The following is a 230,686-nucleotide window of genomic DNA, read 5'->3' as shown; positions in this document are numbered from 1 at the left end:
GGGTACGCACCGGGCCTGTTCCCGTTTTCAGGGAGAGATCCGGCAATGGGGTCATGTCCAGTTGTTTGCTCATACATTGCTTTCTTCTTTTTGTGTGACAGGCCCCACCCGATGGCGCTTGATACCGTGTAGCCGAAGCGGACGGTGGCCGGATGGGGAAGAAGCGAAAGCGTTAGAAACTGGGAACTGAGTCGATAATGGCCGCTTTTTTGTACTGATTAGCGAATCAGGATCAAAAAATGTTGCACTTTATGGTTCATAGAGACCAGAACGTGACTCAAGTAACATCTTCTCCAGCTGACCGCTGGCTTTCAGTTTGGCGAGCCCCCGATTGAAGGTTTTGATCAGCTCTTCAGCGTTGGCGCGCTTGCGGCTGATCAACAGATGACCTTCAACTTTCATCACGGGTTTTGAATGGGTTGCAAAGAGATCGACCGTGCTGGCCGGGTAGAACTGACGCAGGGAGTAGTAGCCGACATCTATGTTCTCCAGGGTCAGGTCGGCGCGGCCGGAGAGCAGCAGATCAAAGCTCTGGCGCAGCCGGGTAACGAACTGCACCTGCAGCGGCACCTGCGCGATGGCTGCAAAAAAATCTGCATTGTAGGTATAGCCACTGACCGCAGCCAGCTTGCGATCCGCCAGATCCTGATAGCCACGCCATTCCAGCGGATCGGACTTGAGATAGAACCAGACGTAGGTCTCGCTCAGGATGGGATCGCTGTAGAGATGGGTTTTGCGCCGCTCGCTCGACTCATACCAGTGGACTGTGCCATCCACTACGCCCTCCTCCGACAAGCGAAAGGCCCGTTTCCAGGGCAGAAACTGGAACTTGACGCTCACCCCCTCACTCTTGAATGCCTCGCTCACCACATGAGGGATTAGCCCCTGATATTTCAGCGTCTCGGAGCAGTAAGGGGGATACTCTCCCGTGGTCAGGGTCAGCTCCTGCGCCCAGAGCCCGTGGCAAAAAAGGCTCCCCGCCAGCAACCAGCTTATTTTCATCCCGAAGCCCTCTTGTTCTCTTTTCCCAACTATAGACCGCCCCCTTGAAAGGATTGCCGGATCGCCGGGGAACCGTTATGTTCCCCTTTTTCCAGGCGATCGCGCCGCGTCACAAGGATATGAAGATGCCCAGGCTAGACAGCATTCACCTCTACCCCATCAAATCGACTGCAGGTATGCCGCTGGCTCGCGCCCGGGTGACCGAAGAGGGACTGGCAGGGGATCGCCGCTACATGGTGGTCAAACCGGACGGCACCTTTATCACCGCCCGTACCCATCCCCAGCTGCAACAGGTCGTGGCCACCCCCATCGAAGGAGGCTTGCAACTGCGCTATCCGGGCTTTGAACCCCTCACCCTGCAAGAGGTCGACTTCAGCCGCGCCCCGCAAGCTACCGGAGTCTGGAGCGACCGTTTCACCGCCCTGCACACCGACCCCAAAGCCGATGGGTGGCTAAGCCGGGTGACAGGGGAGACGGTGCAACTGCTCTGGCTGGGTGAAACCTCTGATCGCTTTCGCGAGAAGACCGTCACCCGGGTCAGCTTTGCCGACGGTTATCCGCTGCTGCTGATAAGCCAGGCTTCCCTTGAGGATCTCAATCTGCGCTCCGATGCGCTGCACCAGATGAGCCAGTTCCGCACCAATCTGGTGGCAAGCAATACCCAGCCCTTCGAGGAGGACAGCTGGGTGCGCATCCGCATCGGCGAGGTGGAATTCAAGGTGGTCAAGCCCTGCAGCCGCTGCATCATGACCACGGTGGAAGCGGGCACCGATCGTTTCAACGCCCTGAAAGAGCCGCTGGCCACCCTTACCCGCTACCGCCGTGGCGAGGATGGCGAGGTCTACTTCGGCCAAAACCTGATCGCCCTGAACGAGGGATGGATTGAGGCAGGCAGCGAGATCGAGGTGCTGGAGCGCACCCGTCCGGTGGTCTATCCCGCCGCCGCACCGAAGAAGCGGGAGCTGGTCTGCGTGGCCCGCGAACCGCTGGCGCGGGATCTGGAGACCTTCTGGTTCGAAGCCGCCGATGGCGAGCCCCTGCCCGACTACCTGCCGGGCCAGCATCTGCCCATCAGCCTCGATATCAAAAACGAGAGGATCCAGCGGCGCTATACCCTGAGCTCCACACCGGATCACCCGGAGCGTTACGGCATCAGCGTCAAAAAGGTGGAGGGTGGCCGCATCTCCCACTGGCTGCACCAGCAGTTGCAGGTGGGTGATCGGCTGCTGGCCGCCAACCCCGCTGGCGAGTTTCACTTAGGGTCCGAGCGCAACCTCCTGTTGCTCTCCGCAGGCTCCGGCGTCACCCCCATGCTGGCGATAGCCCGCACACTGGCGCTACGCGGGGAGCTGGAAGAGGTTCACTTTATGCACCTGTGCCGCAGCGAAGCGGACATTCCCGCCGCCAGCGAACTGCATGCCATGGCACAGCAGGGGATGACCCTCACCCTGATCCTGAGCCAGCCGGACAATCACTGGCAGGGGCTGCAAGGGCGACTCAATGATGAGCATCTGCAACTGATCAAAGGGCTGGCCGAAAAAGAGGTCTTTATCTGCGGCCCCCACGGTTTTATGGCCGACGCGGCGTCGAAAGTAGCGGCCCTCGGCGTTCCGGCCGCACGGATCAAACAGGAGAGTTTTGGCGGCGCCATTCTCTCGGTGGCCCGCCCCCATCAGGCGGTACAACTGCGTATCGGCGCCCAAGCCTTTACCGGCAACAATCAGGGCACTGTGCTGGATCAGGCCAACAAGCAAGGCGTAGAGCTGCCCTGGAGCTGCCGCGCCGGGATCTGCGGCAGTTGCAAACAGACGCTGATCTCGGGCGAGGTGGATCACCCCGACGCCCCCGCCATCAGTGCCGCCGAGCGGGCAGAGGGCAAAATCCTCACCTGCTGCGCCGTACCGCTCACAGACATCGTCATCAAATAAGGTGATCGAGCCACGAAAAGGCTGGCTGGGCCCCGATCCTGGCCGACCTTTTCCCCCCTGTCGACCCGCGGTTCCTCCATTCTCGTCTCTTTCTCGCCCCGCCTGCGCAACCATGCCGACGATGACTTCTATACTCACAGCAATAACAACAAAACCCCTCCGACGTAGCGGCCTTTGCCGTCTGACCAAGGGGGTTACCCGGTGAGAATAAGGACGCTCAAACCATGGAACAGAACAAACCCGCCTTTCAACTCAACCTCTTGCTCTCCGTCATCACCCTGATCCTGCTGTCACTGGTGTTTTTCGCCTACAGCTGGGCGGGTAAACAACTGGAAGAGAGTTATCGACAACAATATCTCTCCTACCTGCTGGCCGACGAGCTGCGCCAATCCTCCGATGACCTGACCCGACTCGGTCGCACCTACGTCATCACCAAGGATCCAGCCTACGAGCAGCAGTACATGCGGATCCTGGCCATTCGCAACGGCGAACAGCCGAGACCGGATGGCTACAACCGTATCTATTGGGATTTTGTCGCGGCCAACGGCCAGAATCCTCGCCCCGACAGCAATGTTCGCCGCGGCCTGATCGATCTGATGAAGGATGCCGGTTTCACCGATGCTGAACTCGCCAAGCTCAACGAGGCCAAGAACAACTCGGATGCACTGGTCAACACCGAGGTGGCTGCCTTCAAACTGGTGCAGCAGACGGACGGTGATCTGGCCGCCAACCAGCAGAAGGCCATCGCCATGATGCATGACAAGGCCTATCACCAGAACAAGGGTCGCATCATGTCACCCATCGACGATTTCTACGTGATGATGGAGGGGCGCAACCAAGAGGCGGTCGAGAGTGCCACCACCAATACCGACATGCTGCGCTACCTTTTTATCGCTCTGGGCCTGGTATTGATGTTCTTCCTCTGGCGCACATATCGCTCCCTGCTCGATCTGGTGGGCACCTCGGTCGAACAGCTCAAGACCGATCTCCATCTGCTGGCGGAAGGGGATTTCTCCCGCCCCATCAAGGTGCCCCAAGGCTCGAAAGAGAGTCTTATCGGCCTGCTTGGCACCACACAGAGCACCCTCAAGGGGATCATCGGCAAGGTATCCCACTCCACCGAGGAGTTGTCCAATTCGGCCGACAGCATCGCCCAGATAGCGGAGCAGACCGCCCAGTTCGCCACCGATCAGCAAACCAGTACCCAGACCATGGCCGCCGCCATCGAAGAGCTGGTGGTGAGCATCAGCCACCTCTCCGACAATGCCAGCCATGCAGACGAGCTCAGCAAGGTCTCAGCCGACACGCTGGAGGAGGGCTCCGGGGTCATCAAGGAGACGCTTGGCAGCATCGAGAATATCTCCACCACGGTCGGTGAAGCAGCCAGCACCATCGCAGAACTCAACAGCCATACCCAGCAGATCTCGGAGATCATCGGCGTGATCCGCGGCATCGCCGATCAGACCAACCTGCTGGCCCTCAACGCGGCTATCGAGGCGGCGCGGGCCGGTGAGCAGGGACGTGGCTTTGCGGTGGTTGCCGACGAAGTACGCAATCTGGCCAGCCGCTCGGCGGCCTCGACCCAGCAGATCACCGGGATGATCAGCAAGATCCAGAGCGGGGCGGATGCCTCTATCCGCAGCATGGAGAACACGGTCAACAACGTCTCCCGCGGGGTCACACTGGCCAACCAGACCGGGCAGGCAATCGCCAGCATCCAGAGCCACGCCTCCAATCTCACCGGTCTGATGGGAGAGATCAGCCACACCCTGCGCGAGCAGTCCACCGCCGCCAACGAGGTGGTCTCTACCGTCGGCAACATCACCTCCCTCTCGGAACAATCGGGGGACGCAGCCCGCCACGTGTCCCAAGAGGCAGCCAAGCTCAAGCAGCTGTCACGGGTGCTGCGCCAGGAGATGGGGCACTTCAAGCTTTAAAGAAGGCTGCAAAACAAAACGGCTGCCCCAAGGCAGCCGTTTTTTATTCGGGGTTATCCCCTGTCATTCAGTATCTATCAACCACGCAGGGCGGCGATACGCTGCTCGATGGGCGGGTGGCTCATGAACAGTTCGCTCATGGAGCGCTTGCCGTTGATGCCAAAGGCCATCATGGAGCCTTCCAGCTGCGGCTCGGCACCGCGGGAGAGGCGCTCAAGGGCGGCAATCATCTTGTCGCGACCGGCCAGCTTGGCGGCACCGGCATCGGCACGGAACTCGCGCTGACGGCTGAACCACATGACGATGATGGAGGCCAGAATGCCGAACAACATCTCCAGCACAAACACGGTGATCATGTAGGCAAAACCACCGGTGCTGCTGCTCTCTTCCTCGTTGTTGGAACTGAAGAAGTTGCTGATGACGCCAGCCACGATGCGGGCGAAGAACATCACGAAGGTGTTCACCACCCCCTGGATCAGGGTCAGGGTCACCATGTCGCCGTTGGCAACGTGGCTCACCTCGTGGGCCAGTACCGCTTCCGCCTCGTCACGGCTCATGCTGTAGAGCAGGCCGGAGGAGACCGCCACCAGCGAATCATCTCGGCGGGCGCCGGTCGCAAAGGCGTTCATCTCGGGAGAGTCGTAGATCCCCACTTCCGGCATCTTGATACCCGCTTCGCGGGCCTGACGGGCAACAGTGCTCACCAGCCAGTGCTCGGTCTCGTTACGAGGTTGCTCGATGACCTGGACGCCATAGCTGCGCTTGGCCATCCACTTGGACATCAGCAAGGAGATAAAGGAACCCCCAAAACCGAACACGGCACAGAACATCAACAGCCCGGAAATGCTGGACTTGTTGATCCCCAGAACCGAGAACAGGATATTGAGTACCACCCCCAGCACCAGCATGACGGCCAGGTTGGTCACCAGGAATAGCATAATTCGCTTCATATAGACTCCTTGTGAGAATTAAAGACACGGAGATAGATCACTCGACCTCCCTATCTCCATGTTATGGATGAATTTTAGGGAGACTCGATGAATGTTCGCTGAATGTGACGTCACAAGAGCGGAGAGATATCAAGCCGCCCCTGCAAATCAGCCTCAAATGGATTGTTTATAAAGGGAATTTCCCCCAGAAACGGGGCCGGTAACATCCCCCTCAGGGTGTCCAGATTTTCCTGATAGTGGCTCATGGCACTGTGAAGGCGATTAATAACCCATCCCGCCACTGGCAACCGATCGTTGCGAATGGCAGCAAAGGTGAGCAGTGCATGGTTGAGACAGCCCAGTTTGGCCCCCACCACCAAAATCACCGGCATGTTCTCCTGCTTCACCCAATCCGACAGCAGATGCTTGCGATCCAGCGGCAGATACCAGCCCCCCGCCCCTTCCACTACTGCAAGCTCGGCCCCTGCCTGTTCAATCTTGCGCAGCCCCTCGCTCAGCCCCTGCATGGTAATGGGCTGGCGCGCCTCGCTGGCAGCGATATGGGGCGCAATCGGCGGCTCATAGGCAAAGGGATTGACCACCTCATAAGGCAGCTGAACACTCGCCGCCTCCTGCAACAGAACAGCGTCGAGGTTGCGCAATCCATCGGGTGTTCGGGCACACCCTGCCGAGATAGGCTTGTAGCCGGCACAGCGGATCCCCTGTGCGCTGAATTCGCGCAGCAGAGTGCGTGCCACCAGCGTCTTGCCCGCATCGGTATCTGTGCCGGTGATAAAGAATGATTTCATATGGTTCTCTCCTTGGCAGGGAGTGGCTCACTGCCCTGCACACACTGCAATTCCCGGCGCTCAGCGAGGCTTGCTGAGGCGACCGAGACACACCCGATAACTGGCGACCAACCTGCCACCGGGCTGGCGAAATGCTTCATATGCCTGAGCCAGCTGCTGCAATCTGGCGCGACCGCTCAGACCGGCTGGGGCGGCGCCCCCTTGATTGTCGTTGATCTGATTGGCCCCAATCCCCTTGAGATCGCGCAACAACTGCGGCAATTCAAGATAGGCGAGATCCCAGGTGATACAACGCAGCTCGGGAGCAGATACCCCGGCGCTAGCCAGCGCCTGCTCCAATTGTGGCAGGCTGAGGAAGCGATTGACATGGGCGCGACCATCAAGCTGCTGCCAGGCGGCTCGCAACTGCCAGAGCGACTCATCGAGCAGGGTCGAGAAAAAGATCTGGCCGCCCGGTTTGACCACCCGAAGCAGCTCGCCAAAAGCCTGGGCCGGACGCTCGCACCACTGCAACGCCAGACTGGAGAAAACCCAGTCGAACGAGTTATCGGCGAAAGGAAGCTGCTCCGCATCGCCGCAGAGCAGGCGAGCACCGCTGCCACGCAAGGCGGCCTGCGCCAGCATGCCGGGGGCGAGATCAAGCCCCACCAGCTGGTGACAACGGTTCGCCAGTTGGGGCAAGAAAAAGCCGGTGCCGCAGCCCAGATCCAGCCCGCTCACCGTCAGATCAGTGCCAACCAGCCTGTCTGGCATCCATTCCAGCAGCGCCTGACCCACCTCCTGCTGAAAGCGGGCATGGGCATCGTAATGACGAGCGGCGGCGCCGAAACGGCGAGCAAGCTGCGCCTTGTCGACCGTTTGAAAACGCTCAGCCATAGTGAGCCTCCCCAAGCGTTGTAACTGAAGGGCTGACCCCCAAGGCATCGAGCAGGCGATCCACATCCCGCTCGCGGTGGGCTGCACTCAGAGTAATGCGCAGCCGGGCCGTACCGACCGGCACAGTGGGCGGGCGGATGGCGCTCACCCAGACGCCGCGCTCCCGCAGCCGTTCAGCCAGTTGCAGAGCGGTGCTGCTCTCCCCCACCAGCAGCGGCTGGATGGGGGTATCGCTCGCACCGAGTTGCCAACCCAACGCCTCTGCCCCTTGCCGGAAGCGGGCGATGAGCTTACCAAGATGGGAGCGGGCCTCATCGGCGGCACGCACCAGCTCGATGCTCTTGCTGACTGCGCAAGCCTGCGCCGCCGGCATATGGGTGCTGTAGACATAGTGGCGGGCGAAGTTGACCAAATACTCCACCAGCTCGCGGCTGCCGCCGACAAAAGCGCCAGCCACACCAAGCGCCTTGCCAAAAGTGCCCATCTGGATGTGTACGCTGGCCGGATCTACCTCCTGCGCCGCCAGAGTGCCGCTCCCCTCGGGCCCCATCACGCCGAGACCATGGGCATCGTCGATCATCAGCCAGTTGCCGCTCCGGGCGGCCAGGGTTGCGAGCTCACCCCAGGGGGCCTGATCCCCGTCCATGCTGAACACCCCTTCCGAGACAATCAATCCGCGATTTGGCTCAAGCTGCCGTTCAAGGGCAGCCATATCGTTGTGGGCAAAGCGCTTCATCTTACAGGGGAGCTGACTGCCCATCTCCTGCAAAGAGGCGTGGTTGAGTTTGTCCTGCCACAGCAGATGCTCCTTGCCGAGCAGCGCTTTGAGCACCGCCTGATTGGCCGAAAAACCGCAGTTGAACAGCAGCACCGCCTCCACCCCGAGCCACTCGGCCAGGGTCTCCTCAAGCTGTTGGTGGGCACGGCTGTAACCGGTCACCAGCGGCGAGGCGCCGGAGCCCGTGCCATAACGCTCAATCCCCGCGTTGAAGGCGGCCTTGATGGCGCCGTGATCCGCCAGTCCCAGATAGTCGTTGGCGGAAAAGTTGAAGTATTCGCGCCCTGCAACCCTGAGCCGCCCGCCACTCGCCCCGTCGGTCGCGATGCGGTTGCGCAGCAGACCCACCTGCTCGCGCTCGGCCAGCGCCGTGCCCAACCCAAAGGGGCCCGTTACTGCAGGGCCGTTCATGACCGAGCGGCCCCTGCACGGGGGCGGGTGGCGTCATAAAACATTTCGGCAGGTTCGCTCTGGCGGCTCACCTCGGCCAGCAGCTCCTCTTCTTGAACCTGATCCGGCTTCTGGGCCCGCTGAGCGGGGCGAATGCCGAGTCGCTTGAACAGCTGCATATCGCTGTTCTCGTCCGGGTTGGGAGTGGTCAGCAACTTGCAGCCATAGAAGATGGAGTTGGCCCCGGCCATAAAGCACATGGCCTGCATCTGCTCATTCATCTTCTCCCGCCCGGCGGAGAGGCGCACATGGGAGGCGGGCATCATGATCCGCGCCACGGCGATGGTGCGGATAAATTCGAATGGATCGAGGTTCTCCTCGTTCTCCAGCGGCGTTCCCTTCACCTTGACCAACATGTTGATGGGCACGCTTTCGGGGTGGCGCGGCAGGTTGGCCAGCGCCATCAAGAGGCCCGCCCGATCTTTGGCCTGCTCGCCCATGCCGACGATGCCGCCAGAGCAGACCTTCATGCCGGCACTGCGCACATGCTCCAGGGTATCGAGCCGATCCTGATAGGTGCGGGTGGAGATGATCTCGCCGTAAAACTCCGGCGAGGTGTCGAGGTTGTGGTTGTAGTAATCGAGCCCCGCGGCCCCCAGACGCGCCGCCTGATCGGCGGTCAGCATCCCCAGCGTCATACAGGTCTCCATGCCGAGCCCGCGCACCTCCTCGATCATCCGGATGATGTAGGGCATGTCCTTCTCTTTGGGGTTGCGCCAGGCGGCCCCCATGCAAAAGCGTGACGAGCCGTTGGCCTTCGCTTCGCGGGCCCGCTCCAGCACCTTCTCCACCTCCATCAGCCGCTCGGCTTCGAGCCCGGTGTGGTAACGGGCGCTCTGGGGGCAGTATTTGCAATCTTCCGGGCAAGCGCCGGTCTTGATGGAGAGCAAAGTACTCACCTGCACTTCATTCGGGTCAAAGTGGGCGCGGTGGACGGTCTGGGCCTGAAACAGCAGATCGTTGAACGGCAGGGCAAACAGGGCCTGAACCTCGACGAGAGTCCAGTCATGACGAAGGGCGTGACCGCCCGCTGTGAGAGCATTCATACATGGCTTCCGGTTGTTATTAGTGGGATCCTGCGCCCGCCATCTTGGGATGGACGGCCACAAAACCCGCCGCCGGGCCTGCGCGCTCAGGGTGATGCGCAGTGCCAAGTGGCTGAAATTGTTGGCTAGTGTAGAGAGCACGCGTAGACTGTCAACACCGACCAGATCAAACCAATTGACAATAGAACAACAAATGACCAACCAAGAATTCGACCTGCACCACATCTGGCACCCCTATACCTCCCTCACTCACCCCCTGCCCTGCTATGAAGTGGCCAGCGCCAAAGGGGTGAAGATCACTCTCAGCGATGGCCGCGAACTGGTGGATGGTATGAGCTCCTGGTGGGCTTGCGTGCACGGCTATCAGGTGCCGGAGTTGGACGCCGCCGCCACTGCCCAGCTCGGCAAGATGTCTCACGTGATGTTTGGCGGCCTCACCCACGCCCCGGCGGTCGAGCTCTGCCGCAAGCTGGTGGAGATCACTCCGAAGGGGCTTGATCGGGTATTTCTGGCCGATTCCGGCTCGGTGGCAGTGGAAGTGGCGCTCAAAATGGCGCAGCAGTACTGGCATGCCAAGGGGACGCCCAGAGCCAAATTTGTCGCCCTGCGCAGCGGCTATCACGGCGACACCTTTGGCGCCATGAGCGTCTGCGATCCCGATGGCGGTATGCATGAGCTCTACAAGGGATTCCTGCCGGAGCACCATTTTGTCGATGCGCCCAGCTGTCGCTTCCACGCCGAGTGGGACGAGCAGTGCGTGGTGGAGCTGGCCACACTCATGGCAGATCATCACGAGGAGATCGCCGCCATCGTGCTTGAGCCCATAGTGCAAGGCGCTGGCGGCATGCGCTTCTATCACCCCCGCTATCTGCAGTGGGTACGCGCCCTGTGCGACGAGTTCGGCGTGCTGCTCATAGCTGACGAGATTGCCACCGGCTTTGGCCGCACCGGCCAGCTGTTTGCCTGCGACTGGGCGGGGATCAGCCCCGACATCATGTGTCTGGGCAAGGCGCTTACCGGCGGCTACCTCACCCTCTCGGCGACCCTGACCACCGAGCAGGTCGCCCGCACCATCTGTGACGGCAAGGCGGGGGTCTTTATGCACGGCCCCACCTTTATGGGCAATCCCCTCGCCTGCGCGGTGGCCAACGCCTCCATCGAGTTGCTGCTGGCCTCACCGTGGCAGGAGCGGGTGCGCGCCATCGAGTATCAGTTGCGTACCGAACTGGTAGAGCTGACCCTGCACCCGGCGGTCGCTGATGTGCGAGTGCTCGGCGCCATCGGGGTGGTGGAGATGAAAGAGCGGGTGGATGTGGCGCGCATCCAGCGCAAGTTTGTCGAACTGGGCGCCTGGATCCGCCCCTTTGGCAAGCTGGTCTACCTGATGCCCCCGTTTGTCATCACCCCTGAAGATCTGCGGGTATTGACCGGCGCCATCCGTCAGGCCATCACCGAAGGCGAGTTTTAATGCATGCAGCGGGCGGCCATCGCTGCCGCCCGTTTGACTATCGGCATTTGATATATAAAGAGGGCAACTTTATCCACTTCAGCGCGCTTTCACTTGCCGTAATGTGAGCAAAACACCAGACCTGAGGCCCCAAGAGGGGTAAACTGCTGCGGTTTTACCATCAAGAAAGACTGCTCATGCGCCTCTCCATTGCTGCCAAAATCAACTTTTTCCTGCTCTTCATCTTCTCCATGGTACTGGTCTTCTCCGCAGCCTATCAGGCGGTGCGCGAGCGCGATCTCATCCTGACCCTCATCAAGGAGCAGAGCCGCGAGCAGACCGAAGCCTATTTCGACGGCCTCAACATGCTGATGCTGACCGGCAAGATGGATGCCCGCGATACCCTGCGCGGCAAGTTTCTCGACCACGCCCATGTGGAGGATGCCCGCATCGTCCGTGGCGACGCGGTGAGCAAACAGTTCGGGCCTGGACGGGAGACAGAGCAGGTAAAAGATGAGTTTGATGAGCTGGCTCTGGCGGGCAAAGGGAGTCTGGAGGTGGTGCACAACGGAATGCACAGCCGTCTGGTAGTGACCCGACCGCTACTAGCCAAGAAGGATTTTCGCGGCACCGACTGCACCAGCTGTCATCTGGTGCCGGAGAACACTGTGCTCGGTGCGGTGCGCTTTGACTACTCCCTCGATTCGCTGTTTACCCGGGTCGAGCAGAATATCCTCACCTCGGCGCTGATCCTCACCGGCATCTTCGGGATGGGACTGCTGCTGACCCTCTGGGTCATCCGCACCTGGATCGTGCGCCCCCTCAACCAGTTGACCCGCTCCATGGAAGAGGCCACCGACTTGCACGACTTCGGCCACCGGCTGGAGGGGGATGACGGCGACGAGATTGGCCGGGTGGCGGTGGCCTACAACCAGATGCTCGACAGTGTGGAGCGCCAGCTCGGCAAGCGACCGCTCGGCGGCAAGCCGGGAGCTCGCCCTGGCGAATAGCGGACCACACCGCCCGGCATCGGCTAACCGGTGTAATAGAACAGCAGACAAGCAATAAGGATCAGCAGCAGGATCGCCAGATTGACGTGATAGGCATCATCCCTGCGCCGACTGCGCCGCCGCTCCAGCAGCAGTACAGCCAGGGTCAGCAAGCTGCAACCCCACAGGCCATGCACCAACCAGGGAGTGAGTGCGGGATCCCAGTAATCGCGTACCTTGATGCCGCCGTAAACCAGAAAACCATATGCAATCTCCGGCCTAGCATAGTGATAGAGCGCAAGCAGCACGATAAAACCGCACCAGCAGATCAGCACCATTGCTCGCAACAGTCGTGTCAGCCAATCCGGCCCTTGTCGCCGCTCTTTCACTCGCATCTCCTGTCCCGAGGGAACCCTGCTTGGGTGAACCATGCTGAAAACCCCACCAGAGTCCGACATTTTTGCTTGTTTATCAAACCCGCGCGGGTAAGATTGACGGCTTAGTCTGCCATGGTGGGCCATCTGTGCCCGGGCCAGACTCCCTAGTGTTGCAAATAGCGCTGCAAGAACAAGCTGGAGACAATATTTCGATGACGCACGCATCCGTAGTTGATGTGCTGACCGGTAAATATGCGGTTGGCACCACCCTGACTGTACGAGGGTGGATCCGGACTCGCCGTGATTCCAAGGCGGGGATCTCATTTTTGGCCATTTCCGATGGCTCCTGTTTCCATCCGGTACAGGCCGTCGTCCCCAATACCCTGGCCAATTACGAGAATGAAGTGCTGCGTCTGACCACCGCCTGCTCCGTGGAAGTGACTGGCATCATCGCCGAATCCCAGGGCAGCGGCCAGGCTTTCGAACTGCAGGCCACCGATGTGAAGGTCGTCGGCTGGGTCGAAGATCCCGATACCTACCCGATGGCCGCCAAGCGCCACAGCATCGAGTACCTGCGTGAACAGGCTCACCTGCGCCCGCGCACCAACATCGTGGGTGCCGTGACCCGGGTTCGCCACTGCCTGGCGCAAGCTATCCACCGCTTCTTCCACGAAGAGGGCTTTGTCTGGGTTGCGACCCCGCTCATCACCGCCTCTGATACCGAAGGGGCCGGCGAGATGTTCCGTGTCTCTACCCTGGATCTGGAAAACCTGCCGCGTACCGACGCCGGCAAGGTGGACTACAACGAAGATTTCTTCGGCAAAGAGGCCTTCCTGACCGTATCCGGCCAGCTGAACGCCGAAACCTATGCCTGCGCCCTCTCCAAGGTCTATACCTTCGGGCCGACCTTCCGCGCTGAAAACTCCAACACCAGCCGTCACCTGGCCGAGTTCTGGATGGTTGAGCCGGAAGTGGCCTTCAACAATCTGGAAGATAACGCCGCCCTGGCCGAAGCCATGCTGAAGTATGTCTTCAACGCCGTCCTGACCGAGCGTCGCGACGATCTGGAGTTCTTTGCCCAGCACGTAGACAAGGATGCCATCGGCCGTCTGGAGCGTTTCGTCGCCTCCGACTTCGCCCAGATTGATTACACAGATGCCATCGAAGTGCTGAAAAACTGCGGCAAGAAGTTCGAGTTCCCGGTCTCCTGGGGTATCGATCTCTCCTCCGAGCACGAACGCTATCTGGCCGAGGAGCACTTCAAGTCTCCGGTGGTGGTGAAGAACTATCCGAAAGATATCAAGGCCTTCTACATGCGCCTCAACGACGACGGCAAGACCGTTGCCGCGATGGACGTACTGGCACCGGGCATCGGCGAGATCATCGGTGGCTCCCAGCGTGAAGAGCGTCTGGAGGTACTGGATGCCCGCCTGGCCGAGATGGGCCTGAAGCAGGAAGATTACTGGTGGTATCGCGATCTGCGCCGCTACGGCACAGTCCCGCACTCCGGCTTCGGTCTGGGCTTCGAGCGTCTGGTGGTTTACGTGACCGGTATGGGCAACGTCCGCGACGTGATCCCGTTCCCGCGAACTCCGCGTACCGCCGAGTTCTGATCAGCGGCATATTGCCACTACATTGCAAAAGCCGTCCTCAGGGTCGGCTTTTTTATTACCCCCGTTATGGGTAATACTCAGAACCAATCGACACAAGGAATGGGTCGTTCATGGGATATCGTCGGCTTCTGACACTCTTGCTGCTCTGGCTCCCCCTGCAATTGCGGGCAGAACCCGTGCACCTGACCACCCTGGAGTGGCCCCCCTATACCAGCCAGCATCTCCCTGATGGTGGCCTTACCGGCCATATCGTCAAGCGTGCATTTGCCGAAGCGGGGCTGGAGGTTCAGTTTGACTTCTACCCCTGGCATCGAGCCATGTTGCTGGCATCCGATCCCGCCCAGCACTACAGCGGCTACTTCCCCAAATACTTCGCCGATGATCTGGATAAACGGTGGTATATTTCCACCAGCGTGGGCAGTAGTGTGCTGGGCATGGCGCAGCAAGCCGGCCCCCCTATCCACTGGCAGCGACTCGAAGATCTCGCTTCCTACCGGATTGGGGTCGTCGCAGGTTATATCAATACCCGTGAATTTGATGCCCTGATGGCCAGCAAGCGCCTCAACACCTTTGCCGTGGACGACGATCACCTCAACCTGCGAAAATTGCAGCGCGACCGGCTCGATCTGGCCGTGATCGACCGGGATGTTTTCTACTGGCTCACCTATCACGATGACAAACTCCACCCCGAACAGCTGCAGTTCAACCCGAAGATCCTCGGGTACAAGAGCCTGCACATCATGTTCCGTCCCGATCAACAGCAACTGCAACAGCGAGTGAACAATGCGCTAGCCAGACTCGATATCAAGCAGCTGAGCGAACAGTATCAGCGTCGCTATCTGCTATCAGCACCCGCCCCCCGATGAGCAGAGTCGCAGAACACCCCATTTGTCAAAAAAGATATCTTTAACCCGTGTTTTTACAGCCTCTTCTCCCCTGACCCGGGCCTTTTTCCACAACTTCCTTACCAACGCATTCCCCATCACAACGCCTCTGGTTGCACTCTGATGGGCTGGCCCCGAGTGATACCACTTGGTGACAAAAATGATGTTTTTGTTAGTACGTGGTTTTTAAGTGGTTTAATCAAAAATTCATCGAGTTATTGAAGTAACTCAATTTTTTCACTTTTTCAGGGGAGCAGAATAGCAACTAACCCTTTCGGGCTAAATAAAACAGACAATGACAATTCATGGTTCAGGCTACCCGCGGCAATATGGGTTGAATCACACGAGGTAACGGAATGATCTTGATGGAATTTTTAGTGGTACTCGGCTGCTTGCTGCTGGGTACCCGCTTTGGGGGCATGGGACTCGGTCTCATCAGTGGTATCGGTCTCTTCCTGCTGACCTTCGTCTTCGGCCTAGTGCCGGGCGAACCGCCTGTTCAGGTAATGCTGACCATTCTGGCGGTGATCGGCTGTGCCGCCACCCTGCAGACTGCCGGTGGCCTTAACCTGATGATGCAAGTGGCCGAGCGTCTGCTGCGCCGTCACCCGCAATACATCACTATCCTGGCGCCGCTCACCACCTGGACCCTCACCTTCCTGTGCGGTACCGGCCACGTGGTCTACACCATGTTCCCCATCATCGCTGACATCGCGCTGCAAAAGAACATCCGTCCCGAGCGCCCGATGGCTGTCGCCTCCGTTGCCTCCCAGATGGCCATCTGCGCCTCCCCGGTCTCCGTTGCTGTGGTCTCCATGGTCTCCATTCTGGCGGCTGGTCACGGTATCGGTCAGGCTTACGGCCTGCTCGACATCCTGATGATCGCCATCCCCTCCTCCCTGACCGGTGTCATCGTGGCAGCCCTGTGGAGCCTGCGTCGCGGCAAGGATCTGGACAAGGACGAAGAGTTCCAGGCCAAGATCAAAGACCCAGAGCAGCGCGCCTTCATCTACGGCGGTGGTGAAACCCTGCTCAACACCAAGTTCCCGAAAGAGGCCTACTGGTCTACCTGGATCTTCTTCGCCGCCATCGCCGCCGTGGTATTGCTCGGTGCCAACGAAGGTCTGCGTCCGGTGTTCACCATCAAGGACAAAACTGGCCCGCTCTCCATGAACCTGGTGATCCAGATGATGATGCTGATCGCCGGTGCCATCATACTGATGCGCTGCAAGGTCAAGCCGGGCGAGATCGCCAACGGTGCCGTCTTCAAGGCGGGTATGGTCGCCATCTTCTCCGTATTCGGGGTGGCATGGATGAGTGAGACCTTCTTCCAAGCTCACATGCCGCTGCTCAAAGAAACCCTGGCCCACGTGGTACAGGCCCAGCCCTGGACCTACGCCCTGGTGCTGTTCCTTATCTCCAAGCTGGTGAACAGCCAAGCCGCAGCCCTCACCGCTATCGCCCCCATGGGTCTGGCGCTGGGTGTCGAGCCCAAGCTGCTGATTGCCTTCCTGCCAGCGAGCTACGGCTACTTCGTGCTGCCGACCTACCCGAGCGATCTGGCCTGTATCGGTTTCGACCGCTCCGGCACCACCCGCATCGGCAAGTTCATCATCAACCACAGCTTCATCATTCCAGGGCTGATCGGGGTGGTGACCTCCTGCTCGCTGGGCTTTATCCTCACCAGCATCCTGCTCTAATCGCAGCGGTGTTTACCACGCTATTGCAATACAGGCCCCCGCTTCGGGGGCCTGCTTTTTTCCAGCTCCGTTACCTCAACCACTTCCCCGCCGCCATTTCCGGACACTATGCCTTTACCTCTGCCCCCGCCGCTGGGTAGCATGCCCCCTCGTTCACCACCGGAATCTCATCCATGTCTCGCGTCATCCTGCTCTGGAGCGGTGGCAAAGATGCCATGCTGGCTCTCTGTCATGCCCGTCAAGCGGGCCATCAGGTGGTGGCACTGGCCAGCTTTGCGCCGCCAGAGCCCCGATTTCTCGCTCACCCCTTGCCGCTGGTGCGCCGTCAGGCGGAAGCCCTCGGGCTGCCCCATCTGCTGGTCACCATAGAAGCGCCGTTCGATCTCGGTTATGAGCGGGAACTGGCACGGCTCAAGGAGGAGTGGCAACTCGATGGCGTAGTCACCGGCGATATCGACAGCGTGGGGGGCGCACCAAACTGGATCCGCGAACGCTGCCGCCCGCTCGGGCTCACCGTCCATACCCCGCTCTGGCAGCAATCTCGCCAAGCCTTGCTGGCGGATATGCTGGCCCGCGGCATCGTCGCCCACCTCTCCTGCATCGATACCCGGGTGCTGGCCCCCGAGTGGACTGGACGCCCCCTCGATGCCGCCACCCTCTGCGAGCTACAACAACTGGCCGAGCGCGAGGGCTTCGATGCCTGCGGCGAGCAGGGGGAGTACCACACCATGGTGACTGACGGCCCGGGCTTTGCCGCCCCGCTGCGCCTCGATGGCTGGCAGGTAGCACGGCAGGATCATCTGGCCTATCTGGCTGAGCCACAGGGGTAACGGCCTCAAGCCATCTGGCGCGCTCGTTCAGGGACGCGCGAAAAATCGAGATAAAAAAAGGGAGGCAACAGCCTCCCGTTTGGAGTGGAGCGGACCAATTTTGAGCGGGCCATGATGACCCGAACAAGGGATAAACCGGCTTATTTCGCCAGCTTGCCCAGCACCCGCTGCAGCAGGCGGATGCGCGGCTCGATGCTGTCCAGCAGCAGGAATTCCGCCTCCGAGTGAAAACCGCCCCCCATGGGGCCGAAACCATCGAGGGACGGCACCCCCGCGGCGGCGGTAAAGTTGGCATCCGAACCGCCACCGGCCTCCAGCCAGTTGAAGGAGATCCCCTCCTCTTTCGCAGCCGCCTCCACCAGCGCCATCACAGCTTCTGTATCGCCGCTCGGGCGCATCGCCGGCTTGAAGGTCTGGCGATCCACCTCGACCCGACAGCCCGCAAGGAAGGGGTTGTTGGCCATAAAGGTGAGCCGCTCGTGCACCGCAGCGGCCTCTTCGTTACTCCAGAAACGCAGATCGACGATTGCCTCGGCAAAGTCGGGCACCACGTTAACGCCGGTGCCGCCCTGTACCACGCCGACGTTCATGGTGGTGCCCGTGGTCATGTTGACCTGCTCGTTAATGGCCAGCACCCAATGCGCCAGCTCGGTGATGGCGGAGATCCCTTCGGTCAGGGCCGAACCGGCGTGGGACGCCTTGCCGTGAAAGGTGATGCGGTACTTGGCATTGCCCTTGCGGGCGCTGATGAGATCCCCGTTGGGGCGCGCCGCTTCGGCCACCAGCACGCAGCCGCTCTGTTTGGCCTTCTCCACCAGCCAATCTTTCGACCAGGGGGAGCCAATCTCTTCGTCGCAGTTGCAGCAGACCAGCACCTTGAGCTTGGCCAGCTGCACCGGATCCATCTCTTTAAGTGCATACCAGATAGAGAGCAGGCCACTCTTCATGTCCGAGACGCCGGGGCCAAAGGCTTGATTGCCTTCGATTTGCAACGGGCGCTTGGCCGCTGTTCCCTCGGGGAAGACGGTATCCATGTGGCCGCACAGCATCACGTCGTAGTGATCGGCACCCGGCGCATTGGTGATCTCGAGGCAGGGGCCGCACTCGGCAGCAAACTGGTGGCGGGTCACCTGCCAGCCGATGGCCTCATATTTCTCGGTCATGATGTCGGCCACTTTCGCTACCCCGGCCGGGGTGCGGGTGCCGCAATCAAGGTTGATAAGGGGAGCAAGATCCGCCAGATAGGCATCCAGGGAAAAGGTGTTGCGAGAGTCTGTCATTGTCGTCTCCTGAGGCGAGAGGGTGAGCCTCCCGTCCGACGGCCAAATGAAGGCAGCGGACGACCCATGCCGTCCGCTGCCCGGTTACATAAACAGCAGATAGTTGAGGGTCAGCGCCGTCACCAGCGCACCCGCCATCGGCACGCTGGTGCGCTTGACCACGGTAAAGGGCGATACCTTGGCAATCCCCGCACAAGCGATAAGTACCGCTGCGATGGGAGAGACGGTACGGCCGATACTGGAAGCGAGCTGCATCGGCAGCAGCATGGTCACCGCAGGTACGCCAAACTTGGCCGCCACCGCCGGTGCCAGGGTCGAGAAGCTGAGGAACGCCGCATTGCCGGAGCCCATGATGACCGCCGCCACCATGATCAGCGCCACCATCACCAGCGTCATCAGACCGCTGCCGATACCGGCATTGCTGGCAGAGTGCAGCAGGGTATCGATGGCACCGATGGCCTTGAGGGATTCGGCAAACAGCTCGGCACAGACAATGAGCGCCACCACGGGGCCAAACACCTTGCCCATGCCATCGAGGAAGCTGGAGAGCCCGGCAAACGCGGTACGCACCGAGCGGCTACGCAGCAGCTCGCACAGCATGCCGATAAAGACCGACAGCAGCATGGCCACCTCCACGCTCATCTTGATGTCGCTCACCAGCAGCTTGGAGAAGGTCATCATCAGCACGAAGGGGATGATCGGCAGCAGGGCATACCAGGTGGGCGCCTGCACGCTCTCGGTGCCCTGTTCGTCCAGCTCGGCGTGATCGCCGCGATGGAGCGCAGGATCCCAGCCATCCTTGCGATCGCAGTGACGCTGCCAGAAGAAGTGCAGCACCATGGTCACCAGCAGCATGGGGGCCACCAGCCAGATCTGGTAGTCAACGAAATAGCTGGTCGGATCCATGCCGGATTGGCCGGCGGAGAAGATGGCGTTGGTCTGGGTCGGGCCAATTTCAAACGCCTGTGAGGTGGCGATGACACCACAGGCGGAGGCCGGGCTGATGCCGAGGTTGCGCATCACCGGATACATGGTGACCATCAACAGCAGGCCAAGGCCGGTGGCGGAGGTGACGAACAGGGAGACAAAGACCGCCACCAGATAACAGATGGAGAGCATCAGGTAGCTGGACTGGATGCCTGCCACCGGTTTGACCGCCACCCGCACCAGCGCCTGGGAGGCCCCGATATGGGACATGTAGGTGGCAAAACCCGCCACCGCCATAATGGTGAGGCCGAGGCCCGCCGCGCGGTAGGAGAAGATCCCCTTGAACACTTCAAACAGGTCGAACAGGGCGAAGCCGGTGCTCTTGTCAGCGGGGAGAATAGGGTGCAGCCCCAACCAGTAGGCCACCGCAAAAATGGCCATGCCCGCCAGCGCCAGCACCGCCTGCGGGTTGTAATCCTTGATGATGCCGTAGACCACGGCGACCAGAACGAGCAAGACGAATAAAAGTTCCAATATTCACTCCTGATAAATTTATCGAAGAGCGAAATCTAGTGATCTGACCACTGTTTGCCTTTGATCCCTATCAATAAAGGTGCCGTCACCGTGATTCATTAGCATAATATGTCGGCCATGTAACAATTTTTCGTTATTTCAACTACCGGAAAACCTTTATCACCCCATATCCGGGAATTGTGTGACGCGACTCCCCTCTTTTTTGCGTTGGATCAACATATGACGGCGCCGAACTGGCGAAGATGCGCTTCGACATATAGCGACCATTTCGCGCCGGAGAGAGTTATGACAAGCCAAGCCACCGCAGGTGCTTCGACCTGCGACTACAAGCTGTGGGACATCCTCGTCGAGTCTGCAAAGGAACGCACTACCATTCGTTACTCCAAACTGGCCAAGCAGGCCGGGCTGGAGCAGTGCCAGGATGAACTGCGCACCCTGCTGCAACGCATCCGCATGTACTGCACCGAAAACAACCTGCCGATCCTCTCCGCCATCGTGGTGGACGACGTGGGCAAATACACTGGCCTCTCTTCCAGCCTGCCTGATGCCCCCTGGGAACGGGCCCGGGTCTTTGACCATGAGTGGACCACCCTGCACTGATTGAGGTGCTTGATGATGCCGACCCAAACGCGCCCGCTGGCGCGTTTTGGCTATCTGGCGTTTGCCCCCCTTCTCTTTTTCTCCTGCAATAGTCACTCTTCTCCCGTAATACCCAACCCCATCGGGCATACCCGCCGCACTGCTTCTGATCTTGAGCTCAAAATCGCCGTTCAGGTGTGACCAGTTCCGGTAAAACCCGCGAGCCAGACCATCGGCGTTGCCATGGGATTGCCACAATGCCAGAATCGGGACCTTGCACTGCGTTGATTCGGATTTTCGGGCACGGCCACGGCCAGCGCCCACAAGAGAAGGACTCCCCATGGCCATCACCCTCTATGGCATCAAGAACTGCGACACCATCAAGAAAGCCCGCAAGTGGCTGGATGAGGCCGGTATCGACTACCGCTTTCACGACCACCGCGCCGACGGCCTGAACCCGGACGATCTGGACAGCTGGCTGGCAAAACTCGGCTGGGAAGCCCTGCTCAACAGTCGCGGCACCACCTTCCGCGCCCTGCCGGATGAGGCCAAACAGGGGCTGGATACCGCCAAGGCGCGCGCCCTGCTGCTGGAACATCCGGCCATGATCAAGCGCCCGCTGCTCGACCGTGACGGCGAACTGACTCTGGGTTTCAAGGCTGATCACTACCAATCCCTCTTCTCCCGTTAAGGACAACTAAGGACAACTGATGTCGGATGTCATCGCACTGGCCAAGGATCTGATCCGCCGCCCCTCCGTTACCCCCCTCGATGAAGGGTGCCAGACCCTGATGGCGGAGCGCCTCGCCAGGATCGGGTTCGTTATCGAGCCCATGGTGTTTGAGGACACCACCAATCTCTGGGCCCGCCGTGGCAGCGAGGGGCCACTGTTCTGCTTCGCCGGTCACACCGACGTGGTGCCCGCCGGGCCGCTGGACAAATGGCACACCCCGCCGTTCGAGCCGACCATCAAGGATGGCGTGCTCTACGGACGCGGCGCCGCCGACATGAAGGGCTCGCTGGCGTCCATGGTGGTGGCGGTCGAGCGCTTCGTGGCCGAGCATCCGGATCACACCGGGTCCATCGCCTTTCTCATCACCTCCGATGAGGAGGGGCCCTTTATCAATGGCACCACCCGGGTGATCGACACCCTGGAGGCCCGCAACGAGAAGATCCGCTGGTGCATCGTCGGCGAGCCCTCCTCCACCACCGTGGTGGGGGATGTGGTGAAGAACGGCCGCCGCGGCTCCATCACCGGCGATCTGCTGGTGCGCGGGGTGCAGGGCCATGTGGCCTATCCCCATCTGGCTGACAACCCCATTCACAAAGCCGCGCCAGCGCTGGCCGAGCTTGCCGCCACCGTGTGGGATGAGGGCAACGCCTACTTCCCCCCCACCAGCTTCCAGATCGCCAACATCTCGGCCGGTACCGGCGCCTCCAACGTCATTCCGGGCGAGCTGCAGGTGCAGTTCAACTTCCGCTTCAGCACCGAACTGACCGACATGGATATCCGCGAGCGGGTCGAAGCGTTGCTGGATAAGCATGGCCTCGATTATCAGCTGAGCTGGACCCTCTCCGGCCAGCCCTTTCTCACCGATACTGGCGCGCTGCTCGATGCGGCCGTGGCGGCCATCGAACAGGTTAATGGTCAGCGACCGGCCCTGCTCACCACCGGCGGCACCTCCGACGGGCGCTTTATCGCCCCCACCGGCGCCGAGGTGATTGAGCTTGGCCCCGTCAACGCCACCATTCACAAGGTGAACGAGTGCGTGAAGGCGGACGATCTGGATCTGCTGGCGGACATGTACCAAGGGGTGCTCGAGAGATTGCTGGCATGACGCAGGAACAACTGCTGGGGCTCGACGAGAGTCACCTAATTCTGGTGGGGCGCGGCCCCCATCGTCTGACCGCCGCCACCGCGGCGGCCTTCAACGACATGCAGGTGGCGGCCGCCTACGAGGGGTTCAACCTGCAGGCGGCCTCCAGCTGGCGCAGCTTCGAGCGCCAGCTCGCCATCTGGAATGGCAAGTGGCGCGGCGAACGGCCACTGCTCGATGCCCACAGCCAGCCCATCGACGCCCTGCAACTGGGCGACGAGGAGCGCCTCCACGCCATCCTGCGCTGGAGCGCCCTGCCCGGCACCAGCCGTCACCACTGGGGGACCGATCTCGATATCTACGACCCGGACTGCCTGCCCGCCGATACCAAACTGGCGCTGGAGCCCTGGGAGTATGAAGCCGGGGGCTGGTTTGCAGACTTGAGCGAGTGGCTCAGCGATCATATGAGCGACTTCGGCTTCTTCCTCCCTTATGCCAAGCCGGTCGGGGCAGAGAGCGGGGTCGCCTACGAGCCCTGGCATATCAGCTTCTCGCTGGAGTCCGATGAGCAGCGGCTCGATCCCGCGGCACTGGCGCTTTGTCTGCAACAGGCGGATATTGAAGGCAAGTCGACCATATTGGCCAATCTTGATGAGATTTTGGCCCGTTATGTCACCACCTGTCCTGACGAAAGGAAAATCCCATGAATCTCTGGCTGTGGATAGGGTTGCCGCTGCTGTTCCTGCTCGGGCTGTTTCTCAATGCCATCAAAGACATGAAACGGCTGGAGAAACAGTTGCCCAACTACAAGGACAAGATCCGCGAAGTGAAGGATGACGAGGACGACTGAATCCCGCCCCATCCCTTGGGGAGCGCCCTTGTGCTCCCCTCTCCCTCTGCTGTGCCGTTTCGCTTTTCCCCACCAGCTCCTCCCTGCGCATCCTGAAATCGACGCTCCTTTGACTCCGCTTTCGTTAACCTCGTCACAGTCAGAATATGGCGCGGCCATGCTGAAAAAAGGGATGAAAAATGTAAGAAAGTGCAAATTGATGCACAAATAAGCCACACAAGGGGGGCCTAACTGCATATAATGTGCCTACTTTGCACATTACCAGGAAGGAGTTCGCCCTTGGATGCCGCTACCATCAACAGTTTCTTTTTTGTCGCTGCCCTGTTGGTGGGAGCCAGCGTACTGTTGAGCGCCCTCTCTTCCCGCCTCGGTATTCCCATTCTGGTTATCTTCCTCGCCGTCGGCATGCTGGCCGGTGAAGATGGCCCCGGTGGCATCCACTTCGCTGACTACTCCATCGCCTATCTGGTGGGCAACCTGGCGCTCGCCATCATATTGCTTGACGGCGGCATGCGCACCCGGGTCTCCTCGTTCCGGGTCGCGCTCTGGCCTGCCTTGTCGCTGGCGACGGTCGGGGTGGCTATCACCACCGGCCTGACGGGGCTCGCCGCTGCCTGGTTGTTTGACCTCAACCTGATGCAGGGGATGCTGATCGGCGCCATTGTTGGCTCCACAGATGCGGCGGCGGTCTTCTCCCTGCTTGGCGGACGCAGTCTCAACGAGCGGGTGAGCGCGACGCTGGAGATAGAGTCAGGCAGCAACGATCCCATGGCGGTGTTTCTCACCGTCACCCTGATCGAGGTGCTGGCCACCGCCCAGCAAGGGCTGGATGGGGGCTTCCTGCTGCTGCAACTGGTCAAGCAGTTTGGTCTTGGCGCCGGGATCGGCCTTGGCGGCGGCTGGCTGCTGTGGCGCCTCATCAACACAGCCCGCTTGGCGCCGGGGCTCTATCCGCTGCTCACCGTCAGCGGCGGTCTGCTGATCTTCGCCCTCACCACGGCGGTCGGTGGCAGCGGCATTCTCGCCATCTATCTCACCGGTCTGTTGCTCGGTAACCTCGCCCTGCGCAGCCGCAGCACCACATTGTCGGTGCTGGACGGTCTGACCTGGCTCAGCCAAATCGGCATGTTTCTGGTGCTGGGGCTGCTTGCCTCCCCCCACAAGCTGCTGCCCATCGCCCTGCCCGCGCTGGCGCTGGCGATGTGGATGATCCTGTTTGCCCGCCCGGTGTCGGTCTGGATCGGGCTGCTACCGTTCAAGAACTTCGCCCCCCGCGAGCGCTGGTTTATCTCCTGGGTTGGCCTGCGCGGCGCCGTGCCCATCATTCTGGCGGTGTTCCCCATGATGGCGGGGCTGCCCAACGCCCAGCTCTACTTCAACGTCGCCTTCTTTGTAGTACTGGTCTCGCTGATTTTGCAGGGCAGCTCGCTACCGCTGGCCTCAAAACTGGCGCGGGTGGAGGTACCGGCACCGCCGTCGCCCATCAACCGCTCGGGGCTCGAAATCGATCTCGACAGCCAGTGGGAGACCTTCGTCTACCAGCTGGGGGAAGAGAAGTGGTGCATCGGCTCGCCACTGCGGGATCTGCAGATGCCCACCGGCACCCGGATCTGCGCCCTGTTTCGTGGCCGCGAGCTGCTCCACCCCTCGGGTAGTACCTGTCTGCAGGCCGATGACATCCTCTGCGTCATCGGTCACGAACGTGACCTCCCCGCCCTCGGTCAGCTCTTTAGTCAGGCACCGGAGCAAGATCTCGGCCCCCGCTTCTTCGGTGACTTCCTGCTGGAAGCGGCGGCACGGCTGGTGGATCTCGCCCCTCTTTACGGGCTGGATGTGAGCGAGGTGGCGGATCAGACACTGGGCGATTTTATTGCCAGTCAGTTGGGCGATAATCTGGTGGTCGGTGACAACATCGAATGGCAGGGCCTGATCTGGACCGTGGCCGAAATGGACGAGAGCGTGCCGAGCAAGATCGGGGTGCGCTTTCAGGAAGAGGACCCGGTCTGACTGACCGTCCCGTATCAAGTCCCCAGCAAGAAGGGAGAGAGTTATGCCATATCAAAGTTTGCTGTCCGGCCCCCTGCCCCCCGCTGCCAATCTGGGGGTCATTGAAGGCTTTTTTGGCAAGGGATGGAGCTGGCAGGCCCGCGCCCGCTACGCCCAGTGGCTGCCGCGCCACGGCTACGGCTTCTATATCTACGCCCCGAAAGAGGATGGCTATCTGCGCAAGCACTGGGCACTCCCCTGGCCCGAGCAGCAGCTGGCGGATCTCGCCGAACTGGCACGCCAGTGCCGTGCCAACGGGCTCGCCTTCGGAGTGGGCTTGAGCCCCATGGGGGCGCATCACGACTATGATCGCAAGCGCCCGGCGCTGCTCGAGAAGGTGCGCCTTATCGACGAAGTGCTGCAGCCCGACATTCTGGCGGTACTGTTTGACGACATGAAGGGGGATACCCCGGATCTGGCCCGGCACCAGCTCACCATCGCCCACGACATTGCGGCCCACAGCAAGGCGACCCGCCTCATCTTCTGCCCCAGCTACTACTCGACCGATCCGGTGCTGGAGAAGGTGTTCGGCGCCATGCCACCGCGCTATCTGGAGGAGATTGGCGAGCAGCTCGACCGCCGCTTCGAGATCTTCTGGACCGGCCCCAAGGTCTGCTCGACCGAGTATCCGGCGGTACACCTCAAGCAGGTGACCGAGCTGCTCGGCCGCAAGCCCTTCCTGTGGGACAACTACCCGGTCAACGATGGCAGCAAGGCAAGCAGCTATCTCTATCTGCGTGCCTTCGAGAACCGCCCCGCCGAGCTGGCGGATCTGCTCTCTGGCCACGCGGTCAACCCGATGAAGCAGGCGGCACTCTCCGCCCTGCCGCTCGCCACCCTGCCGATGAGCTACAAGCTCGGCAAGCAGTATGATCCCGACAAGGCGCTGCACGCCTCCCTCAACGCCACCTGCGGCCCGCAGATCTCGGCGATGATTGAGGCCGACCTGCCGCTGTTTCAGGATCTGGGGCTGGCCCGACTCACTCCCGAGCAGATTGCCGCCCTCAAGACACGCTACCTACCGTTTCGCGATCAGGCTTGCGTCGATGAAATCGTGCGCTGGCTGGACGGCGAGTATGTGTTCGACCCGGACTGCCTGACCGATTAAACCGCCCCGCGGGGTTGGAAGGAGGTTGTATGGATGCACACCTGCTTTATCAGAATCTGGCGGTGATCGCCGCCTTTTTACTGCTCTACAGCCTGATCGCGGGGCGCTTCGAGTCAAAACTGGTCAACGGCCCCCTGCTCTTTCTGCTGACCGGCTGGCTGCTGGGGCCGGGAGGGCTGGAGTTGCTCTCCCTCTCCATCGACAGCGCCGGCATCAAGCTGCTGGCAGAGCTGACGCTGGTGATCGTGCTGTTCAACGATGCCGCCAACACCAACTGGCAGGTGCTGCTGGCCAACCGCCAGCTCCCCATCCGGCTGCTGCTGATCGGCCTCCCCCTCACCCTGCTCTGTGGCGCCCTGTTTGGTCACTGGCTTTTCCCTGACCTGCCGCTGCTGGAGATGGCCATCCTCTCCACCATTCTCGCTCCCACCGATGCGGCGCTCGGCAAGGCGGTGGTGAGCAACCCGGCCGTACCGGCACCACTGCGCGAAGGGCTCAATCAGGAGAGCGGCCTCAACGACGGCATCTGTGTGCCTGTGCTGCTTCTGCTGCTGGCCCTTATCGCCCCCACAGAGCAGCACGCAGGCACAGCCACGCTGGCCATCACCCTGATGCTGGAGGAGATCGGCATTGGCCTCCTGGTCGCTTTTGTACTGACCAGCCTAACCATACGGCTGCTGAAAATCTCCTATCTCAACGGCTGGCAACTGCCGCTCTGGCGCCAGCTCACCATGCCGGGACTGGCCCTGCTCTGCTTTGCGCTGGCCCAGAGTCTGGGGGGGAGCGGCTTTATCGCCGCCTTTGTCGGCGGTCTCTTTATCGGGCGCAGACTCGGTGAACACAAGCACGCCTATATGGACAGTTGCGAAGGCTACGGCGACCTGCTCTCCGTGGTGATCTGGATGGTGTTTGGCGCAACTCTGCTCCCCATGTTGTCGGAGCTGATGCACTGGCAATACTGGCTCTATGCCATTGCCAGCCTCACCCTGCTGCGGATGGTGCCGGTCTGGCTGAGCCTGCTCGGCACCGGCCTCAAGCCAGAGCTCAAGCTCTTTATCGGCTGGTTCGGCCCGCGGGGCCTTGCCAGTATCGTCTTTGCAGTGATGGTGCTGCAAAACCAGCCTGCCCTGATTGGCCAGCGCCCCATCATCGCCACTGTGCTCTGCACCATCATATTGAGCGTGCTGCTGCATGGCATCACCGCCAACCCCTGGGTCGCACGTTTCAAACCCCGCTGAACCACTTGGCACTCATAAAAAATGCCACCGACCGGTGGCATTTTTCTTGTCTGGTGGGGGTCACTAACAGCGCTTAACCAAGCGCCAGCCAGACTCCCACCCCCAGCATCAGAGTACCGGCGATGCGGTTCATCAGGGTGACGTTGCCGCTCTTGGCGAGGAAGTGGCGCAGGGTGCGGCCACCGCTGGCGTAGAGCAGCAGGCAGGAGAATTCGATGACCAGAATAAGCGCCACCAGCGCAGTGATCTGCGGCACCATCGGCTTGCTGGCCGAAATGAACGGTGGCAGCAGGGAGATCATGAAGGCCCACCCCTTGGGGTTGGCAATGGCGGTGACGAAACCCTGCACCGCCAGTCCCATGGCGCTGGTCTGCTGACCGGACGAAAGATCCGCCGGAATGGCCATCTTCCCCTTGGCCTGCCACATCTGGATTCCGAGCCAAACCAGATAGGCGCCCCCCACATATTTGAAGGCGGCAAAGATCCCCGGATAGTTGAGCATGATGGCAGCCACCCCGATCACCGACAGCACCGAGACCAACCCGACTCCGATCAGCTCCCCCCACATCATGTGCAGGGTACGGCGCACCCCCAGGCTCATCCCCAACGTCATCGACAGGGTCATGCACATGCCGGGGGTCACCGAGACAAAGAAAAAGGTCGGGATAAACAGGGCCAGAATGGCCGGATCGATCCAGCTGGACACTACACACCTCCATACGCCAAGAGCGGGGAATCACGAAAACGGGACAGGATTGACTCAATCCGGCCAGTTGTACCACATATTCAGGGGATCAAGCGTTCAATCATGCATATATGACGCCTTTTTCACAAGGAAAAAGCTTTTCTTCAGCAAATTTCAGCAATAAAAGCCTGTGACAGCTCCTGACGTAGGTGTGTAATATGTCGGCTCCTCCCATTTCGGATTAGAGCCATTTATGTCATTGAATAATCTATCAATACGTGTCCAGGTCCTGATACCGCTGCTGCTGGCCAGCCTGCTGATGATGGTGATGATTGCCATCAGTAAACAGGGGCTGGATGAAGCCATCAATGACATAGATGAGACGACCCAGAGCGTGGTCCAGCACAAGGACGATATTGCCAAACTGATCCACGCCACCTACCGGCTGCGCACCAGCGCCATCTATGGCCTCTACGATGCCAAGCTGTTTGCCGCACTACCTGCGAACCTCAACAGCGCTGAGCAGGAGATCAACACCATTCTCGGCCGTCTGGTGCTCCCCGGTGCCGAGCAGGATAACCGGCAGGTCGCTGCCGCCCTGCAGGCCTACCTCAGCCATACCCGCAGCAACATGCTGCCGCTGCTGGCGCAAAAACATCAGGGTGGCGGCGATCCGGTCGCCTACGAGGCGGCCCGCCTCCATTTCCGCGAGCTGGGTGAACAGCTGATCAAACAGATCGACAGCATGTCGGCCCACATCAACCAGCTGATCCAGCAAGAGCTGGCCGACGAGCAGGCTCACTACGACGCAACCCTGCTGCGTACCCTGCTGCTCACCGCCGGTACCCTACTGGCGGCGCTGATCTGTGGCTGGGTCCTCTCCGGTCGCATCGTCAGCCCCATCGGTCAGTTGCAAGAGGTGATGCACGCCGTGGCGCAAGGGCGCTTCAACGTGCGCGCCAAAGCGGATGGCAACAACGAGCTGACCCGTCTGGCCAAAGATATCAACCTCACTCTGGGGCAACTTGGTAGCACCATCGAGAACCTGACCGGGATCAGCAACAGCGTCGCCTCCGCCGCCACCGAGCTGGCCGCCGTGATGACCCAGGCTGAAGCCAACGCCCAGCAGCAGCACAGCGAGATCGAACAGGTCGCCTCCGCCGTGACCGAACTCTCCAGCACAGCAGACAACGTCAACCACAACGCCGCCATCGCCGACGAGCTGGCGCGGGATGCCAATGGCCGGGTCGAACAGGGGCTCGCCCTCTTTACCGAAAGCATCGCCGCCAATAGCCGGATGGCAGGCAGTCTGGAAGATGCTGCCGCCATCGTGGCTCAGCTCAAATCCCAGTCCGAGCAGATCGGCAAGGTAATTGAAGTGATCCAGGGGATCTCCGAGCAGACCAACCTGCTGGCGCTCAATGCCGCCATCGAAGCGGCCCGTGCCGGCGAAACGGGTCGTGGTTTTGCGGTGGTGGCCGACGAGGTGAGAATGCTGGCAGCCCGTACCCAGGACTCCACCAAGGAGATCCAGGCCATCATCGAGCGGCTGCAGAGCCAGTCCCAATCCGCCAACAACGGCGTGCAGGAGACCCTGGAGATCCTCGGTCATAACCAACGCCTGTCAGCTCAGGTGCAGGATCTGCTGAGTGGCATTACCGGTGCCGTACGCCAGATCAACGACGCCAACGCCCAGGTCGCCACCGCAGCCGAGGAGCAGTCCTGCGTCACTGCCGACATCAATCGCAACATCACCAATATTCACGAGATCGTGAGCCAGAGTTCCGCCGGCATCAGCCAGAGCGCCAGTGCCAGCAACGAACTCTCCCAGCTCGCCGAGCAGCAACGCAAACAGCTGGCCCAATTCCAGCTGTAAGCGCACGACGTGAACCAGACAAAAAGGCCCGCAAGGGCCTTTCTGGTTGATGGAGCAATGGCTTTGTCTCTGTTTTAAACGCCATTTTTTGGCCGTTGGTGCCATAAGGGGCTGGGCTGCCCTGTCAAATATCGGTATGGTAGAGGCACGTTACTCCCCCCTCACGTGAGCACACCATGAGCCTGAGATTCAAGAAACCCGCTTTTATCGCCCTGGGGCTCATCGCCCTCATTTCCGCCGCCTGGCTCGACTACTACCTGCCGGAGCACACCATCGCCACCATCACAGGGGTCGAGGTGAAGCGCACCGACAAGGATGGCCCCATCAGCCAGAAGAACCCGGCTGACGGCCCCACCACCGACGTCTATTACATCTACACCGAGCGCCCCGGCGAGAAGATCCGGGTGTTTCGCAATGAAGATACCGAGTGGGGCTGGCCCTTCTACTTCAAATTCAACGCCGCCGACGTCCAGGCCAAGGCCAAGTCCATGGAGTTCGAGAAACGCCTGGCCATCATTACCTCCTACGGATGGCGCGTGAACATGTTCTCCATGTTCCCCAACGTCACCAAGATTGAGAGTACCGAGCCTGACGCCTCCACCTGGAGCTTCTTCCGCTGGTTCTGGTTCGGCCTCTGGGCGCTGGTGATGGGCAAAGCCGCCATCGCGACCTGGCGCTACTTCGATCGCCTTGAGGACGAGCTATGAGTGAGCCGAGCAAGACCCGCACCAGCTTCTACCGGCGGCTCTACGTGGCCTGGCTGATCAGCCAGGGCACAGATACGGTGCCTGCCATTATGGAGGCGACCGGCATGCCGCGCCGCACAGCGCAGGATACCCTGAGCGCGCTGGCCGAGCTCGACATCAGCTGCGCCTTCGAGCAGACCGAGGGGGCTCGCCACCTGCAGGGACACTACCGCATCAGCGACTGGGGCCCCATCAACCCAGCGTGGATCAAGGCTCAACTGCCGCTTATCAAAGAGACTTTGAGCTATCCCTGAAATGATGTCGAGTCAGGCCTGCGACTGGGGAACCTATTGCAATCCGGCATGGATCAAGGCCCAGCTGCCTCTTATCAAGGAGACGCTGAGCTATCCCTGATCAGGGCGCTAAGCAACAATAAAAAAGAGGGGCCAGCCGGCAAGGCTGGCCCCTCTATTTCAGGCCGATAGCATGACAGGTAGTCCTACTCAGGCATGGCCGAATCCTCAAGTTCCCCATCAGACTCGCCGCGGGTGCAATCGATGATGGAGCGCTTGGGGTTGTTGGGATCGCGCAAAAGCAGAGGGGCTGAGCCCTCGTCATGCTTCTGCTCGTCGCCAAACTCGCTGCCGTAGGCGTTATGGGTCAAGCGGCGGGCGTTGGCGATGGGGGTATCAACAAACAGGGCATGCACTTCGAAGCTGGAAGCGGGCACGATAAAGCCGACCACCGGCAAGCCGTGCAGCTCCTCGTGCACCTTGTACCAGGCAAAGCCATCACTCACCTTGTAGGGGGTGTAGTTGGCCAGTTGTAGATTGGCGGGCCTGCCCGTCTCATCCACATAGAGATCGGTAAATTCACAGGTCGCCAGCCCCTGCCACATCCGCTCGAATGGCGTCGCACAGCCTGTCAGTTGCAACCCGGCCAGCAGCACCAAGCCTCTCTTCCACATTCCCCGCCCCTTCTTGCAAAAATGAACCGGCGCTCAGTCAAACGCCCGCAGCCGCGTCACCAGCAGATCGATAAAGCCCGGACGATCCAGCCCCAACAATACCAGCGCATTGGCTGGCTTGCCGGTCAGACCATAACGATCCACCACCGTCATCCCCACTGTATGCTCACCCCGGGTCTCGATATCGACCCGGCACTCGACCCCGTGGAACAGCTCGGGAGCCAGCAACCAGGCAATGGTACAGGGGTCGTGGAGCGGTGCACCAGCAAATCCCCACTTGGGATCCCGATGGTAGATCATGAAAAAGTCGAGCAGCCCGGCCACGCACTGGGCCACCGGATTGGTGATGGCGCGCACCCGCTCGATATCCTCATCCATCACCTGCGCCTCATGGGTCACATCGAGGCCACACATGGTGATGGGGATACCCGACTTGAACACCATATCGGCAGCTTCCGGGTCCACATAAATATTGAATTCCGCGGCCGGGGTCCAGTTGCCGGCCCCTGCGGTGCCCCCCATCAAGACAATGCGGGCAATCTTGGGTTTGAGCTCGGGATGCGCCGCCAGCAGCAGGGCGATATTGGTCAGCGGCCCGGTCGGCACCAGGGTCACAGGTTCTAGGCTCTCGCGCAGACATTTGGCCATCAATTCAAGCCCAGTCATGGCCTGTGGCGCAAAGGCAGGATCAGACAGTTTGGGGCCATCGAGACCCGATTCGCCATGGACGTTGTCGGCGATGATCAACTCGCGGGCCAGCGGTTTCGGCGCCCCCGCCGCCACCGGAATATCGTCGCGCCCCAGCAAGGTGAGGATGCGCAGGGCATTGTTGAGGGTCTTGTCCGGTGTCTGGTTGCCCGCGCTGGTGGTGACCGCCAGCACCTTCAGTTCAGGGCTGGCCAGCGCCAGAATGAGGGCGATGGCGTCGTCGTGGCCGGGATCACAATCGAGAATAACGGGCAGTGTCATGGGATGAGTCCTTACAACATAACAGGGAGCCATACCTTAACAAGCAAGCCTCGGATTAACTCGGGAGGGGGTCACAAAACGGGGCCTTGTTGCTGACCTGGGCGGTTTGCACGGCACGCCACCTAGCTCAACACAGCTCACTATCAAAAGTTTGTATGGCGTCATGCCGTTCATTTTCCGAGGCAGCGCACCGCCCATTCGCCCGGCCGCGCCGGTTCGGGTATGATCGCACCCCATTTCCAGCCTGTGCCACCTATGTCCGTTATCGTCGACACCTTTATTGCCCCGCCCTGCAATGCCGCCATCGAGATCCTGTTCGAGGATGAACACCTGCTGTTCATCAACAAGCCGAGCGGCCTGCTGAGTCTGTCAGGCAAAAATCCGCAGAACCTCGACTCGGTGCACTATCGCTTGGTGCAGGATTACCCCGGCTGCACCCTGGTGCATCGCCTCGATTTTGGCACCTCAGGCATCATGGTGGTCGCCAGAAACAAGGCCATCAATGCCCTGCTCTGCCAGCAGTTCAGTCAACGGGCGGTGAGCAAGGCCTACAGCGCCCTGCTCTGCGGTCATCTGATTGACGACGAAGGAGTTATCGACGCCCCCATCGCCAAGGATCCGGCCCTCTTTCCGCTGATGAAGATTTGCGCCGCCAGCGGCAAACCCGCCCGCTCCCGCTATCGGGTGACTGAGCGGCTGACACAGCAGATGCAGGGGCAAACCGTTCCCCTGACCCGGGTGAGGTTGGTGCCAGAGACCGGCCGCACCCATCAGCTACGGATCCACAGCCAGCTGCTGGGCTACCCCATCCTCGGCTGCGATCTCTATGGTGGCCTGCTTCCCCCCGGCTGCGAACAGGCGCCGCGGCTGATGCTGCACGCCAGCGAGCTGGATTTTACTCATCCGGTGAGCGGCGAGCCGATGCAAGTACGCTGTGCTGCGCCTTTTTAAGTGCAACAAGTAGGAACAATAAGCGCGAGTGCGACGGGATCAGTGAAAGGGGTGACGGGAGAGGAAAAGCGGCAAACGGCGGATAAAGATAGGGGCCGCGCTTTCGCAACGGCCCCCACCCCCCACTCTTTGTGGTGCTATCAGATCAGCTTGCGGGCAGCGCCCAGTACGATCTTGATGGCATCAGATTCGGTTTTCGCCATGGTCTCGGCGTTCGGGATCTCTTGCTGGGTACGGTTGACGATAACGCCAGCCACCATACCGGCACGCAGGCCCTGGCTGGAGCACATGGTCAGCAGGGTTGCGGACTCCATCTCATAGTTCAACACGCCCATGGCTTGCCACTCTTTCATGGAACCCTGGAAACGGCTCACTACGCGGCCGGATACGGTGTCGTAACGCTCCTGACCCGGGTAGAAGGTGTCAGAGGAGGCAGTCACACCGATGTGCAGCTTGGAGCCCATCTCTTTGGCGGTGTTGACCAGCGCTGTGGTGCAGTCGAAGTCGGCAACAGCCGGGAACTCCATCGGTGCGAAGTGCAGGCTGGCACCGTCGAGGCGCACGGAGCCGGTGGTCACGATCACGTCACCCACGTTCAGGTGCGGCTGGATGGCGCCGGTGGTGCCGATACGCAGGAAGGTGCGGATACCCAGCTGGGCCAGCTCTTCTACCGCGATGGAGGTGGACGGGCCACCGATACCGGTAGAGCAGATGATCACGGCCTTGCCGTCCATCTCGCCGCGCCAGGTAGTGAATTCACGATGGCTGGCCAGGTGCACCGGGTTATCCAACAGCTCTGCGATACGCTTCACGCGCTCGGGGTCACCGGGGACGATCGCCAGGGTGGCGCCTTGCAGATCCGCTTTCTTCAAACCCAAGTGAAATACATCAGACATATTGGACTCCTGGTTGCCCCCTGCCAGCATGGTCAGGGCACAAGTTAAGATGATTCTTTATGATACTTTCAAGCCTTTACCCCCTCTTCGGGGAGGCGCCAACTATGGTCGAAAGCGCTTTCCAATTCCTTGAAGCGCCTCACACTTCCACGCATTGACAGTGACAGACATTGCGCAAAACGTTTGCTAACTCAATGAAATAATTGACAAACGTTTTTCTGCAAATCGAGTCAGATGCGGGAAAGTCAAGCCTGGTTCAGCGCTTAATTAACGACTCGTGATCGACCCCGTAAAGTTGTAAACAAGATGCTTTTGTATCCCTTTCTAGATGGTAGCCTAGCTCTCAACTACCACTTAATGGCTAACTATAGGAAGTCCATCATGGCTACATTCAAATTCTATATTCCCGCAATCAACCTGATGGGTGCCGGCTGTCTGCAAGAGGCTGCCGCCGATATCAAGGGTTACGGCTATCGCAAGGCGCTGATCGTCACCGACAAAATCCTCAACCAGATCGGTGTGGTTGCCAAGCTCACCACCCTGCTGGCTGAACATGGCATTGAAAGCGCTGTTTTCGATGAGACCAAACCCAACCCCACCACCAGCAACGTCGAAGCGGGTCTGGCCATGATCAAGGCCAACGGCTGTGATTGCGTCATCTCGCTGGGTGGCGGCTCGCCTCACGACTGTGCCAAGGGCATCGCGCTGGTCGCCGCCAACGGTGGCAACATCAAGGATTACGAAGGGGTGGATCGCTCCGCCAAGCCGCAGTTGCCGCTTATCGCCATCAACACCACCGCCGGTACCGCTTCCGAGATGACCCGCTTCTGCATCATCACCGACGAAGCGCGCCACGTGAAAATGGCCATCATCGACAAGCACGTTACCCCGCTGATGTCGGTCAACGACCCCGAGCTGATGCTGGCCAAGCCAGCGGGTCTCACCGCCGCCACCGGTATGGATGCCCTGACCCACGCCATCGAGGCCTATGTCTCCACCATCGCCACCCCGGTAACCGATGCCAGCGCCGTGATGGCCATCGAGCTGATTGCCAAGCACCTGCGCACCGCCGTTCACCACGGCGATGATCTGCACGCCCGCGAGCAGATGGCCTACGCCCAGTTCCTGGCCGGCATGGCCTTCAACAACGCAAGCCTGGGTTATGTGCACGCCATGGCCCACCAGCTGGGCGGTTTCTACGACCTGCCCCACGGTGTCTGCAACGCCGTGCTGCTGCCCCATGTTCAGGCGTTCAACGCCCAGGTGAGCGCGGCTCGTCTGAAGGATGTCGCCCGCTACATGGGTGTGGACGTGAGTGCCATGAACGACGAACAGGGCGCCGCCGCTGCCATTGCCGCCATCAAGCAGCTGGCGCTGGATGTGAAAATCCCGGCCGGTCTGGAGCAGCTCGGCGTCAAGGCCGATGACTTCGATACCCTGGCCAGCAACGCCCTGAAAGATGCCTGCGGTTTCACCAACCCGAAACAGGCCAGCCACGAAGAGATCGTCGCCATCTTCCGCGCGGCGATGTAACAGCAGCCGGATTGCCAGAAAGGGTCGCAGTGCGACCCTTTTTATTGGCTGATGGATCAATGGCTTTTTACTTCCGTGGAGGGAGTCGGTATGATTTGCCGAGCCAAAAAGACTGTATGGATGATCTGAACTCGATATGCGGATGAAACACCTGATTGCCGCGGCTTTGACCGCCCTCACCCTCTCCGGTTGCAGCCTGGTCTATCGTATCGATATTCCCCAGGGCAACTATGTGGAACAAAAACAGGTCGACAAACTGCGCCAGGGGATGACCCGCGAGCAGGTCAGCTATGTACTGGGAACCCCCATGTTGCGTGACGGCTTTGACCCCAACACCTGGTACTACCTCTATGAATTCCAGCCGGGCCACGGCGACAAGGAGCGCAAAGAGCTCACTGTCACCTTCGCCAACGACAGGCTGACCACAGTGACGGGTGACTTCCCGCTGCCAGCAGCTTTCAATACCCCGCTCTGATATCCCGCAAAACCGGCCTCGCGCCGGTTTTGTTTTATCCAGCCCCGCGTAATTCATCCTGCCCGACAACACTGAGTCATTCCTCCCCATTGCAGCTGCTCGCAAATTGCCTGATGCTGATGAGCAGCCACCATGGCATCAACACCATCGAATGACACAGGGAGAATCCCCATGAGCCGGATCCTGATTGCCGGAGCCAGCGGCCTGATCGGTCGCGAACTGGTGCAGCAACTGCCTGCCGAACATGAACTGACCCTGCTCTGTCGCAAGCCGGGCAAGGAGGCACACCACTGGCTGCCGGTCAATTTTGATGATCTGGCCAGCGTCACCCTCTCCCGCCCGGTGGATATCGCCTTCTGTGCCCTCGGCACCACCCGTAGGGAGGCGGGCTCTGCCGAGGCGTTTCGCCGGGTCGATCTCGACTATGTGATCGCCTTTGCCGATCTGGCCCGCCGCCACGGTTGTCAACGGCTCATCGTGGTCTCGAGCATGGGGGCTAACGCATCTTCCCCGGCTCTCTATCCTCGTACCAAGGGGGAGATGGAGCAGGCCCTGTTGGCCCAATCCTGGCCACGGCTCGCCATCGTGCGGCCCGCCATGCTGCTCGGGGATCGCCAGCCACCGCGCCTCTCCGAGCAGATCTTTCAGACCATCTACCCGCTGTTTCGGCCGCTGCTGGTGGGCAAGCTCGCCCGCTGGCGCGCCATCGAGGCCCGTCAGGTGGCTCGCGCCATGATCGCCCTCTCGAAACTGCCCGCCGGGTGCGAAATTGTCGAAAACGAGCAGTTGCTGACCCTCTGAACCCGGCCTTCCCCACTGATTACGCACAGTGCTGTAAAAACAGCAGGGCAAGCCAATTGGCTTGCCCTTTGTTTATCTGTTGGCGAGGTACCCTGACCGCTTCTTGCCATAACAGGCTGCGCTCGGCTGTCAGGGCAACATCCATCAACCGCGAATATGGTCGATAAAGGCGTCGATCTGCTCGCGGGTGCAGGCAGGATTCATAAAGACCGCCTTCTCCCCTGCGATGTAGGAGTATTTGCCACGTGCGTCATAGTCGGAATGGGCCACCGCCTCCACCCAGTTGGTGTAGAGCCCCACCTTGCCGCGCCCCTTGAACAGGCTGCGGTGATAGTCGGTGTTGCGCTGCAGGCGCGCCTTGTAGGCGGGATCGCTGGAGCGGGCCAGCTCGAAGGCGAACTCCGCCTCGGGGTCCTGTACCCACTCTGGGTTGTAGATCTTGAAGCCGACACTGGGCCCCTGGTTCTCCTGGGCCACCAGCTTGACGTTGCCGAGCTGGCTTAACCGGAAGCGGAAGTAGTTGGCGTTTTGCAGGCAGTGGGCCAGCACGATGCGATAACCCTCCACTCCCATGTAGTTGAGCGCCGCATAGGCACCGAACAGACCACTCGCGCCGCGGGAGCACTCGATGGTGGATTGCAGGTGGGTCTGGCCCTGAATGTCCCGCTCGAAGTAGGAGAAGTTCTCCGGGTCATTCTCCATCGCCTTGAGGTCATCCTGCTCCTTGATCATCACCAGACTGGAGGTGTAGGGCACATAGCCCCATTTCTGGAAGTCGACGGTGAAGGAGTCGGCATATTTCAGCTCGGCAAAGCGTGCCACGTTGCGCTCGATCCCCGCCAGAGTGGCGCTGTTGATGGCGAGCGGGTTGGCGGCAAAGTCGTAACCCAGGAAGAAGATCATCGACCAGCCGATGGCGGCATCGACGTGGATGTGAGGTTTGACCGCCACCTCGAACTGCTCGCAGAGGCGATTGCGCAGCTCGAACACGGGTTTCACCTGATCCACCCCGAAGGTGTCGGTGGTGCCCATGGTGAGCATGATGGTCGGCACCACGTGTTTCAGGGCAAAACAGGCGGTCAGGGTGCGCTCGAGGTGGTCGAGATCGATGTCGTTGTTCTCGCCGACCTGAATGCGGATGGTCTTGTTCTCGATGTCGACCCCGAGCAGAGAGAGGTTGGTAATGTTGGAGTAGTGACCGCCCTGGGAGTTGATGATGCGGTAATCCTGATAGTGGCCTAGCCCCTTGTGCTTGGCCTCCGGCAAGGTTTTACGAATGCCGAGCAGGTAGCCGTAGAGGTTACAGAAGGTCCCCCCCTGGGTGAAGATGCCGGTGGCCCGCTCGGGGTCATAGCCTGCCAGCAGCGCAATCTGGCGCACCACCTTCTTCTCCAGCTCCTCGGCCACTCCGGCATATTCGGAGTAGACCAGATTGGGGTTGGCCAGAATGCCCAGCTGGGCGCCGTAGATGGCGGGATCCGCCGACATGGTGATGACGTTCTCGACGCTGGAGGGATTCTCCCAATCCTTCGACAGGGCGGCGGCAAACAGCAGCTCGGCCATCGGCTCGCCCGGGGTGCGCATGGTGGCGGGCACCGGCATGGTCTCGCAGAGATCGGCCAGGCGTGCACGGCCATCAGGCCAGGCGTTCAGGCGGGCATCCGGCGCCAGACCACGGGCCCGAAATTCGTTGAGGGTGGCAAATCCGGGTTCGCGAAAAACGGGCCAGAGATCGGGATTGCGCGAGAAAAAGTTGGCTTTGACTGTGGCGAAACGGGCGGAGAAATCGGGGTGAACGGCATTGACGCTTTCGTCTTGCAAATAAACTAAGTCACTCATTTTTATACCATTAGTACAGCAAATGTGCGGCCGTTATACCCCTGTGCCAGCGGGGCCGACAGTGACAATATCTAATGGCCTACCCTACTTTTTGTCATGTATCAGCCATCACAAGGGCTGGCAAAAAGGCGCCTTTGAGGCGCCTCTTTAGATTTCGTGATCTTGCTCCCATCCTGGCTGACAGCGCCCTCACTAACGGACCGCCATCAGCACAGCGCCCCCTCAACGCAGGGAGGCCAACAGCCACTCGGCAAACTCCGCCAGCTCGCTCTGCTGCTGCGGGAAGGCCGCCAGCCAGGGCTGCAGGCGCGCGGCAACAGCGTCCGGTCGATAGCCACAACCCGCCAGTTCGGCCGCCAGCAGATCAAACGGGGCCGGCTCCAGAGTATCGCTAAAGAGCTGCGCCCGGGTGATAACCCCCTTCTCCACATCAAAGTGCAGCTCCACCCCGCCCCAGCTGAACCGCTCCTCCAGCAGATGGCTGAACGCCGGGGCATGACCGTAGTTCCACTCCCAACTGCGCTGACGGGCGAAGGTCTCGGCAAAACCGGGCAGATCGGGCATCTGCTCGGGGGAGATATGCTCGGGCTCAACTCGCGCGCCGTAATGGTGGAAAAAGGCCTCCTGCAGCGCCTTGCTCACCTGTTGATGGTCGATCCCCGGCAGCAGTTCGCACAGATTGGCCACCCGGCTGCGCACCGAGGTGATCCCCTTGGCCGCCAGCTTCTTGGGGTCGGGGTTGAGGTAGTTGGCAAGGCGGCCGAGATCGGCGTCCAGCAGCAGGGTGCCGTGGTGGAATCCGCGATCCAGAGTCTCCCGATAGGCCGACCCCGATACCTTGCGCTCCCCGTCCGGGGTGGCCACCAGCAGATCGTTGCGACCGGAGGCAAACGCCTCGATCCCCAATCGCTTGAGCCCGTCCAGCACGATGGCAGTGGAGACGCTCTTGTCATACTCCGGCTTGCCCGCCATGAAGGTGAAGCAGCTGTTGCCAAGGTCGTGGAACACGGCGCCGCCACCGCTGCTGCGACGCGCCAGGGTCACCCCGTCCTCTTCCATGCGGCGGGTATTGCACTCCTTCCACGGGTTCTGGGCACGGCCAATCACCACGGTATTGGCATTGCGCCAGAGGAACAGCACCCGCTGGCCGGGGTCCATCTGGCGGAAGATGCACTCCTCAACGGCCAGATTGAACAGGGGATCGTGAGAGTCGGAGACAAGCAGACGCAAGCGGGACATAAAAAGACCTTATCCGGAACTGGGGGCAGCATGATAACACTGACGGGGTACCATCACTGAGCCATCGCACATTAACCGGTGCGCAGCAGCCGCGATACATTTGCGTCACACCTGACTGCCCCATAAAAGTATCTATTGATATAACGACACAGCTTGACGTGCAACCACGGAAAAAATGCAGTCAAGCCACAATGACAACGATAAAAATGGGAAAAAGTGGCTAGAATGCGACCACTTCGATAGGCCATATGACTCTCTTATTGGTCACATAACTTGCAAAAAAACGGCATGTATCCATCCCGTGTGATGAACGACACAAAAATGACTTTCCAACCCCCCTATACCCCATTGCAAACGCCTTTTCTCCCCTTGCAGGTGACACAAAATTGCTTGAATCTAGCCTAGACACCGCTCCCGAGAGAAAGGTTGTATGACGGAGAACGCAGCCCCCCGCCAGCCCCTCAGCTGGTTTATGCCAATGCTGGTCAGTATGGTCATCACGACCCTGACCTCTTCCCCCGTGCGAGCCGGCGAGCAGGTCATCGTCCAGTTGCCGTGGCAGCACCAGTTCCAGTTTGCCGGTTACTACGCAGCCATCGCCAAAGGGTTTTATCGGGAGGCCGGTCTGCATGTGACCTTGCGTGAAGCGGACTCCCGCACCGATGTGGTCAGCGAGGTGATCTCGGGAAAGGCCCAGTTTGGCATCAGCGGCAGTGATCTGCTGCTGGATCGGGCTGCCGGTCGTCCGGTGGTGGTGCTCGCCGCCCTGCTGCAGCACTCGCCGCTGGTTCTGCTCACGCTGGATCGGCCAGATATTCGCAACCCGGCCGATCTGGCCAACAAGCGACTGATGCTGGAGCCTGGCTCCAATGAGCTGCTGACCTACCTTTCTCACCAGACCCGCAGCCGCGACTGGGTAACCCTCCCATACAAACAGGGGATACAGGCACTGCTGGCGGGCAAGGTGGATGCCATCAGCGCCTACAGCACTACCGAGCCCTTCTATCTGCAACAAAAAGGGATCCCCTATCGGGTTTTCAGTCCGCGCACCATCGACTTCGACTTCTACGGCGACAACCTGTTTACCTCCGAACGGGAGCTGATCACCCGACAGGATCGGGTCTACGCCTTCCAGCAGGCCAGCCTCAAGGGGTGGCGCTATGCGATGGACCACCCCGACGAGATGATCAACCTGATCATGGAGCAGTACCCGACCGGGGCTGGCCGTGAACAGCTGGAGTTCGAGGCTCGCGAAACCAGAGAGCTGATGCAGCCAGATCTGATCGAACCTGGCTACATGCAGCAGGAGCGCTGGCTGCAGATCGCCAAAACCTATCTGGAGGCGGGCATGCTCACGGTATTGCCCAACCTCGACCGCTTTATCTACGACCCGGCGCAGGAGCGGCTGCGCCAGCAACGGCAACTGCTCGACAAGAGCGTGGCGGTGGCCATGCTTATCACCTTTACCCTGATGACCCTGCTCGGCATCTTCTTGCACCTCTATCTGCGCCTGCGTGAGGAGGCGCGGGATCGCCAGCGGCTGACCCGTGAACTGGCCCAGAGCGAGCAGCACTATCGCTTCGTGGCGGAGAACAGCGCCGATGTGATCTGGACCATGGATGCCGCCAGCTTGCGCTTTCGCTACGTCAGCCCGGCCATAGCCCCTCTGAGCGGCTACGAAGCCCCCGAGTTGTTTGCCCTGCCCCTCAAACAGCTGCTGCCGGATGCCTCAAGGCAACTGCTGCGCGAGGAGATCTCCGCCACCCTGGAGGCCTGGCAGCGGGGGGAGCATGACCAGACTCGCCGGGTCATTCGCACCCAGCTGCGCCACAAGGATGGCCATCTGGTGGCGACCGAAACCATCACCACCCTCCATGGCAACCACAATGCCCAGCCGGAGGCGATCCTCGGGGTCACCCGGGATATCACCGAGCGGGCAGCGCGAGAGGAGATGATGCGCCGCCTCGCCTTCTACGACCCCCTCACCGGGCTGCCCAATCGCCGCTTGCTGCAGCAACGGCTCAAGGAGCTGATGGAGCAGGAGACGCCCCGTCCGCTGGCATTGATGTTTATCGATCTCGATCACTTCAAGCCGATCAACGACACCTTCGGTCATGAGACCGGGGATATTCTGCTCAATATGGTGGCCGAGCGGATGAGCCACTGCGTGCGCAAACAGGATCTGGTGGCACGGCTGGGGGGCGACGAGTTCGTTATCTTGCTGCCGGAGACCGGCGACGAAGTGCTGGCAGTAGCCGACAAGCTGCACCAGCAGCTGCGCCATTCGTTCCAGCTGGAGGGGCAGGAGCTGCTCATCTCCAGCAGTATCGGGCTGGCGCTCTACCCCGAGCACGGGGAGGATGCCAAGACCCTGATGCACCACGCCGATCAGGCCATGTATCAGGCGAAGAATCGCGGCCGCGGCCGGGTCTGCCTCTATACCGAAGGCCTTGATCCCGAGCAGGGCGCCCTGCTGTGGCAACCCGGCCACGAGTGCGGTCACCCGCGCATCGATGCCGAGCATCGCCAGCTCTTCGTGCTGACCAACCGGCTGCTGGAGCGGATGAAAGATCAGCACGAGGATCCGGCCCCGTTTCTGGAGAGTCTGGAGAGCCTGTTCGACATGGCTCGTCACCACTTCGCCTTTGAAGAGCAGATGCTGGCGGAGATAGACTATCGGGAACTCGTCAGCCACCGTCAGGATCACCAGCGCCTGCTCAACAAGGCGAGCCAACTGCTGCACGCCGCCAAAGCGGGGACATTGGGCAACGACGAGCTGCTCAACTTCATCATTCAGGAGCTGGTAGTCGGCCACATGAGTCAGGCGGATCGCCGCTACTTCCCCCTGTTCAGATCTGAGCGCAGCCTGTCGGTTTCGGAGGTGGTCGCCTAGTCCCCCTCTGCTCAGACCCGAGCGTAATGCGCCTCTTGCGGAAGGGGCGACCTAGTCACCGCGCAGGGCCACCACGGGGTCGAGACGCACTGCCCGCAGTGCAGGAGCGACCCCGGCCAGCAGACCCACCAGAGCGCTGCAACCGAGCGCCAGCAGCAGATAGAGAGGATGGAGGGTGAGTGGCAAGCCGGCCGCCAGCAGGGTGAGCAGTAGCTTGAGCCCCCCGAGCAGGGCCAGTCCCATGGCCCCGCCCAGCAGCGCCAACACCACGGCTTCGAGCAGGAACAACAATAGAATGCGCCGCCGTGGGCAACCCAACGCCATCAGCAAGCCCACTTCAGGGATCCGCTCCTGCTGGGCGATGCTCATGATGCTGAAGATGCCGACCGCCCCGATCAGCAGCGAGATAATGCCGAGCCCGCCAACCGCCAGCTTGATGATGGAGAGGATCTTGTCGAGGCTGGTCAGCATGTCCTGCTGGGAGGTGAGGGTGAAGTCCTCGGCGCCGTGGCGGGCGATCAGCACCCGCCGGATCTGGGCGGTGATATCGGCCTCCATCTGCCCGGCGCGATAGATGACGTCGATCTCCTGCAGCCCCTCCTTGTTGAACAGCGCCTGGGCGTGAGCGGCGGGCAGATAGATCATGTCATCCAGATCAAAGCCGAGAAATTGCCCCTTGGGCGCCAGCACGCCGGCCACCCGAAAACGGCGATCACCGGCCCGCAGCAGACTGCCCGGCGCATCTCCGCCGGGAAACAACTCAGCCGCCACCTTGGCCCCCAGCACCGCATAGGCGCGGGGCATGGCACTGTCGTCCGCGGGCAGAAAACGTCCCAGCACCAGGGTGAGTCGCCAGCCGGAGAGCGCCGCCGAACCTGTGCCCAGAATGGCAGTGCTGCGGGTCAATCCGCGGCTGCGCACCTCCCCTTGCCCCTGCACCACAGGGAGCGCCGCCTCTACCCCTGCCAATCTGGCTAGGGCATCGGCATCCTCCAGCAGCAGGGGACGGCTGCTGGAGAGGATGCCGGGCGGGCCGCCTGCGGTTTCGGTCTTGCCCGGGGTCACGGCGATCAACCGGGTGCCAAATTGGGAGAAGCTGTCGAGCAGATAGAGCCTGAGCCCCTCGCCGATGCCGGTGAGCAGGGTCACCGAGGCGATCCCGATGGCAATGCCGAGCGCCGACAGCAGGCTGCGACTGCGCCCCGCCAGCAAGGCACGCCAGAGCCAGAACAACAGATCAGCGGCGCGCATCAGCCACCGCTCCACTGCCCGCAGCGCAGGCTGCTGACCGGATCTTGCCGTGCTGCACGGGAGGCGGGCAGCCAGCTAAAAAACATCCCGGTCAGCAGGGCCGCCGGTATGGTGCAGAAAGTAGCGAGCAGAGGGACTGCCGCCGGAAATCCGGGCCAAATCACTCCGGCGAGGCCAACCAGGGCATAGCCCAACACAGTGCCAAACAGCGCGCCACTGCCGCTCAGAAGCAGCGCCTCCCACAAAAACAGCTGGCGGATCTGGCGACTATCGGCACCCAGCGCCTTGAGCAGGCCGATCTCGCCGGTGCGCTGGCGGGTGCTGATCAGCGCCAGATTCATCATCATGATGCCGGAGACCAGCAGGCTGATGGCGCCGATGCCGGCAACTGCCAGGGTGAGGGTCGAGAGAATGGTGGAGAAGGTGGCCAGCATGGCGTCACGGCGCACCACGGTTACATCGAGCACCCCGTGGCGCGCCTGCATCAGCTGCTCCAGTCGCTTGACCAGCGGGGGCACTGCTTGTCCCGCCAGCGGCTGGATCAGCAGCCGAAACAGCCCCTCGGTGTTGAACAGCCGCATGGCGCTACCCACCGGGATCAGCGCCGCCTCGGCCATATCCATCCCCAGATTGCTGCTCTGGCTGGTGAAGACCCCCACCACCCGAAAGCGGCGATTGTCAAAACGCAGCCACTGACCGACCGGATCGGCCTGACCGAACAGCTCACGGGCCACCTTGGCCCCGAGCAGGACGGCCGGTCGATCCTCTGCGGCATCCCCTGGCAGCCAGCGGCCGGAGAGCAGTTCCAGCCCGTGGGTATCGCGTAGCCCGTTGCTGCTGCCAAGCAGCATAGTCTGGCGCAGCCGCGCCCCTTGTTTGGCCTCGGCAAAGCCCATCACCAACGGCACCAGCCGCACGTTTGGCTGGTGCTGGCCAAGGTAGTGCATATCATCGAGAGTGATCTGCCGCAGACTGTTGCCAGTGACCGGCGGCAGCCCGCCGGTGGTCTCCTTGCGGCCCGGGAACATCACCAGCAGATCCTTGCCAAGGGAACTGAACTGGTCGGCCACATAGCGCCTCGCCCCCTCCCCCAGCGCGGTGAGCAGCAGCACGGAGGTGACGCTCAGACTCACCGCCAGGATCAAAACCAGCGCCCGTGAACGCTGACGCAATAACGCCACGGCGGCAAAGCGGATCACATCGGGCCGCCGCATTCAGCCACCGCCGCTATCAATGTTGATGCGGCCATCGTTCATCAGGATCCGCCTGCCCGCCCGCTCACCAAGGCGCGGATCGTGGGTCACTACCACCAGCGTGATCCCCTGCTCCCGGTTGAGCCCCTCCAGCAGGGTAATCACCTCCTCCCCGGAGCGGGAGTCGAGATTGCCGGTGGGCTCGTCGGCCAGGATCAGCCGCGGCGCCATCGCCATGGCACGGGCGATGGCTACCCGCTGACGCTGACCACCGGAAAGCTCGGCAGGGCGGTGTCCGGCCCGGTTCTCCAGCCCCAGCTCCCCCAGCAACTGCTGGCTGCGGCGATGGCGCTCGGCGGGGGCGATCCTGCACAACATCAGCGGCAGCTCGACGTTTTCACGGGCGGTGAGGCGGGAGATAAGGTGAAACGACTGGAACACGAAGCCGATGCGATGACCGCGCAGCTGGGCCAGCGCCGGCTCTGACAGGGTGGCGGTGTCCTCCCCTCCCAGCCAGTAGCGCCCCTCGTCTGGCCGATCCAGCAGCCCCAGCACATTGAGTAGTGTCGATTTGCCGGAGCCCGAGGGGCCCATCACCGCCAGATACTCCCCCTCGGCAACCCGCAGGGAGACGCGATCGAGGGCGGCCACCTCGCTCCCCCCCAGAGTGAAACGACGGCTGACGGCCTCGAGGCGAATGAGATCACTCATCCGTTTGTTCCGTGGCGGCGCTGAAAGGGCCCTCCCCGACAATCTGTCCGGGCTGGGCTGCCAGCCGATCACCGACGGCGAGTCCCTCGGCGACTTCAATCCAGTTCCAGTTCTCCACGCCCCAACGGGGCACCACCCGCACCAGCTTATCCCCTTCCAGCCGCAACACGCTACCATCGTCGGCCCGGCTGCTGGCCGCTACCCGCAGCACATCGGTGGCGCGGGTCACTTCGACCTCAAGGTCGGCGCTGTAGCCGATAAGCAGGGGGACATCGGTGGGCAGGGCAGTGAGCGCCGCCTCCACCTCCACGGTGCGGGCCTGCTTCTCCAGCTCCTTCACATAGGGCGCGATACGGGTGACGGTGGCGGCAAAATCGCGCCCGGGCATGGCGTCGAGCAGCACCCGGGCAGACTGGCCCACCTTGAGGCGGGCAGCATCCACCTCATCGATGGGGGCTGAGACATACAGACAGCGATCGTCGATAAGATCGATCACCGGAGGCATGGCCACTCCGGGCGGTGAGGGAGTCATGTATTCGCCCAACTTGCTGTTGACCTCCGCCACCACTCCGGCAAACGGCGCCAGCAGACGACGCTCGCTCAAGCGAGCCTCCACCTGGGCGACCTGCACCTCGTCGACCCGCTCCTGCTGACGGAATGCCTGACAGACATAGCGGCGGGTATCGGCCAGATTCTGGGCCTGCTCGGCGAGGGTGCGGGAGGTGAGATTTTTGGCCAGCAAGGTGGCCAGCCGGTTGGCCTCCCGCTCGTAGTAGGCCGCCTCGCTGCAACGCTCCTCGCGCTGGGTCTTGCCAAGGGCCTGCTGGGCACGGGCACGGGCAAGATCGGCGTGAATGTCGTCACTCCAGAGGGTCAGCAGCAGATCTCCCCGGGCTACCCGCTCCCCAGCCTTGACGGCGATCTGCTCCACCACGCCGCCACCGGGCAGACTGAGTCCGGCCCGCTGACACGACTTGATGGTGCCAGCCCGGGTGTTGACCACGGTGACCAGCACATCCCCCCGCCCGACCTCAGCCAGCCTGATCGGCGTCGGCTGCGGTCGCCACCACCATGCCACAGCCGCCACCGCCACCACGGCGCCACTTCCCCACCACAACCAACCTCTCTTCATCGCGCATCCTTTCGCTAGTGACTCCCGTCATGAGCGTCGGGAGAGCAGGGCATAATAGAGCAAGGGTATCACCACCAGGGTGAGCAAAGTGGAGACCAGGATCCCGAAAATCAGGCTGATGGCCAGTCCGTTGAAGATGGGATCATCGAGGATAAACAGGGCCCCGATCATCGCCGCCAGCGCCGTCAGCATGATGGGTTTGGCCCGCACCTGTGCCGCTTCGATCACCGCCTGCTCGAACGCCACTCCGGCGCTGCGCTGCTGCTCGATAAAGTCCACCAGCAGGATGCTGTTGCGCACGATGATCCCGGCCAGAGCAATCATCCCGATCATCGAGGTGGCGGTAAACTGGGCCCCCAGCAGGGCGTGGCCCGGCATCACCCCGATGAGGGTGAGCGGAATGGGGGCCATGATGATGAGCGGCACCAGATAGGAGCGAAACTGGGCCACCACCAGCAGGTAGATGAGGATCATCCCCACCCCGTAGGCAATGCCCATGTCGCGGAAGGTCTCGTAAGTGATCTTCCACTCCCCGTCCCACAACAGCGCCACCTCTCCCAGCTTGTCGGGCTGCTGCACGTAATACTGGGGCAGATCGATATCGGCGCCGGCGCTAAACATGCCGTAGAGCGGGCTGTCGGTATGGCCACCCATGTCGGCCACCACCATCACCATGGGCTGCATGTTCTTGTGCATGATATAGCTGGGAGCCACCTCATCACGGCGACTCACCAGCTCGGAGACCCGCACCAGCTGGCCGCTCTGGCTGCGCACCTTGAGGGCCAGCACGCCCGCCAGATCCCGTTTGTCACCGGGGGCCAGCTCGATGCGGATCGGCACCGGATACTTGGCGCCGTGCCCCTGCAGCCAGCTGGCATCCTGATAACCCACCCCGCCATTGAGGGTGTTCACCAGATCCCCGAGAGCGACCCCGAAGCGGGCCGCCTTGCTGCGATCCACCACCAACCGCCACTTGGGCTGCGGGTCGGTCAGATAGATATCCACGTCCACCAGATCCGGCGTCGCCACAAAACGGGCCTGTACGGCGCGCGCGGCTGCTTCACGGGCGGCCTGAGTCGGGCCATAGATTTCGGCGACGATGGGTGACCAGACCGGTGGGCCGGGCGGCACCTCCACCACTTTCAGGTTGCCACCCACCGCGCTGGCAATGGCCTGCAGCGGGGCCCGCACCGACTGGGCAATCTGGTGGCTGCTGCGATGGCGCTCATGCTTGTCCACCAGATTGACCTGAATATCCCCCACGTTGGCACCGCTGCGAATGAAGTAGTGGCGCACCAGCCCGTTGAAGTTGATGGGGGCGGCGGTGCCGGCGTAGATCTGGTAATCCTTCACCTCGGGCACCTTGGCAAGCTCCCGCCCGACCGCCAGCAGGGTGCGCTCGGTCTGCTCTAGGGTCGCCCCCTCCGGCATGTCGAGCACCAGCTGGAATTCCGACTTGTTGTCGAAGGGGAGCATCTTGAGCACCACCCACTGCACCATGGGCATGGCGGCGGCGCCCGCTACCAGCAGCAGGATGGTCAGCCAGAGCTGGTGTCTCGCACTCCTGGCGCCAGCGCCAATCAGGAAAGGGGTCATCAGTCGCTGAAAGAGACCCACTTTGACCTCGCCGTGGGCACCGTGCACCTCACCCTTGAGCAAATGACTCGCCAGCCAGGGGGAGAAGATAAAGGCCACCAGCAGGGAGATGAGCATCCCCATGCTGGCATTGATGGGGATGGGGCTCATGTAGGGGCCCATCAGCCCGCTGACAAAGGCCATCGGCAGCAGGGCCGCGATCACGGTCAGGGTCGCCAGTATGGTCGGCCCGCCCACCTCGTCCACCGCCCCCGGAATGAGCTCCTTGAGGGAACCCTTGCCCAGGCCACGATGGCGGTGGATGTTCTCCACCACCACGATGGCATCATCCACCAGAATGCCGATGGAGAAGATCAGCGCAAACAACGACACCCGGTTGAGGGTAAAACCCCAGGCCCAGCTGGCAAACAGGGTCAGTGCCAGGGTGATAACGATGGCTACCCCCACCACCAGCGCCTCGCTCCAGCCCATGCTCACCAGCACCAGCAGCACCACCGCCGTGGTGGCAAAAATCAGCTTGCCGATCAGGGTGTTGGATTTGGTCTCGGCGGTGACGCCGTAGTCCCGAGTCACCGTCACCTCGACCCCGGCAGGGATAAGTCGATTCTTGAGGCTCTCGACCCGTGCTTCCACCCGCTTGGCCACCTCGACCGCGTTCTGGCCCGGTTGCTTGCCGATGGCCAGGGTCACCGCCGGATAGCTGCGATCCCCCTGCCCCATCCAGCTACGCTTGGTCGGGGTCTCCTGACCCAGAGAGACCTTGGCCACATCCCCCAGATAGACCGGCTTGCCGTCGTGCAGCCCCACCACCAACTCGCGGGCCTCCTGCTCGCTTTGCAGGAACTGCCCCACCTGCACCTTGATCTCACTGTTGTCCTGCACCACGGCCTGCTCGCTGCCCACCTGATTGGCGGCGGCAAGTCGCTGGCTCAGCTCGCCCCAGCTGATGCCGTGGGCGCTGAGAGCCGCCGGATCCGGCATCACCCGCAGCACGGCACGCTGGCTGCCCAGGCTATAGATATCGCGGGTACCGGGCAGGCGCTTGAGTTCGGTCTCCAGCTCATGGGCGACCTGGGTCAACTCGGGAGCCCCCAGTTGCTTGCTCCCCTCTTTGCTCCATAAGGTCAAACTGACGATAGGGACATCATCGATCCCCCGGGGTTTTACCAGTGGCTGACCCACCCCGATCCCCTGTGGCAGCCAGTCACGATGGGAGTCGAGCTGGTTGTTGAGATCGACGATGGCCTGCTCGCGGCTCACCCCCACCTTGAACACCACCACCAGCAGGGCGCCATCAGGGCGAGAGAAGGAGTAGAGGGTATCGACCCCCTTGATTTGGGAGACCACCTGCTCGGCAGGGGTAGTGACGAGAGACTCCACCTCTGCCGGCGTGGCGCCCGGGAAGGGGATATAGACATCGGCGAAGGTGACATCGATCTGCGGCTCCTCCTCCTTGGGAGTCACCAGCACCGCAAACAGACCGATCAGCAGCCCCACCAACGCCAGCAGCGGGGTGATGGCCGAGCCCTGAAACAGCGCCGCCAGCCGACCGGCAGGCCCCAGCCTCTCCTTGTTGCCGTTCAGCTCGCTACTCATGGGCCACCTCCTCCTGCTGCGCCCAGGCATCGGGAGCCAGCTTGTCACCGGCTTGCAGCCCGGCCAGGATCTCGCACTGCCCTTCAAAGCAATGCCCTACCCGCACCGGCGTCAGGGCCCAGCCAGCGGGCTGCTGCAGATAGACGCCGTTGAACTCCCCTTGCCGCAGCAGAGCGCGATCCGGTACTTGCAGCACCTGACGCTCACCCTGCTTGAGCTGCACCTTGAGCCACATGCCGGGCAATACCCCGGCGGTTTGCGGCGGCAGGTCGAGGCGCAGCCTGAAGGCGTGGCTCTGGCTGTCGGCATAGTTGAAGCGGGTCAGTTTGAGGGGGGTAACGGTGTTGCCATTTGGCAGCAGCACCTGCACATCCGCAGGTTCACGAGCCAGCGTCAGGGCGGATTGGGGCAACTCCACCTCCACCCGCAAGGTGTCGAGGGAGAAGCCGGAGAGCAGCGGCGTGCCGGGAGACACCGTCTCCCCCAACTCCACCAGCCGCTTGGTCACCACCCCGGCGTAGGGGGCCAGAATGCGGGTATAACCGTAGGCCTCCCGGGCCTGAGTGAGGGCTGCGTCGGCAGCGTTTACCTCTGCGCGAGCGGCGCGATCCGTCGCCTGGGCACTGTCGAGCTGGGCGCGGGTGATCACCCCTTTGGCGATCAGTGCCTGAAAGCGGGCAAGCTGGCGCTCTGCCTCCACCTGCTGGGCCTGTGCCCGGGCCAGTCGCGCCTGCGCCCCCGTGACGACGGCAAACTGCTCCTTGCCGCTGATCTCCAGCAGGGGTTGCCCGGCCTGCACCTGATCGTTCACATCCACCAGCATGCGGGAGACCCGACCGCTGGTCTGGGCCGCCACCGTCCCCTGATGGATGGCACTGACGGTGCCATCCAGCGTCAGCCAGTCGGTCACCGGCAGTGGCGCCACTGTCAGCAAGGGCTCTGGCTCCCCTTCCGCGGCCAGGGCGGATGTCATGGCCTGCGATGTCATCACCAACAAGGTGATCCCCAGCAACCGGATCTTTTCCATCATTACTCTCCTTCCCTGGCATCATCAGTCACTTCACGGGATCAGGCGGTATGGGACTGGCGCACCTTATCCTTTCCCCGAGCTGGCGCCTTGGTCAGCACCCTGGCCAGCCCTCTGTCAAACAGCAAGATCCCGGCCACCATGGCCGCGATAAACAACATGATCATGGGCTGCCCGCTGGAAATGAGACTCAGAGCAGGCCCAGGACAGATGCCCACCAATCCCCAGCCGATACCAAACAGCGCAGCCCCGCCAATCAGGCGGCGATCCAGCACGGGAGCGGGAACCCGGGCCATTGGTTCCCCCAGCAGGCTCAGGGGACGGGGTTTCACCAGCAGAAAATAACCCGGCATAAAGACCAGCAGGGCGCCCCCCATCACGAAGGCAAGGCTGGGATCCCAAGTGCCTGCCAGATCGAGAAAACCGGTGACCCGGGCGGGATCCACCATGTCGGAGATGGCCATCCCCAGTCCAAACAGCAGGCCCGCAAACAAACTTGTCAGCAACTTCATGGCGATCAGCCCCTTACAGCAGATGATGAGTGACGAAGACGGTGATAAAGCCTGCCGCCATAAAGGTGAGGGTGGCGACGATGGAGCGCAGGGAGAGCCGCCCCATGCCACAGATGCCGTGGCCGCTGGTGCAGCCATTGCCAAGACGGGTACCGATGCCGACCAGCAGACCGGCCAGCAGCACAACGGGCCAGCCGGGCAGCGTGGTGAATGTGGGCATGCGGGCCCAGCCCAGGTTCAGCGCCAACCAGGCACCCGCCCCGAGCCCCAGCAGAAACAGCACCCGCCACGGCGCACGGTGTTGCAGCGCACCGGCCAGAATACCGCTGATCCCGGCCACCCGGCCGTTGAACAACATCAGGATCAGGGCCGACAGCCCCGCCAGCATGCCACCGCCCAAAGAGAGCAGCCATTGGCTTTCCATCATCAAGATTCCTTATTTTCTGAGTGACAAAAATGGGTTTGCAGCGCGCCCAACACATCGGCGGCCGCCTCGCTCACCAGCGAGTAGTAGATCTGCTGGGAGACCTTGCGCGAACGGATCAGGCCGTAGCGCTTCAATACCGACAGTTGCTGGGAGAAGGCCGACTGCCCGAGTTGGCTATGGGCCAGCAGCTCCCCGACCCCCTTCTCCCCCTCCACCAGCTGGCAGAGCACCATCAGGCGTTCGGGATGAGCCAACGCCTTGAGCAGGGAGGCGGCGGCTGTCGCATGTCTGTTCATCTCGTCGAATTGGCTCATAAGAGTAAATTAGCAATTGCTGATATTTGTTCTATTGTATAAAACAACACTAAATTAGCAACATCTAAAGTAGATAAGGAGAAAGACCATGACAGTAGATAACGGCGTCAGAATCGTCGCGGGTTGCATGTTGCTGCTCTCGCTGATCCTTACCACCTGGGTTCATCCGGGCTTTGTCTGGTTGAGTGCCTTTGTCGGGGTCAACCTGATCCAGAGCGCATTCACCGGTTTCTGCCCGGCCGCCATGCTCCTCAAGCGCCTGGGGCTGAAGTAACAGGTCGCGCAAGACAGGGGCGGTCCTGCTAGCGGGGCGTCATCGCGCGGCGATGGCTATCGTCGCTCCCTGATGCTTATGGAGGTAGCCAGTCGGCCCCATTATTGACAAACTTGTATCTAAATGTTGCTGGAAGGCCGATAAGGCTTTACCTCACCGCTCTGGATGAGTACCATTTTGCCGTTCTTAACACAGCGGAGACCATCAGTGGGCAACTCATCAAGTGACAGTTGTAGACCGACCCTCATCGTCGGTACCAAGGTCGCGAGCTAGCCGCAGGTCTTTCTCTGCCGCATGCTCGCAACCCTGCGAGAAGCGGAAATCCACTCCCCTCTTCTCCCTTTTTACACTTGACGTCAGGTGATCTGGCTTTGCCATGACACCTTGCCTGCATAGTTTCTGCTTCCCACAAGGAGGCTGCTATGCGTTTTATCTCAATCAAACCGGCTGCGGATCGCGCGGTCGCAACAGGTTCTGTTGCACCCCGGGCTCACCCCCTGCTGAGCAAGCTGGGGCGCGGCATGTTGCCACGCTGGCTGGGCGGCAAACCGCGCCAGCACCACTATAGGCTGCAGATCCGCTGCGAGGATCGCGCCGATATGGAGCAGGTGCTGGATATGGTGAGCCACACCCTGCAACCGGCCGGACTGCAACCGATGCAATCGATGAAACCGGGTCGCAGCGGCGGGCGAGAGCTGGTGCTCAATGTGCACTGCACTCCACCCCAGCGCCGCTATCTGGTGCAGTTTGTTCATCAGGTCGGAGTAGCGCATCCGGTGCGCTGGGAGCTGCGTCCGCGCATCGACACGACTCCCGAACTCAACTGACGCGCATCCTGCTGCACTAACGACCGTTCAAGGGGCCAGCCACGCTGGCCCCACTTGTTGCGTCCTCTCCGAGCGTCAGGGCATCTGATGATGCTCGCGCCCCGGAAGCTAAACCCGGGACGCTGCGTTTTTCTGCTGGCCATCCGCTCAATCCCCCTCTGATCCATCCGCCACCCGGCGTTTCATCATGGATTGTGCCAAGCCAGCTTTCATAAGAAGGAGTACGCCATGAAGATGTGGCAACAACTAGACATGCTCTCACTGCTCGACACTCTGGCCAGCCTGCTGCTCGCCTTTGTGCTCGGCAGTCTGGTCGGGCTGGAGCGCCAGTACCGCCAACGTACCGCGGGCCTGCGCACCAACGTGCTGGTCGCCGTGGGAGCCGCCCTGTTCGTCAGCCTGGCCCAGCGAATCTATGACCTGCACGGCGGCAACTACAACGTGGTCCATGTGGTGGCCTATATTGTCTCCGGCATCGGCTTTCTCGGCGCCGGCGTCATCATGCGCGAGTCGGGCAATATCCGTGGCATCAACACCGCCGCCACCCTGTGGGGTGTCGCTGCGGTCGGCGCCGCCTGTGGCGCCGGGCTCGCCATGGAGGCCATTCTGGGCGCCCTGTTCGTGCTGGCCGCCAACACCCTGCTGAGACCGCTGGTCAACCAGATCAACCGTCGCCCGGTAGACAATCTGGATACTGAAGTCACCTACAAGGTGACTGCCCTGACCCCCCGTGAGCATCAAAAGGAGGTGCTGCACTGGCTCGAGGAGATGCTGGAGCAGGCCAACTATCCCATGAGCGAGCTCGACATCGAGCCATTTGGCGAGAGGGATCTGGAGATCTCGGCGGTGCTGCTGGCCACCTCCATTGATGGCGACGAACTGGATGCCCTGATGGTGAAACTCGGCATTCATCCCCATATCAAGCAGATATTCTGGCGCGCCAGTACCACCGACTGAGCTGCCGGCCAGAGGAACGAGCCACCCGCCCACAGCAAAAAGCCCCGCCAGCAATGGCGGGGCTTTTTCATATGGATGAGCGAAGAGTGGCTAGCGGCGGCTGCGCCAGCGCACCCTGGGGGTGATCACCTGGGCGGTCTGTGCGGGAGGACTGCCCGCTATCAGTTGCTGCATCAGCTCGAAAGCGGCGAGGGCCAGCGCCGGACAATCCTGCGCCACCGAGTCGATTCGCATGGGAATGCAGTCGAGCAGGTCGTGATCGTCGAAGGTGCACAGCCGCATCCCTGTCTCCATCAACCCCGCCTCGTTGAGGTAGCGCAGTACCCCTTCCAGCAGGGTAAAGGAGGCGGTAAAGAGCCCCTTGGGGGGCGCTCCCAGCTCGGCCACCAGCTCAGCCATCAGCTGATAACCGGAGCTCGGCTGGTAGTCGCGATGGCGCACCCGGGCGGCATCGGCTTCAAAACCGGCGCGATGGAGCCCCAGCTCATAGCCCGCCAGCCGGTGACGGCTGGGGGAGAGATCCAGCAAACCGCCGAAGTAGTAGATCTCCTCTCCGCACTCGCTGGCCATGTCCCGCACCAGCTCGGCTGTCGCCTTGCAGGCATCGGAGATCACCATGGGCAGGCGCGACTCGCCAATATGGCGGTCGAGCTGTACTACCGGCAGGCGGTCGTGGATGCGGGCATAGATGTCATCGCTGTGGCCGCTGGAGGCGACAATAAGCCCATCCACCTGACGGCTGATGAGGTTGTCCACCACCCGCTGCTCGAGGGCGGGATCATCCTCGGAGCAGGCGATCAGCAGCTGGATGCCCGCCTCCCGGCAGTAGGCCTCGAGGGCACGGGCAATGCGGGCAAAACCGAAGTTGGTGAGATCGGGGATCACCAACCCCCAGGTGTAGCTGCGGGTCTCGCGCAGGGAGCGGGCGTGAAAGCTCGGCAGGTAGTGACACTCCTCCGCCACCGCCTGAATGCGCTTGCGGGTATCGTCGGCAATCCGGTACTCCGCACTCTTCCCGTTGAGCACCAGACTGGCGGTCGCCTTGGACACCCCCGCCAGTTCGGCGATCTGGGCAATCGTGATCCGTTTCTTCTTCTCCACCTGGCCTCCCGGCTGACTAGAACCGGGCTATTGTACTAGGCACGCCGACAGCGACCAGTGATTGAGGCAAATTTTGCAGCCATCATCGCCGTTACCTGATGAAAGTTGCGGCTTTTCCCCGGGGAAGTAGCGCGCCGACAGGCTGTGCCGCCCCTCATCGATGAAACACTCGAGACTGGAGCGATCGCACAGGACGGTGATCCGCCCGCCAGCCCATGGGCTGCTGCGGGTCTCCCACGCTCCGCTCTGCCAGTTCTGGCGCCGTAAGGTGATGCGCCCCGGCTGCCACACCAGCTCGGCCACGGCACCGAACCAGAGGCTCCCCTCATCGCAGAGCTCCATATCGAGCCAGGCCGAGTCGATGGCCAGCCCCGGAAACTCGCCAAGCGTCCCCTCGAAACGGGTCAGTTCTCCCTTGAGCGCCGCAAGCTCCGCCACTGGCCGCTGGCAGAGCCACTCATCCTGCCAGAACAGCTCCCGCGGGCAGCTCATCTGGTGGATCCAGCCGTGAGCGATCGTAGGCTGGCTCATCTCGTTCTCCTCCGGCAGCCCCAGCCAGCCGAACAGGAGGCGGCGCCCCTGACTGTCTCGGGTGGTTTGCGGCGCATAGAACTCGAAGCCCCGATCCAGCTCGTGGAAAGCCCCGTGGGCGAAGCGCTCGCCATCAAAATCGCCCGCCAGCCAGCCGCACTGGTAGAGGTTGCGATAATCCTCGCCCGCCGGGGCAATCCCCTGCGGGCAGCTGATCAGCACATGGCGTTCCCCCAGCGGGAAGAGATCCGGGCACTCCCACATATAGCCAAACTCACCCAGCTCCCCTCGCCCGCTACCGGCGATGGGGCCCACCCGCTGCCAGCTTTGCAGGGTCTCGCCGCGATAGAGCAGCACTTCCCCCTTGTCATCCAGGGTGCGGGCTCCCAGCACCATCAGCCACTGTTTGCCGTCGTGCCACACCTTGGGGTCGCGCACGTGGCCGCTGTAGCCTGCGGGTAGATCCAGCACCGGCCCCAGCTTGGCAAAACCACCCTCACCGTCGGCGCGGGCCAGACACTGATAGGCGGTGCGGCTGCCATCCGGGTATTTGACATTGCCGGTGTAGATAAGGGTCAGACGCCCCTGCTCGTCGCTCACCGCAGAGCCCGAATAGCAGCCGTGGCTCTCATAGGCTTCGGTGGGCAACAGCGCCACCGGCTCGTGCTGCCAATGCAGCAGATCGGTGGAGGTGACATGGCCCCAGCCCTTGTTGCGGTGCTCGCAGCCCAGCGGATTCCACTGGTAGAAGAGGTGGTAGCGCCCGTCGTGCTCGATAAAGCCGTTGGGATCGTTGAGCAGCCCCACCGGGGCTGCCAGATGCCAGCGGGGCCGATGGGGATCGGCCGCCGCCTTGAGCTGTCCGGCCAGCAGCGACCGGACAATCTGGTTGAGAAGATCGCTTTCCTTCATCACTCCACCTTGTATTTGAGCAGGTAGGAAGCGGCGAAGGCGGCACCAAAGGCGATCACCAGCCCGATGATGTAGTGAATAAGGCTCATGGGCTGGACGATGGCCATGCCGGGAATACCGGTCAGCCCTACCGCCGTCATCCCCACCTTGGCCGCCACCACGTAGGCGCCGCCGCAGGCCCCGCCAAACAGACCGGCAAGGAAAGGTTTGATATAGCGCAGGTTCACCCCGAAGATGGCAGCCTCGGTGATGCCCAGCAGGCAGGACATGGCAGCCGGCACGGTAATGGCCTTGATCTTCACATCACGAGTCTTGAAGTAGACCGCGAGGCAAGCCCCACCCTGTGCCACGTTGGCCATGGCCCAGATGGGCAGCAGGAAGTTGACGCCAATTTGCGGATTGGCCAACAACCCCGCCTCGATGGCATGGAAGCTGTGGTGGATGCCGGTGATGACGATAAGCGAGTAAGTGCCGCCAAACACCAGCCCCGCCAGCCAGCCCGCCTGCTCATAGAGGGCACTCAGACCGAACGAGATGCCATCCCCCAATACCCGACCCGCCGGGCCGATAAAGAGCAGCGCCACGAAACCGGTGATGATGACGGTCAAAAACGGGGTGAGGATCAGATCCAGCGCATCCGGAATGCGCTTGCGCAGCTGCTTCTCCAGATGGGACATAAACCAGACCGCCAAGAGCACCGGGAAGACGGTGCCCTGATAGCCGATCATCGCAACATCCAGCCCGAAGAAGTCCATAGTCTTGAAGCCACCGGCCACGCCCCAGGCGTTGGTCAGCGCCGGGTGGGTGAGGATGCCACCAAGGGTCGCCCCGAGGTACGGATTGCCGCCAAACTCCCGCGCCGCCGTAAAGCCGATGAGGATCGGCAGTATGATAAAGGCCGCCGAGCTGAACATGTCGAGCATCACGAACAGGGCGCTGTCGGCATTGGCCCAGCCGTAGGTGCGCACCATGCCAAGCAGCCCCATCAGCAAGCCCGAGGCGACGATGGCCGGAATGATCGGCACGAAGATGTTGGAGAGGGTTCGCGCCAACCGCTGGGCCACGTTGAGCTTGGCCGCCGCCATGTCGGTCAGCTCCGCCTTGCTGGCGGTGCCGGTACCGGTCAGCGTCACAAACTCCGCATAGACCTTGTTGACCAGACCGGTGCCGAAGATCACCTGAATTTGGCCCGCGTTGCTAAAGCACCCCTTGACCCCCTCCAGCTTGTCGATGGCGGCCTTGTTTACCTTGCTGTCATCGGCCAGCACCAACCGCAGCCGGGTGGCGCAGTGGGCAGCGCTGACAATGTTCTCCTTGCCCCCGAGCAGGGGCACCAGATCCTTGGCTATCGCACTGATATTCATATTCTTCCTCTTATGACCCGCCACGCTGGCGGGCCCTAGTCACATGAGAGTAGGGGCTGTTGCACCGGGCTTCTAGCCTCAGCTCAACAGCCGCTTGCGCCTGATCGCAAAAAGGCATCCAGTTCGGTGCGGGTCGGCAGCGCCGTCATCGCCCCCTTGGCGGTGGTGGCGAGCGCCCCGCTGCCGTGGGCCTGAGCCAGGATGGCGGGTAGCTCGGCCAGAGTCGGCAGCGAGGTCCGCCCGGCCAGCGCCGCCAGCAGACCGGCGACGAAGGCATCCCCCGCCCCCGTGGTGTCGATGGGCGTCACTTTCTGCCCCACCCACTCCAGCAACTCGCCATCAAGGCGAGCCACCACCCCGGCCGCCCCTCTGGTCACCAGCACCAGCGCCGGGCCAGAGAGAGTGGCAAGCCCAGCGACCAGTTCATCCTCTCCACTCAGCAGTTGCAGCTCCTCAATGGAGAGCTTGACCACATCCGCCTGTGCAATGGCCTGACGCACCAGCGGCAGCATCTCGGCGGGGTTTCCCCACACCTCGGGGCGCAGGTTGGGGTCGAAACAGACTCGCCCGCCAGCCGCCTTGATGGCCGCCATGGCCTGCAGGCTGCTGGTGCGCACCGGCTCGTTGGCGAGCGCGATGGAGCAGGTGAGAAGCCACTGACCGGCGTCGAAGCGGGGCAACTCATTTGGGGTGAGGAACTGGTCGGCACTGGGGCGCACCATAAAGGTGAAGCTGCGCTCCCCCTCATCATCCAGTGCCACCAGCACGGTAGAGGTGCGATGGTCTGGATCGAGCCGCAGCGCACCGATATCCACCCCCTCCCCGCTCAAGGTGTCGGCCATAAAGCGGCCGAACGGATCGGCACCAACCCGGCCGATAAAGGCCGCATCGCCACCCAGCCGTGCCACACCAACCGCCACATTGGCAGGGGCGCCACCCGGACACTTGAGGTAGTGCAACGCCCCTTCCGGGATCAAGTCCACCACCGCATCCCCCATTACCCACACACGATTCGTCACCTTGCTACTCCACTGCTGCATCGGATCCACGGTCAAACCCGAACTCTGTTCTGGTGGCTGACATTATCAGCTAAACCGTTTTAGCCAACCAACAGATCTCGGCACCGGCTGCCATTTTTGTGATCGGGATAACGAACTAGAACCAGGTTTCCATCTGTACGCCAAAGTTCCACTCGCCACCGGCGGTGAAGTTGCTCTGACCCATGGCATCGTCGCTGGCGTAGTTGTCAAGCTCGGAGGACCAGTCCATCCAGGTGGCGAACACCCTAAGCTCAGGCCGCTCGAAGAATCCGGCGGTCTGCGCCTTGAAGGTGGGGGCGAAGGTGAGTTTGGTGAAGTTGCCGTTCACCGCCTGGCGTCCCTTGTAACCCTTGGGATCGAGATCCATGTACTGCCAGGCCGCCTCGTAGACCAGCTCGACGTTCTGACTCAGCACCTGCGCCACCCGGGTATTGAAGGTGAGCCAGCGGTACTCGTCCCCTTTCACGTAGCGATCCAGACTCTGCTCGGCCAGCAGGGCCGGGGCAAAACGCCAGCGCGAGTTGAGATCGGTGGCGCCAAACACGGCGACCCGCACCGCATCGGCGTCCGGCAACAGCTCGCTGTCAGAGCCCAGCCCCTTGACCTCGGCCCCCAGTCCATGACCGTACAGCACCGCCGCCTTGGCAAAACCGGGGTTGAGGCCAAAGAAGCTCTCGCCGTGGTAGGCCAGCAGGGTGTGTGCCCCCTTGTCCGCCGCCTCGCTGCCCGCCCCCTTGTCATTGATGCGGGCGTCATTGTCCTTGGCCGAGAGACCGTTCACCATCCACTGCCAGTTGCCGACGCGGTTGTTCATGGTGAGGATGTAGCTCTCGATATCGGAGAGGCCGCTGGCGCTGATGTCGCCGTAATCCCGGCCATAGAGGGAGAAGTTGGCCTTCCAGCTGTCGGCCAGCTGCACGTCGTAGACGCCGCCGCCGGTACCGGCCAGGAACACCACGTCGGAATCGAGCCAGTGGATATCGAAGTTGTCCCGATCAAAGCGCTTGCCCGCCCACAGCACCGCATTCTTGAAGGGGCCGTCGAAGCTCGCCAGATTGCCGATCTCGGCAAACACCTGACGGGTATTGAGGCTTGAATAGCTGGCGGTCCAGTCGTTGCTGGTCTCCACCCCATCCGCCAGCATCAGCTTGTAGCGGGCCCAGCTGCCATCCTCAAAGGTCTGGGTTTTCAGCAGGTTGGCCTCCATGTAGGTGTCATCCTCGTTGCCAAGGCGACCGACGGCCCCGCCCACCGAACCGGCTGGCGTGATGTAGGGGCCGCCGCGCCCACCGTTGCCATTGCTGTTGACCAACAGGCCCGAGCGGGCATAGCCGTGAAACTCGAAGCCCTGGGCACCAGCGGTCTTCTCATCCACCTGCTGGCTGCGGTTGTCGGCCACCTGCGCCTGCTCGCTCGCCGCACTCGCCTTCACTTCCGCCTGACTGGCACGGCTCTCTGCCGCCTCGGCTCTCGCTTCGGCTGCCTGTACCCGCGCCTCCAGCGCCGCCAATCTGGCCTCGACACTCTCACCTGCAATACTCGCCTGCGCCGCCCACAGCGGGCTGCTCATCCCCAATCCCAGCGCTACCGCCAGCGCCAACTTGCTCTTGAACATCATCATCTTCCTCACCTGTCATCTGTGGCCCGGACGGGCGCTGTTGTTATCGACAGCCAGAGCATAGCTAAACCAATTTAGCTAACTCAATATGACAACTAAACCGTTTCAGCAACAGTGTGAGCGGGATAACATTTGTACAGCAGGAATTGGCGGGAGTTGTGAGGAGGATCCCTCATCAGGATCCACTCAATAAGGCGGATCCCGATTCTGCGAGCAGCGACCCTGACAATGTGAATAGGAAGGGGGGCACCTCACCACCAACCGGATCAGGGTGCTGGCGATGGGTCTGCCAGGTATCGGCATACCCTATGCGTCATTCTGTTGGTGGAGATTGTTACACGCATTACACCATCAGGTTCGGCTACAAAGCAGCGTAAATAATACCGATCACGCATGCGATATGGCTGAATACGCGACATTCCTGTCGTTCAATTACCAAAATATCAATAAAGATGTTTCTAAATGTTTCTGGCGGTGGATTAATTATTTACCAATAAGAACCATTCCAGTAGCATCGCAGCATTGATTAATAACGGAGACCATCAGTGGGCAATTCATCAGATGACAGTAGGTTGTTGAGCTCGTCAGCCAATACCTGAGTCGCGAGATCCCCGCAGATTGTTCTGCCGCTATCTCGCACTATGCGGAGAGCGGTTTATTTGCACCTGAGTGCAATTCCTTCCCTGTATTCACTCGATGTCTGTTACTGACGCCATCCAATGCTACAGACTGGATGCGTAAATAATGCCTGCATGGGTCTTCTCCTGATATCAGGGTCACCATGTCATTACCACTGTTACCTCATCACGCCATGTTTTTCCGCCTCTGGCGTGCGTCAACGATGGCGAACCTCTATCGCTGCAGGTCAGTAGCCACAAGGCTTTTGACAAGGTGGCATGGGAGATGGCAACAGCCGCTAGCCGGGCGACGACCGTCCCGCGATCCGCTCCACCTTCATTTACTTGTGCCGAGTGCAACACCTGTTCATTCCCCATGCGTGGCTATTGACGGGTAAGCATATGACGATTCTTTACATCAATCAGGAGGTGTGTCATGGACCCTGACCCTGGAGCCGGTATCGGCGACTAGTCCGGATTAATTTTCGGGCGTTATTTCCTTATCTATTTTTGCTGATGTGATGTCAGTCGGAATTCTATTTTCTATTTTCCAGGCTGATGTATTAAAGGATATATAAATGCAATACCAAGATATTCACCAACAACTGTATGTACTGCTGCAAAACAAGGATCGTATGGGGATCCAGAGTCTCAGCCTGAATATTCATGAGGTCGATCTGGCACAAGCGATAAACCGCCTGACAGATAAACATATTCATACCTTTCTCAATCTGGTTCCTGCATTGCGTGCCGCACGCATCTTCCGCCATCTGCCCAGCGATATTCAGGCCAGCCTGGTACGTTCCATGGCCAAGCCCCAATTGGAGGAGTTGTGTACCCGCCTATCCCCCGATGACAGAGCCGATCTCTACAATCGTCTGCCCGCAGCCTTGCGCCAGACCCTGCTCGATGCGATGACAGATGAAGAACGTGAGGATACGCAACGGTTGGCCTCTTACCCGGAAAACCTCGTCGGCTCCATCATGAGCTCGGATTGTGCCAGCCTGACGGCTGACATCACTGTGGGAGAGGGGCTGCAACGGCTGCGCAGCACTGCTGCCGACAGGGAGAGCATCTATACCCTGTATGTCGTGGATGAAATGCGCCGCCTCATCGGGGTTGTCTCCCTGCGCGAACTGTTTCTCGCCGACAGCAAAACCCCCATCTCGGCCATTATGCAGCGCGAGCTGGTGAGTATTCAGGCCGATGCCCCCAAAGGCGAAGCCGCGGAGATGATCGCCCGTTACAACCTGCTGGCCCTCCCCGTATTGAATCAGGATCAGCAGTTGCTCGGCATGGTGACCGTGGATGATGCAATGGATGTTGCCGAAGAGGAAGATGCCAACCGGATTGCCCGCTTCGGTGGTACGGCTGCGCTGGGAGGTCCCGAACTTGATCTTCGCGCATCCAGCACCTTTAACATGTTCAGCGCCCGATTCTTCTGGCTGGCGGTCTTGACCGTATTCGGCATACTGACCAGCAATCTGGTCGCCGCTCAGGAAGAACTCATCAGCGAAGTACTGATCCTCGCAGCCTTTATTGCCCCTATTATCGACATGGGGGGCAACTCGGGCAGCCAGTCGGCCACCTTGGTGATCCGGGCAATGGGCATGGGTCAGATCAAGCTGAGCATGCGTGACTTCTTTTTCGTGCTGCGGCGCGATCTGCCCGTCGCAATGGCTCTGGGGCTGGGTGTCGCCCTGCTGGAAGGGGTGATGGCATTCTGGAGCAAGAGCATCGGCTGGGACATCGTCATGATTGTCAGCCTCTCTGCCATGACGGTGACTGTGGTTGGCAGCCTGCTTGGTCTGGTCCTGCCGTTTGCCGCACGGAAGATGGGGACTGATCCGGCAACCCTCAGCTCCCCCATGCTCACCTCGATCATGGATCTGTTGGGCGTGCTGATCTATTTTGGTTTCGCCTATGCCTTCCTCTGTGGGTCACTGGCTGCTGCCTGACAGCGCACAGCAGATGGGGGCAGCCAAACCACCGCCATCTCCGATAGTTCAAGATAAAAGAGAGGGAGGCATCACGCCTCCCTCTCTCTTTATATCGACACGGGTCTATGCCATCACTTGGTCAGATCGTCGAAGAAGCGTTTCACCCCTTCGAAGAAGCCTTCCGATTTCGGCTTGTGGGTCTTGGCAGCGGCGCCGCTGAAGGATTCGTCCAGCTGGCGCAACAGCTCTTTCTGCTGCTCGGTGAGGTTGACCGGAGTCTCGATCACCACCTTGCACATCAGATCCCCTACCTGACCGGAGCGTACTGACTTCACGCCCTTGCCACGCATGCGGAACATCTTGCCGGTCTGGGTCTCCGGAGTGACCTTGAGCTTGACGCGGCCATCCAGGGTCGGCACTTCAATCTCGCCACCCAGGGCAGCTGCGGTGAAGCTGATGGGCACTTCGCAGTAGAGGTTGTTGCCGTCACGCACGAAGATCTCGTGCTCTTTGACGTGCACCTGTACGTAGAGATCCCCTGCCGGAGCTCCCGCTTCCCCCGCTTCCCCTTCACCGGAGAGACGGATGCGGTCGCCGGTATCGACACCCGCCGGAATTTTCACCGACAGGGTCTTGGTGCGCTGGTAGCGACCTTCACCGTGGCACTTGCGGCACGGATCCTTGATGATCTTGCCGCGACCGTGACAGTGCGGACACGCCTGCTGAACCGCGAAGAAGCCCTGACGCATCTGCACCTGGCCGGAGCCGTGGCAGGTCGGGCAAGTCTGGGCGCTGCTGCCGGTGTGGGCACCGGAGCCGTTACAGACTTCGCAGTGGACCAGAGTCGGCACCTTGATCTCCTTGGAGACCCCGCGCACCGCCTCTTCAAGCGTCAGCTCCATGGTATAACGCAGGTCGGAGCCACGGGCCGGGCCACGACGGGCACCACCACGGCCACCGCCGAAGATGTCACCGAATACGTCACCAAACATGTCGGCGAAGTCGGCACCGCCGCCAAAGCCACCGTGGCCACCGCCACCCTGGCTCGGGTCGACACCGGCATGACCGTACTGATCGTAGCGGGCGCGCAGGTTGGCATCAGTCAGCACCTCGTAGGCCTCTTTGACCTCTTTGAACTTCTCTTCGGCACTGGCATCGCCCTGATTGCGGTCAGGGTGATACTTCATGGCCAGACGCTTGTACGCCTTCTTGATCTCGCGCTCGTCGGCACCTTTTGACACCCCGAGCACTTCGTAGAAATCGCGCTTCGACATACTCATCCTGTGGTTACGCAGACGGGCGTTGGTCACCCAACGCCCGTAAATTCATTGACTAAGCCGATGAGCGAAGCCTGCTTCGCCCATCTGGGTCGGGCTTACTTCTTGTCGTCTTTCACTTCTTCGAACTCGGCGTCGACAACGTCGTCGTCAGCCTTGGCAGAAGAGGAGGACTGACCGGCATCAGCACCGGCTGCACCCTGGGCCTGAGCCTGCTGCTGGGCAATCTCCATCAGCTTCTGGGACGCTTCCAGCAGAGCCTGCTGTTTGGCTTCGATAGCAGCCTTGTCGTCACCCTTGATGGCGGTTTCCAGCTCGCTCAGAGCGGCTTCGATCTTGGTCTTGTCGTCGGCAGGCAGGGCTTCACCGGCTTCGGTGATCTGCTTGCGTACGGAGTGGACCAGACCATCAGCCTGGTTGCGAGCCTGTACCAGCTCTTCAAACTTCTTGTCCTCGGCCGCGTTGGCTTCGGCTTCGCGTACCATACGTTCGATCTCCTCATCAGACAGGCCAGAGGAGGCCTGGATGGTGATCTTCTGCTCTTTGTTGGTCTCTTTGTCCTTCGCAGAGACGTGCAGGATACCGTTGGCATCGATGTCGAAGGTCACTTCGATCTGCGGCAGACCACGCGGAGCCGGACGGATGCCTTCCAGGTTGAACTGGCCCAGAGACTTGTTGTCGCTGGCGCGCTTGCGCTCACCCTGCAGCACGTGAATGGTCACGGCAGACTGGTTGTCTTCGGCAGTGGAGAACACCTGGGACTTCTTGGTCGGGATGGTGGTGTTCTTCTCGATCAACGCAGTCATCACGCTGCCCATGGTTTCGATACCCAGAGAGAGCGGGGTAACGTCCAGCAGCAGTACGTCGGTCTTGTCACCGGACAGTACGGCCCCCTGGATGGCAGCACCCATGGCCACGGCTTCGTCCGGGTTGACGTCTTTACGCGGCTCTTTGCCAAAGAACTCGGCAACGGTCTTCTGAACCAGTGGCATACGGGTCTGACCACCAACCAGAATCACGTCGTCGATCTCGCCAACTGCCAGACCGGAGTCTTTCAGGGCGACACGAACCGGCTCCAGAGAATCTTTCACCATGTCTTCTACCAGGGATTCCAGCTTGGCGCGGGTCACCTTGATGTTCATGTGCTTCGGACCGGTGGCATCTGCAGTGATGTACGGCAGGTTGACGTCGGTCTGCTGGGCAGAAGATAGCTCGATCTTGGCCTTCTCGGCGGCATCTTTCAGACGCTGCAGAGCCAGCTGGTCGTTGCGCAGGTCGATACCCTGCTCACGCTTGAACTCGTCTACCAGATAGTTGATGACGCGGTTGTCAAAGTCTTCACCACCCAGGTGGGTGTTACCGTTGGTCGCCAGTACTTCGAAGGTGGTTTCACCTTCCACTTCGTCGATCTCGATGATGGAGATATCGAAAGTACCACCACCCAGGTCATATACGGCAACCTTGCGCTCGCCCTTGACCTTGTTTACGCCATAGGCGAAAGCAGCTGCAGTCGGTTCGTTGATGATGCGTTTTACATCCAGACCAGCGATGCGACCGGCATCCTTGGTAGCCTGACGCTGGGCGTCGTTGAAGTAGGCCGGAACAGTGATAACGGCTTCGGTGACCGGCTCACCCAGGTAGTCTTCGGCGGTCTTCTTCATCTTTTTCAGCACTTCGGCAGAGATCTGCGGCGGTGCCATTTTCTTGCCCTTCACTTCAACCCAGGCGTCACCGTTGTCAGCTTTGGCAATGGCGTACGGCATGATTTTCAGGTCACGCTGCACTTCTTCATCTTCAAAACGACGACCGATCAGACGCTTGATGGCGAACAGGGTGTTTTTCGGGTTGGTGATTGCCTGACGCTTGGCCGGCTGACCAACCAGGATCTCGCCATCATCGGCATAGGCAATGATGGACGGAGTAGTACGATCGCCTTCTGCGTTCTCGATCACGCGAGCAGTGTCGCCATCCAGAATAGCGACGCAGGAGTTGGTAGTACCCAGGTCAATACCGATGATTTTACCCATTTGACGAATCTCCAAATACTTTGAATAAACTGGCGAGGAACTCGCCTTAATGCGTTAACGGCTAGGTGGGGGCTGCCAATCTGGCTTTCAAGCTCCCGGCATCAAATTTTTTGTGCCGCCGCGGCCTTGCTATCTATATGGGGTCGCCAGACGCAGCTTCAAGCCCCAACCTAAAAAAACCACACCCTTTGTCATGGTTGCGCGATCACGTTGAGCCGTAAACCGGGCAAGATGAACAGGTGCTGCACTGCGAAACAAAAAGCCCGCCACAGGGCGGGCTCGGGCACCCACAGCCAATCAGTCGACCGCTTTGGCGATCATCACCATGGCCGGACGGATCACCCGACCGTTGAGGTCATAGCCCTTCTGCATCACTGCAATGACGGTGTTCGGGGCCACATCGGCACTCGGCACCATGCTCATCGCCTGATGGGCGTTGGGGTCAAACGGCTGGTTGATCGGGTCGAGCGCTACCAGACCAAACTTGGCCACGCCGCTCTGCATGGATTTCAGGGTCAGCTCGACACCTTCGATCATCGGCTTGAGGGCTTCGTTCTCCTTGTCGGCCAGTTCGATGGCTCGCTCAAGGTTGTCCAGCACCGGCAGCAGTTCATTGGCGAACTTCTCCAGAGCGAACTTGTGCGCCTTCTCCACATCCAGCTCGGTACGACGACGCAGGTTCTCCATCTCGGCGGCGGTACGCAGGGCGCGTTCACGCTCTTCCGCCGCTTTTTGGATGGCGGTTTCCAGCTGCGCTTCCAGTTCGGCAATGCGGGCCTGCTCGGCTGTCACTTCACTGTCTACATCGGTCGGCTCGACTGGCTGGGCTTCCACTTGCTCCATCGCTTCAACCTTTTGCTCTTCGTGGTTCATGACATCTCCAATTCCGGGGTTACTTATGAGGGCCCTGACGTCTGGTTGAGCGACCGGACGACAACAGACCGACTATGTTGGCGCTATTATGGGGATGCATCCCCGGCTTTCAAGGGGTAAAGGGCAATCTGGGTTGCTGAATAGCCGCAACCGTCGGTTTATCCGGGTTACCGCTCATCGTTTAACCAGTAGCCTCAAGGGGATAGCCAGCTCCGTCACACGGGAGAGCGTCACAAGCGGAGCAAAGCACTGTATACTGGCCCGCAATACCCATCCCAGATCTGACTGACTATGGATTCTCCGTTCAAAACCATCGCCCTGATTGGCAAACCCCACCATGAGGGGGCCAACCAGACGCTGACCGGCCTGCATCAATACCTGACCGCCCGCGGCTTTCGGGTACTGGTGGAGAGCCGGGTCGCCCAGACCCTGAGCATCCTCGATGAAAACGTGATGGATCTGGTACAACTGGGCCAGCAGGCCGATCTCGCCATCGTGGTCGGCGGTGACGGCAACATGCTGGGGGCGGCGCGAGTGCTGTCACGCTTCGATGTAGCAGTGATCGGGGTCAACCGGGGTAACCTCGGCTTTCTGACCGATCTCTCGCCGCAGGATTACCTGCTGCCATTGGAGCAGGTGCTCTCCGGCCACTACAAGAGCGAACACCGCTTCCTGCTTGAGGCCTCGGTCTATCGCCACGGCGAGCGCAAGTCGAGTAATCTTGCGGTCAACGAGGCGGTGCTGCACCCGGGCAAGATCGCCCATATGATCGAGTTCGAGGTCTATATCGATGGCAGCTTTATGTATAGCCAGCGTTCGGACGGCATCATCGTCGCCACACCGACCGGCTCGACCGCCTACTCCCTGTCAGCAGGTGGCGCCATCCTCACCCCCAAGCTCAACGCCATCACGCTGGTGCCAATGTTCCCGCATACCCTCAGCAGTCGCCCCATCGTGCTCGATGCCGACAGCGAAGTGCGGCTGCTGGTCTCGCCGGACAATCAGGACGATGCCATGCAGGTGAGCTGTGACGGCCAGGTGACGCTGGCGGTCCACCCGGGGGACGAGATCCTGATCAAGAAGAGCCACCACCAGCTTCATCTGGTGCATCCCCTCGACTACAGCTATTTCCATGTGCTGCGCAACAAGCTCGGCTGGGGCAGCAAGCTGTTCTAATCAGCTTTGACCGACAACGGCATTACCAGAGAAGGGCGCCTGAATTGGCGCCCTTCTCTTTTCTTTCATTGCAACTTCCCCTGCACCCTCATATCAGTACCGCATTTTCATAGCCATGGCGCACTGGCGCGGCTTTCCTGTGTTAAAAATGGCGGCGCCCTCTTTACTGTATATAAGACCAGTATATACTGGATGCATACACAGTAATGTTGACCTATACAGGATGAGACCATGCTGACCCAGCTGACCGTCAACAACTTCGCCATCGTCAAGTTTCTCGAACTCGATCTGCAACCGGGCATGACCTGCATCACAGGTGAGACCGGTGCCGGTAAATCCATCGCCATCGATGCTCTCGGTCTCTGCCTCGGAGAGCGGGCCGAAGCCGGCATGGTGCGACCCGATAGCGACAAAAGCGAGGTCAGCGCCCGCTTCCTGCTGGACAACAACCCGGCCGCCCGCGCCTGGCTCGCCACCAACGAACTGGAAAACGAAGGGGAGTGTATCGTGCGGCGAGTCATCTCCGCCGAGGGTCGCTCACGCAGCTATATCAACGGCGTGCCCGTCCCCCTCACCCAGCTCAAGAATCTGGGTCAGCTGCTGGTCAACGTACACGGTCAGCATGCCCACCAGATGCTGCTCAAACCCGACTACCAGCTCGCCCTGCTCGACGGCTACGCCGGCCACCATCTGCTGCTCGATGAGGTGCGCCAGCACTATCAGCAGTGGCGTCAACTACAAAACGAGCTGAACCGGCTCAAGGCCGAGCAGCAGCAGCGGGAAGCCCGCCGCCAGCTGATCGAGTATCAGGTGCAAGAGCTGGACGAATTTGCCCTGCAGCCGGGGGAGTTTGAAGAAATAGAAGAGGAGCACCAGCGTCTGGCCAACGGCACAGAGCTGATGCAAGAGTGCGGGGCTTGCCTCGACCTGCTCTATGACAACGAAGAGACCACTATCGCTGGGCTGCTGCAATCAGCCGTCGATCGGGCCGAGGGGCTGGTCAGCATGGACAGCCGCCTCACCCCGGTACTGGAGATGCTGAACGAAGCACTGATCGGGGTGCAGGAGAGCCACAGCGAGCTGCGCAGCTATCTCGATCGGCTGGAGCTGGATCCCGAGCGGTTCAACGAGCTGGAAGCTCGCCTCTCCAAGGCGATCAATCTGGCCCGCAAGCACCACGTCAAACCGGCAGATCTGGCTCAGTACCATCAGGAGCTGGCCTCTGATCTTGCTCGCCTCAACTCCGATGAAGAGCGGTTAGAGGGGATGGAAGATGAGCTGGCCGAGGCCCGTCAGGCTTTTGTCCAGGCCGCCGAAGCCCTGAGTCAGAGCCGTCAGCGTTACGCCCAGGAGCTGGGCGCCAAGGTAACCAGCAGCATGCACGAACTGGCGATGCCCGATGGCCGCTTTGCCATCGAGGTGCGCCCCGATGCCCAGAGCAGCCTCTCTCCGCTGGGTATAGATCGGGTGGAATTTATGGTCACCACCAACCCTGGCCAACCGATCCAGCCGCTTGGCAAGGTGGCCTCAGGCGGTGAACTGTCGCGCATCAGTCTCGCCATCGTGGTGATCAGCGCCCGCAAGGTCTCAACCCCGACTCTGATTTTCGACGAAGTGGATGTGGGGATCAGCGGCCCGACTGCCGCCGTGGTGGGTCGCCTGCTGCGCCAGCTCGGGGAGTCCACTCAGGTGATGGTGGTCACTCACTTGCCTCAGGTGGCAGGCAACGGCCACCAGCATATGGTGGTGAGCAAGCATACCGATGGCAAAACCACCGAAACTCGGATGGATTCGCTCGACCAGAATGCCCGCCTCAATGAGCTGGCACGTCTGCTCGGTGGCGACCAGATCACCGACAACACCCTGGCCAATGCTCGCGAGCTGCTGCGCCGTTGAATCAGGCCAAAACGCCGATTTGCAGCGATGGCGACTGACAGGGCTGACCGAACATGCTGACTGCGCAGGCACAGGAGAGAGCTATGGCCTGCGCAGTCAGTAATAGCCAATAGCCAATAGCCAATAGCCAATAGCCAATAGCCAATAGCCAATAGCCAACTGTGAGCACCGAACTCACGTCAGGATTACCGACCCAGATCAATAAAATGGCGAGTTAGGCGAAGCTGGCAGCAACATGAGCGTGGATCCGGTTGCCTTCATGTAGCGGATTTCGCATAGTGTTGCCCCCCTTTATGGGTATCCAATTGTGAGGCTTTGTCTATGATCCACGTTTTTGGTCACAAGAATCCTGATAGCGACAGTATCTGCAGTGCGCTGGTTATCACCGACTGGCTCAATGGCCAGGGCCGTCAGGCCACCCCATGGCGTCTGGGTGACCTGCGCACCGAAACCCGTTTTATTCTGGAGCAGGCTGGCGTCAGCGAACCCGAGTTGCTGACCAAAGATATGACCGGTGAAAATGTCTGGCTGGTGGATTTCAGTGATCTGGAACAGGGCCCTGCCACACTGGCACAAGCCAATGTACTGGGCCTGGTGGATCACCACCGTCTCGGCACTCTGGTCACCCAATCTCCGCTGGATGCGTGGATCCGGGCCGTCGGCTGCACCTGCACCATCGCCTTCGATCTGCTGAGCCAGCAAGGTACCGTGACCCGCAGCCAGGCTCGCCTGATGCTGGGTGCCATCATGAGCGACACCCTCTGTCTCACCTCGCCCACCACCACCGAGCAGGACAAGATCGCCTGCGAGCGTCTTGCACCGCTGGCCGAGGTGTCGCTGGCCGAGTTTGGTCAACAGCTGCTGATGGCGAAAACCGATCTGAGCGGCCTCACTCCTGCGCAGTTGCTGCAGCAGGATGAGAAAGCGTTCCAGGCGGAAGGTTGCAACTTCATCATGAGCCAGATCGAAGTGGGCAGCGAGCAGCAGCTGGCCGAGCACCTGCCAGCCCTACAGCAGGAGATGGCCCAGCGCGTGGCGAGTGAAGGGCTCGACTTCTTCGTGTTGATGGTGACTGACCTGACTGCGGCTGCCAGCCGTATCTACTTTACCGAGCACGCCAAAGTACCGGCAGAGTCCAGCTACCACCCGGGCTTTGTCAGCCGCAAGAAGCAGGGTCTGCCCTGGGTAATGGATCTGCTGGCCAAGGCCTGATCCTCACTCGCCATTACCTATTCCAAAGCCCTGCCTCTGCGCAGGGCTTTATCATCGCCACCGCCAGCCGCACTCCCCACCCTCTTGCTGACCATCTTGCTCACCACTGCGGTCTCTCGCTTACTCCTTTCACGGCTTATTGACAGTTAACGCCATAACTTTGCTTACATATTTGCGGCTGTTATTTATCAGGGCTTTGCTGCAGGATAATCGCCGCGCACAACCTTTTCCGTTTCCATTCAGGTGATCGATGAACATAACCCCCAAGCAGAGAACCCTGGCCATCACCATGCTGATCGCCATGGTGCTCCTCGGCTGGCTGCTCTGGCCCAGTCAACCACCCAAGGCGATGCTGACCGCTCAAGTGACCCGCGAGGATATCGCCCAGACCGTACTGGCCAGTGGCGTGCTGCAGGCCGTGGAGCAGGTGGATGTGGGGGCCCAGGTCTCCGGTCAGGTTACCAAGCTGGCCGTCGAGGCCGGAGATCAGGTCAAGCAGGGAGACCTGCTGGCCGAGATCGATCCCCTGATTGCCCAGAACAACCTCAAGACGGCCGAGGCGGAACTTGCCAGCAACCGCGCCCAGCTCAAGATCAAGCAGGCACAACTCAAACAGAACGAGCTCGCCTGGCGGCGCCAGCAGCAGATGTTCAAGCAGGAGGCGAGCTCAAGGGCCGATCTGGAGAGTGCCGAGGCACTGCTGGCGGTCACCCGCGCCGAACTACAAAATAGCCAGGCCAATATCGACAACGCCCTGATCAAGGTTGATCGGGCCAAGACCGAGCTGGGCTACACCAAGATCCTGGCGCCGATGGATGGCACCGTTATCAGCATTGTGACCCGTCAGGGCCAAACCCTGGCAGCCAGCCAGACGGTGCCGACCGTGCTCAAGCTGGCCAACCTCGAGACTATGACGGTCAAGGCGCAGATCTCCGAAGCTGATGTCACCAAGGTCAAAGCTGGCATGCCAGTCTACTTCACCCTCATTGGCGATCCGGATACCCGCTATCAAGGTACGCTTCGCGCCGTGGAGTTAGCGCCCACCAACATCAACGATCAGGCCACCACCGGCACCACCACCAGCAATGCGGCTGTCTACTACTACGCCCTGTTCGATGTACCCAATCCCGACCATACCCTGCGGGTCGCAATGACCACCCAGGTGACCATTGTGCTCGGCGAGCGCAAGCAGGTGCTCACTGTGCCGCAAACCGCCCTCGGCAAGTCGCTGGGTGACAACGAGTATGAAGTCACCGTGATCAAGGACGATGAGACAACCGAAACCCGTCATATCAAGACCGGTATGAAGGACGAGATCCGCATTGAGGTGATCAGCGGGCTGAGTGAGAAGGAGGAGGTGCAGCTCAATCACAGTGCCCCCGCCGACAATGATGAGATGGCGGTGATGCTATGAGTGAGCCCCTGAACCAGCTGCCGTTGATCCAGCTGAAAGGGGTCGAGCGACGCTACCAGAGCGGCGACAGCGAAGTCACCGTGCTCCACCCTCTTGACCTCACCATCACGGCAGGAGAGATGATCGCCATTGTCGGCGCGTCCGGCTCCGGCAAGTCGACCCTGATGAACCTGCTGGGTTGTCTCGATAGCCCGAGCGGCGGCCAGTATCTGTTTCGCGGTCAAGACACCGCCACCATGGATGCGTTGGCGCTGGCCCGGCTGCGCTGCCACCACTTCGGTTTTATCTTTCAGCGCTACCACCTGCTGCCCCATCTCGATGCCGCCGCCAACGTGGAGATCCCGGCCGTCTATGCCGGCACCAGCCGCCCGGATCGCCAGGCACGTGCGCGTCAGCTGCTGGGCAGACTGGGACTGGCCGATCGCAGTCACCATACCCCGGGCCAGCTCTCCGGCGGTCAGCAGCAGCGGGTCAGTATCGCCCGGGCGCTGGCCAATGGCGGCGAAGTGATCCTCGCCGATGAACCGACCGGCGCACTGGATAGCCAGAGCGGCAAGGAGGTGATGGCGATCCTCAAGGAGCTGCATGCTCAGGGCCACACCATCATTCTGGTCACCCACGATATGAACGTGGCCAGCCATGCCGACCGGATCATCACTCTCAAGGATGGTCGGATTGAACAAGATAGCGGCCCCTGCCAAACGGCCGTGTTGGCTCCAGCCACCGCTGTAGCCTCTCAAAAAGTAGCGCCCACTACAGGCGCCATGGGTCACGACTGGGATCGTTATCGGGAAGCGGGACGGATGGCGATGCATGCCATGCTCGCCCACCGGATGCGCACCTTCCTCACCATGCTCGGCATCATCATCGGCATCGCCGCCGTGGTGAGCGTGGTTGCTCTTGGTCAGGGCGCGCGCGCCAAGGTGATCGACCAGATCAATGCGATGGGCACCAACACCATCGAAATCTTCCCGGGTAAAGGATGGGGCGATGAGAAGATGGCCAGCATCCAGACCCTCAACAAGGGGGATCTCGATGCCCTGTTGGGGCAACCCTATCTTGCGGGCGCCAGCCCCGAGATAGGCAGCTCAGGCCAGTTGCGCTATCGCAACAAGACCAACAGCGGCAACGTGACCGGGGTCGGTAACGACTATTTCAAGGTGAAGGGGATGACGCTGGTCAGTGGTCGCTTACTGGAGTGGCAAGATATCCAGCAGCGTGCCGCCGTCGCCGTAGTGGACAAGAAGAGCATCACCAGCCTGCTTGGCAAGGAGGATCCGGTCGGCAAGGTGGTACTGGTCGGCACCTTGCCGGTGCGGATTGTCGGTGTGGTCTCGCAGGAGACCGGCTTTGGCCCCACCAGCCAGTCGGTCAATATCTGGCTACCCTACAGCGCGGTGATGAGTCGCCTCATCTCGCAGCACCACTTCAGCCAGATCACCATCCGGGTCAAAGACGGGGTACAACCAGCACTGGCCGAGCAGGCGGTGATCGAGCTGATCACCAAGCGCCACGGGGTGAAGGATTTCTTCACCTTCAGCAGCGACAGCATCATCAAATCGGTGGAAAAAACCACCGCCACCATGACCCTGATGGTCTCGGCCATCGCGGTGATCTCGCTGATCGTCGGCGGGGTGGGCGTGATGAACATCATGCTGGTGTCGGTGGTCGAGCGCACCCGCGAGATCGGCATTCGCATGGCCGTGGGCGCCCGCCAGTCGGATATCCTGCAGCAATTCCTGATTGAAGCTGTGATGGTGAGCCTGCTGGGGGGGATATTTGGCGTCGGCATCTCGCTCGGTATTGGCGCGCTCTTTTCACTGCTGGTGGACTCCATCAAGATGCAGTTCTCGCTCTTCTCCATCCTGATGGCCTTTGGCTGCTCGTCACTCATCGGGATCCTGTTTGGTTACTTGCCGGCACGCAATGCGGCGCGGCTCGACCCTGTTGTCGCACTGGCGAGGGAATAACAATGTACAAACTCTCCTGGCTGGCTCTCTGCATGGCCCTCAGCGGCTGTAGTCAGCACAGCAGCTATCAAAGACCCGAGCTGGCGATCGCCCCTGCATGGCAACAGGCCGAGGGCGCCCAACTGGCTGCGCAGGCTGGCCTCTGGTGGCGGGAATTTCATGATCCCCAACTCGACAAATTGGTCGAGGCGGTTCTAGCCGCCAACCCGGACATGCATGTGGCGGCCCTCAAGCTCAAAAGCGCCAGACTGGGCGCCGAGCAGGCCGATACCAACCTCACCCCCTCGGTCAATGGCACTATCGCAGCCAGTGGCAACAAGGATCTGAAAAGCGGCAAAGGCACCAACAGTCTGGGCCCCTCGCTGAGCCTCAGTTACGAAGTGGATTTGTGGGGCAAGCTTGCCTCGGTGCGAGATCAGGCAAGCTGGGAGGCGGCGGCAAGCGAGCAGGATCTCGCCAGCACCCGACTCCTGCTGATTGGCAATACTCTGGAGCAGTATTGGCAGCTCGGCTATCTCGGCTCTGCCATCACACTCGGAGAACAGCAGCTGGCCAACCTGACGCGAACCGAGCTGCTGACCCAAACCAAATACCAGGCAGGCGCCATCACCCGACTCGATCTGGCGCAGGCACGCCAGCAACTGGCAGGCAAGCAGGCTGAGCTGGCCTCCCTCAAGGCGCAGCAGGAACAGGCTCGCAATGCCCTGCTTCTGTTGCTGGGCCGCAGCAGCGGGCCGCTGGAGTATGCACCCGCTTCCCTTGCAAAGCAGGCCATTCCTGAACTTGCGGTGGGTATTCCGGCCGATGTGCTGGCCCGCCGCCCCGATGTCAAAGCGGCCGAATTGCGGCTGAGCAAGACGCTGGCTAAAGGGGATGAGATCCGCACCAGCTTCTACCCCAGCCTGACCCTGACCGGCAGCGCCAGCACCGCATCCGATAGATTGGCGCAAGTGCTGCAAAATCCGGTTGGTACGCTGGGAGCCAGCCTTGCCCTCCCCTTCCTTGAATACAACCGCACCCAGCTCGCCATTGAAAGCTCGGAGCTGGATTACCAGATCGCCGAAACCGAGTTTCGCAAGCAGCTCTACACTGCACTGGTGGAAGTGGAAGACAATCTGGCCGCCCGCCACTATGGCCAGCAGCGACTCGATTATCTGCAGGAACAGCTGAGTTATGCCCGGGAGGCCGAACGACTGGCCAAGGCTCGCTTCCAGGCGGGTGCGACCGGTGTACAGGCTTGGCTTGATGAGCAGAACCGACTGTGGGATGCCCAGCAGAGCCTGCTGGCACAGCAAAAAGAGCAGCTCACCACCACAGCCAAAATCTATCGCGCCCTGGGTGGCAGCGATAGCGTGACGCCCCGATAGCGCTTCACCTGGCTATCCCCCACTCTGCCTACAGAGTGGGGAATATCATCGCCATAGACCATACAGAATTTCCTCTCCCACACGGCAGCCGAACTCCATTGCCCATCATCAGGGGCAGGTATGGCAGCGCAGCCAATTACATGCATCGGCGACCCTGAATATACCGGCCATACCTTGCGGCTCTCTCTATACCTAACGCTCCCTGACCGGAGATAACGATTACCGGATATTCCATCAGCAGAGAGCTCTACTCTTGCCGAGCGACGCACCGTGAATCGTGAATCGTGAATCGTGAATCGTGAATCGTGAATCGTGAATCGTGAATCGTGAATCGTGAATCGTGAGAAACATATCCGAAGCTCGTATCAGCACAACGCATACAAATAGCGATATCGCGTTGGTGAGCCACAGGACAAAATTAATCGTAAACAACGAATGATATTGAGTAAAGGAACTGCGGGTAAGGCGAGAGAGAAAGGATACAAACGAGGAATGCAGATAACAATGAGGTGGAAATACTGGTTGGATAACCACGAGTAAAACGGCAAAAATAATGCCGCCCGAGGGCGGCATTATTCAATCTCTGAACCTGACGAATTAGATCAGGAAATCGTTCAGGTCTTTACCCAATGCTACTTGAGCAGCAATGGCTTTCGGCATACGGCCTTGACCGGTCCAGGTTTTTTCCTGGCCATCTTCTTCGTACTTGTATTTAGCCGGACGCGGAGCTCGCTTGCTCTTGGCAGCGCCAGTTGCAGCAGCCGGAGCAGCGGCAGTCGCCAGTAGCTCACGAGGATCAATACCAGCCTGCTGCAGCATTTCGGTGAATTCATTCAGCTTGCGCTGACGCTCTTCCTGTTCAGCACGCTCCTGTTCAACAGAATCGGCGCGCTCTTGGTAAACCAGGTCAAACTTCTCTTTAGCTTCCAGCAGTTGCTCAAACGGCAGCTCACGAACAGCCGCACGCAGACTGCGAATGTTCAGCAGAACTTTCAGAAACTCGTTCATTATTTCCTCACAAAAAGTCGGTCACAGGGATTACCGTGTCAGAATAGCATGGACAATTGATAACAACATACCGTTTTCTGTATTTACACTCCTTTTTTTTTATTTTTCACTCACCATACTCTCTTGACGCGAAGCGTGATAACAAATCAATGCTCAGTTGTGATTGCTATACAATCTGACAGATGATGATCTCAGATATTACAGGGCTCATTAATATCCCACTACATGCAGTCAGAAGATTCTCTTTATAGTGACACCCGATATGCCCTCCCCCCCGCCCAGTTACCCATCAAGCAAGGTGAAATAAAAAAGCCACAAAGCAATTCCTCAGCAACGACGACTTAAAAAGCCATAATTTTTATCCATAAAAATCAAGAGCTTACAACACCAATCCATATATCTAAAGACAAATAAACAATCTGTTTTTTAACATAACCGATCTTACCCGGTTGTTAAATTACGCTAATTTGCGCGAGCATTACTTTGTGCAGATTGATCAACACCACTGATCACCGGTATAGCTACAGAGCCACTCAGCAGAGGTTCCGCAGGATAGAGTCTGAGCGCTTCCAGACGCATCGCATCGGCTGCCTCTTTGCGACCCAGAGCGTTAAGTGCTGTCACCATATTGGCGTATATATTAGCTCGTGGTGTATGAAGTACGAAGTCCTGCCCCCACTCCAGATAAGCTTCCAGTTCAGCCTTGTTGTTTGTCTGCAAACCGACCATCAGACGAACCGAGTTCACATCAAATTCAACTCGTGTCAGCCATGCCATAGGATTGATAATCTCCAGCAAGAGCGTCGGCTCCTTATAACCTCCCCGCTCGTATTTGGTGACGACCCAGGCAGTATGAAGGGCTGTCATCATAAATGGGACAACCAATAGAGGGATAGCTATTGCCATAAATCGGAGCAACAACCAGGGGCGATACTCAATGTCCAACCACGATGGGCTACCGCAACTCACGAAACGGGTTTCTTCAATCTCGGTGTCAACGACATAGATCAGCGTCAGCAACAACCACCACAACACGATTGCATGGTAAAGGGGATATTCCGTCTGAGTATGGAGCAATATCGGTGTCACCAGGGCAAGCAGTGCCATGGCATTTACCCAACGCACCTTCGTCAGGCACCACAATAATGCGCCCCCCATGATCACCATACCAACCATGGGAGCCACCCCTCCCTCAACAGCCCAATAAAGGAATTCGTTGTGGGGATGGTCAAGATTGTACTCAATCTGCACCATAGATGGATTCAGCGCCTTATCAGCCATGTAGTGATGGAGAAAAACAGATTCAAAACTGCCGTATCCCCAACCACTCCATGGTGCTTCGGCAATCAGCTTGGCTGCATAAGGCCAATAAATAGATCGCATACCACCAGATTGATAAATCTCCAACCCGCGCTTTGCTCCTGCCATCCAGTACTGTGATAGCAGGCCAAGGGCCACCGCAAAAATAACCAGCGCCAACATACGCCATAGCAATCGATGGCGATGGAGTTGCGGTATCAATAAAAACAGAGCTAGCAGACCGCCAAGTTGACCCACTCGGGATTGCAAAACAACCAGCAACAGTGTTGCTGATAGAATGACGCCATAGCGCAGAGCCATCAGCAAACGACCACCCTCTCGGCGTAATTCCAGCCAGATAGCAAGGGCAAGACCAGTTGCCATAAAGGTTGCCATCACGTTTGGCTGTTGAAAGATCCCGTAAGGACGATTGGTTTTAGTGTCGTAGCCAATCCAGTTACCGGGTGTCAACAGATAGAACTGTATCAGACCGAGCAAAGCCTCCATCGCGATCGCTATCAGGACGATATATAGCAAGCGATCTCGCTGCAACCGATTGAAGCGCCATTGATAGAGCCCGAATAAAAACAGCAGACCAGCAAAAAGCCCCAATAATCTGGGAATGGCATAATCCCTGAGTGCAAAACCTGGATAGAACATCGGCAGCAGTAGCAAGAGTGCCCCTATCCATAAGCCCGCTTGTAATGGAGAAAAGAGCAGACGCTGGCGTAACGTCACTTGCCACAATCCTAATCCAATAGCCAGCGAGGCAAACACCCATCCCCATGCGTTAAAGGGCAGATATAGCCCTGCTCCTCCCGGGTTGTGCATAAAAAAATGCACTCCAAGTAACCAGTATAATGAAGATAAAATCCAATACAAGCTGCTCATATATTATTTCCGTATACTCAACGAGCCCCAAACCCTGTCAGCATTGTTTTAATAGTTTTGATTACTATTAATAGATCAAGCCAAAGCGAAAAGTTTCTAATATAATAAAAATCATATTCTAATTTTATACGAGTACTATCTGTATCAGCTGAGTAGCCATGCATCACCTGAGCCCATCCACTTATACCAGGACGAACCATATGACGATACATATAGAATGGTAATTCAGACTCAAACCTCTCCACAAAAAAACGCTGTTCAGGCCGTGGACCAATCAAGCTCATATCCCCTTTAAGAACATTAAAGAATTGCGGGAGCTCATCAATTCTATATTTACGAATAAAATGACCAACACGAGTAATCCGTTTGTCAACCTCCTGAGCAAAATATGCATTGTCTGATGATGAACTGTCATGCATACTACGAAATTTATATATTACAAAATCTTTATTACCCAGCCCAACTCTCTTTTGCTTAAAGAAAACAGGGCCAGGGCTTTCCAGCTTTATTAATATTGCTGTTATAAGTAACACCGGCATAAAAAAGGGGAGTGCAATTATAACAACCAAAAGATCAGCTAGTCTTTTTAAAAAGAAATAAAACAACGAGGGAATAGCGGAACCCAAGTCATTTTCATATAATTGCTCAACGCTCACTCGGCCTGTTAATGATGCATATATAGTTTTGCTGTGATAGATTGGTATCCCTAACAAAACGAAATCAGTTAATAACCTTTGCCATTCACTCGTCAAATCAGATGAGTGAAAGTCAGCAACTACGGCATTACCACAAAACAGAGAAAAATCGGGTTTGTGAAGAATATTCCATTCAACAGCAGTCAAGGCACACAGTTTCTGATAATTACCAACCGGGATGATAGAATACTTAACCTTGCCAGATCGTGCCCCTAAGTAATAAATAAGCCAGCAAGATACTAAAACCAATATATACGAGCTTATAATTACTGGCCTACTATACTCAAGACGAAACAGCAGCAACACACCGAATAATATTCCATACACAGCGGTTACTGTTGGAATCATATAAGATAAAGCATTAACTCCAGGATAGCAAAGCACTCGACTCAGAAAAAAACCAGCAGTAATACATGTTATAAAGATTCCTAAAAGTGAATTTATTTTTACATCATCAAGGAAATTCCAAAAGTCCTCGCCCCAAAACAAAAATGCAGGTAATAATGTTGATACCAAGGATGTAAAAAAGAACATTATTGTATAATTAAACCGTACAAGGTCATACCAACGACCACCATATGGATAATAGCTATTATTTATCATGAAAAACTCATTCAGTTATCAACCACAGGGCTGAGCGCCATCGATATGCTGAGCCAATATGTCAAAATATATGCCAATGATTTTTTTCTCATCGAATCTGGCACTAACTAATTGCCTCCCAGCATTACCCATCAAGGTTCTTTGAGCTGTAGTCATTCGTATGAATGTCATCATCGCATCAGCCAATGATGAAACATTTCTAGCTTGACAGAGTAACCCGGTTTTCTCATGTAGCAGTACATCTCTACATCCAGGAACATCGGTAACAATAATTGGCTTTGCCATTGCAGCAGCTTCGATCATAGTTCTTGGCAATCCTTCGCGATAAGAAGGTAACACAATACAATCACTTTCCATTATGATAGGCCTAACATCATGTGTAGTACCGAGATATTCCAGCACACCGTCATTGATCCATTCATGCAACTGTGCATATCCGATCGCTCGTGGGTTATCAGCCTGAACATCGCCTAGCAATTTAAACTTTATGTTTGGATGACGAATATGAATCTGCTTTGCGGCTGCTACATATTCTCCAATCCCCTTATCCCATAACAACCGCGCAATGAGCAAAAAACTAACCGAGTCATCTTCAGCAAATTTTTCTGAAGGATAAAAAAAACTCAAATCAACGCCCTCGCCAGGCAGTAACAGAGTCTTTCTTTTATCTACCAACTGTCTTGATACAAATTCAAGGCGATCATCTTCATTTAAGAAAATGACTAGCTTAGGATATTTAAAAGCGAATTTATAAAGCAACCTTACTACTTTGGGCACCCAACCATCATTCATAAAGGCATATCCTAACCCAGTGGTTATAGCCAAGGCAGGTGTGCGACAAAGATGTGCAGCAAAAGAACCATATATATTTGGTTTTACCGTATAATGGATAATTAAATCCGCATTAATTTTTCTATATATTCTTACGAAATCAAATATTAATTTTAGTTCAACAATTGGATTGACTCCTTTAGGGGATAGTGCCAACGGTATAAATGAACACCCCAAATCACAGAGCGAAAAAACTGTATTATCAGGTGGAGCAACAATGGTTATGCGATATCCATGTTGTATAAGTGCAGATAATAATCCGCGGCGAAAATTCCACATTGACCACGCTGTATTGCTCACCATACAAAGATGTTTGCTCATGTGTAGTCCTGGTACAAATTTAACCAACGCAGACAGATAGTCTCTATTGAATAATGGCTAATAACCCGAATCCGAGCCTCCCTAGTCATCACCTCTCTCTCAAGCGGCGAAAGCATCATAGCCTGCTCAATCGCGGTAAATAGCTGCTGACTATTTTTAGAGGGGACAAGCAATCCAGCAGAGCCAACCACTTCCCTCACTCCACCACAATCGGTGGCAACCACTACCCGCTCAGTAGCCATAGCCTCAGCCACAACTAAACCAAACCCCTCCCAAGCTGATGACAACACAAATATATCTGCTGCACTCATCCAATCTTCAACATCATAGCGCAGCCCCAAGAAATGAACTCGCTCGCTAATCCCTTGTGCGCTAGCGATTGTGGTTAAGTATTCTTTTTCCTCACCCTCACCTATGATGACCAACTTAACATTATTGGATCTCGAAGATAACATCGCAAATGCAACAAGCAAATTTGTATAGTCCTTGGCAGCGGTCAGTCTGCCTACTGAAATTAACAATATGTTATTGTCATCAATCCCAAGCTGAGAGCGTAATTTATTTCTGACTGTGGCGTTAAAATAAAAACGCTCCGTATCAATACCATTATACATGACTTTCATTCGCCCGGCAGATACCGCACCTTGTTTAATAAAAGCCTCAACAGCTTCTTGGCTTACGTTTGTGTTAAGATCACATAACCTTTCGGTAAGCCGGTATGCCAATATCCGCCACCCTCTTCCCTCATTAACACTATGTGCAGAGCAGATAAGCTTCGGAAATGATACAAATAATCGTAATAACCGAGCAAAAATATTTGCATGCACCATATGGCTATGCACCACATCCGGTTTATATTGATTAAGTAACCTGATCGCCTGCCAGTATGCTTTGAAAACACTAAATGGAGTTTTCCTCATCTGCAGTGAAACGATGTTTGCTGCAGTCGAATGTGGGCGATTGCTAATTTCACCGGTCATCGAGATAATTAATATATGGTGGCCCAACCTAATAAATTGATCTGCCAAATCGCACACTTGTCGTTCAGCGCCCCCCATACCAAGGCCTGTGATTACCATCGCAATTTTCATGCTATCTCTTCAACCAACAGTAAAGAATGCACTGGAGACTTCTGACACATGCTTTGACCTTGCCGAACAATCGAGTATCTCGGATCACCTGGTCTCGATAAAACAAACCAAAACCACATGGATTACTTCTTAGATTTTTTTTAAAATTTGAGGTGTAGCCATCAGGAAGATATTCACACAAGTATATTACTTGGTCTACATAAAAAACTATCTTACCTATATCGGCAATTCTATTCCATATATATAACTCTGGTACAAACTTTTCGCCCGGGAACTGAGGAAAAGGAAACTCACGCATAACATTAGTGCGAAAAACATAAGCCAAGTCACCTTGTAATATATGCCCTGCCATGATGGGCTGCATTACCATTGACTTGCTCCATGCGGTGTCGGAGATACCAATTATATGACCAGATAATGTTGCTCTTCTAAAACACATCCCAACAAATTCCGAGCTAATATGATTCATAACATCATATAGCTTGGCAACAGCATCACCAGTTAATAAGTCATCACTATCCACAATGATAATCCAATCACCGGTCGCATGAACCACACCTTCATTTATAGCGCGATGCTTCCCTCCATTTTCTTTATAAAAATAATTGATTGGAAAGTCAGATTTAACTCTATAATCAAAAATAAGCTCGGCGGTACCATCAGTGCTACCGTCATCGATTACGAGCCATTCAAAGTCCCGCCTTGTCTGCTGACACAAACTGTCATACAACCTTGGTAAAACATATGCTCTGTTATAAGTTGGCGTCATTATTGTTATCATTGCACGACCTTACACACGCAACCTTTATATTGATGAATGAAGTATATCGACATCGTCGCAGCCATCATCAAAAAAGCATTAGTTATGTAAACGATGTAAATGTCACCGGAACGAAATACTTTTAGCAACAGCCAATAGTTGAATATGCTTATAATTAATAGAAAGAACCACTTGCACATTATCAAAAAATATTTTTTGTCACGGTATAATCGTTGCATTAAAACGCTATCCACAGCGAAAAAAGAAAGCGCAGGCAACATCATAATGGCTAAATCTGCTGCTAACTCATAATCTTTTCCAAAGATAAAATAGACAATTTCATGTAGCCATAACCAACCCATTAATTGCAAGATACATGCAACTAATAACAGCCCTAAACAAACCGTATGTATTTTTTTTACTCTGCGCCCATATAACATCATTGGGGCTATAGACTGCACAACTATACCAAGTACAAGTACGCCCTGCTCTAGCATTTGACTAGCCACACCATACATGGCTAGTTGTTCATACCCTAAGTAATGCTCGATGAAAAAGCGATCAATCCTCATATAAATCAGCATCAGCATTAATGGAACCCAGAGCGCCCCACCTCGACTTAACATTACCACTGCCACTTTTTTATGCCAGTCCCAGATGCCACCTCTAAAATAAATAACACAACTCAGTGACATAGCTAAAAACATTGCTTCTATTGCCCTGCTTGAATAGATGATGAAATAAGATGAAAGTAAAAAAGCGAGGCTTACCAAAAGCACCCTTAATAATAAAATTGCAAGACGAATCGCTACAACAACACCTATATTTGTGGTGGCTTGATAGTAGTTGGCTATTACTGAAAATGGTTCATTAAAAATGAGCGCCAGCGCCAATAGCATTAGCATTAATCTTACATCTTGATCTGCGACAATAAAATTTGCGTAGATTAATGTGACAAGCAAAGCAACCAAAGCGAAAAGTAGACGAAAAACAAATACTGAAGATAGTATCTTCCAACGCAAATGAGGATGCCGAACTAATGCCGGAACAACAACTTCCGAGCCGGCAATCAATGTAACTGATGACAATAAAATGACGGCATTAAGCGAATATAGCCATTTCCCATATAATGACACACCGAGTAGATGACTAATTACCCCCTCGCAAAAAAAAACCAACCCAATGGTCACCATTTTTTCAAATAATAGAATACTAACATTAGTAATAATTGCGGCATATTCTCGATAAAATGCCACAACCAGGCCTAATCGCATCCAAGTTGCCTCATTATAGAAACAGGTAACTCAATTTCTAGCCAGCAAAAAATTAACATTGTGTACTGGTAGCTTCACGATGTTCTCCGTTATTGTATGCTGCTGCTTCGCTAGCCACACCAGATCACAGATACCATCCGTCGGTTCGAATGCAGCAGGAGCATGCATCAGGATCTCGCGCACTTGCTGTTGATCAAAACGGTGACAAGCATCATCCAGCGAGGCCAGCAAGGGGCGCAGTCGGGACCAGGGCAGCCAGCTCTCTTGTGCCACCATGATCCTGGGGTGTTCGGTTCCTCTGGCATCATCACCAATCAGTAACTCTTCGTAGAGCTTTTCGCCCGGCCGCAACCCCGTCACCTCTATGGCGATATCACCATCGGGACGCTGCTCATCACGCAGTGTCAGGCCGCTGAGGCGTATCATGCGCTTCGCCAGTTCCATGATCCGTACCGGTTGCCCCATATCGAGCACAAAGACGTCGCCCCCCTCCCCCATGGCGCCGGCCTGGATCACCAACTGGGCAGCCTCAGGTATCGTCATGAAGTAACGGATGATATCGGGGTGAGTCAGGGTGATAGGCCCCCCCTTATCTATCTGCTGTCTGAATAACGGCACCACTGAGCCGGAAGATCCAAGAACATTGCCAAAGCGCACCATACAAAAACGGGTGCTGTGCTTCTCGCGGGTCAAGGCTTGCAAGATCAATTCGGCCAGACGCTTGCTGGCCCCCATGGTATTGGTTGGCCGCACGGCTTTATCGGTAGAGATCAGCACGAATGTTTCCACCCCTGCCTCAATGGCCGCCTGTGCCGCATAAAGAGTGCCGAATACGTTGTTACGTACTCCTTCAATGATATTGAACTCGACCAGCGGGACATGTTTGTAAGCCGCGGTATGGTAGACGGTCTGGATCCTGAAGCTCTGCATCACCGTTTTTAGACGATGCTGGCGCTGTACTGAACCCAGTAACGGCACCAGATCCGTTTCGATTTCTTCACGCTGACACTGCTCCCGCAGGTTCTTGTGCAGGACATAGAGGGCGTATTCGGATAGTTCGAACAGTACCAGAGTGGATGGACGGCACCGCAAGATTTGGCGACAGAGCTCAGAACCAATAGAGCCACCGGCACCTGTCACCATGACCGCTTTGCCCTTGATATTGGCTTCCATCAAGGTGGTCACAGGCTCTACCGGATCTCTGCCCAACAGATCGTCGATGGAGACCTCATTGAGCTGATCTATGCGGGCAGAGCCATTAACCAGATCAGCCATTCCCGGGATAGAGAGCACTTCGCAAGAGAGGGGCTCAAGTGCATTAATCACCTCCTGACGACGAGCCCTGGTGCTGCTCGGCATAGCCAGCAAGATCTTCTGCACCCCATGGTGGTCAATCAGAGTTGGCAGCTGAGCACTGTGATAAACGGTACAACCCTGGATCACGCATCCCTGTTTGGCGGGATCGTCATCAATAAAGGCGACGGGATAAAACTCATTACCTTGCAACAAGGCCATTTGCAGTTGTCGACCCGAAGAGCCCGCGCCATAGATCAACACCTGGGTACGAGCCAAACGGGTGGTATTAAGGAGCGCCCGGAAAAACAGCCGCACACCGCCAACCAGTAACACCAAAAAGGAGAGATAGATAACCGAGACCGTTCTCGGCAGAAAGATATCAAAGTAAAACGCAGAGAGAACAAAGAAACAGGTTGAAAGAAATGCCCCTAGCGAGATTGTCCATAGTACCCGAAAGCTGACATATCGCAGCACTGCGCGATAAAGCCCCAGCCTTACAAACAAACTGATGCTGACAATGATAATTGCGCCAAGCAGTGCCCAGTGATGCGGGCTATCGATTGGCCAGTTGTGTTCAAGCCGGATCCAGTACGCCCCCCAATAGGTCATGGTGATCAAGAGCATATCAACGGCGACAGAGATGACACGCTTGCTGGCTCGTGACAGGGAGCCCAGGCAAGTCAGTAGCCAGCTCCCACCGGGTAAAAGCTCATTTCTCATTCTGGTACTCCTGCATTCAGGTGATACGCAAGAAAAGCTAACGGCAAGTAGGCAATGACCAGACCGCTCACACCATCGAGCTGGCCCAATACAATCATGACAGCGATCGGCGCAAGCCAGAGGCTATTTATAAGAAGCACAGCCAAGGTCACGTTTCGATGGCTCTGCCAACGCCTCGCCAGATATTGATAGCCATGAGTACGATGCGCCTCGCTCAGACGACATTTCAGACGATAGCGATTCAGTAACGTCCAAGTCGCATCAACCACAAAGACTCCGAGCATGACGAGCCATGCCCACAGGAATTGAGGCGCAGAAGCGGCATCCAGCAGCATCAGGGAAGCCAGCATCAAGCCAAGAAATCCGCTGCCACCATCCCCCATAAAGATCATGGCGGGTGGAAAATTCCAGCACAAAAAGCCAGCCGCCGAAATCCCCAGTAGCAGGATCAAACTGGCAGACGACCACTCCCCCCCAACCAGATAGTGAAATAACGTCATGAACAGACAGACGACAACGGCTTCACCTGCCGCCAAGCCATCGATGCCATCCATAAAGTTGTAGAGATTGATAAACCAGATCACCCCCAGCCAGACCAGCAGGTAACCAAACCAGGCCAGGTCGAGCTGCCAACCAAAGAAGGTCAGCGCTGGCAAACCATTAACCGCAGAAACCACCAAAGCGGCCGCCATGCTCTGCACAATCAGGCGGGTTCGAGGCTTGAGAGAGATGTGGTCATCGATAAAACCAACCAATGCAATGCCCAGCGCCGCAGCCCATATCAATGCAAAGCTTCTCTGGGATATGCCGGCGGGCAGTGGGATTAGGGTAACAAACAACGGGGCTGCCAGCAGAAAGGTCGCCACGATAGCCATGCCACCGCCTCTCGGGGTAGGCACCTGATGCGAACTGCGATGATTGGGTTGGTCAAGCAAGCGGGTCTGGGCGTAGCGCCTGAGCAGGCCGGTCATGGTAATTGAAAGAAAAAGACAAAATATCGACAACAAAACAAATGCCAGCATCAAGACGACTCACTATGGATTGACGCCATCAGAGATAAGGTCTGAGAGAGCGAATAGGGTGCCGACCATTGTAATCGGCTCTGAGCCTTGCGGGTATTCATTTCCAGAGAGCCATAAATCCGTTGTAGCTTGGCATCAATCCCCAAACAGCGTCCAAGCCCTCTTATTACTCCTGGTGGGAGATAAAAGAGCCGACAGCTAACTCCTTCTGCTTCTGCAATCGCCGCCAACAACTGAGACGTCGACACTGCGACAGGATCTGCGACTAAAAAGACCTGGTTCACTGCGGCAGGGTGCTCCATCGCATGGGCAATGAAGTCACACAAATTAGGTAACGCCAACAGGCTACGCGCATTGGTCAAACGGGCAAAGGGTAGCGGGACCCCTTTGCGCACCCACGTCATCATGCTGGCAAAGTTAGCCTTCACCCCTTCCCCGTAAATAAGAGGAGGACGGATGATGGTTACAGCCATACCACACTCTTTCGCGAGTGCCATCAGCCCCTGTTCCGCCTCATACTTCGAGCGTCCATAGGGATCTTCTGGCGGACTTTGCACATTCTCATCAAATGGCTTGCCTGGCTCGGTCTGCTCGCCATTCACTTTGATCGAGCTGATAAACATGAAGCGCTTCACCCCAGCCTCAGCCGCTTGTCGAGCAAGCGTTAGGGTGCCCTCTGTATTCACCGCTCGAAATGCTGCCAGGGGATCTGTCGCGGTATCCGACATCACGTGCACCCTGGCAGCACAGTGAACAACCACATCCACCTGTTGCAATTGGGCTGTCCAGTTGGCATCCGCAGTCAGAGAGGGAGCATGAAGATGGTAAGAAGCCAGCGGGTGACTTCGCACCGCTCCTTTAACATTCGCCCCCAGAGCCAGCAAGTGTTCACAGACCGCCTTGCCTACAAATCCGTTGGCACCTGTGACAAGAATTCTAGGTATGGACATACAGTTTGAGATAGGCATTTCAAGATGAATAATAATTTGAGATAACCTTTTCATATAACGTCATATATTTATCAATCATGACGTCGGCAGTAAAGTTATGTTCAAATCTAGCCTTTGCATTTTTCCCCATACGCTCAGCTTCATCTTGATCATCCCATAACTTTTTCATTGCAGATGAGAGAGCCTCACTATTTGCTGGCTCAACTGCCAAGCCGGTTTCACCATGCAGATTTATATATGTAGTGCCTGTACCAATTTCGCAAGTAATCATTGGCTTACCATACATTGATGCCTCTAACAAAGTCATACCAAACGCTTCAGAACGCAGATGAGATGGAAATACCACAGCGTAACATAACTCCAGTAAAATATTCTTTTCAGCGTCACTTACTGGACCAACAAACAACGTATTTTTTAATCCTAACTTATTCGCCTGAGACTTCAACTCCTTTTCACATGGGCCTTCACCAATTATTATCAAAGGATAATCAAGTCCACGCATAGCATCAAGGACAAATGACAACCCCTTATAATATCGTAAAAATCCGATAAAAAGAAAAAAACGCCCTTTTATTTTATCATTCCATTTATTCGATAACGATAGTTCTGCATAACTTGGAGATACCTTTTCCAGACCGAATGGTATCACCTCAACATCCTTTTTTAGGCTAGAGAGAACAGGGCTGGTCTTGACATAATTGGGTGAAGAAGCGACCACAGCATCAACTTTATTTAGAAAAGACATCATCAATGGCTTATAAAGTTGTAGCAGGTATTTTTGTTTGACAATGTCAGAATGGTAACTGACCACCGTCGGCTTTTTAGGATTAACCCAAAAATGAACAAGATCCATATAGGGCCACGGAAAATGATAATGAATAATATCAGCTTTCTCAGCCAGTCGCCTGAATTCGACAATCGCAGACCATGAAAAACCAGTCGAAGCTATATAAAAATCTTCTTTTGCAGCATGCACACTATGATTAGCGATGTTAAAATTTCGACCAGCATTCTCAGCACTTAAACATAATACATCAACCTCATGCCCTCTTTTTACTGCACCTTCCGCAAGCTGATATATGACTTGTTGCACACCACCGTAAGCATCTGGATAATATGTTTTAAAAAAATGAAGAATTTTCATTATCTTCCAAGCCCTTATCTAAAAAATAGTTCTTTGTGTATTGATGAACATCTGGTGATGCAAGAAGGTCTACTATATCAAACCATTTATACTTTGAATGCTGAGCAACAGAGAATGAATTTATATCATGGTCTAGTTCTATTGAATACGCTAAAACAACATAGTGAGTTGGAGTCATAACGTCATAAAAAGAATCTTTATAAAAATGCTCGTAGACTCCAATAAATTTAGCTTTCGAACTCTGTAACGTCACACCAAGCTCATTCTCAGCAACTCTTTTAAAGGCATCTAATATAGCTTCTCCCTTTTTTATCCTGCCCCCCAAAACAAACCAATGATCGGCTGCAGGTCTATTTCTTCTGAGACCGAGAAGATATCGCCCTGAACTATCTGAAATCACCAGATCAATCGAGATTAAGGGGGTGCTTTTTATTGTTTTTAAAAAATCATCATCCGTAAGATGCATATCTCGCCCCAAGATGTTATTTATATTTCTTTGCTGGCACACCCACATAAATTCCGGGCTGATCTATAGTGTTTACAACACACGCACCGGCACCAACAGTAATCTCGTCGCGAACAGTAATATTGTTGATTATAGTCGCGCCAGCACCTATAAAACATAACTTCCCAATATTAACTGAACCTGCCACTGTACTGTTGACCGATACATGCGTAAATTCATCAACACAGACGTCATGTTCAATTATTGCACCTGAATTGATAATGCATCCCTCACCAATTTTAACTGAAGGACCAATGTGCCCATGATGACCGACGAATGTTCCTTTACCTATGATAGAGTTAATACCAATCGTGGCTGTGGCAGAAATCAAGGTGGCAACTTGCCACCCCATTTTCCCCAATATCTCTAACTGTAACTTTCTTTTATGATTATCACCTACTGCAGAAAAAAAAATCCACTCATCGGGAGAGATTACATCCCATGAAGGAAAGACTGGATAACCCAAAATACTCTCGCCAGGTTTTGCATTATCATCAATAAAGCATAACGTTGAAAATCCTAACGATAATGCTATATCAGCCACACTTCTTGCATGTCCACCACATCCTAAAATGGCCAACTTCTTTGAATCTACCACATTATTTCTCCAAGCAACTAATACGCTCAAGTATATCGATATGCTCATTTACAACATCAGACCATGTACGCATTGATAACTGATCGTATATCTGCAACTGTTTTCGTAGTAAGATGTCCTTATAGTGGAGTGCCCATTCTATTCTCTTAGCCATATCTCTCCAATCATATGGATCAAAAAATGTCATTTCCTGTAACTCAGGGTCAGTAAGAATTTCTTCAGTTACAGGAATACGAGCCATAACAACTGGTGTATTAACAGATAACGCCTCAGTAAATGTAAATGGACACCCACCTTCACTTAGACTTGGATTAACTGCCAAACTTGCCAATTTATAACAAGCTGCGAGCTCTTGCATTGTTAGTCCATGCAAAAATAAAATTTCGTGTTGCAGATTGTGACTAATAACAAATTCTTTTACTTCAGGCATAACACTAACACTGCCGGTAACGATCAGTTTGTGCTGAACGAATTTTTTTCGTAAAAGATACTCATACGCTTTGAATAAACTTATTATGTTTTTATTTGGCCTGATCTGGCTAGCATAAAAAACAAACTCTACATCTTTATTTTTAAATATTGAAACATAATTCTGCTCATTCGATTTGCGAATAGCGGACATGAGTAACGACTTGGCATAATGGGTAGTTGCCTCTTCATTATCTGGTAGACCAGTAATATTAATGAAGCTATCAACTTTATTAGCGGCGTGATGTACTACAGACACCTTGTCCATTGATACTTGATAGCCATCAATAAGTGTATTCCATTTTACCACTTCACTATAAGTTACAAAGTGATCCCCTGTTCTGATAGCCTCTTCTAACAATTTAAACGTCGATAGAGTTCTATCACCACCAATTTGAGAAAAGGCCACGGGAAACTCTCGTAAAACAACATCAGGTACACACATTAATCGAGGGGCATCGATCTTGTTAAACTCAGGCCAATAGGCTGTTGGACAATACCATGCAGATATATCATGCATACTATCGATTAATGCGCTTATACGCTTCCCTTCCACCAACTCCATGTTACGGTAGAGACGCAATACAAATCCATCATCTTTAGGCGAGTAAATCATTTTCATGAAACGGCCTATGTACTTGGAAAACCTGCCCAGCACAATTAATTTCAATCTACGAATAAAAAAGAACGCCAATAAAAAAGGAAACGAAAAAATAAAAAATAATGGGAAAATGATTAAAGCCAGCAGAAATAACAAACACCCTTCAATGCCTAAAAGGATCAGATCCAATTTTGTGTATGCATTTAACAAACGCTTTTCCACATAATGGAAAATATTTTCCTTCAAGCTAGCAACCAACTCCAGTAAAAACGATTTGAGTGTTTTTCTTTTTTGTCTTTTCGTTTTACGGTTAATGTACCAATGGTAAAGATCCAGTAAAAGTGGTCTTTTATCTGGCGAGCGAATCGAAAAACTGTCATGTGGTACATTCTCACTATCAAAAAGGTCATATAGATCTTTCGTAGACCAACTAGGACAAACCAAGGTAAACTTTACATCATCACGTGCTGCAGCACCTTTAAGAAAGGCAGCCAAGTAACGACCAAGTCCCTCCTTTCGTAAATCAACAGATGGGGCATAGCAAAGATAAATTCCAAATTTTCTCACAGACATTCGCGTATTACCCCCCAATAATGCTTAGCCAGATTTTGCACTCGTTGTTCTTTCAGTATATCTTTACTAGGCAAATTTTTTCGAAGATGCAAAGCTTGCTCTTCTATATATTTTAGCTGCCAAGCCATTTGCTCCGGCGAGTTTGCATCAGACCATGTTAAATTAAGTGAAAACTGTCTATCTATTTCACGCATTGCCGGATAATCAGAGGAGAGTGCAGGTATATTCAGATAGGCAGCCTCAATAACCGAAAAAGTACCATTATCAATGCGCGCAGGATGCCATATAAATGCTGCTTTTTTTAGTGCTTTTTTATATTCTAAATCGGATAACTCACCACATAATTTTATCTTACGTTTCAACGACTTACTATTATCAACAGTTCTCACAAACTCGCTCAAATATGAAAGTTTACTTTCCATTATACTCTGAGTATTAACTCCAGTAATAAAGCATGTAAGAGAACCGGCTAGCTGATTATAATAAATTTCTAATGCTTTGACAGCATTGAGATGATTCTTATGTGGACTGAGATTAGTTGTCCAAATGAAATAATCGCCAACATCTTTTTGCTGCTCATCTGAAAACGAAAAGTCAGGTGCCAACATAGGTAACCTAGCAATTCTGTCAGACTCAATACCAGCATATTGTTGCGCATCTCGGCAAGTAAACTCAGTAGTAACCAAGACTCGCTCAGCTTGTGTTGCTGCTTTCAAGTAGGGATGATCAGCACCTCCTTGCAAAATTGAAACATATCGCTGCAAATAATCGTATACCATCAATACTATCGGTCTTACTGGAAGCAGCGTTTTGTCCAGCCTGTCGGAAACGAAAACCCAAATATCACAATCATAGAAATTACTGATGCTGTCATTGGGCACCATATATGATTCATCTACGGCACACCAGCCATCATGACCAGCATACTGCATAGCACGTGTAGCATCATCTTTAGAAAGATGTTGCCAATAGAAGCTTCTCCTTTGAATTTTTGGATTTAAATCCCGCAATTCATTAGCATGCTCTAATTCATCAATTGTTGGATGCGCAAAAACGACCTCACATTCTTCATTAGCCTGTTGACTACCAAGTAATATGGCATCAGCTAAAAGCTTAGCGCCTCGCAGACTCCCCCCTCGATACTCAATCGGAACAATTACACCAATTCGCTTTTTTCTAGTGATATATGTAGGGCGAGCTTTCTGCTGAAGGCGATGCTCTTTTAATCCATCAACGACAAGGCTAAAGTTTCTTTTCCATATTGAAGCACAATACTCTGGCATCATTTGCTCAAGAAGCACATGCTGTGTTTTTCTAATATCATTGATTAACTGTTCATCGCCATTTAAAATTTTTCTAATCTTAGCCTTAGCCTCTGCAATTGTTTCACATCTGCCAGGTAAATCCCCGCCACCCATCAAATCCAGCATTCCCCCAGCCATATATATTAATGGCATACCAGCTTGTATAGCTTCAAAGGGATGATAATGTATATGATTTAGTTCAGTGGAATGATAAAACATAACGCTGCATTGTTGCATGTTATCAGAGTGCTCTTCTTTAGATACAAAGCCGAGTACTTTCTTATCATTAACAGCTATTGGCTGCGCACCACCAATGATATAATCAAACTCTTTAAAATCACGAACAAAGGATTCATAAATACTTTTAAAGTATGGAGATGTTCCTATTCTAGGACAGACAAATAGTATCGTCTTTCTTTTTCCAGTCCAATTATCAGGTTGATATTTACCTTTTAAACCAACAGGCAAATAGCATGAGCGCTTTGCTAAATATGGCATTTCTACATCGGAAATATGCTCATAGCCACAACCAAACCAGAATCTTTTCCCCATCGATTTAATCGTTGATACTACATTATCTCCACACTCACTTCTTAGTAAAGAAGAATAATTGTATCCCTTAGATAATCCAAATACACGAAGAATGACGGCACCATTAAAATTTTTAATGGTTGACTTAATTTGCTTTGGGAAGAAGCCAATTATCGCATAATCAAAATATTTATTGACAATATCCCAAGCGTTTTTACTGGGCGACTCATACCAATTTTGTTCATTTAAAATATCAAGTTCATGCCTAGGGATAGTCAATTTATCGTCAAAATCGAATGTAATACTTGCCGATAAATTTCCCTCATCATATGGAAACTTTTTTGGAAGATATATTTCTTCAATACCAAACTCTATTAGCTGAGGTATTTCAAAGTTTCTTAATGTTGAATGGTTAAGCAGCCACAACACTCGATTTTTCATGCTAAATCCAGATTATTGACTCGTTTATAGGCAATGATCGCATCATCAATGGGGCCATCAAAAATGTATTCACCATGATGAAATACAATCCCTCTTGAACAAATATTTTTCAATGCGCTGAAATCATGTGATGCTAAAACTAGTATTTCAGCATTCTCAATCAAACTCATTATTCTGCTTTTAGCCTTTGCCATAAACTGAGCATCACCAGCACCAATCACTTCATCTAGGAGCAAAATATCGCCACCAACTGCTGTGGATATAGCAAATGCTAGTCTTACCTGCATGCCTGCAGAGTAAGTTTTAATTGGATAATCAATAAACTCACCCAAACCAGCAAACTCAACGATCTCATTTTCTTTCTCTTTCATAAAAGTCGGAGAGAGGCCAAGCAGAAGACCACGATAGAGAATATTCTCTCGGCCTGTTGCATCAGGTTCAAAACCTAGACTCAAATCAAAAAGAGAACGAACTTGCCCTTCAACAATTAATTTACCACTAGATATAGGATAGAGACCTGCCACCGTTTTAAGAAATGTACTTTTTCCTGCACCATTATGCCCTAAGAGCCCGACCCTCTCTCCATTATTTATTTCTAGCGTAATATTTTTTAATGCATGAATATCAGAGACAGAACGCTCTGCTTTTCCTTTTTTAAAAGCAGCAGAGAAAAGAGACTTTAGTGACCGCTCTTTGTAAGCTACTGATGCATAATGAAGGTTAACATTCTCAAGTTTAATTTTATTCTTTTTCATAGGTAGAAGATCACTTTTTTCTCTGCATTTCGGCCAATCAGCCACGCAAGCAAAAATAGGAAAGCAGCAGTTATCAGACTAAATGTATAGTTCTCCAGACTCGGCCACTCACCTTTTAGTAGTGGTGCTCTTATAATTTGCAATACATGATACACAGGATTGTAATCGACTAGCCAATCCAATCCGCCAGAACGGAACATACGTTCTTCGAAATATACCGGAGAGATAAACCATATCGCTTGCATGACTAATCCCATCGCATGTGGTACATCTCTAAATCTAACCCCGATATAGGCTAGTAATGTTGATAATGGCCATGCAATAAGTGCCAATATTGGGAAAACAGTTAAGGTGGCTAGCCAGGTTATATTTATATTTTGTGGCAATACAACTATTGACCAAGCAAATAGAGCCAAACTGGCAAGTGCAAGTACTATAATGCTGCTCAAGACAGTTCGTAATGTATATATTGCTAATGGATGCTTGCATTGTTTAATGTAGGCATCTGCTTGCACAAACGCAAGTGAACCACCAATGGTATTGGCTACTACAAAATCCCAGACTATAATTCCTGACAAAATATAGGGTGCATACGTCACTATGTCCGTATTAAACATTTTACTAAAAACTATAGATATTAATAATGTCATACCTAAAGGTTGAATAAATGACCATAATACACCGAAAAAAGACCGCCGCCAACGAGAGCGTAGATCCGATAAAGCGAGATGCTGCCAAAAATATCTAGCATCCCAAATACCCCTAACATAATAAAGACTCATAGAACTCCCACCAACTTAAAATAACCCTTCACCAACGAAAGATGAAGGGTTATTTATTTAACATTACTTATTTAAATAAAAATCAGAAATTAAGTTGCAGATATAATCAACATCTTTTTCCAATAATTCAGGGTAGCTTGGTAGATTCATTCCTCTTGAGCTGATATTTTCAGCAACAGGAAATTTATGTTCCGTAAATACATGTGGCATCGTATTAGCTAAAGGAAACAATGGCCTTGTCTCAACATCATGACTCTTTAGAACAGTTCTGAGCAAGTCTCTATCTTGTGCATTCTCGACTAGGATCGAGCACATCCAAAATGAATGCCTGGTATTCTCAATCTCTTTGTGGAATGTTATCGGCAAATGGTTTAATCGACGCTGATACCAACTGGCAATCTCTCTTTTTTTTGCAATTATCTCGTCTGCTTGCTCTAATTGTGCCAGGCCAATCGCAGCACATATATTTGTCATGCGATAATTAAATGCCAACGCATCATGCCAATACTCTTTAACCTTCGAAACACCTTGGCTCTTCAAGTGGCATGCCAAGTCATGGACATTTTTATCCTTTGAAACAACCATGCCACCTTCGCCGGTAGTTATTGTCTTATTTCCAAAGAAACTGAATGTTGCCACATCACCAAATGTACCAACATGCTTATTCTTATAAAGAGTACCGAACGCCTCCGCACAGTCTTCTATCAAAAACAAGTCATGTTTCTTACAAACATCGACTAACGCATCCATATCACATGGTAAACCATAAAGATGCACAGCCATGACAGCCTTGGTCTTTGTTGTGATTTTTGCTATTACATCATTGACATCGATGTTCCATGTATCTGGTAGCGAGTCAACATAGACTGCTTTTGCACCGGTCTGAATGATTGTATTCACTGAGGCAATATATGTGAATGAAGGAACAATAACCTCATCACCAGGACCAATACCTAAAGCAGCCAACGCCAAATGAAGTGCTACAGTACCATTACTCACTGTTGTACAATTTTCTGCACCAATATACTTTGAAAATGCAGATTCAAATCTGTTAATAAACTCACCTTTTGAAGAGATCCATGTTGAATCAAGGCATTCATTAACATATTTTTTTTCATTACCAGATAATCTTGGTTGATATACTGGAATCATAGTCACTCCACACTGACATTAACATCAAAGCCATGAGATTTCAGCAAGGCATGCTGGCGAGCTTGCTGCAAATCATATGCAACCATCTCACTTACCATTTCTGCGAGTGTCGTTTCCGGCTCCCAACCCAGCTTATTTTTTGCATTAGATGGGTCACCAAGAAGAGTCTCTACCTCGGCCGGTCTGAAATAACGTGGATCAACACATACGATAATATCATCGACCTTCAATGCCGGCGCCTTATCTCCATAAATCGCCGAAACGACAGCTTTTTCCTCGACGCCGCTTCCAACAAAGTTCAATTCAATACCTAACTCAGCAGCGGCCATTTTTATAAATTCACGGACACTATATTGCACTCCAGTTGCAATGACAAAGTCCTCTGGCTGCTCTTGTTGCAACATCATCCATTGCATCTTGACATAGTCTCTTGCATGTCCCCAATCACGCAATGAGTCCATGTTTCCCATATACAGGCACTTTTCGAGGCCTTGAGCAATATTTGACAAACCTCGAGTAATTTTTCTAGTGACAAATGTTTCTCCACGACGGGGTGACTCATGATTAAACAAAATACCATTACAAGCATACATACCATATGCCTCACGATAATTCACCGTAATCCAGTACGCATACATTTTTGCAACAGCATAAGGGCTGCGCGGATAAAAAGGTGTTGTCTCTCGCTGCGGAATTTCTTGCACGAGGCCGTATAGTTCGGATGTCGATGCCTGATAAAAACGAGTTTTTTTTGTCAGTCCCAAGAAACGAATAGCTTCCAATAAGCGTAAAGTACCTATCGCATCAACATCCGCAGTATATTCTGGGGAATCAAAACTAACAGCGACATGAGATTGAGCACCAAGATTATAAACTTCATCTGGTTGAACTTCGGCTATAATTCTCGTTAGATTTGATGAATCCGTTAAGTCACCATAATGTAGTTTAAAATCAACGTTCTCTTCATGAGGGTCTTTATAAATGTGGTCTACACGTTGTGTATTAAACTGAGATGCACGGCGCTTAATACCATGGACTTCATACCCCTTCTCTAATAGAAACTCAGCCAGATATGAACCATCCTGACCAGTCACCCCAGTAATTAACGCTACTTTCTTGGACATTTTCAGTACTCTCCTTATAAGTTGTTGATCATTTTATGTAATGAATTCAAACCAGACGTTAACTTGCTTATATCGTTTTTGCTTTCAACATTAAGCCTTAGTAATGGTTCTGTGTTTGAAATGCGAACATTAAATCGCCAATCATTCATTTCAATACTAAGACCATCTACATATTCTACCTTGACAGCAAGTGGCGCATAGACCTCTTCCAGCTTCTTTATTATCTCAAGAGCATTATCAACTCTATAATTTATCTCACCACTGCATGGATAGGCTTTAACACGTTCAGCAACTAAACTAGACAATGTGGATTTTTTTAGTGATAGCAAGTTAATTACTAGTAACCAAGGAATCATACCGCTATCACAGTAGCCAAAGTCACGGAAATAGTGATGGGCACTCATTTCACCACCATATATTGCATTCTCACTGCGCATCCGTTCTTTAATAAATGCGTGACCAGTTTTGCTTTGTACTGGTGTACCACCAGACTTTTCAACGATATCAATAGTATTCCATGTCAAGCGCGGATCATGAATGATTTTCTCATGAGGATTATCTACTAAAAATGCCTCTGCTAATAATCCAACAATATAGTATCCTTCGATGAAATCACCATTTTCATCAAACAGAAAACAGCGATCAAAATCACCATCCCAAGCAATACCCATATCAGCATGATAGAACTTTACCGCTTCCGATGTAGCACTTCTATTTTCAGGAAGCAATGGGTTAGGAATACCATTGGGAAAGTTACCATCTTCCTCATGATGAATTTTTATAAACTCAACAGGAACATTGAGGGTATTGAAACGTCGCTCGATAACATCAAGCACATGCCCTGCCGCCCCGTTACCGGCATTCACAACTAGCTTGAGTGGACGTAATTGATGCGGCTTTATATACGTCAGCAAATGATCGACATAAGCATCTAGTATCGATTTTTTAATCAATGTTCCTTGCCGGGAGGATGCAATGAAGTCACCCTTTTCAGCCAATGCTCGAATATCATTCAAACCACTATCACCACTAATTGGACAAGCATCACGACCAACCAGTTTCATGCCATTGTAATCCATAGGATTATGACTGGCCGTCACTTCTATAGCACCATCAATGTCTAACGTAAATGCTGCAAAATAGGTTTCTTCAGTCCCCGTAGTCCCTAAGTCGATGACATCACAACCGGCATCAAGAATCCCTCTTGCAAGTGCTTGCTTTAGGCTTTCGCTCGTGAGCCTAACATCGCCTCCAACAGCAATTGTCGTTGCATTTAGATACTGTGCAGTTGCACGGCCAATACGGTATGCAATCTCAGTGTTCAGCTCATCACCCAGTTTGCCGCGAATATCGTAAGCTTTAAAACAGGTAAGATTCATGATGCCCCCTAAATTAAATTCCTTTTCAATAATCAATGATGTCATCTTCACCTAAATATTCACCCGTTTGCACCTCTAGCATAACTAAATCGATGAGACCTGGATTTTTTAATTGGTGACGATGCCCAGCAGGAATATATGTAGATTGGTTAGCAGTTAGCAAGGCAATTTGATCTTCATAGAAAACCTCTGCAACACCAGATAATACCACCCAGTGTTCATTTCTATGATGATGCATTTGCATCGTTAAGCTAGCCCCAGGTTTAACTTCAAGTCTTTTTATTTTAAAACGCTCTCCCACCTCAAGTAACGTATAACGTCCCCATGGACAATAGACTGTACGATGTATTTTATATGCATCATTATTTATCGTCTTAAGGTGATTATAAATTAATTTTACATCCTGACTACTTTCTTTGTGAGCGACCAATAGAGCATCAGCAGTATCAACAATTACTAGGTTTTCTACACCTACAGCACCAATAACCCGATCCTCGCTCGAAATATAACAATTTGAGGTAGCATGTAAAATTGCATGCCCCTGAACGGTGTTTCCATCGTCATCAGCTTGATGTAGTTCACTTATTGCAGCCCAAGACCCAATATCACTCCAGCCTATGTCACATGGAACTACTGAAACATTTCCTGATTTTTCCATCACGGCATAATCTATCGAGATGTCTGGAACATGGATAAATGTGTCAGGGTCCAGATCAATATGCTTGACCTTTTTACTTTGAACCGAATCGGACTTGTCAAGGCAAGCTTTTGTTGCTATCAATACTTCCGGACAATGCAAGTCCATCTCTGCAATCATTGTACTTGCTTTAAAGCAAAACATACCTGAATTCCAGAAGAAGCGACCGCTTTCAAAGTACTCAATTGCCTTATCCAATGTTGGCTTTTCAACAAAGCGCAAAACCTCTGTACCAAGAGCTTCAATGTAACCATAACCTGTTTCAGGTATTGTGGGTTTAATACCAAATGTGACTAACCGTCCTGCTTTTGCTAATTCAATAGCGCAGGAAACAGCATCATCGAATGCAACTTGCTCTGTGATCAAGTGATCAGCAGCTAAGACCAACAAGACCGCATCATCGCCATATGTATCGCGAGCATAAATTGCTGCAGATGCTACTGCTGCTGCAGTGTTACGGCCATAAGGTTCAAGAATAAATGAAGTCTGAATTTCATTACTATTAACTTCTTTAAATGAATCTAGTGTTTTGAAATAAAGGTCTCGATTAGTAATAGTTAATACTTCACTGACATCTGATAATTTTGCTCCACGTAAAAATGCTTTTTGTAAAAAACTTTGATTATCCGATAGTTTAATGAATGGCTTGGGATGTTGTTCACGTGAAACAGGCCATAATCTTGAACCGCTTCCACCACACATAATAGCAGGAATTAAGACAGTCATAGATACACCATAATGTATTTAATGTGTTGATATGATTTTCAGAAATGTTTAGCTGCCATAAATGGCTTTGCATTTTTATCTTTAAGAGATAATATAGGGAGCATATCACTCTCCCACTCTATTCCTAGTTGCTGGTCATTCCAACATATTGTATGTTCAAAATCAGGTCTATAATAATTGGTTGCTTTATATAAAACTTCTGCTGTTTCTGTTCTAGTTATAAAACCATGGGCGAACCCTTTCGGAATCCACAATTGCCGCTTATTCTCAGCTGATAGATGAACACCGACCCATTTGCCAAAGGTCGGCGAATTTTCACGAATATCCACTGCTACATCAAATACTTCTCCCACAACACATCGCACCAGCTTTCCCTGGGCGTGTGGTGATGATTGATAATGCAGTCCACGCAACACGTTTTTCGAGGATTTAGAATGATTATCTTGAACAAAAGTAACAGGGTATCCTACTGCTTCTTCGAACAGTTTATGGTTGAAACTCTCAAAGAAAAAGCCACGCTCATCACCAAATATTTTTGGCTCAAAAATAAGTACATCAGGTATCGTGGTCTCGATTACATTCATCTTCATATCCATATTTTATTTAGTTTATTTTGCAGGAACGGGTGCATACCCTTAACTCCAACTCATACTTTCGAAACCATCTTTAACAGGTATTGTCCATAAGCATTTTTCGCAAGTGGTGTCGCCAACGTTTTTACTTGCTCTGCATCAATGAATTTCTTGCGATAGGCGATCTCTTCAGGACAAGCGACTTTCAACCCCTGACGGGTCTCGATGGTCTGAATAAAGTTGCTCGCTTCAATCATGCTCTCGTGGGTACCGGTATCAAGCCAAGCATAACCACGGCCCATCATGGCCACCGACAGATTACCTTGTTCCAGGTAGATACGGTTTACATCGGTTATCTCCAGCTCGCCACGGGGCGACGGCGTCAGACTCTTGGCGATCTTGACCACGCTGTTGTCGTAGAAATAGAGGCCGGTTACCGCATAGTTGCTCTTGGGCTCCAGTGGCTTCTCCTCCAGAGAGATCGCGGTGCCCTCTTTATCAAATTCAACCACCCCATAACGCTCGGGATCATGCACATGGTAGGCAAAGACGGTAGCACCGCTCTCTTTGGCCACTGCCGCCTCCAACTGTTTCTGCAAGTCGTGGCCGTAGAAGATGTTGTCCCCCAACACCAGTGCACAGGGGTCTGAACCGATAAACTCTGCACCCAGAATAAAGGCTTGTGCCAACCCGTCCGGGCTTGGTTGAACCTTGTATTGCAAACTCAGGCCCCACTGACTGCCATCACCTAGCAATTGCTCAAAACGGGGGGTATCTTGCGGCGTGCTGATGATCAAAATATCGCGAATTCCCGCCAGCATCAGGGTGCTGAGAGGATAGTAGATCATCGGCTTGTCATAGATAGGCAACAGCTGCTTGCTCACTGCCATGGTTACCGGATAGAGACGGGTGCCTGAGCCGCCGGCCAGAATAATGCCTTTACGTTTGGTCATGATGCTTGTTTCTTATATAGAGGAAGCATGGCTTTAGGCCACCTTTCCGTTTTATCCCTGCCAGCCAGGGAGGCCGTCACTACATCCCTAGCCAGTAATTTACTTGCCAAGGATCTCGGTCAACATCCGCTCCACACCGACTGTCCACTCCGGCAGCACCAGATCGAAGGTGCGCTGGAATTTGCCGGTATCCAGGCGGGAGTTATGGGGGCGTTTGGCCGGGGTAGGGAAGGCGCTGGTCGGCACCGCATTGAGTTGTGTCACCGCCAGTTCAACGCCAGCCTCTCTGGCTTTGGCAAACACCAGCTGGGCGTAGTCAAACCAGGTGGTGGTACCGGAGGCAATCAGATGGTACAGCCCGGCGACCTCGGGTTTGCGCTGCGCCACGCGGAGAGCATGGGCGGTGCAATCGGCCAGCAACTCGGCGCCGGTCGGAGCGCCAAACTGGTCATTGATCACTGACATCTCGCTACGCTCTTTGCCAAAGCGCAGCATGGTCTTGGCAAAATTGGCTCCGCGGGCGGCGTAAACCCAGCTGGTGCGGAAGATCAGGTGACGGGAACAAAGTGCGGCCCCTTGCTCACCCGCAAGCTTGGTTTCGCCATAGACGTTGAGCGGGGCGGTTGCATCGGTTTCCACCCAGGGGCGCTCACCGCTGCCATCAAATACATAGTCGGTGGAGTAATGCACCAACCAGGCACCCAATGCTTCCGCTTCTTTGGCTATCGCTGCCACGCTGGTCGCGTTGAGCAGCTCGGCAAATTCACGCTCGCTCTCCGCCTTGTCGACTGCGGTGTGGGCCGCAGCGTTGACAATCACATCCGGCTTGACCAGACGTACAGTGTCGGCCACCCCTGCCGGGTTGCTGAAATCGCCGCAATAGTCGGTGGAGTCAAAATCAACGGCAGTGATGCGCCCCAGCGGCGCCAGTGCGCGTTGCAGCTCCCAGCCTACCTGGCCGTTTTTGCCAAACAGCAGAATATGCATCAGGCACGCACCCCATCATTCTGTGCAATCGAGGAATAGTGTTGCTCAATCCAGGACTGGTAGGCACCGCTCTTGACGTTGCTGACCCACTGCTGGTTATCCAGATACCACTGCACAGTTTTGCGAATACCGGATTCAAAGGTCTCTTGCGGTTGCCAATCCAGCTCTGCGCTCATCTTGGTCGCATCGATGGCATAGCGGCGATCGTGGCCAGGGCGATCCGCCACATAGGTGATTTGCTCACGATAAGAGCCCACCTTCGGCACCATCTCGTCCAGCAGATCGCAGATGGTGTGTACCACCTCCAGATTCTGCTTCTCGTTATGACCGCCGATGTTGTAGGTCTCACCGACCACGCCTGTGGTCGCTACCTTGTAGAGCGCACGCGCGTGATCTTCCACGTAGAGCCAGTCACGGACCTGGTCGCCCTTGCCATAGACCGGTAACGGCTTGCCATCCAGCGCGTTAAGAATGACCAACGGGATTAGCTTCTCGGGGAAGTGGTACGGGCCGTAGTTGTTGGAGCAGTTGGTGACGATGGTGGGCAGGCCGTAGGTGCGGCGCCAGGCACGCACCAGATGGTCACTGGAAGCCTTGGAGGCAGAATAGGGGCTGCTGGGGGCGTAGGGGGTGGTTTCGGTAAAGAGCGGCAATGGCTCACCGGCAGCCACTTCATCCGGATGGGGCAGATCCCCATATACCTCGTCAGTGGAGATATGGTGGAAACGGAAGGCCGCCTTGCGCTGATCATGAAGACCATTCCAGTAAGCGCGAGCCGCTTCCAGCAACATATAGGTGCCGACGATATTGGTCTCGATAAAGTCAGCCGGGCCGGTAATGGAGCGATCGACATGGCTTTCAGCCGCCAGATGCATCACGGCATCCGGCTGGTGCAGGGCAAACACCCGATCCAGCTCGGCACGGTTGCAGATATCCACCTGCTCAAACGCATAACGATCGCTGGTCGATACATTGGCCAAGGATTCCAGATTACCGGCATAGGTGAGTTTATCGAGATTGATAACGGAATCTTGGGTATCACGGATGATATGGCGCACCACGGCAGAGCCGATAAAGCCGGCACCACCGGTCACGAGGATTTTCATAAATATGTATCTCTTGCGAGGCGTTGATATGACATCAGAGAGAGGCTGGCTATCCACTGATGCGTTATTGAAACACCCAATAGACTGCAATTTAACCAGCGCAAACAGCAGCAAAACAATAGATGAACATTATTTGTGCAAATTGCTGAATAATCTCAAGGCTACCGCCCTTGGGTTACAGCCCCCAGTTTGCTGCTTTTAACCAAATTAGGTCTGCTGTTGGTCATCATGTCCTCCAGCATTTTGCTGTCTTGATGGTGTGTAGCACAGCTTTATGGCCCAAGACCAAGAAAGAGCGGACACTACCTATCCAACCCTATAAGACGCAGATTCTATCTTGTTTCCAGCCGAGCTGCACAGCAGAAACTGACTTGCCCCTCACCTCTGAAAAGGAGTCGATAGAAAACCACCTCACGGCGACATAATTTCTCGAAAAGAAGCAGTATTAACTTAATAATTACGCTTAAGTTACCGTTTTTACGGAAAAAAAATAGAGCGACTTTCCAAGTCGCTCTATTTATTACTCAGTCATACCTGATGTATTTGTCTTATTGTGATCTGCCACCCAGAACTTCAGGGGTTACTTTGCTCAGTCACCTTTTGACTCAACTGCTGCAACCATGCGCGCCTCTTTACTCTTGTGGCTAGTGAAGTAACGCATCACCAGCACGAAGAAGAGCGGGACGAAGAAGATGGCCAGCACGGTGGCGCTGATCATCCCCCCCATCACGCCGGTACCGATGGCGTTACGGCTGCTGGCGCCCGCGCCGGAGCTGATCACCAGCGGCAGCACCCCGAGGATAAAGGCAAGCGAGGTCATCAGGATCGGACGCAGACGCAGACGTGCAGCCTCCACCACCGCCTCACCCAAGCCCATCCCCTTGTCGTAGAGCTCTTTGGCAAATTCCACGATCAAAATCGCGTTTTTCGCCGACAAGCCTATGGTGGTGAGCAGACCGACCTGGAAGTAGACGTCGTTCTCCAGCCCGCGCAGGGTGGCAGCCACAATGGCCCCCAGTACCCCGAGCGGCACCACCAGCATCACCGAGAACGGAATGCTCCAGCTCTCGTAGAGGGCCGCCAGACAGAGGAACACCACCAACAAGGAGATGGCGTAGAGCGCAGGCGCCTGTGAACCGGCCTGCCGCTCCTGGAAGGAGAGCCCGGTCCACTCGATGCCCACCCCTTCCGGCAGCTGTTTCACCATCTGTTCGATGGCGGCCATCGCATCACCGGTACTCTTGCCGGGCGCCGCCTCACCGACGATCTCCATCGCCGGCACGCCGTTGTAACGCTCCAGACGCGGCGAGCCGAAGCTCCACTCGGTACTGGCAAAAGCGGAGAAGGGCACCATCTGACCGGCACTGTTGCGCACATGCCAGAGTTTCAGATCTTCCGGGTTCATCCGGAAGGGGGCATCCGCCTGCATATAGACCTTCTTGATCCGGCCACGGTCAACGAAGTCATTGACGTAGGACGAGCCCCAAGCGGTGGCCAGGGTGTTGTTGATATCCGCGATGGAGAGCCCCTGCGCCAGCGCCTTCTCGTAATCGATCTTGATATCGAGCTGCGGCGTATCTTCCATCCCGTTCGGACGCACTCGCACCAGGGTGGGATCCTGCGCCGCCATGCCGAGCAGCTGGTTACGCGCCGCCATCAGCTTGTCGTGACCGATACCGCCGCGATCCTGCAGGAAGAAGTCAAAACCGGTCGCCGTACCCAGCTCCGGGATCGGAGGTAGGTTAAAGGCGAACACCTGCGCCTCCTTGATGCTGAACAGATAGCCCATGGCACGACCGATAATGGCATTGGCGCTGCGATCCGGGCTCTTGCGCTCGCTCCAGTCCTTGAGCTTGATAAAGGCCATACCCGCGTTCTGGCCACTACCGGCGAAACTGAAGCCGGATACGGTCAATACGGAGTCAACGTTATCCTTCTCGTTTTTCAGGAAGTAGTCGCGCATGTCCGCCAGCACAACCTCGGTGCGCTGCTTGGTCGCGCCCACCGGCAGTTGCACCATGGACATGATGACCCCCTGATCCTCTTCCGGCAGGAAGGAGGTAGGCATCCGCAGAAAGAGCACTGCTAGTACCGCCAGCATGGCGCCGTAGATCAGGCTGTAGCGCACGCCCTGCTTGATCACCTTGCGCACACCGCTCTGATAGCGGTTGGTACCGGCATCAAAGGCGCGGTTGAACCAGCCAAAGAAGCCTCGCTTGGCACCAAACTCGCCATGTTTCATCGGCTTGAGCAGGGTGGCACAGAGGGCCGGTGTCAGGATCAACGCCACCAGCACCGACAGCACCATGGCCGAGACGATGGTCAATGAGAACTGGCGATAGATGGCACCGGTCGAGCCGCCGAAGAAGGCCATCGGCACGAACACGGCGGAGAGCACCAGGGCGATCCCCACCAGCGCGCCGGTGATCTGGGTCATCGACTTGCGGGTCGCTTCCAGCGGGGAGAGATCCTCCTCGCTCATCAGCCGCTCCACGTTCTCTACCACCACGATGGCGTCATCCACCAGCAGGCCGATGGCCAGCACCATACCGAACATGGTGAGGGTGTTGATGGAGAAACCGAACGCCGCCATCACCCCGAAGGTACCGAGCAGCACCACAGGCACCGCGATGGTCGGGATCAGGGTGGCGCGGAAGTTCTGCAGGAACAGATACATGACGCAGAACACCAGGAAGATCGCCTCGATCAGGGTCTGCACCACCTCCTCGATGGAGATCTTCACAAACGGCGTAGTGTCGTAGGGGTAGACGATCTCCATGTTGGCCGGGAAGTAATCCGACAACTCATTGAGCTTGGCACGCACCTTCTCGGCGGTATCCAGCGCATTGGCGCCGGTCGCCAGCTTGATGGCAACCGCGGCGGTAGACTGGCCGTTGTAGAGCGCATCGGCATCATAGCTTTCGCCTGCCAGCTCGACCCGGGCCACATCTTTCAGCCGTACCTTGGAGCCATCCTGATTCACCCGCAGCAGGATGTCGTTGAACTGCTCCACGGTAGAGAGACGGGTCTGCCCCATGATGGTGGCGGTGAACTGCTGATCTTCCACCGACGGGGTACCACCCAGCTTGCCGAACGCTACCTGGGCGTTCTGCGCCTTGATGGCCGCCTGCACATCCCCCGGGGTCATCTGCACCCGGTTGAGTTTGTTGGGATCGAGCCACACCCGCATCGAGTACTGGCTGCCGAACAAGGTGATATCCCCTACCCCGTCCAGACGACTCAGAGGCTCCTTGATGTTGGAGACCACATAGTCCGCCAGATCGTCATTGTTCATCGAGCCATCGCTGGAGATGAAGGCCGCGACCATCAGGAAGCTGCTGGAGGTCTTCTGTACCCGGATCCCCTGCTGCTGAACTTCTTGCGGCAGCAGCGACATCGCTTGCTGCAGCTTGTTCTGCACCTGCACCTGGGCAATATCGGGATCGGTCCCCGGCTGGAAGGTGAGGGTCACCGACACCCGCCCCGCGGAGTCAGACTGAGAGGACATGTAGAGCAGGTGATCCAGCCCAGTCATATTCTGTTCGATGATCTGGGTCACCGAGTCTTCCACCGTTTTGGCGGATGCGCCCGGATAGCTGGCAGAAATACCGACAGCGGGCGGCGCAATGCTCGGATACTGGGCGACCGGCAGTTTGATGATGGCCAGGCTGCCCGCCAGCATGATCACCAGTGCGATCACCCAGGCAAAAATGGGTCTGTCTATAAAAAATCGAGCCATGAAGCGACTACTCCATCCTACTTGTTGGCCGGGGGGTTGGACGCAGCTTGAGTAGACGGTGCATCAGCACCCTGCTCGGCGGGATTGACCACGGCGCCCGGTCGTACTTTCTGCAAGCCAGCCACGATCACCCGCTCGCCGGAGGTGAGCCCTGACTCCACCACCCAGTTGCTGCCGACGACCCGGCTCAGCTGCACGTTGCGCAGCTCCACCTTGTTGTCAGCGGTTACCACCATCACGGTGGCGCCACCATTGGGGGTGCGAGTCACCGCAGTTTGCGGCACCAGCAGCCCTTGCGCCCGCTCACCCTCTTGCAGGGTGGCGCGCATAAACATGCCGGGCAGCAGCAGTTGGTGAGGGTTGGGCACAATCACCCGCAGGGTCACCATGCCGGAGGTCTCATCCACGGTCACATCGGAGAACTGCAGCGAGCCCTCTTCGCCATAGGTACTGCCATCTTCCAGCTGGAAGGTCACCTTGGCTCCCTTCTGCTCGTCCTGGGTCAGCTTACCCTCGGCGACCAGTCGCTTGAGGCGCAGCAGATCGGCAGTGGACTGACGCACATCCACATACATGGGATCGAGCTGCTGAATGGCGGTCAGGCTGTCAGCCTGCTGGGCAGTCACCAGCGCCCCCTCGGTCACCGCGGATTTACCGATGCGGCCGCTGATGGGGGCTGTGATGCGGGTGTAACCGAGATTGATCTCGGCAGTACGCAAAGCCGCCTTACTCGCCATGATCTCCGCCTTGGCCTGCTTCCAGCTGGCGTCGGCATCGTCATAGTCCTGACGGCTGATGGATTTGACCTTGAGCAGCTCCTGATAGCGCTGCGCCTTGAGGCGGGCACTCTGCTCGTTGGCCTCGGCCTTGGCCAGATTGGCCTTGGCGCTGGCAACCGCCGCCTGATAGACAGCCGGGTCGATCTGATAGAGCAGATCGCCCGCCTTCACATCGCTTCCCTCGGTAAAGAGGCGCTTGAGGATGATGCCGCTCACCTGCGGACGCACTTCGGCCACCCGCAACGGGGCGCTGCGGCCGGTCAACTCGGTGGTCAACATCAGCGGACCGCTCTGCAGGGTCACCACATTGACCGCCGCGGGGGGCATGCCGCCCTGTCCCTGGGGTGCGCCCCCCTTGTCACCACAACCTGCCAGCAAGCCTGTAGCCAGCAAGGCAAGACCAACTGAACGAGCAAGAATATGTTTATGCATGAAACACCTGAGCCTTTGCCTGTCAATGAACAATCAGGGCCGCATGGGCCCTGTTGGTAAATATTCGAAAGATGAGGCAATATACATACATTCATAAATGTATGTAAGTGACTTTTTACTTGCATGAGGCACAAATTTCGATGGCCAGACGAACCAAAGAAGAGGCGCAGCAAACCCGCTGCCACATCATGAGCACGGCGCTGGATCTGTTCTGCTCCCAGGGCCTGGCCAAGACCAGCCTGACTGACATCGCCAAGGCGGCAGACCTGACCCGCGGAGCCATCTATTGGCACTTCAAGAACAAGGATGAACTCTTCATTTCGCTCTGGCAGGAGCTCTGCAGCCCCCTCGCCCACCAGCTCGATGCCTGCCTCAACCCAGATGAGCCGGATCCGCTGGGGCAACTGCGCCTCTTCTTCGAAGGGGTACTCCACAGCTTCATTCACAATCCGGCCCAGCGGCAGATGTTCACCATACTGTTCAATCTCGAATCGCTGGAGGGGGAGGCAATCTCACTGCGCGAACATATCCGCAGCGAGTCAGCCAACTTTTTCCGGGACCTGGAGACCACCCTGGCCAATGCGGTACGGCGGGGCCAACTGCCCGCCAACCTCAACCTGCAGCGCGCAGCCACCCTGCTCCACTGCACCCTGGATGGTTACATCATCAACTGGCTCCACTTTCCGGAGCGGATCGACCTGCAGAGCGAATCAGCCTTCCTGATAGAGAGCATGTTTACCATGCTGGCCCACCCCCACGTACCTGCCTGCGGCCGCTAACAGGCTCCGGCAACTCCCACATATCCCCGCAAACCGGAGCCTGACAGCCCGCTTTGGCAGTCAGGTCCCGATTTGTTACCCTGTGCGCCCCCTGCTTGAGGTAACCCCTGTGCCACACTCTGACGCCATCCCCGCTTCCCGGCCCTTCAACGACCAGCATGCCCGCGCTCGGGCTGCCTTTGTGGCGAGCCTCAAACCCGGCGCTCACCTGCTCAATGGTCAGTGCGGTATGGGGGAGGATCTCTGCTGGCTGCGTGCGGAAGGATATGTGGTCACCGCCTGTGAAGTGTTACTGGCCGACGCCAAAGTTGCCTCGCAGCAATCCGGGCAAGCAGTGCGAGTCTGCTCGCTGGCGAAGATGCACTCGGTGCTCCCTTACGATGGCATCTGGCTGAGCCGCCCGCTTGATAGCGACGTGGCCACCCTTGTTCCCCAGTTGCAACAGCTGGCGACCCTGCTCAAAGCGGGTGCTCCGCTCTGCTTCCCCCTGCCGCCAAGCGGCAAGATAAGTCACGCTCAGCTACAGCAACTGGTCACCACATCCGGGATAGCACTGCAACTGGCGCCGATGGAAGCCGCCTCGACCAACACGCCATCATGCACAGGTCAACACGCCAGCCAGTACGTCATGATGCTGCGTGGCGATCATCAGGCCACCTAACGGGCTAATTCATCACGGATTTTCCAGTTCAACGCCAAGCCGGCTGCTAGTCGGCGATCTTGGCTATCGACAATATTTAACTCGGCATTAACGCATAAAAGGCAGACATAACACGGCTTACGTGTTAAAAAGTTCGATTAATATCGAACTTTAATAACAAAACAGACAATACAACCAACTCCGGATTTCCTTATGAAACTTGTCCTGAAACTCATTGCTGGCATCCTTGCCGGTCTCTTGCTCGGTCTCTACGCCCCTGAGTGGGTGGCGCGCGTGCTGTTTACGGCCAAGACAGTGATAGGTCAGCTGATCACCTTCACCATTCCGCTCATCATTCTGTTCTTCATCATGAGCGGCATCGCCAGCCTGCCGAAAAACTCCGGCAAGCTGCTGGGCAAAACCGTGGCCCTCTCCTACTGCTCTACCATTCTGGCGGGGCTGTTCGCCTTTACCGTGGCGAGCCACCTGATCCCGCAGTTCACCACCGCCGCCGAGCCCACCACGGCCACGGCCATCAAGCTCGCTTCCTACGTCAATCTCGAGATCCCGCCGCTGTTTGGCGTGATGTCGGCACTGGCTGCCGCCTTCGTGTTCGGCATCGGCATCAGCGCCACCCAGGCCACCGATCTGCGCCGGGTCGCCGATCAGGGTCGTGACATCATCGACCGCCTGCTGGCCAAGGTGATCATTCCGCTGCTGCCGTTCTATATCGCGGGCGTCTTTGTCGAAATGACGGTAGAAGGCACCGTATTCGCTACCCTGAAGACCTTCGGCGTGGTGCTGGTGATGGCGATCCTGATGCACTGGATCTGGCTCTCCGTACTGTTCGTTGGTACCGGTCTGGCCCTTGGCCGCTCACCGGCCCAGCTCATCAAGAACATGCTGCCCGCCTACTTCACCGCGCTGGGGACCATGTCGAGCGCCGCCACTATTCCGGTCGCCCTGCAATCGAGCAAGAACAACGGCGTGAGCGACGGTATCGCCAACTTCACCGTACCGCTGTGCGCCACCATTCACCTCTGTGGCTCCACCATTACCCTGGTCACCTGTGCCACCGCGGTGATGTTCCTCTCCGAGCATCTGGCCATTCCGGGCATCGAGACCATGCTCCCCTTCATCATGATGCTGGGGGTGATCATGATCGCCGCTCCAGGCGCCCCGGGTGGTGGCGTGATGTCGGCGCTGGGCCTGCTCACCTCCATGCTCGGTTTCGGTGAAGCCTCCATCGCCCTGATGATCGCCCTCTATCTGGCGCAAGACAGCTTCGGCACCGCCTGCAACGTCACCGGTGACGGCGTGATTGCCCTGTGGGCGGATCGCTTCGCCAACGGTAGCGAGAGCCCAGCTCCAGTGGCCGAGGCCGAACAGGCATAAGCTCGCCGGGATAGCCCGACCATCCTCTGCAAAACCGCAGGCCCGAACCATGTTCGGGCCTGCGTCGTTTCTTCCCCCTTCACTGCTTTTGTACGTATTCCGCCTCCCCCTCTTTACCCCCCTCTGCCGTGAACAGCACTGGCGCTACCCTCTGCATCAGACAAAATTATTGGCATATGCTACATATGAGCGTATAAATGGCTTATGCCAATTAGGAGCCACCATGCCAAGACCCAAGATTGCCCGCCAGATCTGTGGCCGCCCCGCCAACAGCTGCTTCAAACCCAACGGCCGCCCCATGCATCAGCTGGAACAGGTCACGCTGGCCCCTGACGAGTTCGAGGCACTGCGCCTCGTCGACCTTCAAGGAATGCAACAGCAGGAGGCCGCCCTGGTGATGGGGGTTTCCCGCCAGACCCTGGCCAATATCCTGAAAAAAGGGCGCTACAAGGTGGTGGAGTGTCTGAGTCTGGGCAAGGCATTGATGATGCAACCCGCCGAGCCCGACCACCCAACCAGTGGAGAAGAGCCGACATGAATGCTGTCACAACCATGACCACCACCCTCTGCAACAGCGCCCTGATGCTGAGTCAGGGGTTGCTGGCTGGCCACTTTACCCGTGCCGAGCAGCTGCAAATTCTTAACCCCGAAGGGAACGTTATCGCCACCCTGCCCAATCCGGCCGCCGCCGAAGGCTGCCACGGCAAGCAAGCGCTGCTCGACGCCCTCGCCCATCATCAGGTGGGTCAGGTGGTGGTGCGCAATATCGGCGAGCGAATGCTGGGGCGCCTGCTGGCGGTCAATATCCGGGTGCTGCAGTGTCGCTCTGCCCGCCTGCCGCTGCCCGCGCTGCTAGCCCCCACCAATTTGCAACCTCTTACCGAGGCAAGTCAGGGCCGTCCGTCTCGTCGTCATCAGAGCAAGGCGACTATCCATGCCATCCAGCCCGTCGGCGCAGGCCACCCCCATTGTCACGGTGGTTGCAACAGTGGCTCCGATCACTGTTGCGCCAGTAGTGGCAATCAGGCAGAGAGCTCACGACAAGGCCATACTTGTTGCCACGGCAGTGAAGGCGCCAACCAGCAGGGCGGTTGCTGCCATCATCACTGATGCCATCGCCGTGCATGTCATCACCATCAGGGAGAAGAGATCATGTCCATCTAGTTGTTGAGCCTGCTCGCCTCGTTCGTACTGATCCTGGCCATGGGCACCATCATCTGGTGGCGCCAATACCAGCTTGCCCAGAAGCGGGAAGATAGCGGGAAGATAAAGAGGTGCGCCCCTGTGGCTGCTCCAGCGCCTGCGCGGATCACCTCTACCAGATCAGCGAGCCGACGCCCAAAAAGTAACCTGATCGCAAACGCCATAGCCGCAGTTACAAGGTCGACAAAATAAGTGCGCATGGAATAGAAAGGCGCATAAAAGAGAGGGGGCACCTGCTGGTGCCCCCTCTCTATTTATTCCTCGTCATGCTTGATCCGCCGTATTGCCCCTTAAGCTCATCACACACGCTCAACCCGGCTCTGCGCCACTGGCCGCCACACCGGATGAACTGGCGGGATCCTGATACTGCTGATAGATGGCATAAAACTCGGCCTTGTTGTGCAGGGCCGCAGCGACACAGGCGGGATCAAACTGGCTGCCGGCATGCTCCTCCAGATAGGCAAACGCCGTCTCGAACGGCCAGGCCTGCTTGTAGGGGCGCTCGCTGGTCAGGGCATCAAAAACATCAGCCACCGTCACGATACGCGCCGCCAGCGGGATCGCCTCCCCCGCCAGGCCCAGCGGATAACCGGTGCCATCAAAACGCTCATGATGGCCTGCGATGATGTTGGTCAGCATATCGGTGTGGTGAATGCCATCGAGGCCAAACTCATTGATCATCAGGCTGATCATCTCTCGCCCCTTGCTGGTGTGAACCTTCATGATCTCGAACTCTTCCGGGGTCAGCTTGCCCGGCTTGAGTAAAATGGCATCCGGCACCGCGATCTTGCCGATGTCGTGCAGCTCGGAGAAGAGGTAGACAAACTCCACCTCCTCGTCGCTCAGCCCGCAAGTCGGGGCCAGCGTCTTGGCGATCAGTCGGGAGTAGGCCGACATCCGATGCAGATGGTTGGCGGTCTCCTCATCCCGATAGCGACTGAACTCACGTGCCGTGGTCAGCGCGCCGCCGAGGGTCTGAATAGAGAAGAACTCCACCGCAATGATGGCGGACAACATCTGGGCATAGGCCGACAGCTCGCTTTGGATCGACTCATCGAAATAGCCCGGCTCCATGGCATCGCAAAACAGAAAACCAAACAGCTTGCTGTTGAACAACAGCGGCTCGGTATAGCTGGAGGCATAGCCCGCCTCCAGCAGCTTGCGGCTGTGTTCCGACGCGGAACCACGCAGGGCATCGAGATTGCCAAGCACCCGGGGGTGCTTGTGCTCCGCCAGATAGCGCAAGGATGGAACATCGCTCAGCTTCACCTCATACTGCACCAGCGGCGAGGGCCCCTCGGTGCTGTGGGCGAAGGTCTTGAGCTGATCGGTATGGGGATCGTAAATCGCAATGGCCACCCGACTCAGCTTGTCAAAACGCTCGCGCAGCGTAGCGTGCAGATTCTGCATTCTTTCGCCAAATGAACTTTCCATTGCCTTCTCCACCGGATCACCATGATGGGAGTATAGGGGTACCCGTGACAGGGTTCCCAGCCACAGACCGCGAAATTGACTAATAAGTCAGCAATGCATATTACCAGTCACAAACCTGTGCAGCAGGGACTGCGCGCCAGTCAGGGCTCCACCATCAGCCGCTATTCGCACGGCCCAATCCTGCCCACTCGGAGATATTGTTCAGTTCTGCCATGCTGGCTGTATAGTTTTTGGTTAACCATTCCGGTAAAATCCGCGCCCTTAAAGAAGAGCCACCTAAGAGTGATTGAGCGATGTCCAACACAAAACAGGCCCCCAAAGTAGGATTCGTCTCCTTGGGTTGCCCCAAAAACCTGGTCGATTCAGAACGCATCCTGACCCAGCTGCGTACCGAAGGGTACGATGTGGTGCCCAGCTATGACGATGCCGAGCTGGTCGTCGTCAACACCTGCGGCTTTATCGACAGCGCGGTGCAAGAGTCGCTGGAAGCGATCGGCGAAGCGCTGGCCGAGAACGGCAAGGTGATCGTCACCGGCTGCCTCGGCGCCAAAGAGAACCAGATCCGCGAGATCCACCCCAAGGTGCTCGAGATCACCGGCCCCCACGCCTATGAAGAGGTGCTGGGTCACGTCCACAAATATGTGGAGAAGCCGCAGCACAACCCCTTCACCAGTCTGGTTCCGGCCCACGGCGTCAAGCTGACCCCGCGCCACTACGCCTATCTGAAGATTTCCGAAGGCTGCAACCACCGCTGCACCTTCTGCATCATCCCCTCCATGCGCGGGGATTTGGTGAGCCGCCCCATCGGCGACGTGCTGGCCGAAGCCAAGCGTCTTAAAGAGGCCGGCGTGAAGGAGCTGCTGGTGATCTCCCAGGACACCTCCGCCTACGGCGTCGATGTGAAGCACCGCACCGGTTTCTACGACGGCATGCCGGTCAAGACCAGCATGGTCGCCCTGTGCGAAGAGCTGGCCAAGCTCGATATCTGGGTGCGACTGCACTACGTCTACCCCTACCCGCACGTGGATGACGTCATCCCGCTGATGCGTGATGGCAAGATCCTGCCCTACCTCGACATCCCGCTGCAGCACGCCAGCCCGCGCATCCTCAAACTGATGAAGCGCCCGGGTTCGGTCGAGCGCACCCTGGAGCGGATCCAGAAGTGGCGCGAGATCTGCCCGCAGATCACCCTGCGCTCCACCTTTATCGTCGGCTTCCCGGGCGAGACCGAGGAAGATTTCCAGATGCTGCTGGACTTTATCGACAAGGCGGAGCTGGATCGGGTCGGTTGCTTCAAATACAGCCCGGTCGAAGGGGCGCTGGCCAACAAGCTGCCGGATCCGGTACCGGAAGCGATTCAGGAAGAGCGCTTCCAGCGCTTTATGGAGCTGCAACAGCAGGTCTCCATCCGCAAGCTGGCCCGCAAAGTGGGTCAGGAGATGACCGTCATCATCGACGAAGTGGATGAAGAGGGTGCCACTGGCCGCTCCTTCGCCGATGCGCCGGAGATCGATGGTCTGGTCTACCTCAACGGCGAAACCGGCCTCAAGCCGGGCGACATGGTCAAGGTGCGGATCGACGAATCCGACGAGTATGACCTGTGGGCCACCCTGATTAGCTAACCCTTGCTGACCACAGCTCAATGAAAAAGCGCCTTCGGGCGCTTTTTTATGCTTCCAGATTGCACTTCTACACCAGTAAGCCCCACTTTGCGGTACAAAACTGGCATATCCGTATGCAAGGGTGTGTAATAGTCGTTTCTGTTTGGCGACGACTCGAAATCCCATGCAACTCAAACCCCTTCTCAAGGGACGCTTTCAGCCCCACTGGCAGGCCAGTCATGATCTTATCGTGCAGGTAGTGCAATCCTGCATCACGGAGCAGCATCTGATCCCCGAGGGGGAGCCCCTGATGCGTCAGGGGGAGCTATTGCGGGATCTGGTGCTGGTACCGGGCGGCCGCATCGCCATGGGCCACACCGCCATGAATGGCCGCCGCTTTCAGCTCGGCACCCTGGAGTGCGACAACCAGCTGTTTGGCGAGATGGAGTTCTTCACCGGCTACCGCTGCCAGCTCGACATCATCGCCGAGGAGCCGCTGGAAGTGGCCCGCATCGACGGCGAGCAGCTGGAGCAGGCGCTGGTCGCCCACCCCAAGGTGGCGCTCTTCTTTGCCACCGCCATTGCCATCGACTATCAGGACACGGTGGATATCTTCACCTGCCGCATGCTCTACCCCATCAGCTACAACATCGCCCTCGACCTCTATCACAGCCACTGCCACCACAACCCGGTGAGCGGCTTTCGCAAGGGGTATCAGGAGGCGGAACGCTTCGGCACGACCGACCGGGTCTACCGGCGGGCGGTGAAAGAGCTGATGGAGAAGGGTCTGGTGGAGCGCGGCGAAGAGGGATTGCAGATCCGTGATCTGGCGGGGCTCAAGGCCTTTCTGGAGCAGCCATAAGTCGCAGGCCTCAGTTGCCGACTGAGCAGCAACAAGCGGAACAGCAACAAAAAAGAGGGGCGGTTTATACCGCCCCTCTTGCTGTTTACTCCCCCGCTCAGGCGAGACAGGGCTGAGGCCGGGCCATGCGCAGCGAGGCTACCAGCATGGCGAGGATCACGGCGTAGATAAGCGGGATGGCGTACATCACCGCCTGCAAGCCGATCACCTGCTCGAACATGGCGCTGATGGCCGGGCTGAACATGGCCCCCGCGCTGCCGCTGATGAGGATGTAGGAGACGTTCTTGCTCGACGCCTGGCGCACAAACGACACCCCGTAGGCGATAAAGGCGTTGTAGAGCGCCGCGCAGACAAAGCCGTAACCATAGGTGAGGTATGGCAACTGGCTCAGGTTATCGGTGGTAACGATGAGCGCCGTCATCCCCATCGCCAGGGTGATGATCACCAGCAGGAAGGTTCGGATCGCAATGCGGGTCACGATGGCGGTGGAGACCAGTGCGCCGAGCAGGGCAGCCGTCCAGTATTGGGTGATGATATTGCCCGCCTCCTCGAAGGGGATGCCGAACTTGTTCTTCACGAACATGGGCGCCCAGGTGAGGAAGGTGTAGAGCGCCAGCATGCCGAGAAAGAGCCCCAACCCGCCGCTGATGATGCCGAGGTTCCACTCCGAGTGCTCGTTGCCTGCGCTCTCGCCACCCGCCTCGCAGCTGCGGAAGTTGGTCAGCACCGCCACCAGCATGGTCGCCAGCGCCACCACGCCCACCGCCAGATAGCTCCAGCTCCACGCCATGGCGTGAGTCAGGGTGTAGGTGGTGATAAGCGGGAAGACCACCCCGGCCACGTTGAAGGTGGCATCCTGCACCACCAGCATGGTGCTCTGCATCCGCGCCTGCCAGACGCTCACCACCAGCGTCCCTGCAATGCAGAGTCCCACCCCGCCACAAAGGCCGATCACCGTCATGGCAGCCATCACCACATAGAGCGAGCCGGTCAGATGGAGCGAAGCCGCCGCCAGCGCGATCAGGCCGTAGCAGAGCAGGGTCATCCGCTTGAGCCCCACCTTCTCGATAAGGAAGAAGGCGGCAATGGTGCCCGCCAGCGCCCCGCCGTTGAGCAGGGAGAAGATGGAGGCCACATGATTGACGTCGGCGCCGAACTTGGCGGCGATGGGGTCGATCAGCATGCCGAACTGGGTCGCAAAACCGGCCATCACAAAGTTGGCCAGGAAGCTGATGGCAGTGAGGGAGAGCTTATTGTTCATATTGGATCTCTCTTGGGGTCAGGGTGCGTGCAGGGGTGGGCGGACTGCGGCGCTTACAGCGCGGTGTGCAGCGCCAGCTCGATCATCTGGTTGAAGGAGAGTTGCCGCTCTTCTGCGGTAGTCTCTTCACCGGTCAGGCAGTGGTCGGAGACAGTCAGGATGGCGAGCGCCTCGATCCCCTGCTGATGGGCCAGCCCGTAGAGACCGGCCACCTCCATGTCGATGCCGAGCACGCCGAACTTCTCCAGCGCCGGAATGAGGTTTTCGTCCGGATCGTAATAGAGATCGCCGGTGAAAATATTGCCCACCTTGACCGGAATGGCCTTCTCCTGCGCCTTGGTAAACGCCTTGTGCAGCAGGGCGAAGTCGGCCGAGGTGGCCATCTGGTAACCGGCGCTGCGCTTGGCGTTGGTCGGGGAGTCGGTGCCCGCCGCCTGCGCCAGAATGACGTCACGCATCTGCACGTGGCGCTGGGTCGCCCCCAGACTGCCGATGCGGATGATGCGCTTGACGCCGAAGTCATTCACCAGCTCGTGGGCGTAGAGCACCATGGAGGGGATCCCCATGCCGTGGCCCATCACCGAGATGCGCTGGCCGTTGTAGTAGCCGGTGTAGCCCAGCATGTTGCGCACATTGGTCACCTCGCGCGCGTCGGTCAGAAAGGTCTCGGCGATATAGCGGGCCCGCAGCGGGTCTCCCGGCATGATGACGGTCTCGGCGAAATCGCCCGGGTTGGCATTGATATGAGCGGTCATTGTTGTTGTGCTCCAGTTTGACTCGTGTGGATGAGGGCATCCTAGCCCCCGCCCCCTCGCCCCTTGCAGGACAAAAGTCCTGTTGCCCCGATCGAGATCCCAGTTCCGGCAACTTGTTGTCGCTACATCGCATACCGCATGCTTTTCGACGTTGCTTGCCAAGGCTTGCCCATCACAGCCACCCGCCATTCCCGACCTACCGGCATAAAAAAGCGGGAGGGTAACGGCCCTCCCGCTCGATAGACCCTGCAACTGACGCTGCGGGCCGATGGCATTGTTCACTCTGCCGGTTGACACGCAATGCCAGCCATGGGCTGGCTAGCTCAAATCATGCAGTGCCTTGCCAAGGGGCGGCGTGAGGCGCAGATCCGAAAAACGCACCGCCAACCCCTGTCGCTCGGGGGTGCAGCACATCACTCCGATAAAGCAGCGCTCGCCAGGCGGGAACGGAGCGAGCCGCAGCAGTGGCCACACCTCGCCATCGGTGGAGTATTGCAGACGCAGACAATCGGCCAGCCGGGTCAGGCGCAGCCAGAAACGGCGCGGATTGCCGCTGAAAATACCGGTGGCCCAGTCAGATCGCAGATTGGTGAGCACGCTGCCGATCATCGGTTGGGCATCGTTGTACTCTATCCCCGCTTTGAGCCAGTGCGCCTCGTCTTGCAGCAACATCAACCCCGCCTGATCGTAGAGGGTGGTGAACTCCCCTTCGACACAGACCTGAAAGGTAAATTCACCCTCGACCTCACAGCCATAGAGATGCCCACTGTGGCGCTCGAAACCATACCAGGTGCTGCGCCAAAAATCGGTCTGCTTGTCCGTTACCACCAGCAAGCCGTCGCTTGTTTTGTGCCATTCGGCCGGTTCATTGAGCCAGCACCATTCAAGCCCTTCCCTCATCCTCTTTTGCTCCTGTTCTCGCCATGTTTCCCGTTGTCACCGGCCCATAACACTCGGGCGCGCTCATACTATCGCTGGCCATTCGGCCACGAGCCCCAGCTGCGAGCGGCCAGCCAAAGGGACTCCATTGTGTCGCCATCATGACTGGCGAGCAAGCCGTTGGGGCCAACCTTGCAACCGATAGGCGATCGGGCAAGTAAAAGGGGGCCCCTATTGCACGACGATAAGACATCTCGATATGGGCTCGAGTCGACTAACAGGTGGTCGATAGAGGGGACGCTTCAAGCCAGCCAACATCAGATGGCATATCAGGCATCACACGAAACGAAAAAGCCCAAGCAATCTAATTGCTTGGGCTTGGTATGTGGCGGAGAGACAGGGATTCGAACCCTGGGTGGCATTGCTGCCACAATTGATTTCGAGTCAATCCCGTTCGGCCACTCCGGCATCTCTCCGTGGGGAGAGAGTTTTACCCAAGCTGGGCCGAGGATGCAACATAAATTTCTTATATATCAAATGGCTGAATCAGCTATCTGAGAGCAGGCTCACAATGCTTCACGCACGGCCTGCGTTGCGAGGCCACTCTTGTATGGCTCTGTATCCACCCGCTCGCACACCCGGCCATTATCCACGTCGTGATATTCCCCCATTGCCATGAGGCGCCTCTTTTTCCTGCTTGGCACTCAAATTTATGGGTGATGCCGATTTTGGCTGGTTTCCTATGTATCCCCAAATCATTGCGGGTGCGCGGCAAGCTGGTAATCATGGGCTGATTGAGGAACAATCGCGCCATCCTGGCGGCTGTGTTGATGATGTTCCGCCCCGATTGAACTGATGGATCTCCTTATGCGATTGCCGAAACTCATACCCCTCTCCATAACGCCCGCCCTTTCCCTGCTGCTGGCAGCGATCCTGCTCTGCGCCACGCCGGCAGAGGCCAAACGCTACCCGCTGCCACCTGCCGGGAGTCGCCTAATCGGTGAGCTGGAGGATTACATCATCCAGCAGAATGAACATCTGGAGCTGGTTGGCAAAAATACACAAATTGGATTTTTGGCGCTGCTTGAAGCAAATCCGGGTGTAGACCCCTATTTACCCAAGCCGGGCACCCGCTTGACGCTGCCCACCCAGATGCTGCTGCCTGATGTGCCTCGCGAGGGGATCGTCATCAATCTGCCCGAACTGCGCCTCTACTACTTCCCCAAAGGGAAGAACGAGGTCATCGTGCTGCCCATCGGGATTGGCGATATCGGCCGCGAAACACCCGAGATGACCACCACCGTCATCGAGAAGAATCCCAACCCGACCTGGGTTCCCGGCCCCATGGTGCGCAAATCCTGGCTGGAGCAAAAAGGGATCACCCTGCCCGCCGTGGTGCCCCCCGGCCCGGAGAATCCCCTCGGCAAGTTCGCCATGCGCCTTGGCTATGGCAAGCGCGACTACCTGATCCACGGCACCAACAAGGATTTTGGCGTTGGCCTGCGGGTAAGTGCAGGCTGCATCCGGCTGCGACCTGACGATATTGAGGCCCTGTTCAAGATTGTGCCGATCGGCACGCCGGTGCGGGTCATCAATCAACCGGTCAAGGTCGCCATCGAACCGGATGGTAGGCGCTGGCTGGAGGTGCACTCCCCGCTCTCCCGCACCGAAGAGGAGCTTGAAAATGGCGCCCCGCTGGTGCTATCTCCGGCCATAGAGAGCTTTATCAGTGCACCTGACGTGATGCAGGATGAGGTGACGGCGGCGCTGGAGAGCAAAAATGGCCTGCCCCGCCCCATCAGCAGCCAACTTGTCAGTGGTTAAGTCACCAGCGCCCGAGTCGCACCGGAGTCACCTTACCTCATGAAATTCCTGCCCCTCCTGCTCCTGTTGGTCTGTCACTCCTTGTGGGCCAAGGACATTCTCTGGATGAACAATGGCGATCGTCTGACCGGCAACATCGAGGAGGTGACCGAACAGTCGGTGCGCATCGCCCTTCCCTACAGCGGCGCAGTCACCGTCCAGCGAGAGGCCATCAAACGCTGGCGTATCGATAAAGAGGACAAACCCAAGGCGACGGCAAAGGGTGGGCTCAAGCTGTTCGAGGATGACCAGGATGAACGCAACGCCTGGCTCTGGACCGGCAGCGGCGATCTCAATGTCAAACTCAAACAGAATGACAAGCAGACCAACAACGTCAACCTCAAGTGGAAAAGCGAGCTGGCCAATCTGGACTGGCGTTACAGCTTCTCCGGTGAATACACCTATGAGACCGCTGACAACGTCACCGACAGCCATGATTATCAGCTCAACCCTACGCTGGACTACTTCTTCAACCAGCAGTGGTTCTTGCGTACCTCACTCGATGCCGAATATGACATGCTGGATAAAGATCGCTATCTCTACATGGACTATGGCTCGGGGCCTGGCTATCGCTTTTGGAACGACAAGCGCCGCCGACTGGAGCTGATGGCCCAAGGGGGGCTAAGTCGGCTCTACTTCCGTGAAGATAGCAAGATCACCGGCGTTTTTCTGGGTGAACGGGTCATAGACTACCCCTTCGCTGGCCTGAACTGGGATTATCGCCAACCTTTCTCCCTCTGGCAGGAGAAAATGGAACTGTTCAGCCAGGGGCGCTATCTGAAATATCTGGCACAACCCTCCCCCTATGTCACCCGTAATCAGGACCTGAAAGGCAGCATAGGGTTGCGCTACTACTTCAATGACCATCTGCGCCTCTCCTGGTCGAGTGAGCTGAATTGGGAAGATGCTGACATCCTTGTCGACACAGGCAGCCCGGAACCCCGCGAGAGCGAATTAAGACACCTGCTCAGCCTTGGCGTCAGTTTCTAGCCCCGGATCCCCAACACGCAAAGAGGAGCCAATTCGGCTCCTCTTTGCTTTAGGCAGACAGGCTCGCTAGATCAGCCCCCAGGCGGCAATCTGGTAGATCCATACCATCGCCAGCAGGGTGCCGACCAACCCCATGATGACGCCGATGCGCACCATCTGGTTACTCTCCACCAGACCGGTGGCGTGGGCCAGCGCATTGGGCGGGGTACTGATGGGCAGCGACATCCCGAGCGAAACCGAAATGGTGACCGCCAGGATCAAGGTGTGGCTGCCGCCCCACTCGGCCAGCTCCGGCATGCTGACCGCCAGTGCCGCCACCAGTGGCAGCAACAGATTGGCGGTTGCGGTGTTGGACATGAAGTTGGCCATCACCACTGCCAGCAGACAGGCACCAATCAGCACCGCCAGCGTGGAGTATTCGTGGAACGGAATGTGGGTGATGAGCCGCTCGGCCAACCCGGAGTCCTCCAGCGCCAGCCCCAGCGCGATACCACCCGAGACCAGCCAGAGCACATCGAGGGAGATCTTGTGCAGATCGTCCTTGGTGATGATGCCGGTGGTCAGGAACACTGCCACCGGGATCATGGCGACCACGTAGGAGCTCATGCCGTGCAGATCCCCCAGCAGCCAGAGTACTATGGTGGTGATAAAGGTGAGGTAGACCACCCAGGCGCGGGGGGTCTGCATAAAGCGCCCCTCAATCTTGAGATCCATCCGCTTGAGGGAACTCGGGAAGAAGCGCCCCAGCAGGAACCAGCCAAGCAGCAACAGCAACACCACAAAGGGCACCGCAAATCCCATCCACTGACCGAACGAGATGGCATGCTCGCCGGTCAGGTATTTGAGGGCCACTGCGTTGGGCGGAGTACCGATGGGAGTGCCGATCCCGCCGAGGTTGGCCGCCAGCGGAATGGCCAGCACAAAGCCGACTTTGGCCGGGTCCTTGTCGGGAAATGCCGCCAGCACAGGGGTAAGGATGGCCAGCATCATGGCGGTGGTGGCGGTATTGCTCATAAACATGGAGAAGGTGGCGGTGATCAACATCAGCCCCAGCATGACGATCCGGGGATCCTGACCAAACGGGCGCAGCAACACCCGCGCCAGATTGACGTCCAGATGGTATTTGGTCGCCGCAATGGCGAGGAAAAAACCGCCGAGAAACAGCATGATGACCGGCGAGGCAAAGGTCGCCATCACCTCGGTGGACTTGAGCAGCTCACCAAACCCCGGTTCGGCCTTGTCGGCAGTCATGAACCAGAGCCCCTTGTCGGAGAGCAACAGCAGCTCCAGCACGATGATCAGCACCGAGGTGGCGAAGATAGGGATGGGCTCCAGGATCCAGCAGAGGGCGGCCAGCACGAAAATAGCCACGACCCGCTGCTCGATGACGGTGATCCCCTCCAGCGGGATCCAGTGGGTCGGGATCAGCAGGATGGCGAGGCTCAGCAGCAGTGGCAGAATAATCTTGTTATTGATGGGCACTATTGTCTCCAGGATCGGGAGTAAGAAGCCAATAGTGGCATAACATGCTATCGCCTCACGCGGCCAACTCGCCAAAATGAGAGCTGGCTAACTGCACGGCGCACCGTTTTGTGAGTCATATCAAGCTGGGGTCGGCGCGCGATGGCTGACGCCTCAGACCTTGCAACAAACAGGCAAAAAAACGGGCCCGCTGTTCGTTGCACACGACAGCGGGCCCGTTTCACCATTCATACCGATGAGGGGCTCAGAAGTAGATGCGGGTCACCGACTCGATGACGCAACCCGGGCGACGGATCCCTTCGATCTCCACCTTGATCTCTTTGAGCAGCTCCAGCCCACCCTTGATGGGGGTGACCCGGGCCAGCTTGGTGCGGGCGCGGATGTTGCTGTCCACCTTGATGGGGTACGGGAAACGTACCTGATCCAGCCCGAAGTTCACCACCATGCGGGCGGTCGGGAACTCGGGGGTGGCCTCATCGACCGAGCCGGTCAACTGCGGCAGCAGCGCCAGGGTCAGGAAGCCGTGGGCGATGGTGGTCTTGAAAGGCGACTCGGCGGCCGCGCGCTCCGGATCGGTGTGGATCCACTGATGATCCCCGGTCACGGCAGCAAACTGATCGATCATCTGCTGGCTGACGTGCAGCCACTCGCCCACATGGGTCTCTTCACCAATGCGAGCCTGCAGGGCGGCATAGAGCTCGGCAGCCTCGGCTCCCAGCTCCACAGCGGGTTCCTGAGCCACGGCAGGCTGACCGTTGGCCACCCGTGCCACGGTTGCTGCATCCTGTTGCTGCTCGCTCTGGGTCTCGGTTTGCAAGTCCAGTACACGACCCAGCAAAGGGTGAAGATGTGCCTTTTGCTGAAACTCACGCCAGTAGTCGCGGATCGCCGGTGAGAGCCAATCCTTGAGCTCAAAGGGGTGCTGCGCCAAAATTTCGCGCTTGCGCTTCAGAAAATCGACAACTTTCATGTTTCGATCCCTATGTGATTCATTGCCTGTAAAGAGGTCTAACCAGTCCTATTTTATTAAAGTTTCAGCTGTAAGTGCAAAAAAATCTCGGCGTACACCTGTACCAAGGCGGAAGTAACTACTTACACCATGTAAACCAGCACGATCTGCCAATGAGGAAATCGATTGCCAAAGATGCCGCCAGCAGGGGAAATTCGCGGGGCTCATCATGAAAAAAGGCCCTCATCGGGCCTTGTGGTGGGGACTCAGCGCGCGCTCGACCAGCCGCGACGCAATCCCTCTTCATCCAGAAAGGACCAGGCGAGGATCCGGCTCACCTTGTTGCCCTGCGCCATGTCGATCACCCGTACCTGACGCGCCCCCACCCGGCTCAACGCCTTTTTCGCCCCCGGCAGGTTCTCTTTTTTCGACACCAGCGAGCTGAACCAGAGGCACTGAGTGGCAAACTCCTTGCTCTGGGCAATCATGTTGGCCAGAAACGCCGCCTCGCCCCCTTCGCACCAGAGCTCGGCCTTCTGGCCGCCAAAATTAAGCACAGGAGCGCCTGTCACCTCCTTGCCCAGATTGCGCAGCTTGCGCTCCGTCCCCTTGCTCGCCTCTTCCAGCGACGCATGGAACGGCGGATTGCACAGCGTCAGGGCAAAGCGCTCCTTTGGCCCTATGATGCCGCGAAACACATGGTTGGGGTTTCCCTGCAGGCGACACTCAATCTGATTGCCGAGCCCGTTGCTCTTGGCCAGCAGGGTGGCCGCCTTGACCGAGACCGGATCGATATCCGATCCGACAAAACGCCAGCCATATTCGCGGCAGCCTAGCAGCGGATAGATGCAGTTTGCCCCCACCCCGATATCCAGCACTCTCACCCCCTTGCCGGTAGGGAGCTGGCCTGCGCTCTCGGCCAACAGATCGGCCGCCCAGTGCAGGTAGTCCACCCGTCCCGGGATAGGCGGGCAGAGGTAACCGGTAGGCAAGTCCCAGTGGGCAATCCCGTAGTGATGGGCCAGCAGGGCGCGATTGAGGGACTTCACTGCATCGGGATTGGCAAAATCGATGGTGCGGGTACCGTAGTCATTGATAAATATGTGGACGGCCAACTCGGGAGTTCGCAGGCAGAGCGCCTCAAAGTCGTAACCCGCCTCATGGCGATTACGGGAGTGAAGTCCGGATTTACGGTCGCCCGACTTGGGGCCACCAGCTGATGGGATGCGGGGTTTCATGCTGAGCCTGCCGAAGAAAACGGGCCCACACTATAGTGATTTGACTCGGGAAAGTCTAAACGAGGGCAATAAAAAACCGGGCTATCGAGCCCGGTTCAAGTGAGGTTGGAAAAACAGTCCGTACTGCGAGCCGTTTGTCCAGCCTGACTCAGATATCGATCCGGCGAGCTTGCCAGAACTTGCTGCGCCAGTATTGGCTGTCCAGCTTGGAGCGGGTCACACCGGCTCGAGTCGAGGCGTGAATGAATTCGCCATTCCCGACATAGATACCAACGTGGTTGAGACGACGATTGATTTTGAAGAAGACCAGATCACCTTCGACCAGATCCTGCTTGGAAACGCGCGTCCCTTCGTGAACTTGAGAGCGGGTATCGCGGGGAAGTTCAATACCGACCGCATTGCGAAACACTTCACGGGCGAAGGCGGAACAATCGATACCACGTTCGGTTGTACCACCGTAGCGGTAAGGGGTACCGCGCCACTCTTTGTATACTGTCAGGATTTCATTCACATCGGGTGTCTGCGAAGCTTCCGGTTCAATAACGGGTTCCATCATGGAAACTTCGATCTTGCTCGCGACCTCGGGTTGGGGTGCCGAAGCACAACCCGCCATTCCGAGCGCGACCAGCAGTAGCATCAGGTAGCGCAATCCTTTATCCCCGCAAAATAGTAAATCTTGTTAAAATACGGCCCCAAAGGGCAATTTATAAGGCAACAGCACCCGACTATATCCAAGAATTCTATCGAGGCAAGTGAAAATCCCTATCAAGCTCACATTTTTGCAAGGAAATGCACGATTTTTCATAATTAATGTGATCATGCCCAAACAATATACAATCGCAAAAAGGACCTTTGGCCTCATAGATAACTGGCTTTTATCCCTGCTTCAGCACCTTTTTAAAGTGAAAAATCATGATCGAAACCGATCTTTTTTTGTTAAAACCGGCCAGGGTATGCCAGGCACTGCTTGCTCAATTGCCTGAATGGTTGTCAACCGATGAGCTGCATATCTGGCAAACCATGACCCATCCTGAACGGCGTCAGGAATATCTGGTGAGCCGCGCCCTGCTGCGCCAGCTGTTGTCCGAGAGGCTACAACGCCCTGCCGCCAGCCTGCAATTTTGCAACGGCCCCCACGGCAAGCCCCAACTGCATGATGATGCTTGGCAGTTCAATCTGAGCCACAGTGGCAGCTGGCTGGTGTTGGCGCTCTGCCCGCAGGGGCAGCTTGGGGTGGATATCGAACTGGGCAAACGGCGGCATCACCCCCTCCCCCTGGCCCGCCGGTTTTATGCACAGAGTGAATATGAGTGGCTCTGCGCGCTGCCTGCTCCAGAGCAGGAGAGTGCCTTCTACCGGCTCTGGTCACGCAAGGAGGCGGTACTGAAAGCCCACGGTGGCGGCATAGCGGCGGGGCTGGAGAAGGTGCGGTTTCTCCCGGATGAAGAGTGGCGACTCGACAACCGGTTGGATGACACCCCTTATCAGGTACAGGATTGGCCCTTTGCCAGCGGCTGGCTCAGTCTCGCGGCGGCGGCAACCCCCGTGACCTTTTACCGGCTTGATGAGCGCTTGAATTACCAGTCACTCAACCCCATGTTACTCAACACCCTTTCTGAAGAGTCCAACTCATGATCGTCGACATTACTCCCCAGAATTTTCACGCTGAACTGATCGATGCCTCCATGAAGAAGCCGGTCGTAATCTATTTCCATGCTCCGCAGATGCCGGAGTGTCAGGGGATGACACCGCTGATCGAATCACTGGTTGGGCCCGCTAATGAGCAGGTCACCCTGACCAAGGTGGATATGAACGATCCCCAGTTGCAACCGCTCGCCAGCCAGCTCGGCCTGCGCGCCCTACCCGCATTGGTGCTGTTCCATCAGGGTCGCCCTGACGAACAGGGGATCATCGAAGGGCCGCAGGATGAAGCCACCCTGCGCCAGTATTTCGCCGCCTTCACCCCCAAAGAAGAGGAAGAGTTGCTGGCCAAGGGGCAACAGGCACTGGCTGACGAGCAGCCCAGCATCGCCTATGCCCATCTGACCAAGGCACACCAGCTGGCCCCTGAACGTCACGACATCAGCCTGTGGCTCATTCAGGCCGCGCTCGACCTCAACCTGCTGGATGAAGCGCAGGAGCGCCTCGGCACCATCCCGATGGTGGCACAGGAAAGTCACTTCCATACCCTGAGCTCACGACTGGCGCTGGCCCTGCAAGCGGCAGACAGCCCGGAACTGCGCGCGCTGGAAGCCCGTCATGCAGAACAGCCTGATGATTTTGGTCTGGCACAAGAACTTGCTGTGCAATACAACCAGGCCGGCCGTCAGGAAGAGGCATTGGAACTGCTGCTGGCGATCCTCAAACGGGACTTGGCATTCGGCGAAGCCAGAAAGACCTATCTCGATATTCTCGCCACTATGGGTAACACACCACAGGCGCAGAGCTACCGTCGCAAACTCTATAGTCTGCTCTACTGATCGGAATCGAACTGGCTGGTAATGATGGGGGAGTGCCGGGAGACCGGCATGACCTCATGGGTCAAGTACGAAGAAGGTACTGTGGGAATAAGGTGCTGTGGGAATAGTGGAGATACTGTGAATTTCAGGCAAAAAAAAATGGCGCAAAACTGCGCCATTTTTTTCGCATGGATTACTTCTTGTAGGAAGTAGCCATGTTGTCGATGCGCTGGTTAGCACGCATAGCTTCTTGCTTGGCTTCGGCAACATCAGCAGCGATTTTGGACTGATCAGCACGAACTGCGCTAACATCTTGAGCCAGTTGGTCAACTTTGTTAGACAGATTCTGAACGGAAGTTTCCAGTTCGCTGGTGTTTGCACAACCGCCCAGCAGAGCGGACAGACCAACAACACCTACCAACAACAATTTTTTCATTTTTAAAGCTCCCTTGAACTCGCCAGACGTTTAGCAAGCGGCGTGATTATGGCACAAAAAAATCCTACTTTGCATAGTCCCCACCACAGATAAATGCATTAAAACCCTCATTTTTTTTTGAATGAACAGTTTTTGTCCAGATTCGTCTAAAAAATGAGTGCCGTGTGGTGGGGGCACGGACAAAGGTTAACCAAATTTTTGCCTTATTACAATTTCGTATGAGGCTCAGGCTGTACGTTCTGACAACAATTGACGATATTGCACCAGATCCTCGATGGTCAGCACCGGCATCCGGTGCTTGCGACCGAACGCAACAAGGTCTGGCAGACGCGCCATCGAGCCATCTTCTTTGGTCAATTCACACAACACACCAAACGGTTTGAGGCCAGCCAGCTGCATCAGATCGACCGTCGCTTCGGTATGACCACGGCGGGTAAGCACCCCACCGGTTCGCGCACGCAACGGGAAAACATGACCCGGGCGGTGCAGATCACCCGGTTTGGCGCCGTCTGCGATGGCTGCACGGATAGTGGTGATGCGATCAGCCGCCGAGACACCGGTCGTGACCCCCTGCGCCGCTTCGATGGTCACGGTAAAGGCGGTCTGGTAGTGGCTGGAGTTGGCCTCCACCATCATCGGCAGTTCGAGCTGGCGAACCCGCTCGTCGGGCAGGCAGAGGCAGACGATGCCGGAGCACTCGCGGATCATCAACGCCATCTGTTCATTGGTCATGGATTCGGCGGCGAAAATGAGGTCGCCCTCGTTCTCCCGATCTTCATCGTCGGCCACCAGCACGCCGCCTCCGGCACGCAAGGCAGATAAAGCCGCTTCGACACGGGCAACGGGATCACCGAATTCACTGAGTAGAGACTGATTCATGGTAAAACTCCTAAACAAGACAAGGACCAGAATCAGGGCATGGAAAGGCAGACAGAGACGGGCATGCAGCGGCCAGCCCACAAGGGCCAACACGGCAAGGTCTGTCTTATCCTCTTTCATCCGGACTATGACCGTCGGCTCCGGCATCTCACCGGATCTGCTGACCCCGACCTGGCAATCAGCCAAGTCGGGCGCTCGCGGGCTCCCCGAGTCAATCGGGATACCGCCGGTGGGGAATTGCACCCCGCCCTGAGAATAAGCGCAGACAGCCTAAAGAAAAACGGTTGCAGATACCAGCCAAAATCCCCCGCAGGCTGAAAAGCGTTTCAACATTGCGCCCGGGATCCCGCTCTGCGGCCCGCTCGCCAGCACGAAAGACCATGACTGGCGAATTTCTTTATGGCGCGGATCGGTTTATGGCATAGTTCCCGAAACAAAAAAACAGGGCCCGAAAAGAGAGCCTGAACAACGCTGCCGGCGCAGACAGCAGCGCCAACACCACAAACGGAAAATGACAGAGATGGAAAAGAAAATACTGCTCACGGATTGCCCGGATGCCAAAGGGCTCATCGCCAAGATCACCAACATCTGCTACAAGCACCAGCTCAACATCATCAAGAACGATGAGTTTGTGGATCACGAGAATGGCCGCTTCTTCATGCGTACCGAGCTGGAGGGACGCTTCAACGACGAGACCCTGCTGGCCGACCTCGATGATGCCCTGCCCACCGGTGCCCAGCGCCGTCTGGTCAAGGCGGGCAAGAAGCGCATCGTCATCCTGGTGACCAAAGAGACCCACTGCCTCGGCGATATTCTGATGAAGAACTACGCGGGCGCGCTGGATATGGATATCGTCGCGGTGATCGGCAACTACGACACCCTGGCCGAGCTCACCGGCAAGTTCGATATCCCGTTCCACACCGTCAGTCACGAGGGTCTGAGCCGGACAGAGCATGAGGAGCAGGTTCGCGCCATCATCGACAGCTATGAGCCTGACTATGTGATCCTGGCCAAGTACATGCGGGTGCTGACCCCGAGCTTCGTCGAGGCCTACCCGCGCAAGATCCTCAACATCCATCACTCCTTCCTACCCGCCTTCATCGGTGCCCGCCCCTACCGGCAGGCGTTTGATCGCGGCGTCAAGCTGATCGGCGCCACCGCCCACTTCGTGACCGACGATCTGGATGAAGGCCCCATCGTCGAACAGGACGTGATCCACGTCGGTCATGCCTTCAGTGCGGACGACATGGCCAAGGCGGGTCGGGATGTGGAGAAATCGGTGCTGAGCCGCGCGCTGGAGCTGGTACTGAACGAGCGGGTGTTCGTCTACGGCAACAAGACGGTGGTCTTCAAGTAATTCGCCCACACGGCCCATATGCAAACGCCAGAAACAACAACGGCTCCCGCGGGAGCCGTTGTTGTTTCTGCGCCGAGTGTCAGAGCGGCAGATCGTTTACCGTCACCGCGCCCTTCTCCAGCTTCAGCTCGGAGGTCAGCGCTTGCTTGTCGGCCTTCAGATAACCCATCTGGGTCAGCTGATCGAGCATGGGGGCCAGTTGCGGCACCGCCTTGCCCAGCTTGTCGCTGAGGCTGGCATGCAGCACGCCGGAGAGGGCCTGCATTCCCGCGTCGCTGTTGAACAGCTGCTCCAGCGAAGTGGAGGCCAGCTTCACGTCCCCCTTCATGGTCACCGCCTCACCGTTGAGCTTGGCGCTGAGATCGGCCAGTTCAAGGGTCGCGCCACGTTTGAGCATCTTGTCCAGCGCCTGCTGGATAGCGGCATCTTCAACTCCCTTGCCACCGGCGGCCTGCAGCCCCTGATACCCTTCCAGATCCAGACCGTTGAGGTTGAGCGCCAACTTGCTGTCGGTCACCGCCAGGGTGTCAGTCTCGTTCTCCAGATCCAGCTTGGCAATTTTCATCTGATAGCTGCTGGAGAGGGTCTGGGCATCATCACCGGTCAGCTGAGTCTCGGTAGTCATCCCCTGCAGGGCAACCTTGACGCTGTCAGGCAGTTGTACCGTGAGGGCCGAGAGGGTCATCTCGCTCTGGGGCGAGAGGAGCACACCGCTGATCTCGGCAATGTCGGCACTCCCTTTCAGATCGGCCAGCACCAAGTCCATCTTGCTCTGCTCTTCATGGACCGTCATCCCCTGCCAGGTCATGGTGAGGTGACCATTCCCCTCCAGATTGCCGTGGAACTCGCCGCTCAGGGGCAGGAAGCTGAACTCGTCCAGCCCCTGTTTGATCTTGAATTCATTGGCCCAGAAACGGCTGCTGTTACCCTGGGTCCAGAGACTGGTGACCGACTCCAGACCGAGTTCCCACTGCTCCATGCCCAGTGCAGTGAAAACCGGCGCTAGCGTGCCATTATGGGTATCGAGCAGGAAGTGGCTCTTGATGTAGAGCGGCAGGATCTGGCTCTTGACCACAAGTTGCAACTCGATGGGCTGACTGCCCTCCAGCTCGCTGTCGATGGCAGCCAGCTCCTCCGGCGTCACCACGACCTTCAGGACCCCGTCACGGGTGAAGAGGTTGCTGCTGCCCGGCAGCCACTGCATGTCGAGCCCGCTCTCTTTCTCCACCTTGGCGATCTGCTCCGCCATGATGCTGTCGAAGCTGTTGCCCGTGTACCAGCACGCAGCCAGACCACCACCTACCAGTGCCGCACCCACGGCGAGGGCCACTATCTTTTTCATATATCCATGTGTCTCCAGGGAGTTGTCACTGCACTCTACGGGGCGGACTCGGGACTAGGCAAGTCCAATCAGAGGGCGAGCCAACATTCTTGTGGCTCGCCATCACCTCACAGCAAGGGGCTGAAGAGATAGAAGATGTTCTCCATCGCCTTCTTGTACCAGGGGCGGGCCTGCCATTGGGCCAGGGTCATCGGGGTGGCTTCCGCCATATAGCCCTGTACCAGCCGGGTCATCTGGGCCACGAACGAGGGGTTATCCACCAGCAGGGTCACCTCGAAGTTGAGCCAGAGGCTGCGCCGATCCAGATTGACCGTCCCCACCAGCGCGAAGTCATCATCCACCAGCACGCTCTTGGTATGGAGCAGACCGGCATCGTAGCGGTAGATCTCCACCCCGGCCGCCAGCAGCTCCTCCATAAAGGCGTTGCAGGCGTAATTGGCCATGATGGAGTCGTTGCGTGCCGGCAACACCAGCTGCACCTGCACCCCGCGCGCCGCCGCCGAACTGAGTGCGGCCGCCAGCGGATCGTCGGGCACAAAGTAAGGGGTCGTCAGCACCAGATGGCTGCGCGCCTGATAGATGGCCAGCAGCAGGCTCTGCTGGATGCAGTCGCCGCCGACGAAGGGGCCGGACGGGATCAGCTGGGCGCGGTAGTTGGTCTGGGGCCAGGCTTCCGGCTCATGCTGCAGACTGTCGAGCAGCCGCTCGCCGGTCTCCATCTCCCAGTCCCAGACAAAGATCGACCACATCAGCGGCACCATGGGCCCCTGCACCCGGATCATGATGTCGACCCACTGGCCGACCCCGGCATCCTGCTTGAAAAAACGGGGATCCACCATGTTCATGGAGCCGGTATAGCCGACCTTGTCATCGATCACCACCAACTTGCGGTGCATTCGCAAATCCTGCCGCTGGAACGGAATGCGCCAGGCGCCGACCGGCAGCACCTCCACCAGCTTGACCCCCGCCTTGCGCAGCTTTTTCGGCCACCCGGAGCGGAAGAAGTGCTTGCTGCCCACCGAATCGAGCAACAAACGACAATCCACGCCGCGCAGCGCGACTTCCATCAGTGCTTCACACACCTCGTCGGCATCACCGCCGGGGTGCCAGATATAGAACTCCAGATAGCATGAGAGCGTCGAGCGGCGAATATCCTGAGCAATCTCATGCAGGATCTGGTCGGGTTGGCTGAGCAGAGTCATCCGGTTACCGGAGAGCATGGGCATGGCCAACCGCCCCTGGATCAGATCGTGCAATGGTTGGGCCTTTTCCCCCACCTCGCAGCAATGCTGGGGGAAAAGGCGGGCCAACTGACGAATCCAGATAGCGTAAGGGCGATACATGGCCTGTGCCCGCTCGGCGCGGCGGCGCCCCAACTTGATTTCACCAAACAGCAAGTAAAAGCCGACGCCGGCAAACGGAATGGCGTAGATCAGCGCCAGCCAGGCCAGCGACACCCCGATGGGGCGGCGTTTCATCACTACCCGAAACGACACACCCGCGACGATAACGGTATGAAAAAGCAGTAGCAGCCAGCCCAGAAAGCGGGAGAACAGCAGGTGGAGATCATGTTCCAGACCGTTTAGCAACGGTAACTCCTTTTCATCAACAAACAGTGGTCGGCAGATCCTGCCAGTCAGGAATGGTATGCTGTAAGGCAAATCCATTCTATCAGGTTGCCCCCATGATTCTGCAATCCATGCTGCTCAGCCTGGCCATGCTAGGTCAAGGCTCATATGACATCAATGAGCAGCAGATCAATCAGTACCTGCAATCCCAGGTGCAAGTCGACAAACAGCTGGAGCTGCCCGGCATCATAAAGGCCCATGTGAAGCTGGAGCAGAGCGATGTCCAGATTGGCCGTCAACAGCCAGACACCGCCCGAGTCTATGGCAAGGGCAAGCTCAAGATCGCCCTGCCCGACAATACCGAATATGACGCCCGCCTGCAGATGACCTATGAGGCAAGACCCCGCTATGACAAGAGCCAGAGCGCGCTGTTTCTCGACAACATGAAACTGGTGGAGTACAAGCTGGAACCGGAGGCGGCAGAGAGAAAGTTCGGCATGATGCTCGGTATGCTGCTGCAGAGCATGGAGAAGCGTCTTGAGAGCAAACCGGTTTACCGACTGGATGACAAGGATCCGCAACAAGCCTGGCTGAAAGAAAACCTGCTGGGGCTGGAGCTGTCACCAGGCAAAATCCACCTGCTGACCAGACCCCGCTAGCCCGCTCAATTCAGGAGGGGCTGGCTGGTATCCCGTACCAGCAGCTCCACCTGATAACCCTGCTGCTGCTGTTGCTCATAAAGGGAGAAGAGTGAACCGCTCAATTGGTTGAGGGAGATATCGGCAAAACCGGCCTTGAGATAGAAGGGTTTCTCGAAAGGCAGTACCTGACAGACTACCGGTTTGTCCTCCAGACCGTGACAGGCGTGCTGCAACAGCCGTGAACCCAATCCCAGCGACTGGTAGTGAGGCAACAGACGAAAGCCGCACAGATGATAAAACTCCTCCTCGTCCCGCAACCGAACCGCCCCCACCAGCCAGTGAGCATCACGTACGACAAAGACCCGCTCTGCCAGATCCGGCACATAGTGGGAAAAAGTCGTCTCGTAATAATCCTTGATGAGAGAGAGATCGGCGTCACAGTACTCCTCGAAGATGAGTTCCATCGCCAGCATTCCTGACACAAAAAATTCCTTTATAATCAGTAGATAAGATAGATTGAAACTAACTAGCCAGACCAGCTTACACCAGCAAGATAGCATGCCTTTTATTAACAAAAAAGCGAGCATGCTGGAGCACTTCCCTAAGACGCTTATGACCATTAGCTACCGGAAAATTCCACCTTTTGGCGCCTCTCCTGGACATACTCCGGCATCCCCCCGTCCCTCGGTCAAATCCCCCCTCCACTTCACAACTCCCTGTTTGTACGCTTGTTCTGCACTCGCCATGGTGCTTTACTCAACATGATGATCCAGGGAAGGAGTGTGACGGTTGAAAGCATGGATGCTGGCAGGCCAGATGGTGTTGATCCCCTTGAGTGGATGGAGCCAGACGCCCCCTCCCGCGGAGGTGGTCTTCCTGACCGCAGCCCCCTCTCCCTTGCGCCCGGTCAATCATGCTGCGCCCGCCCCACAACCCGACACCGCTCAAACGGCGGCAACCGCCGCTGGCGGCAAGAAGCAGATCCAGGTCTATAAATCGGTGCAGCAAAACGGGGTAGTACGTTACTCCGATATGGCGCCCGAACAGGGCCATTACGAACTGCTGCTGTTCAACGACTGCTTCGCCTGCGACCCCAAATCCAGCGTCAACTGGCAGACCACAGGACTGTTTCTCTATGACTATGCCAGCACCATCAAGGCAGCAGCAAAGACCTATCAGGTTGAGCCTGCGCTGATCCGAGCGCTCATTCACGCCGAATCGGCTTTCAATCCACTGGCGGTCTCCCGCAAGGGGGCGATGGGGCTGACCCAGCTAATGCCTGCCACGGCGCGGGAGCTGGGGGTCGGCAATGCCCTGCTGGCGGAACAGAATATTTTCGGCGGGGTGAAATACCTAGCGGGACTGCTCAAGCAGTATGACGGCAACATTGCGCTGGCGACCGCGGCCTACAACGCCGGGGCGGGCGCCGTACAAAAACATGGCGGCATCCCACCCTATGCGGAAACGCGCGCTTATGTGGAGCGCGTCCAGTTGCTCCATCAGCGCTACAAAGAGATGCTGCAGGCCAAGGGACTCTGACGTTTGGCTTGGTTAGTTCTCTTATCTCACTCCTCCAGAAACAAAAAACACGCCCTCAGGCGTGTCGATACCACACTTTGTTTCGCAAATGATTACTTCTGCTCCGTCGCCACCAGGCGATAAGCCAGCGCACCCAGAATGGCACCGACAATCGGGGCAACCCAGAACAACCACAGCTGGCTGACCGCCCAGTCACCGACAAACAGCGCAACGCTGGTACTGCGGGCCGGGTTGACCGAGGTATTGGTCACCGGAATGCTCACCAGATGGATCAGGGTCAGGCACAGGCCGATGGCAACCGGAGCAAGCACAGCTGGCGCACGGCTGTCGGTAGCGCCCATGATGACGAACAGGAAGAAGCCGGTCATCACAGCTTCGCACACCAGTGCCGCCATCATGCTGTAGCCGCCCGGAGAGTGCTCACCGTAGCCGTTGGAGGCAAAGCCGGCGGAGAGATCAAAACCGGCCTGGCCACTGGCAATCACATAGAGTACAGCAGCACCGGCAATTGCCCCCAGCACCTGAGCCACGATGTAAGAGAGCACGCCGGAAGCAGGAAAACGACCGCCAGCCCACAGACCGATGGTGACGGCCGGGTTGAGATGGCAACCGGAGATATGGCCGATGGCATAGGCCATGGTCAGCACGGTCAGGCCGAATGCCAGCGATACGCCCAAGAGGCCGATCCCCACATGGGGGAAGGCTGCAGCCAGCACGGCACTGCCACAACCTCCCAATACCAGCCAGAAGGTTCCCAAAAACTCTGCTGCAACAGGTTTCACTGTATGTCTCCCGATAAGATGAGATAAAAAGGCCCGCAAAGGGGCCATGCGTTAACACGCGCAGCATTATGGGAGCAGCAATAGCCGATGCGAACCCGGTTACCAGTCGCCAGAAAACGTGACTCAAGTCACAATTGGTTGATTAATAGAGATATTTATCAGTAGCAAGCCACACAGAGGCTGTTGCCAACAAGGAGCCTCATGCGACAACTTATGACTCCAAAGGCCTGTTCTGTCTATTTGTTGATCAACAATTCAGGGCCACACCAGCGGATCACTTGATCGGCGAAAATCGGCTGACCACCTGACCCTGATGCTCAATCCACTCCATGAACATGGCGACTGGACGGGCATAGACGGCGCCATCCTGTTCCGACTGATAGATCACCAGCTGCTCGCCTGTCTCGGTATGGCTGGCCAGGGTCAGCACCTGATAGTAGCCCCCCTTGAAGTGACGATAGCGACCGGGTGTGGGTGCATGCATGGGATACCTCTGCAGATAGAACAGGACGGGAAAGGGGAAATATGCGCTGGCCAGTGCCAGTTGTATCAGCTTTTTCTCGTCGGAAATGACGATGAAGAGGCTTTTTTACACAAGCCAATCGTGCCAGAGAGCGTGAAGATTTCAACACAGTAGAGTAGCTTTGTTAATCACTCCCCCATCTTTCACTGGTGAACCTTGCCAAGCACAAACGATCGTGCTGAATTTAACCTTTTAATAACTCTGTTTTGGGGCTAAAAATCAGGAATATCTACTAAAAAGAAGATTGTTCTAGCATTCAATTCTGTGAAGAATAGGGGAAAAGATATTTGATACTAAAAACCGCCTTTTTCGCCAACGCGTCCCTGTGGGGAAGGAATCACTGTCACCATGTTCACAATCGACAAGTCGCACAAGCTCGACGATGTCTGCTATGACATCCGCGGCCCGGTGCATAAAGAAGCTCGCCGTCTCGAAGACGAAGGCCACCGCATTCTCAAGCTCAACATCGGTAACCCGGCCCCGTTCGGCTTTGATGCGCCGGAAGAGATCATCAAGGATGTGATCCTCAACATGCCGCTGAGCCAGGGCTACTGCGACTCCAAGGGGCTCTTCTCTGCCCGCAAGGCGGTGATGCAGTACTACCAGCAAAAAGGGATGCGCAAGGTCGATATCGATGACATCTATATCGGCAACGGCGCCAGCGAGCTGATCGTGATGGCGATGCAGGCGCTGCTCAACAACGGCGACGAGATGCTGGTGCCCTCCCCCGACTACCCGCTCTGGACTGCTGCCGTCACTCTCTCCGGTGGCCATGCGGTGCACTATCGCTGCGACGAAGGGGCTGACTGGTACCCGGATCTCGACGATATCCGCGCCCGCATCACCCCGCGCACCCGCGGCCTGGTGCTGATCAACCCCAACAACCCGACCGGTGCTGTCTACGGCAGCGAGTTCCTGCTGGAGGTGATCGAGATCGCCCGCCAGCACAACCTCATCATCTTCGCCGACGAGATCTACGACAAGATCCTCTACGACGATATCTCCCACACCAGCGTCTGCACCCTGTGCGACGATGTGATGGTGGTGACCTTCAACGGCCTCTCCAAGGCCTACCGTGCCTGCGGCTTCCGTCAGGGCTGGATGGTCATCACCGGTCCCAAGGGCCGTGCCCGCGGTTATATCGAAGGGCTGGAGATGCTGGCCTCCATGCGGCTGTGTGCCAACGTGCCGATGCAGCACGCCATCCAGACTGCACTCGGCGGCTATCAGAGCATCAACGAGCTGATCCTGCCGGGCGGCCGCCTGCGCAAGCAGCGGGACAAGGCGTGGGAGCTCTTGAACGAGATCCCCGGGGTCTCCTGCGTCAAACCCAAGGGGGCGCTCTACATGTTCCCGCGCCTTGATCCCAAGGTGTATGACATACGCGACGATCAGAAGATGGTGTTCGACCTGCTGCAACAGGAAAAGCTGCTGCTGGTACAGGGCACCGGCTTCAACTGGCCGGCGCCGGATCACTTCCGGCTGGTGTTCCTGCCCCGCGAAGAGGAGCTGGAGGATGCCATCGGCCGCCTCGCCCGCTTCCTCAAGGGCTACAAGCAGTAAGCAAGGCTCATGAAAAAGGCTCCCGCGGGAGCCTTTTTGTTATCTGTGGTTTAATTCGTGCCATCAGCCGTGCAGCAGGGCGCCGGCCACCAGCACCGCCATGGTGATGAGGGCTACGCCGATGATAAAGGGCAGCACCCAACGCACGAAGCGATCGTAGGGGATCTTGGCGAGCGCCAGACCGGCCACCAGATGAGCGGCGGTGGGGGCAAACAGGTTGATCCAGCCGGAGGCGGACTGATAGGCAGTGATCACCAGATCCCGGGAGATGCCGGAGAAGTCCGCCAGCGGCCCCATCAGCGGCATGGAGACGGTCGCCAGCCCCGAGGTGGAGGGGATGAAGAAGCTCAGGATGATGTGCACCAGATAGGCCATCAGGATGAAGACCGACGAGGAGAGTCCGCTCACCAGCCCTTCAGCCCAATGCAAAATAGTGTCGATGATGACGCCCTGCTCCATCACCACATAGATGCCGCGCGCCACCGCAACCACCAGTGCCACCCCGATGAGATCCCGAGCGCCGCTCAGGAAAGTCGCCACATAGTTGGACTCCGGCATCCGGTTGATCAGCGCAATCAGGATGGAGGCACTGAAGAACAGGGTCGAGAGCTCGTCAAACCACCAGCCAAAGGTGGGCAGCACGTCGATCCCCAAATCCGACCAGGGCACCACCGCATAGATCATCAGCAGGAAGGTGCCGAAGAAGACCAGCATGGTGAGTTTCTGCTTGCCGGTGAAGGCGAGGTTGCCGCTCTTCATCTGGGAGAACTCGTCGTCATAGACGATGTCGGCCAGCACGGAGCGGGATTTGTCCTGTTGCACCTGCTTGGCGTAGCGCATCACGAACCAGGAGGCGAAGATCACCAGCAGCAGCCACTGGATGACCCGCAGGCCAATCCCCTCACCGATGGGGATACCGGCAAAACCGGAGGCGATGCCGGTAGCAAACGGGTTGACGGTGGAGGCGAGCACCCCGACCCCGGAGCCAAGCAGGATAATCCCCGCCGCCACCATGCGATCAAAGCCCGCCGCCATCATCACCGGCACGATCAGCGCCCAGAAGGCCACCGTCTCCTCCGCCATGCCGAAAGTGGAGCCACCGAGGGCAAACAGGGCGATCAACACCGGGATCAGCAGCCGCTCACGGCCGGCAAAGCCGCGCACAATGGCCACCACCCCTGCATCCAGCGCACCGCTTTGCATGGTCACCGCGAGAAAACCACCGATGATGAGCACGAACAGCGCCACGTCGGCCGCCTTGTGAAAGCCCTGAATGGGGGCCTTGAGCACCTCGAACACCCCCTGCGGGTGGGCGGGTAACTCGGTGTAGCTGCCGGGCACCGGCAACAGCCGCTCGTCGCCGCTGTAATCGGCCACGGCCGCAGCCGCAACCGGCTGCTGGGTCTTGGCGGTGACATAGTCATATTTGCCCGCTGGCAGCACCCAGGTCAGGGCGGCCATCAGCGCGATGATGATAAAAAGCAGGGTATAAACTGTGGGGAGTTGGCGCTTCTTGGGCGCCTCGTTTGGAGTGGTCATAGCTTCCGTACCTCGGCAATGCCGTCTGTGATCCGATCAGCGCAAGACTAGCGGGTTTGATATGGGAAAAAGGTGATCGCTGATAATAAAATTCCGCAAATTAGCGGAATGTTTGCCAAAAAAACAGGGCCCCGCGGGGCCCCGTTTTCACTTGAGTCAGACTCAGAGCTCGACCACGTCGAATTTCACATCCGGATTTACATCCGCATCGTAATCGACCTCATCCAGACCGAAACCGAACAGGCGCAGGAACTCCTGCTTGTAGCCGGTGTAGTCAGTCAGCTCGGAAAGATTCTCGCTGGTGATAGATGGCCACAGGTCGCGGCAGGTCTGCTGCACATCTTCACGCAGTTCCCAGTCATCCATGCGGATGCGAGCCTGATCGTCCAGCGCCATGTCGGACGCGTAGAGACGGGTGCGCATCATGCGATCTACCTGCTCCATGCAACCCTCGTGAATGCCCTTCTCCTTCATGATTTTGAAGGCCATGGAGATATAGAGCGGCATCACCGGAATGGCGGAAGAGGCCTGAGTCACCACGGATTTGAGCACGGCCACGTGAGCGGTGCCGCCCTTGGCAGCCAGATCGCCACGGATGGCGGCGGCGGCGCGGTCCAGATCTTCCTTGGCGCGGCCCAGGGTGCCATGCCAGTAGATTGGCCAGGTCAGATCGGTACCGATGTAGGAGTAGGCCACGGACTTGGCGCCGTCAGCCAGCACGCCGGCATCACGCAGGGCAGCCATCCACAGCTCCCAATCCTGACCGCCCATCACTGTGATGGTGTTCTGGATCTCTTCCTCGTTCGCCGGCTCGACGGTAGCGGTGATGATCTGATCCTTGTTGGTATCAATGGCGGTGGTGGTGTAGACCTCGCCGATCGGTTTGAGGGCAGAGCGCACCACTTCGCCGGTTTCCGGCATCTTGCGCACCGGAGAGGCCAGGGAGTAGACAACCAGATCGATTTGACCCAGATCCTGCTTGATAAGCTCAATCACCTTGGCGCGGCACTCGTTGGAGAAGGCATCGCCGTTGACGCTCTTGGCGTAGAGGCCCGCCTCTTTGGCTGCCTTGTCGAAGGCGGCAGAGTTGTACCAGCCGGCGGTACCGGTCTTGGACTCGGTGCCCGCTTTTTCAAAGAAGACGCCGAGGGTGGCGGCGCCGCTACCGAAGGCAGCCGCAATCCGGGAGGCCAGGCCATAACCGGTGGAAGCGCCGATCACCAGCACCTTCTTGGGACCATTCTCGATGGTGCCCTTGGCCTTGGTATAAGCGATCTGGCGACGAACATTGGCTTCACAACCGACCGGATGAGTGGTGGTGCAGATAAAGCCGCGAACCTTGGGTTTGATGATCATATGGGGTCTCGGATCCGTTTAATGGATGAAATCGGGGCATAAGATACCTCATCTTGCCGCGATAAGGTGCTCTGATGTGTTGAACTGCGGCAAAAATGGGCATCCGAAGGTGGCAATCATGGTCCATGCCATGGTGCCACCTCACGGCAATTAGCAGGCAATGCGGGTGATGTGGCCATCCTGCAGCTTATAGAAGGCATCTTGCGGCAACTCCTGTGACCAGGTCGCCTCATAGTCGAGATCGGCATAGACACCACGCAGCATGGCACCGAGCAGGCCGTGGGAGATAACGATGGCCCGCTCGGCGATGGCGGGATCCTGCAACCACTGGTGTGCCCGGCGCTGAATGCTCTCGAAGCTCTCGGCCCCCGGTGCCTGCAGATACCAGTCCCCCTTGCCGGTATCGAGCTCGGGATGAGCGAGCCGCAACGCCGGGATCTGGCAGCTCTCCCACTCCCCCATCCCCAGCTCCATCAAGCGATCGTCCCAGACAATGCGATCCGCCGTCAGCCCCAACTGCTCGCACACCAGCAGTGCAGTCTGACGGGCGCGACCGAGCGGGCTGGCATAGACGGTCCAGCGGGCGGGATCCGCCAGTTCGGCGGCAAGGCGCCGCCCCATGGCGATGGCTTGCACCTCGCCCTTGTCGGTCAGATCGGAGTTGCAGCGCCCCTGCAGACGCTGCTCGGCATTGAAGCGGGTCTGGCCGTGGCGCAGCAGATAGATGAGTCGAGACATGATTTCTCCAGCACGTTCAGAGAGATAGAAAAATACAAGGGGGGATGATGATAGCAGATGAGCCCGAAGGATGGTCCAAATAGAGAGGCTAAAGCGGGCGTAAAAAACGGGTCAAGGCTGACCCGTTTGCTGCCAATTTGGCCAGAGTGTATCGGCTCAGCCCTTCTTGATCTCCCGCAGATAGCGGTAGATGGAGTGGACCGAGATCCCGAGCTGGCGCGCCGCAATCTGGGCACTGTCTTTTAACTCGAAGATCCCCATGTCGTGCAGCTGGTTGACGATAACCCGAGTCTTCTGGGACGGAGGCACCGCCTCGTTGCCACGCACCTCGGCACTGACGGTGTCGATAGTGCTGTTGAGCGCTTCGTCGATGTTGCGGGCGAACACCTCCGGGGTGGCATGGCTCTCATGGGGGTGCATGCACTCCGGCATCATGGTGCGCAACACGGATTGCAACGGGGCATCCATGTCGCTGTTGATGCAGAGCAACCCGATGGCCCTGTGCTCCCCGTTGCGGATCACGGTGGTGATGGAGCGCAGGGTCTTGCCGGTGGCGCACTTGGTCATGTAGGGGCTGGAGATATCCTGCCCGCTCTTGAGCTTCATCATCGCCAGGTTGGTGATGGGGGCGCCGACACTGCGGCCGGTGATATGGCCGTTGGCAATCTTGACGATCGAGGGATTGCGCGCATCCAGACTGTGGAGCAGCACTTCGGTGTGCTGGCCATACATGGCGGCGATGCCGTCCACTATGTTCTCCATCGACTTGAGGATCTCAAAATCGCTCGGACTCAACTCTTGCAGCTTCACAATGGGACCTTCTTGCAAGGGTTGCTGCCGGACAATGGACGCCGGGCAGCAACCGACAGGGACATCAGGCGGACATGATATCAATAATGGTGCTGTCTGTGGCAGACATACCCTCCTTCACCATCTGGCCGACGTTGCGGATGGTCTGATCCACGTCACCGGCGACGATCCCCTGCCCCGACACCGAGTGGCTGTTGAGGGCCATCAGGAAGCCGCGCACCGCCGCACCGGAGGAGGTACTCACCTTCATGGCGCAGGAGGCTTTCGCGCCGTCGCACACCATGCCGGCACTGTCACTCAGCACGTTCTGGATGGCAAAGCAGGATTGCTCGAAGCTGCCGCCCGCCAGATAGACCATGGCCATGGAGGCGGCCGCGCTGGTCACGGTATTGCCACAGAAGGCCGACAGCGGCGGATAGTGGGACTTGATATAGATGGCGCCCAGATGGCTCATGATGAGGGCGCGAGCCAGCTGCTCTTCGCTGGCCGCAAAGCGCTCGGCAATTACCATCACCGGAATGGTGGCGGCAATGCCCTGGTTGCCGCTGCCGAAGTTGCTCATGGCTGGCAGGGTCGCGCCCCCCATGCGGGCATCGGAGGCGGCCGCCGTCATCATCACGATGCGGTTCATCACATCCTCGCCGATAAGACCGGCATTGATGTTCTGCTGCATGGTGCGGCCAATCTCCAGGCCATAGGGGTTGTTCATCCCCTCGGCGGAGAGCTTGCCGTTAAGCTCCGAGGCTTTGAGGATGAACCTGATCTGCTCGAACTCCACCTGAGTGGCGAACTCGTAGATGGCGGCGATGCTGATATCGACGCCATCGCAAATGGAACCGGTTGCACCACCCTGGCTCTGATCGGCGGTGAAGGTCACCTCGCCATCGCGGCGCTGCTCGACGATGCGGGTATGACCACCGCAGAGGGTCACTTCGGCGCTGTGCTCTTCACCATGTTCATCCGTGCCATAAACGGTCACGCGGCAGAAGATAAACTCGGGGGCGGCGGTGCGGCTCACCTGCACCTTGCCAGCATCGATCAGCTGCTGGGCACGCTCCACCTGTTCTGGCTGGATCGCGGCCAGCACCTCCAGCCCGGCATCGGCGTTGCCACCGATGGCTCCGGCCGCAGCCGCAATGGCCAGACCGATCTTGCCGGTGCCCGGCACATAGACACCCATCGAGTTTTTATAGAGATTGTCCGACACTGCAACCTCGAGGCGACCTGGCTCACAGCCCAGTTGCCGGGTGGCGACCGCTGCGGCATAGGCGGCGGCGATTGGCTCGGTACAACCCAGCGCTGGTTTGACAACCTGTTGAATAATCTGCAGATACTGCTGCCACGCTTGTTTCATCACTTGAACCTTTTTATCAGCATTAACGAGCGATATGGGCGATCGCTTCCACTTCAACCTTGACGCCCATCGGCAGATCCTTCACTGCGAAGCAGCTGCGCGCCGGACAATCTTTCTGGAAATAGGCTTTATAGACCTCGTTGAACGCGGCAAAATCGCTGATCTCGGCGAGGTAGCAGGTAGTTTTGAGCACGGTATCCAGCGAGCCGCCAGCGGCTTCCAGCACGGATTTCAGGTTTTCCAGTGACTGGCGGGTCTGGGCGGCAATCCCCCCTTCCACCACACCACCCTGTTGCTTGCAGACCGGCAACTGACCGGAGGTAAAGATGAGGTCGCCATAGGCAGTGCCGTGGCTGTAGGGACCGATAGCGTCAGGTGCCGCTGCTGCTGTGATGATGCGTTTCATATAGCCACTCCTGTTTGTGCAATTTTTTTTGCAATCACGAATCTCATTCCGTTCAACATTATTTGCTTTTTATTTTATCCATTCAACAAAAAGATACAAAAATGGCGTTTAAAGGCACCTTTCGGCCTCAATATAAACCGTGATCACCATCCTGATTTGAACAAAAGTACTCTTATGGGCATTGTTTATGACAGTTTCATTCAACTATATTTGCGCCGCTTTCCCACATCCCTACAAAAAAGAAGGTTTTAATGGACGCGCATAGCACTACACTCGCCAGCCCCGTGATGGGCACGCTGGAATGGAAAGAAGCGGTTCGCTTCGACAGCACCGACTGGGGCTGGATCATCATGAGCATCGGCATGGCCATCGGCGCAGGGATCGTCTTCCTGCCGGTACAGGTGGGTCTGATGGGCTTGTGGGTCTTTCTGCTCTCGGCGGTGATCGGCTACCCCGCCATGTACATGTTCCAGCGCCTCTTTATCAACACCCTGGCCACCTCGCCAGAGTGCAAGGATTACCCCAGCGTCATCACCGGCTACCTTGGCAAGAACTGGGGTGTGCTGCTCGGCGCACTCTACTTCGTGATGCTGGTGATCTGGGTCTTCGTCTACTCCACAGCCATCACCAATGACAGCGCCTCCTTCCTGCAGAGCTTCGGCGTCACCGACGGCCTGCTCTCCGAAAACCCGCTCTACGGTCTGGTGCTGATCTGTGGCCTGGTGGCACTGGCCTCGCGCGGCGAAAACCTGCTGTTCAAGATCTCCACCTTTATGGTGCTGACCAAGATCAGCGTGGTGGCCGTGCTCGGCCTGATGATGGTGGACAAGTGGGATGCGGCAAACATCACCGCCATGCCCGCCGCCGGTGACTGGATGAAGGATGCCATCATCATGCTCCCCTTTACCCTCACCTCCATCCTCTTTATCCAGAGCCTGAGCCCCATGGTGATCTCCTACCGCTCGCGGGAAAAGTCGCTGGAAGTGGCCCGCTTCAAGGCGATGCGCGCCATGAATATCGCCTTCGGCATCCTGTTTGTGGTGGTGTTCTTCTACGCGGTTTCCTTTACCCTGGCCATGGGCCACGATCAGGCGGTCAAAGCCTCCGAGGAGAATATCTCCGCACTGGCGATGGTGGCGCAGGGGATGCCCGGCCAGACCCTCAAGCTCCTGAGCCTCACCCTCAACATCTTCGCGGTGATGACCGCCTACTTCGGCGTTTACCTCGGTTTCCGTGAAGCCTGTCAGGGTCTGGCGATGAACCTGCTGCGCCGGGTTCTGCCGGAAAACCGCATCAACAAAGGATTGGTAGGCAAAGGGATCATGGTGTTCACCGTCATGCTCTCCTGGGGTGCCATCGTGCTCAACGCCCCGGTGCTGAGCTTCACCTCCATCTGCAGCCCCATCTTCGGCATGGTGGGTTGCCTCATCCCGGCCTATCTGGTCTATCAGGTACCGGCGCTGCACAAGTACAAGGGCACCTCCCTCTACATCATCATCGTCACCGGCCTACTGCTCTGTGTCTCGCCCTTCCTGGCGTTCAACTGATCGGTTTCCCCTTATCGACCGCGGGTCACCTTCGGGTGGCCCGTTTTCTTTTGGCTCGGCTGACGGCACCCCGCCCGGAAGTAAAAAGCCAAGGGGATCACAACTTGCAACCGGCCATCACCCAAGGGAGGCCGCTCGGAGTACTATTCAGGCAACACGAATCACGCCCGCACTCAGGTATCGAGGCTTAACATGAAATGGATTTTCAACCCCGCCATCCGGCTGGGCAATCAGCTCTCCTTCAAATACAAATTCCTGCTCTGGTCCTGTCTGATGCTGCTGCCACTGGCGTACAGCATGACCAATCTGCTGGGGCGGCTGCAGGATGACAACGTCCAGGCCAACCGCGAGCTGGCGGGAGTGGTCAATCTCGCCCCCGTGCCCGCTATCGAGCAAGCCCTGCTCACCCATCGCAATCTGGTAACCCGTCATGCCTATGAAGTGGATCCGGTCGGTGATGATCAGGTCAAGGCAGCCGCACAAGCCGTTGATCAGAGCCTGCAAGCCTTTGCCGACACCCGCCAGAACAACCCCTCCTTTGAGGTGATCCAGCAGGGCTGGGCCGCCCTGCAGAGTGAAGCGGGCAAGCTGGAAGTGGAGCAGAGCAACCTGCGCCACGACAAGCTGTTGACCGAGGTGCGCCACCTCTACAAGCACATTACCGCTGCCAGCAGCCTTATTCAGGATCCGGCGCTCGGTACCTACTACATGGTGATCCTCGCCAGCGAGCGGTTGCCGCAGCTGCGCGACCTGCTGGCTCAGGTGCGGGATCGTGCCGCCACCATCGCCGATTTCGGCCTGTTTCAGGCCGAGGGCTACAGCGGCCTGCGTTTTCGTCTTGACCTGATCAGCGCCACTCTGCAAGAGCTGGAGGCCGATCTGACCCTGCTATACCAGATGGAACCGGCCTACCGCGCCGAGCTGGGTCAGCAGACCGATGCTCTGATACAGCTGGTGCGTCAGGGGGTCGAGACCATGGAAAACAAGATGATGAAGGATCAGCTGGTGCAGCTCTCCACCAAGGAGGTGCAAGCGCTGGGGGATAAAATGGACGAGGCCATCACCGCGCTGGCAGGCCAGGTACGCCAGCGGCTGGAGGCCGACTTACATCAGCGGCTGACCGCCAACCAGCGCCACTTCTGGTGGGTCACCGCGCCGCTGACCATCAGCTTGCTGCTCTACCTCTACCTGATGATCGGCGCCTATCTCTCCCTGCGCGACACCGTAGGGCGGGTGCGTGATATTGCCGCTCGGGTCAACGCCCAGGATCTCAGCCAGCATATCGAGATCGTCGGTCAGGACGAGCTGGCCGCCATCAGCCGGGATTACAACGTGACCCTGGAGACCCTGCGCACCCTGATGCTGCGAGTGCGTGAAAATGGCGTCACCGTGGTGGAGAGCGCCACCGAGATCGAAGCGCGTACCTGCCGCTCACAGGAGGTGATCGCCGATCAGCAAGGGGGGACCCATCAGGTCGCCACCGCCATCAAGGAGCTGGCCGCCACCTCACAAGACATGGCGGGCAACGCCCTGCAAGCCGCCCGCATGACCCAGGAGGCGCAGAACGTGGTCGGTCAGGGCGAGGATGTGGTGGAACGAACCATCAAGGCAATCGACCATATCAACCGCGAGGTGCTGCGTACCGCCGACACCATAGGCCAGCTGGAACAGCAGTGCAGCCAGATTGGCGGCGTCATCAGCGTGATCCGCAGCATCGCCGAACAGACCAACCTGCTGGCCCTCAACGCTGCCATCGAAGCGGCCCGGGCTGGTGAGCAGGGTCGCGGCTTTGCGGTGGTGGCCGACGAGGTGCGGTCTCTTGCCAACCGCACCCAGGGGGCTACCGTCGAGATCCAGCAGATGATTGAACAGCTGCAATCCGGCGCCCGCGCCTCGGTCACCGCCATGTCGGCGGCCAGCCATGAAGCGCAGGAGGGGGTCGGGCTGGCGCAGGAGGCAAAACAGGCTTTCGGCGCCATCACCGAGAAGGTGGATCGGATGGTCGATACCAACGCCATCATCGCCAGCGCCATCGAGCAGCAGGGCGCAGTGGTCAACGAGATCGAACGCAACGTGGTGCGCATCTCCGATGGCAGTGACGAGGCGCTGCAAGTGGCCAGCGCCGCCCGCGATGCCGCCCGCCAGATCCACCAGCTCACCGAACAGCTGCGCGCCATGGTACAGAGCTTCGTGCTGTAACAGAGCGCTGACAAGCCGGGCTCAACGTGAGCCCGGCATTATCCCGGTCTCGCCCCTGCCCACAATATCTCGGTTGTTCGGATCATCCAGAAAATCTCTGCGACCCACTTGCCGGGCAAACGCCAACAAAGTAGTCTCGAACGAAAACAAAATGCGGCATTCCCGACACGCACTGTCTGCGACGTCGAGGGAAACGAAGCCACCTGCGAGCCACAGATTAAAACCAGCGTCACGTCATTTATCACCCGCTTCAAGCGAGGATTCACCCATGGCCAGATACCAGTTTTTTACCATTCCGGCGTCCAATCGGCAGCAATACACCTTTATCGACATGGCATCTCCGACCTTTCTGAGTGAAAAGGCGGCACTGCTGACCCAAGGATTCGAGGTGGAGGAGGACTTTATTGACGCGACCACTCCACGGGAGGCCGTCGAGAAGTACCAATCCAATTTTCTCTATGTGGCGGATGAGATAGGCAAGTCCGATAGCAGCTACGCCGCGGCCATCGCCATGCTGGAGCTAGGCAAGGGGCTATTTGGCAAAAAAACTCGCTGAGATAAGCTGCAGCGATGAAGAGTGGTGGCCATCGTGGCAACGTGCCCGATGGCCATATGGCAAGACATCAATTCGGTAAGTCAGAAGCGCCCCAGCTGCTGGAGCATCTCGATCAGCTCCTCTTCGCTGCTCGGCTCATAGGCCAGCTGAAGGCTCGGGGCAGCGCCCCCCATCAGCATGTAGACGTTGGTGCTGCAGTGGTCGTAGTGATACCACTTACCGTCGATACAGACGTCGGTATAGCATCTCGGGTCCCTTTTCAGTTCCATATGCACATCCTTTTGTTACATTCCATCAACATCAATCTTGACCGTAAAATAACCACCGAGGTTCAAGCTTGATGCAGATCAATGGAAGCGGCTGAAAGGGATAGATATCTGCCAGATCTGTGGCTTGCGGATGCCCCGAGCCATCATAGGTTATCCAAATGAAGATGGACCGAGCGCACCGTCATATCGCCGGATGGCCCCCGGTAACAAAAACGGCGCCCGCAGGCGCCGTTTTTGATTTTCCCTCAAAAGCGAGGGGCAAACAGAAGGCTTATTCGTCTTCCAGATAGGCGTAGCCTTGCAGGCCCAGCTCCAGCTCGTCGAGCAGGGCTTTGCGAGTGGCATCGTCCAGAGCCGGGTGGGCAGCGATCCGCTGGTAGTTTTCGCGGATCACGGACGGGTCGATGTTGACGTAACGCAGCAGCTGGTCGACGGTGTCGCCACGCACCACGTTGCGAATGTCCATCTTGCCCTCTTCGTCCAGCCACACTTCCGCGCAGTGGGTGTCACCGAACAGGTTGTGCAGATCGCCGAGGATCTCCTGATAGGCACCGACCAGGAAGAAGCCGACGTGGCACTCTTCGTTCTCGCCGTAGACCGGCATCGGCAGGGTGCTCTCGACCCCCAGACCGTCGACATAGTGCTCGACCTGACCGTCGGAGTCACAGGTGATATCCATCAGGATACCGCGACGGCTAAGCGGACGATCGAGACCGGCCAGCGGCATCACCGGGAATACCTGACCGATACCCCAGGCATCCGGCAGGGACTGGAACAGGGAGAAGTTGGCAAAGCACTTGTCCGCCAGCTTTTCACTCAGCTCGTCAGCCAGCGCACGGTGGTTGCGGTTGACCGGGTTGAGCATCTCTTTGAGCGCCAGACAGGTGTTCTGGTGCAGCATCTCGGCCCAGGCACGCTGTTCAAGGTTCAAGAGGCCCATGGTGTACTGGGTATTCACGTCACCCAGATCTGCCACCGAGTCATGGAAGATCTCCAGCAGGGAGGGATCTTCGCTGCGCAGATCCAGCCAGCCTTTCCACATGTTCTGCAGAATGGTCGGCGCATCTTCGTCCGGCGCGCTGATGTCGTTCATCTCCACCCCTTCGGCACCAATGATATTGGTGACCAGCACGGCGTGGTGGGCAGTCAGGGCACGGCCAGACTCGCTGATGATGGTCGGGTGCGGCAGATCGAACTCGCGGCAGACATCGCCGATACCCCATACCACGTTGTTGGCGTACTCGGAGAGGCTGTAGTTGGCGGAGCAGTGGCTCTGGGAACGGGTTCCCTCGTAGTCCACCCCCAGGCCGCCGCCGACGTCCACGACTTCGATGTTGGCACCGAGGCGACGCAGTTCAGCGTAGAAACGGCCGCACTCGCGGATGCCGCCCTGAATGTCGCGGATATTGGCGATCTGGGAACCCAGATGGAAGTGCAGCAGTTGCAGGCAATCCAGCTTGCCCAGCCCGCGCAGACGCTCGATCAGCGCCAGGATCTGGGAGGCGGAGAGACCAAATTTGGACATGGAGCCACCGCTCGATTCCCACATGCCGGAGCCGGTGGAGGCGAGCTTGGCACGCACCCCGATGTTGGGCTTGATGTTGAGACGAGCTGACTCGTCCAGCACCATTTCCAGTTCGGAGGGCTTCTCCACCACGATGTAGACCTTGTGGCCCATCAGGTTGCCCAAGAGGGCGTGGCGGATATATTCGCGGTCTTTGTAACCGTTGCAGACGATCACCGAGCCTTGCTCATGGTGATGGGACAGCACGGCCAGCAGTTCCGGTTTGGAACCAGCTTCCAGGCCAAGCCGGGGCTTGTCGCTGTAGGACTGGCTGATGGTCTCGATGACACGACGCTGCTGGTTTACCTTGATCGGGTAAACGCAGAGGTAGTCCCCTTCATAGCCAGACTTCTCGATGGCCTGACCAAAGGCGTTGAACAGCGCATCGACCCGACTCTTGAGGATGTCAGGGAAGCGCAGCAACACGGGGGTGGTCAGCCCGGACTGACGCAACTGTTCGATGGCGTCAGAGAGCACGATATGCGCGTCAGGGCGTGATTTGTCGGGGGCGACGGTCACATGACCGGCGTCATTGATATTGAAAAAACCCGCACCCCAGTAGGGAACGTTGTAGACCTTCAAGGAGTCCTTGCTGGACCAGTTAGTCATGGGCTATGCCTCGCAAATGAGCGACCCAAAGTCGCCTTCGTTACCCTCAATCACATCCAGACCATCTAGTGCAGAGTACGGCGAGCGCTGCCATCACGAGACGCAGCCACCCAAACCAGCGCTTTGCACATCGCGGCAAGCCAGAGGCTGCCTGGTGGATCTTGGGGAAGTAACGAGTCTTGATGTGGGGCTGGTGGCTTTACATCAAGCTCAACGGTATGCGGTGCCACTATGCCGTAGCGCCGCGGTACTTTGATGACAGACGACATCAGCCACGCCGTCAGTTCATCATTCGGCAGCGATCCCGACAGAAGGAGAGGGTTCCAAGGAAGAGAAGCGAAGGCGCCAGCACGCATGCGTGTTGATAGACGACAACAACCACAGCCCACCTCACCGTCAGTGACCGCCCATGACAAGGGAAGATGATGAGCCGGTGGCCCACTCGGTCAAATGAAGGATGAGAGTCTGTTGTTCTCCCTGATACCGGAGCCTAACCGGTATTAAAGAAACCATTCCCCAGCAGTGTCTGTCGTTTCTGCGTGCCTCGCCCTATAGGCGTATGATCGGTCGGGTTTCTGGCGGCTCTGCCTGCTTCAGGGTTGCCCTTGGATCGGCGCGGAGTGTACACACTTACCGCGGGCAGTGACAATAAAAAATAGTGTTCAAAATCCCCTTTTAATGAGTCGATCAAATCTTGCTGGCGGGCAGGCGGGCTCTGGGATGGCGCAGGTTATGCGACAGCCCGGTTTCCCCTTGAAAAGTGTGTGAAAACGCCACAATTGGGCTGACGCCTTGCTGTGCGGTGGCTGAGGGGAATTTGGCCGCCACCGCCAGCGCCTAAATATCGCAATAAATGCCACATTTATGCGATCTCCCTCCCGGACGTTGCGTCGCACGCCGCACCTCACCCGCTCTCCCCTTGCGTCAAAAAATGGGAAAAACCTGCGCTGACGCAATGAGTGCCCCGCACGGATTGGCCACAATGGCCGCTCACAATCGGTTAGAGGCTGACTAATGGATACCCTGCTTGAGCGTTTTCTGCGTTACGTAACTTTTCATACCCGCTCCGATGAGACCAATCCAGCCTGCCCGAGCAGCGAAGGCCAGCTGATCTTTGCCCGTGCCCTGCAAGAAGAGATGAAGTCGCTAGGGCTGACCCGAGTCACCCTGGATGAGCACGGCTACCTCACCGGCTGCCTGCCAGGCAACCAGCCGGACGCCCCCGCCATCGGCCTGATTGCCCACATGGATACCGCCGACTACGAGGCGGAACACGTAGTACCGCAAATCATCGAGAACTATCAGGGCGGCGATATCTGTCTTGGCAAGGGTGACGAGGTGCTCGCCATCCGTGACTACCGCTTCCTGAAAAACTACCTGGGTCAGGATCTCATCACCACCGACGGCACTACCCTTCTCGGCGCCGACGACAAGGCGGGTATCGCCGAGATCCTCACCGCCATCGACCACCTGCAGGCGCACCCCGAGATCCCCCGCGGCGATATCTGGGTCGGCTTTACTCCGGATGAGGAGATCGGCCGCGGCGCCAACCTGTTTCCGCTGGAGAGATTCCCGGTCAAGTGGGCCTATACCGTGGATGGCGGCGAACTGGGCGAGCTGGAGTATGAAAATTTCAACGCCGCCAGCGCCACGGTTCGTTTTATCGGCAATAACGTCCACCCCGGCACCGCCAAGGGGAGCATGATCAACAGCCAAACCCTGGCCGCCCGCTTCCACGCCGCCATGCCAGCCGACGAGACCCCGGAGTGCACCGACGGGTATGAGGGCTTCTTCCATCTGGCCCAGATGAGCGGCACCGTGGAGGAGAGCACCCTGCACTACATCATCCGTGACTTCGACGACGAGCACTTCGCCGCGCGCAAAGCCGAGATGCAGAACCGGGTGGCCGCCCTGCAGGCCGAGTATCCGAAGGCCCGCATCGAGCTGACCCTGACCGACAGCTACCGTAACATGCGCAGCCAGATCGAGCCGCACATGCATATCGTCGAGCTCGCCAAGGCCGCCATGGAGGCCGCCGACGTGGTGCCGAAGATCAAGCCCATTCGCGGCGGTACCGATGGCGCCCGTCTCTCCTTTATGGGTCTGCCCTGCCCCAACCTCTTCACCGGAGGCCACAACTTCCACGGCAAGCACGAGTTCATCCCGCTGCAATCCATGGAGAAATCGGTCGCCACCCTGGTGGAGCTGGTGCGCCTCACCGCGGCTTGGCGCGGCTAATCGAGTCGCTATCCTTACCACGACCACCGAGGGGGGGAGCCGGTTAACCGGCTCCCCCCTTGCTATCTGGCCATCACCCATCAAGAAAGGGAAACCGGGGAGGGTCGCTCAGGAGCAACTGGCCGCCGCTGCCATCAAATTGTCATCCCGCTGACATGTCGCGGGAACAGTGTCACATCATGCTGGGAGCAACGGATCGCCGGAGCCCCCCAGATGTTCACTATCGATACCCTGCTGACCCAGCACTTCCCCCGCCTGCTTGGCTACCCCCTGCTCACCCCGCTGTTAAAGCGGCTGCTGGGCTGGCTGCTCAACGAACGTGCCTTTGCCGACTTTGCCGCCCGCTACCCGCACCTGCGCGGCCTCGACTTTGTCGAGCAGGCGCTGACCCAGCTCGATTTCGACTATCGGGTCAGCGAGGCGCAGCTGGAGCATATTCCCGCCAGCGGCCGGGTCATTCTAGTCGCCAACCACCCCATCGGCTCGCTGGACGGACTAGCGCTGCTGCAACTGCTCGGCCGCATCCGCCCCGATGTGAAGATCGTCGCCAACCAGCTGCTGGCCCAGCTCGCGCCGCTGCGCCCTTTGCTATTGCCGGTGGACAATATGGAGGGCAAGACCGATCGACAGGCCATCCTCGCCATGAACGAACACCTCGCCCATGAAGGGGCACTGGTGATCTTCCCCGCAGGCGAAGTCTCGCGGCTTGGCCTCAAGGGGGTGAAAGATGGCCCCTGGCAGGCAGGCTTTATCAAGCTGGCCCAGCGCACCCGCACCCCGCTGGTGCCCATCCATCTGGGAGGGCGCAACAGCCTCTGGTTCTATCTCGCCTCCTGGCTCAACAAGCCCGCCTCCGCCCTATTGCTGGTGCGCCAGCTGTTTCGCCAGCAGGGGCAGACCCTGCCGGTGACCATAGGAGCGCGCATTCCGCTCGGCAGTTTTCAGGAGCTGCCCGCCAAGACGGCGGCGCGGCTGGTGCGCAACCACCTCTACCGGATTGGCCGTGGCAAGGCGGGACGGCTGCAGACCGAGGCCCCCATCGCCCTGCCGGGGGATCGCCGCCAGCTCAAACAGGCCATCGAAAGCTGCGAACAGCTCGGCACCACCCCGGATGGTCAGGGGATCTACCTCTACCGCCGCCACGAACTGAGCCACTCGGTGATCCTGCGCGAGCTGGGGCGACTGCGGGAGATCGCCTTTCGCGCAGTGGGGGAAGGGTCTGGCAAGCGGCGGGATCTCGATGGTTTTGACAACGACTATCACCACCTGATCCTCTGGGATCCGGCCCGACTCGACATTATCGGCGCCTACCGCTTTGCCCCGGTGGCGGAGCTGCTGGCCAGCAAGGGGAAGGATGGCCTCTACAGCCACACCCTGTTCGGCTTTGAGGATAAGTTGCTGCCCCGGCTGGAGCAGGCCATCGAGCTTGGCCGCAGCTTTATCCAGCCCGCCTACTGGGGCAAGCGGGGGCTCGATTATCTCTGGTTCGGCATCGGTGCCTATCTGGCCCGCTATCCCCGCTACCGCTACCTGTTTGGCCCGGTGTCGCTCTCCGGCAGCCTGCCGCCGGCGGCCAAGGATCTGCTGGTGAGCTTCTACCGCCAGCACTTTGCCCCCGAGCTGGCGCTGGCCCCCTCCCGCCGTCCCTACCCCGAGACGCAGCCTCTGTTCGAAGGGGTGGATTACGGCGCCGCTCTCAAAGCACTCAAGGCCCGTCTCGACAATCTGGGCTGCGCCATCCCCACCCTCTACAAGCAGTACTCCGAGCTGTGCGAGCCGGGCGGGGTGCAATTTATGGACTTTGGTATCGACCCCGACTTCAACCACTGCATCGACGGGCTGGTGTGGGTCGATGTGAGCCGCATCAAGCCCCACAAGCGGGCCCGCTATATCGGCAGTCATCTGGCCGAGCCGCGCTCATAGCCCTGCAGGCGCCAGGCAAACAGCCAAAGGCAAAAAAGGAGAGAGAGGCCATCGCCTCCCTCTCCTTTAGCTCTCATGCTCAGCACCTTTTCGAGGCGCTCGGCCCATCTGGCGTTACTCGGCCGCCTTGCGATCCGAGTGGCCGAGATCCCGCTCAGGGGCGATAACATCGCGCACCCGCTGCTTGATCTCCTTGGCCTCGGGGAAGCCGTCATCGACCACCCGATCCCACACCTGCACCCCGTTCACCAGAATGCGGAACTCCCCCTTGCTGGCCGGCACCAGCGCCACCTCCCCCAGATCGCTGTCAAAGGTGGAAAGCAGCTCCTGCGCCAGCCAGGCGGCGCGCAGCATCCAGCGACAGAGGGTGCAGTAGCGGATTTCGATGCGGGGTTTGCTGATCAGGGTTTCAGACTCGGTCATGAGTGACTCCATAAAAAAAGCGGCCAATGGCGGGAAATGGCGTACCGCCACCCAATGGCCAATCCCGGTTCGGTCAAATCAGCGCTGATCAACCCCATGAAAATCGGCCAGCCAATGGCGGGCAATGGTACGCATCGCCGATTCTGGCAGCTCGAACAGGCCGGGAGCAAGAGGGCCTGCCGCCAGCATCCGGATCCCTTCCATGATCTCCGCCAGCACCAGATAGACATATTCGCCAATCACGGCGCCATGGACGAAGTTGACCGCCTCGCCCCGGTTGAGCAGGTAGATCTGGGTACCATCCGGCCGGTTGAGGGCCAGCACATGGGGGCACACCTCTTCGCTCGGCCACGGCAACTGGGCCAGCGAGAAGGCAAACTCGTCATCGGCCGAGGTGACCGAGGCGACCATGGTGCCGGGGCGCAGCGCCTGCAGATCCGCCAAATCCAGCGAGCCGTTGCCGGTAGAGCAGATCACCAGCTCGGCGCGGCTCAAGGCTTCAGCCTTGGTGATCAAGCGAAAACCGTGAGAGAGCGCTTCGACCTGTCGCAGCACATCTGTTTCCACCAGCCCGAGATGAAGATTGCGACAGCGCAGGTCGCGGGCGATGCTGCGCCCCACCTTGCCATAGCCAAACAGCACGGCTTCGCAGACGTTGAAAGTACGGTTGAGATTACGAGCCAGCGACTCCGCGGAGTAGACCACGCTCAAACCAATCTGGATATCCTCGGCCTGCTTGAGGGGACTGCGTGCCACCGACACCACCGGGGTCGCCAGCACCTCCTGCTCATAGCGTTGATGGCCGTTCTCGGTCATCTCCACCACCCCGAGGAAACGGGGGCCGAAGTATTCACTCAAGATCACCTGGGTTTTGGCAAAGTAACCGCCAATATCGAGGATCAGCAACCGCTCGTGGGGGGCCACCAGCGGCGCAATCTGCTGGATGAGGCTGTCGGGTTCATTGGTCCAGCGTCGGTTGAGGGGCAGCACCGGATAGTGCTGGGATACCCACTCCAGGGTCGGGCAGTGTACCGATTTCGGTTTGGGCAAAATGGCACCAATCCGTCCAATCTGACCGAGAGCGTCGATAAAACGGGGGCGATCGGGAAGCAGGTGAGTGACCAGCAGAATGCAGAGACCATCGATACGTCCCTGTCCGGTGAAATGGCGAAAAAACAGATGCTCAGATCCTTGACTGCGCAACTGTGGCCTCCTTATGTGCCGCAAAGCAGGCAAACAGAACCCGGCGCGGCCGGGTTCTGTGTGTGTCCAAATAAAATGAAAATCCTTTTTATCTGAAACACATAGGGGGCTCAATCATTATCTGCCAAGAGTATGAGCAGGTATGCAAAAATGGCGCCATTTGACCATTTTCCACACAAGTATCAGTACAAAGAAGCAGCAGGCCAGACCCACCATAGGCTGAGCCCGGTTCCCGCGGCAGCGAGCAGGATCAGCCCACTCCAACGCACTGGCCAGGGTTTGTCACGTAACGCCCACTCCAGCAGCGGCAGCAACCAGACCGGCAGCAACACCACCAGCGGCACCTCCACATATTGCCAGGCCAGCATCTGGACGAAGGCGAGGGCCAGCGCCAGACCGGCGGGTGCTACCTTGATGTCAACAAAGGTGGCAAGCAGGGCGCGAAAACCGGCGAAAGCGGCCAGCGCACCGGCCAGCTGGGCAATCAGCAGACTGCCATCGATGCCGATCACCAGTGCCAACCAGATAAAGCCGAGGGCAAACCCGAGCCCTTCGCGGCTGTCACAGCGCAAGGTGCTCCAGCCAAACCAGAGGATGGCGGGCAGTAGCGCCAGCCAGATCCCGGGTTCGCTCGCCAGTACCGAGGCCAATCCCTGCCACCACACCAGCGCACTGAACACCGCAAAGAGCAGCTGTGAACCGCGCAGATCGTTCACCTGAGCCGCAATGGCGGGCACCAGCAGGGTCAGCGGCAGCCACTGCCACGCCTTGGCCGGAATACCATAGAGACCGCCGAGCAATGAGCCCACCAGCCAGAGCGCCAGCGCGCCCCACAGATAACCCAGTCGCGGCCAGCGCCACGATAGCAAAGCGGCTCCCAGAGGAGCCGCCAGGGTTTGCAGCAGAAGTTCCGCGCCCATTACTTGCGCACGCCTTCGACAAACAGGTTGATGTTCATCTCGTCCGGAATGCCGGGCAGCATGTAGCTCACGCCAAAGTCACTGCGCTTGATGGTGGTGGAGGCGTTGAAGCCGCTGCGGTAGCCGCCCCAGGGATCCTTGCCCTCACCGATCTTGACCAGATCGAAGGCCACTTCCTTGGAGACACCGTGCAGAGTCAGGGTCCCTTTCAGCACGCCTTTATCCTTGGTGCCCTCGTAAGCGGAGCTGACGAAGGTCATCTTGGGATACTGCTTCACGTCGAGGAAGTCCGGACTGCGCAGGTGCTTGTCGCGGGCCTCGTGATTGGAGTCGACGCTGGCGGCATCCACTTCAAAGCTCGCCTTGGCGGCCGCCGGGTTGGCGTCATCCATGCTGAAGGTGCCGCTGAAGGTGTTGAAGCGACCCACCAGCTCGGAGAAGCCCAGGTGACCCACCTTGAACTGCACCGTGGTGTGCGCCGCATCCACATCGTAATCCGCCGCCATCAGAGGGGTAGCCATAAACAGGCAGGAGGCCAGCAGAGCCTTGGTCATTTTCATCCGTTCGTTCCTTCATCTTGGGGTTCACATCAGTGGTTAAAATGCTAACCTCGTTCTGAAGATGAATAATCAGTGATTTATTAAATTCATTATTTACTGAGGATGGAAAATGGACCAGATCGCCGCCATGCGTACCTTTATCAAGGTGGTGGAGTGCCAGAGCTTTACCAGGGCTGCCAACCAGCTCGGCATCTCGGTCGCCATGGCCTCCAAGCTAATGCAGCAGCTGGAGGAGTCCCTCGCCACCCGGCTGCTGTCGCGCACCACCCGTCAGGTCAATCCCACCGAAGCGGGCCAGTTCTACTACCAGCGCTCCCTCGCCCTGCTGGCGGAGCTGGAAGAGACCCACAGCCAGCTGACCCACCACAACCAGCAGCCGAACGGCACCCTCAAGCTCTCGGTGCCGATGGATTTTGGCTATCTGCACCTATCCCCCGCCCTGCCGCTGTTTCGCCAGCGCTTCCCCGATCTCAAGCTCGATATCGAGTACAGCGACCGGCGGGTCGCGCTGGTGGAAGAGGGGTTCGATCTGGCGCTGCGGATCGGCCACCTCAGCGACTCCTCGCTGGTGGCGCGCCAGCTTGCCACCATTCGGGTCGAGCTTTGCGCCAGCCCCGCCTATCTGGCACGCAAGGGCAGACCGGAAAAACCCGAGAATCTCAAACAGCACGACTGTCTGATCTACACCCTGACCCAGCCGGAGTGGCACTTCAAACGGGGAAGCGAGCAGCAGAGCATCCGGCCACAGGGGCCGCTGCGGGCCAACAACGGGGTGGCGCTGACCCGCGCCGCTTGTGATGATCAGGGCATCATATTGCAGCCCACCTTTATCGTGGGGGAGGCGCTGCGGTCAGGGCAGCTGGTCAGCCTGCTGCCAGAGTGGGACAAGGGAGAGGTGGGACTTTATGCGGTCTATCCGCACCGCCGCTTCGTCTCGGCCAAGGTGCGCTGCTTTATCGAGTTCGTGCAGGAGCGCTATCTCGCCCCGCAACAGTGGGATAAGCCGTGATGATTGCCAGAGCAGAGGATACGGCCTGACTGTCCGGCCTGCTGGTCCGGCTTGAAACCTAACGCTGGCCAGGGGCCGCGGCAGGAACCAGCTTCGCCAGCAAACGCTCCTGCTCGAGACTCAACTGCCAGCGCGGCAGCCGGGTGCGGATCACCGACAACTGCGGTTCACTGAGGGCATAGGGGAGCGCCACCTCAAGCTCGGGGCAGTCAAACATGGCGGCCAGCTGCAGGATCAGAATGAGGTTTGCCTCGTCGGTCTTGTGCTTGTTGACCCGTTTGCGGATCTCGTGGCGCAGCTGGGTTTCGGGGTCCTGGGTCATCGCCTGCCAGCCGAAACCGAACAGCGGCACCAGCGCGCTGACAATCCCCAGCGCCGTCATCGGCTGCTTGGGGGGATGATAGAGTTCGTTGAGATCCAGCAGAACAGGATTCTGACGAACCTCACCCCCACCAAATAAAATCGTTTTCGTCATTGGATTACCCGTTATATTCCACTAGACTGCGCCGCATATTTTACCCCGATATGCCAACGAGGTGCTGATGCTAAGCGATATCGAGATCTCCCGCCAGTCCCCCCGTCTCTCAATCCACGCGCTGGCAGAACGCCTCGCCATCCCCCAGCACCTGCTCAGCCCCCATGGTTACTACAAAGGCAAGCTCAGCCTCGACCTGCTCACGTCTCAGCCCAAACAGCGCGGCAAGCTGGTACTGGTGAGCGCCATCACCCCTACCCCGCTCGGTGAAGGGAAAACGGTGACCACCCTTGGCCTCTCCATGGGGCTCAACCATATCGGCCAGCACAGCATCGCCACTATCCGCCAGCCGAGCCTCGGCCCGGTATTCGGGGTCAAGGGGGGCGCTGCCGGTGGCGGCCACGCCCAGGTGGTGCCGATGGAGGAGATGAACCTCCACCTTACCGGCGATTTTCACGCTCTGACGGCGGCTCACAATCTGGCGGCTGCAGCCCTCGATGCCCGCCTGTTCCATGAGCGTAAACTCGGCGACCAGTTCACCGCCAAAACCGGCCTGCCGCGGCTCGATATCGATGCCGATAACATCCTCTGGCCGCGCACCCTCGACATGAATGATCGCGCCTTGCGCCACCTCACCATCGGTCAGGGTGGGGCAGCCGATGGGGTGGAACGCGGCGATCGCTTCGTCATCACCGCCGCCTCCGAGCTGATGGCCATTCTGGCGCTGGCAAGCGATCTGAAAGACCTGCGCCAGCGCATCGGCCGCATCCAGCTGGCCCGCGATATCCACGGCAAGCCCATTACCGCCGAACAGTTGGAAGTAGCAGGCGCCATGACGGTACTGCTCAAAGATGCGCTGCAACCAACCCTGATGCAAACCACCGAGCAGACGCCGGTGCTGGTGCACGCTGGCCCCTTTGCCAATATCGCCCACGGCAACTCCTCGGTGATCGCCGATCGCATCGCCCTTGGCCTGACCGACTATGTGGTGACCGAGGCGGGTTTTGGCTCCGACATGGGGCTGGAGAAGTTCTTCAACATCAAGAGCCGCCAATCCGGTATTACCCCCGCCTGCGTGGTGCTGGTGGCAACGGTGCGCGGCCTCAAGGCCAACAGCGGCCTGCTCGATATCCGCCCGGGCCAGCCGCTGCCAGCCAGCCTGCAAGGGGAAGATCTGCCGACCCTCAAGCAGGGCTGCGCCAACCTCGCTTGGCATATCCGGAACGCCCGCCGCTACGGGGTGCCGGTGGTGGTCGCCATCAACCGCTTCCCCACCGACAGCGAGGCCGAACTGGCGCTGCTGGCCCATGAAGCGCAGCAAGCCGGTGCCTGTGGCGCGGCCATATCCAACTCCTTCACTCAGGGTGGTGCCGGTGCCAGCGAGCTGGCCCGCGCCGTGGTGGCCGCCTGCGAGCAACCCGGCAAGGTGAAACTGCTCTACCCCGACGAGGCGAGCCTCGACGCCAAACTGACGACCCTGGTGGAGTGCGGCTACGGCGGCCGCGGAGTGCAGCTCTCCGACAGAGCGCGCCAGCAGCTGGCCCAACTCTCTGCCGAAGGATGGGATCACTTGCCCATCTGCGTGGCCAAGACGCCGCTCTCCATCAGCCATGACCCCGCCCTCAAAGGGGTGCCGACCGATTTCGAGGTGCCCATCGACGAGGTGAAGCTCTGCGCCGGTGCCGGCTTCGTCTATGCACTGGCGGGCCCCATCATGACCATGCCGGGCCTTGGCAGCCTGCCGGCCTATCGCCATATCGATATCGATGAGAACGGCGAGATAGTCGGCCTGAGCTGAGCCCTTCCACAACGCCAGAAACAACAAGGCCCCGCCAATTGCGGGGCCTTCTGTTATCCATGCATCAACCCTTAGAGGGTGAAGCGCTGGGTCATATGGTGCAGGGTGTTGGCCAGCTTGCTCAGCTCGACGCAAGCCTGGGCGATCTGATGAGCGCCCTGGGCATTCTCGTCAGCGGCATTGTGAATGTTGACGATGCTGCGGTTGAGCTCTTCGGTCACCGCGTTCTGCTCTTCGGTGGCGGTGGCGATCAAAGTGTTCATGTCGGTGATGCGCACCACGGCACCGTTGATGGTCTCGATACTGGTACCGGCATCCCGTGCCAGACCGACACTCTCCTGCATCTGGTGACGGCTCAGCTGCATGGCGTTGCCCGCCTCGGCGGCGCGGCTCTGCAGCAGCTCGATCATCTTGCTGATCTCGGCGGTGGAGTCCTGGGTACGCTGGGCCAATGAACGCACTTCATCCGCAACGACCGCAAAACCACGGCCCTGCTCACCGGCACGGGCCGCTTCGATGGCAGCGTTAAGGGCCAGCAGGTTGGTCTGACCGGCGATATCGCGGATCACATCCAGCACCACGCTGATATTGGCGCTATCGGCCTCCAGCTGCTGCACCACTGTGCCCGCCTGTTCAATCTTGACCGACACCTCTTCGATGCTGGCAATGGAGCTGCGTACCACTTCGCTGCCAGCAGCAGAGGTGCGCGAGGCATCCTTGGCGGCGCTCATGGCATCCGTGGTGTTGCGGGCCACTTCGTTGACGGTGGACTGCATCTCGTTCATGGCGGTCGCCACCTGGGAGACTTCGTTCTGCTGGATGGCCATGCCGCTGGCAGACTGGCTGGAGATGGCGCTCACCTCCTCCACTGCGCTGCTGAGTTGGCTCACGGAGCCGGCGATCTCGCTCACTAGATCGGAGAGGGAACCCTGCATCCGGTTGATGGCGGAGCCCAGCTGACCCAGTTCGTCGCGGTTGAAGCGGCTGTCACGGATCCACTGCTGCAGTTCGCCCTGCCCCAGATCGCCATTGGCAATGCGCTGGGCCTGACGGGCCAGCATGATCAGCGGGTCGCGAATTTGGCGGGTCAGTACCACGGAGAGCACCACCACTAGGATCAGACCGAGCACCAGTGCGATGGTGACGCTCAGGTTGGCGGATTGGTAAGAGGCGACAATGTCACTGCGGGATTCAGACGCATAACCATGGTTAATCTGGATCAGGGAGGCCACTGACTTGCTCAGCGCGGTATAAAGGGGAACCCCCTCCTCAAGGAAGATGCGTTGGGCTTCGGCAAGCTGATCGCTGTCTTGCAGTTGTTTGACTCGCTGGTGCAGGGCGACGTAACGATCCCAGTCAGATTTCACCGTATCGAAGGTACGGCGCTCCGCCACATCCTCAGGCCAGATCGTCTTGTCATGGGCAATCAGCTGCTGCGCGATCGAGTTAAGCTGTTGACTGGCAATATTCCGATATTCAGCCCTTTTCAGCGGCTCGGCGGCCACCACGAAATAACCCAGCTCATAACGACGCAGCTCACCGAGAGAATCCCCGATCGCGCTGGTGCGATTGACCGCTGGCAAGATGCTGTCGGTAAACCGGATGGCAACATCATTCATGTTGCCAAACTGGACAAGGGCAAAACCGCCGATAAAGGCGACCATCAAACCGAGCACGGCAAAGCCGGCGGTGAGTTTTTTACCTATGGTCATGGTACTGGTATTCATGGGATATCCTGGTGGTCGTTAAATTCGTAGCACTCGTCCGGTTCACGCCCTCCTGGCATGAACTATCTGGCCACCTGTTCAGTGGCGCACCATCCAACCTTGATGAATATCTCTGAATTCCATGAGCGGCAGCGAGAGCCGTGAGGGGGCGCTAGAGTAACCGGATTGTGATGGTTCGGAAAGAGTCTGTCCGGTTACTTTTTGTAAGGTGAAAACGAGGGATTTATCGTGCTCGATTAAATATACTGCTCAGATGAATAAATCGAAAAAATACATAACGTTTGCATAAGGCAAGCCGCACGGGCCAAGCCGTTGCAGGCCACCACTCTGATCCGGAACCAATGAAAAACGCCAGCAATGGCTGCTGGCGTCTCGTTTATTCAGCGTGGCGGTTACAAAACAACCGCCATCTTATCCACGCAGGCCGCCCAGAAATTCGGCCCGGGTATCGGGCTGGGTCTTGAACACCCCGCCGAGGGAGGTGGTGGTGGTATAGGAAGTCGAATCCATCACCCCGCGCGCCTTGACGCAGTAGTGGGTCGCCCGGATGCTGATGGCCACGTCCTTGGTACCGAGCAGGGTCTGCAGCGCCAGCAGGATCTGCTGGGTCAGTCTCTCCTGCACCTGGGGACGACGGGCGAAGAACTGCACGATACGGTTGATCTTCGACAGGCCAATCACCTTGCCGCGAGGGATATAGGCCACATGGGCCATGCCGTCGATGGTGACGAAGTGGTGTTCGCAGGTGCTGGTGAGGCTGATGTCCCGCACCATGATCATTTCGTCCACCTGCATCTTGTTCTCGATCACCGTCACCTTGGGGAAGGTGGAATAATCGAGGCCTGAGAAGATCTCGTTGACGTACATCTTGGCGATGCGGTGCGGTGTCTCGGCCAGACTGTCATCGGCCAGATCCAGCCCCAGCGTCTCCATGATGGAGCGCATATGGCCTTCGATCTTCTCCCGCTTCTGCTGGCTGTTCAGCTCGTTGGTGACCAGGGGGGTTTCCAGTCCCTGGGCTTCGAGGGCAGCCCTGACCAGCAAGGCTTCCGGACTTAAGGTTGTCATTATCTTCTCTCCCACGCTCAGGGACTGTGAGGGCAGCTCATCAAGCAACCCCTTATGTTGTGGCGGCGTACAGGGCCGACGGTATCGCTGTAATGGCCCCCACTCGGGATGTGACGGCCATCTGTTATGGCGGCATAGTAAACGGCCATTGCCGCCAAGATTCAAGTCAACTTGTGCGTCACCTCATACTTTATGGCCATCTCACCCCGTTTCAGCGCCGATTACCCCGAGAATCCTTGAGATAACCTGCCCATCCCCGGGGATTTTTGTGATAATCCCGCCTTCAATCATAGAAAGAGGTCATGACGATGGGATTTGATACCAGCGGACTACTCCCCTTAAGCGATGCCCTGCAAGGGATGCTGGAACAACTCGCCTGCTGCTGCGACAGCGAGCAACTGCCCCTGCCAGAGGCCCTTGGCCGGGTTCTTGCCAGCGACATCGCCTCTCCCCTCGCCGTGCCCCCCTTCGACAACTCCGCTATGGACGGTTACGCCGTGCGCCTTTCGGATCTCGCCAGCGGCACCCCGCTCATCATGGCGGGCAAGGCGTTTGCCGGTCAGCCCTATCAGGGCGAGTGGCCCGCCGGCCACTGCGTGCGGATCATGACCGGCGCCCCGGTTCCCGCAGGCACAGATGCGGTGGTGATGCAGGAAGAAACGCAGGCCGACGGCGATCGGATCACTTTTCTGGCACAACCCGAACCGGGCCAGAATATCCGCCGCGCCGGCAGCGATATCGGCAAGGGCGCCTGCGTGCTGCCAGCCGGTACTCGCCTCACCCCGCGCGAAATGCCACTGCTGGCCTCCCTCGGCATCGCGACCGTGCCGGTACGCCGACCGCTGAAAGTGGCCATCTTCAGCACCGGCGATGAGCTCAAACCGGTCGGTACCCCGCTCGCCCACGGCGATATCTATGACTCCAACCGCTATGGCGTGCGGGCCATGCTGGCGCGCATGGGCTGCGACTGCCTCGACCTTGGCATCATCCCCGACGATCCGGCCCAGCTGCGCGCCGCCTTTATCCGCGCCGATGAAGAGGCCGATGTACTCATCACCACCGGCGGTGTCTCGGTAGGGGAAGCGGATTTCACCAAACAACTGCTGGACGAGCTCGGCGAGATTGGCTTCTGGAAGCTGGCCATCAAGCCGGGCAAGCCATTTGCCTTCGGCCGCCTGCCCCACGCCTGGTTCTTCGGCCTGCCGGGCAACCCCGTCTCCGCCATGGTCACCTTCGATCAGCTGGTGCAACCGGCGCTGGCCAAGCTGGCGGGCCAGCACTTCGAGCGCCCGCTCCAGCTGCAAGCCATTGCGGCCGAGCCACTCAAAAAGAGCCCGGGCCGACTCGACTTCCAGCGCGGCATCATGAGCCAAGGGCCAAACGGCCTCGAGGTGCGCAGCACCGGCTCGCAGGACTCCGCCGTGTTCAGCTCCCTGTCGCGAGCCAACTGCTACATCGTTCTTGAACGGGAACGGGGCCGCGTCGCCGCGGGCGAGACGGTCACCGTCGAACCCTTCGGGGGATTGCTGCTGTGAGCGAGATCCTGAGCGACGCCGAACTGCTGCGTTACAACCGCCAGATCATCCTCAAATCCTTCGACTTCGAGGGGCAGGAGGCGCTCAAACAGGCCCGTGTGCTGGTGATCGGTGCCGGTGGCCTTGGTTGCGCCGCCAGCCAGTATCTGGCGGTAGCCGGAGTTGGCCAGCTCACCCTGGTCGATTTCGACAAGGTGGAGCTATCCAATCTGCAGCGTCAGGTGTTGCACAACGATGAGCGCATTGGCCACTACAAGGTGGACTCTGCCGCCCAGTCGCTGCGAGCCCTCAATCCCTGGCTCAACGTCGAGACCCACGCTGCCGTGGCCGATGAGGCGCTGCTCGATACCCAGCTGCCCCGACATCAGTTGGTGCTCGATTGCACCGACAACCTGGCCATTCGCAACCTGCTCAACCAAAAGGCACGCCAGCATGGCGTGCCACTGGTCAGCGGCGCCGCCATCCGGCTGGAGGGACAGCTGTGCAGCTTCACCTGGCAGGAAGATGAGCCCTGCTACGCCTGCCTCAGCGCCCTGTTTGGCGAGCAGGCCCTCACCTGTGTCGAGGCGGGAGTGCTCGCTCCCGTGGTGGGGCTGGTGGGCAGCCTGCAAGCACTGGAAGCTATCAAACTCTTGGCAGGCATGGGCAAAAGCTACAGCGGCCGTCTGCTGATGATCGACAGCCTAAGCGGCACTTTCCGCGAGATGAAGCTGCCCAAGCGCCCCGACTGCCCCGTCTGCTCCCATCCTTGACGCAAACGGGATCAAAAAAGCCGAACCCTGTGGTTCGGCTTTTTGGTACCTGCACCTAACAACCCCTTCCTCAATGGGTCGTGAGGATCCGTTGCAACAGGTGATTAAAGCCCGAGGGATCTTCCGCGGGCCAGGCGTGGTGACCGTTGGGGGTGTGGATGGTGGCGTTGGGCAGGGCGGCAAACTGCTCTACCCGTTTGGCCAGCGGCAGGTAGTCGTGACTGGTGGAGATGATGGCCACCGGCTGCCAGATGGCGCCGAGCCGGGCACGTACCGACCAGCCCGGTAGCGCCTCCAGCAGCGCCTTGTAGGTTTTCTTTTTATTGCGCACGAAACGCAGCCGGAAGGTATGGCGCACCTGCGCCAGATCCGGGCCCGGGAAGAGCTCGCGTCCCAGCCACCAGGCGAGCGGGCGCATGCCAAACCAGCGCAGCCACTTGAGGCGCTGGGCGTAACGCTCCTGCTCTTTGGGGGTCTCCAGCAGAAACTCGCTAAAACCGTTGACCAGCACCAGTCCCTGCACCTTGTGGGGCAGTTGCAGCGCCAGCTCCAGCGCGACCATGGCCCCCAGCGACAATCCCACCACCCAGGCGGGTTCTGGCTGTGCATCGAGCCAGTTCACCACATCGTCTGCCAGGGTCGCCACATCGAACGGCCCCTCCTGCATGCTCTGGCCGTGGCCGCGCAAGTCCAGCGCCACCACCCGGTAGTGCTCGGAAAACCGTTCGATCTGCGCCTGCCAGTCGAGGCTGGAGGAGCCCAGCCCATGCAGCAGCAACAGCAAGGGGCCCTCCCCCGCACTGCGCAGGGCAAGACCGTTGAATTTCATCACCTGATTGCGGCGCATCAGTGTATTGCCTCTCGACTCATCACCTGAACCATCTCTTGTTGTTATGTCACCCGTGGTTATCCTGCCACGGCACGGCGCCCAATCAGCCTTCGCTGACCAGACTCACCGCCTTGATATAAGCGTAGATCTGCTGATCCGGCGCCAGCGCCAGCCGCCTGGCTGAGCGGCTGGTGATCCGGGCCAGCAGTATCTGCTGACCCAGCGCCAACTGCAACAGGGTCTGGCCGGGGCGCACCTCGCGCACCGCCAGCAGACGGGTGACGAGACAGTTGGAGAGACTGGAGTGCTCGATGGGGGCTGTGGCAATCACCACATCGCGCCCGGCCACCTTGATCTGCAAGGGGCCACTCTCGTCCGGCACATGGTTCATGGTGACCCGCAACTGCTGCTCACCAAGCTGTAGGGTCGCCATCTGTTCGTCGTCATCGTAGTGGGCCAAGGTCGCATCCAGCATCACCCCGGCATCGTCGCGACTGGCGAGTGACAGGTCGGTACGGGCGAAAATCTCGCTCGGCCTGCCTTGCGCCTCCACCCTGCCACTTTCCAGCAGCACCAGCTGATCGCAGAGCAAACTCACCTCCTCCATGGCGTGGCTGACGAAGATCATCGGGATGCCGCTCTCCTGCTGCAACCCCTTGAGCACATGGGCCTGATGGATGCGGCTGCGCCGATCGAGCGCCGAGAAAGGCTCATCGAGCAGCAGCAGATCAGGCTCGGCCAGCAGCGCCCGCCCCAGCGCTACCCGCTGGCGTTGACCGCCAGAGAGGGCATGGGCAGGCTGTCCCAGCAGATCGGCAAAACCGAGCCGAGCCGCCAGCGCTTCGGGCTGCCAGCGCCCTCGCCCCTTGCGGGCCGCCAGTTGCAGATTGCCGAGCACCGTCAGATGGAGGAAGAGCCGCGCGTCCTGAAACACCAGCCCGATCCGGCGCGCTTCGGGCAGCAGTTGAGCATACTCCCGATCGCGCCACCGCAAGCGATCCCCGCTTCGGCGATCGAGCCCAGCGATGATGCGCAGCAGTGTGCTCTTGCCGCAGCCGGAGGGGCCGAACAGGCCGAGGATCCCCCCCAGCTCGAGGGTCAGAGCGCAATCGAGGGTAAAGGAGCCAAACTCGCGCCGGACATGGAGGTTCAGGGCATGGCGGTGCGGCACGTTCACAGGCGGCATAGTGGCGGGCTGGTTCATCCAAACACTCTCCGCTGTCGGCGCTGCAGCACCCCGTAGACCAGCACCAGCATCACCAGCGAGAAGGCCATCAGGCCACCCGCCAGATAGTGGGCTTGTCGGTAATCCATCGCCTCCACATGATCAAACAGGGCGATGGAGAGCACTTGGGTCTCGCCGGGGATATTGCCGCCAATCATCAGCACCACGCCAAACTCCCCCAGGGTGTGGGCAAAGCCCAGCGCTGCCGCCATCACGAAGCTGGGCAGGGTCATCGGCAAGATGATGTGGAAGAAGCGCTCCAGCGGGCCGAGCCCCAGGGTCGCAGCAGCTTCCAGCTCCTTGTTGCCCATGTTGACGAAGGCGGAGGTGAGCGGCTGCACCACGAACGGCAGCGAATAGAGGATGGAGGCAAACAGCAGGCCGAGAAAGCTGAAGGCGAGCGGGGCGCCAAAGGTGTCGCGCCACCAGGCGCCGAAACCATATTCGGGGGAGAAGGCCAGCAGCAGATAGAAACCGAGCACCGTTGGCGGCAGCACCAGCGGCAGCGCCACCAGCGCCTCCACCAGCGGCCGCAGCCGGTTCTGACTGCGCGACAGCCACCAGGCCAGCGGCGGTGCCAGCAACAGCAAAATCGCTGTGGTGCAGGCCGCAAGCTTCAGGGTGAGCCAGACCGCCAGCAGATCCCCTTCACTCATTGCCGACCTCCCGGTTGATAAATGCCCCCAACGGCATGGTCTCTATCCTCATTGCAAAGAGTGGCCGACCCGAAGGCAGACCACTCAGGGTATCGCATCAGGCCCATCCCCTTATTGGGGCAAGGCGTAACCCGCAGCCTTGATCTGCGCCTGACCCGGCCCCTTGAGCCAGGCCACCAGCGCCTCGACCGCGGCGCCTTTTTTCAATACCAGCCCCTGCTGCTCGATGGGGGGATAGAAGCTCGCAGGCACTGCCCAGGCTTCACCAGTCTTGCCCGCTTCCACCAGATTGGCCCAAGCGACAAAGCCCAGCTCGGCATTGCCGGTGTCGACAAATTGCCAGGTCTGGCCGATGTTGGCGCCGGTCAGCAACCGGTACTGCTTGGGATCGATTTTGAGATGGGTGAGGGTCGCCATGGCGGCAGCACCATAGGGAGCAGTGCGGGCATTGGCGATGGCGAGGTTGCCTTTCCAACTGCGCAGGGTCGCCTCGTCAGGGGCCGGCCCCCCCTTCTTCCACAGCCCCAGCTGGCCGATGGCGTAGGTGAAGCGATCGCTCCCCTTGCCCTCTTTTTCCAGCTTCTCGGGGGTCGCCGCATCGGCGGAGAGGAAGAGGTCGAACGGTGCGCCGTGACTGATCTGGGTGTAGAGCACTCCGGTGGCGGCAGACGAGATGGCCAGGGTGTGGCCGGTCTTGGCGGTAAACTCCTTGCCAATACGATCTATGGTGCCCTTGAAGTTGGCCGCCACGGCCACTTTAACTTCATCAGCCTGCACGGCACCGGTATGCAAGGTGGCGGCGCAGACGCCTACGATGACAACAGATAACAGCGGTTTCATTCCCTTTCTCCTGATGGGGCCCGCACATCCGCGCCCCTTGGCGGGGCCGTGGTTCCCGTTGAACCTGCGCCCCTCGTGATGAACAGCTCAGGCTTGCCAGCGGGCAGCGGCGGCGTTGTCGCGATCAAGCGCCTCGACCCAGCGTTGCACACCCTCGGCGGTCAGCTCTTTTTTCCAGAACGGCGCCCGGGTTTTCAAGAAATCCATGATGAAGTGACAGGCATCAAAGGCGGCGTCGCGGTGGGCACTGCTCACCGCCACCAGCACGATCTGATCGCCAAGCCACAGCTCGCCGATACGATGAATGAGGGTACACTCCTGCAGCGGCCAGCGGCGGCGGGCCTCCTGCACGATATCGGCCAGCGCCTTCTCGGTCATACCAGGGTAGTGCTCGAGGGCCAGCCCCTTCACCTCCTCCCCCTGATTGAAGTCGCGCACCTTGCCAACAAAAGTGACGATGGCGCCACTGTCGGCGCGGGTGGCGAGGCGGGCATATTCGTCCGCCAGCGAGAAATCTTCCCGCTGCACCAGAATGCGATCGGTCATGATTGCCTCGCTCATCCTTAACCTCCGGTCACCGGCGGGAAGAAGGCCACCTCATCGCCATCGTTGATGGGGGTATCGAGGGGCACCAGGGTCTGGTTGACCGCCACCAGCAGTTTGCCAGCCTCGAGAGCCAACGCCCACTTGTCGCCGCGTTCACAGAGCGCCGCGCGCAGTTGTTCGGCAGTGGCATAGTCGCACGGCAGGCTCAGCTCATCACAGGCAATCAGCTCTCTTACTTGCGCAAAAAACAGTACCTTGATCATGCTTGCTCCCCGCTATTTGACCCCAGCTGAAAATGGCCGGACTTGCCGCCCTTTTTCTCTACCAGCCGCACCTGTTCGATCACCATGTCCTTTTGCACCGCCTTGCACATGTCGTAGATGGTCAGCGCCGCTACCGACGCGGCGGTCAGGGCCTCCATCTCCACCCCGGTCTTGCCGGAGAGCTTGCAGAGGGTGCGGATATGCACCTTGTGCTGCTCGGCCAGCGGCACTATCTCCACCTCGACTTTGGTCAAGGCCAGCGGATGGCAGAGGGGGATAAGATCAGAGGTCTTCTTGGCGGCCATGATGCCAGCGATGCGGGCGGTGGCGAACACGTCACCCTTGTGGTGCTGGCCGCTCAGGATCAGCGCCAGCGTCTCGGGGGCCATGGCAACAAACGCCTCGGCGCGGGCTTCGCGCTCGGTCACCTGCTTGTCGGTCACATCCACCATATGGGCTTCGCCGCTCTGGTTCAGATGCGTCAGGTTGGGCTGGGTCTGCTTGGTATCTGTCTGGTTCATCGTTTGCTCTCAGAGGTGGGAGACAAAGTTGCACGGCTTGGTGCGGGCATCGAGCTGATCGCGGATCAGTTGCTCCCAACCCAGCTGACAGGCGCCGGTGGAGCCCGGCAGACAGCAGATCAGGGTGCGATTGGCGAGTCCCGCCAGCGCACGGCTCTGCATGGCGGAGCCTTTAATCTCGGCAAAAGAGAGTTGACGGAACATCTCGCCAAAACCCTGTACGGTGCGCTCGAACAGCACACCGACCGCTTCCGGTACCCGGTTCTGTTCATTGAAGCCGGTACCGCCGTTAATCAGCACCACCTGCACCCCTTCATCGGCGATCCACTCGCTCACCTGGGCTCGAATGCGAAACAGGTTGTCCGGGCAGAGCGCCCGATCGGCCAGCAGATGGCCCGCGTCGGTAAGGGCCGAGACCAGATAGTCGCCCGAGCTGTCATCGGCGGCAGTGCGGCTGTCGGAAACCGTCAGCACGGCGATCTTGAGGGGAATAAATGCGTTGTGTTTCTGTCCCATCGGGCAGCTCCTTGTGGCTATGGGCCGTCAACGAGGCAGGAAGAGAAGGGGTATGAGAGGCCAGCTGTCAGAGCACAAAAACGGACGCAGACAGGGGTGACCAACTTGCTCAAGCGTGTGACGGCGGGCTGATTCTATCAAAGGTTTCACGAGATATGGGATTTAAAAGACACACAAATCTGATGCTTGTCCCATATATGAACAAAACGCAGGCCGGGCAAACCCGGCCTGTCGTCGCAGGATCAGAACCCTTTCACCCCGGTCATGTCGGGCAGCTGGTGCGCAATCCCCTTGTGACAGTCGATGCAGGTACTTTCACCACTGGCCAGATTGGTAGAGTGCATCTTGGCGGCACGCTGCCCCTGCAGGGAGAAGTCCATGTACTCGAAGTTGTGGCAGTTGCGGCACTCGCGCGAATCGGTCTCTTTCATTCGTTGCCACTCCCGCTCCGCCATCTCGCGCCGGTGCGACTCGAACTTCTCACGGGTATCCACCTTGCCGGTGATCATGCCCCACAGCTCCTTGGAGGCCTGCACCTTGCGGATGATCTTGTAGGTCCACTCATGGGGCACGTGGCAATCCGGGCAGCTGGCCCGCACGCCGGAGCGGTTGGCGTAGTGGATGGTGTCGCGATACTCCTCGAACACGTTGTCCTTCATCTCGTGACAGCTGGTGCAGAAGGCCTCGGTGTTGGATGCTTCCATGGCGGTGTTGAAACCACCCCAGAAAATCACGCCACCGAAGAAGCCCATCAGCAAGATGACCCAGAGAGCCGCCTTCGATGGTGACTTGAAGGTGGTCCACAGACGCTGGATAAAGCCGGGTAATTTCATCTATGGATTCCTCAGTTCAGCGCTTCAACCGGTTTAAAGGTATTTTCCACCAGCGGCTTGGCATCCGCTTGCGGCACATGGCACTGCAGGCAGAAGTAGCGACGCGGCGACACTTCACCCAGGGTCAGGCCGTCGCGGGTCTCGAAGTGAGTCGGACTGATCTTGGGGGCCTTCATGGCGCTGGCATTCTTGAAGCTGTGGCAAGCCAGGCACTTGTTGACCTTGGTGTCCACCTCATAGTTGCGAATGTCGTGGGGGATCAGCGGCGGCTGATGCATGTACTGGCGATCGTAGGGCGCGCCATCCTTGCGGAAGTTTTTCAGGGGCGCGGCGGTGGCATCGGTCACCAGATCGGTGGCGCCACGCTCGGACTTGAGGCCACCGGTACTGTTGGTGATCTCGGGTGCCGCTGCCATCAAGGATCCCGCCATCAGGCAGGCCAGCATTGCTCCAATCAGCTTTTTCATTATTTGTTCTCCGACGTTTTTTCTGCCTTGACGGCAAAACCTACAGTGATTTCAAAAACTTGTTCCGCGCAGACATCGATGCAGCGGCCACAGTTGGTACACTCCTGAGCCGCAATCAAGGGCCCGTGACCGCGCTTGGCACCGTGAACAGGCCCGCGCAGGATGGGACGCTCCGGGCAGACCGCATAACAATCCATGCAGTTGTTGCACCGCTCGCGCCCCTTGGCAGAAATCTTGATAAATCCGACCCGGTTGACCAAGGCATAGAAGGCCCCCACCGGACAGAGATGACCGCACCAGCCCCGCTCAACCACGAAGAGATCGAACAGGAATAGCGCCGCCAGCAGAGCCCAGCCCGCCCCCATGCCAAACAGCAGACCGCGCATGGCGAGCGACACCGGATTGACCAGCTCCCACGCCATCACGCCGACCACCGCTGGCACCACCAGCACCATGGCCAGCAGCCAGTAGCGGGTCGCACGGCTGAACTGACCATTGCCCTTGAGACCAAGTCGCCCCCTGAGCCAGGCCGCCGCATCCGTGATGAGGTTGACCGGACAGACCCAGGAGCAGAACACTCGCCCCCCAACCAGCCAGTAACCGGCCAGCACAATGGCAGCCCCCAGCCAGAGAGTGGTGATGGGCCAGTGACCCGCCGCCAGCGACTGCAACAGCGTGAGGGGATCGGTCAGCGGCACCGTCTCCAGCAACAGCGAGCTGGAGAGGTTGCCCTTGAGGATCCAGATGCCCGCCAGCGGCCCCAGCAAAAACAGCCCGAGCACACTGAGCTGACTCAGCCGACGCAACAGCAGGAAGCGGTGGGCGCGCCACCACCCCAGCTTGATGCGAGCCTCTTCCCCCGGATAACGACTCATAACCCCTCCGGTTTGCGGGTGGGCAGGGTGAGTCTGTCGCCGATGAGCGACTTGTTCCCCGCCTTGGCCTTCTCTTCCCAGCCGAGCCGGTAGTGATGACCCAGCTCCCCCTTGGCGAGCTGGCGTGGCACCACCTTGATGGCCGCCTCCTCCAGCACGCAGGCGTGCTCGCACTTGCCACAGCCGGTACAAATATCGCTGTGCACCGTGGGCAGGAACATGGCGTGTTTGCCGGTACGCTGGTTATGCTGCAGCTCAAGAGTGATCGCCTTGTCAATCAGCGGGCAGACCCGATAACAGACATCGCAGCGCAGCCCCAGATAGTTGAGACAGGTCTCGTGATCGATGAGCACTGCTACCCCCATCCGGGCCTGATCGATGTCGGTCATCTGCTGATCCAGCGCCCCGCTCGGGCAGGCCACCACGCAAGGGATGTCATCACACATCTCGCAGGGCACGGCACGCGCCTTGAAATAGGGGGTGCCAGTGGTCACAGGGTCAAACAGCCGGGCGAGCTTGAGAGTGTCGTAGGGGCACGCCTCGACGCAGAGCCCGCAACGCACGCAGGCGCCGAGAAACTCTGCTTCATCGAGGGCGGCGGGCGGACGCAGCGCCTGGGCAGGCACAGCTTGTGCCTGCTGGCGGGCCACGCCACCGAGCCCCACGCCAAGCAGGCCCACACCGCAGGCCCCCTTGGCCATGTCGGCCAGAAACTGGCGACGACTACGACTCATCTCGCACTCCCCCGCCTTAAGCCTTCATCACCTTGACGGCGCACTTCTTGTAATCGGTCTCTTTCGAGAGCGGATCGGTGGCGTCCAGGGTCAGCTTGTTGACCAGCTGGCTCGCATCAAAGAAGGGCATGAAGACCAGTCCTTTCGGCGGACGGTTGCGACCACGGGTCTCGACCCGGGTCTTCACCTCGCCACGGCGGGAGGAGACGATCACCTCTTCACCACGACGCACGCCGCGAGCCTTGGCATCGTCCGGGTGCATGAAGAGCACCGCATCCGGGAAGGCGCGATAGAGCTCGGGCACCCGACGGGTCATGGTGCCGGTGTGCCAGTGCTCCAGCACGCGGCCGGTGGAGAGCCACAGATCGTACTCTTTATCGGGCGACTCGGCGGCGGGCTCGAACGGCAGGGCGAAGATGACCGCCTTGCCATCGGGCTTGCCATAAAAACGTACCCCCTCGCCCGCTTTCACATAGGGGTCGAACCCTTCGCGATAGCGCCACAGGGTCTCTTTGCCATCTACCACAGGCCAGCGCAGACCACGGGCTTCGTGGTACTGATCGAACGGTGCCAGATCGTGACCGTGGCCACGACCGAAGGTGGCGTACTCCTCGAACAAGCCCTTCTGAACGTAGAACCCGAAGTGTTCGGCTTCGTCGTTCAGCATCCCCTTACTCTGCTCTTTCGGGAACTGGTTGACCTGACCGTTGGCATAGAGCACATCGAACAGGGTTTTGCCCTTCACTTCCGGCATCTTGGCAATCAGCTCAGCCGGCCACACTTCCTCAACCTTGAAGCGCTTGGAGAACTCCATCAGCTGCCACAAGTCGGACTTGGCCCCTTCCGGCGCTTTCACCTGCTGGTGCCAGAACTGGGTGCGGCGCTCGGCGTTGCCGTAGGCCCCCTCTTTCTCCACCCACATGGCGGTAGGCAGAATGAGGTCAGCGGCCTGGGCTGTGACGGTCGGGTACGGGTCGGAGACCACGATGAAGTTGCGCGGATCGCGATAGCCAGGCAGGCGATCGGTATTCATGTTGGGGCCGGCCTGCATGTTGTTGTTACACATCACCCAGTAGGCGTTGAGCTTGCCATCTTTGAGCATGCGATCCTGCAGCACGGCGTGGAAACCCACCTTGTCGGGAATGGTCCCCTCCGGCAGTTTCCAGATCTGCTCGGCAATGGCGCGGTGCTTGGGCTCGGTCACCACCATGTCGGCAGGCAGACGGTGGGCAAAGGTACCCACTTCACGCGCGGTGCCACAGGCAGAGGGCTGGCCGGTCAGTGAGAAAGGACCATTACCCGGCTCGGAGATCTTGCCGGTCAGCAGGTGGATGTTGTAGCAGAGGTTGTTGGCCCAGACGCCACGGGTATGCTGGTTGAAACCCATGGTCCAGTAAGAGACCACCTTCTTGCCCGGGTCGGCATAGAGCTTGGCCAGCTTTTCCAGCTTCTCTTTGGAGACGCCGGAGAGCTTGGAGACCGACTCCACATCGTAATCCGCCACGAACTTGGCAAACTCCTCGAAGCTCATCGGAGTGGCATCGCCGCTGTCCGGGTTCTTCGCTTTCTGCTGCAGCGGATCAGTCGGGCGCAGGCCGTAACCGATGTCGGTGACCCCCTTCTTGAACACGGTGTGCTTGTTGACGAAGTCCCAGTTCACCTTGTCGTTCTGGATGATGTAGTTGGCGACATAGTTGAGGATCGCCAGATCGGTCTGCGGGGTGAACACCATGCCGTTGTCCGCCAGCTCGAAGCTGCGGTGCTCGAAGGTCGAGAGCACGTGCACCTGCACATCCGGATTGGAGAGACGGCGATCGGACATCCGCGACCAGAGGATGGGGTGCATCTCGGCCATGTTGGAGCCCCACAGCACGAATGCATCGGCCTGCTCGATATCGTCGTAGCAACCCATCGGCTCGTCCATGCCGAAGGTACGCATAAAGCCGACGACCGCAGAGGCCATACAGTGACGAGCATTGGGGTCAATGTTGTTGGAGCGGAAACCGGCCTTCATCAGCTTGGCGGCAGCGTAGCCTTCCCAGACGGTCCACTGGCCGGAGCCGAACATGCCGACAGCGGTCGGCCCCTTCTCTTTCAGGGTCGCCTTGAACTTCTCGGCCATGATGTCGAACGCCTGCTCCCAGCTGATGGGGGCGAAGTCGCCATCCTTGTCGAACTGGCCGTTCTTCATCCGCAGCATCGGCTGGGTGAGGCGATCCTGGCCATACATGATCTTGGAGAGGAAGTAGCCCTTGATGCAGTTGAGGCCACGGTTGACCGGCGCATCGGGGTCGCCCTGAGTCGCTACAACCCGACCATCCTGAGAGCCCACCAGCACAGAGCAGCCGGTACCACAGAAGCGGCAGGGAGCCTTATCCCAATGGATGGCAGTCTTGTCGGTACTGGTGATGAGATTGGCTGCCAGCGTGGGGGCACTGACACCGGCCACGGCTGCGGCAGCTGCCACCGCGTTGGCCTTCATAAAGTCGCGTCGACTCAGCTTCATGGCATATCCTCACATTGCTTATCGCGTAATAGTTGTCGAATCTGTCGAACGGGAGCCAGCCATCAGCGGTAGAGGGCACGCCCGGCATCCCATCACTCTTTTCAGTGATCGCCCAGTTCATCGAACTGGTGGTAAATCAGGGCGGCTGAGAGCACACCCGGCATCGCCTGTATCGCATCAATGGCCGCCATAATCGGCCGCTGACTCGGACCTTCCAGGGTCACGATCAGCTTGCCCTCGTCACTGACGGCGTGGATCTCGGCCCCTTCAAGGGCGCCAATCTGCTCGGCGAGCAGATGGCGCAAGGGGGGCTGGGTCAGCACCACCAGACTCGATACATGGAACTCCTGATCCATTGTGGCTTCTGTGTCACACGGCTTCTGACTCATTCTGACTCCTGCTTGAGGGTGGACTGGCTCGCACCACCGGATGGGGCGGCTCGCCCATCGACCTTGATGCTGCCAACCGGACAATCCTGCACACAGGCGCCGCAGCCATTACAGCGATCCGGCTCCACCGTCGGGGTGGGCACGCGCCCCAGCACCGGAATAAAGCGAATGGCATTGGGCTCGCAGCTGTCCTGACAGCGCTGGCAGAACACCTGACCATTGGCCAGACAGTTGGCTTCGATATGGGCCTTATAGTGCCAGGGGGACTCGCTGGTCAGGCGAAACAGGGGCACCTTGCAGACCGTGACGCACTCGGTGCAGAAGGTGCACTCGCCACGCTGGAAATCGACCACCGGAAAACCGCCCTCGCCATTCACCAGGATCTGCTCCGGACAGGCGGCCAGACAATCCCCGCAGCGGGTGCAGTCGGCGACAAATGCCGACCAGTTGACTGACCAGGGCAACTGCACCGGCGGTTCGGCAGTTCTCAGCCGCCCCCGGAACAGGCCGCGGCGGGCAAGATCGATCTCATCCGGCATGTTGACTCCTGTTCTGGTGAAAAAGGGGACAGTGCGAGTCCATGATTGGCATTCTTGATACCAATTATAAGAGTGGGTGTATATTGCGGCCCTGACAAGGTAAGGGATATACCACCAGGGAGATAAACAGGGGGGATTCTTGCGCCAGATCAAAGCCTTGCAGCGCAATAAAAAAGGAGGTATCGGTTAAAATACCTCCATGTGAGGATTGCTATTTAATCGTTGGCGATTTTTGCGGTTATCCGCCGATCGAGGCGAGATGAGGGGTGATACCGGCATTGCCCTCATGGAGACGATGGGTGGCACTCTTGCCCGCCAGTGCCGCGCGAATGCGCTGTTGCAGCTCATCAGATTGCCCATCTGCGCCGAGCAGATCCCGCAGGTCGATGCCGTTGTCGCCAAACAGGCACAGATGCAGCTTCCCCAGCGAGGAGACCCGCAGCCGGTTGCAACCGGCACAGAAATCCTTGCTGTAGGGCATGATGAGCCCCACTCCACCCTGCGATTCCGGATGCATGAATACCTGCGCCGGACCGTCATCCGTGCCCCGCAACTGCTGCACCCAGCCGCTCTCCAGCAAGCGCTGTTTGATCTGCTCCCCGCTGACATGGTGGTCACGAAACAGGGTATCCATCTCGCCGGTCTGCATCAGCTCGATAAAGCGCAGCTCGATGGGCTTGTGCCTGATCCAGCCCAGAAAGGCATCAAGCTGGCAGTCGTTGAGCCCCTTGAGCAGCACAGCATTGATCTTCACCGATTTGAAACCGGCGGCCAGTGCTGCTTCGATCCCCTCCATCACCTCGGCCAGCTTGTTCTCACCGGTGATCTGATGAAACTGGCGCGGGTCGAGACTGTCGACACTGACATTCAGCGCGTTGAGTCCGGCATCAAACCACTCCTGGGCCCGCTCCTTCAGGCGATAGCCGTTGGTGGTCATAGCGACCTTCTCGATACCCGGGGTGGTGGCAATCACCTTGACGATCTCGGTGAAATCGCGGCGCAGGGAGGGCTCGCCCCCCGTGATGCGCACCTTGCGGGTGCCCATGGCGGCAAAACCGCTGACCACGCGGCGGATCTCGTCAATCGAGAGAAAGGGTTGACGCCCCGCTTTGTGACCTTCCGGGGGGCGATAGCCGTCAGGCAGGCAATAGGTGCAACGGAAATTGCACACATCGGTCACTGACAGACGCAAATAGTAAAAACGACGGGAAAAACCATCTTCAAGTGGCAACATAAACACCTTTCCAAATACGGGAGGCCAGGGCATTTCTTTCCTGACCCTTACAGCTCGAACGTCGGCTGACGGCTGGTTTCCCCCTATCGCTAGGACTTAGGCAAAACCGCTCGGAGTTCATCTAGTTTTTCGATGCTAACACAAGTTGGAGTACACTCCCACGCATCTTGCGGGGTCCTTATCACTATTCAGAGGTGCGCATCAGTATGGGAAAACGGTTCAGGGTCCATTCGGTCAGCAGTGCCATCGGGCGCGCCATGGTGTTGATCCTCTTCATGGCCAGCCTGATCGCGCTGGTCGCCATGGTCACCCTCTTCTACTCGGTACCCGATGCCAAGGCGATCAACCTCTCCGGTTCGCTGCGGATGCAGGCCTACCGGATGGCCTACGAAATCGAGCGGGGCGACAGCGTGCTGGGGCGCCTCTCCCAGTTTGAAGAGACCCTGCACGCCGAAGAGCTGCAGGAGACCCAGCGCTGGATCACTCCTGCCTCCCTGCGTCGCACCTATGGCGAGGTGCTCGGCCAGTGGCAGGTGATGCGCCAGCACATCGAGGATCGTACCCCCAGACGGTACACCGATAACACCGAGCAGTTTGTGGCGGCCATCGACAATTTCGTCAATCAGATGCAGTACCACGTGGAATTCAAGGTGCGGATGCTGGCGCTTGCGGAGGGGCTCGGCCTGCTGGCCATCATCACCATCGCCTGGTTCACGGTGCGCTTCACCCGTCAGCAGGTGGTCGCCCCCCTCAACCAGCTGGTCTACTGTGCCCGCCAGATCCAGCGGCAGGATTTCGATCTTAAGCTGCCCGCCCACGGCGAAAACGAGCTGGGGGAGCTGTCGCGCGCCTTCGTCACCATGGCCGACGAGCTGGGCAAGCTCTATCGGGAGCTGGAAAACAAGGTGGAAGAGAAAACCGCCAAGCTGCAACAGGCCAACGACACCCTCTCGTTTCTCTACTCGACCGCCCAGAAGCTGCATGCTGCCCCGCTCAGTACCCGTACCCTCATCAAACTGCTGGACCGCGCTGCCGCCCACCAGCATATCGACCATATCCGGCTGACCCGCTTCGAGCACAACGCCATGCCGGTCTACATCTCTGGGCGCACCGGCTGGCCCGGCGATCTCGATGCGGTCGCCAGCTTTTATCTGCAGATGGATGAGCAGGAGTTCGGCCGCCTCGACATCATCAGCCAACACCCCATCGATGAGCGGTTGATTAAAAACTTCACCATGCTGCTGGCTCAGGTGCTGCACAAAGACCAGACCCTGCTGCAACAGCAGCGACTGCTGCTGATGGAGGAGCGGGCGGTGATCGCCCGCGAGCTGCACGACTCGCTGGCGCAAGCCCTCTCCTATCTCAAGATCCAGTCCACCCTGCTCAAGCGCTCTTACGCCAAGGGGCAGCATGACAAGGCGCAGGAGGCGATGCAGCAGATCGACGAGGGGCTTAGCAATGCCTATACCCAGTTGCGCGAACTGCTCGGTACCTTCCGTCTCACCATTGGCGATGCCAATCTGGGGGAAGCGATCCGCGTCATGCTTGATCAACTGCAGCCTCAGACCCAGGCCGAAATCCGGTTCCATTACGGACTGGCCGACAACGACTTGGAGGCGGGCCAGCATATCCACATTTTGCAGTTGATCCGTGAGGCAGTGCTCAATGCCATCAAACATGCCAACGCGCAAGTGATTGATGTTAGCTGTGAGACCCTCGCCAGTGGTAACATTGAGGTTCAGATTTCAGATGACGGTGTCGGGATCGGACTCGCCAGCTCGGCGATCAACCATTACGGGTTGAGCATCATGAACGAGCGCGCCAGCAAACTGCACGGTCTGCTGACCATCAACGAGCAGCAACCACAAGGCACCTGCGTGCATCTGACCTTTCCCACCAGTCTAACGAGAGACGCCTGATGGACGAGATGAAATACACAGTTCTGGTCGTAGATGACCATCCCCTCATGCGCAAAGGGATTGTGCAGCTGCTGGCTCTGGAAGAGAACATGGAGGTGACCGGTGAAGCCTCCAACGGCACAGATGCCGTGGCGCTGGCCAAAGAGTCCGAGCCGGATCTGATCCTGCTCGACCTCAACATGAAGGGGCTCTCCGGCCTCGATACCCTCAAGGCGCTGCGGGCCGAAGAGATCACCTCCCGGGTGGTGATCCTCACCGTCTCCGATGCCCGTCAGGATGTGGTGGCTTTGCTTAAGGCCGGTGCCGATGGCTATCTGCTCAAGGATACCGAACCTGATCTGCTGCTGACCCAGCTGGCCGACGTGATGACGGGTAAACAGATCCTGAGCGAGCCGCTGCGCCCCTATCTCGAAAACATCTACGAGCTGGATCACCTGCAGCAGAAGCTGGAAAGCTTAACGCGTCGCGAAATGCAAATCCTGCGCGAAATTGCAAAAGGCCTCTCCAACAAACAGGTCGCCTCGGTACTCCATATCTCCGAGGGAACGGTCAAGGTTCACGTGAAGAGCCTGCTGAAGAAACTCGAGGCACAAAGCCGCGTGGAAGCGGCTGTCATGTATCTGGAGCAGCGCAACTAAGCGCCCTCAACCTCCCGAAAAGCCACCCTCCGGTGGCTTTTTTCATTCTCTGGCACAGTCGCTGCATTGTCATATTCAGCAACTACTCAATGGAGGATGGAACATGAAACTACAACCTTTGGCACTGTTCCCCTTGCCTTCCCACATACTGCCGGGCGGCAAGCTTCCTCTGCGTCTGTTCGAGCCACGCCACCTGCAGATGCTCAAGGAGTCATTCATCAACGATCAGGGCTTTGGCATCGTGATGGAAGAGTCGACCACCTCGGGACAATCCGGCCGCATTCTGCCGGTGGGCACCCGGGTCAAGGTGACCGACTTCTACACCCTCAATGATGGCCTGCTGGGTGTGACGGTGCTGGGACTGGAGCGCTTCTGCATCCACGAGATGGAAACAGACGAGATGGGCCTGCGCCGGGCCAAGGTGGAGATGCTGCCCAACTGGCCGAGCACCCACTCAGATTTCAACGACAAGCTGCTGGTCAATCGCCTGCGGGAAGTGTTCGAGCAGTATCCGGAGCTTGATGAGCTCTATCCGGACAAGCGCTTTGAAGATGCCGCCTGGCTCTGCCAGCGCTGGCTCGAGATATTGCCGATGCCGATTTATGAAAAGCAGATGCTGATTGCCAAACAAAACAGCGAAGCGGCCCGTAAATTTCTGCATCGCCTGATTTCACAATGACAAAAACAGCGTTGCAAAATGCAATTATTCCAACAATGAAAATGTGAAATTCGCATTTTGCGAGTAAGTAGGAACGCAAAACGCCATAACAAGAGAGAGCCGCTGCGCTAAACGGCCAAAATTGAACACAAAAGAGTCCTGAAAAAGTTGGCACAGATTTTTCATATAGATTGATACAACCCGATTTATCCCGTGCTCTCTTCAGTATTTGCTGAAGAACTGGTCAACCCACAAAGTTGACCATTTTTTTTATCCGCGCGTCGGCAACCGCTGACCAAAGTGACGCTGCAAACACTCTCTCAACCGTGACAAGGTGATAGGCTTGGCGAGAAAGTCATCCATCCCCTGCGCCAGACAGCACGCCTTGTCCTCCGCCATCGCATTGGCCGTCAGGGCGACGATAGGCATGGTGCATCCCAACTCACGCAAGCGTCGGGTCGCTTCCAGTCCGTCCATCAGGGGCATCCGCATATCCATCAGGATCAGATCCGGGAGCTGCTCATCCACCTGCGCCAGCGCTTCCAGACCATTGGCAGCCAGCCGAACCTTGCCCACCAGTTTTTGCAGCATCAGCGACACCACCAGCTGATTCACCGGGCTGTCCTCCACCACCAGCACATCCAGTGGCAACAGTGCCGAAGCCCCCTCCTCCCGCTGCGGCTGGCTATGGCAGGGTAGCGCCATGCCGGGCAGTTCGAACCAGAAACAGCTTCCCTTGCCCGGCTCGCTCTTCAGGTGGATCTCTCCCCCCATAAGCGTCACCAGACGCTTGCTGATGGCAAGACCGAGGCCGGTACCGGAAAAACGCCGGGTGGCCGAGTTGTCGACCTGGGAGAAGGGTTCAAACAGCAGCGCCTGATCCGCATCAGCGATCCCGATCCCGGTGTCGGAGACCGAGATCAACAGCTTCTCATCCTGCCAACCCAGATGGAGAGTGACCTCTCCCTGTTCGGTAAATTTGAGGGCGTTGTCCAGCAGATTGCCCATCACCTGGGTAAGACGCACCGGATCTCCCTGCAGCTCGGCAGGGACAGCTTCATCTACCCGATAGCTCAGTGTTATGCCCTTGCCGTCGGCACGGTTCTGCAACGGTTCGATCACGGATTGACACAACTGGATCGGTTGCAAGGTCTCGCAATGGAACACCAGGGTCTGGGACTCGATTTTAGAGAAATCGAGCACATCGTCGATGATGGTCTGCAGCAATCTGGCAGAGTGGGTGGCATGACGTAGCAACTGCTTCTGCTCGGGTGCCAGCTCGGCGTGTAGCACCAGGTCGAGCATCCCCAGCACCGCATTCATGGGGGAGCGGATCTCGTGGGTCATCATGGCAAGAAACTGGGATTTGGCACGGTTGGCCGCCTCCGCATCGTCCCGTGCCCGCGCCAGCTCCTCTTCACGATGGATCTGGTGGCTGATATCGCGTGCGGTACCGCGATATCCCGTAAAAGCCCCCCCATGATCAAAACAGGGTTCGGCACTCACCTCCATCCAGCGGGGGCCGTCGAGCATCGCAACCTGCATGCGTACAGCCCGAACCGGTTTACGCTGCTCCAATAGGTCGAGATATGCCTGTGACTCGGTACTCTGCTTGTTGCAGACATAGTCATAGAGGGTCGGCCGGGTTGCCAGCGGGGTCATCTCGTCAAGGTAACCGGGCTCGGAAGCATAGCTGAGCCGGTGTTCGGCATCGGTCTCCCAGAACCAGTCGGAGGCCATGGCGGCAAAACTGCGAAAACGGCGTTCACTGGCCTGCAGGGCCTGAGTTTTTAAATCGACCTGCTCCTGCAAGCGGGCCCGATAGGCAATGTTGACCAGCGCTTGTGAAATCAACGGACGGCAGCGCTGCATAGCCGCCTTGCTGGTCAGATCGAAGGAGCCGGCCAGTGAGTGCCGACAGAGGATAACGGCGGTAAAGCCGGGGGCCTGCAGCCCGGTCAGCATCAGGCTGGCCCAGCCCGGCTCGCTCGCCAGCGGTGCCAGCTCAGGCAACTGGAACGGGTCATAGATCACCAACGTCTCTCCGGCAATGGCACGAGCAAAGGCCGGGGTCATCAACCAGCTGCGACCGCACTGTTCCGGCTCGGTACTGAGGTGGGTGATGCCCTGTTCCCCACTCCAGGCCACCACATCCGCATGTTCAAATCCAATAAAGGGCTTGAGCACTTGAATGAGGCTCTCCAGCACCTGCTCCAGCGTTTTGGCATCAGCCAGTGTGGCCACCCCTTTCAGCAGGGTATGGGATTCATGACGATACTTGGCCTCGCGCTCGCGACAGCGCATGAGATCGACCAGGGTCGCCTGCAGTTTGTCGCCAAGGGCTTCCAATTCACTGTTGCCAATCATCTTGTATCCTGCTCTGCTCAAGCGGTCAGAAAGATCACACTCGATACCATCAGGTTGCCGTGGGCCAGCTCGCCATTGGGCAGCCGCCCCTGCTCGCCGAAGGTAAAGGGGGTGATAAAAGGGATCTTGCCGAGGCGAGCCTGGCTCTGTTCGACAAATTGGCACAACATATCACCTAGCGCCAAACGACAACCAGCACAAAAGATGATGAGAGCGCCGATAGGCTGCAATTCCACATCGACCCCATACCCTGGCTCGACGCGCATGGCATTGAGGCTGCGCTGCAACAACCCTTCCTGACTGCTGTACATCAACAGCAGACGCTCCCCTTGCACCACATCGGTAAAGAGCCGCAGCCCGCCCTGTTCGGTCACAGCTTCAGGATGGGAAAGTTTGTAGTAAGGAATACCATCCAGCGCTCCCACCTGACGGGCCAGCGGGGTGAGCGTGGTCTCCCGCAAAATCGCCCCCACCGGCCAGGGCTGCTCGCGACCGCACCAGCGGGCATAGACCTCGGCAGCAGGCTGGTGATCGATGGTGAGTACCTCCCGCCCGTTGCAGGCGGTGATCTCACCACTGAATTCGGCAGGCACATAACCGGAGTGAAACTGAAAAGCCAGCTGGCAATCGGGATAGAGCACCGCCAGACCGATGCCATCCTGAGCCACCGCCTCATCCCAGCAGAGCTGCCAGTCACCGCTGACGCTGCTATCAGCCGCGGATCCACCGACCACCGGCACCGAGGCACCGAGTTCTGCCTCGATTCCGGCCAGCAGCCCCTCCTCCTTGCCGGGACTGGCATGAAACAGGATCAGCTGGGGCAGCTCGCCCGGTCGACCACAGTCGCTCATGGCTCGGCGCAGCAACTGCCGCACATCCACCCCGTCACCGCTGGCACCGGCTACCCCGAATGCCCCTTTCTCATCGTACAGAGCAGCAACCGCCAGCCCATATCCGTCTCGGGCGTGGTGTCCCATATCGGTCATGACACCACCGCAAGAGCTGCACCCAAGCAGGCGGGTCGTCGGGAACTGGCATTTGAGCGCGTCGCGCAGTATCGCCCCCTCATGGGCTTGGGTAAAATAGAGCAACAGCAGGGAGGGGGCCTGATCGGCATGGTGGCGCAGCTGCGCGCAGATATCTTGGGCCGCCAGCGATGAATTCTGGGCGAGGGAGTGAACGGTCAGAAATTTCAACACCATCTCCTTGTTTTATCGAATGGCAGCCTCAAGCAAAAATCATACCTTTATCAAACAATTATCTCGCTTCGCTTGCTAACATAGCGGTCAACTGAGACCAATGACAGGACGCCCATATGTGGCAAAAAAACATCAATGACTTCGATCGGGTCGTTGCCATCGGTGGTGGCCATGGCATGGGACGAGTGCTTTCGTCCCTCTCGTTTCTCGGTCAACGGCTCACCGGCATCGTCACCACCACAGATGATGGCGGCTCGACCGGACGCCTGCGCAAGAGTCAGGAGTGCATCGCCTGGGGCGATCTGCGCAACTGCCTGAACCAGCTGGTCACCGATCCCAGCATCGGCAGCCTGTTGTTCGAATACCGCTTTGCCGGCAAAGGCGAGCTGGCGGGCCACAACCTTGGCAACCTGATGCTGCTGGCGCTCGATAATCTCTGTGTCCGTCCTCTTGATGCTATCAAGCTGATCAGTGACATGCTCAAAATAGAGTCACAATTGCTACCCATGTCTGAATTTCCCACCGATCTCTGCGCCCATATGGAGTGTGGCACCCAGATCCTGGGAGAGGTATCCATCGATCAACTGGCAACACCACCCCTCTCCCTCGGCCTGATGCCGGAGGTGCAAGCGACCCGCGAAGCGGTGCTGGCATTGCAGCAGGCGGACATGATCATTCTGGGGCCGGGCAGTTTCCTCACCTCCATCATGCCGCCATTGCTGCTGGCCGAGATCGCCCAGGCCATCAACGAGAGCAGCGCCATGCTGGTTTTCGTCTGTAATCTGGTGGCGGAAAACGGCCCTGCCAGCCAGCTGGATCTGATGAGTCAGTGTCGCTGGCTGGAATCCCGGGTCGGTCAGGGTCGGCTGGATGCCATCCTGGCCCCACAGGGCTCGAGTGATGCGGGGGGCTGGCAAGGGCGTGTGATCGAAGCCGAGCTGGGCGAGCTTGAGCTGCCCCATCGGCACGATCGATTGAAGCTTAAACTGGCGCTGGACCGGATCATCCAGCAACTGCTCAACCAGCGTTAGGCAACGGTCACTGCGCCCCGGCACCCCTGCATGGCGCCGTTACTGATAATCGGCAAGAAACGCGAGCACTTGGGGCAAGGAGGCCTCCAACAGTTGCAACTGGCGCTCTGCCTCTGCCACATCGGCCTGCTTGCTGGCCATCTCAAGTGCCATCACCTGCTGATAACTCGGCATGGCGCCATAGCTGCCACAGGATGATTTCATGCTGTGCGCCACCCGAGCCAGCGCCTCCCACTCTCCCTGTTCATAGAGGGGTCTGAGCTGACTCAGCTGCTCGCCCACCTCTTCAATAAAGACTGCGATGACCACGGGCAGCATATCCGGACCGATATCCTCTGCCAGCTGCTGCAACACCTTGCGATCCACCCACTCCATGCGAGGCTCCTCCAGAACGGTATTCAAACAGACCATACTATAGATAGTTTTCGATGTCGTGGCTCACGACCAGGCAGTGATGAAGCACCCGATTGGATGGCTCAGGGAATAAAGTGGCAAAAAATGTGATCAGTATCGAAATAGCGATGCTCAAACGCCCGTCAAGACAACAACTTGATTGCCACAAATTAACAATTGATCAACACTCAATGCCGTCAGAGTGATGATGCTCAGCAACACCTCTCATCCCTTTTGCCTTTTATGGCTGCTGCGAAGAACCAGGGTAGGTATCTACCCTGGTATTTTTTTATCTTGCCCAAGCGCAACCCGATTGGTCGCCACCCGCTCCCCAAGCCGGAACAGATTGAATTCGCCGGGGGCCATCTTGATCCAGTTCTCATTGCCGGTCAGCGGCCGCGTCGTGACCAGCGTCACCACATCGTTGGGTGTGGTCTCGCTCTGGAAATCGATCACCACCTCCTCATCCAGCAAACTCGCCTCGCCAAATGGCGCGCAGCGAGTCAGCCAGTGCAGGTTGTTGCTGCAGTAGCTCATCACATACTCCCCGTCCGAGAGCAGCATGTTGAACACCCCGAATGCTCTGAGCTCATCACACAAGGTGGCCATATAGCGAAACATGGCGGGAAAGTTTGCAGGACGCTTGGGGTACTTCTGCTCCAACCGGTCGAGCAGCCAGCAGAAGGCGTGCTCGCTGTCGGTATCCCCTACCGGACGGTGGCGACCGGTTGGCAGCTTCTTGTAACCGGTCAGCTGACCGTTGTGAGCGAAGGTCCAGTAACGGCCCCACAGCTCACGGGTAAAGGGGTGGGTATTTTCCAGCGACACGCAGCCACGGTTGGCCTGCCGAATGTGGCTGACCACGGCGCAGCTCTTGATGGGCAGCGCCTGTACCAGTCTGGCGATGGGAGATTGGGCACTGGGCTCGGGATCCTTGAAGGTGCGAAAGCCCTTCCCCTCGTAGAAGGTGATCCCCCAGCCATCCTTGTGGGGCCCTGTCTTGCCGCCGCGCAGCATCAACCCGGTAAAGCTGAAGCAGATATCGGTCGGCACATTGGCACTCATGCCGAGCAGTTCGCACATATCCGGCAGACTCCTTTCATGATTTGGCTTGTGTCATGTTCGACCAGCACACTGGTTCGACAGACAGCAGGGGAAGGCGCAATTCCTTCCCCTGTGGCAGCAACCGGTCGATGACAAACCATTAACCTGTGATGCCCTTGTCCGGTAGCGTGGCCTGATTACTTGGCCATCTCTTTTTCGACCAGCTGGATCAGGATGTGGATCACCTTGATGTGCACTTCCTGAATACGGTCGGCATAGCCAAAGTGCGGAACCCGGATCTCGACATCCGCCAGGCCTGCCATCTTGCCGCCATCCTTGCCGGTCAGGGCGATCACTTTCATCCCTTTGGCGCGGGCAGCCTCGATGGCTTTCAGGATATTGCCGGAGTTGCCGCTGGTGGAGATACCAAGCAGCACGTCGCCACGGCGGCCGACCGCTTCTACGTAACGGGAGAAGACATAGTCATAGCCAAAGTCGTTGGAGACGCAGGAGAGGTGGCTCGGATCGGAGATGGCGATACCGGCGTAACCCGGGCGGTTCTCGCGATAGCGACCGGTCAGCTCTTCGGCAAAGTGCATGGCGTCACAGTGGGAACCACCGTTGCCACAAGAGAGCACCTTGCCCTCTTCCTTGAAAGAGTCAGCCAGCAGTTTGGCGGCCGCTTCGATGTTTTTCAGGTTCTGCTCATCAGCCAGGAAGGCCTGCAGCACGCTGGCAGCTTCGGTCAGTTCATTGCGGATCAATTCTTGGTACATGATGTCTCTTCCACTGTTTTTAGTGTGCGTGTAGATCGCGGCTATTCTCGCACAAGCGAATCGCACAGTCGCCCCCCTGCGAGCCACAGCGCTGGCGGCGCGTGAGCGTTATGGGGATCACAGAGAGAAGGTAATGAAGATGTAAACAGCTTGATAACTTTGTGCGTATGAATTACAACAGGGGCCATATCCAACAGGTCAGACCTCTGGATGAGTTATACCAAGTTGGCACATTTATACACGCAAGGAGCAAGCAATGACGACGACCCTCACTCTGCTCGGGGTGATCCTGGTTATCGGAGCCCTGGCCTATCGCCGGGCATCCCTGTTCATCTCCACCCTGGTCACCGGCGCCGCCCTGGCGCTTGGCGCCATCTATGGTCATGTGCCCTTGCTGGTATGGGCGCTGTTCGCGGTGATCGCCATCCCGCTCAATCTGGTGGAATTTCGCCGCAATCAAATAACCAAGCCGCTGTTCAAGATCTACAAATCGATCATGCCGGAGATGTCCCGCACCGAGAAAGAAGCGATCGAAGCGGGCACCACCTGGTGGGAAGCCGATCTGTTCGCGGGCAACCCGGACTGGAAAAAACTGCACGCCATTCCGGTCAGCACCCTATCTGCCGAAGAACAGGCCTTTATGGATGGTCCGGTCGAGGAAGTGTGCCGCATGGTGAGCGACTGGGAAGTGACCCACGAGCGCGCGGATCTCTCCCCCGAGGTGTGGCAATACCTGAAGGACAACAAGTTCTTCGCCATGATCATCAAGAAGAAATATGGCGGTCTGGAGTTCTCGGCCTACGCCCAGTCCTGCGTCCTGCAAAAACTGTGCGGAGCCAGCGCCGTGCTCGCCTCCACCGTCGGCGTGCCCAACTCGCTGGGCCCGGGCGAACTGCTGCAGCACTATGGCACCGACGAGCAGAAAGATTACTACCTGCCCCGCCTGGCGGTAGGTAAAGAGATCCCCTGCTTCGCCCTGACCAGCCCGGAAGCGGGCTCTGACGCCGGCTCCATCCCCGACTTCGGTATCGTCTGCAAGGGTGAGTGGGAAGGAAAAGAGGTGCTCGGTATGCGCCTCACCTGGAACAAGCGCTACATCACGCTCGCCCCTATCGCCACCGTCTTGGGTCTCGCCTTCAAACTGCGTGATCCGGAACACCTGTTGGGGGATGAGGAAGAGCTTGGCATCACCTGCGCCCTCATTCCCACTCACATCAAGGGGGTCGGCATCGGCCGTCGCCACTTCCCGCTCAACGTGCCGTTCCAGAACGGCCCGACCCAGGGCAAGGATGTGTTCGTCCCGCTCGATTTCATCATCGGTGGCCCGGCCATGGCTGGTCAGGGCTGGCGCATGCTGGTCGAGTGTCTGTCGGTTGGCCGCGGTATCACATTGCCCTCCAACAGCACAGGTGGCGTCAAGATGCTGGCCCTGGCAAGCGGCGCCTACAGCCGCATCCGTCGCCAGTTCAAGCTGCCCATCGGCAAGATGGAAGGGATTGAAGATCCGCTGGCCCGCATCGGTGGCAACGCCTACATCATGGGCGCCGCAGCCAACCTGACCGTGACCGGCATCGACCTTGGCGAGAAGCCCTCGGTCATCTCCGCCATCGTCAAATACCACCTCACCGACCGTGCCCAGAAGTGCATCATCGATGCCATGGACATCCACGGCGGCAAAGCCATCTGCATGGGCCCCAACAACTATCTGGCCCGTGGCTATCAGGGTGCGCCCATCGCCGTTACGGTAGAAGGGGCCAACATCCTGACACGCAGCATGATCATCTATGGTCAGGGCGCTATCCGCTGCCACCCGTATGTACTGCCGGAGATGCTGGCTGCCAGCCACCCGGATAAAGAGCAGGCGCTGAAAGATTTCGACAAGGCAGTATTCAGCCACGTCGGCTTTGCCATCAGCAACCTGGTGCGCAGCTTCTGGCTCGGTATCACCGGCGCCCGCTTTGCCGCTTCACCGTACAAGGATCAGACCAAGGGCTACTACCAGCAGCTCTCCCGCCTTTCGGCCAACCTGGCGTTCCTGTCAGACATGGCGATGGGCACCCTGGGTGGCGAGCTCAAGCGCAAGGAGCGGGTCTCCGCCCGTCTTGGCGACGTGCTGAGCCAGCTTTATCTGGCCTCCAGCGCCCTCAAGCGCTATCAGGATGAGGGACGCCAGCAGGCCGATCTGCCGCTGCTGCACTGGGCACTGCAAGATGCCATGTTCAAGGCACAAGAGGCGATCGACGAGCTGCTTCGCAACTTCCCGAACCGCTGGATTGGTCTGGCCCTTCGCGCCGTGGTGCTGCCGCTTGGCCGTGACCTGAACCGTCCGTGCGACAAGCTGGACCAACAGGTTGCCCGTCTGCTGCAAACCCCGAGCGAGACCCGCAGCCGCCTGGCCAAGGGCCAATACCTGACGCGCGAAGAGGGCAACCCCTTCGGCCTGCTGGAGCAGGCGCTCGATGACGTGCTGGCCGCCGAGCCGCTGTTCGAGAAAGTCTGCAAGAGCGATGGCATCAAGCGTCCCTTCATGGCGCTGGACAAGGTGGCCGACATCGGCCTGGCCGCTGGTGTGCTGACCCAGAGCGAAGCCGAGCTGCTGCGCCGCGCCGAGGTAAGTCGCCTGCGCACCATCAACGTCGATGATTTTGACCCCATCGATCTGGTGGCCAACAAGAAGCTGTTTGAAGCCTCCGCTTACCATCACGCGGCCTGATAACCAGCTATCGACAACGCCTCCCTTGTGGAGGCGTTTTTTATGGGCGCTCACCACTATTCACGGCCCGAACAGTCACCACTCGCACGCACGGCTCCCCCGACCAGCTGCGGGCCCCGTGTGGTCAGCCGGGAAAAAAGGCACAATAGCTGACAAATCGAATCACCAAGGAAGCCAAGATGACCCTTGAGCACCTGATCCTGTGGCGCCGCGACCTGCACCGCCTGCCGGAAGCCGCCTGGAAAGAGTTTCGCACCACCAGCCTGATTGCCCACCACCTGAGCGAGCTCGGTTATCGCATCGTGCTCGGCGACAAACTGCTGGCCAGCAATCTGATGATGGGCCGTGATGTGGATGTGGCGGCCGAGAAGGCTCGCGCCCGCCGTCAGGGGGCCCATCCCGACTGGCTGGAACGGATCGGCGATGTCACCGGGCTGATGGGGGAGCTGGATACCGGCCGCCCCGGCCCGACCCTGGCCTTTCGCTTCGACATCGATGCGGTGGAGGTGGAAGAGTCCGACGCCGAACAGCACCAGCCGCAGCAAGAGGGTTTTGCCTCCCACAACAAGGGGTGGATGCACGCCTGCGCTCACGATGGCCACACCGCCATCGGCATGGGGCTGGCCAGCCAGTTGATGGCGATGAAAGAGCAGCTGTGTGGTCGCATCAAGCTCTTCTTCCAGCCGGCCGAAGAGGGGTGCCGCGGTGGCAAGGCGCTGGCGGCCGGTGGTGCACTCGATGACGTGGATGCCCTGCTTTCGCTCCATATCGGTATTCACGCTGGCAGCGGCGAGCTGGTGATCAATCCCACCGAATTTCTCTGCTCCACCAAGTTCGACGTCCACTTTATGGGCACCGCCGCCCATGCAGGGCTCGAGCCCAATGCCGGCAGCAATGCGCTGGCCGCCGCCTGCATGGCCACCACCGCCATGCTAGGCATCCCCCGCCACCGCGACGGCATGACCCGCATCAACGTCGGCCAGCTTCACGCTGGCAGCGGCCGCAACGTCATCCCCGATCATGCCGAGCTACGCGGTGAGACCCGCGGCGCCGACAGCGCGCTCAACGACTACATGTTCAGTCAGGTACAGCGCATCGTCGAAGGTACCGCCCTAGCCCACGGCGTCACCTACCGCATCATCAAGCAGGGTGAGGCCATTGCGCTCGACAACAGCCCAGCGCTGCAGGCCGAGCTGGCGGCGCTGGCCCGCAAGCAAGGGCTTGCCACCATCCAGACTCGCCGCTTTGGCGCCAGCGAAGATGCCGGTTTTCTGATGGAGCGGGTGCAAAAGCAGGGGGGCGAAGCGGCTTACCTGATCCTGGGGGCCGATCTGGCGGCGCCGCACCATCACAACGAATTCGATTTCGATGAGCGGGTGATGCAAAGCGGGGTCGAGCTGCTGGCCGCCTGGGCACGCGCCCGGCTGGGCGTGACAGAAGCAGCCCTCTCTTGATATCCCCTCGGCCAGCTCACCAGCTAACGGGATCAAAAAAAGGCGCCTCGGCGCCTTTTTTCTGCAAGAAAAACCTGAGCGCTACTCGCGGTGCTTGCGATGCACATCGGGGCGACCACCGGTCACGCTATCGGCTCTCCCCTCCTCTTTGGCCTTCTCGGCCCGCTTTTTGCGCATCTCGCGGGGATCGGCGATGAGCGGGCGGTAGATCTCGATACGATCGCCGTCGTGCAGCGGCTCGCTCCCTTTCACCGGGCGGCTGTAGATGCCGAACTTGTTGACCGACAAGTCAATCTCGGGGTGCTTTTGCACGATGCCGGACTGCTCGATGGCCGCCAGCACGCAGGTCTCGGGCGCCACCCGCAGGGCAATCACCGTCTGCTGCTGCGGCAAGGCATAGACAACCTCGATATTGAGCTGGTCAGACACCGTAGACCTCCTTCGCCCGGTTGGAGAAGGCGGAGACCATGGAGCTCACCAGATCGCGGAATACCTGACCAAAGGCCACCTCGATGAGCTTGGAGGTAAACTCGAAATCGAGATCAAACTCCACCTTGCAGGCGTCGACATCAAGCGGGGTAAAGGTCCACCAGCCCGCCAGCTTGCGGAACGGGCCATCCACCAGCTCCATCCTGATCTGGCGGTTCACATCCAGCTGATTGCGGGTAGTAAAGGTCTTGGCAATCCCCGCCTTGGCCACATCGACCGACGCCATCATGTAGTCATCGCCAGCCTCGTGGACACGGCTGCCGACACAGCCGGGCAAAAACTGCGGGTAGGCATCCACATCGTTAACCAACTTGAACATCTGTTCTGCACTGAACATCACCAGGGCACTGCGCGTAATTCGGGGCATGGCTTTTCCTCATCCAATCGGCGCGATTTTATCACCATGTTTGGGGTTGTGGAGGTAAAACCTCAGCCAAACCGCTCAGAAAGCCACCACTTGACCTGCTGCGCGTTTTACAGCCGTCCCTGCCTACGTATAATACGAGCCTCCTAGTCATTGCCGGAAATCGCCCGTCATGAGCAAAAAAAACAGTAAAAACAAAGCCGGGTCCAGCACCATTGCACTCAACAGAACCGCGCGCCACGAATACTTCATCGAAGAGAAGATCGAAGCGGGTCTGTCCCTGCAAGGGTGGGAAGTCAAATCCCTGCGGGCGGGCAAGGCCAACATCAGTGAAGCCTATGTCATCTTCCGCGATGGCGAGGCCTATCTGTTCGGCTCCAGCTTCCTGCCACTGCAAGCGGCCTCCAGCCATGTGGTATGTGACCCGACCCGCACCCGCAAACTGCTGCTGAGCCGTCGTGAACTCGACAAGCTCGAAAGCCTGATCGCCCGTCAGGGCTACACTATAGTTCCCCTCGCCCTCTACTGGAAACAGTGCTGGGTCAAGGTCGAGATCGGCCTGGTGAAGGGCAAGAAAGAGCACGACAAGCGCGAAGATACCAAGGCCCGCGAATGGGATCGAGAGAAAGCCCGCATCATGAAGAACAAGCATCGCGGCTAACCTGCGACTGGCAGGATCAGAACGCCAGTTCACCTTCCCCCGGCGCAGCTGGCTCTTCAGGCTCAGCTGCGTACAATAAATCGGCAAACAGACTGGCTGCCAGAGGGAATGGGTATCAACGCCTTGCTATGACAGCATTTTTGCGTACAATCGCAATTAACAACTTGGGGCTGATTCTGGATTCGACAAGATTCACGAAACCCAAGGTGCATGCCGAGGTGCGGTAGGCCTCGTTAATAAACCGCAAAAAAATAGTCGCAAACGACGAAAACTACGCACTAGCAGCTTAATAACCTGCATAGAGCCCTTCTACCCTAGCTTGCCTGTGTCCTAGGGAATCGGAAGGTCATCCTTCACAGGATCGTGTGGAAGTCCTGCTCGGGGCGGAAGCATTAAAACCAATCGAGCTAGTCAATTCGTGGCGTGTCTCTCCGCAGCGGGTTGGCGAATGTAAAGAGTGACTAAGCATGTAGTGCCAAGGATGTAGTAATTTTGGACGGGGGTTCAAATCCCCCCAGCTCCACCAAACGTTTGGAAAGGGCCACCTCGCAAGAGGTGGCCCTTTTTTATCGAGTTTATCTAGCGTGAAAGCCTCAACGTCTCACAGAAAGCGCAGGGGAATATTCACACTGGGGGCTGTGACGTCAACAAACTGGTCAATACCACGCCACAACCTAGCATGCTCACGGAGTGCTTGCTGATAGGCCCAAGTGGCGATGGCGGTAGAACGCACGGCGTCGACGCTCACCAGAGGGGCCAGCTCGTCAGTGAGGTACGCCCCGTGAGTCAGGATATTCTGCTCGTACCAGGCATCCCTGTGCTCGGGAGCGGCGAGAAAATCCCGTTTGCTCCGGTTACAGTTGGCGTGTGCCAGTACGAAGTTGTGGCCCAAATCGATTGGATAACGACGCCAGGGGATGAAATGGTCTACCTCGCCATTCCCGTGTATCGCCTTGTTACAGTAAAAACAGGTTCCCGCCTGCAAGTCCCTCAAAACCTCCCCCACTCGCCCCAGCGCCTGACGGCTTGAACCAAAGAGAAAATTCTCCAGCCCTACACTGGGGCCAATCAGTGGCTGATTCCCCTTGATGTCGCAGATAAGCTGCAACCAATGCTGTCGGGAGAGGGAGACCACCAGATCGTAAAAGCGGTGGAGACAGTAGAGAATGCCGGGGTTCAGGCAGATATGATCCGCGCCCCTTTGATGAGGATAGAGGTGTCACTCCTCTCGCCCACCCAATATCTGCAGACGCCACAAGGGCCCCTCAACAAGGATGCGCCGAACTCGGGCAAGAAGAGGCCGCCAGGCGTCGTGACGACGCAGTGCAGTTACCGAGCGGACCCCCTCTGCACGCAGCCGGGACAACTCCGTCAGCATGATGGCCTGACGACCGCTGCTCTGTTTGAGCAAGGTAGCCGTTTCTCCCGTCGCCGAGTAGGGCAGACTGTGCTGCCAATAAAGCTCCACAAACTTGGTGGCCAGTTCGTCCAGCGTAATAGTGCGCGCCGCGGTCAGATCATGGGTCTCGGTACTGCGTTCAATCGCGATATCTGCAATCCCGTGAAGCAAGGCGCACTTGTAAGTGGCCACAAAATCGCCTTCGGTAAAGATGCGTTGCAGATAGGCAATAAAAGCGAGTTGTTGCTCAGGGGAGGCGTGCATGTTCACCCCCAAGGATCAGACTCTGCCAACTCAAGCCGCTACGCGCCAAGGCATCCTCCTGTGGTTCTGACACATGGAGCAGTGTCATCCCCTCCTCCAATGCAAGCCGCTCCACCTCATCGACAGCTACCGGATACATGGCTCGCTCCCGCATATCCTGCTCCGAGATAACCAAACGAAGACTCAATACCAGATAACCATCTGGTGAGAGCAGCTCATGAAGACGTGCCAGCGCCAAGGGACGAGACTCCGGGGGGAGATGCATCCAGACAGCACTGAGCAAAATCAGATCAAAAGTACCGGTCACGCGAGAGAGAGCCGGCATAGCGTCATTGACCCACGCAACTGCAGCCTCACAGGTATGACATTGACCTTGTAGAGCGAGTGACTGACAGGGCTCGGCAGCGACCACAGTGTTGCCCTGATGGAGCCCCGCTAAAAACGCGGCATCCCGACCACTGCCAGCCCCCACATCAAACACCCTGCGCGGTGCAGCCAAAAGCCAAGGCTCCAGCAGAGTGAGCCAGTCGCAATGAACAGTGCGCGCAGATACCTGCTGGTAACGGGTCGCCAATTCGGTGGCGTGGCGCTGCTAGTAATCGAGGGACACTATGCGTTCCGATCGGAGAAGTAAGAGAAATAGTCCAACAAGATCAGTGGGTTGACCATGACAAGGACGACACTTTCCACACATGAACGATTGAGGGGGCAGAGGCATTTACAAAAACGGGATGCCAGCCAAAAGAAGCGCGGCCAGAGGGCTCTGAATGATGCCACCGCTCAACATTTCGGGTAATATTTGTCCAACTCACTGATCTCTTGGCACTTATTATCGCCATGAGAGGTCAACGCCAGATGGAGATGGCTATTAATGAACTCGACTGATGTCGTGGCCCTGTTTGGGGATGACTCGTGCTATCGAAAGGCTGGTTCTCATGGCTCGCCACGATCAACGTAACCCCCATATTCCACTGATCGCCTCCCACTGCTACGTGCAGAGACCTAACGCAACCCGACCGGACAGACTACGCCGCTTCGCCATGATGGGTATGTCGCAACTGGTGTTGGGCTATGCCGGACGCAGTAGCGAGACTCATCCTATCCACCGCCTGCTCAGTCAGATAAAGGTTGGCGATGCCGTGCGTATCGCTCCCGATAAAAACAACAAGCTTCATGTGTATCACCAGAATCACGAAATAGCTCGCCTCTCCCTGCTCGGCGAAGAGACCTGGAAATTCGACATGAATAGCATCCGTGAAGCCCGAGTGATTGCTCTGGTGGAACGACGTAAAGAACAGGAGAAAGAAGAGTATCAACCCCAGATATGCATCGAGCGCTGGGAGATCCCAATCATTGAGTTGGAGTTGTAACATCAGGTCTCAGTACAGCAAAACGGTGACCAGCGGCAATTTTCATCAGATGGCCCATCCAGAGCCATATCTGTATTCATTTTGCCGATCGCAAGGTGCAGCCAGTTCGGCTATTTCCAATGTCGCTTGCCCTGCGCCACAAACCGAAACAAAAGTTGCATATTTTAGGATATCCCTCATCGTGCCATCATGAGTAATCTCCATATCACATACAGCTTACGGTTGCTTTAATGGCCATAAAAGTGCAGGAAATGCGATGTTTTAACTCAACATAGGTAGTCAAAGTCCAGAGCGTCCTCCACGGATATCACCACCATTGAAATCGTTTTCTTTTTAGGCAAAGAACCTGAGTTAAATCAAATAAAGTTGAATGCCGTCTTTGGTATGGTGAGAAGATACCAAGCGATCCTCCCTGTCGCTTCCCCTGCTGGCTCTGCCAGATGCAGCATTTTCTGCGCCTTGAAAGCGAGTTTATGACGCCATGATCACCATCACCCTCGATGGGGCTCAGTTGACGGTTGACCCGACCAGAACCCTGCTCCAGATAGCCAAACAGCACCAGATCGATATCCCCTCCCTGTGCAGTGACAACACCAGCGCTCCCAAAACGCCGTGCGATCTCTGCGTGGTCGAGATTGCCGGGCTCGGCATCCGGTGCGCCTGCGAGACGCGCCCCAAGGCAGGGATGATGGTCACGACCCAAAGCGATGCCCTGCGCGCGCACCGTCAGCAGGCGCTCGGCCGCATCCTCGCAGATCACTACGCCGATTGCGAAGCCCCCTGCCAACGCGCCTGTCCGGCCGGGGTGGACATTCAATCCTATCTGCACCACCTCGCCATGGGGGAGCACGAGGCGGCGATGGCCGTCATCAAGCAGACCCTGCCGATGCCCCTCTCCATTGGCCGGATCTGCCCCGCTTTTTGTGAAGCGGAGTGCCGCCGTGCGCTGGTGGATGAGCCGCTGGCCATTCGTCAGCTCAAGCGCCATGCCGCCGATCTCGATCTGGCCGAGGTTGCCCCCTATCAACCGGCAAAGAAGCCCGCCAAGGGCAAGCGGGTGGCCATTATCGGCAGCGGCCCGGGCGGTCTCACCTGCGGCTATTATCTGGGTTACGAAGGGTTCGAGGTCGATCTGTTCGAGGCGATGCCCGAAGCGGGTGGCTGGCTGCGCTACGGCATCCCTGAATACCGGCTGCCCAAGGCGATCCTCGATCAGGAGATCGACCTGATGTGCCAAAGTGGCATGCGGATCCACACCAGGCAGCGACTGGGCCACCAAATCACCCTCTCGGAGCTGTGCCGCGACTATGATGCGGTCTGTCTGGCGGTTGGCGCTTCCAAGGCGGTGCCGATGGATTACCCGGGCAGCACCCTGGCCGGTTGCTATCTCGGGGTCGATTACCTCAAGGATCGGATGCTGGCCAAGCGGCTCACCACCGGCAAGAGGGTGGCGGTGATCGGTGGTGGCAACACCGCCATCGACTGCGCCCGTACCGCCATTCGGCTGGGAGCGGAAACCACCCTTATCTATCGTCGCACCCGCGCCGAGATGCCCGCCGAAGCGTACGAGATCGACGAGGCGGAGCACGAAGGGGTGCGCTTCATGATGCTGACCAATCCGGTGGAGAATCTGCCGGACAGCCGTGGTCGCGTCTGTCAGGTGCGTCTCGAGAAGATGGCCCTCGGCGAACCGGATGCCTCCGGTCGCCGCCGCCCGGAGCCCACCGGCGAGTACCTTGTCGAAGAGTTCGATACCGTGATTGCGGCGGTCTCCCAACAACCGGATCTCAGCTTTATGGAGGGGGAGCCCCTCACCCTCCCCTTCACCCGCTGGCAGACGCTGGAGTCCCATCCCGAGACCATGCACAGCGGTCACGGCAACCTGTTTGCCATCGGCGATCTGCGCCGTGGACCGGCGACCGCCATCGAGGCGGTCGCCGATGGCCGCAAGGCCGCACTGGCCATCGACCAGTTCCTCCATGGGGATATGGTCGATCCGGTGCACCCCTTCAACGCCTGCAAGGCACCCAAACTCAAGCAGGTGGATCCCGCCCAGTTTGCTCACCTGAAAAAAGTCGCCCGCAGCATCATGCCTCATTTGGCAGATAAGGATCGCGAGGGCAGCTTTGCCGAGGTAGAGCGCGGCATCAGTGACCAGGATGCCCGCAGCGAAGCCAGCCGCTGCCTGGAGTGCGGCTGTCAGGCCAACACCGATTGTGCCCTGCGCGACTACGCCACTGAATACAAGGTCGACCAGCGCGCCCTCGATACCAGCCAGTGCCAGAAGTTTGCAGTGGATAACAGCAGCGAATTTATCGTGTTCGATGCCAACCGCTGCATCGGCTGCGGCCAGTGCGTGCAGACCTGTGGCGAACAGGCGGTACAAGGGGTGCTGCACTTTGCCAAAAACAGCGATGGCACCCTCTCAAACCGCCCGCAGTTTGATGCCGGGCTGGCAATGGGCGACTCCCACTGCGTGCAGTGCGGCGCCTGCGTACAGGTCTGCCCCACCGGCGCCCTGGTGGATGCCCGCGACAAATCACAGGGGCGCACCGAACTGCTCACGCCGGTCAATACCATCTGCACCTACTGCGGGGTCGGCTGCGGCGTCACCCTCTATGTCGATGAGGCGCTCAACCGCATCCGCTATGTGGAGGGAAATCGCAACTCGCCGGTCAACCAGGGGCTGCTCTGCGTCAAGGGACGCTTCGGCTTTGACTTTATCCAGAGCGAGGAGCGCCTCACCACACCGCTTGTCCGCAAGGATGGCAAGCTGGTGCCCGCCAGCTGGCAGGAGGCCATCGCTCTGGTGGCCGAGCGCTTCACAGCCCTGCGCAAACGCTATGGCAGCGATGCACTGGCGGGTTTTTCGTCGGCCAAAACCACCAACGAAGAGAACTACCTGTTCCAGAAGTTCATGCGCCGGGAGCTGGGCACCAACAACGTGGATCACTGCGCGCGGCTCTGCCACGCCTCCACCGTCACCGGGCTGGAGGCGTCACTCGGCAGCGGCGCCATGACCAACGACATCCCGAGCATTGATCACTCGGATCTCATCTTCATCATCGGCTCCGACACCTCGGCGGCCCACCCCATCATCGGCTCCCATATCAAGCGGGCAGTCACCACGGGCAAGGCGCGGCTAGTGGTGGCCGATCCCAAGCGGATCGAGATGGCGGACCATGCCAGCCTCTATCTGGCTCACCGACCCGGCACCGACGTGATGCTGCTCAACGGCCTGATGCAGCAGATCATCCAGCACGACTGGCACGACAAGGCCTATATCGCCGCACGAGTAGAAGGGTTCGAAGCGCTGCAAGCGGAGGTGCTCTCCCCCGCCTATGCACCGGACAAGGTCGCCCTCGTCACCGGCGTGCCGGCCGAGCAGGTGATCGAGCTCGCGCGCCTTATCGGCACCGCCGAACGCACCGCCATCTACTACTCGATGGGGATCACCCAGCACACCACCGGCCACGACAATGTGCGCGCCATCGCCAACCTGCAACTGCTGTGCGGCAACATCGGCATCGAAGGGGGCGGCATCAACCCGCTGCGGGGCCAATCCAACGTGCAGGGTGCCTGTGACATGGGGGCGCTGCCCAACTGCCTGCCCGGCTATCAGAAGGTGGCCAACCCCGAGGTTCATGCCCGCTTCGCCGCCGCCTGGCAGCAACCAGGGTTGCCGCGCACGCCCGGCCTTACCCTCACCGAGACCATAGATGCCGCCTGCGCGGGCAGCATCAAGGGGCTCTATGTGATGGGAGAAAACCCGGTGCTGAGCGATCCGGATCAGCATCACGTCATCGAGGGGCTCAAGCAGCTGGAGTTTCTGGTGGTGCAGGATATCTTCCTCTCGGAAACTGCCCAACTCGCCGATGTGGTGCTCCCCTCCTGCTCCTTTGCCGAGAAGAGCGGCCACTTCACCAACACCGAACGGCGAGTGCAGCGCATCTCCCCCGCCCTCAAGGCGCCGGGGGAAGCGCGGGAGGATTGGTGGATCATCCAGCAGATTGCCAATGCAATGGGCGGCGACTGGCGCTATCAGAACGCCCAGGAGATCAGCGCCGAGATCTGCCGGGTCACCCCGCAATACGCCGGCATCCAGTGGGACAAGGTGGGAGCGCAAGGGCTACAGTGGCCTTGCAACGATGCGGCGCCCGAAGGCACCCGGCTGCTCCACGGCAAGCAGTTCACCCGCGGCAAGGGGGAGATGGTCGCCACCCCGTTCCGCTATGCCGCCGAACTGCCCGACGAGACCTATCCCATCGTGCTCACCACCGGCCGCCTGCTGGAGCAGTTCCACACCGGCACCATGACCCGCAAGACCAGGGGGCTCGACAAGCTGGCCGGGCCACGGGTGATGATGAGCGTGGTGGATGCGCAGCGGTTGGGGATCAGTAACAGCGAGCGGGTGAAGGTCACCAGCCGCCGCGGCCATATCGAGCTGCCCGCCTTCGTGACCAGACGGATGCAACCGGGCGTGGTCTTTATCCCGTTCCACTTTGCCGAAGCCCCGGCCAACCGGCTCACCATCAATGCCACCGACCCCCACGCCAAGATCCCCGAGTTCAAGGTGGCGGCGGTGCGCATCGACAAGGTAAAGTGCCACCTGTCCTCAGCAGACAAACATGAGATGGAGACCATCTGACCGGAATAAACTACGCAATCAGCTGGATAAATCACAATAAAAAGAGCCACCCAAAGGGTGGCTCTCTACATAAATCAAGATCCATTTACACTCACATAACTAATTGTTCCTAGTGCATACTCCATAATCCAAATATGCCAAGGAACTACTTGGTGAGAGCATCGACGGTTGCACCACCACTCTTATCATCACTTCGATAGCTGTCAATATAGGTACTATTATCACGCTCAAGTGCAAAATGGTAAGTGCTTCCGCTTAACGACTCCAGATTAACAGTCACAGTATCACCTTTAACACTAATTCGTCCTTCCGGATCAACTTTAACATTAAAGTTAGCATCTGTGATTAATTCAACTTGTGTTAATGTTCTTGTTGGATCACTAAGGCTTAGTGTCAATGTATCAAAGTCTTTATTTAATATAATAGATACTGGAGATGATATTTTAATACCTCCAACAGAAACCTCATCATTACCCCACAAATTGGCTAATATGTTTTCCCCATTGGTATCCTCTACAATATGTGCTTTATTATCTGAGCGAGTCACTCTAATATCTGGATTATTGGCATACTCATTTAACTCATGGCTATTGACTCCATTTAAAATAACATACTGGTAGCCAGACACATGCTCGTCCTGTGGAATAAATGACGCTAACGTATACCCATTGACCGCTTTTTTTGTTGTACCTATATCCGACCAATTAGCAGAGACGCGTTTTTTCTCCATTACAATGTCTGTCCCTTTCGGGAACCAATAACCTACATTAGCCCCATGAACATTCCCTTCAACAAGAAATGAAGTTACATTGTTATACTCTTCCTTTACATCAGGCGAAATAGAAACACCATTTACCTCTACTTTATTAGTTCCATTTGCATTTAATTTCCTACTGTCAATTATCGTTCCCATCTCGACATTCTCATTGCTGCGAATATCTGAGCCAACAGCTATAATTTTGTTATTAAGAACAAACCAAGACTTCAATGCACTGATACTATCATTATGATTATGGAAGTCAGCACCAATAGCAGCTAATGTTTTGTATGCAGCACCACCAACTCTCTGCATATTAACCTGCTTGTTTTTACCAACTCTCGATGCGACTTTATTATTATTTGTGCAATCACCCAACGATTCGGTTAAATCAATGGTAGTACCAGAAACCCGGTATGGGTTAATCAAAGGCCAATAGTCAGTATATTGCAGAAGATCTGCATTATATAGATAGGTCGCACCATCACCAGTAAACCAACCTTTTCTATTCTCATTATTCATACACTCAAAATTTCCGACTCTGGCAGAATGCAATGCCAGGGCAAAAGTATAACCGTTTCCTTGATAAACAAATCGGTCCATGTCTGGAAAATAAGATGCCTGAGGAGATTGAACTACAGGATGTATGCTTGTATCTTCAATTAATTTTTTTGCTTTATTATAAATAACGAAATCTTGCTGCCCTTGCAAAAAACCCTTTGTATTATCTGAAATGATTTGCCCTTTTATAAATTCTGATATTTTATTTCTATCATTTATGGTTGCTGCATCAATGAATCTAAACATAGATGCCAAAACTGCATGACCTTCTACATGATTTTGCCGCTCACCTCTGGCAATAGCTCGACCATTTTGCATATCCAGCATTTGTCCAGAATACATAAAAGGGAAAAAACTTTTATACAGAATATTATACACTCTTAATAGCTTTGGATCGTCTGCAGGCCATTTTGAATTAGCCATTAGATTCATCACCTTACCAACACCTTCAAGTAAAACATTACCATAAGTACCAGTGTATGGAATATCACCATGCTGGATAAAGGATCCATCATGATAAAATCCATCATCCGTTGTTACAGGATCCAGAACTTGAGGTAATACATTTAGTGCGTTTTTAATCTCGTCTTCTCTTTCCGAAATTATTCCACGCACAAGTACAATTTGTACCATATCAGTACGGTTGCCACCTGTAGCTTCACGATTAACAGGATTGCTGGAAGCGCTAGCCCCTTCACTAACACCATTCCGGTCTGGCAATGGCGAAAAATATCTACTGGCCTCTGTATAATTTTTAATTTGTTCAGATGTAAGATCAGGATAAATCAAGGTCAATATATCATTTGTCGTTTTTGGTATACCAATCTCCCAATCCCACCAGTTGCCATATTCCAACGCTCCAACTTTATAGTGTTCCTTAACCAAATAATCCAAGGAACTGATAATGCTTGATAGCAAAATACTATTTCCTTGTAATTCACCTGGGAAGTGATATGCCTTTGCCATAGTGAGCAATCTGAGCATTGATGCTCTAATATTCGGGCCAACAACCTTGCCACCATTAGCATAATCGAATGGAAGATCGCTCCAAAGCGAATTCCTAGTATCAGTTACAATCAAGGAATTGAGGTACTTTACCGCATCCTGATTAACTTTATTGATCATGCCAAGTTGATAGCTATCATACTCTTGACCTGACACACCAATAATGGCCTCAGTCCATTTATCAGCCAAAACCTTATAATCCGGTGCCAACTCATGAGCTGCGGTTAGATTACTCATAAAAAATGTAAGCAGTGCAATTTTTTTTATAGAACCCATCATCTTACTCCTTTCAATTAAAAATAAAGCTGAAGAAATTAACCACCAGCTTTATTTATGCATATTAATCACCTTACCATGTATATTTTATACCAATACGATAGCGAGTTTGCCGGTTATCTGAATAACGATCTTCTCTAAGATTGCCAACCTCAAAAAATGGTTTCCAATTTTTATCTATTGCATAACTAACTTTAATATTATGCTGAGTATCATACTCCTTCCCATTAAATTCTGGCATTGCACCACTCGCCATTTGCTTAAACAAATCGAGCTGATATTCAAAGTCAAAATCATTATATTTATAACCAACCCATGCATCAAATTCTTGTATTTTAGAACGATACCCATAATTTGTGACTGGATTTATCGTTTCATAATCCCAAAACTTCCATTTATAACGACCTTGAACTCTAAAACCATTATCGAAGCTATAATTCAACCTTACAAATGGAATATGAACAGCACCATTTGATGATACATCGAATGAAGAGCCAACCAAGCCCGTCAAATTTTTATTTAAGGCTTTATAATAAAATGCACATAACTCAGAGCCGTCAAGATATGTAGAATCAAAAACTTGGGATGGATTACTGTTACCATATCGAGCATCAAGCTCAAATCCTATATTTTTCCCCGTATCAACATAAACCTTAAACCTATCGTCATGTTTTTTCGAGCCATCAGCATAACCATGACGATATTCCACCGTTGTCTTATAATCATTTGCCCATGCCTGACTAATCGAAAGAGAAAGCAAAGCAATAGGTAAAAATTTGACATAGCCTTTCATTTAAATAACTCCTGTTTCCAATTATTATTTTTACAATATGTTATGAATATGCTTTCAATACGCCAACAGGCACCTCTGTTGGACGCCATGGATCACCAGTATGCTCTAACCATGGGATTAGTTCGTTTTCTGTTAATTGATTAATCAAATCCATGTTATTACTAGCAATATTATGCAATTGATAAGGATCGTTATGATTATCATGCAAAATATATGTCAACGACTTACCTATCTTCCGATCGATAACCATCGTATAGCGTTCAGTTCTAATTCCACGTCGGCCATATGATTGCGCACCATATGGCATGAAAGTATAAAACTGTGATGTCGGCACAACATCACCAGCTTCCCCCCTCAGGGTTTTAACATAATTATTCCCTTCTACCGTATCGGGTATTAATGCTTCAAAATCGAGTAACCCGAATATTGTTGGATATATATCAGGAGCAGAAAAAAGTAAGTCATCTTGTTTTGGTTTTAGTTTCCCTGGCAACCTAAAAATCATTGGAATCCTCATCGATTCCTCATAATGAACATTTTTTGTCGGTTCACCATTTGAACCCATACAACTACCGTGATCTGAAAAAAATACAACTAATGTATCATTTTTCAACCCTAGGCTATCCAACTCATCCAATATTCTTCCGAATTGTTCATCAACACCATGAACCATAGCCATGTATTCTTTGAAATACTGGGGACCATATCCTTCTAGATACTCTTTATTCCATTGAACATTTGGCCTACTATTCAATTCTTTCGATGTCTTCCCATCAAACTTATCTAGATATTTTTTGGGTATCTCATCGTATGGGGAGTGGGGGGGATTCATTGATACTACAAGTGCAAATGGCTTATCTTTATCGCGATAAGACCCATTTTCATTACGGAGATATTTTATCGCAATATCGGCCTCATGTTCAGGACTCCACTGATTTACTTTTATCGGATTATCACGAGGAGTATTATTGGCCCAATACATAGGTGACATATGCTTATCATACGTACCATATGAATACCAAAAATCAAAACCATGTCGACGATCCGGTGCCGTCCAATCATTCCAATAACGTCCCTCCATTGGGTTATTATAACTTGGAATAAAAGGCGCACTGGGGGCATCGAGGTGCCATTTACCAATATACCCCATTGAGTAGCCTTGCTGGCTCAGAATATCTGACCAAGTCACCGAGCCTTTTTTCAACTCAATACCAAAGTCTTTTCCGCCAAACTGGCCAGGCATACCAGTATGGCTGTTACCTTGTATACCATTACGATATGGATATTGCCCCGTCATCAACATACCACGAAATGGGGTACAAAGCGGAAAATTGGATACAGCTTGCCGAAGAACAACACTCTCTTTCGCAAATCTATTTATATTAGGGGTATATGATGGGTCTTGCCCCATAAATCCAAGAGCATGAGCTCTCATCTCATCTGGAAATACAACTAATAGATTTGTTTTTCCATTGATACGCCCAGTGGATGCGCCTCCACTTAGTGATGTTTGACACCCTGAAATTGATGAAGTCATAGCGACCGCGCCGGTTGCCGCTAGTCCCTTCAGCAAATCACGCCGAGAGATGGACATGTTTCACTCCAGAAATGATAGAGAATTTCGATACCTTTGTTTTCAACTCTTGCCAACAGTTGAATGATAACCAAAAGAAAGAAAAGGCATAGTGCCCAAGATCACACAAACAAAATGAAAGCGCTGGCGTGTGCTTTTTATTTCAAAAAAAGACAGTGGCAGATCAGGTGAAGTGAAGTGAAGTGAAGTGAAGTGAAGTGAAGTGAAGTGAGAATAGATGTAAAAAATCATCCCCGAAGAGATGACTTTTACATTCCCAATAAACCATCAGCACCTTGCCAAAACTAACCATTATCCAATTCAGACAGCGGCCAATGTTCAAAATAGATATGTTGTGCTTGCCAATCTACCTTAGCTTGATTGTCACTTAATAAGTGATGGGCAACAGTAAATGCAAATTCAAAACTGACACCGAGGCCCTTGCCTGTGATGAACTGCCCATCCACAACAACTTTTTTATCAACATATGCACCATCAGAAAACTTCTTCTCCAATCCGCTGCCACAGGTATATTGATGATGTTGTAACAAGTTATGTGCAGCAAGAACCTTTGCACCTGAAGAACAAAGCGCACAAATTAATTTATTGTTAGCAATATGATTTGTAATGAACTTGTGAACATATAAAGAACCAAAAAGATTGTCGGTTCCTTTGGGGCCACCAGGCATCATAATGGCGTCATACAGAAAATCTACCCTTTCATCCAGAAGAGCATCAGCCTCAATTCTGGTACCGAAATATGTTGATATTTTTGTTATTGCCATGCATGAGAGTACATCTACTTTAATATCCAGCCTTCGCATTATATCGATAAATACGACCGCTTCAGCCTCTTCGAATCCATCAGCCAATAGCACCGCCACATGTTTAAAACCATTCATACGGAACCCTTAGAAATCAAACTGATAGTATTTTTCACATTAAGACCAATAGAGTCCCAATCATGACCATTAATAGCTGACGGAGTGGCAATCCAAGTACCACCGCAGGCTAATACTTGCGGCAATGCCAGATAGCTCAGCAAATTACTCAAGTTAATTCCTCCAGTAGGCATAAATCTAACTTGGGGATATGGTCCTGCCAGCGACTTCAGCATAGCTACACCACCAGAGGCTTCTGCGGGAAAGAATTTCAATAGTTGAAGTCCCAGCTCCAACCCCTGTTCTATTTGGCTAGGATTATTTACACCTGGAATAATCCCGATCTCTGCATCCTGACAGTATTTAACAATATTTGGATTCAATCCGGGACTGATCACAAAGTCAGCACCGGCACTAATAGCTTGATCCGCTTGCTCCCGTGTCAATACTGTTCCAGCGCAAAGAATAATATCAGGGATTGTTGCCTTTATTTGACGAATAGCTTCTGCTGCTGCTGGAGTGCGAAAGGTGATCTCGGCAGCAGGCAAACCATTTTCAACCAAAGTTGAACCCAACATGGCTGCATCCATGGCATTGTCGATCTGAATCACCGGGGCTACTTTTAATTTCCCCAACCGCTCTTGCCACCTGCTCATCATGATTTCAACTCCTTCGTTAACGTCTCAATATAGTGGCGGCCAATGATGGCGCCTCGATGCTGTATAACTTCTGCAGCGACCTTGTTACCCCATCGGCAACACTCCGCTACCGATAGCTTATGATGTCGAGCAGCCAAAAACCCCGCGTTAAACGAATCACCAGCAGCTGTCGTATCGATCACATTCTGGACCTGTTCACCTCGACTCAATCCACAGCCAACATTCAGTACGGACCACATAGCACCTTCTTTACCCAATTTGATAATAACTTGGCTAACACCAAGATGGTGCAAACGCTCAATAATCATCTCTGAACTCTGAGGTTCATCCAGCAGCAAACTTTCATCATCTGCAGTTACCAACGCAATATCACACAGTTGATATAACCGATTAATCCACATTGCCGCATGAGCATGATTATTCCAGAGACGAGGACGATAATTTGAGTCAAATACAATCGTGACACCAGCGGCTTTAAGTGACTGTAAAGCCAAAATCAATATCTCCTTATCCTCTTCAGGTAAAATAGCGATACTGATCCCAGAGAGGTAAAGCAACTCTAAACTATGTAGTTTATCCATACATGATGTAAATTTCTCATGCTGACAGAGAAAACGTGCTGCGGATTCATTACGCCAATAATGGAAACAACGCTCCCCCTGCTTATCTATCTCGATGGCATACAGGCCAGGAAGCCGCTTCTGATCTCGCAATATCATAGAGCAATCTATCTGCTCTTCTTTCCAACGTTCCAACATACCATTGCTGTAATGATCATGGCCCAGTACAGTAACATAACGAGGAAATAGATCTGGTAATAATCTAGAGAGATAAATAGCGGTATTCAGGGTATCGCCCCCAAACGCTTGCTGCTGAATGCCGAATGCAGGTCCGCTCAATTCAACCATGCACTCACCGAGAAGCGCGATACCATCAGGTTGTTTATCCATTTGAGTTATTCACCTTAATCGTAAGGTACATATGAGTCACCATTTACTATCAGTGAAAGAGTTGACGCATTCCCGCATACCCAGTTCATAAGTTTGCAACGAGCAAACACGTTCCATGTTGCAAGTATCTTACTGGCACTGGAACACATCATGCCCCAATAGTTTCGATTTAAACTACAATGGAAGAATAACGAAACGAAATGACAATCACAAAGATCTTGATCACATAAAATAAAAAAGAATCGTAAGTTACACTAGAAAAAATGAAACATTTTTGAGGTGTAACAGGTAACTCCCTTTCGAAGCAGATTGTTTTTCGGTCTTTCTGCCCTTCCTATGACCCATTCTTTACAACGATTCCACCAGCGTTGCTGCTCCAAACGTCGCGTCAAAGGACTCTGCTGCGCGGTATAATCAAAACGAAACAGCGCAACCACTTCATTTGTTTCCCTTACACCCTGCAGCTGGAGTCCAATAGCAGGTATCGCAAGAGTAAAATCACCTTGCTCGACCGGTAGTGGTAATGGTTTCGCCTCCCAGAGACCACTTCGATCCCCGCAATAGAGAGCCATATTCAAGGCCCGCAAAGACCAGAGGCTACTTGCTGGGCCACTGTAGTTATCTATTAACCTATCATCACACCCAAATACTCCTTGGGTTGGAAGGCCTGCTTCCAATGCCCCATTCGAAATAAAATAAGAAAGCGAAGAACTAAAAGCATGCTTCACTTCACCTGGTGGCAAGATGCTGTGATCTGCAGCTGCAATCAGAGGGGCTGCTGCAGCTAGTCGATAGCAAGCACTACGGCCAAAAAAGGGTAATCCCTGCGTAGTGAAAAAATAACGATAGGAAGCAACAAATTCAGCTAGAGTGCCACGAATAAACTCAGGGTCAAAATCAGGAAGGATTTGGTCTAGCCAATAAAATGAGTAATGAAAACCCCACGCATTATAATAGTCATAGTTACCTAATGCACCATCGCGAAACCACCCAGCGCCAACATGAAACTCTTTAATCCTTTCGTATTTATCATGGTCTACATGATCCACACCAGCTAACGATTTCAGGACAAACTGAACGGTCAGTGGAAATAAATGCCAATTATTATCAACAGTAATTAATGTATTTACCTGACTAAACCAAGCTACTATTCTAGCTTGTTCATCATGATTAAATCTTATCCAAACATGTTCCCTGCTCAACCATAGAGTCAATGCTAAATCCGCACTTTCACAGATACGTTGATCGCAGTCATGCATCACTCCCCAAAAGCCTGGGTGATTTGGGTCTGTTCCAGCAAGAAAAGCTGCATGAATGATATCTGCCGGCGATAACTGCCGACCATCTGCCAAGGCTAAATTGCTTTCATTTGGCCCCTTTGAATATAACCAGGCAGCCAAAGTAGGTAACAACCGGCTAGCCCCCTCCATGGCATCAGTTCGAGCACTCTGCTGGCTTGGTCGTCCGGGATAATAAGCATGGGTATAATCCCAAACAGCATAATGATCAAACGCCTCAGCCACATATTTTACTAACTCATTACACTGATATTTTAATCCAGCCTGAGGTATCGAGAAAACCTTTGCTATATGATTATCATTGTGTGTATATGAACGTTTTTTGTGAAAAAATCTTAGTAAGTTTTCTTGAAAAAGATGAAAATACATGGCCCAGTCCGGATTTTCATACGGGACAATTGGTCGTTTAGTTATTTTAATGTCACTCATTTAAACCCTCTCATATTCAAATAATTACATGGCTATCTAACAGATAAAATATTATGTATACTCATATTATCAATGCTGAGGTAAAGCAATGCTTTAATTATGTCTCTAGCATTACCCAATGCCTATGCATAACATTCGCTGCAATTCCACCACGTTGTATCTCCTCAGCCATCATCTGCATTTTGGGAGCAGTATGATAAAATATTTGGCGATATGATGTGCAGAGATAATTATGACGATACCGCTCTCCGGATATCGATAACACTCGATGTTTTGGACATCCACCATAACAAAGTGAATAGACCTCACATCGCTTGCATTGCTCGGTCAATTTCTGTGACTTTGCGGTACCAAATCTTTTTTGCATCTTGCCCGTAGCCATACTGACAAGTGAATGTAGATGGATATTGCCCAGTTTGTTGGCCGGATATACATAATGATCACAAGAATAAAGATCACCATTGGCCTCAATGACGATTGCCTGCCCACACTCTTTTGAGTGAATGCATAGAGAAGCGGGATATCCCATCCATACAGCTAATATACTGTCAAATATGCGAATAAAAACTTTACCAATATCAGCCCTACACCACTCATCAAATACATCATTCATAAAGCGACCATATCCATGTGCAGGCACAGAGAAATCCATTAATTTTGGATTTGGCATAGGTGTATAATGGCCATTATTATCAGCCTGACTAGCAGGTGACAACTCAACCAAAGGAATAAATTGCATGAAATTTGCCCCCAGTTTTTTCAGCGCAAGATAGGTGTCACGCCCCTTATCCCAATTTTTATCATTAATTACAGTCAGGGTATTAAACTCTACGCCAAACTCCGTCAGTAATTCTATCGCATGCTGTACCCGCTCAAATGTTGGGTTACCATTCACTGAAACACGATATGCGTCGTGCACACTTTGTAGTCCATCTACTGACACACCAACCAAGAAATTATGCTTGGCAAAAAAATCGGCCCATTGGCGATTAATCCCGATCGCATTGGTTTGAAAGCTGTTGGTAATATGCTTTCCATCCGCATATTGCTGTTGATACGCAACCACATTGCGATAAAAATCCAAGCCTGCGAGAGTCGGTTCTCCCCCCTGCCATGAGAAGTCTATCTGCTGGCTATGTTGAGAGCGGATATATTCCCGGATGTAACGCTTCAGGGTCGCATCTGACATAGTCTGTGATGCAGTGGGACTATCCTGATGAATGGTGTGTTCTTTCTCCAGATAAAAACAGTACTCACACTTGAGATTACAGCGATAGCCTGTTGGCTTCGCCATCATATGAAATGCTGTTTGACTCTTTTGAATAATGCTCATTGATACCGATACTTTAAAAATTGAAGCTGTAACCGTAGTATACGAAACCATATGAAAGTATTTTTTGTGTCGACTCACAATTAACACAACGGGCAAAAAGAAAATGAAAACACATAAAAGAAAAAACCCAGCCAACTGAACTGGGTTTTCATATCATTGCAACTTATGTACGCCACGACACTATATGAGTTGCATCACCTCTGTGGCAGCAAGCAAAAATACGCCAGCACCATAGTCAATATTATGGTCTCGCTGAACATCACGGGGATTAAATGCAGGCAACTGCACCCAACCCATCATGCCATTTTCATGAATGCAACCGAGTAATGCTTGCCAGGATGAAAGTACAGATGGGAGGTACTCATCACGAGCCAGAATCCCCTGATTGATCCCCCAGGCCAAACCATAACAAAACAATGACGTTGCACTGCTTTCTGGAGCGGGGAAATGCTCCGGATCAAGCAAACTGGTACGCCAAAATCCATCCGGCTGTTGATAACGACATATTGTCTTGGCCAAGCCGCAAAACAGTGTCAAGTAACGTTCCCGTGAGGGATGGTCATCAGGCATTCGTGCTAGCAAGCGAGGGATACTGGCCAGTACCCAACCCACCCCTCGACTCCAGAAAACCAGCTCTCCATTTGCTTCACGCAACTCCCCCCCTTTTCCATCAGGGATATAGCGATGATCACGAAAGAAAAGGCCGGTTTGTGGATCAAATAAATGATCCACCGCATCCCAAAATGCAGGCTCCATATAATCCAGATACTTGTGATCACCTGTCAGTTGGGAGAGCCCAGCAAACACGGGGGGGGCCATAAATAAAGAGTCACACCACCACCAATCCTGACGGCCAGGAGCAGGTGACTCCAGCATCAAATCGAGGGCCTTGATGGTCGGCTCCAGCGCTTCAATCTGGTTGACCAATGGATAGACATCCAGGTAGGCCTGGCAGCACACGTGATCATCAGCAAATCGTGGGTTGGGGCCGGCCCGAAAGCCGGTATGCAGGGTGTAGTTCATCACCCCGTCCAGGTACTCAGTGTCATCCGTTGCTTGCCATGCATTCGCAACACAAGACCAAAATACCCCCCGCTCCCAATCTGTATCTTTAATAAATCGAACCTTGCCACTACGACGAATCACACTACGGGTCTGATGGGCCGCTTGATAGCGATATACACGCTTCATCGCTGCCAGCACCTCAGCTCTAGCTACTGATGACATAGTCAGCTCTCCTTATCAACGAGCCAGCCAGCCGCCATCAACGGCCAATGTGTAGCCGTTCACATAGTCACTGGCAGCAGATGCCAAGAATACCGCAGGGCCAGCCAGATCAGATGGTGCACCCCAACGATTCGCTGGGATCCGTTCCAATATTGCGTTGTTACGAGCCTCGTCTGCACGTAAAGCAGCTGTGTTATCTGTTGCCATATAGCCTGGCGCAATGGCATTAACATTAATGCCGTGATGAGCAAGTTCAGTGGCCAGAGCTCTCGTCAGACCCATTACCGCAGACTTACTGGCTGTATAGGAAGGAACTCTCACACCGCCCTGGAACGAGAGCATTGAGGCAATATTGATGATCTTGCCACCCCGACCTTGTTTAACAAATTGCTTGGCTACCGCCTGTGACAAGAAAAATACCGTCTTTTGGTTGATATTAATCACGTCATCCCAATCCTTATTTGTAAACTCGAGAATATCCTGACGGCGAATAATACCAGCATTATTCACTAGAATATCTACACCACCCATTACTTCGACAGCTTCTGAGACAATTGCACCCAGCAAGTCCTGTTGCATCAAATTTGCTGTGATGTAGTGAAATTTCCGGCCCATTGCTTCAATGGCTGCCTGTGTCTCAGCAGCAGGTTCGTAACCGACACCAACGATATCAGCCCCAGCCTGCGCAAGACCCAATGCCATGCCCTGTCCAAGACCGGTATTACAGCCGGTCACCATAGCGACTTTACCCATGAGATCAAACATGTTCATATTTCTTCCTGCGACAAGGCGGATTGGCTTGCGTCAAGCAACCCGCATAAATTAATTGGTAGGGTTTACTTCAAATCACTCATGGCAACATGATCCATATCGTGGAAAGTCTGGTTTTCACCGACCATGCCCCAAATGAAGGTGTAAGCCGAAGTACCGACACCAGAGTGGATAGACCAACTCGGACTGATTACCGCCTGTTCATTACGTACCACCAGATGCCGAGTCTCCTGAGGTTCCCCCATGTAGTGGAAAACCAGGTTGTTCTCACTCATATCAAAATAGAGATAAACCTCCATGCGGCGTTCGTGGGTATGACAAGGCATGGTATTCCACAGATTGCCTGGAGCGAGTTCTGTCATTCCCATCAGCAACTGGCAAGTCGGCAGTACCGAAGGATGCAAGTATTTATAGATGGTGCGAACGTTACAATTTCCCTGACTTCCCAAAGATTCCGGAGCAGCCTCTTCACGAGAAATTTTGCGTGTCGGATAAGCATGATGAGCCGGAGCACAATTAAGATAAAAACGTGCAGGATGCTCCGGTTTTACGCTAGAAAATACAATTTCACGCGCCCCCATGCCAACATAGAGAGCCTCACGAGCACCAATCTCAAAAGTCTTACCATCAACAGTCACCAAACCTGGCTCACCGATGTTGATCACACCCAACTCACGACGTTGTAGAAAGAACTCAACCCCGATCTCCTTCCCACCTTCCAGGGAAAGAGGCTCACCAAGCGGTACAGCGGCACCAACGATGATACGGTCTATGTGACTATAGGTAAGATTGATTTTATTCTGCTGGAACATCTCTTCGATCAGAAAATGGCGACGCAGGCCACTTGTATCTAAGTGTTTCGCATGTTCACTGTGTATGGGTTGACGAATTTCCATTTTAAAACCTCAAGTTATAACCACAGCCACTGACATCGATGAAAATAACTAGCCATCAGTGCATTACTGACTGTTCATTCATGACAAAGAAGTCGTGAAAACTAATTCCTTATAATGCAGGGGCAAACACCTTATAAGACTCCCACGTAATAATGAATGAAGAGCATTATTAAAGACCCTCTTCCTCACTAATGCACTCCTCAACAATGGCAGCCTCCAGTGCCTTTCTCATATCCTGAATTGTACTTTTACCAATATCTTGAAGAATATCGACCAGCTCATGCAATGATGCACCGTCACGTTCAAATGCGGCATTTGCAATCATTGGTAAGTTAACCCCAGACAATACCTCTACCTGATCAGAATCCATTAAAATGACGGATGCTCGATTTGCTGGTGAACCGCCAGGAATATCTGTTAAAAACAGTACGCCATCGTCAGAGTTAACTTCCTGAGCTGCATTTCTCAGAGCAGTCTCCAAATCATCCGTCGACATGGACTCGACAAAGTCGACGAAGCGCATCTGCTCCGGCTCCCCCACAATCGCTTTCATTGCAGACTGCATTCCGGATGCAAAGTTGATATGTCCAGACACTACAATACCGATCATGTAATTTATCCCTCTTAAATAGGTGGGGGATATCCCACCCCATTAGTATTTATCAGCGTATTTAAATAATCCCAAGGTAATGCCCGACTACCCCAGCGGCCAATGTTGAGAAAATAAGCACTGGTGGCTTCGCCCAGAACCCGGTCCCCTTAACCATCTTGAACATAAAAAATACCAATGCTAACGGCAATAGATTAGGCATGATTTTGTCAAACAACGAAGCTTGAAGCTCTACCGTTTTACCACCGAGCTCTAAGGATGCTGTCGTCTGTAACTTGATAAATGTTGCCGATAGTGCGCCGATTACGAAAATACCCATGATATTGGCAGCTTTTGCCAACTTTTCTGTTGCATCACTCATGTTTACCATCGCTGCAGTACCAGCACGGTATCCCATGAACATCAAACCAAAATAAACAAAAAAGTGCACAATCTGATACAGCAGGAAGAAAACAAACGGACCAGCAATCGATCCTTCAATGGCAATCGACGCCCCCAGTGCTAATGTCAATGGCATCAACGTCATGTGGTCGATCGCATCGCCAATACCACCGGTAGGGCCCATACCAGCCACTTTCATTACGTTGACAGTAGACGGTTTTTCTTTATTCTCTTCCATTGCGATAGCTGTACCTAGCAGGAAGGTAAATAATTTCGGACTTGCATTGAAGAACTGCAGATGATTTTTCAATGCTTTGGCTAGATCATTTCTATTATTACCATGAATCTTTTTTAAAGCAGGAATAATGGAGTACGCAAAACCACCACCCTGCATTCGTTCAAAGTTGAAGTTGCCCTCCATAAACAAGCCACGTAAAGAACAGATCCACAAATCTTTCTTGGTGATGACTTTACGTACAGCGGTATCTTCATAAGCATCGATATTATCTACCAATGAATGATTTTTTACTTGAGATGCCTCGACATTGTTCCTCAGTGGAGACATTGTAATATCAGATGCCATCTTCAAATTCCTCTGCTTGCTTGTTTGAGTTGGTATTTCCACTAAAGAAGTAATAAAGTGCTGCGGCAGATGCGCCCAAGATTGCAACAGCCATGATTGGCAACTTCAAGTAGGTTGTCATTACAAAACCGATAAAAAACACCCCTGCAACTTCTTTGGACCACATGATTTTTAGCAGCATGGCGAAACCAATCGCTGGTACCATCTTGGCACCAATCCCTAGCCCTTCTAACAATACCGTTGGTGCATTTTCATCAATCCAGGTTGCACCATGTTCACCAAAATAGACTGTAGCAAATGCGACAACAGCGTATAGCATTGAGCGAAGTGAAATAGTCGCTATCAGTAATCGATCGATACCAGATGCATCACCTTGTTCAGCGTAACGATCCGCCTTACCCATAGTGAAAGAAGTCAATGCAAAGAAACCAATCACTAACATCTGCATCAGGACCGCGATGGGCATCCCGACACCCATAGCCACTTCTGCGGATTGACCAGTCATCACAGCAAATGCGACTGCTGCGATGGTGCCCATTGTGACATCAGGTGGCTGAGCACCTGCGTTAGGTACCAATCCTAACCAAGCTAACTCCAGAGTAGCCCCCGCAACCAAGCCAATTTGCATATCCCCCATAATCAATCCAACTACCGGACCGGTTATAATCGGGCGGTGGATATTTAGTGCGACATCATATTTATCGATACCACAAAAAAATGCCCATATTGCGACAAGCATAGCTTCGAAAAACATGCTTAATTCCTTTTTGAAAGTAAATGTAAATATATCTTATTTTTTAATGTCAGGCGGCGCCGTTAACCAGTTCAAAGATATCCAATGCGTTTTGATCAGGTGTATTTTGAACCGTGCAACATACCCCCTTTTGGGTCATGCTCTCAAATGCTTTAATATCATTATCATCAACAGACACTGTTTTTGCGATTTGCTTCTTGCCTTCATGATAATGCATATTCCCGATATTGCAGTGGGTGATCGGAACCCCTCCCTCTACCAAACGAGCAACATCTGTCGGGTTATTACAAAGAATAAATATTCGCTGTTTATCTGATGCATTATGAATCACATCAATTGTCTTTTTAATAGTAAAAAATCTAACTGCATATTCTCCACCTGCGGAAGCTTTCATACCAGCTTGCATAAAGGCAGCATTGGGGCCTTCTGCTGCATCATCATTAGCAACAAGAATCAGATTCGCCTCTGTGTGTTTACCCCATGTGATACGAATTTGTCCGTGTAACAAACGTTCATCAATCCTAGTCCATACAATATTTGGAGTTGTCATATATTTCATTCCTATGTTATAGGCATACCGGCATATATGCAGGCAACACACTAAGCCATCTGATTAAATTAACTAGCAACATCATTATGCTTGCAGGCACATACCTGATGTCGTTATTCGTCCCCGCCGCACTAACTGTGTTTTACTTAGCTTAACGCCAGTCCAGACATTAATAAATTGAAAGAAAACGAAAATGAGATCGCTTTCACGAAGTTAATAAAAAGACATCGAAAGAAGGAAGCCTCCCCAATGCTTTTTCTAACTGGTTAATTTCTTCTATAAGAATGCATCTCACTTGCGGCTAGTAAACAGATGAATCCAGCTCATTGCAGCACGTTAATAGACGTCAACAAACGGATATACATCGCAGGCAATAGATAACCTATCCAAATCAAATACGGTTCTCACTCATACACATACGGATTTTCGCCTCGACAACTTCCTCCATGGCGGCCATGGCGGGCACCAGATACTGGCGCGGGTCGCTGGCATCCGGATGAGAGCCAAGGAAGGCTTTCATCGCATCGGCGAAGGCGATCTTCAGTTCGGTCGCAACGTTGACCTTGCAGATCCCGAGTTCGATGCAGCGGCGCACATCGGCCTCCGGTACGCCGGAGGCGCCGTGCAGCACCAGCGGAATATCCACCTGCTCGCGAATGGCGGCGAGGCGGGCGAAGTCGAGGCGGGGCTCCTCCTTGTAGAGGCCGTGGGCGGTACCGATGGCCACGGCCAGCGAGTCGATATCGGTGCGGCGGACAAACTCTGCCGCCTTGAGCGGGTCGGTAAATTTGGCGTGAGCGGCATCGACGATGAGGTCATCCTCCTGACCGCCCAGCTGACCAAGCTCCGCTTCGACGCTGGCGCCCATGCGGTGGCAGAAGGTCACCACGCTGCGCACCTTCTCGATGTTCTCTTCAAACGGAAAGTGCGAGGCATCGATCATGGCGGAGCGAATACCCGCTTCGACCTTGTTGTGGATGTCCTGCTCGTCTTCGTGGTGATCCAGATGCAGCACCAGCGGGATACGGTACTCATGGGCCGCGGCCTGACAGATGGAGACCAGATACTCGACCCCGGCATGGCGATAGGTACCCGGGGTGCCAGCCAAAATCACCGGAGATCGCATGCGAGCGGCGGTGCGGGCCACAACCTGCACGGTTTCCAGGTTGTGGATGTTGAAAGCCGGTACGGCGTAGCCGCGGCGCTGGGCATCTTTGAGCATTTCATGGGAAGAGATCAAATACATAGTGACTCCTGAGCGTCCTGATTGACGCGAGATCCTGAGAAAAGGGAGGAGAGCTCGGTCGGATTTATCTCCCGGCCAGCCACCCAGATGTGTTGTTGAATGAGTTCAGTGGTGAGGGCGAGCAGGTTGGCCTGTTTGCCAACTGCCAGTGAACCGAGATGATCGGCAATGCCGAGCATCTTTGCTGGTGCCAGCGAGGCCATTGCGATGGCTTCATCGAGCGGCACATCCGCCAGCTGCACCATGTTGCGTACGGCGCCAAGCAGGGTGAGGGTGCTGCCCGCCAGACCGCCGGTTTCAGTGCGTACCACGCCGTTTTTCATCTCGACCCGATAGTTGCCAAGCAGATAGTGACCGTCGGGCATACCGGCAGCGCGCATCGCATCGGTGACCAAGAGCAGGCGCTGGCCAGCGCAGCAGTGACAGAGCTTGAGCACGCTCGGGTGTAGATGATGGCCATCGGCGATCAGCTCCAGCCAGGCTGCGGGATGGACAAGGCCCGCACCGACCATGCCGGGTTCGCGGTGGTGCAGGCCGCGCATGCCGTTAAAGCAGTGCACCAGCCCGGAGGCGCCTGCCGCCAGTGCCGCCATGGTGGTGTCGTGATCCGCCGCCGAGTGACCCAGCATTACCCGCACGCCGTTTGCGGCAAGATGGTGAATGGCCGCGATGGCGTTGGGCTTTTCCGGTGCCAGCGCGACCACCTTCAGGCTGCCGCGCGCCAGCTGTTGCAGGTGGGTCAGTTCGGCAATATCCAGCTCCCGAAACAGCGCCTGATCGTGGGCGCCCTTGTTGTCCGGCGTGAAGTAGGGCCCTTCGAGATAGCAGCCGAGCAGCTCGGCGCCCGGCATGCCGCGGGCAACGCTATCGGCAATGCGAGCAAGGGCTTGCTCTATCTCGGGGAGTGGGGCGGTGACCGTGGTGGCAAGAAAAGCACCGACTCCTTCTGCCGCCTTGGCCATCGACAAGGTAGCCAAGGCATTGCCATCGCTATCCATGACATCGACGCCAGCTCCGCCGTGGACATGACCGTCGATCAGCGCAGGCACCAGCAGCTCGACATCAAACCCCATATTTTCTTGAGAGAGAGAGCCTATCGCCGTTATCCAGCCATTCTCATGCTCTAGCCAGCAGGCCTCTCGCCAACCTGTTTCGGTTAACAGATGGCGCGCCCTGATCCGCTCGACCATTAAAGATCCTCCCCTGTCGGGTAATTAATGCCATCATTCCTGACACCGCCTGAATAAAGCTTTCCCAACTCTGAACGCATAGAGTAGGTCCATACTCCTGTGAATTGGAACCAGTTCACAGATGGATAACTTTGCTTCAGTAAACTGTTGCACATGACGGTTTACTCAAGTTCTGCTCGGGATACGGATAGATTGTGACCCCCTGCACGACTCGATTAACACGACCGCTCGGACATGGATTATCCGGATTGATACCAAGCATCATGGATGTATGGAATGCGTAGAACTGGGCATAAAGCAGGTAACAAAATGCCAGCTCTGCATCATCGCCGCGCTGAGTCTGTGGAAGGTAAATATATTCACCAGCCTCAATCCGATTGTCAGGAATATCGGCCAGGGCAACAACTCGTGCAGCAACACCATCACGACGCAGCTCATTTAACAAATCAAGGTCATATTGTCGTGTATAGGGATCATTGGAGATCATCTGCACGATTAAAGTATTGCTATCGACCACTGATTTTGGTCCGTGACGAAATCCGGTAGGAGAATCGAACATGGCAATCAACCGCCCACTGGTCAGCTCCAGCAACTTAAGCGCTGCTTCTTGTGCAACACCCTGCAGACTGCCACTACCAAGATAGATAACTCGTTGTGGGAGTGGTTCATTCCATGCAGGCACCGTTTGAACGACCTGTTTCAGGATGGCCTCACTGACGCCTGCCAGTGAAGTGCAAGCATGCTGGTTGAACCGTTTCGGCAAAAATACAGTCAAGCAGGTCAACATCATGCTGGTGAGACTACTTGTCATGGCAAAACTACGATCATTGGTCTGAGGCGGCATCAACAGTGCCAGTGATCGACCCTCCTTCTGACAACGCTGATATAGTTTCCCTTCAGCATTGCAAGTGAGAACCAAGTGGTAACATTTGCTTACCAAACTGCTAGCCAAATCAACAGCTGCCACACTTTCAGGACTGTTTCCCGAACGGGCAAACGAAACAAGTAACGTCGGGGTATCTTGGTCCAGATACTCTTTTGGATCAGTAACAATATCTGTGCTGGGGATCGACTCCACTCTACCGTTAAGACGTGCCGATAAATAAGGGGCCAACGCACGCCCCGCAAAAGCAGATGTCCCTGCGCCGGTCAGAATAATTCGCAGATTACCTTGCATTAGTAAGGGAGTAATAAACTGATCTATGGCGTTTCTTTCCTTATCGACCATGCCTAATGTTTCTAACCATGTCGCAGGCTGTTGTTGAATTTCACTCGCAGTAGCAATTCCTTTGGCTGCGATTAATGTTTCTTTTTCATAACCAAGAATCATGACTGTAATACCTCACATAGCCATTTCAGGCTGGGGACAGCAAGCCCGAGAATAGTGCCGCAGCACTTCCTGAACCTGATCAAGAATCAGACTGTGGGGATCTGCAGAAAGCAGCCCCTCACGCACTTTTTGATATTGGATTGGTAGATACTGACTCAGCAGTGGCAATGGAATTTGCTCTTGTTCAAGATTGGCCAACAGACAGGCATACGCTTCATCTACCCGCTGCTCAGGCCAGTAGTAACGAATCCGATCCGAATAGCTGTAACCTCGAGCCAGACGTCTGTCATTAGGACTCCCCTGATAGTGGCTTTGCCAATATCCAGGCTGCTCCAACATGGTCTGCTCGAGCACATCACGTAGTCTTGAACAAGCACTAGCAGTCACTAATTCCGATTCAATAGCGGCCAATGAGAACAACGCTTCACGCAAAGCAAACGTGAGTGCAGGCCCGACCTTGAGAATTGCAAAGTGATCACGTACTAACTGCTGGTAAGCCTGAGGTGTTTGATAATCCGTCGAGTGGGCTTCAAACACCATGTGGGGGTATTCCTTGATCATCAGACTCAAGCCAATAGCCTTGCCACTTTGATAATCAACCACTCTCGTATGATCAAATTCAACGCCCGGCTGCACGACTAACGCAATGACCCGTGACCATACATCCCCCAAACCTTGACGAGTAAAGGCCGCTCGATGTGCTTCCAATGTATAACGCGCAGCCTGAGGTGTTGTTACCGCAAGTTCTGAGAGATCTTCATGCGCCCCACCAGGAACGGGGACTTCGGTGCCAATTACATAAATCAGGTCGCAGCGCCCAAACTTCTCGTAACAAGTACGCTCAGCGACTACCGCAAGCCTAGCTGCACGTTCGGCAACCACTTCATCACTGAGTGATAAAGGGTCATCGGAACAAGCCATACTGCAGTCAAGATGGATTTTTTTGAAACCTGCCGCCACATATGTGGCAATAAGCGTTTCTGCATGTGCCATGGCTTCGGAAGCAGAAAGTCCCTGCCATCGATTTGGACCCAAGTGATCGCCACCAAGGATCACCATCTCACGCTCAACACCACAGCGATCTGCCAACTGGTATAAACGTTCGCGAAAATCTGCAGGTGTCATACCGGTATAGCCACCAAATTGATCCACTTGATTAGAGGTGGCCTCTACCAGCAGAACGTTTCCTTCTATCTTAGCCAGCGTTAATGCAGCTTCCAGCACTAACGGGTGAGCAGAACATACCGAGGTGATGCCAACTGCTTCCCCATTCTTGTTTCTTTCTATTAACTGAGCGATACCTTTCACTTCTCCTCCAAGGCCATCGAAAAACTAGCAGTGACATTTCATTTCTTTTCTAAAAAGATAAACCTGACGAAAACGAAATGAAATGAAATGACATGTTTTTTATGAGCCAGATCACGAAAAACAAAAGGAAAAGAAAGGGCTTTGACAGAAGTGATTTTTTTGTCACAAAGCGCAAGGCCAAGACTTGATTTGGATTGTCCACTAAGCGTTAATACGCAAAATGCAATAAAGTGAAAGTCCATGTGCAGACAGGACAACTAATACGGACAGAGCGGAATAATGCAAATTACCGAGAAAAGTACTATCGGCACCAGTGAACGCCGTGAGCGTATCATCCAGCAACTACGTAGCCATGGCAGCGTACAAGTCAATGACTTATCAGCACAGTTTCAGGTATCTACCGTCACCATTCGCAACGATCTGGCATTCTTGGAAAAACAAGGGATTGCTGTACGCGCCTACGGGGGCGCTCTGTTGTGTGAACCCAATCAGGCCGTCCCCGAGCGAACCATTGCCGACAAAAGTGTGCTCAACACGCCGGTCAAACAGCGGATCGGCGCGCTGGCAGCCACACTGGTACAACCCGGGAGTCGACTTATCCTCGACTCGGGCACCACGACGCTGGAGGTGGCTCGTCATCTGCGCGAACATCAGGAGATCCTGGTGATGACCAACGGCATGAACGTGGCCAATGAACTGCTAGAGGCGGATGGGATCGAGCTGCTGATGACCGGCGGCCACCTGCGCCGCAAATCACTCTCGTTCTATGGGGCACAGGCCGAGCAATCCCTGCAAAACTATCATTTTGACCTGCTGTTTCTCGGGGTGGATGGCATCGACCTAGAACGCGGTGTTAGTACCCATCACGAGGATGAGGCGCGCCTTAACCGTTGCATGTGCCAGGTTGCAAAAAAAATCATTGTAGTCACCGACTCCAGCAAATTTTTCCGCTCCAGCCTACACAGGATCATTAATATTCAGCGAATTCATACTCTAATCACCGATGATGCCCTGCCACCAGAACTACTAACAGGTTTGCATGATGCCGGGATCGAGGTTCTGCTGGTACCGGCGGATCCCCACTGATCAAAGCAGCATTACTTTAGCCTCCAAACACCACGGTCAGGGTCATACCGATACTCATACGGTCACCTCTGGCGAGTAACCGTAAACCGGGATAGCCGGCTAGGTGATGGCCATTTGCGACTTGGCTCTGGGGCTTCAGACAGACGAAGCAACTCCCCTCATCGGGCTGGTAAAGCATCAGGATGTAGTGGTCAACTAAATCCGGACACTTGGTTAGGCCGTTCTTCGGCTTTTGCTGGCGGTATCCCATTATTGTGGTGATGTGGACGCCGCCAGTTGTAGTAATCCATCAGGTAATAACTGATATCCCGCTTTGCCTCCCGCACGCTCATGTATCCCATAGCCGGGAGCCACTCTGACTTCAGGCTTCTGAACAATCGCTCCATCGGGGCGTTATCCCAGCAGTTTCCACGCCGACTCATGCTCTGGGTCATGCGATAGCGCCACAGTCGTTGCCGAAATGACCGACTGCCATATTGGCTGCCCTGGTCGGAGTGAAACAGCACGCCAGATGGGCAACCTCGTTGCTGATATGCCATTTCCAGTGCTTTTATTGCCAATTCTGCATCAGGTTTATCAGACATCGCCCATCCCACGACTCGCCGGGTATGCAGATCAAGAACCGCTGCCAGGTAATACCAACGGCCACCTGCCAAGACGTAGGTGACACACCTGATTGGGTTGATGGACCTCAAATTCGCGGGCCAGCAGATTGGGAATGTCCGGTCGTTCAGACCGAGCGACCTGATAGCGATGAGTGCCCGGTTGCTTGGATACCAGACCGGCTTCCTTCATCAGGTTACGTACTTTGAATCGACCAATCTGATACCCCAACT

General features: G+C 56.7%; 203 protein-coding genes, 1 tRNA gene, 1 other RNA gene, 1 pseudogene and 2 riboswitches (1 of these 208 cut by a window edge). Of the genes and pseudogenes, 69 read left to right on the top strand and 137 right to left on the bottom strand.

The features are described 5' to 3' along the window. Both G5182_RS04165 and G5182_RS04160 read right to left on the bottom strand, forming a co-directional pair. Positions 1-73, bottom strand: partial view of an NAD(P)-binding protein gene (locus tag G5182_RS04165; protein ID WP_421254205.1) — the 5' portion only. The gene continues 1,571 nt to the left of window position 1, outside the view; 73 of the gene's 1,644 nt are visible here — the first part of the coding sequence; its start codon is at positions 71-73; the stop codon falls past the left edge of the window. A gap of 176 nt (positions 74-249) precedes the next feature. Continuing rightward, positions 250-1,002, bottom strand: a complete 753-nt coding sequence (locus tag G5182_RS04160) for a substrate-binding periplasmic protein (RefSeq protein ID WP_075115481.1) — start codon at positions 1,000-1,002, stop codon at positions 250-252. A 77-nt stretch (positions 1,003-1,079) separates the two neighbouring features. Between G5182_RS04160 and G5182_RS04155 the strand changes: the two genes are divergently transcribed. Together G5182_RS04155 and G5182_RS04150 are read left to right on the top strand one after the other, a co-directional pair. Next, positions 1,080-2,930 carry an MOSC N-terminal beta barrel domain-containing protein gene (locus G5182_RS04155; protein ID WP_421254204.1) on the top strand — a complete coding sequence of 617 codons (1,851 nt, stop codon included), beginning with the start codon at positions 1,080-1,082 and terminating at the stop codon, positions 2,928-2,930. A 224-nt stretch (positions 2,931-3,154) separates the two neighbouring features. Then, positions 3,155-4,867: a methyl-accepting chemotaxis protein gene (locus tag G5182_RS04150; RefSeq protein WP_227340887.1), complete on the top strand. Its 1,713-nt coding sequence runs from the start codon at positions 3,155-3,157 to the stop codon at positions 4,865-4,867. Between the two features lie 77 nt (positions 4,868-4,944). On the opposite strand, the gene htpX is transcribed toward G5182_RS04150, so the two are convergent. The 5 genes from htpX to bioB form a co-directional block, all read right to left on the bottom strand. Next, positions 4,945-5,817, bottom strand: coding sequence for a protease HtpX (gene htpX / locus G5182_RS04145; RefSeq protein ID WP_069527876.1), 873 nt, complete (start codon positions 5,815-5,817; stop codon positions 4,945-4,947). Positions 5,818-5,927: 110 nt separating this feature from the next. After that, positions 5,928-6,605: a dethiobiotin synthase gene (bioD, locus tag G5182_RS04140; RefSeq protein ID WP_227340888.1), complete on the bottom strand. Its 678-nt coding sequence runs from the start codon at positions 6,603-6,605 to the stop codon at positions 5,928-5,930. A gap of 60 nt (positions 6,606-6,665) precedes the next feature. Continuing rightward, on the bottom strand, positions 6,666-7,481 hold the full coding sequence (gene bioC / locus G5182_RS04135; RefSeq protein WP_216979124.1) for a malonyl-ACP O-methyltransferase BioC: 816 nt from the start codon (positions 7,479-7,481) through the stop codon (positions 6,666-6,668). Then, positions 7,474-8,670 (bottom strand): 8-amino-7-oxononanoate synthase, encoded by a 1,197-nt coding sequence (gene bioF / locus G5182_RS04130; RefSeq protein WP_227340889.1) that lies wholly within the window; start codon positions 8,668-8,670, stop codon positions 7,474-7,476. The genes bioC and bioF overlap by 8 nt, the downstream gene beginning before the upstream one ends. Further along, positions 8,667-9,755 (bottom strand): biotin synthase BioB, encoded by a 1,089-nt coding sequence (gene bioB / locus G5182_RS04125; RefSeq protein WP_227340890.1) that lies wholly within the window; start codon positions 9,753-9,755, stop codon positions 8,667-8,669. The genes bioF and bioB overlap by 4 nt, the downstream gene beginning before the upstream one ends. Positions 9,756-9,948: 193 nt before the next feature. On the opposite strand from bioB, the gene bioA reads away from it, so the two are divergent. Then, positions 9,949-11,223, top strand: a complete 1,275-nt coding sequence (gene bioA, locus G5182_RS04120) for an adenosylmethionine--8-amino-7-oxononanoate transaminase (protein WP_227340891.1) — start codon at positions 9,949-9,951, stop codon at positions 11,221-11,223. A 176-nt stretch (positions 11,224-11,399) separates the two neighbouring features. Further along, on the top strand, positions 11,400-12,212 hold the full coding sequence (locus G5182_RS04115) for a HAMP domain-containing protein (protein WP_216979127.1): 813 nt from the start codon (positions 11,400-11,402) through the stop codon (positions 12,210-12,212). A gap of 23 nt (positions 12,213-12,235) precedes the next feature. Here the strand turns inward: G5182_RS04115 and G5182_RS04110 are convergent, their stop codons facing one another. Next, positions 12,236-12,586, bottom strand: a complete 351-nt coding sequence (locus tag G5182_RS04110; protein WP_216979128.1) for a hypothetical protein — start codon at positions 12,584-12,586, stop codon at positions 12,236-12,238. Positions 12,587-12,780: 194 nt separating this feature from the next. Here G5182_RS04110 and asnS point away from each other — a divergent pair, with 194 nt between their 5' ends. The 4 genes from asnS to G5182_RS04090 all read left to right on the top strand — a co-directional run bounded on the left by asnS (position 12,781) and on the right by G5182_RS04090 (position 17,595). Then, the gene (gene asnS, locus G5182_RS04105; RefSeq protein ID WP_216979129.1) at positions 12,781-14,181 is read left to right on the top strand and encodes an asparagine--tRNA ligase; all 1,401 of its coding nucleotides are present in this window, start codon (positions 12,781-12,783) and stop codon (positions 14,179-14,181) included. Positions 14,182-14,291: 110 nt separating this feature from the next. Continuing rightward, entirely contained in the window at positions 14,292-15,047 is a 756-nt protein-coding gene (locus G5182_RS04100) for a substrate-binding periplasmic protein (protein ID WP_227340893.1), read from the top strand. A 374-nt stretch (positions 15,048-15,421) separates the two neighbouring features. Further along, positions 15,422-16,765 (top strand): anaerobic C4-dicarboxylate transporter, encoded by a 1,344-nt coding sequence (locus G5182_RS04095; protein WP_005337916.1) that lies wholly within the window; start codon positions 15,422-15,424, stop codon positions 16,763-16,765. Between the two features lie 173 nt (positions 16,766-16,938). After that, positions 16,939-17,595 (top strand): adenine nucleotide alpha hydrolase, encoded by a 657-nt coding sequence (locus G5182_RS04090; RefSeq protein ID WP_227340894.1) that lies wholly within the window; start codon positions 16,939-16,941, stop codon positions 17,593-17,595. A gap of 140 nt (positions 17,596-17,735) precedes the next feature. On the opposite strand, the gene G5182_RS04085 is transcribed toward G5182_RS04090, so the two are convergent. Both G5182_RS04085 and dcuC read right to left on the bottom strand, forming a co-directional pair. Then, positions 17,736-18,875 (bottom strand): M20 family metallopeptidase, encoded by a 1,140-nt coding sequence (locus G5182_RS04085; protein ID WP_227340895.1) that lies wholly within the window; start codon positions 18,873-18,875, stop codon positions 17,736-17,738. An 84-nt stretch (positions 18,876-18,959) separates the two neighbouring features. Beyond that, positions 18,960-20,336: a C4-dicarboxylate transporter DcuC gene (gene dcuC, locus G5182_RS04080; protein ID WP_005350454.1), complete on the bottom strand. Its 1,377-nt coding sequence runs from the start codon at positions 20,334-20,336 to the stop codon at positions 18,960-18,962. Positions 20,337-20,621: 285 nt separating this feature from the next. Between dcuC and G5182_RS04075 the strand changes: the two genes are divergently transcribed. From G5182_RS04075 to G5182_RS04040, 8 genes are all read left to right on the top strand, one after another. Then, on the top strand, positions 20,622-20,936 hold the full coding sequence (locus G5182_RS04075; protein ID WP_005337929.1) for a hypothetical protein: 315 nt from the start codon (positions 20,622-20,624) through the stop codon (positions 20,934-20,936). A 319-nt stretch (positions 20,937-21,255) separates the two neighbouring features. Further along, positions 21,256-21,606 (top strand): ArsC family reductase, encoded by a 351-nt coding sequence (locus G5182_RS04070; protein WP_005337930.1) that lies wholly within the window; start codon positions 21,256-21,258, stop codon positions 21,604-21,606. 19 nt (positions 21,607-21,625) lie between these two features. Beyond that, positions 21,626-22,753: a succinyl-diaminopimelate desuccinylase gene (gene dapE / locus G5182_RS04065; RefSeq protein ID WP_227340896.1), complete on the top strand. Its 1,128-nt coding sequence runs from the start codon at positions 21,626-21,628 to the stop codon at positions 22,751-22,753. Next, on the top strand, positions 22,750-23,439 hold the full coding sequence (locus G5182_RS04060) for a M15 family metallopeptidase (protein WP_213389175.1): 690 nt from the start codon (positions 22,750-22,752) through the stop codon (positions 23,437-23,439). The genes dapE and G5182_RS04060 overlap by 4 nt, the downstream gene beginning before the upstream one ends. Continuing rightward, positions 23,436-23,582: a hypothetical protein gene (locus G5182_RS04055; protein ID WP_005337933.1), complete on the top strand. Its 147-nt coding sequence runs from the start codon at positions 23,436-23,438 to the stop codon at positions 23,580-23,582. The genes G5182_RS04060 and G5182_RS04055 overlap by 4 nt, the downstream gene beginning before the upstream one ends. 279 nt (positions 23,583-23,861) lie before the next feature. Next, positions 23,862-25,589 carry a potassium/proton antiporter gene (locus tag G5182_RS04050; protein ID WP_005359340.1) on the top strand — a complete coding sequence of 576 codons (1,728 nt, stop codon included), beginning with the start codon at positions 23,862-23,864 and terminating at the stop codon, positions 25,587-25,589. Between the two features lie 43 nt (positions 25,590-25,632). After that, positions 25,633-26,736 carry a beta-N-acetylglucosaminidase domain-containing protein gene (locus G5182_RS04045; RefSeq protein WP_227340897.1) on the top strand — a complete coding sequence of 368 codons (1,104 nt, stop codon included), beginning with the start codon at positions 25,633-25,635 and terminating at the stop codon, positions 26,734-26,736. A 29-nt stretch (positions 26,737-26,765) separates the two neighbouring features. Then, the gene (locus tag G5182_RS04040) at positions 26,766-27,974 is read left to right on the top strand and encodes a cation:proton antiporter (protein ID WP_227340898.1); all 1,209 of its coding nucleotides are present in this window, start codon (positions 26,766-26,768) and stop codon (positions 27,972-27,974) included. 73 nt (positions 27,975-28,047) lie between these two features. Here G5182_RS04040 and G5182_RS04035 read toward each other — a convergent pair whose 3' ends face one another. Further along, on the bottom strand, positions 28,048-28,680 hold the full coding sequence (locus G5182_RS04035; RefSeq protein ID WP_216954223.1) for a LysE family translocator: 633 nt from the start codon (positions 28,678-28,680) through the stop codon (positions 28,048-28,050). A gap of 232 nt (positions 28,681-28,912) precedes the next feature. On the opposite strand from G5182_RS04035, the gene G5182_RS04030 reads away from it, so the two are divergent. The 3 genes from G5182_RS04030 to G5182_RS04020 all read left to right on the top strand — a co-directional run bounded on the left by G5182_RS04030 (position 28,913) and on the right by G5182_RS04020 (position 31,535). After that, a complete protein-coding gene (locus G5182_RS04030; RefSeq protein ID WP_216954225.1) occupies positions 28,913-30,535 on the top strand; it encodes a methyl-accepting chemotaxis protein in 1,623 nt (540 codons plus the stop codon). Positions 30,536-30,711: 176 nt separating this feature from the next. After that, positions 30,712-31,242, top strand: coding sequence for a DUF1523 family protein (locus tag G5182_RS04025; protein ID WP_005350438.1), 531 nt, complete (start codon positions 30,712-30,714; stop codon positions 31,240-31,242). Further along, the gene (locus tag G5182_RS04020; RefSeq protein ID WP_005344341.1) at positions 31,239-31,535 is read left to right on the top strand and encodes a winged helix-turn-helix domain-containing protein; all 297 of its coding nucleotides are present in this window, start codon (positions 31,239-31,241) and stop codon (positions 31,533-31,535) included. The genes G5182_RS04025 and G5182_RS04020 overlap by 4 nt, the downstream gene beginning before the upstream one ends. Before the next feature lie 185 nt (positions 31,536-31,720). On the opposite strand, the gene G5182_RS04015 is transcribed toward G5182_RS04020, so the two are convergent. Next, positions 31,721-32,188 (bottom strand): hypothetical protein, encoded by a 468-nt coding sequence (locus G5182_RS04015; protein ID WP_005350434.1) that lies wholly within the window; start codon positions 32,186-32,188, stop codon positions 31,721-31,723. Between the two features lie 33 nt (positions 32,189-32,221). Next, the gene (gene rihA, locus G5182_RS04010; protein ID WP_227340899.1) at positions 32,222-33,157 is read right to left on the bottom strand and encodes a pyrimidine-specific ribonucleoside hydrolase RihA; all 936 of its coding nucleotides are present in this window, start codon (positions 33,155-33,157) and stop codon (positions 32,222-32,224) included. Between the two features lie 222 nt (positions 33,158-33,379). Here rihA and G5182_RS04005 point away from each other — a divergent pair, with 222 nt between their 5' ends. Continuing rightward, complete coding sequence (locus tag G5182_RS04005) at positions 33,380-34,108, top strand: RluA family pseudouridine synthase (RefSeq protein ID WP_227340900.1); 729 nt, start codon at positions 33,380-33,382, stop codon at positions 34,106-34,108. Positions 34,109-34,248: 140 nt separating this feature from the next. Here the strand turns inward: G5182_RS04005 and udp are convergent, their stop codons facing one another. Continuing rightward, positions 34,249-35,004, bottom strand: coding sequence for a uridine phosphorylase (gene udp, locus G5182_RS04000; protein WP_005337975.1), 756 nt, complete (start codon positions 35,002-35,004; stop codon positions 34,249-34,251). Between the two features lie 381 nt (positions 35,005-35,385). On the opposite strand from udp, the gene yiaY reads away from it, so the two are divergent. The 3 genes from yiaY (at position 35,386) to G5182_RS03985 (ending at position 37,813) form a co-directional block, all read left to right on the top strand. After that, positions 35,386-36,537 carry an L-threonine dehydrogenase gene (yiaY, locus tag G5182_RS03995; RefSeq protein WP_064341491.1) on the top strand — a complete coding sequence of 384 codons (1,152 nt, stop codon included), beginning with the start codon at positions 35,386-35,388 and terminating at the stop codon, positions 36,535-36,537. A gap of 136 nt (positions 36,538-36,673) precedes the next feature. Further along, complete coding sequence (gene bamE / locus G5182_RS03990) at positions 36,674-37,012, top strand: outer membrane protein assembly factor BamE (RefSeq protein WP_005337980.1); 339 nt, start codon at positions 36,674-36,676, stop codon at positions 37,010-37,012. Positions 37,013-37,183: 171 nt separating this feature from the next. Continuing rightward, entirely contained in the window at positions 37,184-37,813 is a 630-nt protein-coding gene (locus tag G5182_RS03985; RefSeq protein ID WP_421254203.1) for an NAD(P)H-binding protein, read from the top strand. A 144-nt stretch (positions 37,814-37,957) separates the two neighbouring features. Here G5182_RS03985 and G5182_RS03980 read toward each other — a convergent pair whose 3' ends face one another. Then, positions 37,958-39,652: a pyridoxal phosphate-dependent decarboxylase family protein gene (locus G5182_RS03980; RefSeq protein WP_421254202.1), complete on the bottom strand. Its 1,695-nt coding sequence runs from the start codon at positions 39,650-39,652 to the stop codon at positions 37,958-37,960. Between the two features lie 222 nt (positions 39,653-39,874). Then, the gene (locus tag G5182_RS03975; RefSeq protein WP_244775083.1) at positions 39,875-40,891 is read right to left on the bottom strand and encodes a lipoate--protein ligase A; all 1,017 of its coding nucleotides are present in this window, start codon (positions 40,889-40,891) and stop codon (positions 39,875-39,877) included. Between the two features lie 430 nt (positions 40,892-41,321). Between G5182_RS03975 and G5182_RS03970 the strand changes: the two genes are divergently transcribed. Continuing rightward, positions 41,322-43,784 (top strand): diguanylate cyclase domain-containing protein, encoded by a 2,463-nt coding sequence (locus tag G5182_RS03970; RefSeq protein ID WP_421254201.1) that lies wholly within the window; start codon positions 41,322-41,324, stop codon positions 43,782-43,784. A 51-nt stretch (positions 43,785-43,835) separates the two neighbouring features. On the opposite strand, the gene G5182_RS03965 is transcribed toward G5182_RS03970, so the two are convergent. The 9 genes from G5182_RS03965 to G5182_RS03925 are packed head-to-tail and all read right to left on the bottom strand — an operon-like array spanning position 43,836 to position 53,543. Then, the gene (locus G5182_RS03965; RefSeq protein ID WP_227340902.1) at positions 43,836-45,035 is read right to left on the bottom strand and encodes an ABC transporter permease; all 1,200 of its coding nucleotides are present in this window, start codon (positions 45,033-45,035) and stop codon (positions 43,836-43,838) included. Then, the gene (locus G5182_RS03960; protein WP_227340903.1) at positions 45,035-46,249 is read right to left on the bottom strand and encodes an ABC transporter permease; all 1,215 of its coding nucleotides are present in this window, start codon (positions 46,247-46,249) and stop codon (positions 45,035-45,037) included. Before G5182_RS03960 ends, G5182_RS03965 begins: the two co-directional genes overlap by 1 nt. Further along, positions 46,250-46,939 (bottom strand): ABC transporter ATP-binding protein, encoded by a 690-nt coding sequence (locus tag G5182_RS03955; RefSeq protein ID WP_227340904.1) that lies wholly within the window; start codon positions 46,937-46,939, stop codon positions 46,250-46,252. Next, a complete protein-coding gene (locus tag G5182_RS03950; protein WP_227340905.1) occupies positions 46,932-48,071 on the bottom strand; it encodes an efflux RND transporter periplasmic adaptor subunit in 1,140 nt (379 codons plus the stop codon). Before G5182_RS03950 ends, G5182_RS03955 begins: the two co-directional genes overlap by 8 nt. Positions 48,072-48,098: 27 nt before the next feature. Then, positions 48,099-51,263 (bottom strand): efflux RND transporter permease subunit, encoded by a 3,165-nt coding sequence (locus G5182_RS03945; RefSeq protein WP_421254200.1) that lies wholly within the window; start codon positions 51,261-51,263, stop codon positions 48,099-48,101. Then, positions 51,256-52,290, bottom strand: a complete 1,035-nt coding sequence (locus G5182_RS03940; RefSeq protein WP_421254218.1) for an efflux RND transporter periplasmic adaptor subunit — start codon at positions 52,288-52,290, stop codon at positions 51,256-51,258. The genes G5182_RS03945 and G5182_RS03940 overlap by 8 nt, the downstream gene beginning before the upstream one ends. Before the next feature lie 41 nt (positions 52,291-52,331). Then, positions 52,332-52,802: a YeeE/YedE family protein gene (locus G5182_RS03935; protein WP_227340907.1), complete on the bottom strand. Its 471-nt coding sequence runs from the start codon at positions 52,800-52,802 to the stop codon at positions 52,332-52,334. Between the two features lie 13 nt (positions 52,803-52,815). Further along, positions 52,816-53,229 (bottom strand): YeeE/YedE family protein, encoded by a 414-nt coding sequence (locus tag G5182_RS03930; protein WP_227340908.1) that lies wholly within the window; start codon positions 53,227-53,229, stop codon positions 52,816-52,818. Next, complete coding sequence (locus G5182_RS03925; RefSeq protein WP_005338008.1) at positions 53,229-53,543, bottom strand: ArsR/SmtB family transcription factor; 315 nt, start codon at positions 53,541-53,543, stop codon at positions 53,229-53,231. The genes G5182_RS03930 and G5182_RS03925 overlap by 1 nt, the downstream gene beginning before the upstream one ends. A gap of 88 nt (positions 53,544-53,631) precedes the next feature. On the opposite strand from G5182_RS03925, the gene G5182_RS03920 reads away from it, so the two are divergent. The 3 genes from G5182_RS03920 to G5182_RS03910 all read left to right on the top strand — a co-directional run bounded on the left by G5182_RS03920 (position 53,632) and on the right by G5182_RS03910 (position 55,601). Further along, complete coding sequence (locus G5182_RS03920) at positions 53,632-53,817, top strand: YgaP family membrane protein (protein WP_201990468.1); 186 nt, start codon at positions 53,632-53,634, stop codon at positions 53,815-53,817. A 422-nt stretch (positions 53,818-54,239) separates the two neighbouring features. Continuing rightward, complete coding sequence (locus G5182_RS03915) at positions 54,240-54,644, top strand: hypothetical protein (protein ID WP_227340909.1); 405 nt, start codon at positions 54,240-54,242, stop codon at positions 54,642-54,644. Between the two features lie 228 nt (positions 54,645-54,872). After that, the gene (locus tag G5182_RS03910; RefSeq protein ID WP_201990472.1) at positions 54,873-55,601 is read left to right on the top strand and encodes an MgtC/SapB family protein; all 729 of its coding nucleotides are present in this window, start codon (positions 54,873-54,875) and stop codon (positions 55,599-55,601) included. A 90-nt stretch (positions 55,602-55,691) separates the two neighbouring features. Here the strand turns inward: G5182_RS03910 and G5182_RS03905 are convergent, their stop codons facing one another. The 5 genes from G5182_RS03905 to G5182_RS03885 all read right to left on the bottom strand — a co-directional run bounded on the left by G5182_RS03905 (position 55,692) and on the right by G5182_RS03885 (position 62,170). After that, complete coding sequence (locus G5182_RS03905; RefSeq protein ID WP_005359254.1) at positions 55,692-56,702, bottom strand: substrate-binding domain-containing protein; 1,011 nt, start codon at positions 56,700-56,702, stop codon at positions 55,692-55,694. A 27-nt stretch (positions 56,703-56,729) separates the two neighbouring features. Then, positions 56,730-58,145, bottom strand: coding sequence for a glycoside hydrolase family 32 protein (locus G5182_RS03900; RefSeq protein ID WP_100646368.1), 1,416 nt, complete (start codon positions 58,143-58,145; stop codon positions 56,730-56,732). Next, a complete protein-coding gene (locus G5182_RS03895) occupies positions 58,145-59,509 on the bottom strand; it encodes a sucrose-specific PTS transporter subunit IIBC (RefSeq protein ID WP_040065997.1) in 1,365 nt (454 codons plus the stop codon). Before G5182_RS03895 ends, G5182_RS03900 begins: the two co-directional genes overlap by 1 nt. Before the next feature lie 83 nt (positions 59,510-59,592). Beyond that, complete coding sequence (locus tag G5182_RS03890; protein ID WP_421249141.1) at positions 59,593-60,549, bottom strand: aminoimidazole riboside kinase; 957 nt, start codon at positions 60,547-60,549, stop codon at positions 59,593-59,595. 115 nt (positions 60,550-60,664) lie between these two features. Continuing rightward, the gene (locus tag G5182_RS03885; RefSeq protein WP_421249140.1) at positions 60,665-62,170 is read right to left on the bottom strand and encodes a carbohydrate porin; all 1,506 of its coding nucleotides are present in this window, start codon (positions 62,168-62,170) and stop codon (positions 60,665-60,667) included. A gap of 1,192 nt (positions 62,171-63,362) precedes the next feature. Here G5182_RS03885 and mgtE point away from each other — a divergent pair. After that, positions 63,363-64,742, top strand: a complete 1,380-nt coding sequence (mgtE, locus tag G5182_RS03880) for a magnesium transporter (protein WP_421254199.1) — start codon at positions 63,363-63,365, stop codon at positions 64,740-64,742. A gap of 113 nt (positions 64,743-64,855) precedes the next feature. Here the strand turns inward: mgtE and dnaJ are convergent, their stop codons facing one another. The 3 genes from dnaJ to grpE form a co-directional block, all read right to left on the bottom strand. Then, positions 64,856-65,998 (bottom strand): molecular chaperone DnaJ, encoded by a 1,143-nt coding sequence (gene dnaJ, locus G5182_RS03875; protein ID WP_421230679.1) that lies wholly within the window; start codon positions 65,996-65,998, stop codon positions 64,856-64,858. A gap of 101 nt (positions 65,999-66,099) precedes the next feature. Continuing rightward, a complete protein-coding gene (gene dnaK / locus G5182_RS03870; protein WP_216979160.1) occupies positions 66,100-68,028 on the bottom strand; it encodes a molecular chaperone DnaK in 1,929 nt (642 codons plus the stop codon). A 297-nt stretch (positions 68,029-68,325) separates the two neighbouring features. Further along, on the bottom strand, positions 68,326-68,901 hold the full coding sequence (gene grpE, locus G5182_RS03865) for a nucleotide exchange factor GrpE (protein WP_005338036.1): 576 nt from the start codon (positions 68,899-68,901) through the stop codon (positions 68,326-68,328). Positions 68,902-69,192: 291 nt separating this feature from the next. On the opposite strand from grpE, the gene nadK reads away from it, so the two are divergent. From nadK to G5182_RS03835, 6 genes are all read left to right on the top strand, one after another. After that, complete coding sequence (gene nadK, locus G5182_RS03860) at positions 69,193-70,077, top strand: NAD(+) kinase (protein ID WP_005338038.1); 885 nt, start codon at positions 69,193-69,195, stop codon at positions 70,075-70,077. A gap of 231 nt (positions 70,078-70,308) precedes the next feature. After that, positions 70,309-71,973, top strand: coding sequence for a DNA repair protein RecN (gene recN / locus G5182_RS03855; RefSeq protein WP_227340913.1), 1,665 nt, complete (start codon positions 70,309-70,311; stop codon positions 71,971-71,973). 321 nt (positions 71,974-72,294) lie between these two features. After that, positions 72,295-73,185: a manganese-dependent inorganic pyrophosphatase gene (locus G5182_RS03850; protein WP_227340914.1), complete on the top strand. Its 891-nt coding sequence runs from the start codon at positions 72,295-72,297 to the stop codon at positions 73,183-73,185. Between the two features lie 250 nt (positions 73,186-73,435). Beyond that, positions 73,436-74,599, top strand: a complete 1,164-nt coding sequence (gene macA, locus G5182_RS03845; RefSeq protein ID WP_227340915.1) for a macrolide transporter subunit MacA — start codon at positions 73,436-73,438, stop codon at positions 74,597-74,599. Continuing rightward, positions 74,596-76,569: a MacB family efflux pump subunit gene (locus tag G5182_RS03840; protein ID WP_227340916.1), complete on the top strand. Its 1,974-nt coding sequence runs from the start codon at positions 74,596-74,598 to the stop codon at positions 76,567-76,569. Before macA ends, G5182_RS03840 begins: the two co-directional genes overlap by 4 nt. 2 nt (positions 76,570-76,571) lie before the next feature. Then, positions 76,572-77,936: an efflux transporter outer membrane subunit gene (locus tag G5182_RS03835; RefSeq protein WP_227340917.1), complete on the top strand. Its 1,365-nt coding sequence runs from the start codon at positions 76,572-76,574 to the stop codon at positions 77,934-77,936. A 597-nt stretch (positions 77,937-78,533) separates the two neighbouring features. On the opposite strand, the gene G5182_RS03830 is transcribed toward G5182_RS03835, so the two are convergent. The 27 genes from G5182_RS03830 to G5182_RS03700 form a co-directional block, all read right to left on the bottom strand. Beyond that, positions 78,534-78,944, bottom strand: a complete 411-nt coding sequence (locus tag G5182_RS03830) for an H-NS family nucleoid-associated regulatory protein (protein WP_216954269.1) — start codon at positions 78,942-78,944, stop codon at positions 78,534-78,536. A gap of 462 nt (positions 78,945-79,406) precedes the next feature. Further along, positions 79,407-81,134 carry a PglL family O-oligosaccharyltransferase gene (locus G5182_RS03825; protein ID WP_227340918.1) on the bottom strand — a complete coding sequence of 576 codons (1,728 nt, stop codon included), beginning with the start codon at positions 81,132-81,134 and terminating at the stop codon, positions 79,407-79,409. A 17-nt stretch (positions 81,135-81,151) separates the two neighbouring features. Next, positions 81,152-82,432, bottom strand: a complete 1,281-nt coding sequence (locus G5182_RS03820) for a sugar transferase (protein ID WP_421171998.1) — start codon at positions 82,430-82,432, stop codon at positions 81,152-81,154. A gap of 18 nt (positions 82,433-82,450) precedes the next feature. Beyond that, positions 82,451-83,584 (bottom strand): glycosyltransferase family 4 protein, encoded by a 1,134-nt coding sequence (locus G5182_RS03815; RefSeq protein ID WP_227340920.1) that lies wholly within the window; start codon positions 83,582-83,584, stop codon positions 82,451-82,453. Beyond that, positions 83,581-84,675: a glycosyltransferase gene (locus G5182_RS03810; RefSeq protein WP_227340921.1), complete on the bottom strand. Its 1,095-nt coding sequence runs from the start codon at positions 84,673-84,675 to the stop codon at positions 83,581-83,583. Before G5182_RS03810 ends, G5182_RS03815 begins: the two co-directional genes overlap by 4 nt. A 1-nt stretch (position 84,676) precedes the next feature. Beyond that, the gene (locus tag G5182_RS03805) at positions 84,677-85,444 is read right to left on the bottom strand and encodes a glycosyltransferase family A protein (RefSeq protein WP_235699308.1); all 768 of its coding nucleotides are present in this window, start codon (positions 85,442-85,444) and stop codon (positions 84,677-84,679) included. A gap of 8 nt (positions 85,445-85,452) precedes the next feature. After that, positions 85,453-86,709: a lipopolysaccharide biosynthesis protein gene (locus tag G5182_RS03800; protein ID WP_227340923.1), complete on the bottom strand. Its 1,257-nt coding sequence runs from the start codon at positions 86,707-86,709 to the stop codon at positions 85,453-85,455. 30 nt (positions 86,710-86,739) lie between these two features. Next, positions 86,740-88,725: a nucleoside-diphosphate sugar epimerase/dehydratase gene (locus G5182_RS03795; protein ID WP_227340924.1), complete on the bottom strand. Its 1,986-nt coding sequence runs from the start codon at positions 88,723-88,725 to the stop codon at positions 86,740-86,742. Beyond that, positions 88,722-89,747, bottom strand: coding sequence for an MraY family glycosyltransferase (locus G5182_RS03790; RefSeq protein WP_227340925.1), 1,026 nt, complete (start codon positions 89,745-89,747; stop codon positions 88,722-88,724). The genes G5182_RS03795 and G5182_RS03790 overlap by 4 nt, the downstream gene beginning before the upstream one ends. Continuing rightward, entirely contained in the window at positions 89,747-90,697 is a 951-nt protein-coding gene (locus G5182_RS03785; protein ID WP_421254217.1) for a UDP-glucose 4-epimerase family protein, read from the bottom strand. The genes G5182_RS03790 and G5182_RS03785 overlap by 1 nt, the downstream gene beginning before the upstream one ends. A 19-nt stretch (positions 90,698-90,716) precedes the next feature. Further along, positions 90,717-91,841: a glycosyltransferase family 4 protein gene (locus tag G5182_RS03780; RefSeq protein ID WP_227340927.1), complete on the bottom strand. Its 1,125-nt coding sequence runs from the start codon at positions 91,839-91,841 to the stop codon at positions 90,717-90,719. Then, positions 91,819-92,307 (bottom strand): GDP-mannose mannosyl hydrolase, encoded by a 489-nt coding sequence (locus tag G5182_RS03775; protein ID WP_227340928.1) that lies wholly within the window; start codon positions 92,305-92,307, stop codon positions 91,819-91,821. Before G5182_RS03775 ends, G5182_RS03780 begins: the two co-directional genes overlap by 23 nt. Before the next feature lie 16 nt (positions 92,308-92,323). Continuing rightward, positions 92,324-92,944, bottom strand: coding sequence for an acetyltransferase (locus G5182_RS03770; RefSeq protein ID WP_421252157.1), 621 nt, complete (start codon positions 92,942-92,944; stop codon positions 92,324-92,326). 1 nt (position 92,945) lies between these two features. Next, on the bottom strand, positions 92,946-94,586 hold the full coding sequence (locus tag G5182_RS03765; RefSeq protein ID WP_421172002.1) for a glycosyltransferase: 1,641 nt from the start codon (positions 94,584-94,586) through the stop codon (positions 92,946-92,948). Beyond that, positions 94,577-96,862: a glycosyltransferase gene (locus G5182_RS03760; RefSeq protein WP_216954292.1), complete on the bottom strand. Its 2,286-nt coding sequence runs from the start codon at positions 96,860-96,862 to the stop codon at positions 94,577-94,579. The genes G5182_RS03765 and G5182_RS03760 overlap by 10 nt, the downstream gene beginning before the upstream one ends. Further along, positions 96,859-97,617, bottom strand: a complete 759-nt coding sequence (locus G5182_RS03755; RefSeq protein WP_108539993.1) for an ABC transporter ATP-binding protein — start codon at positions 97,615-97,617, stop codon at positions 96,859-96,861. Before G5182_RS03755 ends, G5182_RS03760 begins: the two co-directional genes overlap by 4 nt. Continuing rightward, complete coding sequence (locus G5182_RS03750) at positions 97,614-98,399, bottom strand: ABC transporter permease (RefSeq protein ID WP_108539995.1); 786 nt, start codon at positions 98,397-98,399, stop codon at positions 97,614-97,616. Before G5182_RS03750 ends, G5182_RS03755 begins: the two co-directional genes overlap by 4 nt. Positions 98,400-98,462: 63 nt before the next feature. Further along, entirely contained in the window at positions 98,463-99,551 is a 1,089-nt protein-coding gene (locus G5182_RS03745) for a DegT/DnrJ/EryC1/StrS aminotransferase family protein (RefSeq protein ID WP_321537277.1), read from the bottom strand. 2 nt (positions 99,552-99,553) lie between these two features. Then, complete coding sequence (gmd, locus tag G5182_RS03740) at positions 99,554-100,675, bottom strand: GDP-mannose 4,6-dehydratase (RefSeq protein WP_227340932.1); 1,122 nt, start codon at positions 100,673-100,675, stop codon at positions 99,554-99,556. Between the two features lie 14 nt (positions 100,676-100,689). Continuing rightward, complete coding sequence (locus tag G5182_RS03735; RefSeq protein ID WP_302055988.1) at positions 100,690-102,099, bottom strand: phosphomannomutase CpsG; 1,410 nt, start codon at positions 102,097-102,099, stop codon at positions 100,690-100,692. Continuing rightward, entirely contained in the window at positions 102,080-103,477 is a 1,398-nt protein-coding gene (locus G5182_RS03730; RefSeq protein WP_227340933.1) for a mannose-1-phosphate guanylyltransferase/mannose-6-phosphate isomerase, read from the bottom strand. The genes G5182_RS03735 and G5182_RS03730 overlap by 20 nt, the downstream gene beginning before the upstream one ends. Positions 103,478-103,515: 38 nt before the next feature. Then, entirely contained in the window at positions 103,516-104,061 is a 546-nt protein-coding gene (rfbC, locus tag G5182_RS03725; RefSeq protein WP_216954296.1) for a dTDP-4-dehydrorhamnose 3,5-epimerase, read from the bottom strand. 62 nt (positions 104,062-104,123) lie between these two features. Next, positions 104,124-105,002, bottom strand: coding sequence for a glucose-1-phosphate thymidylyltransferase RfbA (gene rfbA / locus G5182_RS03720; RefSeq protein ID WP_216954298.1), 879 nt, complete (start codon positions 105,000-105,002; stop codon positions 104,124-104,126). A 99-nt stretch (positions 105,003-105,101) separates the two neighbouring features. Further along, complete coding sequence (rfbD, locus tag G5182_RS03715) at positions 105,102-105,989, bottom strand: dTDP-4-dehydrorhamnose reductase (RefSeq protein WP_227340934.1); 888 nt, start codon at positions 105,987-105,989, stop codon at positions 105,102-105,104. After that, positions 105,989-107,095, bottom strand: coding sequence for a dTDP-glucose 4,6-dehydratase (gene rfbB, locus G5182_RS03710; protein WP_227340935.1), 1,107 nt, complete (start codon positions 107,093-107,095; stop codon positions 105,989-105,991). The genes rfbD and rfbB overlap by 1 nt, the downstream gene beginning before the upstream one ends. A 589-nt stretch (positions 107,096-107,684) precedes the next feature. Beyond that, positions 107,685-110,834 carry an efflux RND transporter permease subunit gene (locus G5182_RS03705; RefSeq protein WP_227340936.1) on the bottom strand — a complete coding sequence of 1,050 codons (3,150 nt, stop codon included), beginning with the start codon at positions 110,832-110,834 and terminating at the stop codon, positions 107,685-107,687. Positions 110,835-110,851: 17 nt separating this feature from the next. After that, positions 110,852-112,045 carry an efflux RND transporter periplasmic adaptor subunit gene (locus tag G5182_RS03700; RefSeq protein ID WP_139742794.1) on the bottom strand — a complete coding sequence of 398 codons (1,194 nt, stop codon included), beginning with the start codon at positions 112,043-112,045 and terminating at the stop codon, positions 110,852-110,854. A gap of 140 nt (positions 112,046-112,185) precedes the next feature. Here G5182_RS03700 and G5182_RS03695 point away from each other — a divergent pair, with 140 nt between their 5' ends. From G5182_RS03695 to G5182_RS03675, 5 genes are all read left to right on the top strand, one after another. Then, positions 112,186-112,824, top strand: coding sequence for a TetR family transcriptional regulator (locus G5182_RS03695; RefSeq protein ID WP_227340937.1), 639 nt, complete (start codon positions 112,186-112,188; stop codon positions 112,822-112,824). 109 nt (positions 112,825-112,933) lie between these two features. Continuing rightward, positions 112,934-113,485: a hypothetical protein gene (locus G5182_RS03690; RefSeq protein ID WP_227340938.1), complete on the top strand. Its 552-nt coding sequence runs from the start codon at positions 112,934-112,936 to the stop codon at positions 113,483-113,485. A gap of 192 nt (positions 113,486-113,677) precedes the next feature. Then, positions 113,678-114,859 (top strand): dicarboxylate/amino acid:cation symporter, encoded by a 1,182-nt coding sequence (locus G5182_RS03685; protein ID WP_227340939.1) that lies wholly within the window; start codon positions 113,678-113,680, stop codon positions 114,857-114,859. A gap of 223 nt (positions 114,860-115,082) precedes the next feature. Next, a complete protein-coding gene (locus G5182_RS03680) occupies positions 115,083-115,397 on the top strand; it encodes a DUF134 domain-containing protein (protein WP_005338107.1) in 315 nt (104 codons plus the stop codon). Further along, positions 115,394-115,969 (top strand): NifB/NifX family molybdenum-iron cluster-binding protein, encoded by a 576-nt coding sequence (locus tag G5182_RS03675; protein WP_227340940.1) that lies wholly within the window; start codon positions 115,394-115,396, stop codon positions 115,967-115,969. The genes G5182_RS03680 and G5182_RS03675 overlap by 4 nt, the downstream gene beginning before the upstream one ends. A 402-nt stretch (positions 115,970-116,371) precedes the next feature. On the opposite strand, the gene G5182_RS03670 is transcribed toward G5182_RS03675, so the two are convergent. Then, entirely contained in the window at positions 116,372-117,496 is a 1,125-nt protein-coding gene (locus G5182_RS03670; protein WP_227340941.1) for an HD domain-containing phosphohydrolase, read from the bottom strand. Between the two features lie 293 nt (positions 117,497-117,789). Here G5182_RS03670 and rimO point away from each other — a divergent pair, with 293 nt between their 5' ends. Together rimO and G5182_RS03660 are read left to right on the top strand one after the other, a co-directional pair. After that, a complete protein-coding gene (gene rimO / locus G5182_RS03665; RefSeq protein ID WP_421252153.1) occupies positions 117,790-119,118 on the top strand; it encodes a 30S ribosomal protein S12 methylthiotransferase RimO in 1,329 nt (442 codons plus the stop codon). A 163-nt stretch (positions 119,119-119,281) separates the two neighbouring features. Beyond that, positions 119,282-119,959 carry a Crp/Fnr family transcriptional regulator gene (locus tag G5182_RS03660; RefSeq protein ID WP_216951704.1) on the top strand — a complete coding sequence of 226 codons (678 nt, stop codon included), beginning with the start codon at positions 119,282-119,284 and terminating at the stop codon, positions 119,957-119,959. 97 nt (positions 119,960-120,056) lie between these two features. Here G5182_RS03660 and tsgA read toward each other — a convergent pair whose 3' ends face one another. The 4 genes from tsgA to G5182_RS03640 all read right to left on the bottom strand — a co-directional run bounded on the left by tsgA (position 120,057) and on the right by G5182_RS03640 (position 123,330). Continuing rightward, positions 120,057-121,220, bottom strand: a complete 1,164-nt coding sequence (gene tsgA, locus G5182_RS03655) for an MFS transporter TsgA (RefSeq protein WP_227340955.1) — start codon at positions 121,218-121,220, stop codon at positions 120,057-120,059. A gap of 53 nt (positions 121,221-121,273) precedes the next feature. After that, positions 121,274-121,975, bottom strand: a complete 702-nt coding sequence (gene deoD, locus G5182_RS03650) for a purine-nucleoside phosphorylase (protein WP_005303072.1) — start codon at positions 121,973-121,975, stop codon at positions 121,274-121,276. 318 nt (positions 121,976-122,293) lie between these two features. After that, on the bottom strand, positions 122,294-122,875 hold the full coding sequence (locus G5182_RS03645; protein ID WP_337072706.1) for a DUF1349 domain-containing protein: 582 nt from the start codon (positions 122,873-122,875) through the stop codon (positions 122,294-122,296). A 365-nt stretch (positions 122,876-123,240) separates the two neighbouring features. Further along, a tRNA-Ser gene (locus G5182_RS03640) sits at positions 123,241-123,330 on the bottom strand. Positions 123,331-123,721: 391 nt separating this feature from the next. Between G5182_RS03640 and G5182_RS03635 the strand changes: the two genes are divergently transcribed. Continuing rightward, complete coding sequence (locus tag G5182_RS03635) at positions 123,722-124,678, top strand: L,D-transpeptidase family protein (RefSeq protein WP_216979181.1); 957 nt, start codon at positions 123,722-123,724, stop codon at positions 124,676-124,678. 39 nt (positions 124,679-124,717) lie between these two features. Continuing rightward, entirely contained in the window at positions 124,718-125,707 is a 990-nt protein-coding gene (locus G5182_RS03630) for a DUF481 domain-containing protein (RefSeq protein ID WP_323913161.1), read from the top strand. Between the two features lie 66 nt (positions 125,708-125,773). Here the strand turns inward: G5182_RS03630 and G5182_RS03625 are convergent, their stop codons facing one another. The 4 genes from G5182_RS03625 to G5182_RS03610 all read right to left on the bottom strand — a co-directional run bounded on the left by G5182_RS03625 (position 125,774) and on the right by G5182_RS03610 (position 130,013). After that, positions 125,774-127,189 carry an SLC13 family permease gene (locus G5182_RS03625; RefSeq protein WP_421254198.1) on the bottom strand — a complete coding sequence of 472 codons (1,416 nt, stop codon included), beginning with the start codon at positions 127,187-127,189 and terminating at the stop codon, positions 125,774-125,776. 244 nt (positions 127,190-127,433) lie between these two features. Then, positions 127,434-128,159, bottom strand: a complete 726-nt coding sequence (locus G5182_RS03620; RefSeq protein ID WP_204483864.1) for a MaoC family dehydratase — start codon at positions 128,157-128,159, stop codon at positions 127,434-127,436. Positions 128,160-128,404: 245 nt separating this feature from the next. Continuing rightward, positions 128,405-129,376: a 23S rRNA (adenine(1618)-N(6))-methyltransferase RlmF gene (gene rlmF, locus G5182_RS03615; protein WP_421172009.1), complete on the bottom strand. Its 972-nt coding sequence runs from the start codon at positions 129,374-129,376 to the stop codon at positions 128,405-128,407. A 148-nt stretch (positions 129,377-129,524) separates the two neighbouring features. Beyond that, positions 129,525-130,013 carry a C40 family peptidase gene (locus G5182_RS03610; protein WP_421172010.1) on the bottom strand — a complete coding sequence of 163 codons (489 nt, stop codon included), beginning with the start codon at positions 130,011-130,013 and terminating at the stop codon, positions 129,525-129,527. 275 nt (positions 130,014-130,288) lie between these two features. Here G5182_RS03610 and G5182_RS03605 point away from each other — a divergent pair, with 275 nt between their 5' ends. Together G5182_RS03605 and G5182_RS03600 are read left to right on the top strand one after the other, a co-directional pair. Continuing rightward, the gene (locus tag G5182_RS03605; RefSeq protein WP_421172011.1) at positions 130,289-131,011 is read left to right on the top strand and encodes a 4'-phosphopantetheinyl transferase family protein; all 723 of its coding nucleotides are present in this window, start codon (positions 130,289-130,291) and stop codon (positions 131,009-131,011) included. Further along, positions 131,008-131,856: a tetratricopeptide repeat protein gene (locus G5182_RS03600; RefSeq protein WP_421172012.1), complete on the top strand. Its 849-nt coding sequence runs from the start codon at positions 131,008-131,010 to the stop codon at positions 131,854-131,856. The genes G5182_RS03605 and G5182_RS03600 overlap by 4 nt, the downstream gene beginning before the upstream one ends. Before the next feature lie 172 nt (positions 131,857-132,028). Here G5182_RS03600 and G5182_RS03595 read toward each other — a convergent pair whose 3' ends face one another. Then, positions 132,029-132,271, bottom strand: a complete 243-nt coding sequence (locus G5182_RS03595) for an Lpp/OprI family alanine-zipper lipoprotein (protein WP_005334342.1) — start codon at positions 132,269-132,271, stop codon at positions 132,029-132,031. 225 nt (positions 132,272-132,496) lie between these two features. After that, positions 132,497-133,150 carry a 3,4-dihydroxy-2-butanone-4-phosphate synthase gene (ribB, locus tag G5182_RS03590; RefSeq protein ID WP_193859982.1) on the bottom strand — a complete coding sequence of 218 codons (654 nt, stop codon included), beginning with the start codon at positions 133,148-133,150 and terminating at the stop codon, positions 132,497-132,499. A 104-nt stretch (positions 133,151-133,254) separates the two neighbouring features. Continuing rightward, positions 133,255-133,411, bottom strand: a riboswitch (FMN riboswitch). Positions 133,412-133,670: 259 nt separating this feature from the next. Between ribB and purU the strand changes: the two genes are divergently transcribed. Beyond that, positions 133,671-134,507: a formyltetrahydrofolate deformylase gene (gene purU / locus G5182_RS03585; protein ID WP_005344188.1), complete on the top strand. Its 837-nt coding sequence runs from the start codon at positions 133,671-133,673 to the stop codon at positions 134,505-134,507. 79 nt (positions 134,508-134,586) lie between these two features. Here the strand turns inward: purU and G5182_RS03580 are convergent, their stop codons facing one another. Together G5182_RS03580 and cls are read right to left on the bottom strand one after the other, a co-directional pair. After that, entirely contained in the window at positions 134,587-135,849 is a 1,263-nt protein-coding gene (locus G5182_RS03580; RefSeq protein ID WP_421254197.1) for a DUF945 family protein, read from the bottom strand. A gap of 107 nt (positions 135,850-135,956) precedes the next feature. Next, entirely contained in the window at positions 135,957-137,438 is a 1,482-nt protein-coding gene (gene cls / locus G5182_RS03575) for a cardiolipin synthase (protein ID WP_266134494.1), read from the bottom strand. Positions 137,439-137,533: 95 nt separating this feature from the next. On the opposite strand from cls, the gene G5182_RS03570 reads away from it, so the two are divergent. Next, positions 137,534-138,076 carry a DUF1439 domain-containing protein gene (locus G5182_RS03570; RefSeq protein ID WP_005344183.1) on the top strand — a complete coding sequence of 181 codons (543 nt, stop codon included), beginning with the start codon at positions 137,534-137,536 and terminating at the stop codon, positions 138,074-138,076. A gap of 5 nt (positions 138,077-138,081) precedes the next feature. Here G5182_RS03570 and G5182_RS03565 read toward each other — a convergent pair whose 3' ends face one another. Further along, positions 138,082-138,522 carry a GNAT family N-acetyltransferase gene (locus G5182_RS03565; RefSeq protein WP_266134531.1) on the bottom strand — a complete coding sequence of 147 codons (441 nt, stop codon included), beginning with the start codon at positions 138,520-138,522 and terminating at the stop codon, positions 138,082-138,084. 325 nt (positions 138,523-138,847) lie between these two features. Between G5182_RS03565 and G5182_RS03560 the strand changes: the two genes are divergently transcribed. After that, positions 138,848-139,597, top strand: coding sequence for a lytic transglycosylase domain-containing protein (locus G5182_RS03560; protein ID WP_421172015.1), 750 nt, complete (start codon positions 138,848-138,850; stop codon positions 139,595-139,597). A 92-nt stretch (positions 139,598-139,689) separates the two neighbouring features. On the opposite strand, the gene aqpZ is transcribed toward G5182_RS03560, so the two are convergent. Together aqpZ and G5182_RS03550 are read right to left on the bottom strand one after the other, a co-directional pair. Continuing rightward, positions 139,690-140,379, bottom strand: coding sequence for an aquaporin Z (aqpZ, locus tag G5182_RS03555; RefSeq protein ID WP_421254196.1), 690 nt, complete (start codon positions 140,377-140,379; stop codon positions 139,690-139,692). A 274-nt stretch (positions 140,380-140,653) separates the two neighbouring features. Beyond that, on the bottom strand, positions 140,654-140,863 hold the full coding sequence (locus G5182_RS03550; protein ID WP_043851261.1) for a DUF1653 domain-containing protein: 210 nt from the start codon (positions 140,861-140,863) through the stop codon (positions 140,654-140,656). A 387-nt stretch (positions 140,864-141,250) separates the two neighbouring features. Here G5182_RS03550 and G5182_RS03545 point away from each other — a divergent pair, with 387 nt between their 5' ends. Further along, on the top strand, positions 141,251-142,465 hold the full coding sequence (locus G5182_RS03545) for a pyridoxal phosphate-dependent aminotransferase (protein WP_005334367.1): 1,215 nt from the start codon (positions 141,251-141,253) through the stop codon (positions 142,463-142,465). A 63-nt stretch (positions 142,466-142,528) separates the two neighbouring features. Here the strand turns inward: G5182_RS03545 and G5182_RS03540 are convergent, their stop codons facing one another. The 6 genes from G5182_RS03540 to G5182_RS03515 all read right to left on the bottom strand — a co-directional run bounded on the left by G5182_RS03540 (position 142,529) and on the right by G5182_RS03515 (position 148,668). Continuing rightward, positions 142,529-144,004: a YfcC family protein gene (locus G5182_RS03540; protein WP_421230701.1), complete on the bottom strand. Its 1,476-nt coding sequence runs from the start codon at positions 144,002-144,004 to the stop codon at positions 142,529-142,531. Between the two features lie 162 nt (positions 144,005-144,166). Next, positions 144,167-145,360, bottom strand: coding sequence for an enoyl-ACP reductase FabV (gene fabV, locus G5182_RS03535; protein ID WP_005361765.1), 1,194 nt, complete (start codon positions 145,358-145,360; stop codon positions 144,167-144,169). A gap of 150 nt (positions 145,361-145,510) precedes the next feature. Continuing rightward, on the bottom strand, positions 145,511-146,098 hold the full coding sequence (locus G5182_RS03530; protein ID WP_421230702.1) for a histidine phosphatase family protein: 588 nt from the start codon (positions 146,096-146,098) through the stop codon (positions 145,511-145,513). 156 nt (positions 146,099-146,254) lie between these two features. Next, positions 146,255-146,908, bottom strand: a complete 654-nt coding sequence (locus tag G5182_RS03525; RefSeq protein WP_005334376.1) for a helix-turn-helix transcriptional regulator — start codon at positions 146,906-146,908, stop codon at positions 146,255-146,257. A 64-nt stretch (positions 146,909-146,972) separates the two neighbouring features. Beyond that, positions 146,973-148,262 carry a serine dehydratase subunit alpha family protein gene (locus G5182_RS03520; protein WP_421230703.1) on the bottom strand — a complete coding sequence of 430 codons (1,290 nt, stop codon included), beginning with the start codon at positions 148,260-148,262 and terminating at the stop codon, positions 146,973-146,975. A gap of 22 nt (positions 148,263-148,284) precedes the next feature. Next, a complete protein-coding gene (locus G5182_RS03515) occupies positions 148,285-148,668 on the bottom strand; it encodes a Rid family detoxifying hydrolase (RefSeq protein WP_005344164.1) in 384 nt (127 codons plus the stop codon). Between the two features lie 251 nt (positions 148,669-148,919). On the opposite strand from G5182_RS03515, the gene G5182_RS03510 reads away from it, so the two are divergent. The 3 genes from G5182_RS03510 to G5182_RS03500 all read left to right on the top strand — a co-directional run bounded on the left by G5182_RS03510 (position 148,920) and on the right by G5182_RS03500 (position 152,970). Then, entirely contained in the window at positions 148,920-150,215 is a 1,296-nt protein-coding gene (locus G5182_RS03510) for an amino acid permease (protein WP_021229327.1), read from the top strand. A gap of 192 nt (positions 150,216-150,407) precedes the next feature. Then, positions 150,408-152,414: a methyl-accepting chemotaxis protein gene (locus tag G5182_RS03505; protein ID WP_421254195.1), complete on the top strand. Its 2,007-nt coding sequence runs from the start codon at positions 150,408-150,410 to the stop codon at positions 152,412-152,414. A 268-nt stretch (positions 152,415-152,682) separates the two neighbouring features. Next, complete coding sequence (locus G5182_RS03500) at positions 152,683-152,970, top strand: hypothetical protein (protein WP_421230705.1); 288 nt, start codon at positions 152,683-152,685, stop codon at positions 152,968-152,970. 80 nt (positions 152,971-153,050) lie between these two features. On the opposite strand, the gene G5182_RS03495 is transcribed toward G5182_RS03500, so the two are convergent. Both G5182_RS03495 and speA read right to left on the bottom strand, forming a co-directional pair. After that, positions 153,051-153,239, bottom strand: coding sequence for a hypothetical protein (locus tag G5182_RS03495; protein ID WP_005334402.1), 189 nt, complete (start codon positions 153,237-153,239; stop codon positions 153,051-153,053). Between the two features lie 271 nt (positions 153,240-153,510). After that, positions 153,511-155,412 (bottom strand): biosynthetic arginine decarboxylase, encoded by a 1,902-nt coding sequence (gene speA / locus G5182_RS03490; protein ID WP_005344160.1) that lies wholly within the window; start codon positions 155,410-155,412, stop codon positions 153,511-153,513. Between the two features lie 1,014 nt (positions 155,413-156,426). Here speA and pepT point away from each other — a divergent pair. Together pepT and G5182_RS03480 are read left to right on the top strand one after the other, a co-directional pair. Further along, on the top strand, positions 156,427-157,650 hold the full coding sequence (gene pepT, locus G5182_RS03485) for a peptidase T (protein WP_421252471.1): 1,224 nt from the start codon (positions 156,427-156,429) through the stop codon (positions 157,648-157,650). A 213-nt stretch (positions 157,651-157,863) separates the two neighbouring features. Beyond that, entirely contained in the window at positions 157,864-159,573 is a 1,710-nt protein-coding gene (locus G5182_RS03480) for a lysophospholipid acyltransferase family protein (RefSeq protein WP_421254194.1), read from the top strand. A gap of 114 nt (positions 159,574-159,687) precedes the next feature. Here the strand turns inward: G5182_RS03480 and G5182_RS03475 are convergent, their stop codons facing one another. The 4 genes from G5182_RS03475 to G5182_RS03460 all read right to left on the bottom strand — a co-directional run bounded on the left by G5182_RS03475 (position 159,688) and on the right by G5182_RS03460 (position 162,679). Next, complete coding sequence (locus G5182_RS03475) at positions 159,688-159,996, bottom strand: SelT/SelW/SelH family protein (RefSeq protein WP_005344153.1); 309 nt, start codon at positions 159,994-159,996, stop codon at positions 159,688-159,690. A gap of 78 nt (positions 159,997-160,074) precedes the next feature. Further along, positions 160,075-161,199 carry an adenosylhomocysteinase gene (locus G5182_RS03470; protein ID WP_421252472.1) on the bottom strand — a complete coding sequence of 375 codons (1,125 nt, stop codon included), beginning with the start codon at positions 161,197-161,199 and terminating at the stop codon, positions 160,075-160,077. Positions 161,200-161,381: 182 nt separating this feature from the next. Next, positions 161,382-162,119, bottom strand: a complete 738-nt coding sequence (locus tag G5182_RS03465) for a hypothetical protein (protein WP_421254193.1) — start codon at positions 162,117-162,119, stop codon at positions 161,382-161,384. After that, positions 162,119-162,679 carry a YceI family protein gene (locus tag G5182_RS03460; RefSeq protein WP_005334411.1) on the bottom strand — a complete coding sequence of 187 codons (561 nt, stop codon included), beginning with the start codon at positions 162,677-162,679 and terminating at the stop codon, positions 162,119-162,121. Before G5182_RS03460 ends, G5182_RS03465 begins: the two co-directional genes overlap by 1 nt. Before the next feature lie 109 nt (positions 162,680-162,788). Here G5182_RS03460 and G5182_RS03455 point away from each other — a divergent pair, with 109 nt between their 5' ends. Next, positions 162,789-163,688, top strand: coding sequence for a LysR family transcriptional regulator (locus G5182_RS03455; protein WP_421254192.1), 900 nt, complete (start codon positions 162,789-162,791; stop codon positions 163,686-163,688). Between the two features lie 58 nt (positions 163,689-163,746). Here G5182_RS03455 and G5182_RS03450 read toward each other — a convergent pair whose 3' ends face one another. After that, positions 163,747-164,163 (bottom strand): hypothetical protein, encoded by a 417-nt coding sequence (locus G5182_RS03450; protein WP_244775612.1) that lies wholly within the window; start codon positions 164,161-164,163, stop codon positions 163,747-163,749. A 67-nt stretch (positions 164,164-164,230) separates the two neighbouring features. Here G5182_RS03450 and G5182_RS03445 point away from each other — a divergent pair, with 67 nt between their 5' ends. Beyond that, on the top strand, positions 164,231-165,961 hold the full coding sequence (locus G5182_RS03445) for a formate--tetrahydrofolate ligase (RefSeq protein ID WP_421254191.1): 1,731 nt from the start codon (positions 164,231-164,233) through the stop codon (positions 165,959-165,961). A 71-nt stretch (positions 165,962-166,032) separates the two neighbouring features. On the opposite strand, the gene G5182_RS03440 is transcribed toward G5182_RS03445, so the two are convergent. Both G5182_RS03440 and folE read right to left on the bottom strand, forming a co-directional pair. Continuing rightward, positions 166,033-167,688, bottom strand: a complete 1,656-nt coding sequence (locus tag G5182_RS03440; protein ID WP_216961774.1) for a methyl-accepting chemotaxis protein — start codon at positions 167,686-167,688, stop codon at positions 166,033-166,035. A 411-nt stretch (positions 167,689-168,099) separates the two neighbouring features. Then, positions 168,100-168,756: a GTP cyclohydrolase I FolE gene (gene folE, locus G5182_RS03435; protein WP_158112399.1), complete on the bottom strand. Its 657-nt coding sequence runs from the start codon at positions 168,754-168,756 to the stop codon at positions 168,100-168,102. Between the two features lie 308 nt (positions 168,757-169,064). Between folE and moeA the strand changes: the two genes are divergently transcribed. Together moeA and moeB are read left to right on the top strand one after the other, a co-directional pair. Then, positions 169,065-170,291, top strand: coding sequence for a molybdopterin molybdotransferase MoeA (gene moeA / locus G5182_RS03430; RefSeq protein ID WP_302054530.1), 1,227 nt, complete (start codon positions 169,065-169,067; stop codon positions 170,289-170,291). After that, positions 170,288-171,043, top strand: coding sequence for a molybdopterin-synthase adenylyltransferase MoeB (gene moeB / locus G5182_RS03425; protein WP_421254190.1), 756 nt, complete (start codon positions 170,288-170,290; stop codon positions 171,041-171,043). The genes moeA and moeB overlap by 4 nt, the downstream gene beginning before the upstream one ends. Positions 171,044-171,113: 70 nt before the next feature. Here moeB and G5182_RS03420 read toward each other — a convergent pair whose 3' ends face one another. The 16 genes from G5182_RS03420 to moaA all read right to left on the bottom strand — a co-directional run bounded on the left by G5182_RS03420 (position 171,114) and on the right by moaA (position 184,016). Continuing rightward, complete coding sequence (locus G5182_RS03420; protein WP_371178078.1) at positions 171,114-171,890, bottom strand: alpha/beta fold hydrolase; 777 nt, start codon at positions 171,888-171,890, stop codon at positions 171,114-171,116. Between the two features lie 85 nt (positions 171,891-171,975). Further along, positions 171,976-173,076, bottom strand: a complete 1,101-nt coding sequence (gene modC / locus G5182_RS03415; RefSeq protein WP_421254189.1) for a molybdenum ABC transporter ATP-binding protein — start codon at positions 173,074-173,076, stop codon at positions 171,976-171,978. Further along, positions 173,073-173,753 carry a molybdate ABC transporter permease subunit gene (gene modB / locus G5182_RS03410; protein WP_005334429.1) on the bottom strand — a complete coding sequence of 227 codons (681 nt, stop codon included), beginning with the start codon at positions 173,751-173,753 and terminating at the stop codon, positions 173,073-173,075. Before modB ends, modC begins: the two co-directional genes overlap by 4 nt. 111 nt (positions 173,754-173,864) lie before the next feature. Further along, positions 173,865-174,593, bottom strand: coding sequence for a molybdate ABC transporter substrate-binding protein (gene modA / locus G5182_RS03405; RefSeq protein ID WP_204380865.1), 729 nt, complete (start codon positions 174,591-174,593; stop codon positions 173,865-173,867). A gap of 87 nt (positions 174,594-174,680) precedes the next feature. Continuing rightward, complete coding sequence (gene moaE / locus G5182_RS03400) at positions 174,681-175,154, bottom strand: molybdopterin synthase catalytic subunit MoaE (RefSeq protein WP_106842662.1); 474 nt, start codon at positions 175,152-175,154, stop codon at positions 174,681-174,683. Positions 175,155-175,156: 2 nt separating this feature from the next. Then, positions 175,157-175,402: a molybdopterin synthase sulfur carrier subunit gene (gene moaD, locus G5182_RS03395; protein ID WP_204380864.1), complete on the bottom strand. Its 246-nt coding sequence runs from the start codon at positions 175,400-175,402 to the stop codon at positions 175,157-175,159. Next, positions 175,399-175,923: a cyclic pyranopterin monophosphate synthase MoaC gene (gene moaC / locus G5182_RS03390; RefSeq protein ID WP_421254188.1), complete on the bottom strand. Its 525-nt coding sequence runs from the start codon at positions 175,921-175,923 to the stop codon at positions 175,399-175,401. The genes moaD and moaC overlap by 4 nt, the downstream gene beginning before the upstream one ends. Positions 175,924-175,932: 9 nt before the next feature. Then, complete coding sequence (gene moaB / locus G5182_RS03385; RefSeq protein ID WP_421254187.1) at positions 175,933-176,439, bottom strand: molybdenum cofactor biosynthesis protein B; 507 nt, start codon at positions 176,437-176,439, stop codon at positions 175,933-175,935. Positions 176,440-176,681: 242 nt separating this feature from the next. Continuing rightward, positions 176,682-177,272 (bottom strand): cytochrome c3 family protein, encoded by a 591-nt coding sequence (locus tag G5182_RS03380; protein ID WP_005353459.1) that lies wholly within the window; start codon positions 177,270-177,272, stop codon positions 176,682-176,684. Positions 177,273-177,283: 11 nt separating this feature from the next. Further along, positions 177,284-177,739, bottom strand: a complete 456-nt coding sequence (locus tag G5182_RS03375; protein WP_005334452.1) for a nitrate reductase cytochrome c-type subunit — start codon at positions 177,737-177,739, stop codon at positions 177,284-177,286. Next, complete coding sequence (gene napH, locus G5182_RS03370; protein WP_421254186.1) at positions 177,739-178,614, bottom strand: quinol dehydrogenase ferredoxin subunit NapH; 876 nt, start codon at positions 178,612-178,614, stop codon at positions 177,739-177,741. Before napH ends, G5182_RS03375 begins: the two co-directional genes overlap by 1 nt. Beyond that, positions 178,611-179,348: a ferredoxin-type protein NapG gene (gene napG / locus G5182_RS03365; RefSeq protein WP_139410605.1), complete on the bottom strand. Its 738-nt coding sequence runs from the start codon at positions 179,346-179,348 to the stop codon at positions 178,611-178,613. The genes napH and napG overlap by 4 nt, the downstream gene beginning before the upstream one ends. Before the next feature lie 16 nt (positions 179,349-179,364). Beyond that, entirely contained in the window at positions 179,365-181,854 is a 2,490-nt protein-coding gene (gene napA, locus G5182_RS03360; RefSeq protein WP_421254185.1) for a nitrate reductase catalytic subunit NapA, read from the bottom strand. 101 nt (positions 181,855-181,955) lie between these two features. Beyond that, complete coding sequence (locus G5182_RS03355; RefSeq protein ID WP_421254216.1) at positions 181,956-182,210, bottom strand: chaperone NapD; 255 nt, start codon at positions 182,208-182,210, stop codon at positions 181,956-181,958. Positions 182,211-182,239: 29 nt separating this feature from the next. Continuing rightward, on the bottom strand, positions 182,240-182,782 hold the full coding sequence (gene napF, locus G5182_RS03350; protein WP_421254184.1) for a ferredoxin-type protein NapF: 543 nt from the start codon (positions 182,780-182,782) through the stop codon (positions 182,240-182,242). Positions 182,783-183,020: 238 nt separating this feature from the next. Continuing rightward, a complete protein-coding gene (gene moaA / locus G5182_RS03345) occupies positions 183,021-184,016 on the bottom strand; it encodes a GTP 3',8-cyclase MoaA (protein WP_421230720.1) in 996 nt (331 codons plus the stop codon). Continuing rightward, a riboswitch (molybdenum cofactor riboswitch) is annotated at positions 184,004-184,144 on the bottom strand. Its footprint overlaps the gene before it by 13 nt. Positions 184,145-184,222: 78 nt before the next feature. Here moaA and narQ point away from each other — a divergent pair. From narQ to G5182_RS03330, 3 genes are all read left to right on the top strand, one after another. Further along, a complete protein-coding gene (gene narQ, locus G5182_RS03340) occupies positions 184,223-185,935 on the top strand; it encodes a nitrate/nitrite two-component system sensor histidine kinase NarQ (RefSeq protein WP_201937096.1) in 1,713 nt (570 codons plus the stop codon). Next, complete coding sequence (gene narL, locus G5182_RS03335; protein ID WP_204420481.1) at positions 185,935-186,573, top strand: two-component system response regulator NarL; 639 nt, start codon at positions 185,935-185,937, stop codon at positions 186,571-186,573. Before narQ ends, narL begins: the two co-directional genes overlap by 1 nt. A gap of 103 nt (positions 186,574-186,676) precedes the next feature. After that, positions 186,677-187,252 carry an LON peptidase substrate-binding domain-containing protein gene (locus G5182_RS03330; protein ID WP_005334473.1) on the top strand — a complete coding sequence of 192 codons (576 nt, stop codon included), beginning with the start codon at positions 186,677-186,679 and terminating at the stop codon, positions 187,250-187,252. A gap of 249 nt (positions 187,253-187,501) precedes the next feature. On the opposite strand, the gene G5182_RS03325 is transcribed toward G5182_RS03330, so the two are convergent. Both G5182_RS03325 and G5182_RS03320 read right to left on the bottom strand, forming a co-directional pair. Next, positions 187,502-189,598: an ATP-binding protein gene (locus tag G5182_RS03325; protein ID WP_201937093.1), complete on the bottom strand. Its 2,097-nt coding sequence runs from the start codon at positions 189,596-189,598 to the stop codon at positions 187,502-187,504. 17 nt (positions 189,599-189,615) lie between these two features. After that, positions 189,616-190,800, bottom strand: a complete 1,185-nt coding sequence (locus G5182_RS03320) for an FIST signal transduction protein (RefSeq protein WP_421172030.1) — start codon at positions 190,798-190,800, stop codon at positions 189,616-189,618. 113 nt (positions 190,801-190,913) lie between these two features. Here G5182_RS03320 and G5182_RS03315 point away from each other — a divergent pair, with 113 nt between their 5' ends. After that, positions 190,914-191,828 carry a gluconeogenesis factor YvcK family protein gene (locus G5182_RS03315; protein WP_216951738.1) on the top strand — a complete coding sequence of 305 codons (915 nt, stop codon included), beginning with the start codon at positions 190,914-190,916 and terminating at the stop codon, positions 191,826-191,828. A 39-nt stretch (positions 191,829-191,867) separates the two neighbouring features. On the opposite strand, the gene G5182_RS03310 is transcribed toward G5182_RS03315, so the two are convergent. From G5182_RS03310 to lpcA, 3 genes are all read right to left on the bottom strand, one after another. Beyond that, positions 191,868-192,203 carry an Hpt domain-containing protein gene (locus G5182_RS03310; protein ID WP_005353511.1) on the bottom strand — a complete coding sequence of 112 codons (336 nt, stop codon included), beginning with the start codon at positions 192,201-192,203 and terminating at the stop codon, positions 191,868-191,870. Positions 192,204-192,494: 291 nt separating this feature from the next. Next, the gene (locus G5182_RS03305) at positions 192,495-193,304 is read right to left on the bottom strand and encodes a class II glutamine amidotransferase (protein WP_421172031.1); all 810 of its coding nucleotides are present in this window, start codon (positions 193,302-193,304) and stop codon (positions 192,495-192,497) included. A 158-nt stretch (positions 193,305-193,462) separates the two neighbouring features. Beyond that, positions 193,463-194,041 carry a D-sedoheptulose 7-phosphate isomerase gene (lpcA, locus tag G5182_RS03300; protein WP_005334485.1) on the bottom strand — a complete coding sequence of 193 codons (579 nt, stop codon included), beginning with the start codon at positions 194,039-194,041 and terminating at the stop codon, positions 193,463-193,465. Positions 194,042-194,297: 256 nt separating this feature from the next. Between lpcA and fadE the strand changes: the two genes are divergently transcribed. Both fadE and G5182_RS03290 read left to right on the top strand, forming a co-directional pair. Beyond that, positions 194,298-196,754, top strand: coding sequence for an acyl-CoA dehydrogenase FadE (gene fadE / locus G5182_RS03295; RefSeq protein WP_421254183.1), 2,457 nt, complete (start codon positions 194,298-194,300; stop codon positions 196,752-196,754). 179 nt (positions 196,755-196,933) lie between these two features. After that, positions 196,934-198,208: an amidohydrolase gene (locus G5182_RS03290; RefSeq protein ID WP_236371193.1), complete on the top strand. Its 1,275-nt coding sequence runs from the start codon at positions 196,934-196,936 to the stop codon at positions 198,206-198,208. Between the two features lie 81 nt (positions 198,209-198,289). Here the strand turns inward: G5182_RS03290 and G5182_RS03285 are convergent, their stop codons facing one another. After that, positions 198,290-198,637: an RnfH family protein gene (locus tag G5182_RS03285; protein ID WP_005334494.1), complete on the bottom strand. Its 348-nt coding sequence runs from the start codon at positions 198,635-198,637 to the stop codon at positions 198,290-198,292. Continuing rightward, the gene (locus G5182_RS03280) at positions 198,630-199,064 is read right to left on the bottom strand and encodes an SRPBCC family protein (protein ID WP_005334496.1); all 435 of its coding nucleotides are present in this window, start codon (positions 199,062-199,064) and stop codon (positions 198,630-198,632) included. Before G5182_RS03280 ends, G5182_RS03285 begins: the two co-directional genes overlap by 8 nt. Before the next feature lie 169 nt (positions 199,065-199,233). On the opposite strand from G5182_RS03280, the gene smpB reads away from it, so the two are divergent. Both smpB and ssrA read left to right on the top strand, forming a co-directional pair. Beyond that, positions 199,234-199,722, top strand: coding sequence for an SsrA-binding protein SmpB (gene smpB / locus G5182_RS03275; protein ID WP_005334498.1), 489 nt, complete (start codon positions 199,234-199,236; stop codon positions 199,720-199,722). Between the two features lie 166 nt (positions 199,723-199,888). Continuing rightward, positions 199,889-200,248: a transfer-messenger RNA gene (gene ssrA, locus G5182_RS03270) on the top strand. Between the two features lie 75 nt (positions 200,249-200,323). Here ssrA and G5182_RS03265 read toward each other — a convergent pair. From G5182_RS03265 to G5182_RS03255, 3 genes are all read right to left on the bottom strand, one after another. Then, positions 200,324-200,830, bottom strand: coding sequence for an HNH endonuclease (locus tag G5182_RS03265; protein ID WP_421230724.1), 507 nt, complete (start codon positions 200,828-200,830; stop codon positions 200,324-200,326). Positions 200,831-200,941: 111 nt separating this feature from the next. Beyond that, on the bottom strand, positions 200,942-201,385 hold the full coding sequence (locus G5182_RS03260; protein ID WP_421230725.1) for a hypothetical protein: 444 nt from the start codon (positions 201,383-201,385) through the stop codon (positions 200,942-200,944). Continuing rightward, complete coding sequence (locus G5182_RS03255) at positions 201,369-201,959, bottom strand: class I SAM-dependent methyltransferase (protein WP_421230726.1); 591 nt, start codon at positions 201,957-201,959, stop codon at positions 201,369-201,371. The genes G5182_RS03260 and G5182_RS03255 overlap by 17 nt, the downstream gene beginning before the upstream one ends. Positions 201,960-202,320: 361 nt before the next feature. Between G5182_RS03255 and G5182_RS03250 the strand changes: the two genes are divergently transcribed. Together G5182_RS03250 and fdhF are read left to right on the top strand one after the other, a co-directional pair. After that, a complete protein-coding gene (locus G5182_RS03250; protein WP_216951753.1) occupies positions 202,321-202,755 on the top strand; it encodes a hypothetical protein in 435 nt (144 codons plus the stop codon). 481 nt (positions 202,756-203,236) lie between these two features. Continuing rightward, a complete protein-coding gene (gene fdhF, locus G5182_RS03245) occupies positions 203,237-207,403 on the top strand; it encodes a formate dehydrogenase subunit alpha (RefSeq protein ID WP_421254182.1) in 4,167 nt (1,388 codons plus the stop codon). Between the two features lie 145 nt (positions 207,404-207,548). Here fdhF and G5182_RS03240 read toward each other — a convergent pair whose 3' ends face one another. The 19 genes from G5182_RS03240 to kbaZ all read right to left on the bottom strand — a co-directional run bounded on the left by G5182_RS03240 (position 207,549) and on the right by kbaZ (position 228,764). After that, positions 207,549-210,005, bottom strand: a complete 2,457-nt coding sequence (locus G5182_RS03240) for a polysaccharide lyase 8 family protein (RefSeq protein ID WP_421254181.1) — start codon at positions 210,003-210,005, stop codon at positions 207,549-207,551. 70 nt (positions 210,006-210,075) lie between these two features. Beyond that, positions 210,076-210,795 (bottom strand): oligogalacturonate-specific porin KdgM family protein, encoded by a 720-nt coding sequence (locus tag G5182_RS03235; protein WP_101150273.1) that lies wholly within the window; start codon positions 210,793-210,795, stop codon positions 210,076-210,078. 40 nt (positions 210,796-210,835) lie between these two features. Beyond that, on the bottom strand, positions 210,836-212,389 hold the full coding sequence (locus G5182_RS03230; protein WP_421249116.1) for a sulfatase-like hydrolase/transferase: 1,554 nt from the start codon (positions 212,387-212,389) through the stop codon (positions 210,836-210,838). Between the two features lie 284 nt (positions 212,390-212,673). Continuing rightward, entirely contained in the window at positions 212,674-213,270 is a 597-nt protein-coding gene (locus tag G5182_RS03225) for a DJ-1/PfpI family protein (RefSeq protein ID WP_216951756.1), read from the bottom strand. Continuing rightward, a complete protein-coding gene (locus G5182_RS03220; protein ID WP_254204212.1) occupies positions 213,267-213,908 on the bottom strand; it encodes a bifunctional 4-hydroxy-2-oxoglutarate aldolase/2-dehydro-3-deoxy-phosphogluconate aldolase in 642 nt (213 codons plus the stop codon). Before G5182_RS03220 ends, G5182_RS03225 begins: the two co-directional genes overlap by 4 nt. Continuing rightward, complete coding sequence (locus tag G5182_RS03215) at positions 213,905-214,858, bottom strand: sugar kinase (protein ID WP_216951757.1); 954 nt, start codon at positions 214,856-214,858, stop codon at positions 213,905-213,907. The genes G5182_RS03220 and G5182_RS03215 overlap by 4 nt, the downstream gene beginning before the upstream one ends. A 254-nt stretch (positions 214,859-215,112) precedes the next feature. Continuing rightward, on the bottom strand, positions 215,113-216,585 hold the full coding sequence (locus G5182_RS03210) for a DUF2264 domain-containing protein (RefSeq protein ID WP_421254180.1): 1,473 nt from the start codon (positions 216,583-216,585) through the stop codon (positions 215,113-215,115). Positions 216,586-216,682: 97 nt separating this feature from the next. Next, on the bottom strand, positions 216,683-217,918 hold the full coding sequence (locus tag G5182_RS03205) for an anaerobic sulfatase maturase (protein WP_421230730.1): 1,236 nt from the start codon (positions 217,916-217,918) through the stop codon (positions 216,683-216,685). 180 nt (positions 217,919-218,098) lie between these two features. Beyond that, positions 218,099-219,145 (bottom strand): glycoside hydrolase family 88/105 protein, encoded by a 1,047-nt coding sequence (locus tag G5182_RS03200; protein WP_421230731.1) that lies wholly within the window; start codon positions 219,143-219,145, stop codon positions 218,099-218,101. 15 nt (positions 219,146-219,160) lie between these two features. Then, positions 219,161-219,916: a 2-dehydro-3-deoxy-D-gluconate 5-dehydrogenase KduD gene (gene kduD / locus G5182_RS03195; RefSeq protein ID WP_213393752.1), complete on the bottom strand. Its 756-nt coding sequence runs from the start codon at positions 219,914-219,916 to the stop codon at positions 219,161-219,163. A gap of 65 nt (positions 219,917-219,981) precedes the next feature. Next, on the bottom strand, positions 219,982-220,812 hold the full coding sequence (gene kduI / locus G5182_RS03190) for a 5-dehydro-4-deoxy-D-glucuronate isomerase (protein ID WP_421230732.1): 831 nt from the start codon (positions 220,810-220,812) through the stop codon (positions 219,982-219,984). 169 nt (positions 220,813-220,981) lie between these two features. Continuing rightward, positions 220,982-221,422, bottom strand: a complete 441-nt coding sequence (gene agaF, locus G5182_RS03185) for a PTS galactosamine/N-acetylgalactosamine transporter subunit IIA (RefSeq protein WP_167566946.1) — start codon at positions 221,420-221,422, stop codon at positions 220,982-220,984. Positions 221,423-221,483: 61 nt separating this feature from the next. Next, the gene (locus tag G5182_RS03180; protein ID WP_216951762.1) at positions 221,484-222,386 is read right to left on the bottom strand and encodes a PTS system mannose/fructose/sorbose family transporter subunit IID; all 903 of its coding nucleotides are present in this window, start codon (positions 222,384-222,386) and stop codon (positions 221,484-221,486) included. Then, complete coding sequence (gene agaW, locus G5182_RS03175; RefSeq protein ID WP_421230733.1) at positions 222,376-223,140, bottom strand: PTS N-acetylgalactosamine transporter subunit IIC; 765 nt, start codon at positions 223,138-223,140, stop codon at positions 222,376-222,378. Before agaW ends, G5182_RS03180 begins: the two co-directional genes overlap by 11 nt. A gap of 49 nt (positions 223,141-223,189) precedes the next feature. Then, positions 223,190-223,690, bottom strand: coding sequence for a PTS N-acetylgalactosamine transporter subunit IIB (gene agaV, locus G5182_RS03170; RefSeq protein ID WP_216951764.1), 501 nt, complete (start codon positions 223,688-223,690; stop codon positions 223,190-223,192). 391 nt (positions 223,691-224,081) lie between these two features. After that, positions 224,082-224,936: a tagatose bisphosphate family class II aldolase gene (locus tag G5182_RS03165; protein ID WP_421230734.1), complete on the bottom strand. Its 855-nt coding sequence runs from the start codon at positions 224,934-224,936 to the stop codon at positions 224,082-224,084. Next, positions 224,927-226,126, bottom strand: a complete 1,200-nt coding sequence (gene nagA / locus G5182_RS03160; protein ID WP_421254179.1) for an N-acetylglucosamine-6-phosphate deacetylase — start codon at positions 226,124-226,126, stop codon at positions 224,927-224,929. Before nagA ends, G5182_RS03165 begins: the two co-directional genes overlap by 10 nt. A 136-nt stretch (positions 226,127-226,262) precedes the next feature. Next, positions 226,263-227,456, bottom strand: a complete 1,194-nt coding sequence (locus G5182_RS03155) for an SIS domain-containing protein (RefSeq protein ID WP_216951767.1) — start codon at positions 227,454-227,456, stop codon at positions 226,263-226,265. A gap of 12 nt (positions 227,457-227,468) precedes the next feature. Next, positions 227,469-228,764, bottom strand: coding sequence for a tagatose-bisphosphate aldolase subunit KbaZ (gene kbaZ / locus G5182_RS03150; protein ID WP_216951768.1), 1,296 nt, complete (start codon positions 228,762-228,764; stop codon positions 227,469-227,471). 279 nt (positions 228,765-229,043) lie between these two features. On the opposite strand from kbaZ, the gene G5182_RS03145 reads away from it, so the two are divergent. Continuing rightward, positions 229,044-229,850: a DeoR family transcriptional regulator gene (locus G5182_RS03145; RefSeq protein WP_216951769.1), complete on the top strand. Its 807-nt coding sequence runs from the start codon at positions 229,044-229,046 to the stop codon at positions 229,848-229,850. A 191-nt stretch (positions 229,851-230,041) separates the two neighbouring features. Here G5182_RS03145 and G5182_RS03140 read toward each other — a convergent pair. Beyond that, positions 230,042-230,686: pseudogene (locus tag G5182_RS03140) on the bottom strand (IS3 family transposase); the annotation flags it as partial.

The organism is Aeromonas sp. 600948 (assembly GCF_049174875.1).
GTDB lineage: Bacteria > Pseudomonadota > Gammaproteobacteria > Enterobacterales > Aeromonadaceae > Aeromonas > Aeromonas veronii_A.
Note: the sequence above shows the minus strand (reverse complement) of the source record. Positions and strands in the feature narration are given on the sequence as shown.

What these genes read in the sequence shown, in the direction of transcription:
- G5182_RS04015 (WP_005350434.1), bottom strand. Translation starts at nt 32,188, where the DNA reads ATGTGGAAGAGAGGCTTGGTGCTGCTGGCCGGGTTGCAACTGACAGGC.
- G5182_RS03645 (WP_337072706.1), bottom strand. Translation starts at nt 122,875, where the DNA reads ATGAGGGAAGGGCTTGAATGGTGCTGGCTCAATGAACCGGCCGAATGG.
- G5182_RS03820 (WP_421171998.1), bottom strand. Translation starts at nt 82,432, where the DNA reads ATGATAAATAATAGCTATTATCCATATGGTGGTCGTTGGTATGACCTT.
- G5182_RS03890 (WP_421249141.1), bottom strand. Translation starts at nt 60,549, where the DNA reads ATGCAGCAGTGGAGTAGCAAGGTGACGAATCGTGTGTGGGTAATGGGG.
- G5182_RS03940 (WP_421254218.1), bottom strand. Translation starts at nt 52,290, where the DNA reads ATGGAAAAGATCCGGTTGCTGGGGATCACCTTGTTGGTGATGACATCG.
- G5182_RS03595 (WP_005334342.1), bottom strand. Translation starts at nt 132,271, where the DNA reads ATGAAAAAATTGTTGTTGGTAGGTGTTGTTGGTCTGTCCGCTCTGCTG.
- moaA (WP_421230720.1), bottom strand. Translation starts at nt 184,016, where the DNA reads ATGTTGCCACTTGAAGATGGTTTTTCCCGTCGTTTTTACTATTTGCGT.
- gmd (WP_227340932.1), bottom strand. Translation starts at nt 100,675, where the DNA reads ATGTCCAAGAAAGTAGCGTTAATTACTGGGGTGACTGGTCAGGATGGT.
- G5182_RS03450 (WP_244775612.1), bottom strand. Translation starts at nt 164,163, where the DNA reads ATGACGAAAACGATTTTATTTGGTGGGGGTGAGGTTCGTCAGAATCCT.
- G5182_RS04005 (WP_227340900.1), top strand. Translation starts at nt 33,380, where the DNA reads ATGATCGCACCCCATTTCCAGCCTGTGCCACCTATGTCCGTTATCGTC.
- dnaK (WP_216979160.1), bottom strand. Translation starts at nt 68,028, where the DNA reads ATGGGTAAAATCATCGGTATTGACCTGGGTACTACCAACTCCTGCGTC.
- G5182_RS03635 (WP_216979181.1), top strand. Translation starts at nt 123,722, where the DNA reads ATGCGATTGCCGAAACTCATACCCCTCTCCATAACGCCCGCCCTTTCC.
- G5182_RS03505 (WP_421254195.1), top strand. Translation starts at nt 150,408, where the DNA reads ATGAAATGGATTTTCAACCCCGCCATCCGGCTGGGCAATCAGCTCTCC.
- macA (WP_227340915.1), top strand. Translation starts at nt 73,436, where the DNA reads ATGAACATAACCCCCAAGCAGAGAACCCTGGCCATCACCATGCTGATC.
- G5182_RS03825 (WP_227340918.1), bottom strand. Translation starts at nt 81,134, where the DNA reads ATGAGCAGCTTGTATTGGATTTTATCTTCATTATACTGGTTACTTGGA.
- G5182_RS03795 (WP_227340924.1), bottom strand. Translation starts at nt 88,725, where the DNA reads ATGAGAAATGAGCTTTTACCCGGTGGGAGCTGGCTACTGACTTGCCTG.
- G5182_RS03915 (WP_227340909.1), top strand. Translation starts at nt 54,240, where the DNA reads ATGCGTTTTATCTCAATCAAACCGGCTGCGGATCGCGCGGTCGCAACA.
- purU (WP_005344188.1), top strand. Translation starts at nt 133,671, where the DNA reads ATGGAAAAGAAAATACTGCTCACGGATTGCCCGGATGCCAAAGGGCTC.
- G5182_RS03320 (WP_421172030.1), bottom strand. Translation starts at nt 190,800, where the DNA reads ATGGTGTTGAAATTTCTGACCGTTCACTCCCTCGCCCAGAATTCATCG.
- G5182_RS03755 (WP_108539993.1), bottom strand. Translation starts at nt 97,617, where the DNA reads ATGAAAAAGAATAAAATTAAACTTGAGAATGTTAACCTTCATTATGCA.
- G5182_RS03910 (WP_201990472.1), top strand. Translation starts at nt 54,873, where the DNA reads ATGAAGATGTGGCAACAACTAGACATGCTCTCACTGCTCGACACTCTG.
- G5182_RS03790 (WP_227340925.1), bottom strand. Translation starts at nt 89,747, where the DNA reads ATGCTGGCATTTGTTTTGTTGTCGATATTTTGTCTTTTTCTTTCAATT.
- G5182_RS03355 (WP_421254216.1), bottom strand. Translation starts at nt 182,210, where the DNA reads ATGGATCAGGAGTTCCATGTATCGAGTCTGGTGGTGCTGACCCAGCCC.
- G5182_RS04090 (WP_227340894.1), top strand. Translation starts at nt 16,939, where the DNA reads ATGTCTCGCGTCATCCTGCTCTGGAGCGGTGGCAAAGATGCCATGCTG.
- G5182_RS04060 (WP_213389175.1), top strand. Translation starts at nt 22,750, where the DNA reads ATGACGCAGGAACAACTGCTGGGGCTCGACGAGAGTCACCTAATTCTG.
- pepT (WP_421252471.1), top strand. Translation starts at nt 156,427, where the DNA reads ATGGATACCCTGCTTGAGCGTTTTCTGCGTTACGTAACTTTTCATACC.
- G5182_RS03735 (WP_302055988.1), bottom strand. Translation starts at nt 102,099, where the DNA reads ATGACATCATTGATTATTGAAAAGGAATTTAATTTAGGGGGCATCATG.
- G5182_RS03230 (WP_421249116.1), bottom strand. Translation starts at nt 212,389, where the DNA reads ATGTCCATCTCTCGGCGTGATTTGCTGAAGGGACTAGCGGCAACCGGC.
- G5182_RS03965 (WP_227340902.1), bottom strand. Translation starts at nt 45,035, where the DNA reads ATGCGCGCCGCTGATCTGTTGTTCTGGCTCTGGCGTGCCTTGCTGGCG.
- G5182_RS03925 (WP_005338008.1), bottom strand. Translation starts at nt 53,543, where the DNA reads ATGAGCCAATTCGACGAGATGAACAGACATGCGACAGCCGCCGCCTCC.
- G5182_RS03460 (WP_005334411.1), bottom strand. Translation starts at nt 162,679, where the DNA reads ATGAAAATGACCAAGGCTCTGCTGGCCTCCTGCCTGTTTATGGCTACC.
- G5182_RS04045 (WP_227340897.1), top strand. Translation starts at nt 25,633, where the DNA reads ATGCCATATCAAAGTTTGCTGTCCGGCCCCCTGCCCCCCGCTGCCAAT.
- G5182_RS03660 (WP_216951704.1), top strand. Translation starts at nt 119,282, where the DNA reads ATGCAACTCAAACCCCTTCTCAAGGGACGCTTTCAGCCCCACTGGCAG.
- G5182_RS03730 (WP_227340933.1), bottom strand. Translation starts at nt 103,477, where the DNA reads ATGACTGTCTTAATTCCTGCTATTATGTGTGGTGGAAGCGGTTCAAGA.
- G5182_RS04085 (WP_227340895.1), bottom strand. Translation starts at nt 18,875, where the DNA reads ATGACAGACTCTCGCAACACCTTTTCCCTGGATGCCTATCTGGCGGAT.
- speA (WP_005344160.1), bottom strand. Translation starts at nt 155,412, where the DNA reads ATGACTAACTGGTCCAGCAAGGACTCCTTGAAGGTCTACAACGTTCCC.
- ribB (WP_193859982.1), bottom strand. Translation starts at nt 133,150, where the DNA reads ATGAATCAGTCTCTACTCAGTGAATTCGGTGATCCCGTTGCCCGTGTC.
- G5182_RS03600 (WP_421172012.1), top strand. Translation starts at nt 131,008, where the DNA reads ATGATCGTCGACATTACTCCCCAGAATTTTCACGCTGAACTGATCGAT.
- G5182_RS04055 (WP_005337933.1), top strand. Translation starts at nt 23,436, where the DNA reads ATGAATCTCTGGCTGTGGATAGGGTTGCCGCTGCTGTTCCTGCTCGGG.
- fadE (WP_421254183.1), top strand. Translation starts at nt 194,298, where the DNA reads ATGACGACGACCCTCACTCTGCTCGGGGTGATCCTGGTTATCGGAGCC.
- G5182_RS03895 (WP_040065997.1), bottom strand. Translation starts at nt 59,509, where the DNA reads ATGAATATCAGTGCGATAGCCAAGGATCTGGTGCCCCTGCTCGGGGGC.
- G5182_RS03705 (WP_227340936.1), bottom strand. Translation starts at nt 110,834, where the DNA reads ATGGCTCGATTTTTTATAGACAGACCCATTTTTGCCTGGGTGATCGCA.
- G5182_RS03580 (WP_421254197.1), bottom strand. Translation starts at nt 135,849, where the DNA reads ATGAAAAAGATAGTGGCCCTCGCCGTGGGTGCGGCACTGGTAGGTGGT.
- G5182_RS03610 (WP_421172010.1), bottom strand. Translation starts at nt 130,013, where the DNA reads ATGCTACTGCTGGTCGCGCTCGGAATGGCGGGTTGTGCTTCGGCACCC.
- rfbD (WP_227340934.1), bottom strand. Translation starts at nt 105,989, where the DNA reads ATGCATATTCTGCTGTTTGGCAAAAACGGCCAGGTAGGCTGGGAGCTG.
- G5182_RS03240 (WP_421254181.1), bottom strand. Translation starts at nt 210,005, where the DNA reads ATGATGGGTTCTATAAAAAAAATTGCACTGCTTACATTTTTTATGAGT.
- G5182_RS04115 (WP_216979127.1), top strand. Translation starts at nt 11,400, where the DNA reads ATGCGCCTCTCCATTGCTGCCAAAATCAACTTTTTCCTGCTCTTCATC.
- kduI (WP_421230732.1), bottom strand. Translation starts at nt 220,812, where the DNA reads ATGGAAATTCGTCAACCCATACACAGTGAACATGCGAAACACTTAGAT.
- G5182_RS03935 (WP_227340907.1), bottom strand. Translation starts at nt 52,802, where the DNA reads ATGAAGTTGCTGACAAGTTTGTTTGCGGGCCTGCTGTTTGGACTGGGG.
- G5182_RS03440 (WP_216961774.1), bottom strand. Translation starts at nt 167,688, where the DNA reads ATGAATACCAGTACCATGACCATAGGTAAAAAACTCACCGCCGGCTTT.
- napG (WP_139410605.1), bottom strand. Translation starts at nt 179,348, where the DNA reads ATGAGTCGTAGTCGTCGCCAGTTTCTGGCCGACATGGCCAAGGGGGCC.
- modB (WP_005334429.1), bottom strand. Translation starts at nt 173,753, where the DNA reads ATGAGTGAAGGGGATCTGCTGGCGGTCTGGCTCACCCTGAAGCTTGCG.
- bioC (WP_216979124.1), bottom strand. Translation starts at nt 7,481, where the DNA reads ATGGCTGAGCGTTTTCAAACGGTCGACAAGGCGCAGCTTGCTCGCCGT.
- G5182_RS03510 (WP_021229327.1), top strand. Translation starts at nt 148,920, where the DNA reads ATGGACGCGCATAGCACTACACTCGCCAGCCCCGTGATGGGCACGCTG.
- G5182_RS03780 (WP_227340927.1), bottom strand. Translation starts at nt 91,841, where the DNA reads ATGAAAATTCTTCATTTTTTTAAAACATATTATCCAGATGCTTACGGT.
- dnaJ (WP_421230679.1), bottom strand. Translation starts at nt 65,998, where the DNA reads ATGTCGAAGCGCGATTTCTACGAAGTGCTCGGGGTGTCAAAAGGTGCC.
- G5182_RS03475 (WP_005344153.1), bottom strand. Translation starts at nt 159,996, where the DNA reads ATGACCGAGTCTGAAACCCTGATCAGCAAACCCCGCATCGAAATCCGC.
- napA (WP_421254185.1), bottom strand. Translation starts at nt 181,854, where the DNA reads ATGAAGCTGAGTCGACGCGACTTTATGAAGGCCAACGCGGTGGCAGCT.
- G5182_RS03840 (WP_227340916.1), top strand. Translation starts at nt 74,596, where the DNA reads ATGAGTGAGCCCCTGAACCAGCTGCCGTTGATCCAGCTGAAAGGGGTC.
- G5182_RS03810 (WP_227340921.1), bottom strand. Translation starts at nt 84,675, where the DNA reads ATGAAAATTGCGATGGTAATCACAGGCCTTGGTATGGGGGGCGCTGAA.
- agaF (WP_167566946.1), bottom strand. Translation starts at nt 221,422, where the DNA reads ATGATCGGTATTGTAGTGTCTGGACATATCAACTTTGCATCCGGAATG.
- G5182_RS04160 (WP_075115481.1), bottom strand. Translation starts at nt 1,002, where the DNA reads ATGAAAATAAGCTGGTTGCTGGCGGGGAGCCTTTTTTGCCACGGGCTC.
- smpB (WP_005334498.1), top strand. Translation starts at nt 199,234, where the DNA reads ATGAGCAAAAAAAACAGTAAAAACAAAGCCGGGTCCAGCACCATTGCA.
- rimO (WP_421252153.1), top strand. Translation starts at nt 117,790, where the DNA reads ATGTCCAACACAAAACAGGCCCCCAAAGTAGGATTCGTCTCCTTGGGT.
- nadK (WP_005338038.1), top strand. Translation starts at nt 69,193, where the DNA reads ATGGATTCTCCGTTCAAAACCATCGCCCTGATTGGCAAACCCCACCAT.
- G5182_RS03250 (WP_216951753.1), top strand. Translation starts at nt 202,321, where the DNA reads ATGGCTCGCCACGATCAACGTAACCCCCATATTCCACTGATCGCCTCC.
- G5182_RS04095 (WP_005337916.1), top strand. Translation starts at nt 15,422, where the DNA reads ATGATCTTGATGGAATTTTTAGTGGTACTCGGCTGCTTGCTGCTGGGT.
- udp (WP_005337975.1), bottom strand. Translation starts at nt 35,004, where the DNA reads ATGTCTGATGTATTTCACTTGGGTTTGAAGAAAGCGGATCTGCAAGGC.
- rihA (WP_227340899.1), bottom strand. Translation starts at nt 33,157, where the DNA reads ATGACACTGCCCGTTATTCTCGATTGTGATCCCGGCCACGACGACGCC.
- fabV (WP_005361765.1), bottom strand. Translation starts at nt 145,360, where the DNA reads ATGATCATCAAACCCAAGGTTCGCGGCTTTATCTGCACCACCACTCAT.
- G5182_RS03290 (WP_236371193.1), top strand. Translation starts at nt 196,934, where the DNA reads ATGACCCTTGAGCACCTGATCCTGTGGCGCCGCGACCTGCACCGCCTG.
- G5182_RS03960 (WP_227340903.1), bottom strand. Translation starts at nt 46,249, where the DNA reads ATGCGGCGGCCCGATGTGATCCGCTTTGCCGCCGTGGCGTTATTGCGT.
- G5182_RS03830 (WP_216954269.1), bottom strand. Translation starts at nt 78,944, where the DNA reads ATGAACGAGTTTCTGAAAGTTCTGCTGAACATTCGCAGTCTGCGTGCG.
- G5182_RS03180 (WP_216951762.1), bottom strand. Translation starts at nt 222,386, where the DNA reads ATGGCATCTGATATTACAATGTCTCCACTGAGGAACAATGTCGAGGCA.
- G5182_RS03985 (WP_421254203.1), top strand. Translation starts at nt 37,184, where the DNA reads ATGAGCCGGATCCTGATTGCCGGAGCCAGCGGCCTGATCGGTCGCGAA.
- G5182_RS03685 (WP_227340939.1), top strand. Translation starts at nt 113,678, where the DNA reads ATGAAACTTGTCCTGAAACTCATTGCTGGCATCCTTGCCGGTCTCTTG.
- G5182_RS03305 (WP_421172031.1), bottom strand. Translation starts at nt 193,304, where the DNA reads ATGTGCGAACTGCTCGGCATGAGTGCCAATGTGCCGACCGATATCTGC.
- G5182_RS03765 (WP_421172002.1), bottom strand. Translation starts at nt 94,586, where the DNA reads ATGTCTGTGAGAAAATTTGGAATTTATCTTTGCTATGCCCCATCTGTT.
- rfbA (WP_216954298.1), bottom strand. Translation starts at nt 105,002, where the DNA reads ATGACCAAACGTAAAGGCATTATTCTGGCCGGCGGCTCAGGCACCCGT.
- G5182_RS04075 (WP_005337929.1), top strand. Translation starts at nt 20,622, where the DNA reads ATGACAAGCCAAGCCACCGCAGGTGCTTCGACCTGCGACTACAAGCTG.
- modA (WP_204380865.1), bottom strand. Translation starts at nt 174,593, where the DNA reads ATGAAACCGCTGTTATCTGTTGTCATCGTAGGCGTCTGCGCCGCCACC.
- G5182_RS03835 (WP_227340917.1), top strand. Translation starts at nt 76,572, where the DNA reads ATGTACAAACTCTCCTGGCTGGCTCTCTGCATGGCCCTCAGCGGCTGT.
- deoD (WP_005303072.1), bottom strand. Translation starts at nt 121,975, where the DNA reads ATGACCGCTCATATCAATGCCAACCCGGGCGATTTCGCCGAGACCGTC.
- agaW (WP_421230733.1), bottom strand. Translation starts at nt 223,140, where the DNA reads ATGTTTTTCGAAGCTATGCTTGTCGCAATATGGGCATTTTTTTGTGGT.
- G5182_RS03205 (WP_421230730.1), bottom strand. Translation starts at nt 217,918, where the DNA reads ATGAGCATTATTCAAAAGAGTCAAACAGCATTTCATATGATGGCGAAG.
- G5182_RS03815 (WP_227340920.1), bottom strand. Translation starts at nt 83,584, where the DNA reads ATGAGCAAACATCTTTGTATGGTGAGCAATACAGCGTGGTCAATGTGG.
- modC (WP_421254189.1), bottom strand. Translation starts at nt 173,076, where the DNA reads ATGAACCAGCCCGCCACTATGCCGCCTGTGAACGTGCCGCACCGCCAT.
- G5182_RS04155 (WP_421254204.1), top strand. Translation starts at nt 1,080, where the DNA reads ATGTTCCCCTTTTTCCAGGCGATCGCGCCGCGTCACAAGGATATGAAG.
- rlmF (WP_421172009.1), bottom strand. Translation starts at nt 129,376, where the DNA reads ATGAAACCCCGCATCCCATCAGCTGGTGGCCCCAAGTCGGGCGACCGT.
- rfbC (WP_216954296.1), bottom strand. Translation starts at nt 104,061, where the DNA reads ATGAATGTAATCGAGACCACGATACCTGATGTACTTATTTTTGAGCCA.
- G5182_RS03980 (WP_421254202.1), bottom strand. Translation starts at nt 39,652, where the DNA reads ATGAGTGACTTAGTTTATTTGCAAGACGAAAGCGTCAATGCCGTTCAC.
- G5182_RS03550 (WP_043851261.1), bottom strand. Translation starts at nt 140,863, where the DNA reads ATGCATGCACCCACACCCGGTCGCTATCGTCACTTCAAGGGGGGCTAC.
- G5182_RS03800 (WP_227340923.1), bottom strand. Translation starts at nt 86,709, where the DNA reads ATGCGATTAGGCCTGGTTGTGGCATTTTATCGAGAATATGCCGCAATT.
- G5182_RS03420 (WP_371178078.1), bottom strand. Translation starts at nt 171,890, where the DNA reads ATGCGCCGCAATCAGGTGATGAAATTCAACGGTCTTGCCCTGCGCAGT.
- G5182_RS03570 (WP_005344183.1), top strand. Translation starts at nt 137,534, where the DNA reads ATGATTCTGCAATCCATGCTGCTCAGCCTGGCCATGCTAGGTCAAGGC.
- G5182_RS03155 (WP_216951767.1), bottom strand. Translation starts at nt 227,456, where the DNA reads ATGATTCTTGGTTATGAAAAAGAAACATTAATCGCAGCCAAAGGAATT.
- G5182_RS03700 (WP_139742794.1), bottom strand. Translation starts at nt 112,045, where the DNA reads ATGCATAAACATATTCTTGCTCGTTCAGTTGGTCTTGCCTTGCTGGCT.
- G5182_RS03605 (WP_421172011.1), top strand. Translation starts at nt 130,289, where the DNA reads ATGATCGAAACCGATCTTTTTTTGTTAAAACCGGCCAGGGTATGCCAG.
- G5182_RS03310 (WP_005353511.1), bottom strand. Translation starts at nt 192,203, where the DNA reads ATGGAGTGGGTGGATCGCAAGGTGTTGCAGCAGCTGGCAGAGGATATC.
- G5182_RS03805 (WP_235699308.1), bottom strand. Translation starts at nt 85,444, where the DNA reads ATGACGCCAACTTATAACAGAGCATATGTTTTACCAAGGTTGTATGAC.
- G5182_RS04040 (WP_227340898.1), top strand. Translation starts at nt 26,766, where the DNA reads ATGGATGCACACCTGCTTTATCAGAATCTGGCGGTGATCGCCGCCTTT.
- G5182_RS03445 (WP_421254191.1), top strand. Translation starts at nt 164,231, where the DNA reads ATGCTAAGCGATATCGAGATCTCCCGCCAGTCCCCCCGTCTCTCAATC.
- G5182_RS03480 (WP_421254194.1), top strand. Translation starts at nt 157,864, where the DNA reads ATGTTCACTATCGATACCCTGCTGACCCAGCACTTCCCCCGCCTGCTT.
- G5182_RS04110 (WP_216979128.1), bottom strand. Translation starts at nt 12,586, where the DNA reads ATGCGAGTGAAAGAGCGGCGACAAGGGCCGGATTGGCTGACACGACTG.
- G5182_RS03515 (WP_005344164.1), bottom strand. Translation starts at nt 148,668, where the DNA reads ATGAAACGCATCATCACAGCAGCAGCGGCACCTGACGCTATCGGTCCC.
- G5182_RS03695 (WP_227340937.1), top strand. Translation starts at nt 112,186, where the DNA reads ATGGCCAGACGAACCAAAGAAGAGGCGCAGCAAACCCGCTGCCACATC.
- G5182_RS03975 (WP_244775083.1), bottom strand. Translation starts at nt 40,891, where the DNA reads ATGTCCCGCTTGCGTCTGCTTGTCTCCGACTCTCACGATCCCCTGTTC.
- agaV (WP_216951764.1), bottom strand. Translation starts at nt 223,690, where the DNA reads ATGACAACTCCAAATATTGTATGGACTAGGATTGATGAACGTTTGTTA.
- G5182_RS03260 (WP_421230725.1), bottom strand. Translation starts at nt 201,385, where the DNA reads ATGCACGCCTCCCCTGAGCAACAACTCGCTTTTATTGCCTATCTGCAA.
- G5182_RS03945 (WP_421254200.1), bottom strand. Translation starts at nt 51,263, where the DNA reads ATGAGTAGCGAGCTGAACGGCAACAAGGAGAGGCTGGGGCCTGCCGGT.
- G5182_RS03210 (WP_421254180.1), bottom strand. Translation starts at nt 216,585, where the DNA reads ATGAGTGACATTAAAATAACTAAACGACCAATTGTCCCGTATGAAAAT.
- mgtE (WP_421254199.1), top strand. Translation starts at nt 63,363, where the DNA reads ATGCAATACCAAGATATTCACCAACAACTGTATGTACTGCTGCAAAAC.
- G5182_RS03620 (WP_204483864.1), bottom strand. Translation starts at nt 128,159, where the DNA reads ATGAAAGTTGTCGATTTTCTGAAGCGCAAGCGCGAAATTTTGGCGCAG.
- moaE (WP_106842662.1), bottom strand. Translation starts at nt 175,154, where the DNA reads ATGAGCGAGGCAATCATGACCGATCGCATTCTGGTGCAGCGGGAAGAT.
- G5182_RS04020 (WP_005344341.1), top strand. Translation starts at nt 31,239, where the DNA reads ATGAGTGAGCCGAGCAAGACCCGCACCAGCTTCTACCGGCGGCTCTAC.
- G5182_RS03225 (WP_216951756.1), bottom strand. Translation starts at nt 213,270, where the DNA reads ATGAATGGTTTTAAACATGTGGCGGTGCTATTGGCTGATGGATTCGAA.
- G5182_RS03235 (WP_101150273.1), bottom strand. Translation starts at nt 210,795, where the DNA reads ATGAAAGGCTATGTCAAATTTTTACCTATTGCTTTGCTTTCTCTTTCG.
- G5182_RS03280 (WP_005334496.1), bottom strand. Translation starts at nt 199,064, where the DNA reads ATGCCCCGAATTACGCGCAGTGCCCTGGTGATGTTCAGTGCAGAACAG.
- htpX (WP_069527876.1), bottom strand. Translation starts at nt 5,817, where the DNA reads ATGAAGCGAATTATGCTATTCCTGGTGACCAACCTGGCCGTCATGCTG.
- G5182_RS03465 (WP_421254193.1), bottom strand. Translation starts at nt 162,119, where the DNA reads ATGGGCGCGGAACTTCTGCTGCAAACCCTGGCGGCTCCTCTGGGAGCC.
- napH (WP_421254186.1), bottom strand. Translation starts at nt 178,614, where the DNA reads ATGAGTCGTTATCCGGGGGAAGAGGCTCGCATCAAGCTGGGGTGGTGG.
- G5182_RS03455 (WP_421254192.1), top strand. Translation starts at nt 162,789, where the DNA reads ATGGACCAGATCGCCGCCATGCGTACCTTTATCAAGGTGGTGGAGTGC.
- G5182_RS03545 (WP_005334367.1), top strand. Translation starts at nt 141,251, where the DNA reads ATGTTCACAATCGACAAGTCGCACAAGCTCGACGATGTCTGCTATGAC.
- G5182_RS03500 (WP_421230705.1), top strand. Translation starts at nt 152,683, where the DNA reads ATGGCCAGATACCAGTTTTTTACCATTCCGGCGTCCAATCGGCAGCAA.
- bioD (WP_227340888.1), bottom strand. Translation starts at nt 6,605, where the DNA reads ATGAAATCATTCTTTATCACCGGCACAGATACCGATGCGGGCAAGACG.
- G5182_RS03375 (WP_005334452.1), bottom strand. Translation starts at nt 177,739, where the DNA reads ATGAAAAAGCTGATTGGAGCAATGCTGGCCTGCCTGATGGCGGGATCC.
- G5182_RS03920 (WP_201990468.1), top strand. Translation starts at nt 53,632, where the DNA reads ATGACAGTAGATAACGGCGTCAGAATCGTCGCGGGTTGCATGTTGCTG.
- G5182_RS03380 (WP_005353459.1), bottom strand. Translation starts at nt 177,272, where the DNA reads ATGAAATTACCCGGCTTTATCCAGCGTCTGTGGACCACCTTCAAGTCA.
- G5182_RS03760 (WP_216954292.1), bottom strand. Translation starts at nt 96,862, where the DNA reads ATGAAAAATCGAGTGTTGTGGCTGCTTAACCATTCAACATTAAGAAAC.
- G5182_RS03325 (WP_201937093.1), bottom strand. Translation starts at nt 189,598, where the DNA reads ATGATTGGCAACAGTGAATTGGAAGCCCTTGGCGACAAACTGCAGGCG.
- tsgA (WP_227340955.1), bottom strand. Translation starts at nt 121,220, where the DNA reads ATGAACAATAAGCTCTCCCTCACTGCCATCAGCTTCCTGGCCAACTTT.
- bioF (WP_227340889.1), bottom strand. Translation starts at nt 8,670, where the DNA reads ATGAACGGCCCTGCAGTAACGGGCCCCTTTGGGTTGGGCACGGCGCTG.
- G5182_RS03165 (WP_421230734.1), bottom strand. Translation starts at nt 224,936, where the DNA reads ATGTATTTGATCTCTTCCCATGAAATGCTCAAAGATGCCCAGCGCCGC.
- G5182_RS03565 (WP_266134531.1), bottom strand. Translation starts at nt 138,522, where the DNA reads ATGGAACTCATCTTCGAGGAGTACTGTGACGCCGATCTCTCTCTCATC.
- G5182_RS03900 (WP_100646368.1), bottom strand. Translation starts at nt 58,145, where the DNA reads ATGAAGGAAAGCGATCTTCTCAACCAGATTGTCCGGTCGCTGCTGGCC.
- G5182_RS03850 (WP_227340914.1), top strand. Translation starts at nt 72,295, where the DNA reads ATGATCCACGTTTTTGGTCACAAGAATCCTGATAGCGACAGTATCTGC.
- G5182_RS03785 (WP_421254217.1), bottom strand. Translation starts at nt 90,697, where the DNA reads ATGTCCATACCTAGAATTCTTGTCACAGGTGCCAACGGATTTGTAGGC.
- G5182_RS03520 (WP_421230703.1), bottom strand. Translation starts at nt 148,262, where the DNA reads ATGAAACAAGCGTGGCAGCAGTATCTGCAGATTATTCAACAGGTTGTC.
- moaD (WP_204380864.1), bottom strand. Translation starts at nt 175,402, where the DNA reads ATGATCAAGGTACTGTTTTTTGCGCAAGTAAGAGAGCTGATTGCCTGT.
- G5182_RS03675 (WP_227340940.1), top strand. Translation starts at nt 115,394, where the DNA reads ATGAATGCTGTCACAACCATGACCACCACCCTCTGCAACAGCGCCCTG.
- G5182_RS04100 (WP_227340893.1), top strand. Translation starts at nt 14,292, where the DNA reads ATGGGATATCGTCGGCTTCTGACACTCTTGCTGCTCTGGCTCCCCCTG.
- lpcA (WP_005334485.1), bottom strand. Translation starts at nt 194,041, where the DNA reads ATGTACCAAGAATTGATCCGCAATGAACTGACCGAAGCTGCCAGCGTG.
- narQ (WP_201937096.1), top strand. Translation starts at nt 184,223, where the DNA reads ATGGGAAAACGGTTCAGGGTCCATTCGGTCAGCAGTGCCATCGGGCGC.
- recN (WP_227340913.1), top strand. Translation starts at nt 70,309, where the DNA reads ATGCTGACCCAGCTGACCGTCAACAACTTCGCCATCGTCAAGTTTCTC.
- G5182_RS03495 (WP_005334402.1), bottom strand. Translation starts at nt 153,239, where the DNA reads ATGGAACTGAAAAGGGACCCGAGATGCTATACCGACGTCTGTATCGAC.
- G5182_RS04150 (WP_227340887.1), top strand. Translation starts at nt 3,155, where the DNA reads ATGGAACAGAACAAACCCGCCTTTCAACTCAACCTCTTGCTCTCCGTC.
- bioA (WP_227340891.1), top strand. Translation starts at nt 9,949, where the DNA reads ATGACCAACCAAGAATTCGACCTGCACCACATCTGGCACCCCTATACC.
- rfbB (WP_227340935.1), bottom strand. Translation starts at nt 107,095, where the DNA reads ATGAAAATCCTCGTGACCGGTGGTGCCGGCTTTATCGGCTCTGCCGTG.
- yiaY (WP_064341491.1), top strand. Translation starts at nt 35,386, where the DNA reads ATGGCTACATTCAAATTCTATATTCCCGCAATCAACCTGATGGGTGCC.
- napF (WP_421254184.1), bottom strand. Translation starts at nt 182,782, where the DNA reads ATGCCGGATGAGATCGATCTTGCCCGCCGCGGCCTGTTCCGGGGGCGG.
- G5182_RS03750 (WP_108539995.1), bottom strand. Translation starts at nt 98,399, where the DNA reads ATGAGTCTTTATTATGTTAGGGGTATTTGGGATGCTAGATATTTTTGG.
- kduD (WP_213393752.1), bottom strand. Translation starts at nt 219,916, where the DNA reads ATGAACATGTTTGATCTCATGGGTAAAGTCGCTATGGTGACCGGCTGT.
- G5182_RS03970 (WP_421254201.1), top strand. Translation starts at nt 41,322, where the DNA reads ATGACGGAGAACGCAGCCCCCCGCCAGCCCCTCAGCTGGTTTATGCCA.
- G5182_RS03955 (WP_227340904.1), bottom strand. Translation starts at nt 46,939, where the DNA reads ATGAGTGATCTCATTCGCCTCGAGGCCGTCAGCCGTCGTTTCACTCTG.
- G5182_RS03680 (WP_005338107.1), top strand. Translation starts at nt 115,083, where the DNA reads ATGCCAAGACCCAAGATTGCCCGCCAGATCTGTGGCCGCCCCGCCAAC.
- G5182_RS03540 (WP_421230701.1), bottom strand. Translation starts at nt 144,004, where the DNA reads ATGACCACTCCAAACGAGGCGCCCAAGAAGCGCCAACTCCCCACAGTT.
- G5182_RS03630 (WP_323913161.1), top strand. Translation starts at nt 124,718, where the DNA reads ATGAAATTCCTGCCCCTCCTGCTCCTGTTGGTCTGTCACTCCTTGTGG.
- moaC (WP_421254188.1), bottom strand. Translation starts at nt 175,923, where the DNA reads ATGAACCAGACAGATACCAAGCAGACCCAGCCCAACCTGACGCATCTG.
- G5182_RS03930 (WP_227340908.1), bottom strand. Translation starts at nt 53,229, where the DNA reads ATGATGGAAAGCCAATGGCTGCTCTCTTTGGGCGGTGGCATGCTGGCG.
- bioB (WP_227340890.1), bottom strand. Translation starts at nt 9,755, where the DNA reads ATGAATGCTCTCACAGCGGGCGGTCACGCCCTTCGTCATGACTGGACT.
- G5182_RS03950 (WP_227340905.1), bottom strand. Translation starts at nt 48,071, where the DNA reads ATGAAGAGAGGTTGGTTGTGGTGGGGAAGTGGCGCCGTGGTGGCGGTG.
- G5182_RS03200 (WP_421230731.1), bottom strand. Translation starts at nt 219,145, where the DNA reads ATGTCATCAGTAGCTAGAGCTGAGGTGCTGGCAGCGATGAAGCGTGTA.
- G5182_RS03530 (WP_421230702.1), bottom strand. Translation starts at nt 146,098, where the DNA reads ATGTCTCGACTCATCTATCTGCTGCGCCACGGCCAGACCCGCTTCAAT.
- G5182_RS03145 (WP_216951769.1), top strand. Translation starts at nt 229,044, where the DNA reads ATGCAAATTACCGAGAAAAGTACTATCGGCACCAGTGAACGCCGTGAG.
- G5182_RS03885 (WP_421249140.1), bottom strand. Translation starts at nt 62,170, where the DNA reads ATGATGATGTTCAAGAGCAAGTTGGCGCTGGCGGTAGCGCTGGGATTG.
- G5182_RS03315 (WP_216951738.1), top strand. Translation starts at nt 190,914, where the DNA reads ATGTGGCAAAAAAACATCAATGACTTCGATCGGGTCGTTGCCATCGGT.
- G5182_RS04030 (WP_216954225.1), top strand. Translation starts at nt 28,913, where the DNA reads ATGTCATTGAATAATCTATCAATACGTGTCCAGGTCCTGATACCGCTG.
- fdhF (WP_421254182.1), top strand. Translation starts at nt 203,237, where the DNA reads ATGATCACCATCACCCTCGATGGGGCTCAGTTGACGGTTGACCCGACC.
- G5182_RS03670 (WP_227340941.1), bottom strand. Translation starts at nt 117,496, where the DNA reads ATGGAAAGTTCATTTGGCGAAAGAATGCAGAATCTGCACGCTACGCTG.
- G5182_RS03215 (WP_216951757.1), bottom strand. Translation starts at nt 214,858, where the DNA reads ATGGATAAACAACCTGATGGTATCGCGCTTCTCGGTGAGTGCATGGTT.
- nagA (WP_421254179.1), bottom strand. Translation starts at nt 226,126, where the DNA reads ATGGTCGAGCGGATCAGGGCGCGCCATCTGTTAACCGAAACAGGTTGG.
- G5182_RS03775 (WP_227340928.1), bottom strand. Translation starts at nt 92,307, where the DNA reads ATGCATCTTACGGATGATGATTTTTTAAAAACAATAAAAAGCACCCCC.
- grpE (WP_005338036.1), bottom strand. Translation starts at nt 68,901, where the DNA reads ATGAACCACGAAGAGCAAAAGGTTGAAGCGATGGAGCAAGTGGAAGCC.
- folE (WP_158112399.1), bottom strand. Translation starts at nt 168,756, where the DNA reads ATGACAACCTTAAGTCCGGAAGCCTTGCTGGTCAGGGCTGCCCTCGAA.
- bamE (WP_005337980.1), top strand. Translation starts at nt 36,674, where the DNA reads ATGCGGATGAAACACCTGATTGCCGCGGCTTTGACCGCCCTCACCCTC.
- G5182_RS03330 (WP_005334473.1), top strand. Translation starts at nt 186,677, where the DNA reads ATGAAACTACAACCTTTGGCACTGTTCCCCTTGCCTTCCCACATACTG.
- G5182_RS03745 (WP_321537277.1), bottom strand. Translation starts at nt 99,551, where the DNA reads ATGATTCCAGTATATCAACCAAGATTATCTGGTAATGAAAAAAAATAT.
- dapE (WP_227340896.1), top strand. Translation starts at nt 21,626, where the DNA reads ATGTCGGATGTCATCGCACTGGCCAAGGATCTGATCCGCCGCCCCTCC.
- moaB (WP_421254187.1), bottom strand. Translation starts at nt 176,439, where the DNA reads ATGGGACAGAAACACAACGCATTTATTCCCCTCAAGATCGCCGTGCTG.
- G5182_RS04070 (WP_005337930.1), top strand. Translation starts at nt 21,256, where the DNA reads ATGGCCATCACCCTCTATGGCATCAAGAACTGCGACACCATCAAGAAA.
- moeA (WP_302054530.1), top strand. Translation starts at nt 169,065, where the DNA reads ATGGGATTTGATACCAGCGGACTACTCCCCTTAAGCGATGCCCTGCAA.
- narL (WP_204420481.1), top strand. Translation starts at nt 185,935, where the DNA reads ATGGACGAGATGAAATACACAGTTCTGGTCGTAGATGACCATCCCCTC.
- G5182_RS03220 (WP_254204212.1), bottom strand. Translation starts at nt 213,908, where the DNA reads ATGATGAGCAGGTGGCAAGAGCGGTTGGGGAAATTAAAAGTAGCCCCG.
- G5182_RS04025 (WP_005350438.1), top strand. Translation starts at nt 30,712, where the DNA reads ATGAGCCTGAGATTCAAGAAACCCGCTTTTATCGCCCTGGGGCTCATC.
- asnS (WP_216979129.1), top strand. Translation starts at nt 12,781, where the DNA reads ATGACGCACGCATCCGTAGTTGATGTGCTGACCGGTAAATATGCGGTT.